Origin of the sequence: Paenibacillus sp. B2(2019) (assembly GCF_008370385.1) — a bacterium.
GTDB lineage: Bacteria > Bacillota > Bacilli > Paenibacillales > Paenibacillaceae > Paenibacillus_AQ.
Window position 1 is genome coordinate 1 of sequence record NZ_VTZR01000025.1, and the last position, 230,686, is coordinate 230,686.

At 42.9% G+C, this 230,686-nt stretch carries 231 protein-coding genes, 4 pseudogenes and 1 other annotated feature; of the genes and pseudogenes, 201 read left to right on the forward strand and 34 right to left on the reverse strand.

Going from position 1 to position 230,686, the window contains the following annotated elements:
- Positions 1-444: 444 nt before the first annotated feature.
- The 3 genes from PAENI_RS32305 to PAENI_RS25065 all read left to right on the forward strand — a co-directional run bounded on the left by PAENI_RS32305 (position 445) and on the right by PAENI_RS25065 (position 2,494).
- A complete protein-coding gene (locus PAENI_RS32305) occupies positions 445-732 on the forward strand; it encodes a hypothetical protein (protein WP_223178997.1) in 288 nt (95 codons plus the stop codon).
- Between the two features lie 98 nt (positions 733-830).
- Entirely contained in the window at positions 831-1,868 is a 1,038-nt protein-coding gene (locus PAENI_RS25060; RefSeq protein WP_262495729.1) for a phosphotransferase enzyme family protein, read from the forward strand.
- A gap of 131 nt (positions 1,869-1,999) precedes the next feature.
- Complete coding sequence (locus PAENI_RS25065; protein WP_149647093.1) at positions 2,000-2,494, forward strand: GNAT family N-acetyltransferase; 495 nt, start codon at positions 2,000-2,002, stop codon at positions 2,492-2,494.
- A gap of 125 nt (positions 2,495-2,619) precedes the next feature.
- Here the strand turns inward: PAENI_RS25065 and PAENI_RS25070 are convergent, their stop codons facing one another.
- Together PAENI_RS25070 and PAENI_RS25075 are read right to left on the reverse strand one after the other, a co-directional pair.
- Complete coding sequence (locus PAENI_RS25070) at positions 2,620-3,021, reverse strand: VOC family protein (RefSeq protein ID WP_149647094.1); 402 nt, start codon at positions 3,019-3,021, stop codon at positions 2,620-2,622.
- Positions 3,022-3,175: 154 nt separating this feature from the next.
- Positions 3,176-4,051 (reverse strand): LysR family transcriptional regulator, encoded by an 876-nt coding sequence (locus tag PAENI_RS25075; protein ID WP_149647095.1) that lies wholly within the window; start codon positions 4,049-4,051, stop codon positions 3,176-3,178.
- A 168-nt stretch (positions 4,052-4,219) separates the two neighbouring features.
- Here PAENI_RS25075 and PAENI_RS25080 point away from each other — a divergent pair, with 168 nt between their 5' ends.
- The 6 genes and pseudogenes from PAENI_RS25080 to fabZ all read left to right on the forward strand — a co-directional run bounded on the left by PAENI_RS25080 (position 4,220) and on the right by fabZ (position 10,083).
- Positions 4,220-5,389, forward strand: a complete 1,170-nt coding sequence (locus tag PAENI_RS25080) for an MFS transporter (RefSeq protein WP_149647096.1) — start codon at positions 4,220-4,222, stop codon at positions 5,387-5,389.
- A gap of 250 nt (positions 5,390-5,639) precedes the next feature.
- Entirely contained in the window at positions 5,640-6,191 is a 552-nt protein-coding gene (locus PAENI_RS25085; protein WP_149647097.1) for a glutathione peroxidase, read from the forward strand.
- Between the two features lie 144 nt (positions 6,192-6,335).
- Positions 6,336-6,929, forward strand: coding sequence for a chloramphenicol phosphotransferase CPT family protein (locus PAENI_RS25090; RefSeq protein WP_149647524.1), 594 nt, complete (start codon positions 6,336-6,338; stop codon positions 6,927-6,929).
- 331 nt (positions 6,930-7,260) lie between these two features.
- Positions 7,261-8,244 (forward strand): phosphotransferase, encoded by a 984-nt coding sequence (locus PAENI_RS25095; RefSeq protein ID WP_149647098.1) that lies wholly within the window; start codon positions 7,261-7,263, stop codon positions 8,242-8,244.
- Positions 8,245-8,435: 191 nt separating this feature from the next.
- Positions 8,436-9,531 (forward strand): annotated as a pseudogene (locus PAENI_RS25100) (DUF3626 domain-containing protein).
- Between the two features lie 123 nt (positions 9,532-9,654).
- Positions 9,655-10,083 carry a 3-hydroxyacyl-ACP dehydratase FabZ gene (fabZ, locus tag PAENI_RS25105; protein WP_149647099.1) on the forward strand — a complete coding sequence of 143 codons (429 nt, stop codon included), beginning with the start codon at positions 9,655-9,657 and terminating at the stop codon, positions 10,081-10,083.
- Between the two features lie 360 nt (positions 10,084-10,443).
- Here the strand turns inward: fabZ and PAENI_RS25110 are convergent, their stop codons facing one another.
- A complete protein-coding gene (locus tag PAENI_RS25110) occupies positions 10,444-11,403 on the reverse strand; it encodes an AraC family transcriptional regulator (RefSeq protein WP_149647100.1) in 960 nt (319 codons plus the stop codon).
- A gap of 173 nt (positions 11,404-11,576) precedes the next feature.
- Here PAENI_RS25110 and PAENI_RS25115 point away from each other — a divergent pair, with 173 nt between their 5' ends.
- The 14 genes from PAENI_RS25115 (at position 11,577) to PAENI_RS25180 (ending at position 27,801) form a co-directional block, all read left to right on the forward strand.
- Complete coding sequence (locus tag PAENI_RS25115) at positions 11,577-13,688, forward strand: glycoside hydrolase family 52 protein (protein WP_149647101.1); 2,112 nt, start codon at positions 11,577-11,579, stop codon at positions 13,686-13,688.
- Positions 13,689-13,850: 162 nt separating this feature from the next.
- Positions 13,851-15,632, forward strand: coding sequence for a methyl-accepting chemotaxis protein (locus tag PAENI_RS25120; RefSeq protein ID WP_076300872.1), 1,782 nt, complete (start codon positions 13,851-13,853; stop codon positions 15,630-15,632).
- A 186-nt stretch (positions 15,633-15,818) separates the two neighbouring features.
- Positions 15,819-16,673, forward strand: coding sequence for an AraC family transcriptional regulator (locus PAENI_RS25125; protein ID WP_188114680.1), 855 nt, complete (start codon positions 15,819-15,821; stop codon positions 16,671-16,673).
- Positions 16,674-16,811: 138 nt separating this feature from the next.
- Positions 16,812-17,702 (forward strand): DUF6923 family protein, encoded by an 891-nt coding sequence (locus tag PAENI_RS25130; RefSeq protein WP_149647103.1) that lies wholly within the window; start codon positions 16,812-16,814, stop codon positions 17,700-17,702.
- A gap of 33 nt (positions 17,703-17,735) precedes the next feature.
- Positions 17,736-19,106 carry an ABC transporter substrate-binding protein gene (locus tag PAENI_RS25135; RefSeq protein ID WP_149647104.1) on the forward strand — a complete coding sequence of 457 codons (1,371 nt, stop codon included), beginning with the start codon at positions 17,736-17,738 and terminating at the stop codon, positions 19,104-19,106.
- A 103-nt stretch (positions 19,107-19,209) separates the two neighbouring features.
- Positions 19,210-20,100, forward strand: coding sequence for a carbohydrate ABC transporter permease (locus tag PAENI_RS25140; RefSeq protein ID WP_042189146.1), 891 nt, complete (start codon positions 19,210-19,212; stop codon positions 20,098-20,100).
- Positions 20,101-20,184: 84 nt separating this feature from the next.
- Complete coding sequence (locus PAENI_RS25145) at positions 20,185-21,021, forward strand: carbohydrate ABC transporter permease (RefSeq protein WP_188114719.1); 837 nt, start codon at positions 20,185-20,187, stop codon at positions 21,019-21,021.
- Positions 21,022-21,033: 12 nt separating this feature from the next.
- Positions 21,034-21,894, forward strand: coding sequence for a metallophosphoesterase family protein (locus tag PAENI_RS25150; protein WP_149647106.1), 861 nt, complete (start codon positions 21,034-21,036; stop codon positions 21,892-21,894).
- Positions 21,891-23,093 (forward strand): Gfo/Idh/MocA family protein, encoded by a 1,203-nt coding sequence (locus tag PAENI_RS25155; RefSeq protein ID WP_076118940.1) that lies wholly within the window; start codon positions 21,891-21,893, stop codon positions 23,091-23,093. The genes PAENI_RS25150 and PAENI_RS25155 overlap by 4 nt, the downstream gene beginning before the upstream one ends.
- A 2-nt stretch (positions 23,094-23,095) precedes the next feature.
- Positions 23,096-23,611, forward strand: a complete 516-nt coding sequence (locus PAENI_RS25160; protein ID WP_262495759.1) for a GNAT family N-acetyltransferase — start codon at positions 23,096-23,098, stop codon at positions 23,609-23,611.
- Positions 23,612-23,773: 162 nt separating this feature from the next.
- Positions 23,774-24,802, forward strand: coding sequence for an ROK family transcriptional regulator (locus tag PAENI_RS25165; RefSeq protein WP_149647108.1), 1,029 nt, complete (start codon positions 23,774-23,776; stop codon positions 24,800-24,802).
- Between the two features lie 19 nt (positions 24,803-24,821).
- A complete protein-coding gene (locus PAENI_RS25170; protein ID WP_149647109.1) occupies positions 24,822-26,024 on the forward strand; it encodes an MFS transporter in 1,203 nt (400 codons plus the stop codon).
- Between the two features lie 65 nt (positions 26,025-26,089).
- Positions 26,090-27,181, forward strand: coding sequence for a glycosyltransferase family 2 protein (locus PAENI_RS25175; RefSeq protein ID WP_149647110.1), 1,092 nt, complete (start codon positions 26,090-26,092; stop codon positions 27,179-27,181).
- The gene (locus tag PAENI_RS25180) at positions 27,181-27,801 is read left to right on the forward strand and encodes a glycerol-3-phosphate acyltransferase (protein ID WP_149647111.1); all 621 of its coding nucleotides are present in this window, start codon (positions 27,181-27,183) and stop codon (positions 27,799-27,801) included. The genes PAENI_RS25175 and PAENI_RS25180 overlap by 1 nt, the downstream gene beginning before the upstream one ends.
- A 95-nt stretch (positions 27,802-27,896) precedes the next feature.
- Here the strand turns inward: PAENI_RS25180 and PAENI_RS25185 are convergent, their stop codons facing one another.
- Positions 27,897-29,405 (reverse strand): MFS transporter, encoded by a 1,509-nt coding sequence (locus tag PAENI_RS25185; RefSeq protein WP_149647112.1) that lies wholly within the window; start codon positions 29,403-29,405, stop codon positions 27,897-27,899.
- A gap of 114 nt (positions 29,406-29,519) precedes the next feature.
- Between PAENI_RS25185 and PAENI_RS25190 the strand changes: the two genes are divergently transcribed.
- The 8 genes from PAENI_RS25190 to PAENI_RS25225 all read left to right on the forward strand — a co-directional run bounded on the left by PAENI_RS25190 (position 29,520) and on the right by PAENI_RS25225 (position 36,070).
- The gene (locus tag PAENI_RS25190) at positions 29,520-30,338 is read left to right on the forward strand and encodes a MerR family transcriptional regulator (RefSeq protein WP_076286719.1); all 819 of its coding nucleotides are present in this window, start codon (positions 29,520-29,522) and stop codon (positions 30,336-30,338) included.
- 282 nt (positions 30,339-30,620) lie between these two features.
- A complete protein-coding gene (locus PAENI_RS25195; protein WP_076286720.1) occupies positions 30,621-31,448 on the forward strand; it encodes an AraC family transcriptional regulator in 828 nt (275 codons plus the stop codon).
- Positions 31,449-31,534: 86 nt separating this feature from the next.
- Complete coding sequence (locus PAENI_RS25200) at positions 31,535-32,518, forward strand: iron-siderophore ABC transporter substrate-binding protein (RefSeq protein ID WP_149647113.1); 984 nt, start codon at positions 31,535-31,537, stop codon at positions 32,516-32,518.
- Positions 32,519-32,547: 29 nt separating this feature from the next.
- Positions 32,548-32,913 carry a cupin domain-containing protein gene (locus PAENI_RS25205; protein ID WP_076286748.1) on the forward strand — a complete coding sequence of 122 codons (366 nt, stop codon included), beginning with the start codon at positions 32,548-32,550 and terminating at the stop codon, positions 32,911-32,913.
- A gap of 118 nt (positions 32,914-33,031) precedes the next feature.
- Complete coding sequence (locus PAENI_RS25210; protein ID WP_042128610.1) at positions 33,032-33,454, forward strand: SRPBCC family protein; 423 nt, start codon at positions 33,032-33,034, stop codon at positions 33,452-33,454.
- 1 nt (position 33,455) lies between these two features.
- Positions 33,456-33,788, forward strand: coding sequence for an ArsR/SmtB family transcription factor (locus tag PAENI_RS25215; RefSeq protein WP_149647114.1), 333 nt, complete (start codon positions 33,456-33,458; stop codon positions 33,786-33,788).
- Positions 33,789-34,217: 429 nt separating this feature from the next.
- On the forward strand, positions 34,218-35,252 hold the full coding sequence (locus PAENI_RS25220; RefSeq protein ID WP_149647115.1) for an ATP-binding cassette domain-containing protein: 1,035 nt from the start codon (positions 34,218-34,220) through the stop codon (positions 35,250-35,252).
- Positions 35,249-36,070: an ABC transporter permease gene (locus tag PAENI_RS25225; protein ID WP_076286724.1), complete on the forward strand. Its 822-nt coding sequence runs from the start codon at positions 35,249-35,251 to the stop codon at positions 36,068-36,070. The genes PAENI_RS25220 and PAENI_RS25225 overlap by 4 nt, the downstream gene beginning before the upstream one ends.
- Before the next feature lie 62 nt (positions 36,071-36,132).
- Here PAENI_RS25225 and PAENI_RS25230 read toward each other — a convergent pair whose 3' ends face one another.
- A complete protein-coding gene (locus PAENI_RS25230) occupies positions 36,133-36,786 on the reverse strand; it encodes a TetR/AcrR family transcriptional regulator (protein ID WP_076286725.1) in 654 nt (217 codons plus the stop codon).
- 196 nt (positions 36,787-36,982) lie between these two features.
- Here PAENI_RS25230 and PAENI_RS25235 point away from each other — a divergent pair, with 196 nt between their 5' ends.
- From PAENI_RS25235 to PAENI_RS25295, 13 genes are all read left to right on the forward strand, one after another.
- Positions 36,983-37,768, forward strand: coding sequence for an SDR family NAD(P)-dependent oxidoreductase (locus tag PAENI_RS25235; protein WP_149647116.1), 786 nt, complete (start codon positions 36,983-36,985; stop codon positions 37,766-37,768).
- A 179-nt stretch (positions 37,769-37,947) separates the two neighbouring features.
- Positions 37,948-38,667 (forward strand): SDR family NAD(P)-dependent oxidoreductase, encoded by a 720-nt coding sequence (locus PAENI_RS25240; RefSeq protein WP_149647117.1) that lies wholly within the window; start codon positions 37,948-37,950, stop codon positions 38,665-38,667.
- Between the two features lie 354 nt (positions 38,668-39,021).
- Positions 39,022-39,780: a YveK family protein gene (locus tag PAENI_RS25245; protein ID WP_149647118.1), complete on the forward strand. Its 759-nt coding sequence runs from the start codon at positions 39,022-39,024 to the stop codon at positions 39,778-39,780.
- Positions 39,728-40,435: a CpsD/CapB family tyrosine-protein kinase gene (locus tag PAENI_RS25250; RefSeq protein ID WP_149647119.1), complete on the forward strand. Its 708-nt coding sequence runs from the start codon at positions 39,728-39,730 to the stop codon at positions 40,433-40,435. Before PAENI_RS25245 ends, PAENI_RS25250 begins: the two co-directional genes overlap by 53 nt.
- Before the next feature lie 6 nt (positions 40,436-40,441).
- Entirely contained in the window at positions 40,442-41,677 is a 1,236-nt protein-coding gene (locus PAENI_RS25255) for an oligosaccharide flippase family protein (RefSeq protein ID WP_149647120.1), read from the forward strand.
- Positions 41,678-41,709: 32 nt separating this feature from the next.
- Complete coding sequence (locus tag PAENI_RS25260; RefSeq protein ID WP_149647121.1) at positions 41,710-42,972, forward strand: O-antigen ligase family protein; 1,263 nt, start codon at positions 41,710-41,712, stop codon at positions 42,970-42,972.
- Positions 42,920-44,218, forward strand: a complete 1,299-nt coding sequence (locus PAENI_RS25265) for a glycosyltransferase family 4 protein (protein ID WP_149647122.1) — start codon at positions 42,920-42,922, stop codon at positions 44,216-44,218. The genes PAENI_RS25260 and PAENI_RS25265 overlap by 53 nt, the downstream gene beginning before the upstream one ends.
- A gap of 62 nt (positions 44,219-44,280) precedes the next feature.
- Positions 44,281-46,191, forward strand: a complete 1,911-nt coding sequence (locus PAENI_RS25270; RefSeq protein ID WP_149647123.1) for a polysaccharide biosynthesis protein — start codon at positions 44,281-44,283, stop codon at positions 46,189-46,191.
- Positions 46,192-46,206: 15 nt separating this feature from the next.
- The gene (locus tag PAENI_RS25275; RefSeq protein ID WP_223178998.1) at positions 46,207-47,313 is read left to right on the forward strand and encodes an LCP family protein; all 1,107 of its coding nucleotides are present in this window, start codon (positions 46,207-46,209) and stop codon (positions 47,311-47,313) included.
- A gap of 24 nt (positions 47,314-47,337) precedes the next feature.
- Complete coding sequence (locus PAENI_RS25280; RefSeq protein WP_143759584.1) at positions 47,338-47,964, forward strand: sugar transferase; 627 nt, start codon at positions 47,338-47,340, stop codon at positions 47,962-47,964.
- Complete coding sequence (locus PAENI_RS25285; protein WP_149647125.1) at positions 47,961-48,770, forward strand: GNAT family N-acetyltransferase; 810 nt, start codon at positions 47,961-47,963, stop codon at positions 48,768-48,770. The genes PAENI_RS25280 and PAENI_RS25285 overlap by 4 nt, the downstream gene beginning before the upstream one ends.
- 78 nt (positions 48,771-48,848) lie before the next feature.
- On the forward strand, positions 48,849-49,958 hold the full coding sequence (locus PAENI_RS25290) for a GNAT family N-acetyltransferase (RefSeq protein ID WP_149647126.1): 1,110 nt from the start codon (positions 48,849-48,851) through the stop codon (positions 49,956-49,958).
- A 59-nt stretch (positions 49,959-50,017) separates the two neighbouring features.
- Positions 50,018-51,184: a DegT/DnrJ/EryC1/StrS family aminotransferase gene (locus PAENI_RS25295; protein WP_149647127.1), complete on the forward strand. Its 1,167-nt coding sequence runs from the start codon at positions 50,018-50,020 to the stop codon at positions 51,182-51,184.
- A 4-nt stretch (positions 51,185-51,188) separates the two neighbouring features.
- Here the strand turns inward: PAENI_RS25295 and PAENI_RS31990 are convergent, their stop codons facing one another.
- Positions 51,189-52,835, reverse strand: coding sequence for a glycosyl hydrolase family 28-related protein (locus PAENI_RS31990; protein WP_188114681.1), 1,647 nt, complete (start codon positions 52,833-52,835; stop codon positions 51,189-51,191).
- 194 nt (positions 52,836-53,029) lie between these two features.
- Between PAENI_RS31990 and PAENI_RS25305 the strand changes: the two genes are divergently transcribed.
- From PAENI_RS25305 to PAENI_RS25405, 21 genes are all read left to right on the forward strand, one after another.
- Positions 53,030-53,974, forward strand: a complete 945-nt coding sequence (locus PAENI_RS25305) for an NAD-dependent epimerase/dehydratase family protein (protein ID WP_149647128.1) — start codon at positions 53,030-53,032, stop codon at positions 53,972-53,974.
- A gap of 27 nt (positions 53,975-54,001) precedes the next feature.
- Positions 54,002-55,120 carry an acyltransferase family protein gene (locus tag PAENI_RS25310; protein WP_149647129.1) on the forward strand — a complete coding sequence of 373 codons (1,119 nt, stop codon included), beginning with the start codon at positions 54,002-54,004 and terminating at the stop codon, positions 55,118-55,120.
- Positions 55,121-55,827: 707 nt separating this feature from the next.
- Positions 55,828-56,883 carry an LLM class flavin-dependent oxidoreductase gene (locus tag PAENI_RS25315; protein WP_149647130.1) on the forward strand — a complete coding sequence of 352 codons (1,056 nt, stop codon included), beginning with the start codon at positions 55,828-55,830 and terminating at the stop codon, positions 56,881-56,883.
- 81 nt (positions 56,884-56,964) lie between these two features.
- Positions 56,965-57,645, forward strand: a complete 681-nt coding sequence (locus tag PAENI_RS25320; protein ID WP_149647131.1) for a Crp/Fnr family transcriptional regulator — start codon at positions 56,965-56,967, stop codon at positions 57,643-57,645.
- Positions 57,646-57,757: 112 nt separating this feature from the next.
- Positions 57,758-58,591 (forward strand): DNA alkylation repair protein, encoded by an 834-nt coding sequence (locus tag PAENI_RS25325; protein WP_149647132.1) that lies wholly within the window; start codon positions 57,758-57,760, stop codon positions 58,589-58,591.
- 101 nt (positions 58,592-58,692) lie between these two features.
- Positions 58,693-58,923: a binding site (T-box leader), on the forward strand.
- 140 nt (positions 58,924-59,063) lie between these two features.
- A complete protein-coding gene (tyrS, locus tag PAENI_RS25330; protein WP_149647133.1) occupies positions 59,064-60,323 on the forward strand; it encodes a tyrosine--tRNA ligase in 1,260 nt (419 codons plus the stop codon).
- Between the two features lie 204 nt (positions 60,324-60,527).
- The gene (locus tag PAENI_RS25335) at positions 60,528-60,815 is read left to right on the forward strand and encodes a hypothetical protein (RefSeq protein ID WP_042189061.1); all 288 of its coding nucleotides are present in this window, start codon (positions 60,528-60,530) and stop codon (positions 60,813-60,815) included.
- A 349-nt stretch (positions 60,816-61,164) separates the two neighbouring features.
- Complete coding sequence (locus PAENI_RS25340) at positions 61,165-62,004, forward strand: amidohydrolase family protein (protein ID WP_188114682.1); 840 nt, start codon at positions 61,165-61,167, stop codon at positions 62,002-62,004.
- Between the two features lie 9 nt (positions 62,005-62,013).
- Positions 62,014-64,308 carry a helix-turn-helix transcriptional regulator gene (locus PAENI_RS25345; RefSeq protein ID WP_149647135.1) on the forward strand — a complete coding sequence of 765 codons (2,295 nt, stop codon included), beginning with the start codon at positions 62,014-62,016 and terminating at the stop codon, positions 64,306-64,308.
- 223 nt (positions 64,309-64,531) lie between these two features.
- The gene (locus PAENI_RS25350) at positions 64,532-65,446 is read left to right on the forward strand and encodes an ABC transporter permease (RefSeq protein ID WP_149647136.1); all 915 of its coding nucleotides are present in this window, start codon (positions 64,532-64,534) and stop codon (positions 65,444-65,446) included.
- A 14-nt stretch (positions 65,447-65,460) separates the two neighbouring features.
- Positions 65,461-66,393: a carbohydrate ABC transporter permease gene (locus PAENI_RS25355; protein WP_149647525.1), complete on the forward strand. Its 933-nt coding sequence runs from the start codon at positions 65,461-65,463 to the stop codon at positions 66,391-66,393.
- Positions 66,394-66,500: 107 nt separating this feature from the next.
- Positions 66,501-68,000, forward strand: a complete 1,500-nt coding sequence (locus PAENI_RS25360; RefSeq protein WP_149647137.1) for an ABC transporter substrate-binding protein — start codon at positions 66,501-66,503, stop codon at positions 67,998-68,000.
- Between the two features lie 124 nt (positions 68,001-68,124).
- Positions 68,125-70,011 carry a heparinase II/III family protein gene (locus PAENI_RS25365; RefSeq protein ID WP_149647138.1) on the forward strand — a complete coding sequence of 629 codons (1,887 nt, stop codon included), beginning with the start codon at positions 68,125-68,127 and terminating at the stop codon, positions 70,009-70,011.
- 15 nt (positions 70,012-70,026) lie between these two features.
- Positions 70,027-70,929 carry an aldo/keto reductase gene (locus PAENI_RS25370; protein WP_149647139.1) on the forward strand — a complete coding sequence of 301 codons (903 nt, stop codon included), beginning with the start codon at positions 70,027-70,029 and terminating at the stop codon, positions 70,927-70,929.
- Between the two features lie 26 nt (positions 70,930-70,955).
- The gene (locus PAENI_RS25375) at positions 70,956-71,729 is read left to right on the forward strand and encodes an SDR family NAD(P)-dependent oxidoreductase (protein WP_149647140.1); all 774 of its coding nucleotides are present in this window, start codon (positions 70,956-70,958) and stop codon (positions 71,727-71,729) included.
- A 24-nt stretch (positions 71,730-71,753) separates the two neighbouring features.
- Complete coding sequence (locus PAENI_RS25380) at positions 71,754-72,659, forward strand: fumarylacetoacetate hydrolase family protein (protein WP_149647141.1); 906 nt, start codon at positions 71,754-71,756, stop codon at positions 72,657-72,659.
- A 41-nt stretch (positions 72,660-72,700) separates the two neighbouring features.
- The gene (locus tag PAENI_RS25385; RefSeq protein ID WP_149647142.1) at positions 72,701-74,632 is read left to right on the forward strand and encodes a DUF8034 domain-containing protein; all 1,932 of its coding nucleotides are present in this window, start codon (positions 72,701-72,703) and stop codon (positions 74,630-74,632) included.
- 24 nt (positions 74,633-74,656) lie between these two features.
- Complete coding sequence (locus PAENI_RS25390) at positions 74,657-76,711, forward strand: hypothetical protein (RefSeq protein WP_149647143.1); 2,055 nt, start codon at positions 74,657-74,659, stop codon at positions 76,709-76,711.
- Positions 76,712-76,738: 27 nt separating this feature from the next.
- Positions 76,739-77,878, forward strand: a complete 1,140-nt coding sequence (locus tag PAENI_RS25395; protein ID WP_149647144.1) for a glycoside hydrolase family 88 protein — start codon at positions 76,739-76,741, stop codon at positions 77,876-77,878.
- Between the two features lie 14 nt (positions 77,879-77,892).
- On the forward strand, positions 77,893-78,573 hold the full coding sequence (locus PAENI_RS25400; protein ID WP_149647145.1) for a hypothetical protein: 681 nt from the start codon (positions 77,893-77,895) through the stop codon (positions 78,571-78,573).
- Between the two features lie 24 nt (positions 78,574-78,597).
- Positions 78,598-81,456, forward strand: a complete 2,859-nt coding sequence (locus PAENI_RS25405) for a right-handed parallel beta-helix repeat-containing protein (RefSeq protein ID WP_149647146.1) — start codon at positions 78,598-78,600, stop codon at positions 81,454-81,456.
- 248 nt (positions 81,457-81,704) lie between these two features.
- On the opposite strand, the gene PAENI_RS25410 is transcribed toward PAENI_RS25405, so the two are convergent.
- Positions 81,705-82,334 carry a YfbR-like 5'-deoxynucleotidase gene (locus PAENI_RS25410; protein WP_149647147.1) on the reverse strand — a complete coding sequence of 210 codons (630 nt, stop codon included), beginning with the start codon at positions 82,332-82,334 and terminating at the stop codon, positions 81,705-81,707.
- Positions 82,335-82,556: 222 nt separating this feature from the next.
- Here PAENI_RS25410 and PAENI_RS25415 point away from each other — a divergent pair, with 222 nt between their 5' ends.
- From PAENI_RS25415 to PAENI_RS32755, 14 genes are all read left to right on the forward strand, one after another.
- The gene (locus tag PAENI_RS25415) at positions 82,557-83,621 is read left to right on the forward strand and encodes a LacI family DNA-binding transcriptional regulator (RefSeq protein WP_149647148.1); all 1,065 of its coding nucleotides are present in this window, start codon (positions 82,557-82,559) and stop codon (positions 83,619-83,621) included.
- A 1,147-nt stretch (positions 83,622-84,768) separates the two neighbouring features.
- Entirely contained in the window at positions 84,769-86,445 is a 1,677-nt protein-coding gene (locus PAENI_RS25420; protein ID WP_149647149.1) for a type 2 periplasmic-binding domain-containing protein, read from the forward strand.
- A 64-nt stretch (positions 86,446-86,509) separates the two neighbouring features.
- On the forward strand, positions 86,510-87,466 hold the full coding sequence (locus tag PAENI_RS25425; RefSeq protein WP_262495730.1) for an ABC transporter permease: 957 nt from the start codon (positions 86,510-86,512) through the stop codon (positions 87,464-87,466).
- A 34-nt stretch (positions 87,467-87,500) separates the two neighbouring features.
- Complete coding sequence (locus tag PAENI_RS25430; RefSeq protein ID WP_149647150.1) at positions 87,501-88,397, forward strand: carbohydrate ABC transporter permease; 897 nt, start codon at positions 87,501-87,503, stop codon at positions 88,395-88,397.
- Between the two features lie 27 nt (positions 88,398-88,424).
- Positions 88,425-90,185 carry a glycoside hydrolase family 36 protein gene (locus PAENI_RS25435; RefSeq protein WP_262495731.1) on the forward strand — a complete coding sequence of 587 codons (1,761 nt, stop codon included), beginning with the start codon at positions 88,425-88,427 and terminating at the stop codon, positions 90,183-90,185.
- Positions 90,186-90,227: 42 nt separating this feature from the next.
- Positions 90,228-91,595 (forward strand): glucosidase family protein, encoded by a 1,368-nt coding sequence (locus PAENI_RS25440; RefSeq protein WP_149647151.1) that lies wholly within the window; start codon positions 90,228-90,230, stop codon positions 91,593-91,595.
- Positions 91,596-91,626: 31 nt separating this feature from the next.
- Positions 91,627-92,925 carry an alpha-glucosidase/alpha-galactosidase gene (gene melA / locus PAENI_RS25445; protein WP_149647152.1) on the forward strand — a complete coding sequence of 433 codons (1,299 nt, stop codon included), beginning with the start codon at positions 91,627-91,629 and terminating at the stop codon, positions 92,923-92,925.
- Positions 92,926-92,954: 29 nt separating this feature from the next.
- Positions 92,955-94,127: an MDR family MFS transporter gene (locus PAENI_RS25450; RefSeq protein ID WP_188114683.1), complete on the forward strand. Its 1,173-nt coding sequence runs from the start codon at positions 92,955-92,957 to the stop codon at positions 94,125-94,127.
- 248 nt (positions 94,128-94,375) lie between these two features.
- A complete protein-coding gene (locus PAENI_RS25455) occupies positions 94,376-95,566 on the forward strand; it encodes a glycine C-acetyltransferase (RefSeq protein WP_149647154.1) in 1,191 nt (396 codons plus the stop codon).
- 22 nt (positions 95,567-95,588) lie between these two features.
- Positions 95,589-96,545: an NAD-dependent epimerase/dehydratase family protein gene (locus PAENI_RS25460; protein WP_188114722.1), complete on the forward strand. Its 957-nt coding sequence runs from the start codon at positions 95,589-95,591 to the stop codon at positions 96,543-96,545.
- 313 nt (positions 96,546-96,858) lie between these two features.
- A complete protein-coding gene (locus tag PAENI_RS32740; protein WP_262495732.1) occupies positions 96,859-97,119 on the forward strand; it encodes a hypothetical protein in 261 nt (86 codons plus the stop codon).
- Entirely contained in the window at positions 97,116-97,613 is a 498-nt protein-coding gene (locus PAENI_RS32745; RefSeq protein WP_262495733.1) for a radical SAM protein, read from the forward strand. Before PAENI_RS32740 ends, PAENI_RS32745 begins: the two co-directional genes overlap by 4 nt.
- A gap of 53 nt (positions 97,614-97,666) precedes the next feature.
- The gene (locus PAENI_RS32750) at positions 97,667-97,891 is read left to right on the forward strand and encodes an SPASM domain-containing protein (protein ID WP_262495734.1); all 225 of its coding nucleotides are present in this window, start codon (positions 97,667-97,669) and stop codon (positions 97,889-97,891) included.
- Positions 97,892-98,000: 109 nt separating this feature from the next.
- Positions 98,001-98,102, forward strand: a complete 102-nt coding sequence (locus PAENI_RS32755) for an SEC-C metal-binding domain-containing protein (protein WP_262495735.1) — start codon at positions 98,001-98,003, stop codon at positions 98,100-98,102.
- A gap of 65 nt (positions 98,103-98,167) precedes the next feature.
- Here PAENI_RS32755 and PAENI_RS25470 read toward each other — a convergent pair whose 3' ends face one another.
- Positions 98,168-99,367, reverse strand: coding sequence for an ROK family protein (locus PAENI_RS25470; protein WP_188114684.1), 1,200 nt, complete (start codon positions 99,365-99,367; stop codon positions 98,168-98,170).
- Positions 99,368-99,553: 186 nt separating this feature from the next.
- On the opposite strand from PAENI_RS25470, the gene PAENI_RS25475 reads away from it, so the two are divergent.
- The 3 genes from PAENI_RS25475 (at position 99,554) to PAENI_RS25485 (ending at position 101,371) form a co-directional block, all read left to right on the forward strand.
- Positions 99,554-100,216, forward strand: coding sequence for a chromate transporter (locus tag PAENI_RS25475; RefSeq protein ID WP_262495736.1), 663 nt, complete (start codon positions 99,554-99,556; stop codon positions 100,214-100,216).
- Between the two features lie 11 nt (positions 100,217-100,227).
- On the forward strand, positions 100,228-100,761 hold the full coding sequence (locus tag PAENI_RS25480; protein ID WP_149647156.1) for a chromate transporter: 534 nt from the start codon (positions 100,228-100,230) through the stop codon (positions 100,759-100,761).
- 220 nt (positions 100,762-100,981) lie between these two features.
- Positions 100,982-101,371, forward strand: a complete 390-nt coding sequence (locus PAENI_RS25485; protein ID WP_149647157.1) for a hypothetical protein — start codon at positions 100,982-100,984, stop codon at positions 101,369-101,371.
- 84 nt (positions 101,372-101,455) lie between these two features.
- Here PAENI_RS25485 and PAENI_RS25490 read toward each other — a convergent pair whose 3' ends face one another.
- The 5 genes from PAENI_RS25490 to PAENI_RS25510 all read right to left on the reverse strand — a co-directional run bounded on the left by PAENI_RS25490 (position 101,456) and on the right by PAENI_RS25510 (position 105,932).
- On the reverse strand, positions 101,456-102,484 hold the full coding sequence (locus PAENI_RS25490) for a serine hydrolase domain-containing protein (protein WP_149647158.1): 1,029 nt from the start codon (positions 102,482-102,484) through the stop codon (positions 101,456-101,458).
- A gap of 45 nt (positions 102,485-102,529) precedes the next feature.
- Positions 102,530-103,357, reverse strand: coding sequence for a MerR family transcriptional regulator (locus PAENI_RS25495; protein ID WP_149647530.1), 828 nt, complete (start codon positions 103,355-103,357; stop codon positions 102,530-102,532).
- A gap of 130 nt (positions 103,358-103,487) precedes the next feature.
- Positions 103,488-104,495, reverse strand: coding sequence for an alpha/beta hydrolase family protein (locus PAENI_RS25500; RefSeq protein WP_149647159.1), 1,008 nt, complete (start codon positions 104,493-104,495; stop codon positions 103,488-103,490).
- A complete protein-coding gene (locus tag PAENI_RS25505) occupies positions 104,479-105,159 on the reverse strand; it encodes a GNAT family N-acetyltransferase (protein WP_149647160.1) in 681 nt (226 codons plus the stop codon). Before PAENI_RS25505 ends, PAENI_RS25500 begins: the two co-directional genes overlap by 17 nt.
- Complete coding sequence (locus tag PAENI_RS25510; RefSeq protein WP_149647161.1) at positions 105,156-105,932, reverse strand: helix-turn-helix domain-containing protein; 777 nt, start codon at positions 105,930-105,932, stop codon at positions 105,156-105,158. The genes PAENI_RS25505 and PAENI_RS25510 overlap by 4 nt, the downstream gene beginning before the upstream one ends.
- A 256-nt stretch (positions 105,933-106,188) precedes the next feature.
- Here PAENI_RS25510 and PAENI_RS25515 point away from each other — a divergent pair, with 256 nt between their 5' ends.
- The 3 genes from PAENI_RS25515 (at position 106,189) to PAENI_RS25525 (ending at position 114,649) form a co-directional block, all read left to right on the forward strand.
- Positions 106,189-109,299, forward strand: a complete 3,111-nt coding sequence (locus PAENI_RS25515; protein ID WP_188114685.1) for a hybrid sensor histidine kinase/response regulator — start codon at positions 106,189-106,191, stop codon at positions 109,297-109,299.
- A 3-nt stretch (positions 109,300-109,302) separates the two neighbouring features.
- A complete protein-coding gene (locus PAENI_RS25520; protein WP_149647163.1) occupies positions 109,303-110,394 on the forward strand; it encodes a response regulator in 1,092 nt (363 codons plus the stop codon).
- Positions 110,395-110,551: 157 nt separating this feature from the next.
- Positions 110,552-114,649 carry an S-layer homology domain-containing protein gene (locus PAENI_RS25525; RefSeq protein ID WP_223178999.1) on the forward strand — a complete coding sequence of 1,366 codons (4,098 nt, stop codon included), beginning with the start codon at positions 110,552-110,554 and terminating at the stop codon, positions 114,647-114,649.
- 112 nt (positions 114,650-114,761) lie between these two features.
- Here the strand turns inward: PAENI_RS25525 and PAENI_RS25530 are convergent, their stop codons facing one another.
- Positions 114,762-115,247, reverse strand: coding sequence for a DUF2975 domain-containing protein (locus PAENI_RS25530; protein ID WP_149647165.1), 486 nt, complete (start codon positions 115,245-115,247; stop codon positions 114,762-114,764).
- A gap of 222 nt (positions 115,248-115,469) precedes the next feature.
- Between PAENI_RS25530 and PAENI_RS25535 the strand changes: the two genes are divergently transcribed.
- From PAENI_RS25535 to PAENI_RS25545, 3 genes are read left to right on the forward strand one after another with little or no spacing between them, the layout of a single operon-like run.
- Positions 115,470-115,988: an ankyrin repeat domain-containing protein gene (locus tag PAENI_RS25535; RefSeq protein WP_149647166.1), complete on the forward strand. Its 519-nt coding sequence runs from the start codon at positions 115,470-115,472 to the stop codon at positions 115,986-115,988.
- A gap of 1 nt (position 115,989) precedes the next feature.
- Positions 115,990-116,352, forward strand: a complete 363-nt coding sequence (locus PAENI_RS25540; protein ID WP_149647167.1) for a DUF4180 domain-containing protein — start codon at positions 115,990-115,992, stop codon at positions 116,350-116,352.
- A gap of 31 nt (positions 116,353-116,383) precedes the next feature.
- Positions 116,384-116,761 (forward strand): iron chaperone, encoded by a 378-nt coding sequence (locus tag PAENI_RS25545; protein ID WP_149647168.1) that lies wholly within the window; start codon positions 116,384-116,386, stop codon positions 116,759-116,761.
- Between the two features lie 85 nt (positions 116,762-116,846).
- Here the strand turns inward: PAENI_RS25545 and PAENI_RS25550 are convergent, their stop codons facing one another.
- Positions 116,847-117,785 (reverse strand): ArsR/SmtB family transcription factor, encoded by a 939-nt coding sequence (locus tag PAENI_RS25550; protein WP_149647169.1) that lies wholly within the window; start codon positions 117,783-117,785, stop codon positions 116,847-116,849.
- A gap of 145 nt (positions 117,786-117,930) precedes the next feature.
- Between PAENI_RS25550 and PAENI_RS25555 the strand changes: the two genes are divergently transcribed.
- A complete protein-coding gene (locus tag PAENI_RS25555; RefSeq protein WP_149647170.1) occupies positions 117,931-120,684 on the forward strand; it encodes a glycoside hydrolase family 2 protein in 2,754 nt (917 codons plus the stop codon).
- A gap of 96 nt (positions 120,685-120,780) precedes the next feature.
- Here the strand turns inward: PAENI_RS25555 and PAENI_RS25560 are convergent, their stop codons facing one another.
- Positions 120,781-122,475: a M3 family oligoendopeptidase gene (locus PAENI_RS25560; RefSeq protein ID WP_149647171.1), complete on the reverse strand. Its 1,695-nt coding sequence runs from the start codon at positions 122,473-122,475 to the stop codon at positions 120,781-120,783.
- Between the two features lie 299 nt (positions 122,476-122,774).
- On the opposite strand from PAENI_RS25560, the pseudogene PAENI_RS25565 reads away from it, so the two are divergent.
- From PAENI_RS25565 to PAENI_RS32000, 8 genes and pseudogenes are all read left to right on the forward strand, one after another.
- Positions 122,775-123,198: pseudogene (locus PAENI_RS25565) on the forward strand (VOC family protein).
- Between the two features lie 226 nt (positions 123,199-123,424).
- Positions 123,425-124,609: a GntR family transcriptional regulator gene (locus PAENI_RS25570; protein ID WP_149647172.1), complete on the forward strand. Its 1,185-nt coding sequence runs from the start codon at positions 123,425-123,427 to the stop codon at positions 124,607-124,609.
- A 234-nt stretch (positions 124,610-124,843) separates the two neighbouring features.
- On the forward strand, positions 124,844-126,109 hold the full coding sequence (locus PAENI_RS25575; protein WP_149647173.1) for a glycoside hydrolase family 125 protein: 1,266 nt from the start codon (positions 124,844-124,846) through the stop codon (positions 126,107-126,109).
- Between the two features lie 42 nt (positions 126,110-126,151).
- Positions 126,152-127,456, forward strand: a complete 1,305-nt coding sequence (locus PAENI_RS25580; protein WP_149647174.1) for an ABC transporter substrate-binding protein — start codon at positions 126,152-126,154, stop codon at positions 127,454-127,456.
- A gap of 65 nt (positions 127,457-127,521) precedes the next feature.
- A complete protein-coding gene (locus PAENI_RS25585; RefSeq protein ID WP_149647175.1) occupies positions 127,522-128,409 on the forward strand; it encodes a carbohydrate ABC transporter permease in 888 nt (295 codons plus the stop codon).
- A 33-nt stretch (positions 128,410-128,442) separates the two neighbouring features.
- Complete coding sequence (locus tag PAENI_RS25590; RefSeq protein ID WP_076118832.1) at positions 128,443-129,330, forward strand: carbohydrate ABC transporter permease; 888 nt, start codon at positions 128,443-128,445, stop codon at positions 129,328-129,330.
- Positions 129,331-129,363: 33 nt separating this feature from the next.
- Positions 129,364-130,419, forward strand: coding sequence for a glycoside hydrolase family 76 protein (locus PAENI_RS31995; protein WP_188114686.1), 1,056 nt, complete (start codon positions 129,364-129,366; stop codon positions 130,417-130,419).
- 12 nt (positions 130,420-130,431) lie between these two features.
- Positions 130,432-131,493 carry a glycoside hydrolase family 76 protein gene (locus PAENI_RS32000; protein WP_188114687.1) on the forward strand — a complete coding sequence of 354 codons (1,062 nt, stop codon included), beginning with the start codon at positions 130,432-130,434 and terminating at the stop codon, positions 131,491-131,493.
- A gap of 102 nt (positions 131,494-131,595) precedes the next feature.
- On the opposite strand, the gene PAENI_RS25600 is transcribed toward PAENI_RS32000, so the two are convergent.
- The 3 genes from PAENI_RS25600 to PAENI_RS25610 form a co-directional block, all read right to left on the reverse strand.
- On the reverse strand, positions 131,596-132,702 hold the full coding sequence (locus PAENI_RS25600) for a glycoside hydrolase family 88 protein (protein WP_149647176.1): 1,107 nt from the start codon (positions 132,700-132,702) through the stop codon (positions 131,596-131,598).
- Positions 132,703-132,837: 135 nt separating this feature from the next.
- Positions 132,838-133,695: an AraC family transcriptional regulator gene (locus tag PAENI_RS25605; protein ID WP_188114688.1), complete on the reverse strand. Its 858-nt coding sequence runs from the start codon at positions 133,693-133,695 to the stop codon at positions 132,838-132,840.
- A gap of 454 nt (positions 133,696-134,149) precedes the next feature.
- Complete coding sequence (locus tag PAENI_RS25610; protein ID WP_262495737.1) at positions 134,150-134,743, reverse strand: endonuclease domain-containing protein; 594 nt, start codon at positions 134,741-134,743, stop codon at positions 134,150-134,152.
- 336 nt (positions 134,744-135,079) lie between these two features.
- Here PAENI_RS25610 and PAENI_RS25615 point away from each other — a divergent pair, with 336 nt between their 5' ends.
- Positions 135,080-135,457, forward strand: a complete 378-nt coding sequence (locus PAENI_RS25615; RefSeq protein ID WP_149647179.1) for a DUF1304 domain-containing protein — start codon at positions 135,080-135,082, stop codon at positions 135,455-135,457.
- A 147-nt stretch (positions 135,458-135,604) separates the two neighbouring features.
- Here the strand turns inward: PAENI_RS25615 and PAENI_RS25620 are convergent, their stop codons facing one another.
- Positions 135,605-136,492 carry a fructose bisphosphate aldolase gene (locus tag PAENI_RS25620; protein WP_149647180.1) on the reverse strand — a complete coding sequence of 296 codons (888 nt, stop codon included), beginning with the start codon at positions 136,490-136,492 and terminating at the stop codon, positions 135,605-135,607.
- Positions 136,493-137,366: 874 nt separating this feature from the next.
- Here PAENI_RS25620 and zwf point away from each other — a divergent pair.
- From zwf to PAENI_RS25635, 3 genes are all read left to right on the forward strand, one after another.
- Positions 137,367-138,902, forward strand: coding sequence for a glucose-6-phosphate dehydrogenase (gene zwf / locus PAENI_RS25625; protein ID WP_149647181.1), 1,536 nt, complete (start codon positions 137,367-137,369; stop codon positions 138,900-138,902).
- A 72-nt stretch (positions 138,903-138,974) separates the two neighbouring features.
- Positions 138,975-139,868 (forward strand): phosphogluconate dehydrogenase (NAD(+)-dependent, decarboxylating), encoded by an 894-nt coding sequence (gene gnd / locus PAENI_RS25630; protein ID WP_042188983.1) that lies wholly within the window; start codon positions 138,975-138,977, stop codon positions 139,866-139,868.
- A gap of 166 nt (positions 139,869-140,034) precedes the next feature.
- Positions 140,035-140,679: a class I SAM-dependent methyltransferase gene (locus PAENI_RS25635; RefSeq protein ID WP_262495738.1), complete on the forward strand. Its 645-nt coding sequence runs from the start codon at positions 140,035-140,037 to the stop codon at positions 140,677-140,679.
- A gap of 86 nt (positions 140,680-140,765) precedes the next feature.
- Here the strand turns inward: PAENI_RS25635 and PAENI_RS25640 are convergent, their stop codons facing one another.
- Complete coding sequence (locus PAENI_RS25640) at positions 140,766-141,521, reverse strand: DeoR/GlpR family DNA-binding transcription regulator (protein WP_076283464.1); 756 nt, start codon at positions 141,519-141,521, stop codon at positions 140,766-140,768.
- A 319-nt stretch (positions 141,522-141,840) separates the two neighbouring features.
- On the opposite strand from PAENI_RS25640, the gene PAENI_RS25645 reads away from it, so the two are divergent.
- The 16 genes from PAENI_RS25645 (at position 141,841) to PAENI_RS25720 (ending at position 162,338) form a co-directional block, all read left to right on the forward strand.
- Positions 141,841-142,992: an iron-containing alcohol dehydrogenase gene (locus PAENI_RS25645; protein ID WP_149647182.1), complete on the forward strand. Its 1,152-nt coding sequence runs from the start codon at positions 141,841-141,843 to the stop codon at positions 142,990-142,992.
- Positions 142,993-143,019: 27 nt separating this feature from the next.
- Entirely contained in the window at positions 143,020-144,486 is a 1,467-nt protein-coding gene (gene rhaB, locus PAENI_RS25650; RefSeq protein ID WP_149647183.1) for a rhamnulokinase, read from the forward strand.
- A 38-nt stretch (positions 144,487-144,524) separates the two neighbouring features.
- A complete protein-coding gene (rhaA, locus tag PAENI_RS25655) occupies positions 144,525-145,781 on the forward strand; it encodes an L-rhamnose isomerase (RefSeq protein WP_149647184.1) in 1,257 nt (418 codons plus the stop codon).
- Between the two features lie 49 nt (positions 145,782-145,830).
- On the forward strand, positions 145,831-146,676 hold the full coding sequence (gene rhaD / locus PAENI_RS25660) for a rhamnulose-1-phosphate aldolase (RefSeq protein WP_042128469.1): 846 nt from the start codon (positions 145,831-145,833) through the stop codon (positions 146,674-146,676).
- 164 nt (positions 146,677-146,840) lie between these two features.
- Complete coding sequence (locus PAENI_RS25665; RefSeq protein ID WP_149647185.1) at positions 146,841-147,935, forward strand: NADH:flavin oxidoreductase; 1,095 nt, start codon at positions 146,841-146,843, stop codon at positions 147,933-147,935.
- A 107-nt stretch (positions 147,936-148,042) separates the two neighbouring features.
- Positions 148,043-149,482, forward strand: a complete 1,440-nt coding sequence (locus PAENI_RS25670) for an SWIM zinc finger family protein (RefSeq protein ID WP_149647186.1) — start codon at positions 148,043-148,045, stop codon at positions 149,480-149,482.
- 48 nt (positions 149,483-149,530) lie between these two features.
- Positions 149,531-151,408 carry a HEAT repeat domain-containing protein gene (locus tag PAENI_RS25675; RefSeq protein ID WP_149647187.1) on the forward strand — a complete coding sequence of 626 codons (1,878 nt, stop codon included), beginning with the start codon at positions 149,531-149,533 and terminating at the stop codon, positions 151,406-151,408.
- A 6-nt stretch (positions 151,409-151,414) separates the two neighbouring features.
- The gene (locus tag PAENI_RS25680; RefSeq protein WP_149647188.1) at positions 151,415-152,509 is read left to right on the forward strand and encodes an ATP-binding protein; all 1,095 of its coding nucleotides are present in this window, start codon (positions 151,415-151,417) and stop codon (positions 152,507-152,509) included.
- Complete coding sequence (locus tag PAENI_RS25685) at positions 152,509-154,848, forward strand: DUF5682 family protein (protein ID WP_149647189.1); 2,340 nt, start codon at positions 152,509-152,511, stop codon at positions 154,846-154,848. Before PAENI_RS25680 ends, PAENI_RS25685 begins: the two co-directional genes overlap by 1 nt.
- A gap of 2 nt (positions 154,849-154,850) precedes the next feature.
- Positions 154,851-156,071: a VWA domain-containing protein gene (locus PAENI_RS25690; RefSeq protein WP_149647190.1), complete on the forward strand. Its 1,221-nt coding sequence runs from the start codon at positions 154,851-154,853 to the stop codon at positions 156,069-156,071.
- Between the two features lie 402 nt (positions 156,072-156,473).
- Positions 156,474-158,060 carry a tRNA (N6-isopentenyl adenosine(37)-C2)-methylthiotransferase MiaB gene (gene miaB, locus PAENI_RS25695; protein WP_042188958.1) on the forward strand — a complete coding sequence of 529 codons (1,587 nt, stop codon included), beginning with the start codon at positions 156,474-156,476 and terminating at the stop codon, positions 158,058-158,060.
- Positions 158,061-158,073: 13 nt separating this feature from the next.
- Entirely contained in the window at positions 158,074-158,538 is a 465-nt protein-coding gene (locus PAENI_RS25700) for a YlbF/YmcA family competence regulator (RefSeq protein ID WP_410477492.1), read from the forward strand.
- Between the two features lie 165 nt (positions 158,539-158,703).
- Entirely contained in the window at positions 158,704-159,474 is a 771-nt protein-coding gene (locus PAENI_RS25705) for an NUDIX domain-containing protein (protein ID WP_042128449.1), read from the forward strand.
- 30 nt (positions 159,475-159,504) lie between these two features.
- On the forward strand, positions 159,505-160,044 hold the full coding sequence (locus PAENI_RS25710; protein ID WP_149647191.1) for a cysteine hydrolase family protein: 540 nt from the start codon (positions 159,505-159,507) through the stop codon (positions 160,042-160,044).
- Between the two features lie 52 nt (positions 160,045-160,096).
- Positions 160,097-161,548, forward strand: coding sequence for a nicotinate phosphoribosyltransferase (locus PAENI_RS25715; protein WP_076283476.1), 1,452 nt, complete (start codon positions 160,097-160,099; stop codon positions 161,546-161,548).
- 100 nt (positions 161,549-161,648) lie between these two features.
- A complete protein-coding gene (locus PAENI_RS25720; RefSeq protein ID WP_149647192.1) occupies positions 161,649-162,338 on the forward strand; it encodes a DUF6273 domain-containing protein in 690 nt (229 codons plus the stop codon).
- A 101-nt stretch (positions 162,339-162,439) separates the two neighbouring features.
- On the opposite strand, the gene PAENI_RS25725 is transcribed toward PAENI_RS25720, so the two are convergent.
- From PAENI_RS25725 to PAENI_RS25735, 3 genes are all read right to left on the reverse strand, one after another.
- The gene (locus tag PAENI_RS25725; RefSeq protein ID WP_188114689.1) at positions 162,440-163,792 is read right to left on the reverse strand and encodes an amino acid permease; all 1,353 of its coding nucleotides are present in this window, start codon (positions 163,790-163,792) and stop codon (positions 162,440-162,442) included.
- 205 nt (positions 163,793-163,997) lie between these two features.
- The gene (locus PAENI_RS25730; protein WP_149647194.1) at positions 163,998-165,200 is read right to left on the reverse strand and encodes a tyrosine-type recombinase/integrase; all 1,203 of its coding nucleotides are present in this window, start codon (positions 165,198-165,200) and stop codon (positions 163,998-164,000) included.
- A gap of 31 nt (positions 165,201-165,231) precedes the next feature.
- The gene (locus PAENI_RS25735) at positions 165,232-165,894 is read right to left on the reverse strand and encodes a LexA family protein (protein ID WP_149647195.1); all 663 of its coding nucleotides are present in this window, start codon (positions 165,892-165,894) and stop codon (positions 165,232-165,234) included.
- Between the two features lie 156 nt (positions 165,895-166,050).
- Between PAENI_RS25735 and PAENI_RS25740 the strand changes: the two genes are divergently transcribed.
- From PAENI_RS25740 to PAENI_RS25815, 19 genes are all read left to right on the forward strand, one after another.
- On the forward strand, positions 166,051-166,323 hold the full coding sequence (locus PAENI_RS25740; RefSeq protein ID WP_149647196.1) for a helix-turn-helix transcriptional regulator: 273 nt from the start codon (positions 166,051-166,053) through the stop codon (positions 166,321-166,323).
- A 2-nt stretch (positions 166,324-166,325) separates the two neighbouring features.
- Positions 166,326-166,529, forward strand: coding sequence for a helix-turn-helix domain-containing protein (locus PAENI_RS25745; RefSeq protein ID WP_223179000.1), 204 nt, complete (start codon positions 166,326-166,328; stop codon positions 166,527-166,529).
- 61 nt (positions 166,530-166,590) lie between these two features.
- On the forward strand, positions 166,591-166,818 hold the full coding sequence (locus tag PAENI_RS25750) for a hypothetical protein (RefSeq protein ID WP_149647197.1): 228 nt from the start codon (positions 166,591-166,593) through the stop codon (positions 166,816-166,818).
- On the forward strand, positions 166,815-167,018 hold the full coding sequence (locus PAENI_RS25755) for a hypothetical protein (RefSeq protein WP_149647198.1): 204 nt from the start codon (positions 166,815-166,817) through the stop codon (positions 167,016-167,018). The genes PAENI_RS25750 and PAENI_RS25755 overlap by 4 nt, the downstream gene beginning before the upstream one ends.
- Positions 167,011-167,706: an ORF6N domain-containing protein gene (locus tag PAENI_RS32310; protein WP_223179001.1), complete on the forward strand. Its 696-nt coding sequence runs from the start codon at positions 167,011-167,013 to the stop codon at positions 167,704-167,706. Before PAENI_RS25755 ends, PAENI_RS32310 begins: the two co-directional genes overlap by 8 nt.
- 10 nt (positions 167,707-167,716) lie before the next feature.
- On the forward strand, positions 167,717-167,992 hold the full coding sequence (locus PAENI_RS25765) for a hypothetical protein (RefSeq protein WP_149647199.1): 276 nt from the start codon (positions 167,717-167,719) through the stop codon (positions 167,990-167,992).
- Between the two features lie 325 nt (positions 167,993-168,317).
- Positions 168,318-168,455: a hypothetical protein gene (locus PAENI_RS32315; RefSeq protein ID WP_223179002.1), complete on the forward strand. Its 138-nt coding sequence runs from the start codon at positions 168,318-168,320 to the stop codon at positions 168,453-168,455.
- A 21-nt stretch (positions 168,456-168,476) separates the two neighbouring features.
- Entirely contained in the window at positions 168,477-168,875 is a 399-nt protein-coding gene (locus PAENI_RS25770; RefSeq protein WP_149647200.1) for a hypothetical protein, read from the forward strand.
- Complete coding sequence (locus tag PAENI_RS25775) at positions 168,875-169,198, forward strand: hypothetical protein (protein WP_149647201.1); 324 nt, start codon at positions 168,875-168,877, stop codon at positions 169,196-169,198. Before PAENI_RS25770 ends, PAENI_RS25775 begins: the two co-directional genes overlap by 1 nt.
- An 18-nt stretch (positions 169,199-169,216) precedes the next feature.
- Entirely contained in the window at positions 169,217-170,203 is a 987-nt protein-coding gene (locus PAENI_RS25780) for a Lin1244/Lin1753 domain-containing protein (RefSeq protein ID WP_149647202.1), read from the forward strand.
- Positions 170,200-170,367 carry a hypothetical protein gene (locus tag PAENI_RS32005; protein ID WP_188114690.1) on the forward strand — a complete coding sequence of 56 codons (168 nt, stop codon included), beginning with the start codon at positions 170,200-170,202 and terminating at the stop codon, positions 170,365-170,367. Before PAENI_RS25780 ends, PAENI_RS32005 begins: the two co-directional genes overlap by 4 nt.
- 2 nt (positions 170,368-170,369) lie before the next feature.
- A complete protein-coding gene (locus tag PAENI_RS25785) occupies positions 170,370-170,630 on the forward strand; it encodes a hypothetical protein (RefSeq protein WP_149647203.1) in 261 nt (86 codons plus the stop codon).
- A complete protein-coding gene (locus PAENI_RS32010) occupies positions 170,627-170,785 on the forward strand; it encodes a hypothetical protein (RefSeq protein WP_188114691.1) in 159 nt (52 codons plus the stop codon). Before PAENI_RS25785 ends, PAENI_RS32010 begins: the two co-directional genes overlap by 4 nt.
- Positions 170,769-171,290, forward strand: coding sequence for a Holliday junction resolvase RecU (locus PAENI_RS25790; RefSeq protein ID WP_149647204.1), 522 nt, complete (start codon positions 170,769-170,771; stop codon positions 171,288-171,290). The genes PAENI_RS32010 and PAENI_RS25790 overlap by 17 nt, the downstream gene beginning before the upstream one ends.
- A 92-nt stretch (positions 171,291-171,382) precedes the next feature.
- Positions 171,383-171,772 carry a hypothetical protein gene (locus PAENI_RS25795; protein ID WP_076144262.1) on the forward strand — a complete coding sequence of 130 codons (390 nt, stop codon included), beginning with the start codon at positions 171,383-171,385 and terminating at the stop codon, positions 171,770-171,772.
- A gap of 2 nt (positions 171,773-171,774) precedes the next feature.
- A complete protein-coding gene (locus tag PAENI_RS25800) occupies positions 171,775-172,482 on the forward strand; it encodes a hypothetical protein (protein WP_149647205.1) in 708 nt (235 codons plus the stop codon).
- Positions 172,483-172,536: 54 nt separating this feature from the next.
- The gene (locus PAENI_RS25805; protein ID WP_149647206.1) at positions 172,537-172,899 is read left to right on the forward strand and encodes a hypothetical protein; all 363 of its coding nucleotides are present in this window, start codon (positions 172,537-172,539) and stop codon (positions 172,897-172,899) included.
- On the forward strand, positions 172,871-173,536 hold the full coding sequence (locus PAENI_RS25810; RefSeq protein ID WP_262495739.1) for an HNH endonuclease: 666 nt from the start codon (positions 172,871-172,873) through the stop codon (positions 173,534-173,536). Before PAENI_RS25805 ends, PAENI_RS25810 begins: the two co-directional genes overlap by 29 nt.
- Positions 173,537-173,570: 34 nt before the next feature.
- A complete protein-coding gene (locus tag PAENI_RS25815) occupies positions 173,571-173,837 on the forward strand; it encodes a hypothetical protein (RefSeq protein WP_149647207.1) in 267 nt (88 codons plus the stop codon).
- Between the two features lie 52 nt (positions 173,838-173,889).
- Here the strand turns inward: PAENI_RS25815 and PAENI_RS32015 are convergent, their stop codons facing one another.
- Positions 173,890-174,054 (reverse strand): glycine zipper domain-containing protein, encoded by a 165-nt coding sequence (locus PAENI_RS32015; protein WP_188114692.1) that lies wholly within the window; start codon positions 174,052-174,054, stop codon positions 173,890-173,892.
- Between the two features lie 53 nt (positions 174,055-174,107).
- On the opposite strand from PAENI_RS32015, the gene PAENI_RS32760 reads away from it, so the two are divergent.
- The 11 genes from PAENI_RS32760 (at position 174,108) to PAENI_RS25865 (ending at position 178,526) form a co-directional block, all read left to right on the forward strand.
- Complete coding sequence (locus PAENI_RS32760) at positions 174,108-174,737, forward strand: hypothetical protein (RefSeq protein ID WP_262495740.1); 630 nt, start codon at positions 174,108-174,110, stop codon at positions 174,735-174,737.
- Entirely contained in the window at positions 174,734-175,267 is a 534-nt protein-coding gene (locus PAENI_RS25825) for a hypothetical protein (protein WP_149647208.1), read from the forward strand. The genes PAENI_RS32760 and PAENI_RS25825 overlap by 4 nt, the downstream gene beginning before the upstream one ends.
- Positions 175,264-175,650, forward strand: a complete 387-nt coding sequence (locus tag PAENI_RS25830; protein WP_149647209.1) for a hypothetical protein — start codon at positions 175,264-175,266, stop codon at positions 175,648-175,650. Before PAENI_RS25825 ends, PAENI_RS25830 begins: the two co-directional genes overlap by 4 nt.
- A 69-nt stretch (positions 175,651-175,719) precedes the next feature.
- A complete protein-coding gene (locus PAENI_RS25835; RefSeq protein ID WP_223179003.1) occupies positions 175,720-175,965 on the forward strand; it encodes a hypothetical protein in 246 nt (81 codons plus the stop codon).
- Positions 175,958-176,101, forward strand: coding sequence for a hypothetical protein (locus PAENI_RS32020; protein ID WP_178944294.1), 144 nt, complete (start codon positions 175,958-175,960; stop codon positions 176,099-176,101). Before PAENI_RS25835 ends, PAENI_RS32020 begins: the two co-directional genes overlap by 8 nt.
- A gap of 291 nt (positions 176,102-176,392) precedes the next feature.
- Complete coding sequence (locus PAENI_RS25840) at positions 176,393-176,803, forward strand: hypothetical protein (protein WP_149647211.1); 411 nt, start codon at positions 176,393-176,395, stop codon at positions 176,801-176,803.
- 14 nt (positions 176,804-176,817) lie between these two features.
- Positions 176,818-176,979, forward strand: coding sequence for a DUF3797 domain-containing protein (locus PAENI_RS25845; protein WP_316502934.1), 162 nt, complete (start codon positions 176,818-176,820; stop codon positions 176,977-176,979).
- On the forward strand, positions 176,976-177,353 hold the full coding sequence (locus PAENI_RS25850) for a BC1872 family protein (protein ID WP_149647213.1): 378 nt from the start codon (positions 176,976-176,978) through the stop codon (positions 177,351-177,353). The genes PAENI_RS25845 and PAENI_RS25850 overlap by 4 nt, the downstream gene beginning before the upstream one ends.
- Positions 177,354-177,438: 85 nt before the next feature.
- Positions 177,439-177,621 (forward strand): hypothetical protein, encoded by a 183-nt coding sequence (locus tag PAENI_RS25855; protein ID WP_076298766.1) that lies wholly within the window; start codon positions 177,439-177,441, stop codon positions 177,619-177,621.
- Positions 177,622-177,669: 48 nt separating this feature from the next.
- Entirely contained in the window at positions 177,670-177,891 is a 222-nt protein-coding gene (locus PAENI_RS25860; RefSeq protein WP_149647214.1) for a hypothetical protein, read from the forward strand.
- 47 nt (positions 177,892-177,938) lie between these two features.
- Complete coding sequence (locus PAENI_RS25865; RefSeq protein ID WP_149647215.1) at positions 177,939-178,526, forward strand: sigma factor-like helix-turn-helix DNA-binding protein; 588 nt, start codon at positions 177,939-177,941, stop codon at positions 178,524-178,526.
- A gap of 64 nt (positions 178,527-178,590) precedes the next feature.
- On the opposite strand, the gene PAENI_RS32320 is transcribed toward PAENI_RS25865, so the two are convergent.
- Positions 178,591-178,779, reverse strand: coding sequence for a hypothetical protein (locus PAENI_RS32320; RefSeq protein WP_149647216.1), 189 nt, complete (start codon positions 178,777-178,779; stop codon positions 178,591-178,593).
- A 701-nt stretch (positions 178,780-179,480) separates the two neighbouring features.
- On the opposite strand from PAENI_RS32320, the gene PAENI_RS25875 reads away from it, so the two are divergent.
- From PAENI_RS25875 to PAENI_RS26055, 38 genes are all read left to right on the forward strand, one after another.
- Entirely contained in the window at positions 179,481-179,891 is a 411-nt protein-coding gene (locus tag PAENI_RS25875) for a hypothetical protein (RefSeq protein ID WP_149647217.1), read from the forward strand.
- Positions 179,892-179,953: 62 nt separating this feature from the next.
- The gene (locus PAENI_RS25880) at positions 179,954-180,859 is read left to right on the forward strand and encodes a terminase small subunit (RefSeq protein WP_149647218.1); all 906 of its coding nucleotides are present in this window, start codon (positions 179,954-179,956) and stop codon (positions 180,857-180,859) included.
- Positions 180,843-182,117 (forward strand): PBSX family phage terminase large subunit, encoded by a 1,275-nt coding sequence (locus PAENI_RS25885; RefSeq protein WP_149647219.1) that lies wholly within the window; start codon positions 180,843-180,845, stop codon positions 182,115-182,117. The genes PAENI_RS25880 and PAENI_RS25885 overlap by 17 nt, the downstream gene beginning before the upstream one ends.
- Before the next feature lie 20 nt (positions 182,118-182,137).
- The gene (locus PAENI_RS25890; RefSeq protein WP_262495741.1) at positions 182,138-183,637 is read left to right on the forward strand and encodes a phage portal protein; all 1,500 of its coding nucleotides are present in this window, start codon (positions 182,138-182,140) and stop codon (positions 183,635-183,637) included.
- A complete protein-coding gene (locus PAENI_RS25895) occupies positions 183,634-185,439 on the forward strand; it encodes a minor capsid protein (protein ID WP_149647220.1) in 1,806 nt (601 codons plus the stop codon). Before PAENI_RS25890 ends, PAENI_RS25895 begins: the two co-directional genes overlap by 4 nt.
- Complete coding sequence (locus tag PAENI_RS32025) at positions 185,396-185,557, forward strand: hypothetical protein (protein WP_188114693.1); 162 nt, start codon at positions 185,396-185,398, stop codon at positions 185,555-185,557. The genes PAENI_RS25895 and PAENI_RS32025 overlap by 44 nt, the downstream gene beginning before the upstream one ends.
- 144 nt (positions 185,558-185,701) lie before the next feature.
- Positions 185,702-186,343, forward strand: a complete 642-nt coding sequence (locus PAENI_RS25900; RefSeq protein ID WP_149647221.1) for a phage scaffolding protein — start codon at positions 185,702-185,704, stop codon at positions 186,341-186,343.
- Between the two features lie 18 nt (positions 186,344-186,361).
- Positions 186,362-186,733, forward strand: coding sequence for a hypothetical protein (locus PAENI_RS25905; protein WP_149647222.1), 372 nt, complete (start codon positions 186,362-186,364; stop codon positions 186,731-186,733).
- A 23-nt stretch (positions 186,734-186,756) separates the two neighbouring features.
- The gene (locus PAENI_RS25910; RefSeq protein WP_149647223.1) at positions 186,757-187,800 is read left to right on the forward strand and encodes a major capsid protein; all 1,044 of its coding nucleotides are present in this window, start codon (positions 186,757-186,759) and stop codon (positions 187,798-187,800) included.
- Positions 187,801-187,836: 36 nt separating this feature from the next.
- A complete protein-coding gene (locus tag PAENI_RS25915; protein ID WP_223179004.1) occupies positions 187,837-188,211 on the forward strand; it encodes a hypothetical protein in 375 nt (124 codons plus the stop codon).
- Positions 188,150-188,521, forward strand: coding sequence for a phage head-tail connector protein (locus PAENI_RS25920; RefSeq protein ID WP_149647225.1), 372 nt, complete (start codon positions 188,150-188,152; stop codon positions 188,519-188,521). Before PAENI_RS25915 ends, PAENI_RS25920 begins: the two co-directional genes overlap by 62 nt.
- 2 nt (positions 188,522-188,523) lie before the next feature.
- A complete protein-coding gene (locus PAENI_RS25925; protein WP_149647226.1) occupies positions 188,524-188,895 on the forward strand; it encodes a hypothetical protein in 372 nt (123 codons plus the stop codon).
- The gene (locus tag PAENI_RS25930) at positions 188,892-189,296 is read left to right on the forward strand and encodes an HK97 gp10 family phage protein (protein WP_223179006.1); all 405 of its coding nucleotides are present in this window, start codon (positions 188,892-188,894) and stop codon (positions 189,294-189,296) included. Before PAENI_RS25925 ends, PAENI_RS25930 begins: the two co-directional genes overlap by 4 nt.
- 2 nt (positions 189,297-189,298) lie before the next feature.
- Positions 189,299-189,721: a phage tail terminator family protein gene (locus tag PAENI_RS25935; protein WP_149647227.1), complete on the forward strand. Its 423-nt coding sequence runs from the start codon at positions 189,299-189,301 to the stop codon at positions 189,719-189,721.
- Entirely contained in the window at positions 189,718-189,912 is a 195-nt protein-coding gene (locus tag PAENI_RS25940; protein WP_149647228.1) for a hypothetical protein, read from the forward strand. Before PAENI_RS25935 ends, PAENI_RS25940 begins: the two co-directional genes overlap by 4 nt.
- 3 nt (positions 189,913-189,915) lie before the next feature.
- Positions 189,916-191,232 (forward strand): phage tail sheath family protein, encoded by a 1,317-nt coding sequence (locus tag PAENI_RS25945; RefSeq protein ID WP_149647229.1) that lies wholly within the window; start codon positions 189,916-189,918, stop codon positions 191,230-191,232.
- Entirely contained in the window at positions 191,233-191,694 is a 462-nt protein-coding gene (locus tag PAENI_RS25950) for a phage tail tube protein (RefSeq protein ID WP_149647230.1), read from the forward strand.
- 35 nt (positions 191,695-191,729) lie between these two features.
- Positions 191,730-192,137 (forward strand): phage tail assembly chaperone, encoded by a 408-nt coding sequence (locus tag PAENI_RS25955; protein ID WP_149647231.1) that lies wholly within the window; start codon positions 191,730-191,732, stop codon positions 192,135-192,137.
- 243 nt (positions 192,138-192,380) lie between these two features.
- Positions 192,381-192,845, forward strand: a complete 465-nt coding sequence (locus PAENI_RS25960) for a hypothetical protein (RefSeq protein WP_149647232.1) — start codon at positions 192,381-192,383, stop codon at positions 192,843-192,845.
- Positions 192,846-192,901: 56 nt separating this feature from the next.
- Positions 192,902-195,328, forward strand: a complete 2,427-nt coding sequence (locus PAENI_RS25965; RefSeq protein ID WP_149647233.1) for a tape measure protein — start codon at positions 192,902-192,904, stop codon at positions 195,326-195,328.
- Positions 195,329-195,341: 13 nt separating this feature from the next.
- Positions 195,342-196,037 carry a LysM peptidoglycan-binding domain-containing protein gene (locus tag PAENI_RS25970; RefSeq protein ID WP_262495742.1) on the forward strand — a complete coding sequence of 232 codons (696 nt, stop codon included), beginning with the start codon at positions 195,342-195,344 and terminating at the stop codon, positions 196,035-196,037.
- 4 nt (positions 196,038-196,041) lie between these two features.
- Complete coding sequence (locus PAENI_RS25975; protein WP_149647235.1) at positions 196,042-197,007, forward strand: XkdQ/YqbQ family protein; 966 nt, start codon at positions 196,042-196,044, stop codon at positions 197,005-197,007.
- A gap of 2 nt (positions 197,008-197,009) precedes the next feature.
- Entirely contained in the window at positions 197,010-197,303 is a 294-nt protein-coding gene (locus tag PAENI_RS25980; RefSeq protein ID WP_149647236.1) for a DUF2577 domain-containing protein, read from the forward strand.
- Positions 197,300-197,713: a DUF2634 domain-containing protein gene (locus PAENI_RS25985; protein ID WP_262495743.1), complete on the forward strand. Its 414-nt coding sequence runs from the start codon at positions 197,300-197,302 to the stop codon at positions 197,711-197,713. Before PAENI_RS25980 ends, PAENI_RS25985 begins: the two co-directional genes overlap by 4 nt.
- On the forward strand, positions 197,700-198,764 hold the full coding sequence (locus tag PAENI_RS25990) for a baseplate J/gp47 family protein (RefSeq protein WP_316502936.1): 1,065 nt from the start codon (positions 197,700-197,702) through the stop codon (positions 198,762-198,764). The genes PAENI_RS25985 and PAENI_RS25990 overlap by 14 nt, the downstream gene beginning before the upstream one ends.
- Position 198,765: 1 nt before the next feature.
- On the forward strand, positions 198,766-199,179 hold the full coding sequence (locus PAENI_RS25995) for a phosphoglucomutase (protein WP_149647238.1): 414 nt from the start codon (positions 198,766-198,768) through the stop codon (positions 199,177-199,179).
- Between the two features lies 1 nt (position 199,180).
- Positions 199,181-200,203: a DUF2793 domain-containing protein gene (locus PAENI_RS26000; RefSeq protein WP_149647239.1), complete on the forward strand. Its 1,023-nt coding sequence runs from the start codon at positions 199,181-199,183 to the stop codon at positions 200,201-200,203.
- 11 nt (positions 200,204-200,214) lie between these two features.
- A complete protein-coding gene (locus tag PAENI_RS26005; RefSeq protein WP_149647240.1) occupies positions 200,215-200,553 on the forward strand; it encodes a hyaluronate lyase N-terminal domain-containing protein in 339 nt (112 codons plus the stop codon).
- Positions 200,554-200,556: 3 nt separating this feature from the next.
- Entirely contained in the window at positions 200,557-201,165 is a 609-nt protein-coding gene (locus PAENI_RS26010) for a putative phage tail protein (protein ID WP_149647241.1), read from the forward strand.
- 11 nt (positions 201,166-201,176) lie between these two features.
- Positions 201,177-202,781, forward strand: coding sequence for a pectinesterase (locus tag PAENI_RS26015; protein WP_149647242.1), 1,605 nt, complete (start codon positions 201,177-201,179; stop codon positions 202,779-202,781).
- A gap of 14 nt (positions 202,782-202,795) precedes the next feature.
- The gene (locus tag PAENI_RS26020; RefSeq protein ID WP_149647243.1) at positions 202,796-203,278 is read left to right on the forward strand and encodes an XkdW family protein; all 483 of its coding nucleotides are present in this window, start codon (positions 202,796-202,798) and stop codon (positions 203,276-203,278) included.
- Positions 203,279-203,410: an XkdX family protein gene (locus PAENI_RS26025; protein WP_149647244.1), complete on the forward strand. Its 132-nt coding sequence runs from the start codon at positions 203,279-203,281 to the stop codon at positions 203,408-203,410. It abuts the gene before it with no gap.
- A 75-nt stretch (positions 203,411-203,485) separates the two neighbouring features.
- A complete protein-coding gene (locus tag PAENI_RS26030; RefSeq protein ID WP_149647245.1) occupies positions 203,486-203,770 on the forward strand; it encodes a hemolysin XhlA family protein in 285 nt (94 codons plus the stop codon).
- The gene (locus PAENI_RS26035) at positions 203,739-204,689 is read left to right on the forward strand and encodes a peptidoglycan recognition protein family protein (RefSeq protein WP_262495744.1); all 951 of its coding nucleotides are present in this window, start codon (positions 203,739-203,741) and stop codon (positions 204,687-204,689) included. The genes PAENI_RS26030 and PAENI_RS26035 overlap by 32 nt, the downstream gene beginning before the upstream one ends.
- Before the next feature lie 11 nt (positions 204,690-204,700).
- Positions 204,701-205,060, forward strand: coding sequence for a phage holin, LLH family (locus tag PAENI_RS26040; RefSeq protein ID WP_149647246.1), 360 nt, complete (start codon positions 204,701-204,703; stop codon positions 205,058-205,060).
- Between the two features lie 170 nt (positions 205,061-205,230).
- Positions 205,231-205,809 carry a hypothetical protein gene (locus tag PAENI_RS26045; RefSeq protein ID WP_149647247.1) on the forward strand — a complete coding sequence of 193 codons (579 nt, stop codon included), beginning with the start codon at positions 205,231-205,233 and terminating at the stop codon, positions 205,807-205,809.
- A complete protein-coding gene (locus tag PAENI_RS26050) occupies positions 205,802-206,413 on the forward strand; it encodes a hypothetical protein (RefSeq protein WP_149647248.1) in 612 nt (203 codons plus the stop codon). Before PAENI_RS26045 ends, PAENI_RS26050 begins: the two co-directional genes overlap by 8 nt.
- 162 nt (positions 206,414-206,575) lie before the next feature.
- A complete protein-coding gene (locus tag PAENI_RS26055) occupies positions 206,576-206,794 on the forward strand; it encodes a hypothetical protein (protein WP_149647249.1) in 219 nt (72 codons plus the stop codon).
- 52 nt (positions 206,795-206,846) lie between these two features.
- Here the strand turns inward: PAENI_RS26055 and PAENI_RS26060 are convergent, their stop codons facing one another.
- Both PAENI_RS26060 and PAENI_RS32030 read right to left on the reverse strand, forming a co-directional pair.
- Positions 206,847-207,710: an ATP-dependent DNA ligase gene (locus PAENI_RS26060; RefSeq protein WP_149647250.1), complete on the reverse strand. Its 864-nt coding sequence runs from the start codon at positions 207,708-207,710 to the stop codon at positions 206,847-206,849.
- A 69-nt stretch (positions 207,711-207,779) separates the two neighbouring features.
- Positions 207,780-208,571: a hypothetical protein gene (locus PAENI_RS32030; RefSeq protein WP_188114694.1), complete on the reverse strand. Its 792-nt coding sequence runs from the start codon at positions 208,569-208,571 to the stop codon at positions 207,780-207,782.
- A gap of 213 nt (positions 208,572-208,784) precedes the next feature.
- Here PAENI_RS32030 and PAENI_RS26065 point away from each other — a divergent pair, with 213 nt between their 5' ends.
- From PAENI_RS26065 to PAENI_RS26080, 4 genes are all read left to right on the forward strand, one after another.
- Positions 208,785-208,976: a hypothetical protein gene (locus tag PAENI_RS26065; RefSeq protein WP_316502937.1), complete on the forward strand. Its 192-nt coding sequence runs from the start codon at positions 208,785-208,787 to the stop codon at positions 208,974-208,976.
- 58 nt (positions 208,977-209,034) lie between these two features.
- Complete coding sequence (locus PAENI_RS26070; RefSeq protein ID WP_149647252.1) at positions 209,035-209,268, forward strand: hypothetical protein; 234 nt, start codon at positions 209,035-209,037, stop codon at positions 209,266-209,268.
- Positions 209,269-209,279: 11 nt separating this feature from the next.
- Positions 209,280-209,753, forward strand: a complete 474-nt coding sequence (locus PAENI_RS26075; protein ID WP_149647253.1) for a YhjD family protein — start codon at positions 209,280-209,282, stop codon at positions 209,751-209,753.
- Between the two features lie 142 nt (positions 209,754-209,895).
- Positions 209,896-210,123 carry a hypothetical protein gene (locus tag PAENI_RS26080; protein WP_149647254.1) on the forward strand — a complete coding sequence of 76 codons (228 nt, stop codon included), beginning with the start codon at positions 209,896-209,898 and terminating at the stop codon, positions 210,121-210,123.
- Positions 210,124-210,157: 34 nt separating this feature from the next.
- Here the strand turns inward: PAENI_RS26080 and PAENI_RS26085 are convergent, their stop codons facing one another.
- Entirely contained in the window at positions 210,158-211,606 is a 1,449-nt protein-coding gene (locus tag PAENI_RS26085) for a hypothetical protein (RefSeq protein ID WP_149647255.1), read from the reverse strand.
- Between the two features lie 152 nt (positions 211,607-211,758).
- Here PAENI_RS26085 and PAENI_RS26090 point away from each other — a divergent pair, with 152 nt between their 5' ends.
- Both PAENI_RS26090 and PAENI_RS26095 read left to right on the forward strand, forming a co-directional pair.
- A complete protein-coding gene (locus PAENI_RS26090) occupies positions 211,759-212,058 on the forward strand; it encodes a hypothetical protein (RefSeq protein ID WP_149647256.1) in 300 nt (99 codons plus the stop codon).
- 96 nt (positions 212,059-212,154) lie between these two features.
- Positions 212,155-212,409, forward strand: a complete 255-nt coding sequence (locus PAENI_RS26095; protein ID WP_149647257.1) for a YolD-like family protein — start codon at positions 212,155-212,157, stop codon at positions 212,407-212,409.
- Positions 212,410-212,444: 35 nt separating this feature from the next.
- Here PAENI_RS26095 and PAENI_RS26100 read toward each other — a convergent pair whose 3' ends face one another.
- Both PAENI_RS26100 and PAENI_RS26105 read right to left on the reverse strand, forming a co-directional pair.
- On the reverse strand, positions 212,445-212,660 hold the full coding sequence (locus PAENI_RS26100) for a DUF3006 domain-containing protein (protein ID WP_149647258.1): 216 nt from the start codon (positions 212,658-212,660) through the stop codon (positions 212,445-212,447).
- The gene (locus PAENI_RS26105; protein ID WP_149647259.1) at positions 212,661-213,713 is read right to left on the reverse strand and encodes an MBL fold metallo-hydrolase; all 1,053 of its coding nucleotides are present in this window, start codon (positions 213,711-213,713) and stop codon (positions 212,661-212,663) included.
- Between the two features lie 782 nt (positions 213,714-214,495).
- Between PAENI_RS26105 and PAENI_RS26110 the strand changes: the two are divergent.
- The 4 genes and pseudogenes from PAENI_RS26110 to PAENI_RS26125 all read left to right on the forward strand — a co-directional run bounded on the left by PAENI_RS26110 (position 214,496) and on the right by PAENI_RS26125 (position 219,816).
- A pseudogene (locus PAENI_RS26110) lies at positions 214,496-214,868 on the forward strand (VOC family protein).
- 993 nt (positions 214,869-215,861) lie between these two features.
- Positions 215,862-216,050 (forward strand): helix-turn-helix domain-containing protein, encoded by a 189-nt coding sequence (locus PAENI_RS26115; protein WP_316502938.1) that lies wholly within the window; start codon positions 215,862-215,864, stop codon positions 216,048-216,050.
- Positions 216,051-216,473: 423 nt separating this feature from the next.
- Positions 216,474-217,484, forward strand: coding sequence for a 2-oxoacid:acceptor oxidoreductase family protein (locus PAENI_RS26120; RefSeq protein ID WP_149647261.1), 1,011 nt, complete (start codon positions 216,474-216,476; stop codon positions 217,482-217,484).
- A gap of 25 nt (positions 217,485-217,509) precedes the next feature.
- Entirely contained in the window at positions 217,510-219,816 is a 2,307-nt protein-coding gene (locus tag PAENI_RS26125; RefSeq protein ID WP_149647262.1) for a thiamine pyrophosphate-dependent enzyme, read from the forward strand.
- 170 nt (positions 219,817-219,986) lie between these two features.
- Here the strand turns inward: PAENI_RS26125 and PAENI_RS32765 are convergent.
- A pseudogene (locus tag PAENI_RS32765) lies at positions 219,987-220,160 on the reverse strand (IS110 family RNA-guided transposase); the annotation flags it as partial.
- 374 nt (positions 220,161-220,534) lie between these two features.
- Here PAENI_RS32765 and PAENI_RS26135 point away from each other — a divergent pair.
- From PAENI_RS26135 to PAENI_RS26160, 6 genes are all read left to right on the forward strand, one after another.
- On the forward strand, positions 220,535-221,275 hold the full coding sequence (locus PAENI_RS26135; protein WP_149647263.1) for a LytR/AlgR family response regulator transcription factor: 741 nt from the start codon (positions 220,535-220,537) through the stop codon (positions 221,273-221,275).
- Position 221,276: 1 nt separating this feature from the next.
- The gene (locus tag PAENI_RS26140) at positions 221,277-222,563 is read left to right on the forward strand and encodes an ATP-binding protein (RefSeq protein ID WP_149647264.1); all 1,287 of its coding nucleotides are present in this window, start codon (positions 221,277-221,279) and stop codon (positions 222,561-222,563) included.
- Positions 222,564-222,684: 121 nt separating this feature from the next.
- Positions 222,685-224,739, forward strand: coding sequence for a serine hydrolase domain-containing protein (locus tag PAENI_RS26145; RefSeq protein ID WP_149647265.1), 2,055 nt, complete (start codon positions 222,685-222,687; stop codon positions 224,737-224,739).
- A gap of 76 nt (positions 224,740-224,815) precedes the next feature.
- Complete coding sequence (locus PAENI_RS26150; RefSeq protein ID WP_149647266.1) at positions 224,816-225,988, forward strand: serine hydrolase domain-containing protein; 1,173 nt, start codon at positions 224,816-224,818, stop codon at positions 225,986-225,988.
- A gap of 127 nt (positions 225,989-226,115) precedes the next feature.
- A complete protein-coding gene (locus PAENI_RS26155; protein ID WP_149647267.1) occupies positions 226,116-226,670 on the forward strand; it encodes a DUF1700 domain-containing protein in 555 nt (184 codons plus the stop codon).
- A gap of 78 nt (positions 226,671-226,748) precedes the next feature.
- Positions 226,749-228,818 (forward strand): serine hydrolase domain-containing protein, encoded by a 2,070-nt coding sequence (locus PAENI_RS26160; protein WP_149647268.1) that lies wholly within the window; start codon positions 226,749-226,751, stop codon positions 228,816-228,818.
- A 983-nt stretch (positions 228,819-229,801) separates the two neighbouring features.
- On the opposite strand, the gene PAENI_RS26165 is transcribed toward PAENI_RS26160, so the two are convergent.
- Together PAENI_RS26165 and PAENI_RS26170 are read right to left on the reverse strand one after the other, a co-directional pair.
- Complete coding sequence (locus PAENI_RS26165; RefSeq protein WP_076283489.1) at positions 229,802-230,014, reverse strand: hypothetical protein; 213 nt, start codon at positions 230,012-230,014, stop codon at positions 229,802-229,804.
- A 99-nt stretch (positions 230,015-230,113) separates the two neighbouring features.
- A complete protein-coding gene (locus PAENI_RS26170; protein ID WP_149647269.1) occupies positions 230,114-230,626 on the reverse strand; it encodes a MogA/MoaB family molybdenum cofactor biosynthesis protein in 513 nt (170 codons plus the stop codon).
- Positions 230,627-230,686 lie beyond the last annotated feature (60 nt).

Consider the following 230,686-nt stretch of genomic DNA (forward strand, 5'->3'; position numbering starts at 1 on the left):
CTTTACGGCCCGACAAAAGAGCAGTGGGCCGAGTACGGAGCGCTACCTCCAGTAATTTAGAGTAAGATTATATCCGCATTTGGCCGTTTGGCTATAGTGGGATTTATAAGTATTTAATCATAGGATTGAAAGTGGTGGCTTGAATCATAGACAAGAGGATACCATCGGACTAAAACTGTTAATTCTATTGAACTAACGGGTAAGTTGAGCCACGTGGATTGAGGTTAAGATTTATTGAACTAACGGGGAACGTTAGTGGAATAGCGGTTGCTTCGGCAGCCGTTTTTTATTTGTTCAACTAACGTGCAGTAGAGCGTGGTGTTGCCTTGTTGAACTATTAGGCAGTTAAATGCGGTATTATAGGGTACGATTATCCATAAGAGATGAGGTGCCTTTATCAAGAAGAAATATGCTTTCCTAATAGTTTCCATATTATTATTTGTGATGGCTTATACAAAACCAAGTAGTCAAGATTATGATAATTACCTCCATAAGGTTCACGGTCTTAAATGTGACAGTTCTGAAAGCTCAAATTGCTTTCATACTATTAATGACTTGAAATCATCAAGTCTCACACATCAGATTATTTTTATGACAGCAGAAACAAAAAATTTTGGAGAGGCAGATAATAAAGTACGAGTAGTAGGTATTTTCAATCATTTTTTTGTAATAGAAAATCGTCTTCATCCTAAATCAGCTAATAACAATAATATCGAAGTTCCGTTAAGCTAACGGGACACGATAGTTGAATAATACATATTGATGAGCAGGTTACCTTAATCAACTAAGTGATGGATAAAATATAAATATAAGTGTTCTCTCTCAAACTATTGGAAAATATTATGGTACATTATCCTTATTCGGTTGTTTCAAGGGGAGGGAAATATACCGTGCTGAATACTCAGGATATTGCTATAGAAGCATTAACTTGTTATCCAATTACTTATCAATCAATAGCTCATATTGGCCAAAATGCAAACACCATCTATAAAGTGACAGATAAGGAAAGTAACTGCTATAGTTTGCGAATACATCTATCAAAAAATGATTCAATGGAAAGTATTTGGTCTGAGGAAAAAGTCATCCTTTCAGAAATGATTTGGCTGGAATCATTAACAAATGATACTAATCTGGTGTTGCCATCACCTATAAAAAATAACATTGGTGAATATGTTACTAAGATAGCTGACATAAACTGTACATTGTTAAAATGGGTAGATGGTGAACAAAAACAATTTGTTCCAACAGTCAATGATGCCGAATGTGTAGGCGAATTGATCGGAAAGCTTCATAAACAATCATCTTTCTGGAAAATTCCGTCATCATTTACTCGACCGTCATTTGATAATTCTAGAATTTCACAATCATTAGAAAAGTTAAAACAGCTTGCTAACGGTGGTGAGCTCGATAAAAATGATGTGGAAATTCTGCAATTGGCCGGAGAGTGTGCAATTTTAATGATGAACGACATAGAAAGAACACCTGGCAATTGGGGGATAATTCACGCAGATTTGATTCCAAGTAATTTTGTGTTTCATGAACAAGAAGCTAGAGCTATTGATTTTGGAGCTTGTGGGTTCGGATATTATTTATTCGATTTAGGTTGGACACTTTCTTATATCCACCCAGCATTCAGAAACCAGTTGCTAGAATCATACGCAAAACAATTCGACCTGCCTCATAACTATGTTCAACGTTTGGAAGGTTTCTTTGTAGCAGCCCAACTCGAAACAATAAATTTTTGGCTTGGGCTGCCTGAATCTAATGAGTGGTTACCCAGTCACATTAGTAAATTAGCAAGTCGGGAATTTAAGCGATATGTAAATAAAGAAGGATTTCTCTTTAGTGGTACTACTTACTGGGAGTAGTTTGTTCAACGAACGGAGAACGTTAGCCCAGATACTTTGGGAGCAGTTTTGCTTCAGAAGAATAGAGATCATGATAAGCTTATTTTCGAAAAGAATCTATAATAACCGCATAAAACAAAAGGAGAGGTACTTTGAAAAAAATTAGGGAAGCAACAAAAGAGGAAATGATCGAAATTTATAAGATGGGCTATGATGTTTGGGGAGATAATCTGCCATATGAAGAATATATAACTATGTGCCAGGCTTCCAAAAAGTATAAAAAGGGAAAGTGGTACGTTCTTGAAGCAACAGATACAAAGCAACTATTAAGCTCCCTCATCGTATATGAACTAAATCTTTCTGATGACCAAATTGTAAAGGGGATTGGTTCAATTGCTACCCCTTTATATTTAAGAAAAAAAGGATATGCTTCTTTATTGGTCAAAGAAACGATAAATAAACTTGAACAGGAAGAAAAGTGTAACAACTTTTTCCTTTATAGTGATATTGGAATAGAATTTTACAAAGAATTAGGTTTTATTGTACTACCTAATGAGTTTCAAAAATATAAAGACAGTGTTTGTATGTATTACTCAAAAGAAAATGATATCGACTCCATAGTACTTGATATCCCCGATTACTTTTAAAGCACATCCTTATTGAAGTAATGGGAAACGATAGGCTAACCCAGGTGATTTGAATTACAGATATGAGATTATAGCGGGTGTGAAAAAACGCCGGTCACCTTAAGCAGGTGACCGGCGTTTTCATATTAGCTTTTAGGCATTTTGCTCTCATCCATGTACAGCAGGTTCCAGCGGTGACCGTCCAGGTCGGCAAATCCTGCGCCGTACATCCAGCCGTCAATTTCACTCGGCTTGCCAAAGATTTTTCCTCCGGCAGACTCTGCTTTTTGAATAAAGGCATCTACTTCTTCTCTGCTTTCAGCGCCAATGGAGAATATTACTTCTGCGCTATGGGAAGTATCTGCGGTTTTAGAACCTGTGAATTTCTCAAACGCCGCATCCGGGAACAACAGAATTGTTGTTTGGCCTATGTCAAGCTTGGCTCTCTCGTTACCAACGCTAACTGCATGGAATCCAATCTCATTGAAAAAGGCAGTTGACCTCTCAACATCTTTGACCGGCAGGTTAATCCAGATTTCCTGTGGCATGGCTATAGCCTCCTGGAATATATTTTTAACAACTCCTACTATACTCTAGTTCTGGCAGCAGAAGCGAATCTTACAAAAGAATCCGTAATGACATTTCTGTCATGCATTATGTGGTTTCCTTAGTAACTTCTCTTCTCTAAATCGCAACTCACTCTTAATTGAAATACTCGATAGTTTTCTCAATAAATGCCTTGGCCGATTTTGTCAGAAAACGGTCGGACCTATGAATGATCTCAAAGTGACGGTATGGCGGATCGTCTGTAATTCGGATGCAGCGTAGTGTTGGTTCATTCATCGCTTGGATCAAACGATAAGGCAGCAATGTTCCTCCAACGTTGGCTTTAACCAAGCTAATAATGGAAGTAGCCGAACTGGTCTCCATGATCGTATTTAAACTGAATCCATATTTACGGCAATAGCTGTCAACCAGTTCTCTGCCTGTAAATCCTTCGGGGAACATCACAGTTTGGATATTTCGCAGTTCCTGGATTCCAATCGTGCTTCGTTCAGCCCAATCATGATTCTCGGAAACGACGAGTACATATTCTTCACTGCACAAAGGAATGCGTACAAGCCGATCATCAGGAGCAGACGTGATCTCGATGCCGATGTCTACTTCATTATCCAGCACTTGATTCAAGACATAGATCGAAGAGATAACCTTCAGTTGTACCTTGGGGAATCGTGCATGAAAATTCACGAGCAATGGGGTGAGCCGATAGTCCAGATCGGAAGGGAGAACACCAATTACCAACCGACCTCGTTGATCATTGCGGAATTCAGCTAACGCATCCTGGGTATTCTGTAAATGCCGAATCATCTGTACACAGTGCTCCAGAAACAGATTTCCTGCCTGGGTCATCACAATCTTTTTGCCGACTCGGTCAAATAAGGGAACACCGAGTTCATCCTCGAGCGCGCGTATTTGTTGACTCAACGTAGGTTGAGATATGCCGAGTTTCTCAGCTGCTCGTGTAAAATGAAGCTCCTCACACACCGCAATGAAGTTTTCCATCTGACGAATCTCCATATGAATCCCCTCTAATCATTGGTTTTAGTAATCATTTTAATAGAAACTATAGTATTGTTCAATCATTCTAATGATTCTATACTTAATCATGCACCACCCAACGATCTGTCGTTAACAAATAGGATGATGGGTGAATGTAACGATACTACTACCATGAGGTGATTCATAATGAAACTTTTTTATATCGTCCTGGCGCTTATCCTGGCTTCACTGAATTTACGACCACCCATTACATCCATTTCACCTCTAATGAGCACCGTACAGAATGATCTGGGTATAAGCGGGATTACCGCCAGTCTGTTAACCACACTTCCGGTATTATGTATGGGCATATTTGCTCCGTTCTCCGTAAGATTAAGCAGAAAGTGGGGAAATGAGGGCGCAATTGTTTTGGCTTTAATCCTCATTGGGTTAGGTACGGGATTACGATGGTTTGTTGGTACAACTCCATTGATGATGTTCACTTCTTTTCTGTCCGGAGTAGGAATAGCATTGGCAGGGCCGCTATTATCCAGCTTCATTAAGCAGTATTTCCCTGACCGAGTGGCAGCTATGGTGGGTATCTACTCTACAGCGATGGTGATGGGGGCCAGCATTAGTGTGGGATTATCGGTTCCGCTTCAGCATACGCTGGGTGGTTCGTGGAGGGGCTCGTTGGCTGTATGGGCATTTCTCGCAGCCATTGCATTGCCGATCTGGTTGAGATTAGCCTGGTCTGCGCGCATAGATCGACAATCCGGTAAAATCTCGAGTGTACTTAATGCACCACTTCCGGTGAACAACAAGCGTGCCTGGATGCTGACATTATTCTTCGGGCTGATGGCAGCGATCTTCTACTCGTTGACCGCTTGGCTTGCGCCAGCAATCCAAAGCCAAGGGTATAGTCAAGAGACAGCCGGCAACATCCAAACCTTATTTACATTGATATCTCTGCCCTCTACGTTGTTCATTCCCATGCTTGTACACCGTTACCAAAGACGTGTATTCTGGCTTGTCGGGTGTGCGTTATTAGAGTTGATGGGTGTCCTGATGCTGAACATATCCGTTAGCCCCTGGCTCGCGGCGATTCCACTCGGTATTGGAGCAGGTGGACTGTTCCCGATTGCACTGATGTTGCCCATTGATGAAACAAGTAATGCTCAGGAAGCCAGTAGCTGGTCCGCAATGACTCAATCAGGTGGCTACATTGTCGGAGCGCTTGGGCCGCTAGCCATTGGCTGGCTCCACGATGCAACGGGCAGCTTCGTCCAAGCATTCTATGGTTTGGCTGTAATCATCGTGCTTCAGATTATCGTTCAATTGGCTATAGGTAATAAAAAAAGTTCTCCAGCAAGTTAGGATAAGCCCCAGAGCTGAGAGGATGTACTATTTTCATGATTAATTTAGAAACGGATTTTGTTGGGGGAAATAAGTAGAGGAGCTTCCTATATGGTAGCTCCTCTTTTCTAGTAAATTAAATGGGCAATATACTAAGGAAATATTGGATTATAGGTTCATTCTATAAAGATTATTTCTTTTATATATTAGACCAATAAAAGCCTGTAGCGATATTATGTTATTTATAATAATAATGCGGAGGAATGGTCTGATGTCTATTTATGATTTTCAAGCGAAGTCAATTAATGGTGAGCCTGTTGAATTGTCAATTTATCGTGGAAAAGTTCTGCTTATTCTGAACACTGCCAGTAGATGCAGCTATTCTCGCCAATTACCTGATCTTCAAAGGCTTTACGAAATTCACCATGAGCAAGGGTTTGAAATACTAGGTTTTCCTTGCAACCAATTCAACGAGAAAGAGCCAGAGAGTAACTCGGAAGTACATGAATATTGTGAGAGCAACTTTGGAGTTAAGTTTCCTTTATTCGAGAAAGTTGAGGTTAGGGGCCCGTCTGCTCATCCGTTATTTCAATATTTAACACAGCAAGCACCATTTCAAGGGTTCGATACTGAGACATCAGGCGGTCAATGGATGCAGGATTTTCTGCTGGAAAAGTATCCGGACATATATGCCGGTGACGGGATCAAGTGGAATTTCTCAAAGTTTTTAATCGATCGAAACGGCCATATATATGGTAGATACGAAACTACGACTGAACCATTTGACATAGAGGTATTTGTTGAATCACTTCTTTTAAAGTAAATGAATCTGATTGGTGATTAAGCTAACGGGCAGGATAGTTCAATCGTTTCTCGAATATTTTATGAGTTGGATAATTTTATGAACTTTGTGATTATAACGTTATCTGAAAAATACGCAAAGGTTTTTTTTGAAGGGATGATTAAATTGAAGCAAGGGATATTAGTTTATCTAAATGGAACTTCAAGTTCTGGAAAGACCTCCATATCGACTGAACTGATAAATCAGAAAGAGATTCCTTTTTATCATTTATCAATTGATGATTTTTTTAATAATTACAATGATTTTATTAATAATAAATTTCCAGATGAACCTCCAAGAGAAATAGATCATCAAGTTGTCTCACAAATACTTGATGATTCCATATTCTCAGTGTACCATTCGACAATTAAATTGTTATCAGAAGTGGGTTTTAATGTAATAGTAGATACCGTAATCGACAATGACAAGAGGTTTAATGAGTTTCTTGATCAATTTTTCGATCAGTCTACGTTATTTATAGGTGTAATATGCTCGAAAGAAGAACTCATAAGAAGAGAGCAAGCAAGAGGAGATAGAAAAATTGGACTGGCAGCTTCACAGTTTAGCAAAGTATATTGCTTTGATGAATATGACCTCGAAGTAAATACTGAAGAGATGAATCCAAATGAATGTGCCGAAAAGATATTAAGTTTTATTAAGTCCAATAAGGAATACTCGGTATTTAAGAAATTAAGTGAAAAAAATGTTAGTGTTTTCTAGATGGCGTATCCATCAGATAACACCATATCAAGCGTTGGGGCTATCGCCACTCGGTTTGCCCGAGGGATTTCGGAATTAAGGTAAAAGGAAACGATAGTTCGATTAGACATAAGGGCAGCCGATCCATGGATCGGCTGCCTTTATTCAACTAACAGGCAGGATAGCGTAGTGATAGCTTTTTTTGGTATCGAAAGCACTTAAACCCCAAATGATTATAATTAATTATTATAGATACAAATAATTAGTAAGATAGTAAAATTTACAATTGATCATTACCTGATTAGGATTATGAACTGATATATGATCAAGAAAAAAATTGAGGAGTAATGCGATGTATACACAACCTACTGTCTTACGTTCAGTCCTAGATCCAAAATACTTGGAATACTGTTTGAGCAAACATTATGATATCGGGCAATGGATTGAATGTTTGTATTGGTTACGAGGATTAAATGATACTTACAGGGTGCGAACTTCTAATGGATTTTACATACTTCGTGTTTACCGCCTTGCAATTAACGAAAATGATGTAGCGTATGAGTTATCCTTATTAACTCAATTGAAAATTGTCCTTAACTCTGTGGACACAAAAGTGTCGGAACCCATAGCAAAAAAAGACAATAGCTTGTATACCGTTCTAAATGCACCAGAAGGGAAGCGAATTGCTGTAATTTTTCGCTATCTCAATGGCACGGAGAACATACTTCATGACGAGGCATCATGCTTTACCTTTGGAAGATCAGCTGCCGAACTGCATACAGCAATGGATCAAGTTATTCTAAACCAACCGCGATACGAGTTGGACACAAATTTTCTCGTCACTCAACCATTGGAACGAATTGTTAACTACATTGGTGAAAAAAATGAGGCAGTACCATTTCTACATGAATTTGCGAATGCATTGAAAGAACAAATCCTTATTGCTTCAAGACAAGGCTTGGATTGGGGGTTATGTCATGGAGATATGCATGGAAATAATAATGCATTCAAAGAAGGAAGCTATTTTACTCACTACGACTTTGAATGGTCTGCTAATGGTTGGCGTGCATATGATTTGGCACAAGTTCGGGCTAGAAAGCGTCAGTTAGAGGATCAAAAAGAACCTTTATGGAATGCGTTAATCTCGGGTTACAGATCTGTCAGAAACTTCTCGGCACAAGATGAAATGGCAATAGAACTATTTGTTATAGCTCGACGCTTTTGGGTGATGAGTCTAGATGTCGCTTTTATCGAAAGTGATTCTGGTGCTTTAGACTATTCAGATGATTGGCTTGAAGGTTTTATTGATGAATTTAGAAACTTTGAAATTGTGTAAATGAAATATTATTATTAATTCTTACTAACGGGACAAGATAGCGCCATGAGAACAGGCTGCCAGCATAATTGGCAGCCTGTTCTGCTCAACGGGCAGGATTGAATGGTAGATAAGTTGAATATTTTGATAAGTTATTGAATATGCGATATTTGATAAGCTTGATGCCAGAGTGTATCAGGAAGGTGATGTAAATGTCAGGTAAGAGAGATTTGTCAATTTCACAACAGTTGGCAATTGAAAATATTACACAGAACGCTAGAACCCGAAAATGCGAAGCTCAAAAGACAATAAAGGAAGTTCTTCAGCTGTCAGATATCCCTTGGAGTACATTTGAGGATACCGTGCTTAAGGTTTTCAAACGCGAGGGTCGCGCTGCATTTTCATCCTGATCGGCCAATTGCGGACATGAAAAGTGTGGCACAGGCATTGCTCGAGCAGGGGATCTATAAGAGTCAGTTTGAAACTCACATTTCCAATGGCAGCGTATCTGCTTATCAAGGCGGATCACGGGATCTTTGGGAGAAAAAGATGTTTGGAGGCGCTTATCAGTTAGATGGCGTGACGAATAGCCAGCGCCCGAAGTACGGGGCGCTAGATTTAATGTTGCACCCGGATGGACCGGCTCCGCGGTTTGGGTCATGTTACTTCCTTCTCTCACCGAAAGTCTCCTATCACTGTACGTACACTTATTTGGATTCACATCAAGATCCCAAGGAAAAAGGCACTTATGCTGAGTTTGATGACATTTTAGCAGCAATTTTTTTAGATACATTTATTCGAAATAATGCCATCGGCGAGAAAAATCTGACACCGCAGAAGTTGATTGAGCATCTGTTGTATAATCTCGAACAACCATTCAAGGATCCTTCAAAACGAAAGTCCAATCGAAACCTAGACCACTATATTGAAGCCCAGATTCACGATGATATCATATTAAATGATGACGTAGAAATGCTTGTTGCCGATCCTTCGTTCAAAGGTACTTACATAGGAGATGTATTAGAACAATTATGCTTAAAGTATTCCATTAAATTATATTGGCATATGGGATTCGCTATGCGTGTAGAAGAAATACCCTCAGATTTCAGAGGATCAACTATGCCTTTAGCTAAGCGGATAGCGCGTAATGATTATATCGACGCTAGTGTGGTCGGAGCAGCTGTCAATGATTTAAAACGTAATCCTGCAGTATGGAGCGATAGAGGAGCCTATGAAGAGGTGCTTCAGGAATTAAAATATATGTGGCATATTTTAGTTAGATTTGGTAACCCGTTTGCGCGTAAATGAAGGACTAATTCGTTGAACTGGCGGAGAAAGATAGTAACAACATGGGATATTACTGATTTATTTTCTGGTCGCTCTAACCAATGGGAGATAAAATGGCAATCAACCGATTAGGGAGGCAAATCCATGTTTGATATCGAAAGAATTAAAGAGATTATTCCTCATCGAAATCCATTTCTCTTGGTTGATAGGATATTGGAAATTAATGAGGGGAAGAGAGCTGTTGGAATTAAAAATGTAACAATTAATGAACCTTATTTTCTAGGTCATTTTCCTGACTATCCTGTTATGCCTGGAGTCTTAATTGTAGAAGCACTGGCACAGGTCGGTGGAATCGCGATGTCCAACGTTGAAAGCAGCCATCATAAAATAGGCTTATTAACGGGTATTGATAATTGTCGTTTCAAACGACAAGTAAAACCAGGAGACCAACTCCTTCTTGAATTTGAGGTAATTCGAATCAAGGGACAAATTGTCAAAGGAAAGGGAGTGGCCACGGTAGATAATGAATTGGTATGTGAATCTGAAATTATGTTTGCATTCAGTTCGATTTAGGTTGTAAGCTAACGGTCTGATTAGCTTCAGAAGCATAACCGGTCAATGGATCGGATTTATCATTAGAAACAATATAACAACGATACAAAAGAAAGTATTAATCAATATGACGAAGTGTCTAAATTGTATTACACAACTCGCTCAAAGAAAAAACAGAATAATCAAAGGGTCTGAGTCAGCAGCAGGAAGTTTGTTCGTCATGCTAGAACCTTTATGAAAGATTTTCCTAACGAAAGGATAGGCTAAACGTTAATGAAATGAATAGAGTGATTAAAACACAATACGTGTTGGATTAACTAACAAAATATAACGAATTCCATAGACGACGATCACCTTTCTGAGCGCTATTGGCGAGAGATCTCACTTAGTGGACAGTGGGATTTTGTTTGTGTTTGTGTTTGATTTTTTAAGCGAATTCGGATTCGCAGTTAAACGACGATACCCCATTGGCGGCAGACCAGTCCAGCGTTTGAATTGCTTGCTGAAATGGGACACATCACGGTACCCCAGTCGCTGAGCAACCGATTCGACAGATAGACTATTATCCATCAGCAGCAGTTTGGCGTGTCGAATGATTAAGCGTGATAAATATTGCCTTGGTGACATCCCATAGATTTGATGAAAAGCACGATTACAGTGAGTAGTGCTATATCCGAGCTTGGCAGCAATGTCCTCAATACCGCCACCTCTTTCGCCTGTGCTGGCAGCGGTGGAGACGGATTCCTGCAATAGTCCTTCAATAGCGTTAGCTAGGGCAACTGTATTTTCTGTAGCTTCTGTATCTGCTGGGAGAGGCATTTCCGAAAGCACCCAACCGCTGAGCGCGGTCAGAAGCTGCAGTGAAGCATGCAGTGTGATCAAGCGATTTCTATGTGTGTCTTTAGACTCTGACAAGATGGAAGAGTTAATGATTACATCTAGCGCGGAACGGATGGCCAGCAGTTCGGGGGTGTTCCCGCTGAGACTAACAGCATCTGCTGTAAGTAAGGCACGCCGCAAAATCAGATCATCGATATCAAAATGCAGGCAGTAATAAGTCATGTCACAGTCAGCATTTGAACCCATACTACTATGTTCAACACCGGGACGAATGAATAAAATATCGCCGCTTTTCTGTATGAAAGACTTATTGCCTACCGTCATTTGTTGCTCACCTTGAAGGACAATATTAATCTCAAACATCGGATGAGTGTGTACAGGATATTGCCAATCCGAATTTACTTTTCTCCAATGTGCGGCGAAGATATGAAAGGCTGCTTGAATATCTGGTGACATCTGACCGTCAATAGAATTATGGAAGGCGGGATCATTCGAGATCATTTTAATCCTCTTTTACAATAAAATTTGGCTTAATTATATCATAGGTTGTTATCGATGTTTGATTTGCCCAAATAATAGAAGGCTTTAGCCCTGTTGCACTTCCAGAAATATCGATAACATGGATATATAGCCCGGAGGTATCCGGGATCATGTTGGAGGGAGTGCATTTATTTATGTTACATAATAAATTTTTTAATGCTCATCATTCACCGATCGGTACATTTGCGAGTTTTACCTTAGGATTTAAAGGAGCTAGTGGTGGTTTCGATTTGGAGATGGCCAAACCTCCTAGACAGAATATATTCATAGGATTAGAACGCACTGATGGGAAAGGGTATGACACACTACCATTTCACGAGATTGGCGGAGATGACGAGAGCAAACGCTATGACATCGAGAATCCAGACCCCAATCCAGACAAGGAGAATATTCTGTTCCCTTTTCAAGATCGTGAGATTTCTAGAGATTTTCAAGTAGCTACAGACTGCTGGAGTGCGGGGGACCTGACCTTCCGGATTCTCTCGCCAGTTCGATCAGTACCAGATCCTGAAACTGCGTCTGTGGAAGAAATGAAGGAAGTGTTGCTGCCAGCAGTACTGGTTGAGCTCGAAGTGGATAACACCTCATCAGCTACCTCACGTCGCGCGTTCTTTGGTTTTCAGGGAACAGATGTGTATAGCGGAATGAGAAGACTGGATGATGTGTCATCTGAAATTACAGGCGTTGGACAAGGAAGATTTATTGCGATTGCTGCCGAGAAAGGCACTACAAAGTCCGCACTTCATTTCACGATGGAGGATATTCTAAGTGAGGAGCTTCAGGAAAATTGGACCTTTGGACTGGGTCGCGTGGGTGCTTTAATCATGGATGTTCCAGCCGGAGTAAAAGAAACGTACCGGTTTGCGATTTGTTTTCACCGTTCGGGTTCTGTTACCTCTGGTATGGATGCTTCCTATTACTATAATCGCTATTTCAACAATGTTGAGGCAGTAGCCGAATATGCATTAGCTAAATTCGATGTTCTTAAACAAGCAGCGGAGAAAGCTAACGAGATGTTTAATCATGCAAACCTATCCGAAGACCAAACCTTTATGCTAGCGCATGCGATTCGTAGTTATTATGGTTCCACACAATTACTGGATAATAAGAATAAGCCATTCTGGATCGTCAACGAAGGCGAATACCGGATGATGAATACCTTTGATCTGACCGTCGATCAGTTATTCTACGAGCTGCGTCTGAATCCTTGGACGGTTCGTAATGAGCTGGATATGTTCGTAGAAAGATTCAGCTATGAAGATACGGTGCGTTTCCCTGGGGATGATACAGAGTATCCAGGTGGGATTAGCTTCACACATGATATGGGTGTAGCCAACGTAGTTTCACGTCCGGGCTATTCCTCCTATGAGTTATATGGCATTGATGGTTGCTTCTCTCATATGACACATGAACAATTGGTAAACTGGGTGCTGAGTGCGGCAACTTATCTTGAGCACACGGGTGATCGGAGCTGGATGGAACGTAATCTGAGTATCTTGGAGAAGTGCTTGGATAGTATGTTAAATCGGGATCATCCAGATCCTGAGCAAAGAACCGGTGTTATGGCGCTAGATAGCTCACGTACGATGGGTGGAGCAGAGATTACTACCTATGACAGTCTGGATGTCTCTTTAGGTCAGGCTCGCAACAATATTTACTTGGCAGGAAAATGCTGGGCGGCTTACTTAGCTATGGAGAAAATATTTGCAGAGTATGAGCGTGTGGAGCTGTCCAAAACAGCAGGGGTTCAAGCAGAGAAATGCGCCGCAACGATGGTGGCAAGCGTTACAGCAGATGGATATATCCCGGCTGTGATTGGAGAAGGTAACGACTCCAAGATCATTCCAGCTATCGAGGGTCTTGTATTCCCATACTATACGGGTTGTAAGGAAGCTCTTGATCGCAATGGACGGTTCGCCGCATATATCGGCGCACTCGACAAACATCTTCATGCGGTGTTGAAGCCGGGCGTTTGCTTATTTGAAGACGGCGGTTGGAAAATCTCATCCACTAGCAATAACAGCTGGCTTAGCAAAATCTATCTCTCGCAGTTCATCGCCCGCAACATTCTGGGACTGGAATGGGATGAACGCGGAGCGGCAGCAGATCGCGCTCACGTGGCATGGCTTACCCATCCAGAATTATCGATCTTCAGCTGGAGTGATCAAATTATTTCCGGGGAGATTACAGGCAGTAAATATTATCCTCGTGGAGTAACAGCGATATTGTGGTTGGATGAGAAGTAGGGATTTGGAGTTTCATTGAATAAATGGCAAACGGACCTCTTATTAGGGGAGCGTTTGCTTTTTTTTGTTAAATTATGAATTTCTTTTTTTGATTTATATTCCCAAAACTAGTACTATAGTATTAATTTGTAATTAATTCTAATAGGATGCGGAGCGGTGTATATGGTAAAAGTTACACGTACAAGGTTGCGACTAACAATTCGGAAAAAACTGCTCATGATGTCACTCACGCTACTAATTCTTCCCATCGGAATATTAGGAGCAGTTATTTATCAGATTTCAGTCAAAGAAACGAATCAGCTCATTGAGAGTAAACTGAGTTCAAGTGTAAACCTGGCTGTCGCCTTAATTGAGAATTTGGAAAATTCCGTTCAATCGGGGCAGTTGACTGAAGTGGAAGCCCAAGAGCAAGTACGGACCTTACTACTTGGAAACAAAAATGAGGATGGTACTCGGCCTATTAATCAATCAATTGATTTGGGTCCAAACGGCTACTTCTTTATATTAGATAACAAAGGGAAACTGCTTGCTCATCCCAAACTAGAGGGAGATAATATTTGGGATAAACAAACCTCAAACGGTACTTTTTACATACAGGATTTGATTAAAGCAGCACAGAACGGTGGTGGAGCTACTTACTATAAATGGCCGCTACCTAAATCGGATGGTACTGGAAACGCTGTAGGAGAAGAAGCACTGAAAATATCTTATGCTAAACTATCGCCCTCTTGGGGCTGGGTCGTAGCAGCAGGCTCTTATATGCAAGACTATAATACCGGACAACAAACCATTCTAAAGGGAATTATCACAACATTGATTGTATGCGTTGTCATCGGAATCGCTGTAATATACATATTTGCACAACATATTTCAAGACCGATTGTACGCATAGCCCGTGAAGCTGAACGGATCGCTCAAGGGGATCTAAGCGGTAAAGCATTAACTGTGCGCAATCGGGATGAGATCGGACAGCTCGGAATCAGCTTTAATCAATTATCGGGTAATATTCGGCAATTGGTTGGGAATTTAACCATAAGCTCGGAGTTATTAGCTTCTTCCTCCAAACAGTTGTCTTCAACATTAGGTGAAACCACAGCGGCACTTGTTCAGACTTCATCCTCAATGACTGAAGTGGCGAACAATAGTGAGAAACAAGCTTCCTCAACGCAGGAGACTTCCCAATCGATGGAGGAGATGGTAAAAGAGATTCAGCGAGTAGCTGAAGCCTCTACACATGCCTATCAGCTGTCCATGCAAACACTGGAAGAGGCTGATAAAGGAAACAGCCTTATCATTAACTCTTCCGAGCAAATGAACGCCGTAAGTAATACTGTTGATGATTTAGGGATCACCGTTACTAGTTTAAATGACCAGTCTCAACAAATAGGCACCATCGTCAGTACTATTAAAGGAATATCTGAGCAAACGAATCTATTAGCGCTTAATGCGGCAATTGAAGCTGCTCGATCAGGAGAACAAGGCAGGGGATTTGCAGTGGTAGCTAGTGAAGTCCGTAAGCTGGCAGGACAAACAAGTGAAGCAGCTGAAAGGGTTTCAGTCATGGTTGAAGAAATTATTACGAGTATAGGTCATGCCCATCATTCGATGAGTAAAGGCCAAAATGAAGTCGCAGCAGGGGTTCAAGCGATTGATGATACGGGTAAAGCATTTGAACGCATTTTGCAGGCCACCCGGACCATCGTAGATCAGGTGGAGCAATCCTCGACCGCTGCACAGCAGATGTACACGGGCTCCGAACAAATATCTGCTGCGGTGATGGAGGTCGAGCAGGTTTCATTGCACTCAGCTTCGGCTGCACAGACAGTATCTGCTGCCACTCTGGAGCAGCTTGCATCTATGGAGGAAATTGCCGCATCTGCTCGCAAGCTCCAAGAGGGTTCAAATGAGATGCGTGCTTTAGTAAATCAGTTTAAATTGGAATAGATGTTCAGACTTAGAGTTACAGAAACAGAATATGTAAAATATTAAAGAGGGGAATTAACCCCTCTTTTTTGCTGTTCTGACGTAAATAACCTTTTGAATACTATGAGGAAATTAATATAGCTTTTACAGCTCATTGACGCGGAGCGTATACTGGCTTGCTATATTGAAGGGAAAAGGGGGATGAATATGAAAGAAATCGAAGAGTCGTCCTTTGCAGCTGCTCAGCCTGTCCTTGCAAGTGATACTTTTGGTTGGGATAAGCTTCAGGTTTCGCAATGGTATAGTCCGCAGCAAGCTTTCACCCCATCCTCGGAGTCTAAATATTTAATAGGAATTCACTGCACAGCCTACTATGAAAATTACTACACCATTCATATTACCCCCTGTAATGAGAGCCTTCTTTGCCCTTGGGGCAGAACCTCGCTCTATTTTTTGAAAATAGAAATTACGCCAGCGGTACTCGAAGAGATTGCTCGTGAATCTGGTTATCTGAAGGAAGGCAATATCCAGTTGGACCGCAAATTTCATGTCAAGGATTCCAAGCTACTGCAATTAGGGCTTTGGATGCTGGAGGAATTACAGAATGGCGGTGCCAAAGGAAAAATATATAGCGACTCTTTATCCAACATGTTAATTATTCACTTGTTACAACACTATTCTTCAGTGATTCCCCAGCATTCAAACAGTAAAACGCCAGCCAATCAAGAAATATTTCAGGTCATTCAATTTATGCGTGAGCGTTTAGAAGATGAGATTCAACTGACTGATCTCGCTGGCATGGCTAATATGAGCCAGTCGCATTTTATTCGGATTTTTAAACAACAGACAGGATATACACCCCATAATTATTTAATTCGCCTGAGAATCGAACGTTCTAAATTTCTTATTCGTTCCGGAAAAATTGGTTTGAAGGAAATTGCATCTCAGGTTGGTTTTGCCGATCAAGGTCATTTTACTAGATTATTCAAACGAGAAACCGGCCTAACCCCAAAGCTGTATGCGAATCAAAGCTCCTCCAAACCTAATCATATGATTTATTGATTTTATTCTTGCAAATGAGAGTTTTGTTCAAGGAAAGAAGTGTTTTGTTCAATTAGAGAGCTGTTGCCAGCTCCTATAATAAGGTTGAAGTAAGGCGCACAAATGCCGAACTACAACCTTATTAGGAGGAGAGAAAACATGAGATTAAAGAGATTATTCAGTCTGATTTGCGCGGGGGTACTTACGACCAGTTCTTTATCTTTAGTAGCATCTGCCACACCTGTCGGACCGGATAACCTAGTAAACACTGAGGTAGAAATCAGTGCAGAGTCAACTTCGACTTCAGCTACAACTGCTGGAACTTGGCATGAAGTATCTAAGCAAACCTTCTGGTTACTTGATGCCCTGGAACGGGGACAAGGGGTGGCTACAGACGGGAATTCATGGATCTTTAATTCCTCGTATGGGCTCTTACGGACTGGACTTGATGGAAAATCCGTAAAAGCACGGAATGAATTGGCTATTCCACTGGAGATTGCCTCCCAAGGTGGAGACCATATCGGTGATATTTCCTACTATAACGGTAAAATATACGCTCCTATTGAAGACGGCAAAAACTATCAGCATCCTTACATCGCCCTCTATGATGTGAACACTTTGAAATATACAGGTACATCCTATGCTTTACCGTTGAATCTGCATGTTGGCGGTGTGCCTTGGGTAGCTGTTGATGCCGCTCGCGGTCAGGTCTACACAGCTCAGTGGAGTAATGCTAGCGTCTTGAATGTACTAAGTCTTGACGATATGCATGTGATCACAACCGTTCCACTTTCCCAAAGTATTGATCGAATTCAAGGTGCCGAAGTGTACAACGGTGTTCTGTATGCTTCTACGGATAACGCAACCCAAACGGTTTATCAGATTGATCCGGAGACTGGAAACGTATCTGTTGCCTTTGATCGCAATCTGCCTAGTGGTACTGAAGCCCAAGGAATTGTTGTATTGCCTACCGCTGATGGTGCACAGCTCCATATTCTTGATGTAGGCTCGAATCGCATTAGTGTGAACTTTCGCCATTATGCATTTTAATTCAAATCCAAGCGAAAAAAGGGGCTAACAGAAATGCTAAAGCAAACCAAAACTATTCTAACACTGCTATCCGTCTCAATGCTGGCAGTAGCGGGCTGCGGACAATCTAATAACAGTACGGCTGAAGCCAAAGAAAATACCGCTCAACCCACAGCAATCGCTGCAACTCCGGAATCCACAGAGACTCCAGCCGCTAAGCCGGTGGAGATTACATTTTATTATCCTGTTAATGTTGGTGGTCCCCTTACAAAAGTAATCGATGGGATGGCTAGTGCATTCATGGAGCAGCACCCGGAAATTAAGGTTAATCCCGTGTACACAGGTAATTACGGTGACAATACCGTGAAAATTCAAGCAGGTGTGCAGGCCAAACAGCCACCGGATGTCGCGGTCATGATGTCAACAGAGCTGTACAGTATGCTCGATATGAATGCAATCATTCCGCTGGATGATTTTATTTCAAAGAACACGGATATACAGATGGCTGATTTTTATCCCGCCTTTGTAGAGGATACACAGTCTGAAGGTAAAACGTACAGCCTGCCTTTTCAGCGGAGCACGATTGTTATGTACTACAACAAAGAAATGTTCAAAGCCGCAGGACTGGATCCAGAGAAACCACCCACTACATGGGATGAGCTTGTAACCTATGCTAAGAAACTGAACAAAGACGGTCACGTGGGGCTGGAAATTCCGGGCAATGATGATTCGTATTGGATGTTTCAAATGCTTGCACGGCAAAATGCTTCCGATCCGAAGCAAAACATAATGTCCTCCGATGGCAAAAAAGCGATGTTCGATACGCCGGAGAATGTGGAGGCATTGCAATTCTGGTTAGATTTGTCCCATAAATATAAGGCGATGCCGGAGGGTGTTATTGATTGGGCAACCGTTCCGACAGATTTCATTCAAGGCAAAACAGCCATGATGATGCATACAAGCGGCAACTTAACCAATGTAAAAAATAACGCGAAGTTCGAATTCGGCGTAGCGTTCCCACCCGCACAAAAGCAATTTGGATCACCTACTGGGGGAGGTAACCTGTATATTTTCAAGGACACATCTCCTGAAAAACAAGCTGCGGCTTGGGAATTTGCCAAATATATGACGGCTTCAGAACAAGCTGCCCTCTTTAGCAGCTCATCCGGTTATGTTGGCGTAAGAAAATCTGCATACGATACAGATGCTATGAAGAAGTATACGGCGGATTTCCCGCAAGCATTGGTAGCGAGAGATCAATTGGAATATGCGTTCCGGGAATTGTCCACTCATAATCATGGTAAAGTATCGACGGCAATTACGAACCAGATTCAAGCGGCATTGGCAGGAGAGATTGATGCAGCAGGTGCACTTAAAAAGGCTCAAGCAGAAGCAGAACAGGTACTTGCTCCCTTCAATAAGTAAGCTTTGAGGTATGGAATACGCCAGGACGGCTCGATAGCTTGTTCTGGCGTCATTACTTTATTCATTAATCGTAGAAACCTTAATCATGGAAGGATTGAATGGTATGAATGCCGGATGGAGTGAGAGGCTTAGACGAAACGGATTCGGCTGGGGACTAGTGTTGCCTTCGCTGCTCTTTCTTTGCTTGTTTACTTATTACCCTATGTTTAAATCGTTCTGGCTTAGCTTTTATGAGAAAAATTTGGCGACTCCTGAGCCTTTGTTCGTCGGTTTTGACAATTACGCTAATCTATTGCACGACAATGTCTTTATGAAGGTGTTTAGTAACAATATATGGTTCGCCATTGGCACAGTACCCACTTCATTAGCTTTGGCTTTCTTGATGGCACTGTTTGCCGACAAGGCGATAAAAGGGCGGGGACTGGCACGTCTTTCATTTTTCTATCCGAATATGATCCCGATGATCGCTGTGGCGAACATCTGGTTGTTTCTGTATACCCCTCATTTTGGGCTCTTTGCCAGACTGGCTTCATGGATCGCGGATCAGCCTGTGAATTTGCTGGGAACACCTGATACGGTGATGGGCGCATTAGTCATTATGATGATTTGGAAAGAAGCCGGATATTTTATGATTTTTTATTTAGCAGGAATGCAGCAGATTCCCAAGGATTTATATGAAGCGGCTGCAGTAAGCGGAGTCGGTACATTCACTTCCATCCGCAGAATCACAATTCCGCTCACGATGCCGACTACGTTGTTTGTGGCTGTTGTGGCGATAACCAATTCTTTTAAGCTGGTAGACCATCTCTGGATTATGACAAAGGGCGGTCCGAATAATGCAAGTAATCTGCTGCTTTATTATATCTACGAGTCCACCTTTAATTTCTACGATCAAGGGATGGCCGCATCGATGACGGTGGTCATGATCGTGCTGCTGCTCCTGATTTCCTCTTTACAGTTTTTTGGCTGGGATCGGAAAATCCATTATGAATAGGAGGTGGAATCCATGGAGGATAATCCACTAAAGCTGCCCTTAGTATTAAGGCAGAATACACGCAAAGCTTTAGAAGAGGAGCGCATGCTGAACTCCGAAAGAACAAAGCGCCGAATCCAGCAGATCCTGTGGCATGCGGTTGGATTTACTTTTGCCGTGGCCTGGATCATTCCCTTCCTATGGGTGGTCAGAACGGCTTTTCTACCCAAAAACGTCGCTATCGATGCGGGATGGTCTTGGGACTTCACGTTTGAGAATTTGATTCATGTCTGGAATGGAGCGCCTTTTGGACGATTTTTAATGAATACATTGCTTGTGTGCGGTGTTGTGCTTGCTGTGCAGCTCGTTACAATGACGATGGCTGCTTATGCGTTCGCACGGGTACGATTCTTCGGAAAAGATCTGCTATTCATGTTATTTTTGGTGCAAATTATGGTGCCGCCGGATGTACTTATCTTTTCCAACTATCAGGTGTTAAACGAAATGGGTCTGCTGGACACCAAGCTGGGGATTATGCTACCTTACTTTGCCTCCTCTTTTGGAGTATTTCTGTTAAGGCAATCCTTCAAGCAATTACCCTTTGAGCTCGATGAAGCTGCCCGGGTGGAGGGCGCCTCACGCCTTCATATTCTTTCTAGAATCTATGTCCCACTGTCACGTCCGATTTATGTGTCCTTTGCGATCGTGTCGGTCAGCTTTCATTGGAATGATTTCTTGTGGCCTCTAATTGTAACCAATTCGGAGGAGAATCGCTTATTAACTGTAGGCTTGGCGATGTTCGCAAAAGCCACGGAATCTGGTGCACAATGGTCCGATGTTTGTGCGGCTACATTGATTGTGTCGGCACCCTTAATGATTGGATTTTTATTGTTCCAGCGGCAAGTGATAGGTAGTTTTATGAGCTCTGGCATTAAAGGTTAGGAGGAGGCATTTATGAGGCTGGCGATTATAGGGGACTTACACTACCCGGACGAATTGTTAAACAACAAGGTTTTGATTAAAGAGGCACGAGATGCTTTTTACGAGCAATTTATGAATCTATTTTTGTCCATCCCAGCCGATTATCATATTTCCGTGGGAGATATGGTGCATGCAGGAGAATTTAGCGAATTTAATTATATCATGGGTAAGATTAAGGACAGCAAGCATTCTAGACGTTTTCTACATGTTCTTGGTAATCATGATACGTACACTTATCCTAAGGAAGAAATCCTTTCCGTCACCCGGCAGCAGCGATACAGTGTTATTGAAGAGACAAATGCAATCATTATTTTGCTGGATACCGCACGGGAAAATCGTGACGATTGGAGCGGAACACTTGATGATGAACAGCTGACTTGGCTCGAAGCACAAATGAAGCGGAAATCGGAAAAGCCTTTATTCGTCTTCGGTCATCATCCCTTGTATAATACGACGGCTAGATCAACTGAGCCAATGATGTCACTGGATCCCAGCTTGGACATTTGGCCGATATTGAAGCAATGGCAAGGTGTGGGTTTCTATTTCAACGGGCATAATCATGTGCATTCTATCGTTAGAAAAGAAAACTGGCATTTCATTCAAACAGCCTCCATCCTGGATATTCCTTCTGCTCGAATCCTTACTGTGCTTGAAGATGAAATCAGGTTAGAGATGGTGAATCTGGCAAGCGAGCAATTGAGTAAATGGTCTTCATTATTTACCTTCAGCATTTTTGATTATGAAAAATATCCGCAGGCTGAAGGGGAGACAAGAGATCAGGAGCTAATCATCAATCGACTTCAAATGGATAGAAAGCAGGTGGACCAGCAATGAATCGTCAGCCAGTAAGATTAGCGATCGTAGGTGGAAATCGCGGAGCCAGTTTTATGAATGCACTGTACTCTCTATCGGATCGGATACATCTGACCGCCACTTGTGACTTGAATGAGTGGGTGCTTAACCAATGGAAAGAGAAATTCCCAGAAATCCGAACGTATCGGGATTATCATGAAATGTTAAAAGATTCGGCGATAGATGCGGTGTTTATCTTAAGCCCCATGCATTTGCATGCCAGACAATCTATTGATGCTTTAAAAGCGGGTAAACATGTCCTAAGCGAAGTGATTTCGATCCAATCTTTAGAGGAAGCTTGGGAGCTTATCGAAACTGTTGAACAAACTGGACTTAAATATATGATGTCTGAAAATTACTGCTTCTCGCGCTCCAATCTTACGATTAAACATATGGCGGATCAAGGCATGTTCGGTGAAATTACTTATCTGGAAGGCGGATATATCCATGATTTACGTCATTTGACTCATCATCCGGATGGTTCTCTGACTTGGCGGGGGCAATTACATCAGCAGTATAACGGGATCAATTATCCGACACATTCTATTGGTCCAGTTGCGCAATGGATTAACCTCAATAAGCCTGAGGGTGATCGATTAAAAAGCGTCTCGTCTTTTGTTTCCAAATCTAGATCCTTACAATATTATTTCGGAGAGCATTATGGAAAAGATCACCCAGCAGCACGGGAGGGATTCTGGCGGCAAGGGGATAGCGCGGTTGCGGTCATTCAAACGGAAAAGGGTGTACTGATTGAACTGCGTGTAGACTGGTCCTCCGTTAGACCGCATAATAAAACTCATTATTTACTGCAAGGAACTGAGGGAGCGTATATTACGGGCCGCCATCAGTACGAAGAGGATTTGATCTGGTTCAAGAATCTCTCGCCCAAAAATATAGCGGATGGAGAGGAAATGTGGGAGCCTTTAAGCAGTTATCAACCACTCTATGATCACCCGACATGGATGAAATGGGGCGAATATGCCGCTGGGACGAAACATGGCGGAGGCGATTTTATGGTGCTTGAAGAATTTATTTCTGCCATTCAGGAGGATCGAACCCCTTCGGTGGACGTATATGATGCCGTTACTTGGAGTTCTGTGTTTACATTGTCTATGGAATCTGTAGAGAATGGTGGAAAAGCAATAGCCTTTCCTGATTTTAGAACGAGAGTGAGGAATTGACGGTGGATCAGGCCCTTTCCAAACTTGTGATGAAAAAAGAAATGCTGTCCGACTTGCCTGTTTTTCACTGTCCTACCGGGTATCTCATTCGTCATTTCGAGCCGGATGATGAACGGAACTGGGAAGAGCTTATACGCCATTCTTTTACAAGGGAAGTTAAATTTGCTCATAAAATCAGTGATCATGTACCCTTGTATTCGGATCGCTTGTTGTTCATTTGCCGCGGGGATCAACCTGTAGCTACTGCTACGGCCTGGGAGTCGGGTAGTGAGGACAATAAGAACTGGTACTTGCATATGGTTGGAGTGCTTCCAGAATATTCTGGTAAAGGTCTCGGCTATGCTGTGAGTCTAGCTGTCTTGCACAAAATAAGAGATTCAGGGGGAATGGCGGCATGTTTAGAAACCGATGATTTCAGACTGCCCGCCATCCGCATTTATTTGAAATTAGGATTTCAGCCTGTGTACTTGGATGAAAGCCATCCTGGAAGATGGGAACGAATCCTGCAAAGGCTTTGAATTTGTTGATAATTAGGGGGCTTCATGCCCCCTTATTCATGTTGGAGCTTCAGAAGGGGCCTCATCCAAAAATTATGTTGTCGTTAGGAAGTATTCCTGCTATAGTCATACTGACTTATTAAATGCATTTAATAAGTCAGTATGACTATAGGTGGGAGAGCCATGTCAAGTGATAAAAGACTTCCTTCACAGCAACTCAAATCTGAAATTATTCGAAATATTCGAACAGCATTATTAGAATTAGGAAGGGCTACGAAGGCGGAGTTAAGTCAAAGATTACAATACAGTTTTCCAACGATCAGTAAATTTCTAATGCAGATGGAAGAGACTGGGGAAGTGACGATCATTGGCCTTGATGAGTCTAGTGGCGGAAGAAGGGCAATAAGATACGCCTATAATCCGAATTACCGATTAGGGATGGCTATTTTTTTGGAAAAAAATGAAACGAACTATACGATCTATAATTGCATTGGCGATGTTGTAAAAGAAGGGAATTTACCTAGTATTCTTGAGGAAGACGTTAGTACACTGGTCTCGCTTATCGAAGGTGAAAAAAAGGCCAATCCCAAGATTCAATCTGTGGCGATTGGTGTTCCAGGCGCGGTGAAACACGGAAAGATTTTTCTGATCCCAGGTTATGCGAAATATCAGAATCTAGATTTGAAAAGATGTATAGAAGATCAGCTCTCTATCCCGACAATCGTGGAAAATGATATGAATGCCGCTGTAATCGGTTATATGGCGCAAAGAAATTTGAAGGAGAATATTTCTTTGATGTATCTGTATTTAGGGAAAAACGGACCGGGAGCTGGGATAGCCGTTAATGGTGAAATTGTTCGGGGAAAGACGTTTTTTTCAGGGGAAGTTCAATATATGCCCCAGTATGACAATAGAAATTTCATAGAAGCATTAACTGGAGATCAGGGTGGATCAAGCATGCAGCCGGATCATAAAGTAGATGCGATTAGTCGGTTAGTGGCTACTATGACCTCTATTTTGAATCCGCATTATATTATTTTTTGTGAGGATGAATTAGCTCCAGCTATGCTTAATCAAATCGCCGATCGAACTGCTACATACGTTCCTAAGGAACATCTTCCGGAATTAGCGTTAAGTGACTTGAAGCGTGATTATCTGAATGGATTACAAAGTCTTGGATTAGGTTTATTAGTTTCACAACAAATAGATTAGAACCATTAAGGAGATATCGATGGCTACTTTTTTTCTTATTATTATTTATTTAGCATTTATTAGTTTAGGACTGCCAGATTCATTGCTTGGATCCGCATGGCCAGTAATGAGAATAGATCTAAATGCCTCATTAGGTACTGCTGGAATCCTTTCGATGGTTATTGCAGTAGGCACAATTGTCTCCAGTTTGATGAGTGGTACAATCCTTAAACGCTTTGGTACAGGGAAAGTGACCCTTGTAAGCTGTATTATGACGGCTGTAGCTTTATTTGGTTTTGCATGGTCACCTTCGTTAGTATGGCTAATTGTTGCTGCGATTCCACTCGGTTTAGGTGCGGGGTCTGTAGATGCCGGATTAAACAGTTATGTTGCTACGCACTATAAAGCCCATCATATGAGCTGGTTACATTGTTTCTGGGGAGTGGGCGCGACGCTGGGTCCGATTATTATGGGTTCTTTTATCTCTGGTGAAGGTCTTTGGCGAGAAGGTTATCTTACGGTTGCTTATATTCAATTGAGCTTAGTTGTAATTCTCTTCGTTACGCTGCCTTTATGGGATAGAGTGGCTGGAAACAATAGCAACCTGAACGATGATAGCGAACATGAGCTCAATCATCCGGAGCTAGAGCAAGCTGCTGAGAACACAAAACCTTGGAAACTAAGAGGGGTTAAGCTTGCGATGTTAACCTTCTTATTTTATTCTGCCATCGAAACGAGTATGGGGTTATGGGGGAGTAGCTTTCTAGTAAATATCAAAGACATCCCTGCATCTACTGCAGCGACATGGGTGTCGGTGTTTTATTTAGGGATAACCTTCGGTAGAATGGTGACGGGTTTCATTACGTTTAGAATGAGTAATAAGCAGCTAATTCGATATGGCCAGCTCATTGCTTTAATCGGTACAGTGCTCTTAGTATTACCGCTTCCAACGATAGTTTCGCTGGTAGGGTTTATGATTATCGGTCTGGGGTTAGCCCCCATTTTTCCATGTATGCTACATGAAACTCCTGTACGTTTCGGGAAGAAGCACGCCCAGTCGATTATGGGCTTTCAGATGGCAACGGCTTATACCGGTACCACGCTGATGCCGCCTTTTATCGGCTTACTTGCATCGAATTTTACGCTGGGTATATTCCCTGCGATGATCGTTTTTTTCGCTATCGTCATGCTCTTATGTACAGAAAAGCTTAATAAATACTCAGCTAAAGTAAATGTAGGTTAAATTTGAATTGAATATATTACGGACTAACCCTTCATATATATAGATGTAGAAGGGGGGGAACCGTAATGTGGTTGTTAATGGTTATAGGCGTTGGATGTCTCTCCGGTTTTATTTTGTTCAGAAAGAATACTTTGACCACTTATCACGAGCCTATTCAAGGACCGGAGAAATTGTCCATCATCATTCCCGCAAGGAATGAAGAATATAATTTGCGTTATCTGCTCGATTCACTTCAGTCTCAGACCATTACACCCTATGAAATTATTGTTGTAGATGACTTCTCGGAGGATAGGACCAAAGAAATTGCTGAGAGCTATGGAGTTAAGGTTATTGCGAACAGCAGTCTCCCTGAGGGGTGGACGGGTAAGAGCTGGGCAGTATGGAATGGATATTTACAGGCCTCGGGCGATATTTTTGCTTTTTTGGATGCGGATATCCGATTAAAGCCTAAAGCCTTGGCTTCATTATTAAAAGCAAGGGAGCTATCGAAAGGCGTCATTTCGGTAGTTCCTTTTCATCATACAGAAAAGCTGTTTGAGAAGCTTGCCCTAATCATGAATATGCTGGGGATCTTCACGTTCACCTCAGTTTTTGAAAGGAATAACGCCAAAAAAGGGCTGTACGGCTCGTGTATTCTAGCATTAAGGCAGGATTATGAAAAAGTTAATGGCCATCAAAGCATTAGATCTGAAGTGCTGGATGATTTGTCTTTAGGAGAAAAATTTATTGCGGCAGGTGTTCCGATCACCAATTATATCGGGTATGGCTTAGTATCGTTTCGCATGTATCCGAAGGGAATCAAAAGTGAAATTGAAGGGTTCAGTAAAGGGGCTGTCTTAAGCACTTCAACGATAAGTCCGCGGACAATTATTCCAATCGCGCTTTGGGTGATCGGACTCATCATCTCAGAAACCGTGTTTATTTTTGCGAATACTTCATGGTTTATGCCTTTATTGATCGGTTATCTCCTTTATATGTTCCAGCTCTTTTATTTTATAAAATATGTAGGTGTATTTGGCATCGTTATTCCTGTATTTCACGTGGTGGCAACTGTTTTCTTTATCTTGATCATGCTGTATTCGATTTATCAGGTTGTTTTTCTGAGGCATGTAAGCTGGAAAGGAAGGCATATCCAGGTGGGAGGCCATAGGGACTAATGATCATATTGTGGGTCGCGGGTTTATTTTTGTCGGGATCTCTTATGTTTTCCTATTGGCTTGGTCTAGCGCGTAAAAAGAACCTGAAAGACATTGGCGACGGTAATCCGGGGGCTTTGAATCTATGGAAGTCGTCAGGCTATAAATTCGGCATTTTGGGGATTATATTGGATTTTTTAAAAGGGTATCTACCACTTCTATGGGTAATGGGAAGTCATTATAGTCAGGGGTATTTCATTATTCCGTTAGCCTTAGCTCCCATTGCGGGTCATGCCTTCTCTCCCTTTCTTAAAGGAAAAGGTGGGAAGGCAATTGCCGTAACCTTTGGGGTATGGAGTGCATTGACAGGATTCAAAGCTTCTTTAGCGCTAGCAGTCATTTTAGCAGTACTGAAAATGCTCAGCAGTTGGTTCAAAAGCAGAGGAAATTCACCTGTATCGGATGGTGTGCAAGTAGTTAGCGGAATGCTGCTTCTCTCCGTTTTTTTGTACATTAGTAATTGGTCTGCTCCTATCTTATGGGTATGGTTTGGAAGTTTTGTGATCCTTGTGTATACGCACAGGTTAGAATTGGCAGTGTGGGTAAGGAAGTATTCATCAAGGAAACGAAAAGGAACATAATATAGGCTTGGTATAAACGAGGGTGTCCCAGCAGCTATCGCATAGCTGTTGAGACACCCTTGTTTAGTGAAGCAGTAGCTTCGTCTTTTCTAATATTAGTGTTCTAGGATTGAGGATTTACGTTTTGACACAGCACGGATAATAAACGCAGAAGCTAAAAGAAGGATTGTGGCAGTGGCAAGGACAACAATAAAAGACTTATCAAAAGCTGATTGTGCGGCTTCAACGAGCGCGGATCCAGCAGCAGTAGGCATATTTTCTGCGGCTAGAAGAGCCTCGTCAAGGCTGTCGCGAACGATCGGCGGGACTGTTAGTTCATCAGGGAGAACTAATGATGCTGTATAGATGAATGACGAAAGACTGCCCAGAAGTGTAATACTTAGGGCGCTGCCGAGTTCGAACGATACTTCCTCTATAGATGCGGCCATGCCAGCTTTTTCGACGGGGACATTTAGCATGATTGAATTTGAGGCGGCAGTCATGGCTCCCCCAAGACCTGCACCTAGAATCATTAAGGCTACGAATTGTAACAATATGTTCCCGTCATGGAAGAGTAGAAGGGTGCCCATTCCTATACCTGACACTAACAGACAGACCCACTGTACTTTTACTTTGTCCACTCGATGCAACACTAGTCCGATGAGTATCCCGGAGATGAAAGACGCTATCGAAGTGAATACAACGTACAAGCCCGCCTCCAACGGCGTATATCCAAGAACAAGCTGGAGCCGTTGAGTCACGATCAATTCCATTCCAATAAGTGCGAAACAAGACAATAGAGCTGTAGCCACTCCTGTAGAAAAGTGGGAGTCTCTAAATAGTGCGAAATCTATTAATGGATTCTGGCTCTTACGTTGATGGCGCATAAATATGACCATAGCTACGACACCAATCACGGCAGATAACACAGCGATGGCAATTGAACCTTCACGTCTGCTGATCTCCTTAACTGCATAAACAAGGGCAACCAGACCAATCATAATTTGAACGGAACCAATGAAATCCCATTTTTTATTCTTATTCCCTTTAAGATTTGGGATTAGTAAGATGGCCAAGATCAGTGCAAGAATAACTATAGGAATATTGATGAGGAACACCGATCCCCACCAGAAATGTTCCAGTAAAAAACCACCAACGAGTGGACCCATTCCTGCTCCCACAGAGGAGACAGATGCCCAAATACCTACGGCTAGTGAACGCTCACGCTCATCCGAAAAGGTAGTTCGAATAATGGAGAGTGTTGCGGGCATCATCATGGCTGCACCAATAGCTAGTAGGGTACGCGCAGCAATAAGCACGAGAGGTGTCGGCGCGTAGGCAGCGATTAATGAAGCCAACCCAAAGATAGTAAGTCCCATAACGAAGAGTTTTTTATGCCCAAGACGATCACCTAGTGTGCCAAGACCGAGTAATAATCCTGCCATTACAAGTGGATAAATATTTACGATCCATAGTTTTTCCGATGCAGAAGCAGCAAGATCATGCGTAAGTCGTGGTAGAACCGAATAAAGTACGGTCATGTCGATGACGATCATAAAGAGTGCGCTGGACACAATCGCCAGCACGATCCAGCGTTGAAATTTAGATAGATTTGATGAAAACATAGGTAATCCTCCTAAGATGATAGTAGCTAATAACGTTACCTTGACAAGGTAATGGTGTTCCGTTATTGTACTTTGAGGTATAGGGTAACCCGATAGTCAAGAGGAGTGATTTGAATGTCTATTGATTATGATCAATACTTTACGACGAGCGAGTTCGCAAAGGTATGTGGGGTAACGAAGCATACGTTATTCCATTATGATGAAATTGGTATATTAAAACCGGAGATCGTGAAGGAAAACGGATATCGTTATTATTCCTATAAGCAGTTTTATACCTTCGATATTATTGCCGTACTAAAAGGGACAGGAACGCCGTTGAATGAGATCAAAGAATATATACAAGATCAAAACACATTGCATTTTTTATCCATGCTTAAGCAAAAACAGCTGCAGTTGGTTGATGAACAAAAAAAGTTAGAGCGCATGCAGAGGCTTTTACAAGGGGCTATAGATAATACGAATCGTGCGCTCCATGTTAATTGTGGAGAACCCTGGGTCGAGGAATGTGATGAAGAGTATTTTATTGCGGTTAGACTCTCGAAGGAGAAGGGTGAGAAGGATCATGTACGAAAAGTATATCGAATCTTCGATTATTGCGATGAACATCATCTTGAATATGACTTTCCGATAGGTTCGATTATTTGTAAAAGCAGTTTGGAAGAAGGCGACTATGACCCGGATTATTATTGTAATAAAATCAATGAAAAGCATAACGGTGAATTACTTTATATCAAGCCAAAGGGTAAATATTTGATCATGAATCACAAGGGATCTTATGAAACCTTACCTGCGTCCTATGAGAAGCTAAAGTCTTATATTGCTGAAAATGATTTACACATAACCGGAAACGCTTATGAGTATGAATTGCTTAGTTATTTAGCTGTAGGGGATCCGGATAAGTATGTTATTCAAATTGCGATCCAAACCTTTTGAGGTTTAGAGCATTGGATTGACTTTAAAATTGGCTTACAAACTGACACGCTTGGGATTCCAAGCGTTTTTTTATGGATACCTGATGGCTTGAGCATTAACCAGTTGCGACATTTTTATTGTCTATATTGATTGACAATGATAATCATTATTATTAATGTGGAAACAGGCGTGAATCCTTATGCTCAACTTACCGACGCCAATGCCTCTGAGCTGGTGCACTATGATTGAGTTTTGTTGGTGCTTATCCATAGAAGAGACTACTATTGAAATGAGGTATGCATTGTGAAGATAGACGTTAATCAGTTAGCAGAGCATTTTGCACACACTCCTTTTCAAGTAGAAGGAGTATATCGATATGCTGAAAATCCAGGTGTGCCTTACGCTGACTATACAGATTCTTTTCCTGGATTTGTGTTTCCACTTACAGGAAAGATTAAATTTAAATTTAATGGCACGCCTTATATCTTTTCGCCTGGAAAAGTTGTGCATGGGGGTGCAAAAATGAAACTAGATCAAAAAATGTTAGGTAGAACCAATTGGGAATATATTCTTGTTCAATATCGGATATGTAACTCAGAACTAAAAGAGTCAAGCTTTTCTCATCAGCATTTTGAATTATTAACAGGTCAATCTCCTCGTCTTATTGAATTAATTATGCGTCTTTGGCATGTGTATAATCAGCGTGGAGGCATTTCGATGTTTCAGACTGAAATGCTGTTTCGCGAAGTGCTGAATGAGGCCTTATTATGTGTTATTAATAGGGAAGATAGCTGTGAATCACATACTTTATTCGAGCGGGTATCTAATTATATTCATCAAAACTATTATCAAAGTCTTACAATAGCTTCGCTTGCAGAACAAAATAACGTTAATCGAAATCGACTTTCTTACGTATTTAGAACACATGCCGGTATGGGACCAGCAGAATATTTATTAAAATATCGTATAAATATAGCGCAAGAAATGCTATTTACAAGTGATGCGCCTGTACAACAAATTGCGCAAACCGTTGGAATGGCTGACCCCTTTTATTTTAGTAGAGTATTCAAAAAACAATGTGGCATTTCACCTACCGAATATCGAGAGAAGTTCATCAATAATCCATGGTAAATTCAACCTGCATCCATTCTTATCTAAAAAGTACTCTACTATAATAATGGTTAAGCAAAGAAACCATTATGTTGGAGGAATTTCGTATGAAAAAGATTAGAGGACTGCTAGTCGCAACACTATTATTAGCAGGTATACTAGCGGGTTGTACTGAAACACCTGCTGAAAATAAAGAATCAACTAAAGAAGGCGTATCTTCAACAGCAGTTAATGTAGATGCAGCTGATTGGCCAAGAACATTTAAGGATGCCTTAGGTAAAGAAATTGTTATCGAGAAAAAACCGGAAAAAATAGCCTCGCTATGGTATTTTTATCCTGAAATATTAGTTGCATTAGGTGAGCCACCTGTTGCATCTACAGAAAAAGATTATCTATCTTCTTTATCTTATTTAAAAGGAAAGCTGGATTCAGCTGAAGAACTAGGAGATAAAGTGTCTCCTAGCATTGAGAAAATTCTATCTATTAATCCTGATTATATTTTAGCAACAGAGCATCATGAAGCAGTGTATGATTCACTAGATAAAATTGCACCAGTCATTACATTAAAATACAAGGACATCTATGAAGATTGGCAATATGGACTCCGTACAGTAGCCATGATTATTGGCAAAGAAGACGAAGCGGAAAAAGTAATTGATAAAATGATGAAAGATATTACAACTGGGCGTGAAACATTAAAGACGATGGAAAGAGAGACAGTATCGCTTATATTGTCTTGGGATGGAAAAACTTTTAATGTTCTAGGTGAAGGGAATCCGGTCTATAAACTTGCTTTTGATAAAAAAAAGGGACTGGGGCTTACACCGGATGATACATATGCAGGTAATAATAATGAATTTACTTCGTTTGAAGGAATATCAACTGTTCAAGCAGACCATATTTTCCTTATAGGTGACATTACAAAAAAGGAGGAATTAATGAATAACTTAAAACAAAGTAATGTGTGGAATGCTATGAATGCCGTAAAGAAAGGCAATGTCTATTTAATGGATAATTCCGCTATTACTGGTGGACCATTAGCTATTGATTACGCTTTACAAAATATATTATCCGCCTTGCTTAAGCTCTAATAAGTTGAGGAAAATAAGGAGTGATTACTATCCATTATCAAGCTATTAATCTGAAAGATAAGTTATCTAAATTTAACGACCTTTGGTCTCCGAAAGTCATTGGTGAAATGAATGACTATCAATTTAAACTTATTAAGATCACTGGGGATTTTGAATGGCATGTTCATCAAGATACCGATAAGGTATTTTTCACGCTCGAAGGGGAGATGATCATTGATTTCCGTGATGGTCAGGTTAAAATCTCCAAGGGTGAGATGTTTATTCTCCCAAAGGGAGTCGAGATGAAGCCTTCTGCCGAAAAGGAATGCCATATCATGTTGGTGGAGCCTAGAAGCGTAGTAAACACTGGCGGTACTGAGTCCGAATTAACCGCAGCCAATGATACTTGGATCTAGTTAAGGCTTTCCTCCACTATTCCCTTAAGGTTTCTGCAAATTGACATAACACCAAATGGTGTTATAATAAAAATGAAACCAGAAGGTGTTACATTAAAATGAATTTTGGAGGAAATTTATGCAAACTCAAGGACCACTACAAGATATTCGTCAAACAATTACACTCAATGCGCCCATTGAAAAAGTATGGAAAGCTGTTTCCACTGCTGAAGGAATAGCTGCCTGGTGGATGCCAAGTACATTCGAGCCAGTGGTAGGTCATGAGTTCATTCTACATGCTGGACAATTCGGGGATTCCCCATGTAAAGTTACCGAGATTGATGAGCCGAACCGTGTTGGTTTTAATTGGGGGAAGGATTGGCATCTTGCCTTTGAATTGAAAGAAATTGATGGGAAGACGGAGTTCACCGTGATTCACTCTGGATGGGACCCTGAAAAGGTAACTGAATTTGGTCAACCGCATCCAATCGTTCGTGGCTTTATGAACGGCGGCTGGGAGAAAATCGTCCAAGAAAAACTTCCTGCTTATATCGAGGCTTAACATGCCTGTCGCTGAATCTGGACATGATGTATTTCAAGCGATAGCAGATCCTACCCGCCGCAGTCTGCTAAAGCTGCTTGCTAATAAGGAAATGTCCATAGCATCCATCTCGGACTGCTACCCGATCAGCCGAACCGCTGTTAATAAGCATTTACAAGTATTGTCCGATGCACAGCTTGTTAGCAGTCAGAAAGTCGGTCGGGAGACTAGGTACAAGCTTCAGCCAGAGCCTTTGCTAGAGCTTCAAGATTGGCTTACCTTTTTTGAACAATACTGGGCTAATAAATTATCTGCGCTTAAAGAATATGTTGAGGCAGATCATAATGATGAGTGAAAAACCGGGAGGCGTGAAATCGCGCTTCTTGGTTTTTTTGATGCATAGTACAAAAATATTTAAATGAAACAGATATAATGGATTCGTATATACATATGAACTGCTATTTGCTCATTTTGAGGCATTTGGGGCGAGTTGCGAACTAGAGAGACGTTAATCATCATTATCAGGGGCAATATTGTGTACTTGCAGTCCGATAAAGCTTCATGGAGTCCGTTAGCATTCCAGATGAACATAAGGACAAGGCAGAAGCATTTTTGAAAGAATAAACGGCGTAGCATTGAGCTACACCGTTATTTCTGCATTTACAGGATAGCTTTCAACGGAAAGCATATCTCATTTATAAACTCAGTTTAAACCTTCGTTTAAATTCAGTTTATAAAAGGGAGTTAGCATCACAATACAAACTAAAACGTTGGAGGAATTGTAATGGTTAATGAACGCAAAAAAATAATTGAGCCCAACCCTGGAGATTGGGCCGTCGAGGCGCGTGGACTGGTCAAAACATTTGGTGACAATCGCGCGGTGGATGGCGTGAATTTGAACGTGAAAGCAGGTACGATCTATGGCGTACTTGGTCCGAATGGGGCAGGAAAGACTACCGTCATTCGGATGCTGGCAACCTTACTTCGTCCCGATGCAGGTACTGGGCGTATCTTCGGGCATGATGTGGTGAAGGAGTCGCAGATTGTTAGGCAATTAATTGGTGTGACAGGACAATATGCCTCAGTCGATGAGTCATTAAGTGCTACAGAGAATCTTATTATCTTCTCTCGGCTATTAGGGCTTGGGCGCGCAGAGTCGCGGAAAAAAGCAACAGAATTACTGGAAGAGTTTGGTCTGACTGAGGCGGCTAAACGGCCTCTTCGAAATTTTTCTGGCGGTATGCGTCGCCGTCTGGATTTGGCAGCTAGCCTTATTGCACAACCACCTTTAATTTTCCTGGATGAACCGACTACAGGGCTTGATCCTCGCACTCGTTCACAGATGTGGGATACCATTCGTCGATTGGTGAATACGGGATCAACAGTTCTTTTAACGACGCAGTACCTTGAAGAAGCAGATCAACTTGCAGACCGGGTGGCAGTTATTGACCGTGGGCAAGTCGTCGCCGAGGGCACTGTGGATGAGCTGAAATCATCCGTGGGTACCACATCTTTACTATTGAAGGTCCGAGAGCTAAAGGATTTTAAACAAGCTCGTCAGCTTGTAGAACATGTTCTGCATGTCCAATCCAATGTGTCTTCGCTGGAGGAAGGGCAGATTTCTGCACCGATGGCGAACGCGGATTTAGTGACTGACCTACTTATAGCTCTTCGCGAAGCAGGCATTCCACTTGCAGAGGTGAGTGTGCAGAAACCAACACTTGATGAAGTATTCTTAACAATCACGGGTCAGGGTGTAACAGATAACGCTTCAAATGCGTCTGGGCAGTCAAACAAGAAGGAGGCAGTAAGAGTATGAGTACAAGAACTTCTGCAATAAACTCAGGAACTACAAGACAATTGAAAAACCATACGAGTCTCAGACAGAGTATACGAAATTCATTCACAATGGCGTATAGAGGTATACTAAAAATACGGCGAACACCTGAGCAATTATTCGATGTTACGCTTCAGCCTATTATTTTTACTCTGATGTTTACCTATATTTTTGGTGGAGCCATCTCTGGTGACATTGCTAGCTATTTGCCTGTTATCATTCCTGGTATTCTCGTTCAGACCGTAATTACTACTTCGATCGTTACTGGAGTTCAATTACGTGAGGATATGGATAAAGGTGTGTTTGACCGATTTAAATCACTGCCAATTGCAAGGATAGCTCCGTTAGCAGGTGCTCTATTAGCAGATACGATTCGGTATACGATAGCGACTGTGCTCACTTTCACCATGGGTTATATTATGGGATTACGGCCCGAGGGAGGGCTGGGGCATGTTGCTATAGCGGCACTTCTTGTTATTGTCTGTGCTTGGTCGATTAGCTGGATCTTTGCTTTCTTTGGTGTCATTGCAAGAACAGCCTCAAGTGTACAAGGGATCTCGATGATTGTGCTGTTCCCGCTTACGTTTCTGTCTAACGCATTCGTACCCGTAGATACAATGCCTAGCTGGCTTCAATGGTTTGTTAAAGTCAATCCGATCTCACATTTGGTGACCGCGGTGCGGGAGCTTACTAACAATGGTACCGTAGGCTGGGATTTCGTAATCTCTCTGATCGGAGCAGCTGTCATCGTTGCAATTTTTGCACCAATTACAGTTCGTGCTTATATGCGCCGGACATAATATGAAATGAAAAAACGGCAGAAATGCCGTTTTTTTGTATTAGCCGCAAAAAAGCTTCTTTTTTAATTATCGCTTCTAAAGAACGTATGAATTAAATTGGATACTGATCTATCATACAATGTTTTAGCAGCTTCCTCATTTTGAATATGTCCCCCCAAATGCAGATGAATGACGCCATGCAACGATGCCCACACCAGATTCACAACAAGGAGGGGATCTTTCTCCTCAATAAACCCTTGTTCGATGGCTTCTGTAATAAGGGCTATTACTTGTTGAAGTGCCGTGAAGATAGCATGTAAACTTTCTTCCTCCGGTTTGAACTCGCTAAAAGCCCCTCCAAACATAACCATATAATAGCTGGTGTGATTACGTGAGAAATCCCAATAAGCTTGTCCAAGATCGCGAAGATATAAATTTAGATTGTCTTGTTTTGGAACCGCTTGAAAGGCAGCGGCCAACAATTTACACCCTTGCAGAAAAAGCTCCTTCGCTAAACCTTCCTTGTTTCCAAACAAGTTATAAATGATTTTTGTGGGACATTCCATTTTTTCAGCAACCTTGCGAATGGTTACACCTTCAGGTCCAGATTCATGCATAATGGCCGCAGCGGCTTCGATAATATTCAGTCTTAATATTTCTGCATGCTGTAGTTTTGCTTTTGGGTAGGTTGTAACGGATTGAGCATCTATAGAAGATATTTTGGACGATTTTTGCATGTAGTTTCACTTCCTTAGAACTTTACTTTAGCTTTTTTAAATAACCATCATTTCTAAACCTTATTTTACTGATGTAGAGGAGAAATAGCCAATATTTAAATGTAGAACTTTATTTGACAACGTAACCTCACTCAGATACAATGATTCATATTGAAACACTGTTTCAAGACGGTCATTAAAGGGAGAGATGATAGCAATGATTACAATTCAAAATAAATGGACATTGATTACAGGGGCTTCTTCGGGGATAGGTGAAGCGTTTGCTCATGATCTTGCAGCTAAAGGAAGTCACTTAATTTTAGTCGCCCGTTCCGAAGATAAATTGATTGCTTTAGCGGAAAAATTACAAAAAAAACATCGTATTCAAGCGGAGGTTCTAGTTGCTGATTTATCTCAAGAAGGTTCCCCTGATAGGCTCTATCAACAATGTGTGGAACGTGGTTTGAACGTTGATATTCTGATTAATAATGCAGGTTTTGCTACGTATGGGCTTTTTGAACAACTGTCTGGTTCGAGACAACATGAAGAGGTGATGCTAAATGTTCTGGCGGTTGTAGATCTGACCCATTTATTTTTGCCAGGTATGTTAAAAAGAAAAAGTGGTGTGATTATAAACGTTGCTTCAACAGCAGCATTTCAACCTCTTCCCAATATGGCTGTATATGGAGCGACAAAAGCTTTTGTATTATCATTTACACAAGCGCTATGGGAGGAAAATAGAAAACGGGGCGTACAATTTCTTGCGTTATGTCCGGGGTCTACGGAAACAGAATTTTTTAATGTTGTGGGAGCTGATGAAGCTTCTGTAGGGAAGCGAGATACTCCAGAAAATGTGGTTCAAGTGGCTCTTCGGTCGCTTCAGGCAAAAAAAATATTTGTTGTCCCAGGATTTTCAAACTATATTTCCGCTCAAATGTCACGTTTTTTCACACGTAAACAAATGCTTTATTTTGTAGGACGTATGCTCCGTACGCGACATTAATAGGTCAACTTTTTGCTTCGATGAAGTAAAATAAAGAGCCGTTATCTATGGATTACTCCATGATAGCGGCTTTTTTCAAAAGTTAAATACCTAACTCCGAATTTTAACCCTACTTCTTCATGTCCTTCGATGGTACTATGATATAAAAATAGAATGATGCATATAGAAAGGACGACAGTATGAGAAACTATCTAATTTTGGGGGCAAGTAAAGGTTTGGGAGATGCATTTGTGAAAGGTTTACCTGAGTATGGTGATCGAGTGTGGATCGTCTCCAGAAGCAGACCGGGCAGTCTGGATCTTAATGATGGCATACAGCGGGTATGGATTGCAGTAGATCTATCGCAGCCAGATGCCGCACAAGTCTTATCAAAGGGAATTCAAACGGAGAAGATTGATGTTCTAGTTTATAACGTAGGTATTTGGGAGAAAGAAGGTTTTGAGGATCACTATACTTTTGACAAGGATGAGACGAGTGACATTGCCAACATTATTAATGTGAATATAACTTCAACAATTACCTGCATACAGGCTGTACTGCCTAATCTTCGCCAATCGGAAGCAGGAAAAATTATTCTAATTGGCTCCACAGCAGGACTGGATCATACCAATAACGCCCAGGTATCATTTGTAGCTTCCAAGTTCGGTCTGCGTGGCATTACGCATGCATTACGTGAGCATGTTCGTAAGGATGGCATTGCAGTAACTTGTGTAAATCCGGGTGAGCTGGCAGCAGAAATTCCTTATGAGGATGGCGCAGAAAAAGCGATTGCAGAATATAGCGGCACAAGAATTCCTGTTCAGGACATTGTCTCCATTGTGAAATGTATCGTTAACCTCTCTAGCGCTTCCTGTGTCAAAGAAATTCATATTCCAGCAATGGCGGATTTGAATACATAATAAATCTCATTTATCCGTTAAGATTTCATTAAGATTCAATACGAAGATAAACCATATAATTGGATTATAGAAAGGTTATCAAAAAAAGTGCTACATAAGCGTGCCAACTAGCACGACGTATTATTAGGTAGTAGTAAAGAAGTGAATATATAAGGCTGTCTACCAGTAGAATCTTACTAGTAAACGGCCTATTTCTGTTGGGATTTAATAGAGAGTCGAGTGGATTTTTTTAAAAGAAGACTTATAAATTCCCAACTTTTTTTGGACATATATTGGGCTAACGAGAATATAACTATACAATAAAACACTTGTTGAAGAAGAGGAAAATACATTAACGGTTAGGAGAAATGAACGATGGAATTCGAACTAGGCAGCATTTTGAAACTAGTGAAACGTAGGCTGCTGTTCATCATTGTATTATGTATTGTTGCGGTCGGAATTGCTAGCTTCGTTAGCTACTATGTCTTGAAACCGAAATACGAGGCGACGGCTTCTATTCTTATTCAAGGGGATAGGCAACAGAAAGCAATCAATGACATTATGGCTGGGCAAAAACTAGTAACCACTTACGGAGAAATTATCCGAAGCAGTAGAATCGCTGAAGAGGTCGTTAGAAGACTGCAATTAAACATGACCCCTGAAAAACTATTAGAAAAAGTGAAGACAAGAACAAGTAGCGAGTCACTCGTGACGACGGTAATTGTATCGGATTCTAATGCTAAGCGGGCAACGAATATCGCGAATGGCTTTGGTGAGGCCTTTAATGAGAACATCCAAGCGATTATGGGGGTAGAGAATGTTGTGCTTCTTGACCGAGCCAAGGTTCCTTTCGAGGCGATCTCACCCAAGCCAGTATTCAATATGGTCGTTGCTTTCGGACTTGCATTGATTGCTGGGATCGCATTTTCCATTCTACGGGAATTGGCGGAGAAACCTGTGAAAAGCGCCAAGAATATTCAGTTGGATTTGCAGCTTCCTCTTCTGGGAACGGTGGGAAAATTGAAGCCGCGGAAACGGCGGGAGAAGACGAAATCCAATTCAGTAGAAGGAGCCAGCAGACATGAAGAAGAAAACTCCAAGATTGTATTGCCTGGAACAACCGAAATCATCTAATGGTGACCAATTCCGAACGATACGATCTAATATTCGTTATACCCGAGTTGGTGGAGAAATTCAATCTTTATTAGTTACAAGCTCACTTCCGAATGAAGGTAAATCAACAGTGGCGATGAACTTGGCCATAGCGATGGCAGAAACGGGAAGAACTGTGCTGCTGATCGATGGGGATTTGCGTACACCAACGGTGCATAAGGCATTCGATCTACCCAATTGGATCGGATTAAGTAGTATCCTAGTGGATCAAACCCGTGTGGATGATTGTATTTTCCCTATTGAGGGATCAGAAGGACTTTCTGTAATGACATCGGGTCCGATCTCCCCAAATCCAGCTGACTTACTAGGATCAACAGGAATGAAAAGGTTATTTGCAGAGCTTAGTGAGAGATTTGATACGATTGTCATCGATTCTTCTTCGGTGTTAATGCCTTTTTCGGATGCCCTTATCTTGGCAAAGATGACCGAAGGGGTACTGTTAGTCGTAAAATCCGGGAAAGTGCTCTTAAAGCATACCAACTCTGCAAAACAGATCCTTGAGCAGCAAGGAGCACATATTTTGGGAGCGGTTTTGAATTATCGAAAAAGTAGCAAACGTTACAAGATTCGCGGTGAAGATTTTGCCGATTGGGCCTCAACTTCAGGGTTGGTCTAACGCATTATGACACTTGCTTCTCTTCGTTATTTATTCGGAAATATCACATACGCTGGCGCTCAATTCGTGATTGTAATTTTGCTTAATAAATTTGGCTCATCCGAAATCGTTGGGCAATATTCGTTAGGGCTTGCGGTGACTGCTCCCATCTTCATGCTGTCGCATCTGCATCTGCGTTCGGTCTTGATCGTTGATACATCTGGAAAATATTTTTTTGGAGATTTTTTTGGCCTTCGTCTCGTGACAACCGCAGTTGCATTCACGGTTACAGCAGGTTGTTGCATCCTTAGTGGTGCTGATTGGAATACAGCTTTAGTCATATTTTTCATAGGATTGTATAGAATTGTTGAGTCGGTCAGCGATATTTTATTGGGTATCGTTCAGAAGCAGGAAAGGCTAGATCAAATCTCTTTCTCGAGAGCTGCTAAAGGATTGTTCTCCATACTTGTCTTCGCCCTCGTATTTATCCCTACTCAGAGTCTCATTCTAGCGTTATTAGTCATGATTATCGGATGGTTAGCAATAACCATTGGATATGATGCTCGCAAAGCGAGAATGCATACGTCGCTCAGGCCACTTTTTAACAAAAGACGATTATGGGGCTTGCTGCTCGTAAGCTCACCCCTTGGCGTGGTGCTGGCGTTGATGTCACTAAATACAAATATCCCACTATACGCGATTTCATATTTTAAAGGAGAACATGACTTAGGCATATACGCTACGCTCTCATACATGATCGTTGCCTGCAATGTTGTTGTGACTGCACTCGGTGAAGCGATAACACCACGTCTTGCCCGTTGGCACGCTAGCGGACGACATAAGGAGTTCATCTCTTTACTCAGTCGAATGATTGCAATGGGTATAGGAATTAGTGCGATCGCTTGTTTGATCGGGTGGATCTTTGGTCATCAGCTACTAACTCTTCTATTCAGTCCAGATGTGGCTGCTGAGATAGGTTTATTTCATTGGTTGCTCGTTTCTACCCTATTGGTATTTGTAACGTCTTACCTGTGGTATGCCATAACGGCTACCGGGAAGTACAAAGCGCAGATTCCCTTGTTTCTGTGTTCTGTGATCACTAATGGGCTTTCTTGTCTAATATTCGTGCCTATTTTCGGGGTGATAGGTGCTGCGGTGGGGGCTAGCTTGGCCTTATTCGTTCAGATGATAGGCAGTGTGATCGTACTTTTCTTGGTAATCCGTCAGGCAAGGAAACAGGTACAACGGGAATTGGCCGCATAGAGGCAATTTCTCATAGGAAAGTAGGGGCTTGTATGACATCTGTACTCGTTGTAGGGAAACCCTACACCATGCGTAATTTATTTCTGTTTGCGGTTATGGGTTACATCATCTGCCTTCCGGCTCAAATTGATTTCGGTGGCGCATTTCGAATCGCACCCTCTGACCTTTTCTTAATGCTTGGTTTGTTTGCAGCAGGTTTACACCTCAAATTGGACCCGAGGCAGTTCAGTTCATGGCATTGGGGGATGTTGTTTATTTTCGTCCTCGCTTCATTTGTATCCATATGGCGCAATGGATTCATTACGCAATACGCTCTATTGCAAAAAGATTTTGGGTTTATACTCCTACTGCTGACTTACATCATGCTTGTTCAGGCTGTAGACAGCTGGGATCGGTTATATAAAATGCTACGAGCTTTTTTGATCAGTGTGCTGATCTTCAATGGCGTCGCTTTGTTCGATTTTTTTAGTGGAGTGAAGGTTCCGTTTATGGTGCAAGACGGTCGCCTCTCCGGGATGCTAATTGATCCGAATGCATACGGCGGATTACTAGTTACGGCTTTTGCCATTCATATCATGACGAGTGGAGACGGGGTGAAGCTGCTTAGGGGATGGGTGAGTACGCTAGCGACGATCACCTTAGCCGGGGGCATAATAATGACTTTTTCGCGTTCGTCATGGATAGGATTGTTCCTTGTCCTGCTTACATTACTGCTGACTAATCCTTCTCGACTTCTCAAGATCGGTATGGGGTTTAGCGTCGCGTTTGGAGCATTGCTGTTGTATAAAGGTACAGCTTATCTGGATGTGCTTGGGAATATGGCCAGCAGACCCTCGCAGATTCAATCGCGGCTTGACATCATTGGGAAGGCTGTGGAGTGGATCGCTCAAAGTCCATTATTAGGGATTGGACTCGGTAGCTATAACTATGAACTGCGGATTATTATCCATAATACTCCGATCTGGTTTATGACAGAATTTGGCTTGTTGGGCTTGATTGTGTATGGCGGATTCATGATCTGGTTCTTCATCGTTGGGATCCGTTCTTATCGCGCGGCAGATAGGGTGAACAGACCGATCATTATGGCATTATTGCTGTCTCACGCAGCGATGATTGGACTTTCGATGGGTATTGAAGCCTTATTCCAGCGGTATTGGTGGTTCATGATGGCTATGAACGCAGCTTGCATCCGATTAACGAATACGGGATGGAAAGGAGTGAAGCGATATCGAACCAAGGGCATTGAAAGGTCAACCGGTCGTAACCTACGACAACAAAAAGAACAAGCGCAATAACAAGAGGTGCGGGAGCATACCTGCTGAAGACTGTGGGCCGGTAAGAGTTGCTTTCGTAGCCTCCATTTTTGGGCATTTTGAGAGTTTCCATCTACCTTACATGGCGTTATTGCAGCAAAAAGGTTGTGAAGTGCATGCTTACGCGCAGCCCGGGGAAGCGAGATTGGGATTAGAAGAGAAGGGGATCGTGTGCCATGATGTGCCCATTCAGCGTAGCCCTTTACAGATGCAGAACTGGGCAGCGCTAGGGATATTAACGGAAAGCTTCAAGGAGGAGGGGTTCCAGTTCATCCATGTACATACGCCAGTCGCTTCGATTCTTGGACGGATTGCGGCCCATAAAGCAGGTGTACCTTGCACATTGTATACAGCGCATGGTTTTCATTTTTTCAAGGGAGCTCCTTTTCTGAACTGGATACTTTATTATCCGCTCGAGAGGTTAATGGCCCGCTGGACAGATGTCTTAATCACCATAAATAGAGAGGATTATGAACGCGCCCAGAAATTTTCTATACGGAAAAAGGTGACTTATGTGAGTGGTGTAGGACTTGATCTCCAGGTTTACGGGAGTGAACAGGATCATCCTGAAACTGCGTCGGAGAAGGCAGATAGGCGACGCCAACTGTTTGATCTGCCGAAGAGTGAGCATGATGAACCTCCCTTCGTCATCCTATGCGTTGCTGAATTAAACGCCAACAAGAACCAGAAGCAGTTGATCGAAGCGCTGGGTCAGTTGGGGTCTCAAGCAGGCAACATCCATCTGGCTTTTGCGGGTACAGGACCGTTCGAGCAGACTCTATTGGAACTTGCTAATCGGCTGGGTGTCAGCGATCGGGTGCATATGCTTGGGTACCGTAGAGATATTCCGGATCTACTCAGAGCATGTGATGTTGCTGCACTTGTGTCTTATCGCGAGGGGCTACCTCGGGCGATTATGGAGGCGATGGCAGTAGGAAAACCCGTTATAGGTACGCATATTCGGGGGATTCATGATTTGATCGAACATGAGTCAACAGGCATGTTGGTTCCTGTTGGTGATATTACCGCTACCGCTAAGGCTTTTACTCAATTACGTGATGATCCAGCATTAACAACGGCAATGGGAGAAGCAAACAAGGAGAGGATCATTCGTTACGGGTTGCCTGCGGTGCTCCGTGAAATGGACTCGATCTATATAGAAGCGCTAAACAAGGAGGAAAGAAAGCGGGTTCCGTCTGAAATGCATGCCAGCCTATCGGGGGATTGAATATTCACTCTCACTTAAAAGGCGAGTAAATGAATTTTTAGTTAATTAGGGAGAAAGAAGTGATGAAAATGCGGATCGTCCGTTTGGTCATGTTGGATGCAGGGATTATTGCGGCTTCAGTGTGGCTTGTGTTTTTACTTCGGTTTGATTTTCAAATCCCTGAGATGTACGTGTGGATGCTTCCGTGGGCAATATTGATTCACATTGCGGTGTATGCGGCCTTCTCATTTGGATTCAAAGTGTATAACAATATCTGGCGATACACCGGAATGAGAGAGTTACTGCAGCTTCTAAAAGTGAGTGTATTAACCCTCGTGGGAGTGATTGCTGTCAACCTATCCACCCATGCAGTAATTCCTTCCTATCGACTTCCGATTTCTATCTATTTTGCAGCGGGTTATGTGTTTCTGGGCATAGTTGGGTTACGAATGGTTAAACGTCTTCTAAATGATGGATTTGAGACAACGGGTGTGAAGGATGCCTTCGAAGGTAATCTTCTAATCGTTGGGGCTGGTAAAGCAGGAATCCTCGTTACGAAAGATATCAAGCATTCAAGGTTCAAATTTATGCATCCGGTCGCTTTCATTGATGATGATGCATCCAAACAAAAGCTGGAAGTAATGGGGTTGCCGATTGTGGGTAACCGAAATTTCATTCCCGAGGCCGTGAAACAGCTGGACATTGCATTCATTATTATTGCCCTCCCGACAGCGCCACATAACGACTTAATGGAGATTATCGAGATCTGCAAATCAACAAAAGCACAGATTAAGCTAATGCCTAGTATGACAGAAATTTTGGACGGGAAAATGGCAGTCAATCGAATCCGTGAAGTGTCCGTAAATGACTTGCTGGGTAGAACTCCTGTTGAGATTAATACTGAAGAGATTCGTGAGAATTTAGGGAGTGAGTGTATTCTCATCACGGGTGCAGGAGGCTCCATTGGCTCAGAACTGTGCCGTCAGCTAGCTGCGTATCGTCCGAAGGAAATGTTGCTGCTTGGTCATGGTGAGAACAGCATTTACCTGATTGAACAAGAGCTACGCCAGTTATATCCCGATCAGAAGATTCAACCTATCATAGCTGATATTCAGGATGTGTCGCGGATCGATAGTGTTTTTCAGAATTTCCGACCTACGATTGTGTATCACGCCGCTGCGCATAAACATGTGCCCCTTATGGAGATGAATCCGGTGGAGGCGGTAAAGAACAACGTGATCGGAACAAGGAATGTAGCGGAAGCGAGTGCCAAATATGGTGCTAAGCGGTTCATTCTGATCTCTTCGGACAAAGCGGTTAATCCAACAAGTGTCATGGGAGCTACAAAGCGAGCGGCAGAAATGATTATTAATGATCAGAATTCATCTAGCAAGACGGTTTTTGCTGCTGTCCGTTTCGGTAATGTTCTCGGTAGTCGGGGAAGTGTTATTCCGTTATTCAAAAGACAGATCGAGAGTGGTGGCCCGGTTACGGTTACCCATATGGATATGGTGCGGTATTTCATGACGATCCCTGAAGCAGTGCAATTGGTTATCCAGGCGAGCGTACTGGCACAAGGTGGCGAGGTGTTCGTGCTTGATATGGGTAAGCCGGTTCGGATATACGATCTAGCAAGAGATTTAATACGTCTGTCGGGCTTAGAACCCGATAAAGATATCCCTATCGTGGTCACGGGCATTCGTCCCGGAGAGAAATTATTTGAGGAACTCCTGACAGAAGAGGAGGGATTGATGGTCACCAATAACTATCGCATCATGATCAGTCGGCCTCAAAGTGTTTCCAGATCCGAATTGAATTTGGTCCTTGGTGTTCTGGAGAATTTGTGCAAACGGTACGAATTTGTGCCAAGCAGTTATCAGATTAAGAAATTATTAAAGCAGCTTATTCCAAGTTATTCGGGCTTTCAGGAAGAACCACAGGTGGCCACTCATGAGCTTGAACGGATCAAATCCGAAGTTCATGCGGGGATCTAAGTGATGAAGTCGTTTATGAGTAGATGGAACAAGAAATTGCGTTTGCGTGACAAGAGTGACAAGGAATTCACAAGAAAGCAAATAGTCATGCGGCGAATTGGAAGATTCGCCCTGATTAGTTTTCTGATTGTGATTGTAATTGGTGGCATTTGGATTAGAGGGGTGTTAAATGCTGAGCAGCGATTTCAAAAGGCTGTCCTTAATCCATTGACGATACCTAACTCTAAAATTTCTGCAGTGCCTGTGGGGAAGACGCAGTCGGATGGGACTACGAAAAGTCCAGCAAATTCGGACGGCGTGGTTTTACCATCGACAGAACCAGCAGCATCGCCAGGTGCAGCCGATAAAAAAACTTCAGCCTTTAATGTTGTATTAATTGGAACAGATACGTGGGGTGGGGAAATCTCACGTGCAGACACGATCATGGTTGTGCATGTAATGCCGGAACAGCGGAAGGTGAACATCGTCTCTGTACCGCGCGATACAAGGGTGTATGTACAAAATGTTGGATACACCAAAATTAATCATGCTCATATTGTTGGTGAGTCCAAAGGTGGGAATGAGCAAGGAACATTGACGCTCATTCAAGCGGTGAGCGACTTTATGAATATTCCCATTCATCATTACATCAAGACGAACTTCTCTGGAGTTCGTGATTTCATCGATTCAATCGGTGGGATCGACATGGTAATCGATCAGGATGTCACAATAACCCCAGAGATTACCATCAAAAAAGGCGAACAGCATTTGGATGGTGTGCATGCTCTCTACCTTGCTAGGGCGCGTTACTCTACTCCGAACGGTGACTTTAGTCGTCAAGAGGAGCAATTCAATATCGTTAGAGCTGTGGCTAATAAGCTGTTGAGCCCTGAGCATCTTCCGGATCTGGCGGGATTATTACTTCATGAAAAGAAAGACATTATCGATACAAGCTTCAGTGACAGTGATTTGCTCAGCTTAGCTTGGTTATTCAAGGGGATTACTTCCGAGGACTTTCAATACGAACAGATTCCAGGTAACAACAGTTTTGGTTCTGATCCGCTAGTCAGAACTAAGGTGTACTACTGGAGTGCTGATTTAAAACAGGTGAACTCACTGAAGGAACGTCTTTTTACGGATTAAGAGAAAGGCGGGAGGAGTACTAACATGTATCGCCATATGAAACGAGGCTTCGATCTTGTGGGAGCGATCGTTATGTTATGTATATTTAGTCCAGTCATGGCTGTGGTGGCGTTGTTGATTCGAATGAAGCTTGGAAGCCCAATCTTGTTCAAGCAGCAACGACCAGGACGGGGAGAGAAACCCTTCTTTATCTACAAATTTCGGACCATGGCTGAACTGTATGACACGCAGGGTCAGCCGTTACCAGATGAGCGACGATATATCAAATTTGGCGGAATCATCCGGAAGCTGAGTCTGGATGAACTACCACAATTGGTGAATGTTGTGAAGGGAGAAATGAGTCTGATTGGTCCAAGACCCTTACTCATGCGTTATAGCCCATATTATTCCGAACAGGAGAGGCTGCGTTTCTCAGTAAGACCAGGAATTACGGGATTAGCACAGGTGTCAGGACGTAATACTTCGTCGTGGAAAGACCGACTTTCGTATGATGTCACCTATGTCGAGAATTTAAGTTTCAGACTTGATGCGCTGATATTATGCAAGACTGTCTTGAAGGTGATTCGCCAAGATGATGTTGTAGCCAATCCAGGTCGGCATAGCCTGCCTCTGGATGAGTATAGGCTGAATAAAAAGGAGGGCCAGGCATGAGTGTGCAGTTTAGACCGCTGCATGAAGACGATATACATCATGCATGCCGGCTCTTGAAGAGCAATTTACCGGAGCATGTGTACAATCAAACGATATTTGCTTGTACGGGTTATCCAGCATATCTACAAGCGGCTTGTAAGTGTGGAGGTCATTCGGCCACATTGTTGATTGGAGCCTATATTGGAGAAGTGCTCATTGGATTCGCGGAATGGCGAAGAATGGAACAAATATTGGTTCTGAATAATTTAAATGTGGATGCGGCGTTTCGCAAGGACGGTATTGGCGGAATGCTCATGGCGTACGGAGAGAAATTAGCCAAGAAGGACGATATTAAGAAGTTGGTACTGGATGTGTTCTCATGGAATGAACAGGCGCATGCTTGGTACCTTCGCCTTGGCTTTGTAGAAGAAGGACGTACTTATTGGTATGTGAGGGATCTGGATCGTTCATTAACGGCTAGCGCAGATGTTATTTCTTCTGGAGCGGATATAGATGATGAAGAAGTGAATTACATTATTGATGATTACCCAATGGCAGAGGCGCATCATCTAAAATACGGATTTTCTTCATTTAGGATTAGAACGAAGCAGAAGACTTCAGTTGTGGGTCGGCTCGGCGAGCAGTATTTTCGCATCCAACTGCAAAGTGATGAGTGGGACGGTGGATATCCACTAACCGATGTGTTACTCGACCTTGACCGGGAGAGAAAGCTGTTATTGCTTTCATCCGATGCATTCTTACGTGAGAGAGACCCAGCGCTAAGCTTAAGCACTGAAAGTATACGTATGATCAAGATATTGGATTAGCAGCGAATGCATCCGAAGTAAGTTTTGTCGAAGTACCTCAAGGAAGCGTACGCTAACATAACTTTTAGGAGGTGACGTATGAGTGATTTCATTGTGCTTAATAGCTCGCATTCTGAAGAATGGGATGCTTATTTGAATCAGATGGATAGTAAGGATATCTATTTTTCTGCAGATTTTTTTCGGCTGTTTGAGGATGATGATCATCAACAGGCAGAGCTGTTTGTTTTTAAGCAGGGTGAGAAGCTCATCATTTATCCTTACTTACTTCGCTCCATTAGCCATCTTCCCGCAGTCATCCAGCTGGGACTTGAAGGAGAATGGTATGACATCAGTACACCTTATGGATACGGGGGGCCAATATCTAATGTGCCTATAGGAGCGGAACGAACGGAATTGTACCGACAATTCAGTGATGCGTTTACAGATTACTGCAGAGAGAAAAAGATCATGACCGAGTTTGTAAGATTCCATCCTTTCATAGGCAATGCCGCTGAATACCAAAAAGGGCTTACTACGGAGCTCAATCGGAATACAGTATACATGGATTTGACAGTTGGCTCAGAGTCAGTGCTAATCCAGAACTATGGCAGCAATCATAAAAGAAATATCCGTAAATTAAAGTCAGCTCCATTCACCATTCGAAAGTCGGATCTTAAGGATCGGATCGAGCCTTTCATCGAGTTATATTACGGGACGTTAAATGATTTACAAGCAGATCCCTTTTATTATTTCCCTCGAAAATTTATAGAAGATACAAGCCTTATGCCAGAAGGACGGGTAGCGCTGTTTGAGGCGATGGATGGGGAGAGGAGTGTAGGGGCAAGTATTGTACTCCTTGATCGACCATGGATGCATTATCATTTATGCGGTTGGGATCGAGCTTATCTGCAGTGGTCACCCACCAAATTTCTCATCCACGCAGCAGCCGTGTGGGGGATGGAGAATGGATACGACAAATTCCATCTCGGTGGGGGATATAAGGGGAATGACGAGTTGTTTCAGTTCAAGCTAAGATTCGCTACTCAACTAGAACCACTAGACTATTACTTAGGTAAGCGAATATTTTTCCCCGAGGTGTATGAACGAATGATTGCACTCTGTGACACTGGGGTTGCGGGAAATTATTTTCCGCTCTACCGGCATCCATCTCTGTTGAATCAAAATATCATGGACCACGCTCTGAAGTAAGACAATAAGATATGTATTCCATTTGGATTAAAGCATCCAAATGGAGAAAGGAGCAAGGCATGAGTATTCGTCAACCACGCATTCTTCCACGAATCTTGTTATCCCCACCGCATGTAAGTGGACGTGAACAGGCTTATTTGGAGGATGCAATTCACTCTGGCTGGATCGCTCCCATCGGACCACAAGTCGATGCTTTCGAGCGGGAGATGGCCGACTATACAGGTTCAAAGGGTGCACTTGCATTAAGCTCTGGAACAGCGGCAATTCATCTCGCACTACGTCTAGCTGGCGTTTCTCAAGGAGATTACGTGATTTGTTCGACGCTCACGTTCGTAGCTAGTGCCAATCCTATTTTATATTTGGGGGCTACACCTGTATTCGTAGACTCAGAACCAGAGACATGGAATATGTGTCCACTAGCCTTTCAGCGGGCCTGCCTGGATTTGAATGATAGAGGGATACTGCCTAAAGCAGCTGTTGTTGTCAATTTGTACGGGCAGAGCGCAGACATGGAACCAATTGTAGAAATCGCGAATCGTTACGGTATTGTTTTAATAGAAGATGCAGCGGAATCCCTCGGTGCCTTTTATCACGGAAAGGCTAGCGGTACTTGGGGCCGCTTCGGAATCTATTCTTTCAACGGGAATAAAATTATTACAACCTCAGGTGGAGGTATGCTTGTATCGGATGATACCGATGCATTAGATCAAGCCCGTTTCTGGTCTACCCAAGCACGTGACACTGCTCCACACTATCAGCATTCCGAAATGGGTTATAACTACCGGCTAAGTAACCTGTTGGCAGCCATAGGACGAGGGCAACTGGAGCTACTTGAGGAAAAGGTCGAACGACGTAGATATATTTCTCAAGTGTACTCAGATCGATTGGGATCCATTCCGGGTCTTCATTTCATGCCGGAAGCGCCAAATTGTCGCAGTACACGCTGGTTAAGTGCGCTAACGATTGATGAAGAAATCGCAGGCTTCTCCGCTAATCAACTCTTAAAGTGCCTGGAATTCAACAATATAGAAGCTAGACCTGTATGGAAACCTCTACATTTGCAACCTCTGTTCGAGAACGCCTTCTATTATCCATACATGGAGGGACATAGTGTATCTGATCAATTGTTCACAAAAGGTGTATGTCTACCTTCCGGTAGCTCTTTATCGGATGATGATCTGGTACGCGTAATGGATGCGATAGAGTCTTGTATTCAGAACCACTGAAAAATTACTTAGCAATCCATCCGTTAGCACCGGTTCCGCTTTCCTTCACATAAAAAGTGGCTTTCGCTACACCATCTGTTCGCATAGCCAGACTGCCAATCGGAGCGGTAATCGTTCCCTCAGGCGATCCTTCCACAATAAATACTGCAGGAAGTAATGTTCCACCAACGAGTCGGACTGCCCGTTTGAAGTTGCCATAGGTAGAGAACCATTCAGTTAAAGCATACGGATTATACAAGGTACCAAGAGAAGTACCCTGCATGGCAACCAAAGTTTCGAATTCTAGAATGCGTTTTACCTTTACAGAACGGGTATCAAACACTGCTACATTGTTCAGGTGCAGGAAGGGCTTAGCTGCACCATAAGATGACGCTAGCACGACTTGATTGGTCCCGCTGTTACGGACAATCATATTGTCGACAGTAACCATCGCGTCAGACTCTGTTGTGAATAATTGTAAGGTACTGCCCGTTAAGTCCTGTGCATCTATCGTCCCCACATAAAGATCTCCTCCGTCGATTCGGACTCCGCTTGCTAAGGTGGAACCCGAGCCGTACATCCCTAACGAGCCGATATGCAATCTTGGTTTTCCTCCAGCAGCATTAAACGCAGCGTAGATCGCAGGGCCGCCGATTCCATCGAACCTTGCGCTTCCGATATCAATAAATTGTGAATAGATCGTTTGTAGACCGTAATTAGCTTTATGATCCGTCGAGCGAATAGACAAATGGCTGATTTTTAGCGTCAATCCATAGGACAGCAATGCTGGACTTACTGATCCACTTACACGCATATCTAGTGAACCGATGTCGAGAGTCCAGAGTCTCGTTATCTCATCTGAAAGTCCAGTTGTCATATCATTGCCGAAACCAGTTGTTGTCAAAGAGTCGAATCGCTGATAAAAGCTACGCGTTCCCTTGAAGATGTCGGGTTCTACATCGAGTGAATTGGCGCCATTAAACCCAGGTGCACCACCTCGACTGTTATTTAATACCGCTCTGTTGACATGAAGCTGGTCTACAAAATGGACTACAAAGTTCTTTCGACCAGCCGTTTCACAGTACGCATATCCGATATGCACATTAACGGATGGGATATCTTCTGTCCCTCCAATGAAAATATTATCACCATAGCAATCATGAGAGTACACCGATTCGATCGTTATATTTTGCGAAGAAGAAATGAACAAGCCATGAAGTTGATCGTTGACGGCTGTTTTAACAGTCGAAGCACTTCCGTCTATTTCGAGGCTGCCGGATATCGTGATGTTTGAGGCATTTAACATAACAAGAACTCGAGTATCCGATGGTGGGTTAGGGGCAAGCACCAATTTTGAGCCGGCATCAAAGCTTAGGTTAGTTCCGGTTGGAATACGAAGACACCACCAATCTAGGACTGAAGGGTTACGCATGTGGCCGGAAGAGACTTTATATACACCAGGCGGAAAAATAACAACCTTGCGTTTGGCATTTCCAGCATTAATTGCATTTTGAATCGCGACGGTGTCATCTTTGGTACCATTCCCTGTAGCTCCATAAGATCGAACATTCACGTAACCGTTAGTTTCAGGATCTAATTTAATAGAAGTGACTGCTCCGTCCGCAATAACGGACGTTGTTACAGAGTTATCTGGAATAGGTGCAGTTGCCATATACTTCACTCCTTTATTTTTTGATTTGAAATATAAGGCTAAGTTTCACGTTATAAATCATCCTTATATTTCTACGAGTAACGGTTGTCGTCCATAAAGGATGACAACATCGTTTCTTCTTAAGTATTTTATGTGAACTTTTCTACAGATGCACGGTACAAAGAGCACTTTACAGGGCGAAAGGAGTTTTTTATTTGAAGGTATTAGTAACTGGGGGGCTTGGTTTTATTGGGTCACATGTTGTTGACCGGCTTATAAGAGAGGGGATCGAAACTGTAATTGTAGATAATTTATCGGGTGCTTCCGGCTCATTCTATAGAAATCCTTCCGCTCTTTTATATCCGTACGACATTCGCGACGAGACACTGGGTGAAGTCTTTATCCGTGAGAAACCGGATGCGGTCATTCATCTGGCTGCACAGATTGACGTAAGAGAATCTCAGCGCAATCCATTGTTTGATGCGAATGTGAATATTGTTGGCACACTTAACGTCCTGCGGATGTGTGAGGCGCATCAGGTTGAAAAGATCGTGTACGCCTCGTCGGCCGCTGTATACGGTAATCCTGAATATTTGAGCATTGACGAGAAACATCCCTTAAATCCTGAATCTTGTTATGGGGTATCAAAAAGTGTTCCTGAGTCTTATATTCGGATGTTTGCCAGCATGCATGGGCTAAAGTACACCATTCTTCGTCTTGCGAATGTATATGGACCTCGACAAAGCTCGCATGGTGAAGCTGGTGTCGTTTCGATTTTTCTGGATCGCATAAAGCAAGGCAAGGAGCTTGTAATTTATGGGGATGGAGAACAGACCAGGGATTTTGTCTATGTTGAGGATGTTGCACAGGCGTTTGTAAATGCGGCTTGTACAGATGAGAATGCGGATAATCAGATCATAAATATTAGCTGCGGGTTGGCGACCTCCATTAATACGATTGTAGAGATGATAGGCGGTATTACAGGTCGGGAATCCCAGACAACCTATGAACAGGCTCGACCGGGAGATATTCTTCACAGCTACTTAAACAATAGTAAAGCAAACGAGTTGATGTCCTGGTCTCCTCACCATGATCTTCACCAGGGACTCAAGAAGACGATTGCAGCCCGATTGACTGTAGGCAGTGCTGTGGACCATTAATCGCAAATATCGAAAGGGGTCATCCCCATGGAACGAAAATTAAATTCGGAAATGTTTGTTCTACGTAGTATAGCCTGCTTAAGTATAGCGCTGTTACATGCTTTATATCGAGTCTATGACGATGGGAACACGCCTTGGGTAGAGTCAGTGGGTCTACTGCTTACATTTGGCACACCGGTATTCGTATTTATCTCGCAATTCGTATTGTCTTTTGCATATCCGGACGGAATTCCCGCGAAATTTTGGGAGAAACGGATCAAGTATATTTTGCTTCCTTACTTTTTTTTCGGAGCTTTGTACGCAGGGTTAAAAGGATTGGATATGGCGGGCAGTGAGGGGATTCCGCTTCTTCAGGCTTTTTGGTACTTTCTCTGGCGTCATTGGTTACTTGGCGATTTTCATGGCTACTTTATCCTAATTATCTTTCAGTTTTATGCCTTGTTCCTCTTATTTCAAAAGCATGCCAAAAAATTCACTCCACGCTCTATACTGATTGCGTCATTCGTTATTAATGTGGCTTACTTAGGTTTTTTCAATTTCACCAAACCCGTAGATACGGTAGCTGCTCAATATATTTGGGATAAATTGTATTGGGTTTTCTCTCCGGGGTGGATTTTCTACTTTACTGTGGCTTATTACTTGGGGCGAAATGAGGCTTGGTTCCGGGAAAAATTAAAACAGTTCCGTTTAGCTGTCTACGTGCTTCCAGTTGTAACAGGCGCGTTTGTGCTATTCGTGAATGGGCAAGGCTGGATTACGGCACATAGTTCCAAGAGAATTGATATGTTACTTTTCGCCATGAGCATGATTCTACTACTCTTCACAGTGGCTTCTTCATTGAAAAAAGTGCCGCGTGTGCTGGAGTGGAGCAGTAGATACTCCTTCGGCATATATTTGCTTCACCCGTTGTTGTTGGCTTTATTCGTCAAACTTCCTTCTTCGTTCGGGTTGCAAAACCTTGGACTATTCAGTGTGCTTCTCCAATTTGTCGGATGTGTGGTAGGATCGGCGATCATCATGAACATAGCGAATCGTATTCCAGGCGGAGCCTTTGTGTTCGGTCGAGTCGGGATTGGAATCAATCAGAGAAAACCCCCGAAACCGCTGGATAAGCCCATAAGCTCGAGTATAGGGAACATGAACTAGCTTATTTTGTAGCTAAGTTATTTTCAATACTGTATATTGCCTGCTCAGCACCATGAAACTTCTGTGTTTATTCCGTCCGTATGGCTATCTAAAGAAACTAATCCAATACAGCTATTAAGGGCTTTCAACCTAACGGTTCAATAATGTGCCCCTTGGTCTGAACGTTGTAATATGTCCAAAAACTTACTATAGGTATGCTCCTCAGGTATTGCTCCACATAAGTATTTTCTTACGTTTTCATTGATATAGATCATCTTTAAATCTTAATAGTCATTATCATTTAACCTAATTAAGCTACATCTTTGGATTTCCAAATCTATTTCCCTCTCAATCTAATTCTATTTATTCATTTCAATATAACATCATGTTCTGATGAGCCACATCCAAAAGATGTGGTTTTTTTGGGGAAATTAGATATGAGGCATATTGCACGCTTCGGACCGTATAGTTCTTATTTCCATAAAAACACACATTTTGGTATTGGTTTTGAGCAAAAAGCAGCATCTGAGTCCAATAATCTCGCAAAATGGACAAAATCATTAAAATAAGGGCTCCTCAGACCGATCAATAATCGAGGGGATCTGAAATAGTTGGAATTATCGGTGAATCCTATTATAATGGGTTTCTTGATTAAATGTAATTATGAATATTCAAACATTTACATCCAGAGAATAATGCATCGTGCAGAACTTTAGGAGGAAACGAAAGTGGAACTTGGAATAAGTACCTTTGTCGAGACAACGCCCGATGTCCAAACGGGTGAGACAATAAGTCATGCAGAACGACTACGTGAAGTAGTAGAGGAAATTGTACTTGCCGAAGAGGTGGGACTAGATGTATACGGAGTGGGCGAGCATCATCGTAATGATTATGCGGCTTCATCACCTGCGGTTGTGTTAGCTGCAGCTGCATCGTTGACTTCGAAAATTCGTTTGACCAGTGCCGTGATGATCCTGTCTTCAGCAGATCCCGTACGTGTATTTCAAGACTTTGCAACGCTTGATGGCATTTCGAATGGACGTGCAGAAATTATGATCGGCCGCGGCTCGTTTACAGAGTCTTTTCCATTATTCGGCTATGATCTGAAAGATTATGAAGAACTCTTTAATGAGAAGCTGGAATTGTTATTAGCCATCCAAAAGTCAGAAAAAGTAACCTGGAGTGGCAAACATCGAGCAGCCATAAACAATCTGGGGATTTACCCGCGTCCGGTTCAAGATCCGTTACCGATTTGGATTGGGAGTGCAGGTAGTCCAGAGTCTGCGATCCGCACTGGAGCATTAGGTTTACCTTTTGTATTAGCTATTATTGGAAATGTTCAGCCGCTTGATTATGCGAAGCATGTGCAGCTCTACAAAAAAGCAGCGGCTGAAGCCGGATATGATCTTTCAAGCCTGCCTATTGCCTCACACTCACACGGGTTTATTGCTGAGACTAATGAGTTAGCACTGGAGAAATTTTTCCCTTCAACGCATGCTCGGACCAATGTGCGGGCGAAGGAAAAAGGGACACCGCCATATCATCGTTCCGATTATGATGCAGCATGCGGCTTTGATGGCGCTCTGTACGTAGGTGATCCAGAAACCGTTGCGAACAAAATCATTCATCTTCGCAAGCATGTGGGAATTACGCGATTCTTTTTACATATGCCCCACGGTACAATGCCTCATGAGGATGTTATGCAGGCGATTAGAATGCTGGGAACGGAAGTAGCTCCTCGTGTTCGTGAAGAAGTAGCGCGCTGGGAAGCAAGTAATCGTTAACGAATAAGCTGCGTCCTTAGGACGTGGTTTTTTTTGTGCGGTATACTAAAATAACGAATAACGTTATATAAGGGAGGGGCAATGGAGACTATTCATTATTTATCTCAATTCAATTTGCTTCAATCGTTAGCGCTGGAAGATCTAATGGAAATGGAAGAATTAACTCGAATAACAGTAGTCCCGAAAAATACATATATCCAGACACCGACAACCTTCTCAAAAGGATTATTTTTTGTGAAAAAAGGAAAGGTGCGTTTATACCGATTGAATGCGGATGGGAAGCAGTTTACTTCGGATATTCTGAGTGAGGGTAATGTTTTTGGTGAAATGAACGTGATTTCGTTTGGAACCAAAGATCATTACATTGAAGCCATGGAAGAGTGTCATATCTGTACAATTGATCCTGTAAGATTTGAAGAATTCGTAGCTACTCGGCCTAGATTTTTGATGTCATTAATGCAAGTATTGAGCGATCGTATAAAAAGTATGAGTCAGTTAACTCAAAACCTAGCCATCGGAAATCTGCATGATAAAATATTGTGCGTTCTTTTAAAGCTATCGGATCAACTAGGCGTTAAAAGTGAGGATAATTATTATAAAATCAATGTTCCACTATCACATCAAGAAATCGCCAATTTGATTGGTGCGAGCAGAGAAGCGGTTACTGTGGCATTGCAAGAATTGGTAAAAGCTGAGGTGCTTCAGACTGGGTTCAGAACTATACGTATCCATCATGATAAGATTTTGGAAAGAAATTTATAAAGATTATGAGTTGTAAATGAGATTACATCTTTATGGTTAGAAATACCCGTATCCTAGATATAAGAAGAAGGTTATCCAAGCCTTTAAAATCATAGGTGAAGGGAAGATTTATATGGAGCATAGGAAGGGAGCTCGAAAAGTTAGCGATATTCCTGCTGATGTTGTTGGACTATTGCATAAAGGACAATTACAGACTGTAAATCTAACGGAATGGCTTGCTGTGGACCATATGGTCTTGATAGAAAATGTACTGGACGAGCTAGGTTTTGGACAGGAATCCGAACCAATTTTACAAAGGCTTCGCGATTCATCGGAAAAGAAAATCATGAAGCTTATACCGGCTATCGCACGGGAGTGGCAACAGGTATTGGAGTGCAAATCAGAGTTGGAACAAGTCCGAGTATTCTCAGCTTTAGCGCAGCATCGTTCCGATAGTGTCCGCTGTTGGGCTGCCTATATGATCGGTCTAAATCAATCTTTAAGTCTATCTCAAAAGCTAATGGATATCCGTCCCTTTGCAGCGGATGATCATTTTGGGGTACGTGAGATTTCATGGATGGCTTTAAGGGAATCGGTCATTGCAGAATTGGATGAATCCATTAAGTTCTTAGAGAGCTGGGTTCATGATCAAGATACGAACATAAGGAGATATGCAATCGAATTGACGCGGCCACATGGGGTATGGGCGAAGCATATTACTGCGCTAAAAGAAAACCCAGCAATAGCACTTCCATTATTAGAACCACTTAAGTCAGATCCGGCAAAATACGTTCAGGATTCTGTAAGTAATTGGTTGAACGATGCGAGTAAAAGCAATCCAGACTGGGTGCAACAGCTTAGTGAGAAGTGGTTAATTTCTTCGGATTCCAAGGAAACGAAACGGATTGTAACACGGGCAACAAGGAGTATTACTGATCTCTACGTTGAAAATGAAGTATCGCTTTAGCCCGTTAGTAGTGCGTCACAGCAGGAGTGTGTCTCAGCATTCTCAGCTTAAGATGTTGACATTGAAGAATTATTTCACTATACTGGCTGTAATCTTATATACGATATACGTTGAAAAAGCCCAGTAGTAGCTTAGTCCCTGTTTCAGAAAGCCGGGGGTTGATGAAACCCGGTACACACTAAGAGTACGAATTACACTTTGGAGTATCTCGGCTAACACCGAGCGGAATGGCGAACGATATCTCGTCACGAGTGGCATCAATGCTGTGTTTTAGCATTAGCGTTTCATTGGTGCAATCTGGGTGGTAACACGGTTATTCAATCGTCCCTATGTCTACAATAGACAAGGGGACGATTTTTTTTGTTTTTAAATATAAGGATTTATAAGTTTCTCTTCATCAACTATCCTTATATTCGCTTGGCGGACTGATGATTCGTTATAGGATATCTACTAATTTAAGGGGTGTTAGGCAATGAATATTATCGATGAACTAGAATGGCGCGATGCCATCAATCAACAAACCGATGCCGAAGGGCTTAGAGAATTGACCAACCAGAAATCCGTTTCGGTGTACTGCGGTGTAGACCCGACGGGTGACAGTATGCATATTGGTCACTTGATTCCGTTCATGGTACTTAAAAGATTCCAGCTTGCAGGACATCGTCCGGTTATGCTAATTGGCGGTGCTACAGGTACGATAGGTGATCCAAGTGGACGACAATCCGAGCGTTCATTGCAGACGCTGGAGCAAATCCAAGCTAACGTAGATGCGCTTACCGCACAAATGAAAAAACTGTTCGTTACTGATGGCGACAATCAAATTCGTATGGTGAATAACTACGATTGGACGCATAAAATCAATGTGATCGAATTTTTGCGTGACTATGGTAAGAACTTCAGCATCAATTCGATGCTTGCCAAAGATGTTGTAGCGAGCAGATTGGACAGCGGAATTTCTTTTACTGAATTCTCCTACCAAATCCTGCAATCCCTAGATTACCTGCATCTGTACCAGCATGAAGATGTGCAGCTCCAAATTGGTGGCTCCGATCAATGGGGCAACATTACAAGCGGTCTGGATCTGATCCGTAGAAAAGAAGGACCTGAAGCAAAAGCATTCGGTCTAACGATCCCGCTTATGTTGAAAGCTGATGGAACAAAATTCGGTAAATCAGCTGGAGGAGCAATCTGGCTCGATCCAAACAAAACGACTGCGTTTGAGTTCTACCAGTTCTGGGCGAACACTGATGACCGTGATGTTGTGAAATACTTGAAGTACTTTACATTCCTATCAAAAGAGCAAATTGATGCACTTGCGGAAAAAGTACAGACTGAACCGCATAAACGCGAAGCACAAAAAACACTTGCTGAAGAAATGACCAGATTCGTGCATGGTGAAGAATTGCTGGATCAGGCTAAACGTATTACTGCTGCTCTGTTCAGTGGAGATATCAAATCCCTAACTGCTGATGAGATCGAGCAAGGCTTTAAGGAAATGCCGACCTACGAAACTACACTGGAATCTAAAAATATCGTAGAGTGGTTGGTTGATCTCGGTATCGAGCCGTCTAAGCGTCAAGCACGTGAGGATATCACCAAAGGAGCAATCTCCATGAATGGTGAGAAAGTTAGCGACGTAGCACTGGAAGTTACAGCTAGCGAAGCTATCGGCGGCCGGTTTATCATTATCCGTAAGGGTAAGAAAAACTACAGCTTGGTGAAATTGTCCTAAAAATAAGAGCCTTCCTTATGAATAAGGGAGGTTTTTTGTTGTATTTTAAGTATAGAGGCGGATCATTTGCATATTAAGTGAAATTTGAAAGGTGAAATAGCGAAAATTATGGTAAGCTTAGGATTCGTGTGATTTATGGATTAACATGATATTCTACAACTATAACAGAAAATTAGGAGTGGTAATTTGAGAAGACAAAAACCAATGACCATGGAAGAATTGATGAATGAGTTACAAGGACAGAAAACGTATCAAGAAGATCCCAATCACATCTCTTTCGAGAAATTGTTTAATGAAGCGTTTATGAGTAAGTATTCCAATTACAAAAGTTTCGATGAGTTTGTAACCAAAGGAAACTTTCAAGTAAAGACAGAAGAAGATGTTGCTGACATACCTGATGAACTTTTTGATCGTCATGTAGTTAGAGAAACTAAATTTGCGGATTGGAAATCAATGTTGGAAACAGCGAATAAGGAATACGTCCGTAATTAAAGAAACAACATGTTTGTGATGCGAAATTATAAGACCTTGCAAGTTTAAAAAAACAGTCGCCGGAAGTTCATCGGCGACTGTTTTTTTAATTTGGCTTGAATCCGAATTAAGTTATAGGAAATGAAATAATTATGAACGATGCTTTCTTAGATTAATGAATTTGAATGTAATCCACATTTTCTCTTTGTGCTCATCCATATGTCGGATACCCTAAGGGTAGCGGTTGGAATATTTTTATTTTGAAATATTATTGTTTTGAAATATTTTTATCTTGAAAAATTGCCCAAGTCGAACTACTGTAATCAATAAAGATGTAAAACTGCTAAAATCAGGAATGGGGTTATATGTCATGATAATAGACTCACATCAGCACTACTGGATACTGGATCGGGGGGATTATGGTTGGTTGACTCCAGCCTCTGATCCCATCCTATTTCAGGACTATATGCCGGACCTGTTAAAAGATGAATTGCACCATAACGGTGTTCAGGGGACGATTGTGGTACAAGCTGCGCCGACGATGGAAGAGACTTCATTTCTCCTTGATTTGTGCGACAAAGAGGAAACCTTGATTGGTGTAGTGGGATGGCTTGATATCAACGCTTCAGATTTTGAAAAGCATTATCTTCGTTTTCGAAGTCATCCGCGTTTCGTGGGGATTCGTCCAAATTTTCCGGATTTAGCAGATGGAGAGTGGAGACATCACAAGCAGCTCATACATAATTTATCAATACTTGCTGAGGATAATTGTGCTGTTGAATTCTTAGTTCGTCCACCTGCCCTGGCAGGAATGGCAAAGCTATTGGAGTATGTGCCTAACCTTGCGGCTGTTGTCGATCATCTGGGCAAGCCGGATTTGTCCGGTAAGAATTATCAATTATGGTCGGACGGAATGCGCTCCATTGCAAAATTTCAACATACCTCTTGCAAAGTGTCCGGAATGATGACGGAGGGGTCATTTAGAGGTAAGAAGCCTGCCCAAGTGATACAGCCTTATATTCAGCATGTTATTACAGAGTTCGGTTCTTCCCGATTGATGTTTGGCAGCGACTGGCCGATTTGTTTACAGGCCGGCAGTTATAAGGAAATGATGTCCATGATCGAGGAGGCGTTGTCCATTTCTTTGTCTGCTGATGAAATCCGTCATATTTTTGGCTATAATGCAGCCAGAATATATGATCTGCAATAGGAGGAAACCATGTATAAGTCAAGAAAGTATCTGTTCCAGCTACTTCTCTCCATTTCTGTCGTTACGGTTATTTTTCTGACGGTCAGTTCTTCGCTTCTGTATTACACTTCTGAGAATAAGATGCTCAAAATGCAGCAGCAAGCAGATTTGAAAGTGCTTTCACAAATTAAATATAATGTCGATAATTTAAATGAGACGGTCAAAAATATTACGGTTTCCACTTATATGGATCCAGATGTGGTTTATTTATTGAATACGTCAGTCATGGATAAAGGAGAGCTCGCACAGAAGCTGAACAGATTAGAAAAAACAGTTTTTGGGTCCATGTTCTTGCAAAATATTACGATTTATAACGCAAATACCAAGTGTTACTACTCGACCAAAAGTAGCATGAATTGCTTGGACGATGGCATGAATGGTTTGATATCCAGCTATATGGAGTCTCAAAAAGAAATACCCAAGCTAGAGTTTATTCCCATATCGGGAAAAAATGTTAAGTCGCCGGTTTTCTCGATGTTTATCTATGACAGCTTAACAGAAAGTAAGCTGATTGTGACCTTAAAGCCATCTTGGCTTTTCGATAATATCAGTAATATGAATCATGTGAACAGTGAACTGCACGGTACTATTTTTATTACGGACAAATCGGGTGCGCAACTTCTGGAGACTAACATGAGTACTCCTATTCCATTGGAGGAGTACCGTGAGGTGATTCGAAATCGAGCTCAGGCCGGGGTTGATCAGGATTATCTCGTCCATGAGAGCGGTAGTAACAAGTTTATACTCAGCTTTATGTCATCGAGTCAGAGTAATTGGATCATTGCGAGCGTACAGCCTTATGATGTTGTCTTCGGGGAACTTCATGAGATGCAAAGGAATTCTTTGATTATTATAAGCGTAATTCTCATTCTATCTATAGTAGTTTCCTTTTTTATAGCCTATCGACTCTATCGACCTATTGAGAATATGCTGCAGCAGATCTTCGGGAAACGATTCAGCGGGACAGAAAAACGTTCGGATCTTGATGAGCTCAAGCTTATTACAAACGAATATCAAGACGCGATGCATAAATTAGTCAAGTTGGAAAAGGAAGAGTATTCACAGAGGGACCAGCTTAAAACCTTTGCACTCCGAAGACTTATCTCAGATACAAGCCTGTTAACACCGCAAGAGATCAAGCAGACTCAGTGGGATATCGATCTTCATCACAAGCTGCGTCTTTGCGTGCTTTTAATTGACGACCTGGAGGAATTTGAAAGACAATCAAGCGATTCTGATAAGCGTCTCTATAAATTTGCTATTGCCAATATTACTAAGGAAATTTTAGCGAGAAATTTGCACTGTGAAGTCGTGCCGATGCAGAACAATCATTTCGTCCTGCTGCTAGGGGAAGACCATGAAGGTTCCAGTATGCATTTGGATGACCTGATAGGAGTCTTACAAGAGCTTCAGCAAACCATCAAAGCCTACTACCGAATTTCTTTCTCCATTTCGATCGGGAATGAGATGAAAGATTACAGCCAGCTTTCACGTCAATATGGACAGGTCCTGGAAAATGCATCCTACCGCATCATTTATGGGCAATCTTGCATTATTACATCCGAGCTTGTTAAACGAAATATGGAGAATAACGGACCCTTTCAATTCCCGGCAGAGGTGGAGAAGAAAATTTCGGAATCCATCAAGTCCGGTCAAAGCAATATATTCCGTGAACAACTCGAAATTTTGTTTCATCAATTGGAAAGCTTGCATTATAACAACATCATGTATTCGATTTTTAATCTGTTCACCATTATTAATCAAGCGGTGGGAGATATCAACAATCGCTCCGTCAGACAAGTGAATTTGGACTTCAAATTTCAATACCAGCAGCTGCTCGAACAGGAATCACTACAGGACATGTTTAATATTTTCTTGAATTTATTTCAAGAAATTCATCATCAACGCTCACAGGACTTCAAAATGCAGTCCAACCGGATTTTGATTGATACGATAAAAGAAATGATTGAGGAGCAATATGTTGATGCCAATCTAAATCTGCAGAGTATAGCGAGCGCCATGAAATTATCATCAGCCCATATCAGCAAGCAATTCAGGCAACAGGAATCGATGTCGATCAGCGAATATATTAATGAGGTCCGCCTGCGTAATGCGCTCACGCTTCTTGAGAACAAAGATTACAGCATTTCACGCATTATGGACATGGTAGGTTACAGTAACGAAAGTTACTTCTTCAAGCTCTTCAAGAAGAAATTTGGCACAACGCCTAAAGAATATCGTTTCAAAAAAGTCATTGAGGACTAGGAAGTTTCTTCGGCTGCCCGTAAGTCGTTTCAGTTTGAAGGTTTCAAGCTGAAGCGATGCTTACTGGGCAGTTTTGTGTTTTTATAGTAAAACTACAGTGTTTTCGCGATTTTGCCTGCAAAAAGTAGAGTGTTTTTTTAAAATTACAGTATTCTTTAACCTTGTTTTCGCTGGATAATAGGGACACAAAAGTCGCATGCGGCAATGAGAAGGAGGAGCGGGAATGTTGAAAAAGGAGTGGCGACACTTCAAGCGTAACCGGGATTTGTTTGTCATGTCATTACCGGCGATCGTGTATAAAATGTTACTTAGTTATCTACCTATGCTTGGATTGGTCATTGCATTTAAGCAATATCGATACGATCTTGGAGTATTCGGAAGCGAGTGGGTGGGTTTAAAAAACTTTGAGTTTTTCTTCCGTTCCGATACAGCGTTCATTGTTACGAGGAACACAATTCTTTACAATCTTTCTTTTATTGTGCTCACAATGGTAATAGCGCTTACATTGGCAATCTTGTTGAATGAAGTCTCAAGAAAGTGGATCAAGTTGCATCAAACGGTATTATTTTTGCCTTACTTCCTATCATGGGTTGTGGTCGGATATGTAGTACTGGCATTCCTAGATCATAAAAGCGGATTTATAAACGTTACGTTAGGAATGTTCGGTGAAGAGGCGGTCAAATGGTATGAACAGGCGAAGTATTGGCCCGTAATCATCGTTATTACTCAACTTTGGAAAGCTGTAGGATTCTCAACACTGATTTACTATGCAGGGCTTCTAGGAATTGACTCCAGTTATTATGAAGCAGCCAAAATTGATGGTGCGAACAAATGGCAGATGATTCGAAAGATTACGATTCCATTACTGACACCATTGATCGTGATTTTGTTCATTGTAGATGTGGGGAAAATATTCCGAGCCGACTTTGGATTATTCTACTTTATTCCGAACGATTCAAGTTTCCTCTACGGCACAACAGATGTGATCGATACATACGTATACCGCTCACTTCGGGTTGTCGGGGATATTGGTATGTCTAGTGCAATAGGATTTTACCAGTCCGTCGTAGGATTTGTTCTGGTCTTATTAGCGAACTGGATTGTTAAAAAAATAAACGAAGATAACGCACTTTGGTAAGGAGGAGATGTATGATGCCGACTACACAAGTCGCAATCAATAAAAAAGCTGAAAATAGTTATTTCGTAAGTAAACAATCTAAATGGAGCTCCCGGATTATTAATCTTTTCTTCTGTTTGCTATCCATCCTGTTCATCATCCCATTGCTTCTGGTTATATCCATTTCATTTACGGATGAAAAGACACTATTGCAAAGCGGTTACCAATTGATTCCGGAAAAGTTCAGTCTTGCCGCGTATTCCTTGATTTTTGATACACCTGGCGTTTTGCTTAATGCTTATGGCATTACGATTCTAGTGACGGTGATCGGAACGGTTATAGGCTTGTTTCTTACAAGTTTGACCGCCTACACGATTTCAAGGAAAGATTATCGGTACCGTAAAATAATGACTTTTTTCGTATTCTTTACAACATTATTTAGCGGCGGACTCGTTCCGTTCTATATTATGGTCACTCAGTACTTGCATCTGAAAGACACAATAGGGGCATTGATTGTTCCTTACCTGCTCAGTCCATTTTACATTCTTGTGATGAAGGGCTTTATGGATAAAATACCCCTGGAGGTCATTGAATCTGCAAAGATGGACGGAGCAAGCGAATGGCGCATTTTCTTTACCATGGTGATTCCGCTTTCCCTGCCTGCTATGGTAACCATCGGACTATTTATTTCCTTTCAGTATTGGAACGACTGGTGGCTGGGATTACTGTTCATCGACAACCAAAATCTGATTCCTCTTCAATTGATGCTGTATCGTGTAATGAGTACCATTGAATATTTATCAAACAACTTATCATCCGTTAACGTAAATATCGACATGTCACAATTCCCGAGCTTGTCAACAAGAATGGCCATGGCGGTGCTTGCAGCGGGACCGATGATGCTTGTTTTCCCATTTTTTCAGAAATTTTTTATTAGCGGCTTAACAGTAGGCTCTGTCAAAGGCTGACATCAAAGGATGTTATCAAACTGTTTTCTGGTGAATGTGCGGATACAAGAATATCTTCACATCATCACGAACATTGATATAAGAATCAAATTAGGGGGAGATATGTAATGAATAAGCAATGGTTCAAAGTAATTGCAGGTGTGCTCAGTCTGGCAATAGTTTTGGTAGCATGCGGCAGTGCCAAGGAAGAGAAAAAGTCAGCTGGGGAAGGACAACAGAAAGAAGAACTTCCGATGGTGGAACTCGTTTGGAATTTTCCGCTGAGTGCCATTCCACAAGATCTAGATTCCGTACAGGAAGCCGTAAACAAAATCACCAAGGAAAAAATCAACGCAACCGTAAAACTGAAAGCGCATACCTTTGCTGACTACAATCAAAAAATGAATACGGTCGTCGCATCTGGTGAGAGTTACGACATTGCATGGACGGCGAATTGGAACTGGGATTATTTGCAAAATCAATCAAAAGGCGCATTCCTTGAACTCGATGATTTGCTGAATAGCTATGCGCCAGATTTATTGAAATCGATGCCTGAATTCGTGTGGGATGCAGCCAAAATTCAAGGTAAAATTTATGGCATTCCTAACTATCAGACGGTAACAAAAAGAGAAGGTTTCATCATTCAAAAGCGTTTCGCGGACAAATATAATCTAGATGTGAACTCTATCAAGAAGTTTGAAGACATCGAACCGTTCTTGAAGCAAATTAAAGAAAGCGAATCAGCGGATATTGTACCATTTCTGAATGACAAGTATGGAAGATTCAATATCATGCCCCAATCTCTCGGCTTGGAAGCGATTACGGCAAATAACATTATCGGCGTAGATCTGAAGAACCCCGAAACTCCGATTAATCTGTATGAGACCGAGCAGTACAAGCATTATTTGGATACGATGAGAGATTGGTATACGAAGGGCTACGTCAATGAAAATGCGGCTACTTTGAAGAACAAAAACGATATTATCCAAACAGGCAATGCTGCAGTACAGTTTCATAACGTTCTTAAACCGGGCGGAGAAATTGAAGCCAAAGCTGCTAATGGTGGAAATGATGTCATCTATGTTCCATTGACGGAGCCTTATGCATCCACAGGCACAGTCATTACTACCATGCAAGCCATCAACAAGAACTCCAAAAACGCTGAGCGTGCGATGATGTTTATTAATCTATTGAACACAGATAAAGAGCTTTATAATACCATCAGCTTTGGCGTGGAAGGAAAACACTACACCAAAGTGTCTGACAACGTGATTCAAGTAAACAAAGATGCGGGTTACGCACCAAATGCAGGATGGGTATTCGGTAATACATTCAACGGCTATTTGGTTGAAGGCATGGATCCTGCTGTCTTAGAGGAGACCAAAAAAGCGAACGAGTCCGCGACGAAGTCTCCATTAATGGGCTTTAAGTTTGACAGCACACCGGTTATGGCTGAAATCGCAAACCTGGCGACAGTAATCGATCAGTATCTACCTGCATTGGAAACCGGTACATGGGATCCAAACGAAAAGTTGAAAGAATTCCAAGATAAACTGAAGCAAGCTGGCACCGATAAGGTTATGGCTGAATTGGCGAAGCAGATTGAAGCGTGGAAGCAAACAAAGTAATCGTAAATTGATTGATATGTATGCGTACAGCGACGATCGTAGCATGAGTCGCTGTACGTATCTGTTCATATGGACAGCCACTTGTTTTTAGTTCATTAGGTCTTCAACAGAAGAGGTGAGAGGATTGATTAATCAATTAACATTAAAGCAGTTAAAGCTGGCCTTGGAAGAGACGTCCCATTCAACACATAAGCTGTATGAGGAAGCGGGCTCTTCTGAACATTGGCAGAGAATTCGCGAAGATCCGAAATATACAGCTTTTTGGGAGCAACTGAAGAAAGGTGGAGAAGAACGGATCAAAGAGCAGCCGCTTCCACCGCAATTCTCAGAGTTTATTTTATTCGGCACCACCGGTGACCGCTCTTTCTATCAGAATAAGCGGGATCATTTAATCGCAGGCATTCATACGTTCAGCTTGCTAGTCATGACAGACAAGCAAAATCCGGAATGGGTCGCGGGACTGGAAAATGCAATTTGGAGCATTTGCAATGAATTTACTTGGGTACTACCTGCGCATGTGGGACTTTACGTTAACCAATATCCGCATCGAATTTGGGACCAGCCGAACATGCCGCGTGAAACGGTGGATTTGGCATCGGCGCATATTGGGTTTACGCTTGCTGAAATCATCCATTTCATGGGGAGCCGATTGCATCCTTGGGTGGTGGAGCGGGTCAAGGCCGAAATCGAACGACGACTATTTCAAGTTTACTTTCATGACCCGGTTCCTCAGAACTGGGAACTTAAAACGAACAATTGGCCTGCCGTTTGCGCCTCTTCCATTGGAGCGGCGGCTATTTATATGGAACAGGACAGTGAAAAGCTAAGCGGCATGCTGTGGAGAGTGATTAATGTTCTACGCGGTTACCTGTCGGGCTTTGATGAACAAGGAGCTACTCCCGAAGGACCGGCGTACTGGCAGTACGGCTTTTCTCATTTTGTCTTTTTTTCGGAATTGTTAAAAGAACGAACCCAAGGACGGATTTCTCTTCTTGCAGATTCTAAAATCGAGCAGATTTCACTTTTTCCGCAATTTTGTATGCTGGGTGACGGCAAAGTGGTCAATTTCTCTGACTCACCTGAACAAGTGAAATGGAATCCGGGATTGATTCACCGATTGCAAAGCTACGCACCATCTCTTCAAATGCCAGAATCTTCGAGCTTGCAGCAGCCGACATCCAACAGCTGGATTGAGACCTCAAGACTTTTGCTGTGGTCGCCTGAAAAGACAGAGCCCCAGGAAGCGGAACGGCACAAATCGGGGTCGATAGAAGAGCAGATTTTCGAAGGAAATCAGTGGGCCATTTCAAAGGTCATCGATACGGAGGGACATTTGGTTGCTTTTGCAGCAAAGGGCGGCTATAACGAAGAACCTCATAATCATAATGATTTAGGACATTTCATCTTGCATGTTGATGGTCAAAGCGTGCTTGCGGATATGGGGCTGGGTATCTATACCAGACAGTATTTTCAGCCAGAATATCGCTACAATCAATTGAACGCCGGCTCGCACGGGCACTCAGTGCCTATTGTGGATGGATGCAGACAGGGCTTCGGAAAACGGTATTTCGCCGAATTGGTCGAACATTATCAGACGGATAAAGAGATGGCGTTTTCCCTTGATTTGACTCAAGCCTATGACTGTCCTTCCTTGCAAAGCCTTACACGACATTTTGTATGGAAACGCGCAGAGAATGAATCGCCTCAACTTCTGATCCGGGATCAGGTTTCATTTTTGGGAAAAACCAATTCCTTCCATGAGGTGTTTATCAGCATCACTGAACCGGTAAAAACCGCTCCAGGTCAAATCATGTTGAATGGCGTGATGTTCTTCTATGAAGAGAACGACTGGGGTGTGGAAATAGAGGGTGTAACGCTAGATTCCGATACGGAAAAGGGAAAGAAATTCTACCGGATGATCCTTCACTGCAATCACCTCGAAAGAATCATGGAGATGACATTTAGATTCGAAATTTACAAAGGGGCTCATCTTGCAGCTAATTTACAATAAAGGAGTCGGAGCAGCGTGGAATATGCCATATTGGGAAAAACAGGTTTTCGAGTATCCAAAATCGGTTTGGGCGGCGCACCGCTTGGCGGCGATTTCGGTGAGACAACGGATGAAACCGTTACTCATGTGATCGATAGTGCTTTGGATTTTGGTATTAACTTTATTGATACTGCCCCCTTGTACGGACGTGGGGAAAGTGAGCGGAGAATCGGGAAAGCCCTGAAAGGTAAACGCGGGGCTGTCATTCTTGCTTCCAAGGCGATCATGCGTGGGGATCCTTATTCGTATGAAAATACAATCAAGTCTGTTGAAGAGAGCTTACGCAGACTACAAACGGATTATATTGATTTAATCCAATTGCATGAATTGGAGCAGACGACTTATGAACAGGCCGTAAACGAAACCCTGCCTGCTTTCCGCAAGCTGAAAGAGCAAGGGAAAGTAAGAGCGATTGGTGTAAATGCAGGAGATATTGAGCTGTTGATGCCATTCCTGCGCGAAGATCTGGTCGATACCATCCAGACGTATGCAAAATATACATTAGTAGACTATACAGCAAAAGACGAGCTATTCCCCCTTGCAAAGGCGAAAAATATCGGCGTCATTCATGGCAGTCCGCTTGCGATGGGGATTTTAGCGGACCGTCCGGCGCCTTTTTTAAGGAATAATAAGGTGATGCTTGAAGAAGCCGAACGAAGAATGGCGCAGTTGGATTTTTTACGCAAAAGTGAACCGAATGGGCTTGTTGAGCCCGCACTTCGATTCAGTCTGACATGCCCGGACATCGCAATTACATTAGTCGGAACGACTTCGGTCCAGTCGCTGGATTTAAACACCGGCTATTGCGATGGAAGAGGATTATCCGATGAAGAGATGAAAAAAGTGATCGGATTATTCCCTGGACAGCGATTGTTTTAGAACAATATTGGATAGGAGGAGTCAGAATGAGACTCGCAGGAAAAATCGCGCTTATTACGGGTTCCGCTTCCGGCATCGGAAAAGGGAGCGCGCTACTTTTTGCTCAAGAAGGAGCCACGGTAATTGTCAATGATCTGGATATGGTGAAAGGTGAAGCGACCGTAAAGGAAATCACTCAAGCCGGGGGTAAAGCCGTCTTTATTCAAGCGGACGTCACCGATCCTGCTTCAGTCCAGGCGATGGTGACAGAGATCATCGAACAGTTCGGCCAGGTTGATGTTTTGTTCAATAATGCCGGAATCAGTGGGGTCGGTGCGTTACATGAGGTTGAGCCTGACGTATGGGACCGTGTGATGAATGTGAATATTCGCGGCGTTTACTTGCCAAGCAAATATGTACTTCCGCACATGATGGAGCGTAAATCAGGCTCGATTATAAATATGTCTTCGTGCGTCGCAGAAATAGGTTTAGCAAAGCGCGCTTCTTATTCGGCAACGAAAGGTGCTGTGCTGGCCTTGACGAAGTCCATGCAGGTGGATTATGCGCCATATCATATACGTGTTAACGCACTGCTACCGGGAACTATTCTGACCCCTTTTGTGGAGAATTACTTGAACAATAGTTACGAAGATCCTGATACCGCGATTGGATCGATTAAAAAACGTCAGCTTAGCGGCGAACTGGGAAGGCCGGAAGATGTGGCGTTTGCAGCGTTGTTCCTTGCTTCGGATGAATCGAAGTTTATGATGGGTTCTCCACTATATATCGACGGCGGCGTCGTATTCGGTAAAGATGCTTAACAATATATATTTGAGGGTGATCACTTGAAGTTATTAACTTTTATTCATAATGATCGATATAGACTTGGAGTGAAGACGGACGAGGGAGTTCTAGATATTCAAAGTGCCCTATCCTTGGTAGGGTCGGAAGAACCGATTCCAACAACGATTCATGAGTTACTTGATGGTGGAGATAAGGCTTTCGCTGCGCTTCGTGATTATATAGTTCAAGTACGGCAATCCGAAACTGCGACCCGATCCTGCATGCTGGAGGAGTCAGCGCTCAGGCTGGGCCCGTGTGTTACGCATCCGAATAAAATTATTTGTGTTGGCTTGAATTACAGAAAGCATGCGGAAGAAACGAATGCACCGATTCCGGAATACCCGATTCTCTTTAACAAATTCAACAATACGTTGGCTGGTGCTGATGAGGTGATTCCGCTCCCGAGAGTTTCAGAGAAAGTAGATTATGAGGCAGAACTGGTGATTGTCATCGGCAAAAAGGCCAAGGATGTTTCCAAGGAAAACGCGCTTTCACATGTGTTCGGGTATTGCAATGTGAACGATTTGTCGGCACGCGATTTGCAGCTTCGCACTCATCAGTGGTTGCTGGGCAAATCCTGCGATAAATTTTCGCCGCTCGGTCCGTATCTGGTCACAGCTGATGAAGTTGGTAACCCAAATGATTTGGAGATTAAGTGTCTTGTTAACGGCGAAGTGCGACAGCATTCCAATACATCCGATATGGTTTTTTACTGCGATGAAATCGTCAGTTATATTTCCCAGCATATGACTCTGGTTCCGGGAGATATCATTTTGACGGGAACCCCGGAAGGCGTTGTGCTTGGATATCCTCCTGAGAAGCAAGTGTACTTGAAAGCCGGCGACCAAGTGACCATTCAGATTGAAAAACTGGGGTCAATCACCAATACGATGGTAGCCGAATCGTAAAAAAATCAGGACAAACGGAAAGAGAAACAGGAGGTTTCACGATGGCCTTTACAGAGAACCCACAATCCATTCCTGTCATTGCCGCAAAGCGGAAAACGATACCGCCACAGTGGGCATTCATGCAACGTCAATTATTTGATCAATTGAACAAGGCGGCTGTGGAGTTTGTTGAACGCTATACGCAACCGGACGGTACGCTCATCTGGAGACAGGATTGGCCGGGTATGGACGGATCGGACGATCCCTATGAAGGATTTATGAATTTGGCTCTGCTATATATGCTTGGCGGTAGTTCTGAACTGCATGAGCTGTCCCGCAAAATTTGGGACGGCATCACATGGCAGTGGACGGAATATGGTCAAATTCATCGCGAATTCGACGCTTATTACGACTGGATGCATCACGGCGAAGGGTATTTGTACATCTATTTTCTGGGACTCGCCGGCCCTCCTACATTGAAGGATCGTCAGCGGGCAGCGCGATTTGCCGCCATGTATATGGGGGAGGACAAAGAAGCGCAAAACTATGATAAAGAACGAAAGCTGATTCGTTCACCCATTACGGGAAGCCGTGGTCCTCGATTTGAACTTACTGGCGAGGATTGGTGCACACACCGCGGTATTCTCGATGATTATTTGGCACCTTATGAGGATATTCCGGGCGTAGACTTTGCTAGCGGAACATGTGAATGGTCGAACGATGAGGTTTATGCCCGCGTTATCGAAATGATGAACGAGCGGATGACTCGCGGTGATGTACCATTGAATTTAAATGCCACGGGGCTTGTAACTCATGCATTCCTTCATTTCGGAGAAGAAAAGTATCGCGAGTGGGTTTTGGAATACCTGGGTGTCTGGGAAGAGCGAACGAAACAAAACGGTGGGATCATACCCGATAATGTAGGGCTGACCGGTAAAATCGGGGAGTACAATGACGGCAAATGGTGGGGCGGATACTATGGATGGCGCTGGCCGCATGGGTTCTTGACGATCATTGAACCGCTAACGAATGCATGTATGAACGCGGTGCTGCTGTCAGGGGATATGAGCAAGATGAACCTGGCCAGGGAGCAATTGGATGCAAACTGGGAGCTTCGTAAAGAACAGGACGGAAAATGGGTTGTACCAAATAAAAAATTTGACTCAGGCTGGTCGGATTTTCGCGGCGCGGATCCCAAATATGCGGTTTACCTATGGACGATGTCCATGGCGGATGAAGATCTGGAGCGCATTGAGCGGATTCCCAAGGATCATGATTGGAATGAGATTATTATTCCGAAATTATCCGGTACCGATAAAAAGACACGCAGAAACACCAAACATTATATCGGCAACACACAGCCGTGGTTTCAATTTATCTCGGGCAAACATCCGGACTATCCAATACAGATTTTAAAAGCCAACTTCGAGCTTGTTGAACAGCAATTGAGTAAACTGCGATCACAGGCCGGAGATCCTTACAACTGGTCCGATCAGTACAGTGAGAATGATTTCTCGAGCATTCATATCTGGCAAGAAATGTGTCCTGTGTATATGGAGAGTCTTGTCCAATTGACATTAGGCGGTCCGATGCATATTTCACACGGCGGGTTGCAGCATGCCCGGGTTCGATATTTCGACGTATGTGCCAAGAGACCCGGATTGCCGGAATCCGTTGCAGCGCTCGTAAAAGAGCTCTCTGTCAACTCCGTGACGGTGGAACTAGTAAATATCAGTTTGTTTGATCATTGCTCTGTTATCATTCAAGCCGGCACTTTTGGGGAGCACGTATTTAGAGAAGCTTCCATTATCAGTGATAAAGATGAGGTGATCGAAACGATTTCGGTCCACCAAAAATGGCTTACCGTAGATTTAGCACCCGGAACCAGTGTAACTCTTCGAATCAGCATGGATCGATACGTGAACTCCCCTTCTTATGATATGCCGTGGTTGGATTCAGAACAAAAAGACTTGCTTAAGGGCAGATCGCTATAGTCTAACAAGGAGTAGATGCACAGGATGAACGCTAATATCTCATATTTAAATAAACTTGGAATGGCTGATCCTATCGCAGGGCTGAAGAATGACTTTATATCTCGTCAGTCGCATGTGTCAGTTCAGACGACCACTATAAAAAAAGAGCATTATTTGGATTTTGCCGAAGGGCGGCTTCGCGCCTTTCTGCCTTATGTTACTGAGGAAGGTGCTGTTCTCGATCCTAAGGACGGAAAGGAACATGAATATGCAACGGCATCCTTTGTCAAGGCCGGTGCTGTACTTCTTCATTCAGGCCGGTGTCCGGAGTTGCAGGACACCATTCTGAAAGCGATGGACTGGGGCAGCTATTGTCTTGGCGAAAACCAGGTTCCAGACGATCATGCGGATTTCACATCCCATATGCTGGTTCTGGCATATGAACTGTTATCTGGCTTCGCAGATTCATCCCGTGTTGAACGTTGGCGATGCAATTTACAGCGGTTCGAGCCAGAGCTTACCTATTCGCAAACCGAGCGGAACTTCCCCGATATCCGGCAAATACGCAATTGGGCAACGTATGCAATGCATGGGGAGATGATGAGGTATCGCACCGGTCTAACCGATACAACCAGCTTTATTGACAAGTACTTACCGTATCAACTGACACGGTTCACGCCAGAGGGCTTATATCGGGATCCGAATCTGCCGGCCGCCTATGATCTGGCAGCCAGAGATCAGTTAAGCGGAGTGCTGGAAGCCGGATACCAAGGGGCATCCGCGGAACTGTTGAAGATTCTTCTACATCGCGGAGCCCAAACCATGCTGTTTACGCAATCCGTTACCGGAGCTACAAGCTGCGGAGGCCGCAGCAATCAGCTGCTCTGGAATGAGCTGTCCTTTACCCATATTTGTGAAAGAGAGGCGGCATATTACTTTCGACATGGAGATTTGTTGTGGGCGAGAACGTTTAAACGCGCCGCTCATCTAGCTTATCAATCGATTCTACGATGGGTAGACGATGCTGAAGAATTTCGCCTTTTTAAAAATCTCTTTCCTGTGGCAGAGCGGGTTGGTTATGAATTTTACGCCTATCATTCCACGTACAGCTTGTATGCCGCTCAGATTGCTGTTTCGTGTTATATGGATGCCGATGACTCTATTGAAGAAGTGGCTGCACCTTGCGATGTCGGAGGCTTTGTGCTGCATTTACCTTCATTCCATCGCATCTATGCAACTACCGGACCGAAGCGAGGGGGCTATCATATTAGCTTGGATACCGCTGCCCAGATGGGCCAGGACGCGACCGGATTTGTCCGTTTACATCGGTCAGGAATTCCAGAAGAGACGGCGCTGTCAACGGGAATAGCCGGCTTGGATGGGGAAATCCCGTGGATTTTTTATCGTCCCAAACAGACGATTCCCGCACCGTTGTTTCCGGCAGCCATTGGCCCTACATGGAGAGATGAGCATGGATCTTGGGATAGACTGGCCAATTACGGCCGCAGACAGCATGAAGTATTCCACGCCTTGGATGTGGAGGGGCAACCTTTAAACGCGGAAAGGCTGCATTGGATAAATGAACTCTCGTTGCCGGAAAGTCAGGAAGAGGATTTAAGCTTTTCTGTCTCATATATCGCAAGCCCGCAGCCAAAGGCCTATCCTTTAGATCCGAACACTCCCGGCGCAAATGTTAATGAAGTATATCAGCGTGCGATCAGTGACGTTCTCCCCAGACCGGGAAATGGCAGTGCGGAATGTATTGAGGAAATTTACCAGATCGGTAAGGAGGGAACAACGGTTACCTGGAAGCTGCATTCAGCTGAAGCGGCTGAGATAACTGCAGTTGGCGTTATCGTTCCGCTGCTGGTGACGAATGGGACGGAACAATCCACCGTCATCTCTGAAGGAAGCAAGGTTACGGTTAACTACGGTCACGCCAAATATACAGTGTGGGCGGATGAATCAGAGAATGGCGTGGAATTGGAACTGCTGCCCGGACGAATGCCGAATCGGAACGGTCATTATCAGCTGGCCCAATGGACGCGAAAAGATAAACAGGAAATCACCCTACACTTTTCACTAAGAATGGAACAATAAGGCCGTCAGGGCCGAAAGGAGATCGAGATGAAGAATATCGAGCCGCATCCTGATTCGGAAAGTCGACTTTGGCTTGAACAGACCTGGGGCAAAATTATTGGAAAAGTCGAGAACATGTGCGAATCGATCGGAGCGGATTTTCCATACGCTTCGTATCATGGCAAATATAATCGCGAACAAGCGGATTGGTGGACCAATGGTTTCTGGCCAGGACTGTTGTGGCTTGTATATCGTGAGACGAAAGATGAACGTTTGAAAGAAGCTGCAGCGCTTACCGAAGCGAGAATGGATTTGGTGCTAAATGATTTTTTTCCGCTTCATCACGATGTAGGCTTTATGTGGAGCTTGTCTTCCGTGGCGCAGTTCAAATTGCTTGGCCATGAAGATTCAAGACGACGGGCCATGACCGCGGCAAGTCATCTGGCGGGACGCTTCAATCCTGCTGGACAATTCATTCGGGCCTGGAATCAGCCGGAACGGGTCGGTTGGGCGATTATCGATTGCATGATGAATTTGCCCTTGCTGTACTGGGCCAGCGAGGAGACCAAGGATCCGCGTTTCCGTCATATCGCGAGGCTGCATGCGGATACCACGCTGCGTGAGTTCCTAAGGCCGGATGGTTCGACTCATCATATCGTCTGCTTTGATCCGGAGACGGGGGAACGTCAGGAAGCGCTTGGCGGACAAGGCTATGACCCGGATTCAGCCTGGTCCCGCGGCACGGCATGGGCGATTTACGGGATGGCTTTAAGCGCTCGATATACCGGTGATCGACGCTATATCGATGCCGCCAAGCGTTCGGCCCATTTTTTTCTCGCAAATCTGCCGGATGACGGTCTTCCGCCATGGGATTTCCGGGCGCCTTGGGAAGAAGGAATGGCCATGGATTCCACGGCATCCGCATGCGCGGCAAGCGGATTACTAGAGCTTAGTTTGCTGGTACCGTCAAGTGAATCCCGTATGTACTTTGATGCAGCTGAGAAGTTGATTCGTAAGCTTGATGAACAATATACAGCCTGGAATGATCCGCACGAAGAAGCGATTTTGCTGTTTGGTACAGCCAATAGTCCGCGAAAGACTCATGTGAATGTACCTATTATATATGGAGATTATTTTTTTGCGGAAGCTATTTGTAAGCTGCGGAGCATCAAAGATACGTTCTGGTAAGGGGAGTTACTTGTATGAAACGATTGCTATATTATTCCCAACTTCGTCGTGACTCGGAAAGCGAGTTCCGCCAAATGGTGAATACAGATATTGAGTCTCTTCGAAGGGATTGGTCAGCTCAGGGACTTTACGATGTTTCCATCTTTGTCTTACAGCAGTTTGTGTTTATTTATGCGGAAGCGGGCTCTTCATCAGAATACGCAGAGTGGCGCTGGCCAAGGTATTATGGCCGGATCTTGGAAACTTGGCCGTTAGTTCCGTTAAGTATGGGGCATCCTTCAGGATCCACGGATAGTCTCGAAGTACCTTTAATCGCTATTTTTCACGATGGGTTGCCGTCAGATCGTTCATCTTGGAGAGATCACCGTCACATTGATGAGCGTATCGGCTCGGTCGCTTGTTTACGTCCAGAGATGGCAGCAAGTTATATCTATTATCATTTTCAAAAACAGGAAGAAGCCGCGTCGAGCTTTAATCAAACCTATATGATCGGAATGTTCGGCACACTGATCTTTTCGTATCATGAGTTGCCCAGCCTGACGAGTGGACATAAACCTCAAGGACTTCTTCATACGCGGCAATCACCGATTCATTGGCATGACGCGATGCTGCCTCACTTTATTCCTTGGAAAGATGAGTCGGGCAATGATATTTTGTGGATGCAGATGGAGAGAATCCAGGGAAGTAGCCTGTAACCAAATTAGCGAGGAGTGAACACAATGATAACCGGAATCCGACAGTGGCTGAAGCCATTTAACAAAGTCTGTTTGAGCGTCGTATTAATTTCTTCGTTGTCTTTTCCTATAATTATGAATCATTCGATTATGATGGCTGCAGGCGCTACATATTATGTAGATACGAATGGAAGTGATACCAACGACGGGATATCTTTAGGTACGCCGTTCCAAACCATTGGACGCGCCGCTCAAGCAGCGACAGCTGGCGATTCGGTGCTCATCCGTGGAGGAACATACAGGGAAACGGTGATCCCGCTACATTCTGGGACGAACGGGAGTGAAATCACTTACCAAAATTATAATGATGAGAAAGTAATAGTCAGTGGCAATGATGTCGTTACCGGATGGACGCAAGACAGTGGAAACATCTATAAAGCTCCGATGACGTGGAGTTTAGAGGCGGGAAATCAAGTGTTCGTCAATGGAGCATTGATGGATGAAGCACGTTGGCCTAACCAGACAGGAACATTACTGAACCCTACAACATCGTCAGCGGGTACATTTACGAATGCGACCAATATTTTCGATACCTCACTTCCGGGTGGCAATAATTTCTGGAAGGGCGCAACGATTTGGACTACAAGCGGAAGTGCGTGGATTGCTCAAACCTCAACCGTGACGGGGTACGATTCCTTTTTAAAGAAGCTGACTATACAGCCTTTAAAGGGTTCAGGAACCTATTATGATCCGAAATCTGGAAATAGGTATTATTTGACCGGTATTAAAGGAGCGTTGGACACCGCAAAAGAATGGTGGTATGATTCCGCGAACGGTCAGCTCTACTTGTGGGCTCCTGGTGGCGGAAATCCGTCTACCCTCATGGTTGAAGCCAAACGGAGAAACAATGCTTTTGATTTATCCGGCAAATCCTACATCAGCGTTAAAGGGATACAAATCACTGCTTCCACGATTGTGACGGATAACTCCACGGATCATGTTACGATACAGGAGATTGCAGCCAAATACGTTTCACACCATAATTTGAACACCAGCGCCGGAGAACAAGCCAATCTCGGGATCATTCTTAACGGCAGTTATAACGAGATACGCGATAGCGAGATCGCTTATAGCTCGGGCAGTCTTGTTACGGTAAAAGGAACCAATAACAATATCATTAATAGTTATATTCATGACGGAGGCTATGTACCGAACTGGGAAGGTCTCGTCAACCTGCAGGGAGCGAACAGCTTGATCAGTCATAATACCGTATCGGACGCCGGACGTGTGACGGTTTATTTCAGCGGCGGAATGACTGCTAATCAAATCCAATTCAACAATATTTATAACGCAGGCTGGCTGACCACGGATTTGGGTATGGTTTACGGGCCGAATACGGACGGTCAAAATACGGAAATCCATCACAACTATATTCACGATAATAAAGCAGCCGCTGCGAATTCAGGAATATATCTGGATAATTATACAAACAATTTTATTTTGCATCATAATGTCGTGTGGAACAACGAAGGCATTCGATTGAATACACCGTCTAATTACAATCTTGTATATAACAATACCGTATGGTCCAATACGTCTCCGGTCGGAGCGTGGGGAGATGTTTTCGCTCAAGATATGTATGGCGACAAAATATACAATAATATCATCAAAGGTGTGGATTCTGTAACCGCAGCCAACGCAGAACATGGGTTTAATTTGAGCAGTTCACCGGGATTTATAGATGAAGCCAACGCAAATTATCGTTTATTGTCTACATCGGCGGCCAAGGATTCAGGCAAGGTGATTCCGGGGATTACCGATGGATACACAGGAAGCGCTCCGGACATCGGAGCTTACGAATATGGAGGTGAGGACTGGACTGCAGGTCACAATTTTGCAAGTCCACCAAGTCCGACATATACAAGACCGGATACACCTCAAATGAATCAGGTGGTCAACGGTGGCTTTGAATGGGGCAATCTGAGTAGTTGGACGACAACGGATGGCGGAAATGCCGTTGTTGCCGACAATCATTGGGGCAAAGCAGCCAATGCGGGGATGTCGAGATCGCAATTCAATGGTGTAAAGCTTAGCGGCAGTGTGGATGGGATCGCGCAAACTATTACAGGGCTTGAGCCTGACACAAATTATATCGCGGGAGCGTGGCTGCGTTCGCCCGCAGGCGAAAACGTGGTTCTCGGCGTGACGGACTTCGGTGATACAGAGGTCAGCGCTTCTTCAAACAGTTCAACTTGGACTTTTGTGAAGGTGAAATTCAAGACCGGTCCATCGCAAACGAGCGCGAAAATCTTTATGAAAAAGACTTCCACAACGGGGGAAGCATACGTGGATGATGTGGGTCTCGTATTGGATCCTTATTATCAATCCATGTATACCTTCGATGGATTCGAAAACGGCCTAGGAAACTGGATCTCTGTCCCAGGCAAAGGTACACCATCCCTCAGCAGTGCAAAAGCACACGCAGGAAGCTACAGCTACCTTGTAAGCGAGGATATGGATGCGATCCAGCAGACGTTCCATTCTTTGCAGAATAAAGTTGTAACGATGTGGTTCTATGATGATGCAGGCGCAACGAACATGCAAGTGGCGGGTTTTGTTGACAACAGTTCGGCAATCCGTGGAATCGCAGTCAATACGCCGACCTCTACCACCAAGTATTCGGTCCGTCTGGACGGAACATATACTGCAACTTCTGTAAGCAGAACGACAGGCTGGCATGAACTGAAGTGGGATTACACTTCGGGGACGAAAGTCGATATGTATATTGACGGAGTACTGGTTGCTTCACCGACGGGTGGAACAAGCTTTAATCGCATTGTTATCGGTGACTCTTGGTCTGGAAATACGACGACCACTTACTTTGATGATATTGCTATTCAATAGATTGCTCAGCAATATGGCATTATTCCAAATAAAGAGCGAGGATTCCCTTCCTATGGAGAGAGATTCTCGCTCGCTTTCTCGTTGTCTAAGTCAAGTCTATAATTTCCATTTGTAGAACCAGTGAGACCGCTTTATAAGGTGGTCTTGTTTTTTTATGATTTTTTTCAAGTGGGGAAAATCAGAAATCGGAGGAAAAGCTAGAATAGCATAAGTGAAATTGTATTTCGTGAGAGTTGTAGAAAAGACACTTAGAAGTCTAATGCTTCTTTTGTAATCTTTTTGATATCAACAGGACAGTTGGAGCTTTCCTCAACAAGATCAGGAAGTATATGCTGCAAGAAATAATCTACACAATGTAGTTTGATGTTCTTGATTTTAATCAATGCCTCGCGGTACATGACAACAAATTCTTTCTCCGTGTTGCCCCTTCTTAGTTCAGTAAAGGCTTCGTATACTTGATCGAGTTTGTCAGCCATTTCAAGTATTAACCCTTCTACAGAATCATCTTTACCTTCACGTAATTGTCTACGGAAGATTGATTTGAGGTCCTCAGGAATATTTTCATCAATGAAATGTGCAATCATTCCCTCTTCTACTTTTTGGAGCATACCACGAAGTTCGAGAGAATAATGCTTCACGGGAGTTTTAATATCTCCAATAAATATTTCACCGTAATCATGGCTGCTTGTAATTTCGTAAAGCTTTTTCCAATTCACAGCTATCCCATTACTTTCCTCGATATCGGCTAATGTTTTTGCATACTGAACAACTTTCCATGAATGAGCAGATACACTATGTTCTTCAAATTTGAATTTACCTGGACAGCGAATAATACGTTCGAGATCGTTGAGCGATTGAAAATAGGTGTGAATCCCCATAAGTGTCGATCCTTCCTGTATATAAAGTGATGGTGTTGTTACCTTATCCTAGTATAGGGGTGATTTGTTATTAGAGAATTAAATCAAAAATTGGGCGTCGATGAATTCGTCACTCAGTCATAAGTCCTATGCTTAGATTTAACAAGTAAATAAATTTAATTGCTATTTACATTTCTTGTTGGTAAAATATTTAGTAAATTAAACCGAGGGTGTGATGGTGAATTGGTCACAATAAAAGATGTTGCGAAAAAAGCGGAAGTTTCTAGTGCTACGGTTTCGCGTGTGTTGAACAAAGACTATACATTACAGGTTTCAGAAGATACAAGACAGAGAATCATTGTGGCGGCTAAAGCATTGGGTTATCGAAAGGGAGGAATGCGTTCGAAAAGACCGATTGATACAGAAACCGTGAAGAAAAACGTAGGGCTGCTTATTACGTGTTCGGAGAAATTGGAGTTTTCTGACCCCTACTTTTTGTCTATTCGACAAGGAATAGAACAAGAATGTGTTAAACAAAACATCAATGTATCCAAGATATTTCGGCTCATGGATGAATCCGAACATGCTATCGATTCGAACGAGTTGGATGGTTTGTTTGTTATCGGAAAAGTACACAACGAGCTTTTGAACCACTTGACACGGATGAAACAAATTATTTCCGTTGACTACATGATCGATGATAGATTCGACTCAGTCATGTTCGATTTGCAGAAGGCGGCTAGACAGGCCATTCATCATCTCATCGCGCTTGGCCATCGAAAAATCGGTTATATTGGCGGAATCAGTTACATTCGAAAGATAAGTGGTAGAAGTTATGCTACGGATGTTCGTCAACTTGAATACGAAGCGATCATGAAAGAAGCAGGATATTATAATCCGAAGCACATCTTTGTGGGGGAATGGCGAACAGAGGAAGGGTATGCCCTCATGAGACAAGCATTGGAACAGGATGATCGACCTACAGCTTTCTTGATTGGGAGCGATCCGATGGCCATTGCGGCGTTGAAGGCCGTGAGCGAGTTCAAGTTAAAAGTCCCTGAAGATATTGCAATCGTGAGCTTTGACGATATTCCGTTCGCTTCTTTCGTCACTCCTCCGTTGACAACCGTAAAAATATTTTCCGAAGAAATGGGGAGGACAGCCGTAAAATTAATGGCCGATCGTTTCAATGGGCGTGAAATTCCTCTGCATGTCACAATACCTACGAATCTTGTCATCAGGAATAGCTGTGGATCGGAAAGCAGAAGTGCTAATATTGATTTGCAAAATAGTGATGCTATGAGCTAAATGCCTAGTGTGGAATTCTTGAGCTCTTGGCATTTGAATAGAGTTTCGATAAAACGGTAGCCAAACGCGGGACAGGATTTATTGGCTATCGTTCGCTCGATCTTGCATGAAGATGTACCCTCTCTTCCCTGATGCGACTAGTTTCTCCCTCCCTCACATGAAAGTAGTGAAGTCGTCCTTTCCCCCTATACAGCTCCTAAATACCTTATTGTTGCAATTCATATTACCCAGAAGATTATCGATGTTCAAGTGACACTTTGTAATATGTAAAATAATTCTTTGGATGTATTGACATTTAACTAAATGTCAGTAAAATAAAGCCATCTTTAATATTTGTTTTACTAAATAAAAATATTGTGCATTGTTATTAAATTCGAAAAAAGGGGAAAGTCAGTGCGTGCAGAAGGAGGAGATTTTTTTTAGATCAGAAATGAAAGCGATGTCATTTTAGGCGTCAACTTTATTTCTAACGAGTGAAGGGAGTTCTGTGGAAAAAATTTAATGAGCGTTGTAGCTTAATCTTAGTCCTGTCCACGCTTGCGTGGTATGCTTGTAAAACAATAACGGTGGCAAAGAGTCGCAAGCGAAACTATCCTCTTCTGAATTCACTTCCACTGATCCGGAGGCCAAATCGAACGTGTTTGGCTGGGAACGAGCGAAGAAAAATGCAAAGCACAATAGTACATCCTCGTAAATTATCATAAAAATCAAAAAAGGTCGTTTACTAGGCTGAACGAGACGAAAGACAAAACATGATGCACTTATCGAATGAATACCCCGAAGCTATTACCGGTATGGACGAAGTAACTGTATCCCAATGGGATGCCTAAAGCAAGGCGATTCGAGCTTCCCCCCCTATCTCCAGCACCTAAAACCCTAATTGTTAAAGTTCATTTCTCCTAGAAGAGTTCAATGTTCAAGTAATACAGCATTTTAGGTAAAATATTTCAGTGATTGTATTGACATTTACTAAAAAATAGGTAAAATTAAGCCATATTTATAGTTAGTTTTACTAAAAATACATTGTTATCAAATCCGAAAAGGGGAAAGTCAGTACGCGCAAAGGAGGAACATTTTTTAAGATTCAGAATGAAAGCGGTGTCATTGTTGGGTGTCAACTATATTTCTAACGAGAGAAGGGATTTCTGTGAAAAAAACCTTAATGGTCGTTCTAGCGTTAATGTTGGTCCTGTCCACGCTTGCGGCATGCTCGAAAAACAATAACAGTGGCAACGAGGCGCAAGCAACTCCATCCGCTACTGAATCCGTATCCACAGATCCGGTGGCCCAATTGAACGAGTTTGGTTGGGAACTCCCGAAGAAAACGATTGAATTTAGCTATTATGCAGGTCAAGCTAATCCGGATAAAGCGGAGAAAAACGCCAAACAATTGCAACAGTACATTCTCGATAAATTTAATGTAAAAATCAACAAGCTCGTTTACGACGTTAAACGCGACGAAAGACAAAACCTGATGCTCGTATCGAATGATTATCCCGAAGTTATCGCAGGTATGGACGAAGCAACTGTATCCAAATGGGTTGCTCAAGGCAAGGCGATCGAGCTTGGCCAATTCATCGACAAGTATGCTCCGCACATCAAAGAGCAGCTTGGCGACCTGTATAAAACGTACTTAACCGACGGAAAGTTGTATGCGCTTCCGAGCTATTGGGGACTATTGCCGATTCCAGACTTCGCCGCACAAATGCGCTATGACTATTTGAATGAGCTGGGCAACCCGACATTCGAGACGCCCGACCAATTTTACGATATTTTGAAGCAAATGCAAGCCAAGCATCCAAAGAACGATAAAGGAGAAAAAACGTACGCGCTTACCGCATACGCTCCGGTTACGACCAATACTGTACCGACGCTTGCGGGTATTTGGGGGCTTAAAGACGGTTATAAAGTCACGCCAGAAGGTGGGATGACGCATTGGGTCAATACACCGGAAGGTCTCGAATTGACGAAATTCATGAATAAAATTTTTCGGGACGGCCTGCTTGATCCCGACTCGTTCATCAATAAATACGAAAATATGAAAGCGAAAATGTCCACTGACCGCGTCATGGGCTATGTCGGCGCTTGGTGGATCGGCTGGAACGCCGGCCACGAATTATGGCAAAAAGCGGATACGAATTGGACGGAGAACAAGCGTTTCATGCAATATTCTCTGAAAGCGCCTAATGCGGAACATTCGTATATGTCCGGTAAAAACGCTAGAAGCGGCAATATGACGATTATTACGGACAAAGCGAAAAACCCTGAAGACATCGTCAAATGGTTGGATTTTACCATGACAGATATAGGAACAAGGTTGATTGGGTGGGGTGTTCCGAATACGGATAAATCCACTTGGACATTCGAGAATGACCAACCAAGCTTCGTCGACGCTGCAAAGCAAGCGATTCTTGATTCGACGTTCGACTATGACGCCGGTGAACTGATCGGTATGGACCAGTTAAATCTGGTTTCGCCCGATGGAACGATGAAGGACGACGGCAAGAGCACCTACTGGTTCGATCAAAATTTCAATCAAGAAGCCAAATGGAAGAAAATGCTGAACGATAACCTGAAGGATACAATCTACGACAATACTTTCGGCAACATTCCGATCCTGGCGAATAATCCATTGGCAGTAACTGATAAACAAATCACCGATTTGCTAGAAACGTTATGGTCGAAAGCGGTCATGAGCAAGACGGAGGAAGAAAGCGTTGCGAATTTCAAAGCGATGCAGGATAAGTTGAATGCCGCAGGTTTGAACAAAATTGAAAAATTCAAATCGGAAGAATACCAAAGAAGATTGAAGGATTGGAAGTAATAACGCCCGGGAGGAAGGGGGTCCCCCCTTCCTCTTGTTAAAAAAAAGATTTGGAGGCGTATGCGTGGACAAATTAAATCAATTACATCCGGCGGCACCATCGCAAATGAAAAATCGGAACGTGATGAGACGTTTGTATCGGGAACGGCAATTATGGCTGATCAGCATTCCCATGATCATTTGGGTTTTAATATTCAGCTATACGCCGATGTATGGTATTTTGATGGCTTTCGTTAATTACATTCCCGGCAATTCGATTATCCAGAGCGATTGGGCAGGGCTTACTCATTTTAAGATGTTCTTTGATTCCCCGGACTTCTCGATCGTCTTGCGAAATACGTTGGCCATTAGCGGACTTAGCATCTTATTCGGATTTCCGGCACCGATCGTGCTGGCCGTCTTGTTGAACGAGCTGAAGAACAAACGATTCAAAAAGACGATTCAGACGATATCTTATTTGCCGCACTTTATTTCATGGGTTGTCGTGGCAAGCATTTTATTCGCCCTCCTAGGCAATGAAGGCATCTTGAACGACTTGTTAATGCGATTTGGCATCATTGATCAACCGATCTCTTATCTGGGCGAAGGAAAATACTTCTGGGGGATCATCACCTCTGCGAATTTGTGGAAGGACGTCGGGTGGTCCACCATTATTTACTTATCTGCGATGGCGGGCGTAGATTCGGAGATGTACGATGCCGGCAAAGTCGACGGGTTAAACCGATTCGGACTGATCTGGCATATTACACTTCCAAGCATTCGGTCGACGATCGTACTGCTCTGGATACTCGGCATCGGAGGCATCTTGAACGCGGGATTCGAACAGCAGTTGTTGATCGGAAACGCGCAAACGAGAGAGTACTACGAGGTTATCGATACGTATGCTTATAAATACGGCATCGAGCTAGGGAACTATTCGTACGGTGCAGCCATCGGGTTATTGAAGGCGATTATCGGGATTACTCTCGTGTTCGGCGCGAACAGGTTCTCGAAAAAAGTGCTGGATACGTCGATCATTTAATACGATACATGTCAATGACAGGAGGCGCGACCCGATGAATTCGTCTTTTGAAAGAAAGTCGCTCGGAAGTAAAATTTTTGATATTGCCAATGTCGGCTTTATGTTGCTTTTTTCAGTACTCATGATATATCCATTTCTGAATTTGCTGGCCCTCTCGTTAAACGACGGCGCGGATGCAGCGAGAGGGGGCATCTATCTTTGGCCGAGAATGTTCTCGACCGATGCATACAGCTTCATGCTGCACGAGAATAAAATGTTTTCGGGGTTCGGCATTTCGATCCTGAGAGTGCTTGTCGGCACGACCACCTGCGTGATGGCAACAGGTTTGCTGGCTTATATAAGCACGGTACGGCATTTTTCAGGCAGAAAATTGATGCGAATATTGTTTTTGATGACGATGTACATTAGCGGTGGATTGATTCCGACGTACTTGCTGATCGTGAAGCTAGGGTTGGTCAATTCATTTCATGTTTATTGGATTCCAAACTTATTAAATGCATACTACATGCTCATTATGGCTTCCTATATGCAAAATTTACCCGAATCGCTATTCGAATCGGCGCGTATCGATGGGGCCAACGAGCTTGGCATATACTTTCGGATTGTCATGCCGATTTCGTTACCGGTATTTGCGTCGATCGCCGTCTTCAGCGCGGTTGGACATTGGAATTCTTGGTTCGACGTCGTCTTGTACAACTCGAATGGGCATTGGGATACACTTCAGGTTTACTTGCGGAAATTGCTGCTTGAAGTGGAGTCGTTCGAAGAGATTAAAAATCAGCAGATCGCGCTTTCAAAATTCAGAACGTTGTCTCCAGTCACCTTGCGGGCTGCGGTTACGATGGTCGTGACGCTACCGATCGTGTTCATCTACCCGTTCCTTCAAAAATATTTTGTCGGGGGAATTACACTGGGCGCGGTAAAAGGTTAATCAGACGAGAAAGAGAGGAGTTATGGTGTGCAAAATATATCTTCAGGCGGTTATACGTTTACCTTGACAGGAGGAGAAGAAGATTTTGACGTTTCGCTCTCCTTGAATCAATCGGCAACTGGCATTCTTCGTTTGAACTTGAAACTTCAATCCGATGAACCTAAAGCTCCCGGCACGATGGAGTTGACTTGGCAATTTCCGGTTATCGACGTGTTCGCCTGCTGGCATCCGGGATTTTATCGGAACAAGCGGCTTCGAGTGGACTGGGAGAGTGGATTCCGTTCGAAGGCGACGTCGTCCGCACCGGTTTGCGTCCTTTACGGTTTCCAAGGAAATAACAAGATGACGTTTGCTTTTTCCGACGCGCTCAATCCGATCGAATTGAAAGCGGGCATTCACGAAGAAACATCAAATTTTCTTTGTTCTGTCAAGCTGTTTCAGGATCAAAGCTCGCCGATCCGGTCTTATGAAGCGACGCTCCATATCGATACGCGTGACATCCCATACGAAGAAAGCATTGCGAATGTGCAACGATGGTGGTCTACGCTGCCGGGATACGAACCGAGTCCAGTTCCGGATACAGCAAAGCTTCCGATGTACGCGACTTGGTACAGCTTTCATCAGCAACTGTCGGCAGAGGCTGTAGAACGACAATGCGAACTGGCCAAAGCCATAGGCTGCGAAGCCGTTATCGTTGACGATGGGTGGCAAACGGCGGACAATGCGCGCGGGTACGCCTATTGCGGAGATTGGGATGTGTTCGAAGGCAAAATTCCCGATATGAGGGCGCATGTCGATCGCGTTCACGAAATCGGAATGAAGTTTCTTCTCTGGTATTCCGTTCCGTTCGTCGGCAAGCACAGCAACGTCTGGCCAATGTTCGAGAATAAGCTGCTTGGAAAAATCGAAGATTTAGGCGCGGGCGTGCTCGATCCACGATTCCCGGACGTTAGGGAATATATTATTGGAACGTACGAGAACGCGCTGCGGGACTGGAATTTGGATGGGTTTAAGCTTGATTTCGTGGACAGCTTTAATCTCACATTCGCCAGTGACATCGAAGGAAGAGACTACGAATCGGTACCGGAAGCGGTCGACCGTCTCTTGAGTGACGTGATGTCCAGGCTAAGGGCGATCAAGCCGGATATCATGATCGAATTCCGCCAATCGTACATCGGACCACTTATGCGCAAATACGGCAATATGTTCCGTGCGATGGACTGTCCGAACGATGCGTTGGAGAATCGTTCACGTACGCTGGACGTTCGTCTGCTCGCGGGAGATACCGCCGTTCATGCCGATCCGCTTATGTGGAATCCGGAAGAGCCGACGGAGAACGCGGCGCTGCAATTGGTGAATACGTTGTTTGCAGTTCCGCAAGTATCGGTTTTGCTAGATCAACTTCCTGAATCCCATCTTCGGATGTTACGGTTCTGGCTGTCATTCTGGCGCGAGAAGAGAGAGGTTCTGCTGGACGGGCGGCTGACCGCGAAGCATCCGGAGCTGGTCTATCCGTTTGTGACTGCCAGTGCCGATGATGAAGCTATTACGGCTGTTTACGCGGATATCGTCGTGAATCTGGGCTCCCGAATACCGAAAACGTGGTTCGTCGTCAACGGCACGCTTAACGATAGAATCGTGATTGAACTCGAGGAAAGCATGGGCGAGCGAAACGTCGTCATAAGGGATTGCCAAGGTCAGGTAACAGCTACGTACAAATCAGTCTTCACGATGGGGCTTCATCCGATCGCGATCCCTCCGGCGGGTATTGCCGTCTTCGAAGCGTAATCTTGACCGCGATCAAAAATTTGTGGAAGGATGAATCCACCAATGACTATTAATGATCCACAACTCGGACAAGTGACGATTGACTCCTCGAGTCCGCAACTTATAGCAGGCTTCGACTGGGCGAAGAGCCAAGCGCTTGCCTATGTCTCGGACGGAACACCGGTCGGCAAATTTTACGAAGCCGCGCTGCCGGGTAGGGACGCCTTCTGCATGCGCGACTTGAGCCATCAGAGTGTCGGGGCTAACGTACTCGGTCTGCAGGACTATACAAAAAACATGCTGTTTAAGTTTGCGGAGGGCATTAACGATTCTCGGGATTGGTGCACGTACTGGGAGATCGACAAATACGATCGGCCAGCTCCGGTCGATTATACGGACGATTCCGACTTCTGGTATAACCTTCCCGCGAACTTCGACATGCTGGATTGCTGCTACAAGCAATACCTGTGGACCGGAGACCACGATTACGTGGATCATCCGGTATTCCGGAATTTCTACGAGCGGACCGTCACCGATTACATCGATCGTTGGGACAAGGACAAGGATGGGTTTCCTGAGCATTATGCTCCTTACGGCCGAAGAGGTATCGCCTCCTACGTGGAAGACGGCTTACATCCGCTTCTTGGTGGCGATGTGCTCGCGGCTCAATACGCGGCGTTTGGCGCCTATTCCCGTTTTCTTGCGATACGTGGACAGGCGGCTCTGGCAGTGCTTTACGAGAATAAGGCGAAAGCCGTCCGGGAGCTGTACAACCGTGAGTGGTGGAACGAAGAGAATGGCAGATTCAACGGCGCACTCATGCAGGATCGCCGGGGTTATCCTGGTTTCTATAACTCGGCTACATACTTGCCGTTCTATTTCGATCTGGTAGAGCCGGGCGACAGAAAAAAACGCGCCTTAAGGGATGTTGTACTTCACGGTGGCTCGAATGTCGAGGAAAAGTCCCACATGGCCGAGATTTTCTACAAACACGGCTTGAATCGGGAGGCCTATTCGGCCTTGCTGGAAATGATAGATCCGCACCTGAAGAGACGGGAATATCCCGAAGTGAGCTATAGCGTCATCGGAGCTATATTCACGGGTGCGTTTGGCTTGTCCACAGACGCTCATCGTCAAAGTTTGGTTACCATGTCCCGCCTGACGGATTCTATTGAATGGATCGAAGCAAAGAATATTCCAGTAATGAGCGGACAAATCGATATCGCTCATACGAACGGTCGTGAATCGACGTTGACGAACGGGACTGGGTGCACGATTCGGTGGGAGGCGCGATTCTCCGGCACTCATAAAAAGTTATACGTGAACGGAACCGACACACCTGCGTCGATCGGAAGTGACGGAAATGGAGAATTCGTGAGTACGGCGGTCGTCGAATTGAACCCGGGCGATCGGGCTACGGTAAATATATAATCTTGCAACATAGAGGAATGAGGGGAATCATATGTCCAAAATTACTTTTCTCGGTGCGGGAAGCACCATTTTCGCCAAAAACGTTTTAGGGGACTGCATGCTGTCGCCAGCGCTTCAGGATTTCGAGCTAGCGTTGTTCGATATTGATGAGGAACGTTTGAAAGATTCGGAGAACATCATTCTGAACTTAAAACAAACGCTCGGCAGCAATTGTTCGGTCAGAGCCTATCGTAACCGTAAAGAAGCGCTTCACGGAGCCAAATATGTCGTTAACGCGATCCAGGTCGGTGGATATGATCCGTGCACGATTACCGACTTTGAAGTTCCGAAGAAATACGGCTTGCGGCAAACGATTGCCGATACCATCGGCATCGGCGGTATCTTCCGCAACCTGCGGACAATTCCGATCATGCTAGATTTCGCCGAAGACATGAAGGAAGTTTGTCCCGATGCGTTGTTCTTGAACTATACGAATCCTATGGCCGTGTTGACGAACGTCATGAATACCTACGGTGGAATTAATACGGTAGGCTTGTGCCATAGCGTTCAAGTGTGCGTTCCGCACATTTTCGACCATCTGGGGATGGATCATGAGGGTGTGCAATGGAAAATCGCGGGCATCAACCATATGGCCTGGTTGCTGGAAGTGACGAAAAACGGAGTCGATTTGTATCCGGAAATCAAACGGCGGGCAGCGGAAAAGCAAAAGGAAAAGCACGACGACATGGTACGGTTCGAGCTGATGCAGAAGTTCGGGTACTATATCACGGAATCGTCAGAGCATAATGCTGAATACCATCCGTATTTCATCAAACGGCAATATCCGGAGCTGATCGAGCGATTTAACATTCCGCTGGATGAATACCCTCGTCGATGCGTTAACCAGATAGAGCGTTGGAAGACGATGCGGAACGAATTGATCGGGAACAAAGACCTGACGCACAAGCGGACGTCCGAGTATGCTTCGTTTATTTTCGAAGCAATGGAGACAAATGTCCCGATCAAAATCGGCGGCAATGTTATGAATACGGGCCTTATCACGAACTTGCCTAAGGAAGCCTGTGTCGAAGTGCCGTGCATAGTCGACTCGAGCGGAGTCACTCCGACATTCGTAGGGGATTTGCCGCCGCAATGCGCCGCGTTGAATCGCACGAATATCAATACGCAATTGCTAACGATCGAAGCGGCGATGACGGGCAAGAAAGAACATATTTATCACGCAGCAATGCTAGACCCGCACACATCCGCGGAATTGTCCATGGACGAGATCGTTTCCTTATGCGACGACCTTATCGAAGCACACGGTAATTGGCTACCTGAATTCAAATGAGAGAAAGGTTCCGCTTAGTAAATATCGACATGTTGTCGCGTCTGTCACTTTGCGTCGTCTTGTTGTCGATCGGGATGACGTTGGTCTGGCCGATCAATGTCGTGTATATGCACGATGCGTTCGGGCGGACAGCTTCCGCGGCGGGCTTGGTGCTTCTCTTCAATAATGGCGCGTCTTTCGTCGGAAATATACTCGGAGGGTTTATCTATGACCGCTGGGGAGGAAAAACGACGGTATACGCGGGAATTGTCGGTTCTGCCAGCGTCGTCACGGCCATGGGGATCGTTCGCGACTTCTATGGTTACGCTGCTTTGCTGACTCTGCTCGGATTTTTCGGCGGTCTCGTCTATCCGGTCATCAATGCTGTTGCGGTTTCCAGTAGCCCGGGAAAGGAACTGAAAGCTGTCAATCGGATATTCGTGTCGCATAATATCGGCATGGCATTGGGTGCGTCATTAGGTGGCTTGATCGCCGATATGTCCATCCGGGCTTTGTTCTTCGGGAATGCATTACTGTACGTATTGTTTCTGGTCATGTTCGCCGCATTTATCCGTGAGCCAATCACGCCGGGGCAAGCCGCGCGTTCGAATCGGAGCGGCGATGGCAGGGAGGTCGCGCACGGTAGCAAGTTTATCGTCATCCTATGCATCGCTTTTGCCATATCGTGGCTTTGCTACAGTCAGTGGGCCGCAATTGTACCGCTGCATTCGCAGGAAAACGGTATTTCCTTTCGTTCGTACAGCATGTTATGGACGATTAACGGCGCGCTAATCATGCTTTCCCACCCGGTGAAAATGAGATTATTAATCCGCTATCCCGTTACCGCAAGGGGGCAGGTTGTTATCGGTTCGATGCTTTTCGGACTGGGCTTGTTGGCTGTCGGATTGTCCATTCATTACAGCCAGTTTGTCGTCGCTATGATCCTCATGACACTCGGGGAAATTCTTGTTTTCCCGTCGGTACCGGCTTGGGCGTTGGAGAAGGTGGGCCCGAAGGCAAGAGGTAGAGTCATGGGCTGGGTAGCGGCTTCTTCTACGGCTGGCAGGATGGCTGGACCGTTTATTGGCGGCATTCTATACGAAAATATTGGCGGCAAAGGCATGTTTGCGATCATGGCGGTTGTCTGCGTCGCGGGGATCGGCTTGTATTTGATCCCCGACAAGCTCTCCGATGCACAAAGGGCGCGAACAGTTTCGGAATAATGCGAATAACTCATGCGGCAAGAGATCCCCGCTCCCTCACGGGAAGGGGATCTTTTTCACACGTTCGAGAGGTGTTTTAAGGGTAATCTGGGAGGATATTGAACGAATCGTACAGTTTGTCCCATTATAGCGTTTTTCCATATTGTCGAAATAGAAGGGTTTGACTCGCATTATTCGGAAGTGATCACAATTTGCCTGAACCCGAGCACAAAGTATATTGATCAAAAAAAGAAGAAGGGGAGATGGGAATGAGTAGTAAAACTCTAATGACGTTTCTTCAGAACGGTCTATCCGAATTGAAGAGCAAAGGTTTATATAACGAAATCGATCCTCTGGAGGGGCCGAACGGTCCTATCATTATGATCCGGGGCGTGAAGCGGATCAACCTATCCTCCAACAATTATCTTGGCCTTGCAACGGATGATAGGCTTATTGCTGCTGCCGTGAAGGCAACTGAGAAGTATGGTGCCGGTTCAGGAGCCGTTCGAACCATCAACGGAACGTTCGACCTGCATGTGCGACTTGAAGAGAAACTCGCCGAATTCAAGCACACGGAGGCTGCAATTGCTTACCAATCCGGTTTCAACTGTAATATGGCTGCCATCTCGGCCGTCATGGACCAACATGATGCGATTTTGTCCGATGAGCTGAATCATGCATCCATCATCGATGGATGTCGTTTGTCCCGAGCGAAAATCATTCGCTATCGCCATTCTGACATGGAAGATTTACGCGCAAAGGCAGAGGAGGCTACCAGATCCGGTGGATACGGCAAGATAATGGTGATCACGGATGGCGTGTTTTCGATGGATGGGGACATTGCGAAGTTGCCTGAGATTCAGGAAATCGCTGAAATATTCGACTTGATTACGTATGTGGACGATGCTCATGGCTCAGGGGTGCTGGGAGACGGAGCTGGGACGGTCAAACATTTCGGGTTGTCCGATCGAATCGATTTTCAAATGGGGACATTGTCCAAGGCAATTGGCGTGGCTGGCGGTTATGTGGCAGGGCGTCGCGATTTGATCGATTGGCTGAAAGTACGAAGCCGTCCATTCCTGTTTTCTACTTCGCTGCCTCCGGCGGCGATAGGAGCTTGCATCGAGGCTATTGGTATTTTGAAGCGGAGTACGGAGTTGCAAGATCGTCTTTGGGCAAACGGAGACTATTTGAAGCAAGGGCTTATTAAGCTCGGTTACAACGTCGGAGCGAGTGAAACGCCAATCACCCCGTGTATCATCGGAGACGAAGTGTTGACCCAAACATTCAGTAAGCGGCTGATGGACGAAGGCGTCTATGCGAAAGCGATCGTGTTTCCAACGGTACCAAAGGGTACGGGACGCATTCGCAATATGCCAACGGCGGCGCATACGACGGATATGCTCAATGAGGCGTTAGCCAAATATGAACGGGTGGGACGCGAGATGAGCTTGATATGACAAGACTATCGGGTAAGGAGAGATATGCAGTATGAAAAAGATCCTAGTAACTGGTGCCCTCGGGCAAGTCGGATCTGAACTGGTGTGCCATTTACGTCGACTTTATGGCGCAGATCAGGTGGTGGCAACAGATATTCGATTAAGCGATAATGCAGCGGCTCATTCGGGACCTTTTGAGCTGTTGGATGTCATGGACGGTGCGACGATGTTGGAAATTGCGAAGGCGCATCAAGTCGATACGATCCTGCATCTGGCTGCCCTACTATCAGCCACTGCCGAAGCCAAACCGCTTCTAGCTTGGAACCTTAACATGGGCGGATTGACCAATGCCCTAGAGGTTTCGCGAGAGTTAGGCTGTTCATTCTTTGCACCGAGCTCGATCGGCGCGTTCGGGCCCGGCACGCCAAAAAAAGGAACGCCTCAAGATACCGTTCAGAGGCCGGTAACGATGTACGGCGTGAGCAAAGTAGCGGGTGAACTGCTCTGCGACTATTATCATCAAAAGTATGGTATTGATACGCGTAGCTTGCGGTTTCCCGGGTTGATATCATACATGGCGCCTCCTGGGGGCGGAACGACGGACTATGTCGTTGATATGTACGTCGAAGCCCTTACAAAGGGACAATATACTTCTTATATAGCAGCGGGGACCTTCCTAGATATGATGTATTTGCCGGACGCATTGGAGGCCATCGTAAAATTGATGGAGGCGGACCCTGCGCGACTTCAGCATCGCAATGCTTTTAACGTAACGGCAATGAGCGTCGATCCGGAGACCGTTGCTACGTCAATTCGGCGTTATATCCCTGGCTTCGTACTTAACTATCATGTGGATCCGGTTCGTCAAGCGATCGCAGAGAGTTGGCCGAATTCGCTCGATTCTACCGCCGCAACGCAGGAGTGGGGGTTTTCTCCAGTATACGATTTAGGGGGCATGACCAAGGACATGCTTGAAAACTTGAGCGATCGTCTGACTTAGTTTTGACCAGGACGGTCCTTGCTTTGGTATTTTAGAAGATTGCGGCAACAGGCTCTTTGCTAGGGTCATCTGAATCATCACGCGGCGGCAAATGGTGGATTGGCTATAACCTATTCTACAATTCATTCCCATAAGAAACTGTACCCCCATTACTTTGTCTCAACAGACAATGGGGGATGCAGTTTTTTTATGTCCAGATATTCGATTAACTATGATGTTTTACTCATCGTTGATGCACATACCTATGATTTAATTGAAGAAATAGGAAATAGGTTTCATAAAGGTTGTATTTATATAGGAGGGGCAGAATCGTATGACAACATGCATACCGACCTCGAGGCCTGAGACTCTTCATGTCATGTGGAAAACCGTCTCGGAGGATTGTAATTTAACCTGTGATTATTGCTATTACAGCACAGCAGGGGGACATCATCATCATCCGATCCGAGTGATGGATACGGATCTTCTGGAGCGGTTTATCGCTCAGTACATGAAAAGATCATCTGGTATAGCGACTTTCTCTTGGCAGGGAGGGGAGCCGCTATTAGCCGGACTTTCATATTTGAACGCGTGATTTCACTCCAAGCTAAGTACGCTCCACCTCATACGATGATCAGTAATGCGCTGCAGACCAACGGAACGCTAATTCATGAGAAATGGGCGAAATTTTTTAAACGGTACAACTTTTTGGTTGGGATTAGTGTGGACGGTCCTGAGCCCATTCATGATGCACATCGTATAACGGGTTCAGGGAAAGGTAGTTATGATCTAGTTATGCGTGGGATTCGCCATCTACAGAATGAGGGTGTAGACTATAGTATTCTGACGGTGATTCATGAAGATAATGTGATGAAACCAGACGAATTGATGACATTCTACCAGGAACAACAATTTCCTTATATTCAGTTTATCCCTTGCATGGATTTTGTTTCACAGAAGAGTGATATGCCTGGCCGCTTTCGAATTACACCTGAACAATACGGAGCGTTTCTATGCCGTACATTTGATCTGTGGTACAACGAGGGGTATCCGGAGATTCCATTCGTATTTTTGAGAATATGCTTCTAGTATTCATGCATCGTGAGGCGGAGTTATGCGTCCACAACTCATGCTGCCCGAAGATGATGGTGCTTGAAACGAACGGGGATGCCTATCCTTGCGATTTCTTTATTGATGAAGAGCACAGGTTAGGAAATATCGGCCATACCGACCTTGAAGCATTGCTTACCAGCCCCATATATGATGACTTTTTGTTAATGAAACCCAATATGAATGGATCATGCTATAAGTGTGAGTATCTTAGCTTTTGGCAATGGGGGGTGCCCGCGCAACCGGAATTGGCTTGATGTTCATGATCGTACTGAGGTTGATTATTTCTGCCGTAGCTATAAAATGTTCTACTCATATGCCTATGAACGGACGATACTGCTAGCAAAATGACTAAAATCGGAGCAGATGCTGGAGTTCAGGAAAAGTGCCAAACCACTTCCAGGTAGAAATGATCCATGTCTCTGCGGAAGCGGGAAAAAATTTAAGAGTTGCTGTCAACCACTATAGCTCAAATTAAAAAAAGGCTGTCCCAACAATCATGCAAATGGCTGTGGGACAACCTTTTTATTATGTTAAAGAACCATTTGATTTCTCACCATAATAGCCGCACCAGTCACCACAGCTTCTTCTTTTAATGTACCTAGGGAGAATTGAGGTTGGTATTCAGGATAACGGTAAGTGTTTCGCTGTGCCACTTCAACCGCCGTTTGGAAAAACAACTCGTGAGAGTGGATGAGCGCACCACCTAGAATGATGGTCCCAGGGTGAAACAGGTTGATAACGTTGGCGAGGCCAATACCGAAGTGAATGGCGGCTTGAGTAAATAATTCACGCGCATGTGGATTACCGTCTCTAAAGGCTTGTACCAATACATCATAAGTTAGTTTCTCAGGCGCCACTTTATATCTTTGGAAGATCAGATCGTTGTCTATTTTCGCCTCTGAGCGCGCACTTTGTTCTAGCGCTTGCACAGATACGAATGCTTCCAGAGCTCCGTAGTTCCCTTCATTATTTAATCGGGGTCCATCTGTCTGGATGATCATTTGACCAATGGCATCTTCCATATCCATCGTGCCATGAACAATACTTCCATGCGACATCATCGCATAGCGGAGTCCTGCTCCAGCATGAACATAGAGCATATGTTGAATGTTAGCGTGACGGATGGACCATCGTTCTCCAAGGAGTGCGGAATTGGCACCGTTGTCGAGTAAAGCTTTGAAGCCCGTTCGTTCCTCCACCAGTTTGCAAATAGGGAGATTGTTCCAGCCAGAAGAAGGGAAGTGTAGGGGGTTTAAGATTAAACCATTTTCCCGGTCAAGCGGTCCCACGGCTCCTATTCCTAACCCAATAATTTGACTGTCCTTCAGCTGATGGTCTCTAAGGAAGGCGCGTATTTGATTACTTATGTGATCCATAAATCTTTCAGGTGTGAATGCCTGATCCATTCGCCAGTGAACAATTGATTTTGGGTTCATTTGCATATCAAATAAACCAAGGGAAGAATACAGCCTGGAAATCTCTAAACCGATGATGTAGCCGTAGGAAGGATTGATCTGGTATAAAATAGGTCTTCTGCCTCCGCTAGATTCCCCGAATCCGCATTCTATCAGCAAGCCTTCTTCCGTCATTTCATCTAATATTCGGGTCATTGTGCTTTTGGTAAGTGAAAATGTTTGTAGAAGATCTAACTTGGAAACTGTGCCTTGTTCGGCGATTCGGTCGTATAGGAGTTTCTTTGGGGATGGAATGTGTGTCGAGCGCTTTTCCACGATAAACCTCCAAGCTATATATAGGATGAACTAGTAAGATCGTTTTTTATAAAGTTTGTATTTATTAACATTAATATAGTATAACGCATAAACCATAGATTGTATTTTACCGTTCAAAAAACTTAATTCCATTTTGGGAAAAAGTGATATAATGAAATTACGACAGAAAATATAAGGGTGGAATCCATGAGAACAACAATGAAAACAAATGCGACGACGAATACAGACCTAAGGATAAGTCTATTGTTCCAGTTGTTTTTGGTATTTGTTCGAATCGGTCCCGTAACTTTCGGGGGAGGTTATGCGATGATCCCTATGATCGAACGGGAAATTTCCACTAAACGGAAATGGTTGGCTGAAGAGGAGATGGATGAAATTCTATCTTTAGCTGGTGCAGCACCAGGTGGGGTAGGTGTAAATGCGGCGGCATTCATTGGTTATCGTCTTGCTGGAGTGAAGGGTGCGATTGCTGCAATCGCTGGGATTACGATTCCAACCTTTATCATTGTTTGTTTGCTTAGCGCCGTTTACTCACAACTGGCCGACCAACCAAAAGTTATTGCCGCCATGAAGGGGATTCATGGTGCTGTTATTGCCTTGATCCTAGTAGCAGCATATCGAATGGCCAAGAACGCTATATTTGACAAGACTACGGCTGTTACGGCGTTGCTTATACCGATTGTTTTATTAGTTTCCGGAATCAATCCCATTTACGTGATCGCAGTTGGATTGATTATCGGTTTTGTATATATGCCAATCAAACAGCTCTTAGGGCTCCAAGTTCGGACAGAGAAGGATTCCTTGAAAGCTTCTGATGAAGAATCGAATTATCCGGAGTATTACATCTAGGGGGAAGCGATGTGATTTGGAATTTATTTTTTATCTTTATAAAAATTGGACTGCTCTCCTTTGGAGGAGGGTACGCCATCATTCCGATGATTCAGCATGAAGCTATGGCTGGTGGTTGGTTATCTGAAAGGGAATTTCAAGAGGTAGTTTCCATCGCAGGGATGTCACCGGGCCCTGTTGCAACTAACAGTGCAACCTTGATTGGATATCGTGTAGCCGGAATAGAAGGAGCGATTGTGTCCACATTAGGCATGGTTCTGCCTTCATTAATCATCATCATTGTTATTTCCATCTTTTTTTATCGGGTGAGGGACAGTCAATGGATTAAAACGTTATTTTATGGGTTGCGACCAGTGATTACAGGTTTGATTGCCTATGCTGCGATTCGGTTTGGTTTAAATAGCGTGGAACACGCCTTCGTTACTTGGCAAACCATTGGCACGTTGATCATTGTATTCACTGCACTTTATGGTTTAATGAAATATAAGCTGCATCCGCTCACCATTATCGTTGCCTCTGGCATTCTTGGTGTAGCCTTTTTTTAGACAGAGCCGGGACGATCCCAGATTGGAGGTAAGTACTTGTCAGAGAATATACGGGCTTGCTGTTCAGCTAGTCGAAATCAAGTCGAGCGGCAAGGGTCCGTCGATAATTTTTAAGGAAACACAACTGTCTAAGCGCTCGAAGGGGATAAAGATTTATCGGATATTTTACTCTACCAGAAGAATGGGCTGAGGCTAGAAGAGCTATATAGGAGGATTGCTAATGAGTTATGATTTGATGGCGTTCGAGACGTCTAAAGCACCGCAAGAGAGAGCAGCGTTTATGAAGTGGTATGAGCAGCAAGTGCAGTGGTCGGAAGACCATACCTATAATGATCCATCAGTTTTATCGGAGGCGCTTCAACGCTTTTATAGTGAGTTGTCCGAGCAATTTCCTAATATGAATGTAGAGGATGAGATTTTTGAGGCGATGGAGGAAGCAGGAACGGATAACCGGTTGACTGACTACTCGCTTGGCTCATCCGTCATCTATGCAGCTTTCGCTTATTCTGTAGCTGAGGAAGCTTATACGGCGATGCGGGAGTTGGCTATAAAACACAAAGTAGGATTTTTTGATGTAAGCAGAAACGAAGGCGATATTATTTTTCCTTGAAGCAAAATGATTTAGATTGTAGACAACTGGTTGCTCTCCTAGTTGTTAATGAAGTAGTGGCAACCAGCATGTTTTCTATCTTCTTTACTCTACTACAGACGGAATAATACAATCCTTAATCAGAGGCCACCGGTCACGAGGCTGAAGTGTGAATTCTGAGGCGATAGCTACGACAAGTTTTTTTTCTGGAATGCAGCAAATGACATTACCACCATCCCCTAACGCTGAGTAAGTGTAAGTCCCATCTTCTTCGCGTAGCCACCACAAATAACCGTAATGATTAGGGTTCATCGCTGTTGATTCTTCAATCCATGTCTCCGAAATAATCTGATTATTCTCCCATTTTCCACGGTTCAAATATAATGAACCAAAACGCGCCATATCACGTGGAGACAACGTAAGTCCCCATCCTCCTGTGGTGATATGATTGGGGTCTTCCACCCATCCCTTCACATTTACCCCAAATAAATCATCAAACCCAAATGATTTCATCTCATAATCCGGGATTTCCGTCATGCCGATAGGTCTGAATAATCGCTCGTTAGCAAACTCACGGGCACTTTTTCCTGTGGAACGAGTGATGACAGCTGACAGTAAGTGCGCCCCTGCGGTGGAATATTTAAAATCACCAACATTCCCTTGGTGGCCAAGGATATCAAGTGTGTATTTGACCCAGTCGGACGATTTACAGAGTTGCTCCAGCGGCTCGTGCCAGTCTTCAAAAGCATAGGGAGCTGTCATGGTGAGTAAATGGCGTATAGTGACTTCTCGTTTTTGTAGATTGGCAGCAACATCGTCGGGAACATAGTCGGGAAAAAAATCCAGCACGTCCTGATCAACATCCTTGATAAATCCGGCATCAATGGCAATACCAATGAGGGCGGATAAGATGCTTTTCGTTACAGAAGCCACATGATGCAGATCATTCGGACCATAGCCATTGAAGTATTGTTCATAGGCAATATATCCATTTCTCACCACTACAATTCCGTTTATATTACTATAGTCGGTTTTAATCTTAGCTTCTAGTTCTGAAAGTTGTTCAGCATCCATTCCTAAGGTAGCCGGATCTGAAGTTTGCCGGTCTTTTATAGGCCAGTAGTTTCTGTGCATATTGATAACTCCTTTAATCAAATTTTGGTGTGAATATAAGTGTGGCTACGATCTTTTCTTAACTGGAAAATACACCTCAGTAACAAGATCCTGAGGATCAGTAGTTTGCGTGGGATCTGTTATATATTTTTCATAGGGTGAGTTCACCATTTCATAACCTTCATTTTCTATCCATTCTGTGAGCTTCGCATAAACCGATGTTAATTCTGAATAAGGGCCCTTATAAACAGACTTCGCACACAGCCCTTCACGTAATTCCCTCGTTCCATTTACGATCTCCTCAATAGGTAGGGCAAACTCTGTATCATTCCCGGCAGGATTATATTCCTCACTGTGATAAATTGTTATTGGCGTGCCCAGCAAGGTCAGCTTTTCAGTGGCAATAGTTTCATACAGTTTGCTAAAATACTTACCATATCCAAGCGCATAATCATCACTGCTCAACATTTGACGCGTGAAAAGAATATGCATTGATTTGGTCTCAACAAGTTGCACTTCTATCTTATTTAGGTAGGACATCATAGATAATCCTTTCTCTAAATTTAGAACATCACTATTAATTTGCTTTAATGTATATTCGTAAGTTCGTAGTTTCTCTTGTAGTTTTCTTTTTTTGAGATTAAGGGCTGTACTAAGCTTCTCTTCAAAATGATCCTGCTCCCATTCCAGAATATCTTTGATTTCTTCAAGTGAGAAATGATAAGATTTCAAACGATTGATAAAGAGCATTTTTGTTAGTTGTTTGATGGAATAATACCTATAACCGTTCTCGGGATTAATCTCATCGGGATGAATTAATCCAATTTCATCATAATACCGCAGCGTTTTAGTGGACACTTCGCATATCTTCGAGAATTCTCCTATGGACAGCAACAATCTCATCTCCATTTCTTCGATATTTAATGATATATAGACTTTGAATTTTCGATGGTTTGTTCAATTCCACTATGCACCTTCCCCTAAGGGTAAAGTCAATAGTCAGATTTCTTATCTGGAAATAGGTTTACGGTTGTGTCTTTACAAATCGGCTTAGATCATCTAAATATTGATCTTCCACCAATTGTCGTGGAAAGAAAACAGCGGTTAAATAAGTTCTTAAGGGGGATGCGGCATTCTTCTTTGACAGCATAGAGTGGTCAGCGTTGGGAAAATAAGAGACGGAGAGCAAGTTGGTAGGTATTTTTTCACGGTAAATACGTTCGGTTTCCTCAATATCTACATTGATATCTTGACCGCCGAGTACTAAATGGACAGGAGCATTGAAGTAACTAAGTTCTTCGGTGGCATCAGACTGATAGTTTTTGGCGATAAATCCCCAGCGTTCCTTAGAAATCAAGTTCTCGGAATGTGCAATACGCAAGTAATCCTCGTAAGATGCTCGTTCGTTAAGTAATTGTAATACTTGAGCATTATAATGTTCTTTCGCTTGGATCTCATTTTCCGAGAAGCCTTCTTGTTTCATTTCTAATCTTGTATTGTATTTACCTTGAGAAATCCAGTTCACCGCAGGCGATACAAGAATACTGAACGCGAGATTAGGAACTTCTTTTACAATCTTGGGAATCACCCAACCGGCCTGACTTGCTCCCCACAAACCAATAGACTTCTTATCAATCATTGGTAAGTTCTTCGCCCAGTTAATCGCAGATATCGTTTCCTGAGCACGATCTTCCATGCTTTGCTCCAACCAGTTACCAGAGGAACCACCAATACCAGGCTTGTTAAGAGACAAAGAAGCATATCCGGCAGATGCGAATTTCTCCCATAAAGGTTTATATCCGTCATCGTATGTGTCATTTATGGGACCATCACCATGAACAAAAACGATTAGCCCTACGTTTCCAGAATAGTGCTGGGGTAGAATTAAAGTTCCTGTTAGTTTACCCTGAGGGGTTTCGATTTCTATCTTTTGCTCATTCATTGCATATGAATGCTGATTTAATACGAATAAGACTGAAGCTGCCATTAAGCCAATGATCAAGCATGCGGTTAATTTAATATTTTTTTTCATTTATTGAGCTCCTAGGATGTAGTGGTAAACGCCTCGTCATGTAATGCCAATTAGCCTCTTTAAAAAGAAGGTGTCTAATCCCGCTATAGTTTGATTGATCGATAGCAAAGTCCATCTGTTGGTACATATGAATAGCTCGTTTATTATTTTTTGCAACATGTAGCGTTAATTTGTCCACTTCGGAGTGACTGTTTACAAAATCTATTGCCCAACTAAGCAACTGCTTACCGATTCCTTTATTACGGTGGCTAGATCGAACGGCCAAATGATCGACATAACATTCTTTTGCGCGAGGCTGATAATTCAAAAAATGTAACCCAACCATTAACTTACATACATTTAGATATCCAAATTTCTTAAATAATTGTGAAAAGGAACTATGGTGAGGTGATATAAATTTACTTCTGTCTGAGGCTCGGCTGTCCTTCCACTTAATGCTGAGCGTACCGACAACCTCTCCATTTTCTTTAGCTACGATTTGTTGTGATGATGCGGACGGTTGATCATGCTCCCAGAGCCTAAAAAGTAGTTCAGCAATATCATCGTCCTCTAGTGAGATGAGGGAGTGGAACTTACCGTGGAACGCATCCACTAAAAGATTGCACACTGCTCTATGATCTTGTTCTTGGTAGTGAGCGATTGTTATCTTGTTCGGACTTATCATGCTACACCGTCAGGGTCATGCTTAATATTAATTTGGATTTCATAATGAAGCTTGTCATTGTTGAATAGGGATAGATATGATTTTTCCAAAAGGATCAATGGTCCCTGAATTGTATAGTGATGTTGTGTTATATAGTGTTCCAGTTGAGCAATCTCAAGTTCAATATCATGATCATCCGTCACGAAAAATGCTTTATATAAGTAGCTGCCTTTTTCTAGGATGATGTCCGTGAAGTGAGTGCTTTCAAAACATAAGGTTACTTGTTCAGTACCGTATAAATAATGCAGATCTGTTTCAAATAAATGAGTTGGTTGCGGCTTTTTTTCATACAGACTTCGAGCGGTGAGTGACTCATCTTGCTCTATTTCCATCCATTTTTTTAAATGACGAGTATCCAATTGTTTAATGTGATATTTGTCTTCTAGAATGTCGGAGTGCTCGTATTCCTTAAGTACCTTTTGTAAAAACTGCTGCAACAACATTAGCTGGTTTATTTCAGAGTTTATTTTACTTAGAGACTGCTCCAAAAGTTGATGGTAGTCATTTTTGGTGAAGTTATTCATGCTTTTGTTAATCGTACTGACAGGCACGTTCAATTTGCGGAGTAATAGGATCTGGGCCAACTGATAAATCTCATTAATTCCGTACATCCGGTATTGATTGCTATCGGTATAGGCTGGAAATAAAATCTCTTTCTCTTCAAAATATCGGATTTGATGAACGGATACATTCATAAGTTTTGAAAGTTCACCAATCGTAATGTAATGATTCAATGGAGGTGCTCCTATCTATATTGGTATTTGTTGATTTAACTATAAACCTTAGGTCTGACCTAAGGTCAAGCGTGGATCTCAGTTTCGTGTAATCGCTAATCACCATTCCATTAATTTGTCGAAACATGAAGGAAAACAGAAAATTTTATAGAATTATCTATCGTTATCTATCGTTATCTATCCTATATAATCCAAGTGTTGCACGATGCCCCAAGCGTTTGCGCAGCTTAACATCACCATAGAAAAGGGGCCTACGATGCTCAAAAGGACGTTACTTATTTATTTAATTGCTTTCATCTCGTTAGCAACAATCCCACTATCCATTTTTATAGATAATGATCAACATGAGAATTATCTGCAAGTTCAGAAGGGGAGCATGGATCTTTCAACTTGGGATTACCAACAACAAAAGATCATCAAGTTAGATGGTGAGTGGGAATTTTATTGGAACCAGCTGCTAATGCCTGAGAATTTTATAGAATCAAGCACAGACAAACCTTCTCCTACAGCATTAATGGAGGTCCCTTCACGATGGAATGGCAAAGTGGTTGATGGACAACCTTTACCTGCATTCGGATCTGCTACTTATCGGATGGTGCTGAAAAACTTACCTGTAAACGGTGTATTCGCATTGAAAAAAACGAATATCCGCTTTTCGAGTGCGATTTATGTGAATGGGCATTTACTCATTAAGGATGGAAACCCCACTATGAGTACTGCCGATTACCAGTCGGGGAATATTCCGCAGATTGGGCTTTTTTCGTCTGAAAAAGGTGATGTAGAGATCATCATTCAAGTTTCTAACTATGAATATGTAAATGCAGGTATTCCGGTATCTCTTACTTTTGGCGAGGAAGCCGCTATGCTAGAGAACCAGCAAAAGAGTACGGCTCGTGAATTTAGTACAGTTGCAATATTGGGAACATTATCACTTATTTTTGTCATCTGCTTTGTGGCGGCTGCTTTATACCGTAAGAAGGATTACTCCTTACTTGTATTTGCTATTATTTGTTTACTGCTTGCGATCTATCATGGCTTGATTGGAGAACGTTCGCTGTTACTGTTTTTCCCAAACCTTTCGTTCATTGTGTTATACAAAGTGAAGGATATTAGCTCCATATCGTGTTTTATTGTTCTGGCTATATTTTTCTACCAAATGCACAAAAGCATAATCTCTTTAAAACTTACGCAAGTCGTAACGATTATACTAGGCAGCTTTATAATATTGGTAGCAATCCTGCCTATTCGTACTTACACGCTTTTCTCTACCTATGTGATCATTGTATATGAATTGATGTTAATTTGGATGTTGTTTAGAGTGGCTATCTTGTATATCAGAAGCCCAGAAGTAAATCGGATCAAATCGTTGCTGCTGTTCTTGGCGATTCTTGCTATCAATCTGTACTCGATAGACATCATTCTGTTTGCTCTTTCGATGAAAGAAAACCTTTGGCTAGGACAGTTTTACATTGTAGCCTTTAATATCATTATGATCGTTCTGATTGTTCTCCGTTTTTTCGAGGCTTATCATACGATAGATGAAATGAAAAACCAGCTGATCGGTCTGGACAAAATTAAGGACGAGTTTCTCTCCAATACCTCTCATGAGCTGAAGACACCACTGAATGCCATAGTCAACATTACTGCTACACTACTTAATGGGGTTGAAGGTCCAGTTACCGAAAGGCAAGCGCAGAATCTAGCGATCGTAATGGGAAGTGGAAGAAGATTAACTTATATGGTAAACGAATTGCTCGATTATTCCAAAATGAAGCATGGAGATATCACCTTATATAAAAGCACCCTAGATCTGAAAGCTGTTGTAGATTCTGTTATCGGTATACATTCGTTTCTGCTCGGAGAAAAGTCGATCTTTCTCGTAAACAATGTTGCTTCAGAGTTTCCACCTGTACATGCAGATGGCAACCGTTTGATTCAGATTTTGCACAATTTGGTAGATAATGCGATTAAATTCACGGAGCAGGGTGAAATAAATATTAGTGCCAGATTTACTCATGAATGGGTTGAGGTTCGTGTGGCAGACTCGGGAATCGGAATTGCACCGGATATGCAGAAACGTATTTTTATGGCCTTTGAGCAAGTGGACGAAGCTGAAATTCACAGTCATGGTGGGACAGGTCTCGGACTAAGCATTACCAAGAAGCTGGTTGAGTTACATGGCGGGAACATTAGAGTGGACTCTGTTGCAGGTAAAGGTTCGGTCTTTATATTTACTATTTCACGATGGGATCGAACATCTAATCAAGTCACGGGTCCAATCGTGGATAAGACTCTTCCTTATAGAGAAGTTTTCTTTCCGCGCCAGGAGTATCCTGTATATATCCAAGGTAAAATCAATGAGCCGATTTTGGTCGTGGACGATGATTTTGCCAACCTGCAATCTATGATCAACTTGTTCAAGCTTGAGGGATATTCCATTGTTGTTGTGAACCGCGGGCAGCTGGCACTTGATGAGTTATCGAAGAATTCAGACTTCTTTCTCGTTGTACTGGACATTACAATGCCGGATATTTCTGGCTATGAGGTTCTGCAAAGGATTAGAGAGAGATTCACACCCTTTGAGCTGCCTGTGTTAATGCTAACGGCGAAGAATAGAGTTAGCGATATGAAAATGTCCATGGATAATGGGGCAAATGATTATGTGGGGAAGCCGTTTGAAGCGGAAGAATTAATGGCACGTGTGAAAAGCCTGACCCGATTGAGAGCTTCTGTGAAGAAAGCTAAAGATGCCGAAATTGCCTTTTTACGTTCTCAGATCAAACCGCATTTCTTGTACAATGCCCTGAATTCAATTGCTGCATTATGTGTGGAAGAACCTGAGCAGGCGGAAGAATTAACGCTGGAGCTGTCACAGTATTTGAGAAGCAGCTTTGACTTCAAACAGTTGGATTCGTTAACTACCTTGGAGGGTGAGCTAGAGCTAGTTAAAGCATATATTAATATTGAAAAAGTGCGCTTTGGTGCTAGATTACAAGTGGAATATGATATAACTGCAAATACGGATAGTCGGATTCCCCCACTTATCCTACAACCATTAGTAGAAAATGCTATAAGACATGGACTGATGTCCAATTTACGGGGAGGAAAGGTAACTATATCTGTGAAAGAGTCGGATCCTTCTGTAGTCAGCTTTGTTGTAGAAGATAATGGACGCGGAATGAGTGAGCACAAGCTGGAGGAAATCATGAAATCAGATGTAGATAAAAGAGGCGTAGGGCTTTGGAATATTAGTCAACGCATCAAACTTCTCTATGGAAAGAACATTCGTATTCAAAGTGTTGAAGGAAAAGGCACACGGGTTTCTTTTGATATCCCCAAACAACACATGAAGCGGATAGGAGGTTGAAGTATGCTGCGGGCCATTATCGTGGATGATGAAGAATTATCAGTAAAGCGCTTAAAAAGGATATTATCTCAGAGTGGAGAGATTGAAGTATACGATACTTTTCTGGATCCGACGGAAGCCTATGAATTTGTGAAGGGGAATTCGATTGATGTAGCTTTTTTGGACATTTCTATGCCTGACACAAATGGAATGAAGCTTTCCACCCTTTTGCATGAACTAGATGAATCGATTAATGTGGTTTTTGTTACAGGGTATGACGAATACGCACTGCAAGCCTTCGAACTGAGTGCTGTGGATTATTTGCTGAAGCCTGTAACTGCACAGCGTTTAACTAAAACTTTGGATAAGATCAAAAAAATGAATAGAGGTGTGACGGTTCAGCCCGTCATAGAAGTTCTCTTATTTAATGGACTAAAGATATACCGCCGTACGCAAGACAGAGAGCCCATCAAGCTAAGGAGCCCAAAAACCGAAGAATTGTTTGCTTTTTTGATTAGTAAAGGGACGGTTAGCCGAGATGAAATTATCGATACCTTATGGAGCGGGCTGGAACCTGATAAAGCGCTGAAGAATCTGAACTCAACCCTGTACTATATTCGAAAAGCAATCGGAACTAGCTTTATTAAAGCCAGCAGAACCGAAATTAGTATAGAGGAACGCAGTATTTATTGTGATTTGTATGAGTTTAAGCGACAGCTGAAGCAAATTAGACAGGTCTCGAAAAAAGATTCTGAATGGTTCAATCAAGTAGAAACATTGTATACGGGGTCCTTTCTCAAAGGTAAAGCATACGATTGGGCTAGTGGGAAGACACGCCGACTTGAACAGGATTTTATTGGACTGCTGGAACTAGCTGCTAGATTTCATATGGAGCAGAACGAGCGTCAACAATCGCTGCACTACTTTGAGAGAATCTTGAAATTGGATCCCTTGAGAGAAGATATCCATCAGGAAATCATTCATTTGTATATTGAACTAGGGCGTATGAATGAAGCTTATCGGCGATATGGGCAATTGGAAGAGACCCTTCAACAGGAGCTTGGAACTTCACCTGATCCTAAGCTCAAAGCTCTGATTAAGAAGATGATGAACTAGTATAAAGAAAAAGAGAACCGACGAATCGATTAGAATTCGAAGGTTCTTTTTTTGTTTATTTTTCGTTTATCATAATTTTGTATAATACTCTCGATTATTGTCGAAATGATGACATGATTTAAGCTAGAGGGGGAAAAAGAGTTTGAAGCCATCATTTATGAAAATAGGCATTAGTATTTCGTTAGCCACTGGAGTTGTGGTGCAAGGTGTGGGGCCGATCCACACTCAAATAGTGAGTGCAAAATCGGACTTTGGTTGGATCGTGAATAGCCCAGCTGTGATACCGTCCATCAATGAAGACGATTCTTCCAACGCAGGCGTTGTTGTGTCTAGTCTTTTGTCGGGTAAGGTAACTGACCCAGCTTCAACAGGAATTGCTGTGGTGTCATTTGATAATACCAATGGGGCCTGGCAATATTACAACACGCAAGCAAATATTTGGTATAATATCGAGCCAGTGTCTGACACTAAAGCTTTTCTGCTGCTGAAATCGGAGAAAATTCGTTTTGTCCCCGCTAAAGACTGGAACGGAACAGCTTCCATTTACTTTAAGCTATGGGACACAACAGCAGTCGGCTATCAAAATTATCAAAAAAATGCGAATACCACTGTTTCTGCAGCATTCAACCCAGATCTAGGCACTGCTACAATTACTGTAAATCCAGTGAACGATGCACCTTATCTGACAGAACTGAATGGTGGGGACTATCTTAGTTTTGACGGCAATGGGGATTATGTGACGTTCCCAGATCAACTGTTATACAAGAATTCTTTTACAATTGAAGGTAATTTAAAAGTCAATGGTTTTAATACCTGGATGAGATTCTTCGAATCTTCAATCGGTGAGGCAAACCACAATATTTTTGTGGGTTTTAACGGAAAAAAAATGAGCTTCATAGCGTATACCAATAAAGGTGAGATTAACGTCACTGAAGATTTCCCGACTTCTAAATGGGTTCATGTCGCAATTGTTTATGATCACAGTCAGAAAAAGGGACGAATTTATTGGGATGGTGTTCTTAAGGCAGAAGGGGCTATGGATTTAAGTACAGTTGGAAATATGGCACGTCCGAACAACTGGCTTGGTAAAAGCACCTGGAGACAGGACGGAGATTACAGCGGTGGGATGAGAGACGTAAGGTTTTGGAGTAAAGCTAAAACCCAGAGCGAAATTGTTCGCGAAATGAACGTCGATTTGAATGGATCAGAGCCTAATCTGGCTTTGAACTATAAATTTTCGAATAGCAATGATGGTATTATCGCTGTCAATACACCGGCTGGTTCAGCTAAGAACGGTTCAATCACTGGTGCTAGCTGGAAGCAGGACACAGGCTTCATGGGAAGTACTACAACGGAAAAAAATAAATCTGTATCACGCTCCTTTAAGGTCATTGATGTGGATGGGGATGACCTAAATGTATCAGCTACATCTTCTAATACTTCCCTAATTCCGAATAATGGACTGAAAGTAAGTGGAAGTGGGGATGTGCGGACGTTAGAAATAACACCAGCGAAGAATGCCTACGGAAACAGTGTGATTACTGTTACTGTAAATGATGGCACTATAAGTAGTTTATACACCTTCAATGTGCAGGTAAACGATGTGGGAGATGTCCTCGTAACTGGAGTGACTTTGAATAAAACATCACTTAGTTTAACAGAGGGAGAAGCAGGAGATACACTAAATGCTGTAATAGAACCTGCTAATGCCACGAACAAAACCGTGATCTGGAGCTCCAGCGATGCAACTGTGGCGACAGTTGTGAATGGAGTAGTCACCCCAGTTGGCGTTGGAACGGCAACGATAACAGCAACAACAACAGACGGAAGTTATACTGCGACATCCACCGTAACTGTGAGTGCTCCGATTGTGAACGTAACCGGAGTGAAGCTTGATCAGGAGACGCTCGACTTAACTGCTGGTGAAGCAGATGCCTTACTAAAGGCGACAATAGAACCTGCAAATGCGACAGATACTGATGTGATCTGGAGCTCCAGCGATGAAACTGTTGCAACAGTCGTGGATGGAGTGGTTACACCAGTTGGTGAGGGTATAGCAATTATTACTGTAACGACTAAGGATAGAAGTTTTAAGGCTTCAACAACTGTGAATGTGGCAGCACCTAAGCCACCAATTGTTATAGTAACCGGAGTAACCTTAGACCAGCCAACACTTGATTTAACAGTTGGAGAAGGTGATAAAACGCTACAAGCGACAGTCGCACCTGCCGATGCAACCAATAAGGGGGTAATCTGGAGCTCCAGTGATGAAACAGTAGCTAAGGTTGTTTACGGAGTAGTAACCCCGGTTGGTGTTGGAACAGCCACCATTACGGTTACGACTAAAGATGGAAGTTTTACTGCTTCAACAACAGTACATGTAAGTAAACCAATTCCACCAGTTGTGAATGTAACTGGGGTGAGGCTAGATCAGGAGACGCTCGATTTAACAGCTGGTGAAACTGTGGGAATACTAAAAGCGACAATAGAGCCTGCAAATGCAACAGATCCAGACCTGATCTGGAGCTCCAGCGATGAGACTGTAGCCAAGGTTGTGAATGGAGAAGTAACTCCAGTTGGTGAGGGAACAGCCATCATTACGGTTACAACGAAAGATGGAAGTTATAAAGCTTCAACAACCGTTACTGTGAAGGCTCCTGCTAAGCCAATTACAGCACCGGGTATTCCAACATCCGTAACTGCAACTGCAGAAAATGGTCAAGCGATCATCACCTTTACACCGCCGGTAAACGATGGTGGAAGTGAAATCACAGGATATATTGTAACGGCTCATCCGGGAGGGCTGACGGTTACGGGTAATGGAAGTCCGCTTACAATCAGTGGTCTGACGAATGGTACAAGCTACACCTTCACGGTACAGGCCATCAATAAGGCTGGCTTTAGCGAATCATCTGCTGAATCCAATACAGTCATCCCGAGCGCTCCATCCAGTGTTGATGTTTCTTCTCAACCAACTCCATCAGCAACGCCGGCACCTGTGGCAAATGATGCTTCCATTTTAATCAATGGTAAAGCGGAAACCGTGGGAACTGCGACGAATGGTAAACGGAATGATCAAACGGTAACCACCATTGCTTTAGACCAGAAGAAGCTGGAAGACAAGCTCGCCGCTGAAGGTATAGGTGCTGTGGTTTCTATCACTGCCACTAGTAAATCTGATGTTATCGTTGGCGAACTAAACGGACAAATGGTTAAAAATATGCAGGGAAATCAAGCAATACTTGAAATCAGAACGGGAAATGCGACATTTACACTGCCTTCTGGGCAGATTGATATTGAGGCCTTATCCGCGCAGATTGGCAAGTCTGTAGCTTTACAAGATATTAAAATACAGATTGAAATCAGCGCACCAACTGCCGATCAAGTTAAGGCATTAGGAGCTGCTGCACAAAACGGATCATTTTCATTAGTCGGCGCACCAGTAAACTTTACGGCTAGAGGCATGTACGGAGATAAGAGTATTGAACTTTCTCAATTCAATACGTATGTGAAACGTACGATTGCTATTCCGGATGGGATGGACCCGAATAAGATTACAACCGGTGTGTATATTGATCCTGATGGCTCAGTGCATCATGTACCTACTAAAGTGATAGTCATTGAAGGCAAATATTTTGCTACAATCAACAGCCTTAGTGGCGGCACTTACTCTGTAATCTGGCATCCGCTTGAATTCAGTGATGTTGCTAATCACTGGGCAAAAGATGCAGTGAATGATATGGGTTCCCGTTTAGTTATCGAAGGGACTGGCAATGGTCAATTTACACCTGATCAAGCGATTACCCGCGCAGAGTTTGCGGCAATTGTCGTTCGCGGTCTCGGACTAGGATTGAGTCAAACAGCAACACCATTTTCGGATGTTAAAACTACGGATTGGTATAACAGTGCGATCAATACTGCATATGCATATCAATTAATCAATGGTTTTGAAGATGGCATGTTCCGCCCTGATGACCAAATTACCCGTGAACAAGCGATGTTGATTATTGCTAAGGCAATGAAAATTACAGCGCTAAAGGCTAAACTTTCTGGTCAATCCATTGACGGATTGTTAACCCCATATAATGATGCTAACGTTGTATCCAACTGGGCGTTAAGCGGAATAATTTACTGCTTGCAGGCAGGGGTTATTATGGGAAGAAGCAGTGATGGTCTTGCTCCAAAGGATGATATGACCAGAGCTGAGGTTGCAGCGATAGTTAAGCGGCTTCTTCAAAAGTCTGATTTAATTTAAAAATTGGCTCATAATATACATTGAAAAGAAAGAGTATTCATTCGATAACCTTCGAATGAATACTCTTTTCTTTTGGCTATATTAAATTCTAATGTTGATATTTGACTGTTAATCATAAATTTTTTGGCTTTATGTTAGGGGCGTTTTTTAATGGCTTTTGAAGTGCGTCCACAATGGCTGCGATGATACTTGTTGCTAAAAGACCCATTAGACATAATGATGTAGGACCCGCTGCATCATCACTAACTGTAACTTTAGCAAGCACCCTTAAGCTTACTATTCCTAACAAAATGAGGAAAATGACTGTAAAAGCACATTTCTTTATGATCTTCAAAGAGTTAAGGGATAATTCAGAGAAAGCATTGTTCTTTTCGATGTTGTTTAATAGTTTATATGCTTGGTACAGCGCAACAGAAAACGCAATACAGAATCCGTAAGCACATACTAAAAAGGGAATCAGGAAGTAAGCCGTATCTGGATGTACTCTTGCATCTCTTACCGCTATCTCAGGTAACCAGATACACAAAGCAAGCACTGCAATTCCAACCAGAAAAATAATTACTTTTAAGAAAATGGTTGAACCTCGTTTAACATTCATTTAAAACACCTCACTTATATAATAACTTCATGATTTTAGCATTTAATTTATTGATTTACAATAAATTTGTATTGTTTTTTGTGTTTGTTATTTTTACGAGAAATGGTTATCGTCTTTAAAAGACGACAACATCGTTTCTTCTTGTTAGCAGGAGAATGGCTTAATTATCCAGAAAAAATAAGTTAAATCATTTTTTCATCAATTGAAAAGAGGCGAAATCTAATGGAACTACGGCAAAGTATTAATGAAGTTTTTCAGTCGGCACAACATGGCGATGCTGCACGGCTAACAGAAATCTTAGAATTCCATCCGGCTCTTGCAAATACGGAAAATAACGAGGGTCTTACACCTTTGGGATATGCAGCACATTTCGGTAAAGAAGCAGCGGTGCAGGTATTGATAGAGCATGGTGCTGAGGTTGATGCAGTATCCCATTCCAAGATTAATTTCATTCCTTCTAATACTGCACTTCATGCTGCAATTGCTGGGGAGCGGAATATGGGTGTTATCCAACTGCTATTGAACAAGGGTGCTCAGACACATATTTTTGATAGCGATGGGCACACTGCCTTGCATTCTGCAGCTTTTCATTCGGATAATGTGGAGCTGATACGCTTGTTAATCGAACACGGAGCTGACATCCATGCTAAAATTGAAGGTGGTGAATCAGTATTAGCTATAGCTATCCAACAAGGAAACCACAACGTAAAAGAATTTCTTATTGAAAAAGGAGCAATTTAGAATGCAAATCACATTAAACCGTAAAGACAATTCAACAGTAGCTTTGATTTCCAGCGAAGGTATTGTAATTAATAATGTAAATGATGCACTCGATCTAATGGCAAACGTGAGATATCAAGAATGCGATAAAATGATTCTAAGTAAAGAGCAAATCACAGATGATTTTTTTGAGTTAAAGACGGGCCTTGCCGGAGAGATTCTTCAAAAGTATACAAACTATCAGATGCGAGTTGCTATTGTGGGAGAATTTACTGGCTATAATAGTAAAAGTCTGAATGATTTTATTTACGAATGTAATCAGGGGAATAAAATATTGTTCAAGAGTACAGAAGACGAGGCATTGGCAGCACTTCATCAAAGTTAAATGTGAACTTGAAACAGAGAGGGGACTTACCATGGACGCTAAAATCACGTATGAATCGATCGATGACTATATTTCCAAGTTTCCATCTGAGATTCAGGAAATCCTTAGTACAATAAGAAAAGTAATAAAAGAAACGGCACCTGATGCGATTGAAAAGATTAGCTATCAGATGCCTACTTTTACACAGCACGGAAATCTGGTGCATTTTGCGGCTTTCAAAAACCATATTGGATTTTATCCAACGCCTAATGGTATTGACGCTTTCAAAGAAGAATTATCAGTCTATAAAGGAGCAAAAGGATCCATTCAATTCCCTCTTAATCAGCCGATGCCCTATGAATTAATTAGTAAGATCGTGAAATTTAGAGTGGCTGAGAATATCAAAAAAGCTGAAGATAAGCGTAAGTAATTGGTGTGTAAAGAAAACATTGTCCACTGGCACATCTGAAGCTTTCGATCTACTCTGGTTTCAGGTGTGCAATTCTTACGTGTTATCATGTACCCGATACTGAACGACGCACAAACGACAGGATAATATCCTGTGAGTAGTCTCCGAAACCACTTCCGAATAGATTAAGTCCTCGTCTATTGAGGGCATCCTCGCGAATCTCAAATCGTACTCGAATGGGCTCATTAAATGCCAGCTTCAGTGAGCTAATTGTAGTAGGGGAAGAAGCAATTCCATTTATTTTGCTACCCTGTTCTGAGATACTCCACTCTGTCAGCATTCCATATTCTGTACCACCCTTCCATCGTTCGGGTGTTAACTTTCCTTTCCGGTTACCGAAATCTGATGGACAAGTCCAAGTACCGACATGTAGGTCGTTTATAGTTAATGTGATGTCACTTGCCCAATCTTCCCGAAATGCAGGTGCTTCAGAACAAACCTCAGCCGAAATCCGAATCTCATCAAGCTCGACACCAGGGGGTAGTGGATTGGCAAAATAGTATTCGACATAGCCAGAGTCAGCGAACCATAAGAGAGATGCATCAACTCGTTCCGGCATGTAGAATACCCGTGGATCATCCTGAGAACCGATGACTCCGCCGTCTTTTCCAGCCATACCACAAGAGGGTTGAATAGAACAGTGGGAGAACATCCCGATGGGCATATGTATTTCTTCCGTTTGATGCAGACCATCGCCTAGCTTCGAAGGAAGATCGAGATGGATGGATCGGCAGGTGATCGCACATATTTTCTCGCGATTTGCACCCTGTGTAGATGAGATTAAGTTAACTTGCTCAAGGGTCTGTACATTGATTGAAATTGTTGGTTGAGCTACGCCAAGTGTCTCGGCCAATTGACTGACACTCATGGGCTTGTCACCAAGGGCTTCAAGAATGCGGACTCTGACATCTCCAGAAAGTGCTTTAGCAACATCTAAGATGCGTGATGCGGGGTACCGTATCGTTTCTTGCGAAATATCATTCATTGGTTGTATTCCTTTTCGTTAGGATAGGTTGAGGATATTGTACACTGAAGATTCTATATTGTAAAATTATAATATACATTGCGTATTTTATATACTGGTGCTAAAATGAGCTCAACTTCTTATTTTGAAAGGCTGTGCTCATATCATGACAACTTCTGTACTGAATGTTGAGAGTCTTCCGATTCCTCGTCCCGAACATCCGCATCCACATTGGCAGCGCAACGAATGGATGAATTTGAATGGGGAATGGTCATTTAGCTTTGATCCGAGCAATGAAGGAATTAGCGAACATTGGTATTCCAATTCCGAAATCGCTTACAGTTCGATGATTACTGTTCCTTTTTCTTGGGTAAGTCCATTATCAGGTATTGGTAGTGATCATAAAGGGATAGGATGGTATCGGCGGACTTTGAAATGGCAGACTACCGACTCACAGACACGACTATTTTTGCGATTCGGGGCAGTAGATTATTCATGTGACGTTTGGATTAACGGAGTGCATGTTGGTTCACACCAAGGTGGATATGGTTCATTTGAGTTCGAAGTTACTCAGTACTGGGTTGAAGATTTAGACAATACAATTGTCGTTAGAGTAGAGGACTTCGATCATGATTACCAAACGCGTGGCAAACAGGGTTATGGAGAAATTCGCGGAATCTGGCAGCCCGTATGGCTAGAATCTCGCCCTCAGACTTATATGAAAGATGCTAAGTTTGTGACCACTATTGATGGGCAAGTGAACGTAACTACAAGAATCATTGCACAAGAAACTGGTTCGGCAGATTTCACGCTGCAGTTCGCAGAGAATTCTATATTGCATACTGAGAAAATAGATCTTATCGCAGGGGAGAATGAATTTAAGCTCTCTTTCCATATAACAGATCCAAAATTGTGGAGTCCAGATACACCGTATTTGTATGAAGGCGAACTACAACTTAGCGGATCTTTTGGCACAGACACAGTCAGCACCTATTTCGGAATTCGAGAAATCCAAACTGTTCGCTTTGATGAGCGTGGTTATCGCTGGATTACTCTTAATGGTAAGCCGATTTATTTAAATGGTACCCTTGACCAGTCTTATCACAAAATGGGCTATTTCACTTATCCGACTGATGATGACATGCGGGATGAAATCTATTTGATGAAACGATTGGGATTGAACTTTGTGCGTATTCATATCAAGCCAGAAGAACCACGCAAACTATATTGGGCGGATAAACTGGGTATTTTGGTGATGGAAGACATGCCTTGCTTTTGGGGAAATCCCGATGAAAAAGCACGTACTGCGTATGATTGTGAAGCACTTGAGATTATTGAACGAGACTATAATCATCCATCGATTTTCTCTTGGGTAATGTTTAACGAGACATGGGGTTTGAAGACGAATGCTCAGGACACTAGTCTGACGAGTGATTTACAGCAGCAGACTAGTTATCTCAAAGAAACACAGGAATGGGTTCGGGAAAAATATCGTTGGGCAAAACGACTAGATCCATCTAGAATCGTTGAAGATAACTCACCTTGTAACTATGATCATGTGGAATCTGATATCAATACTTGGCATTTCTACATTAATGGTTATGATCAGCTTAGAGCTCATTTGAATGAGGTTGTAGACAAAACTTTCCCAGGTTCAGACTTTAACTGTATCGGAGGTAATGTACAATCTGATGCCCCGCTGATGAACAGTGAATGTGGAAACGTATGGGGTATCGAAGGCGGGGCAGGGGATAGTGATTTAGCATGGCATTACCGCTATATGATGAATGAATTCCGGCGGCATGATAAGCTATGTGGTTTCGTATTTACCGAATTTCGCGATGTTACGAACGAGTTCAATGGTTATTATCGGTTAGACGGTAGCGATAAAGATTTTGGTTATGATGCCTTTGTTCCAGGGATGACGATTTCTGATCTGCATTCTCCGGACTTCATCGTGATCGATGCACCGCCATGCCAGACAGTAAACGCAAAGGATGAAGTTAAAGTTCCGCTTCTTCGTTCCAGCTTCTCAGATAAATATCATGGACAGCATTTACAGGTGAAGTGGGAACTTTGGTACGACAATTTGGGAACACGAGTTGTTACACAAAGTGAGCATATGTCAGTGAAGTGGGACGGATATGGAGTAGCAGATTTACCACCACTATTTATCATTATGCCCGATCAGGATGCAGTTGCAGTGCTAGCAGTTTCTTTGATAAATAATAAGGGAGAGGTAATCACTCGCAACTTCATTACGTTTGATGTAAGAAGCGGTAATCAGGGTGTAAGGTTTGAAGGGGATGGAGATTGTATTAGTATCCCTGTTGGTGCGTATAAAGAACACAACTTTGAACAACAATGGGAAGCTATTCAATGCGCAAAAATCAATGGAGCTGGGCAAGGCCGTTATGCATATGATGTAACTCTTCCAGATGGTATGGAGAAAAAGATGATTGGCGAGATCGAAATCATGTTCGAAGCCAGCGCAAAGCGAGTATTGGCTCGAAATGTTGAAGGCGCAAAGCAAAATGAAATGGGACTTGATCTCATGCATGGTGCAGATGCTAGGGTGGAGTATAATCCGAATACGTATTATATGACCGACGAAGAACGTCATCCTTCACGTGTGAATGTTCTGATAGAAGGTCAACGGATTGGCTCCTTCTATTTGCCAGATGATCCGGCCGACAGCCGAGGTGTATTATCTTGGCATTATCAGCCATTAGCGAATAAGTTGGATGAGGCGGGCTCTTACGGCTATCTGTGTAAAGTAAGTGTACCGGGGCAGTTATCAGCTAAACTAGATCGCAATCGTACTTTCCGTTTGGAGCTTCAAGCAGAGGGTGGAGGCTTAGCCTTATATGGTCGCAATGCGGGTCGTTACCCTATAGATTTATTGATTCGTTATCGATAACATACATGGGTGAAGTTGGATCATTCAATTTTAAAAAGCAATCCAAGCCATAAGGCAAGGATTGCTTTTTTTGTGTTGAGCTTACCAGAGAATGGATTAAAGCTCTTTATCATTAATGCTGTTCAGCCAACCTTCAATATCCCCAATAACGGAGCTAATGCAGCCATCTTCAAATGGTGAAGTCAGACCCGCTAGTTCAACCAGTTTAATAAAAGACTTGCTTCCACCAGTTTGGCATAGCTCCAAATAATCGCTCCAAGCAGATTTGAAATCTTCGTTCGAACGTTTCCAGAATTGGAAGGCACATAGCTGTGCTAGTGTGTAGTCAATGTAGTAGAACGGTGATGCAAAGATGTGGCCTTGTTTATGCCAGAAGCCCCCTTGTTCCAGATAAGTGTTACCTTCATAATTACGATGTGGTAAGTATTTCTTCTCGATGTCTCTCCAAGCTTGCTTGCGTTCAGCAGGAGTTGCTTCAGGGTTGCTATAAACAAAATGTTGGAATTCATCGACAGATACCCCGTAAGGAATAAACTGAAGGCTATCAGATAAGTGATTAAAGCGGTATTTATCTGCATCTTCTTCAAAGAACAAGTTCATCCAAGGCCAAGCGAAAAATTCCATACTCATGGAATGTATCTCACATGCTTCATAGGTTGGAAAAGCATATTCTGGCACATTAATATTGCGGCTTTCATAAACCTGGAACGCATGACCCACTTCGTGAGTTAAGACATCAATATCCCCAGAGGTTCCGTTGAAATTCGAGAAAATAAAAGGGGCTTGGTATTGGCTGAAATAGGTGCAATATCCGCCGCCTTGTTTTCCTTTTTTGCTTACTAAATCCACCAGATTATTGTCCAGCATGAAGGTGAAAAATTCATCCGTTTCAGGGGAGAGTTCTTTGTACATCTTCTTACCGTTAGCTACAATCCAGTCTGGATCCCCTTTAGGGGTAGCGTTCCCGGTCTTAAAGCTAAAGTTCTCGTCGTAATATTTCAATTCATCTAGACCCAGTCGTTCAGTCTGACGTTTCTTTAACTGCTGGGAGACAGGTACGATATATTCAAGAACTTGTTTGCGGAAATTAGCAACCATTTCAGCATTATAGTCGGTACGCATCATACGGTCATAACCTAGCTGAACAAAGTTACTGTACCCAAGCTTTTTAGCTATGCGGTCACGGACCTTTACGAGCTCGTCATAAATGCGGTCAAATTCAGTCTCGTGTTCGGACATAAAACCAAAACGAGCTTCAGAAGCACTTTTACGCATATCACGGTCTGTAGACAATTCGAAAGGTGCGAGTTGAGGCAGTGTACGCTCTTCACCTTCGAAAAGAATCTTGGCAGATGCGATAAGCTGGGAGTATTCAGTTGATAGTTTGTTCTCTAATTGTAAATCTTCAATGATTTCCGGACTAAACGTCCGCAGCGATACTTCAGCAAGCTGGAGTAACTGCGCACCCCATTCCTTTTCAAACTCGGCTCTATATTTGGAATGTACGAGTGCTTTGTAGTAGTCAGTTATGTATTCCTGAACGACAGGCCCGATTTCGTCCATGAATTCTTGTTCGGCTTTGTAAAATTCATCTGTCGTGTTGATAGAATGACGAACGCTAACCAATGTCTGCATCGTGTCAAACTCATTGCGAAGCTTGTTAATGGCAGTAACGGAAGCTTTTTGCACCTCTAGTGGTGATGTGTCGTTGAGATCTTTCAGCAGGGTGTTAAAGTCTTGCTTGAATTTCTCTACATCCGGTCGCTCATAGCGGTAATCATCAAATTTCATAAAAAAATCAACTTCCTTTCTATACCAGATAGTCTCTATTATATAATCTGAACAGCCATTTACGATAGACCTGTGTAAGCTTTTTATGGTCGAAAAAAGAACAAATGTACAAAAGTGTAAAAACTTGTTAAGCGGAATGTGGTTTGATATTATCTATGAATATAGTAGATCTTATCAAGAGAAAATGGTCCATCCAGTTATGCGAGAGCAGATGAAGATGCATTGGGAAGAAGTACTGAACACAATTAATGAGCGCACTCGTACAATTTAACGAAGCGAAAATAGGAGGCTCGATATAGATGAAACCCCGAATTACAGTAATAACACTAGGCGTGGATGATTTGGAGAGAGCTTTGGTTTTTTACAGGGATGGATTAGGATTCACGACCGAAGGGATCATTGGCAAAGAATTTGAACATGGAGCGGTTGCCTTTTTTGATTTGCAGGCAGGCTTGAAGCTGGCACTTTGGAATCGGAAAGATATGGCCTATGAGGCAAAGGTTCCATTATCCCCAGCCAGTTCAACAGAAATAACGATTGGCCACAATGTAGGAAGTAAAAAAGGAAGCAGATCAGGTTATGGAGCTAGCTCAAAAGGCTGGTGCGAAGATCGTTGACCCTTTACATGATACCTTTTGGGGAGGGTATTCCGGTCACTTTATGGACCCCGATGGGCATTTGTGGGAAGTCGCATGGAATCCAGACTGGGAGCTCGAGAATTAAAGGAGTCTATTCAGAGCTTTGTTACGTAGCCTCTCTTAAACCGTATTCTTAGAATACGGTTTATCTCTGTTTCTATACGAATCTTAGAATTTTTTCGCTTTACCCTCTGAACCCTTCCTCCCTCTTTTTTCAACTGCTTCAGTACAAATGTCGACAAACTTAATATATCATGATATATTATTATGTATAAAGATGAAAAAATTAGAGTCAGGAGATAACGAAAGTTATGAATGAGACAACGTCATCCAAACCGATGTATGAAAAAATATTTGATGAAGTGAAGCAGCTTATTGTAAATAAATCCTATGGACAAGGGGAGCGAGTTCCTTCAGAAAAAGAACTGGCCGAAACCTATAATGTAAGTCGGATTACGAGTAAAAAAGCTCTGGAAATGCTAGCCGCCGAGCATTTGATTGTGAGAAAACCGGGAAGAGGTTCGTTTGTGGCTGATCCGGCAGTTGACTACATAGATTCAGTTATGTCTCCTGAGACGACCTCTGACGGGACTATTTTTAATGCTTTTAACCATGAGGAAAAGACGATTGGTCTGATTATTACCGACTTTGGCAACAGTTATGGAACAGGCTTGATTTATGGGATGGAACAGGCTTCCCGTGATAATGATTGCTTCCTCGTTCTACGAAGAACATTTGGCGTACCAGAGAACGAAGAACAGTCTATTCAGAAGTTGCTTAGCTTGGGTGTAGATGGTCTGATTGTTTTTCCGGCTCAAGGTGAATTTTTTAATGCTGAGATTCTAAAATTGGTGATCGGGCGTTTCCCATTAGTTCTGGTAGATCGCCATCTGAAAGGAGTAGCGGCTGCTTCGATCGGCACGGATAACATAAAGGCTGCACTTAAAGGGACGGAGTACTTATTTGATCTCGGGCATACTCATATCTCTTTCCTCTCTCCACCTCCAGCGGATACGACCGCTCTTGAGGAGCGGGTGGAGGGGTTTATACAAGCACATGCGGAGCGGGGGATAGCTGTAGATAAGGGGTTGTGGGTTAGTGATTTAACCTCAACATTACCAAATTCCTTTAATGATGAGAATATTGAACACGATATCTCACGGCTAGTTTCTCATTTACAAGAGAATCCAACAATAACGGCGCTTTTTGCCGTGGAATATAATATTGCCCTGCTGGCTAGAACTGCGGTTGAACGACTTGGGCTGCGGATTCCAGAGGATATTTCGATCATTTGCTTTGATAGTCCACCAACTCCACTCGGATCGGGTTATGCGTTCACTCATTTGCGGCAGAATGAAGAAGAAATGGGGCGACTGGCAATTGAGAATGTCCTGCAAATTATGAACGGCCAGACTGTATCGAATAAGATAATGCTGGAAGCTGAGTTGATTTCTGGTGAATCTACGGGTTCTGCTAAACCATCTAATTCTAATTAATTTTATGCGATTATCCATAAATTAGTTGTTATAAAAACCTATCTCTTTGGATGGGTTTTTTTGTTTGTTTTAGATTGATGTTTATCATTATTGAAGTATTGATATATCATTATCAATAAATAAACATATTGACATACTAACCACATGACAATATACTAATTTGTGAAAGCGCTTCAAAGGAAAAAGAAAAAGGGGGTATTATAACTGAAAGCAACCAGAGAAATCCCTGAGTCGATGAAGAAACTGGCATCTAATGTAAAAGCGCAGCTGAGTGATCGTCCAAAATTAGCCGAAATGTTCGAGAAATGTATGGCTAACACCTGGAATACAACCTTAAAAAGAATGGCGAATGGCACCACTTTTGTCATTACCGGAGATATTCCAGCGATGTGGCTGCGGGACTCGGCCGCTCAGGTTAGACCCTTTCTGATCCTTGCCTCCGAGGATGAAGAAATTGCGGACATGATTGAGGGACTTGTACAAAGACAATTCGCCTGCATCCAGCTTGACCCTTATGCGAATGCTTTCAATGAAGAAGTTAATGGAAATGGCCATCAGGAGGATCTTACAGAGATGAGCCCAGGAGTATGGGAAAGAAAATATGAGATTGATTCATTATGCTATCCGATCCAACTGGGTTATCTGCTCTGGAAGAATTCGGGCCGAACTAGTCAGTTTAATGATTTATTTGTTAAGGGTGTAGAAAAAATTATTGCATTATGGACTACTGAACAGAAACATGAGAGCGATTCCAATTATCTTTTTCAAAGGATGAACTGTCCACCTACGGATACATTAGCGCGTGAAGGCAAAGGAACGTTGACAGCATATACAGGAATGACTTGGTCTGGATTTCGTCCTAGCGATGATGCCTGTGACTACGGGTATTTGGTTCCTGCAAATATGTTCGCTGTGGTTGTTTTAGAGTATGTGTGTGAAATTGCCCGAGAGATCCTAAGGGATCAGGAACTGGAATTGAAAGCTAGAAGACTTTCTGAACAGATTAATGAGGGGATACGCCAGTATGGAATCGTAGACCACCCAGAGTTTGGGACAGTCTATGCATATGAAGTAGATGGCCGTGGACAGGTGAATTTGATGGATGATGCAAATGTGCCGAGTCTGCTCTCAATCCCTTATTTGTCTTATGTGAGTGCCGATGATCCTATCTACCAAAATACCCGAAAGCTTATTCTAAGTAGCAATAATCCTTATTTCTTCGCTGGAAAGGAGGCTTCAGGTGTTGGAAGTCCACATACGCCTAGTCGTTATATCTGGCCTATAGCTTTAGCGATCCAGGGAATGACATCTACCAGCAATGAGGAACAGGAATCCTTGCTTAATCTGCTGGAGAAGACGGATGCGGGCACCGGATTTATGCATGAAGGGTTTCATGTGGATAATCCTGACGAATTTACACGTCCATGGTTCTCATGGGCAAATATGATGTTCTGCGAGCTGGTGCTTATGCGCTGCGGGTTACAAGTTAAGCGGGGTTAATGTCTACAAGTTTTTCAATCGACTCTAAAGGGGATAGAGAACATGAAAAAATGGCTGGTTACCACACTTGCTTTGGTTATGACAGCTTCACTTGCTACGGGCTGCGGTGGCAGTAATGGGTCTACCGGTAAAGAGTCCGGAACTGCAAGTAAACCTGGAAGCAGTGATGGGAAAAAGACGGAGCTTACCTTCTGGGGGGATTGGGGCGGTGAGGGGCAGAAGCAATTTGAGACCATGGTTGATGCCTTTAATAAATCGCAGGATAAGATTCATGTAAAGTATGTGCTGCAGCAGGATATGATCACGAAGTTCCTGACTTCCGCAACCAATGGCGGCACTCCTGATGTGCTGTTTTGGGATCGCTGGAGAACTTCATTGTATGCTCCAAAAAACGTCCTGCATCCGGTTGACGAATACTTAACGCGTGACGGTATTTCCAAAGATGACTTCTACAGTGAATCGCTTCGTGAGCTTTCATACGATGACAAATTATATGGGCTGCCGCTTACCGTAGATGCTCGTGCTCTTTTCTATAATAAGAAGCTGCTCGCAGATGCAGGACTTCAGCCTCCAACAACATGGGATGAGCTAGAGGCGGCTGCTACGAAGCTCACCAAATGGAACGGCAATAAATTGGAAATTGCAGGTTTTTCAATGGGGGATTTGGGGCTTTTTAATATGTATCTTCAACAGGCTGGCGGTACCATGCTTACGGAGGATGGAAAGACCAATTTTAATAATGATAAAGGCAAACAGGTGCTAGAGTTCTGGGATCGCCTGATGAACAAAGATAAGGTGTATAAAGTGGGGTTTGAGCTTGGACTTGGGGAAGGGCAAGATGCTTTTGTCACAGGCAAGGTTGCTATGTTGTATTCCGGTCCGTGGATGCTCAGCACTTATAACAAATATGGTAAAGATCTAGATTATGGAATCGTTCCCCCTCCAGCTGGACCAAACGGGGATAAAGGCAGTGTTATGGGCGGATTTGGTCTGGTGATTCCAGAAGGCTCCAAACATAAGGAAGAGGCGTGGGAGTTCATTAAATGGTGGACAGCGAACAAGGATAACGCATTGCTCTGGGCCAAGACCAGTCTGAATCTGCCTGGCTATAAGCCGTCTATGGAAGATCCATTCTTCAAAGATGATCCCAAGTGGCAGCCGTTTCTAGAAACACTGGAGTTCGCTAAGGTTCGTCCAAACCACCCTGGTTATTCCGTGATGGAAACCGACGCGTTGGCACCCAATTTGCAGCTAAACCAGCAGAACAAGCTGAGTATTGACGAAACCTTGAAGAAATCACAAGAAGAAGGCGACAAAATGCTTAAGGATAATGAGGTAGCGAAGTAATAAGTAAGACATTTGAAGTAAGGGGGAGGTCTTGCCTCCCTTTTGCTTAGGAGGGGGTAGCTGAAATGGCTTCCATCAGAAAGCTAGAGAAACATCAGGCGCGGACGGCTTATTTGTTTATTACACCCACGATATTGTTGTTTACAATATTCACGGTCATCCCCGTGGTAATGGCGCTGTATTTAAGCTTTACCAATTACGATGTACTTAGTAGAAATGATTGGATCGGTTTTGATAACTATCGCCGTTTGATAGAAGACAGTTTGTTATGGAAAACATTCCGAAATGTATTTTTTTATTCGATCATTTTCGTTCCGCTAAATATCCTGATTTCGCTGCTCCTCGCGATTCTACTTAGTCGAAGCTGGCGTGGGGTGAAGCTGTTCCGTACTCTGAATTATCTGCCAACTCTTACATCCGCCGTTGCTGCTGCTACCGTTTGGATCTGGCTTTTGCATCCTGAATTTGGTTTGGTTAACGGATTGTTGTCCTATGTTGGGATTACAGGTCCAGCTTGGTTATCCGAGACCCGAACGGCGATGTTGTCCATTATTATGCTTACCCTCTGGCAGTCGGTAGGTTCTAATATGATTATCTACTTGGCAGGTCTGCAAGGTGTGCCTGACTATTTGTATGAATCCGCAAGGCTGGACGGTGCCAATAAACTGGATTGTTTCCGGTATATTACTTGGCCGCAACTACGTCCTACGACCTTTCTAGTCAGCACGATGGCAATCATTGGTGCGTTACAGTTGTTCGACCAAGCTTTTGTGCTGACGCAGGGTGGTCCAGCGAATATGACGAAAACTCCGGTTTATCTGATCTATCAACAGGGCTTTAATCAATTACAAATGGGGTATGCGTCTGCACAAGCTTTTGTGCTTGCTGTGGCGATTCTCATATTCTCACTTATAAACATGCGGATCACAAAGGCGGAGGAGTCCATTGTATAAGTCGGGCTTGTCATGCAGAAAGGGGATAGAGGTATGGATACTAGCGGAAGTTCGTTATTAAAAAGAAGCTTAAGTAAATCTATTTATTATATAGTGTGCATTGTTATTGCAATCGTAATGTTTCTACCTTTCTATTGGAGTGTTCTTACATCTTTGAAGCCTGACGAAGAGATATTCGCCATGCCCATTCGATGGTTTCCTTCACATTTGACCTTAGAGCACTATCGTAAGGCGTTTACAACGGTTCCATTTGCCCTCTTTTTCTGGAATTCACTTGTGCTTGCTGTAGCGGGAGTACTGGCGAATCTGTTTTTTGGTTCGATCAGTGGCTACGCATTCGCAAAGTTGAATTTTAAGCTCAATAAGCCAATATTCCGCGTGTTGCTAGCGGCGATGATGATACCGGGCATTGTGACGATGATCCCTACAGTTTATGTCATGCGTCATATTCCATTTTTCGGAGGTAACGATATTTTTGGCAGTGGGGGGAACGGGTTGATGAACTCCTTCTGGGGAATTATTCTTCCGGGAGCTTCAGGAACTTTTGCTGTGTTCTTTATGCGGCAATTCTTTCTTACCCTACCTAGTGACATGATGGAAATGGCCCGGATCGAAGGTTGTGGAGAGTTTAAGATATTTTGGCGTATTTATTTGCCGCTGACCAAACCAGCGCTGGCGACTTTAAGCATCTTTACTTTTCAAGCGGGCTGGAACAGCTTTCTATGGCCCATGATTGTACTGAATGACCCGGATAAAGCAACGATCCAGATGGGACTTCAAGCCTTCTCCTATAATTTCCAAACGGATTACGGTCCAATGATGGCTGGTGCGCTTGTTGCGATTCTGCCGATATTGGTGCTCTTTCTGGCACTTCAGCGTTATTTTGTGCAGGGGATTGCATTCAGTGGCATAAAAGGTTAATTCTATAAAAATCGAATCAGGGAGAGAGTTTATATGAACCAATTGGAGATCGGGATTTGGGAGGAACGGGCGAATCAAGCACAAGCTGCGCTGGATTCATTATTCTGGAATGACGCGATCAAAATGTACAATATAGAAACACCTTGTCCAAACGGTGAATGTAATACCATTTTTCATTATTGGTGGATGGCTCATGCTGTGGATGTATTGGTAGATGGATTACAGCGAACTAGAGAGGAATGGTATGCCGAACGGCTTTCCGCGCTTCATGAAGGTCTTTTGCGACGAAATGGGGGAGTGTGGCCCAACGAGTTGTATGATGATATGGAATGGATGGCTCTCGCGTGGCTCCGTGCCTATCAAGCAACAGGAGAGGGAGTTTATAAAGATACAGCCCTTCTTTTATGGGAAGACATTCAGACAGGCTGGAACGTGCATATGGGTGGTGGGATCGCTTGGCAGAAGTCACAGTTGGATTATAAAAATACACCTGCCAATGCACCAGCAGCTATACTGGCGGCTCGTTTGTATCAAGCCTTCGGTGAAGCTGAGAATCTAGAATGGGCGCTAAAAATTTATAGATGGCAAAAAGAGCATCTGGTAGACCCGACGACGGGTTTTGTATGGGATGGCATGAATCGCACGGGCAATGGCCAGATCGATAAGGATTGGAGATACTCCTATAACCAAGGCATCTATATTGGCGCAGCTGTAGAACTCTATCGTATCACTAAGGACTCATCCTATTTGGAGGATGCTCGATTAACTTTTTCCGCGGCTGCTCATGAGCTTGCTGAGGCTAAGGGCGGTGTACTTCCAGACGAAGGAAATGGAGATGCTGGATTGTTCAAAGGAATCCTGATTCGGTATACGGCAGAATGGGTCAAAGCTGATGTCGCAGCTGTTGAAGCTGTCGATTTTCTGCGTAGGAATGCTGAATCTCTCTGGGAGCAAGGAAAGTCAGAAGACGAAGCTTTGTTTGGCACAGATTGGACTTTGTCATCTACTGGTGTAATTCAGCTCAGCTCCCAGCTTAGTGCAATGAAGTTATTGGAGAAGATGGCTGAATTAACTAAGGATCAGATTTGAGGTGAACTTTTAATGACACAAGCAAAAGAAGTCCTAAAAGCGCTTAACTGGCAGGAAAGGTCGGAGTGGTTCCAACAATGTCTAGAACGTAATTATTATAATGCGGAGACGGGGATCATGAATCAATGGTATCCCAGAGAGTATAACGTTGCAGGTGAGAATTTTTATTACTGGTGGCAGGCTCATGTCATTGATATTCTAGTGGATGGCTACGAGCGTAGCGGAGATCCTGCATATTCACTGAGAATCAAGGAATTGAGTGAACATCTCCAAGCTTATAACGGTGGGACTTTCAGGCATAATTACTATGATGATATGGAATGGACGGCATTGGCGCTGCTACGAGCTTATCGGGCAACTGGATATGAAGCCTACTTAGACGCTGTGCTAGATCTATGGGAGGATATAAAATCAGCTTGGAATGAACATTTTGGAGGCGGTTTGGCCTGGAAGAAGGATCAGCTCGATTATAAAAACACACCTGCCAATGCACCAGCCGTCATTCTAGCAGCTAGGTTATATGAACTTTTTCAAAAGCAGGAGGATCTGGAGTGGGCACTCCGTATCTATGAATGGAACAAAACATATTTAGTGGATCCTGCGACTGGTTTTGTGTGGGATGGAATGAACAGACTCGGGGATGGCCAGATCGATTTCGATTGGGAATTTACTTATTGTCAGGGAGTGTTTCTAGGTGCGGGCTTAGAGCTGTATAAGAATACGGGGGATGTCCATTACTTAGAAGATGCGAATCGAACTGCTAATACATGTATTGATCGTCTATGCGATCCGATGAATATGATGTTGCCTGATGAAGGCATCGATGATACTGGATTATTCAAAGGGATTCTGATTCGTTATCTGGTTCAACTTTGTGGAGAGGTTCCTGAGGCTAGCAGGATTCGTGAGGTAATCATGGCCAATGCTCAGCAGTTATGGGAAAAAGGTCTGGATAAACAGTTGGGTCTTTGTAGTCCATCGTGGGAATTGAAACCGGAGCTTCCGGTTCAACTGAGCATTCAACTCAGTGGCTTGATGTTGCTGGAAGGGGCCGCCGTACTCATGGAGAAGTAACTTAAAGGCGTATAAAGAAGCTTCTCTTTTTAAATGGTGCATTGTCTTCCATTTAAAAAAGAGAGGCTTCTTTTTTGTTATTTTAAATTAATCGTTTATCTGTTAGAAAATCCGATGTTTCCAACCATTCAATTTAGCGACAGCTTCAATATAATAGTAGTCTCCATAGATCAGCGATACATCGATAAAGGAAGTGCCGCTGCCCGTTCCATGCAATAAAATCGCTTCATGCTCTGGCTGCTCCCATGTCGCGTAATTTTCGGTCAGTGAGCGGAGAATTTGCTCCGCTGCATTAGTGTAGAGGCTTTTTTCGCCTACAGGTACGATCGCTGCAAGCTCTAACAAGCCTGAAGCGGCGATAGATGCCGCAGAGCTATCTTTGAACATCCGTTCGTCATCCGCTAGACGGAAATCCCAATAAGGAACTTGATCCTCAGGTAAAGCCGAGATGAAATAATGGGCAATCCGCTTAGCGGTGTTCAAGAACCGTTCATCTCCACTGTGGCGATAGGTATTGATGAAGCCGTACAGCCCCCAAGCCGTTCCACGGCTCCATGAGGATTCAGCTGAATAACCTTGACCGCCAAAATTCTCAATATATGCCCCGGTCTCCGCATCGAAAGATAGAATATGTTTGGTTGATCCATCCACGCGAATACCATATTGCATCGTCGTCTCTGCATGGCTAATAGCAATATGCTTATACCGTGGATCACCAGTTACTTTGCTGGCCCAGAACAGTAGAGAGATATTCAACATGCAGTCGATAATTACCCAGCCATATTTATCTTCATTCCATGCGCGGATGAATTTGCCTACAGGATTATAGCGGGCAGCGAGAAAATTCGCCGCTTCAATCCCCCTACGCAGGGCATCTTCGTCACTCGTAATCGTATGTTTGATTACAGCCGTCGGAAGGAATTGAAATCCTACATCGTGATGCATCTCAACCGTTGGTTTGATAAACCATTCCTCCAAGGTTCCGTCCCAATGCCAAGCGGCTTCCTTGTATAAGTCTTTTCCGGTCATATCATGCATGATCCAGAGGAGCCCAGGCCAGAAGCCTGTGGTCCACCAGTCTGAACCAATATCATCAAATTTTCCATCTTTCCCTGCAAAATGTGGGCATTTGTCACCAATCTGCTCTACCATCTGTTCTACTTTTGTGTCGAGTCTGCACATAAGCTCTTGCCAATAGGATGATGTCATAATTACTGCCTCCAGTGTGGTGGTTAAGATATTATGAGTATAGCTTTCCTAGCGGCTGAAAAGTTTTGTGTTGATACAATGAAATGTTTGAATATTGTCATGATGTAGGGTTGGAGGATGGTGAAAATGTTGGCGTTAATTATTCTTTCTATATTTTAATGGCGTTGTTCCGAGGACTTTTTTGAACAATTGATTGAAATAGGAGGCGTTCGGGAAACCGACAATGATTCCGATTTGCTCCACAGGCAGGTCTGTCGTTCCTAACAAGCGGCAGGCTTGTTTGATTCTCCGGGCTGTTAAATAATCCACGAGCCGTCCACCGGTCTCTTGATGAAAGATTCTAGAGATATAGGATTTGGACAAATGAATTTCCTCAGCCAGCTGATCCAGATTAACCTCCTCATGATAATGCTCTTCGATAAAGCTCATGATTTTTTCAGAATAGCGCAAGGTCCGCCGTTCTCCTGATTGGAATATCTGCTGATCTCCAGTCTTGATACTGCTCAATAATTGAAGGATTAACATCGAAATGTCTTCGGTATTTTCGCTTGGAATGCTTTTTTTATTGTGATCATATTGCTCCAGAGTCCACTCCACAATCTCAACACGATCTTCAAGATCAATGGCGCAATGTGTAATTTCCCCTCGCCAAAGTGTTGTGAATAAAGCTTTTCTTTTCGAAAAGCCCACTAGCAGGTTCTCCGCAACATGTGGATCAATATAGAAGATGGATCTTTCAAAAGGACAAGCGGGAGAGACCTCAGAATAGATCCGGTGCAGCTGATAGGGCTGGAAAAAGAATAACATCCCCCTGCGGATATCGTACATCTGCTGATTGACAACAACATTTCCCTGACCGCCATGCACGAACATGATTTCACAGCATTGATGCCAGTGATAATAACCTTTGTAATAGTCGTCTGTATATATTTTGTAATCCCAAACTAAGGTCTTATGGTCTTCAAAAACAACGGGTTCGAATAGCTGCTTCATAGGCCCTCCAAGATGACAAAATACAAACATTTTTTTAATTCCATTATAACTTTAAGGGTTATGAAAGCGATACAATAAAATGAATTGAGTAGGAGTCTTATCTAAGTTCAGGATTACTTTAATACCTTATGGCCACGTTAACAGGTCATGCATAAGCTCGAACGGAAACTTGATCCTAGGATTCTATCGGGAGACAGGTCGCCATGTTAGATTACATAAACAGAAGCCCAGAATCCAGAATTCAAAATCTTAAAGCTGAACTCGACTTAAAAACTGCAAAAGTGCAGTTTTTATCAGTTAATTAGGTGTTGGTTAAGGATATTGCTGCAAATATACAGGAATATGACTCTAAATTAACCTTGGTTATCTTAAAATTAGTGAAAAACTGTATTTATGCAGGAAAACTCCTCCGTGGATGAATAAAGGACTTAAAAGATGTAAAATTGCAGGATTTCTACAAGCGGTTCATCGCGTTGGGCTGGAGTTCATACTTTACAACATATTTGCCTTCTGGTCCGGTTACAGGTGAGAGCGCCCCTTTGGTGCAGAGGGAATGCAGCATTCGAACGGCTGATCGATGATTGATATTTAAATGAATCTCTACATCAATTGGGCGTAATGGGCGAGCAAGCGTATAGGCAAGTCGGATGATTTCCCGTTCCGCCACACTCTCCAGACTAACTGGAGAAGATTCTGACTGATATCGGCTAAGCAGCATTCGCAACAGTGTCATGCAAATCTCGGGACGACTAGCGACGTCGTCGTATGCAAATGAAATAACTTGAAATCCCATTGCAGATAAGAAGGTTTCTCTGTTCAATTCATTACAGTATTTATTTCTATCCATATCTCGAACATGTGGACCAAAACCTTTGATTTCGATGACTAGCTTCACATACCGAGTGATGTATGCAAAGTCACAGAAATAGGATTGACCCCGCCAATCGAGCACTTCGAATTCTGGATGTAGATCGTCAAAATTCAATCGAAGAGACCACCAAACGTTGCGGCAAAATAGCTTCTCCGCTTCCCGATGTCCACGTTCCAAGCGACCTTTGCGTTCCCCTGATCTTTTTTGTAAATGGTATTGAATTCATTCCCCCTTAATCAACAAAAGAACGTCCCGATCCATTCAAAAAGGAATGAATCGGGACGTTCTTCGTCTCGTACATTTAATTATAGTTAAGATTCTATTAGTTGACCAGACGAATAGGACTTTAAAAACTTCATAAATCAGTAGCTTGATTTCCGCATTTCCTTTGTTGATTACTAAGAAGGGGATTTGAGTGGCTTTAATATGAAAATGATGATGGAATGTACATCATTTAATTAATATGTGATACAATTAAATTGTGCGCAAATTAAATTAAGAGGAGTTAATCAAATGATCATAACAGGTAAGATCATGGTCGGTCTCGTTGCGTTAATACATATTTATATTGTCTATTTGGAAATGTTCGCTTGGTCAAAGCCCAAAGGGCTTCGAGTTTTTGGAATGACGCAGGAAGTTGCGGATGCTTCTAAAACTCTAGCAGCGAATCAAGGGTTGTATAATGGATTTTTAGCTGCTGGTTTAATTTGGGGACTGGTTCAACCGAATGTGAATTTCGGCCACCAAGTTGTAATCTTTTTCCTCTGCACTGTTATAGTGGCGGCGATTTATGGTGCACTGACGGTGAAAAAATCTATTTTGTTTATGCAAGGCCTTCCAGCTTTCATCGCTTTAATACTAGTAGTTTCGACTTATTTTCCTGTGACTTAAGCAGAAGCGGCAACTAACTGTTTGCGAGCAATACCCTTAAAAAAAAGTTAATCCAAATTAAAAAAAAGGGCTGTTTCCCGGCAGGTAATTACCTGTCAGGGAAACAGCCCTTTTTATGTCTTACGTCTTCAGGAGGGGAAGAGCTACTTATTGAATAGAGGCAGCATAAATCGCTTCGACAGATTTGGAGAGGAGCGCGTTAAACTCTTCGTCTGACTGCCCGGCACTTAGTCCTTGCGATAAAGCACGTGAGAAGCTGGCGATTAATCCTTGATTATGGGCGAGCTTATCGTTGGCCTCAGCTTGAGTGTAACCGCCGGACAAAGCGACAATTCTTAAAACGTGAGGATCGTCCATTAACTCGCGGTAGAAGTTATTCTCCGTGGGTATGGAGAGCTTAAGCATGACCTTTACGTCTTGGCCCAGCTTAGACAATTGAGCTGAAAGTTCTTCTTTTAACAGCTTTTCCGACGCTGTTTTATCAGCAGAATGGATATCAACCTCAGGCTCGATAATCGGAACCAGTCCCGCTTCTAAAATCTGCTTGCCGACTTCAAACTGCTGTTCAACCACTTTTTTGATGCCGGAAGGATTGGCCTCTTTAATTACCGAACGCATTTTTGTCCCGAAAATATTCCGTTCGTTGGCCCGCTGCAGAAGATCACTTAAGCCGGGAATGGGCTTCATGAGCTGTACCCCGTCTTCTGGCTCGGCGAGTCCTTTATCAATTTTCAGGAATGGCACAATGCCTTTTTCCTCCCACAGATAATCAGCAGTATATTTCCCGTCAATGAGACGGTCCATTGTGTTTTCGAATAAGATTGCACCCAGTATATAATTCGAATCAAATGCAGGGCTCTTGATAATACGTGTTCTCATCTCGTGAACCAACTCATACATTTGATCTTCATTGGAATAACTGTCCTCTGTAACGCCATATTGCAGCAGCGCTTTTGGTGTACTTCCACCACTTTGGTCCAAGGCAGCTATAAAACCCTGTCCCGTCCGAATTCGATCCCATTGTTTCATATTCATGAAAAAAACTCCTTCCTTTCGTAAACTGAATGGAAATTCATGCGTCTTTAATTATAACACTTAAAATACCGGCTTTAAACAAGAGGCGATGGGAAGCTAGTGCGGTAACCGTCCGATATGAGCGGGTCACAATCATAGAAAAGGACTGCTGAGTCCGATCCAGCCAAGGAGATCAGCAGGCGTTGACGAAACGGACTGTATTCCAGCTATTTGGTCAATTTGGCGTATTTTTGAGTAAAATCGGACTGTATAGTTCTTATTGCCATGTTTTTGCTCCAAAGTGGAGTAATTTTGAGTAAATAGTTGCACCTGAGTCCGATAGCATGGCTAAATGGCCTAAATGCCATCAAAGTTGTCAGCACTAAACCCTTCGAAGCATTCTCTGATAATCTTCCTCGAAGATGACCTTTTTTATGCTTAAAAATCTAAGTTGAGATTAAAAGCAAGATCGATTTGTAATATTTTATGGACGTAGTCCATTTCAAAATGATCAATTACTTGAAGTTAGTTTGAAGATACGAGCGAGCACGAGTAAAGGTGGCGACTGGAAATTTTATTCTTGTTACAAAGTGGCTGTTGTGATGATTTTCTAATCGGAGGGTGTGGATGGAATTTGGCTAAAGCCGTACTGGGATTGAGATTTTTCTTTAATCAACATGAATATCCGAGTAATTTAATGCGAATGATCCAATACTATTTTCTTTGTGACATTAATCATAATTACCAATTCATAGCTTTGTGAAAATAATAACTTTTCGTAAATGTCGAAATGAGGTTGACGTATGAAAATATCAGTCGTATGATTGATTCTACTGAGTATGTTAGTAATTAAAAGTAAGTATATAAATAATGTATAACAACAGGAGGAATGAAAGTGGAATCATCAACATTTGTGCTATTCGGCGCTACAGGAGATTTGGCAAAACGTAAAATCTATCCTGCACTATATAACCTCTTTTTAGATGGTCAAATTTCAGGTCCTCTTTCTGTGATTGGATTAGGAAGAAGAGAAGTTTCGAACGAAGCCTTCCGTAAGCAAGTACTGCAATCCTTACAGACTTTTTCTAGACAACCAGCCGTTGACTCACCGCAATTGCAGGTGTTCTTGGAGGCTTTTGAATATAGCGTACTAGACGTAGGGAATACCGAAGATTACTCCAAGCTGCTGGAGCATGTTAAACGTCGCGAGCAGTTGTTCAATATTCCGGAGAATCGGATGTTCTATTTGTCTGTGGGTCCTGAGTTCTTCAAGGAAATCGCAGCTAATATTCACTCAAGCGGTCTGGGTTCCACGAAAGGCTGGAAACGTCTGATTATTGAGAAGCCTTTTGGCACAGATTTGAAATCAGCAAGAGAGCTGAATGATAGCTTGAATGCCGTATTTACTGAAGAAGAAATCTTCCGGATTGACCACTTCCTAGGTAAACCGATGGTGCAGAATTTGGAAGTTCTGAAGTATTCTAATCCAGTGCTAAGAGCGCTGTGGAAAAATAGATATATCGCGAATGTTCAAATTACGGCGAGTGAGACTGTCGGCGTTGAAGAGCGGGCAGGCTATTATGATAAAGCTGGCGCACTTCGTGATATGTTCCAGAACCATATGCTGCAGTTGATGATGATGATGGCAATGCAGCTTCCCAAAGGCAGTACACCTGAAGAAATCCGTGGGAAGAAAATATACGTCATGGAGCATCTTATTCCAATTAGCGAAGATGAGGTTAATAAACATGTTGTCCGTGGACAATATACAGAAGGTGAAATCAAAGGGAACCCTGTTGCAGGTTATTTGAATGAGCCAGGCATTAACCAATCCTCGCAAAATGAGACGTTTATCGCAGCGCGTTTATTTATAGATGATCCGCTCTGGAATGATGTACCTTTCTATGTTCGTACAGGTAAGAGAATGAAGGAGAAATCCACACGTATTGTTATTGAGTTTAAAGAACCGTTTAATGATAGTAATAACTTGAACAAAGGAAATGATGTACCGAATTTACTGATTATCGAGATTGGACCGAATGAAGCCATAACGCTACAACTTAACACGAAAGATCAGCTGCAAAAAGGAAAGCTTGAGCCTGTCCGCGCTACTTATGAAGCGGGTACTTCAGATGTTCCGGAAGCCTACGAGAATCTAATCTTCGATGCACTTCGTGGAGATGCTACCTTCTTCGCTCACTGGAGAGAAGTAGAACTGTCTTGGCAGTGGGTTACACCTATTCAGGAAGCGATGGAAGAGGGGCTTATGCCACTTCACACTTATGCTTCAGGTTCATATGGTCCAGATGCGGCTATGGAGCTATTGGGTGAGGATCGCTGGTGGTTCGATGAGGCAGATCAGGAGACAGAAGTTCTCTCTGCTCAGGCAGAAGTTGCAGCAACAGAGGAATCTATACGGCCAGGGGCGTAAGCCCCTGTCTGTTTTTTTTACCAATTTTGGAGAAATTACATCATAAGAATCTATATATCGGAGGGGAATTACATGAAAGTAGGATTAGTTGGATTAGGAAAAATGGGCTTCAATTTGGGCCAGAATTTGCTGGATCATGGACATGAGGTTGTTGCATTTGATTTGAATGCACCTGCTGTAGAGGAAATGAAAGCTAAAGGTGCCAGTGGAGCAGTAACGCTCCCTGAGTTGGTACAACAATTGGAAACGCCTAGAATCATTTGGATTATGGTTCCACATCAGGTTGTGGACTCTGTCATTGCTGAGATCACACCTTTGTTATCAAAAGGAGATATCGTCATTGAAGCGGGGAATTCGCACTATAAGGAATCGATTCGCAGATATGAGCAATTGAAGGAACATGGAATCAGCTTCATGGACGCAGGTACGTCCGGTGGGATGGAAGGAGCGCGTAACGGCGCTTGTTACATGGTTGGTGGAGATCCTGAAGCTTGGGAGGTTGTGGAGCCCATCTTCCGTGATACGGCTGTGGAAAGCGGCTTTTTATATGCCGGCAAAGCTGGTAGTGGCCATTTTCTAAAAATGGTTCATAACGGTATCGAATACGGCATGATGGCTGCCATCGGTGAAGGCTTTGAGGTGCTGGAAAAGAGTGAGTTTGATTATAACTTTGAGGAAGTCGCCCGGGTGTGGAATCATGGTTCTGTCATCCGTTCTTGGCTGATGGAACTGGTTGAACGTGCGTTCTCGAAAGATGCTAAATTGGATGAGATCAAAGGGATTATGCACTCCTCCGGAGAAGGCAGATGGACGCTCGAAACCGCATTTGATCTGCAAGCTGCAACACCAGTGATCGCGATGGCGTTATTAATGCGCTACCGTTCACTTGAGACCGATACCTTCACGGGTAAAGTAGTGGCTGCACTTCGGAATGAATTTGGTGGACATGCCGTTGAAACGAAGTAATTAATGTTAATCATTAGCCCGAATTTCCTCGCAATTCATTCTGCGGTGAGATTTGGGCTTTTGTTTTGCAAAAATTAATAAATGGAGAGAATAGATCGAGTACGACTTTAACCTTTTTAACATATTTTAGAGTTAGATGGGGAAATTACGATAAGGGGGAATTGACATGCGAAGCGGAATTCGAGAAAGACTTCATTTTCTGTATAAATTTCTGCATGCGCCCCGACAATTAGGAAGCGTTACTCCCAGTTCGCGCTGGCTGGCAAAAACGATGGTCGACATCATTCCGTGGCAACAAATGCATAATATAGCTGAGCTGGGTGCTGGTACTGGAGCCATCACAAGATTTATTCCAAGCGGGGAAGAGACCGGGATGAATGTGCTCCTGTTTGAGAAGGATCCTGATTTTCGACATCAACTAAGACTTAAATTCCCTAACCGTATTTTTTTTAACGATTGCCTGCGGCTACGGCTTGCGCTTCATAATAGAAGGTTGGAGAAGTTAGATTGCATTGTGAGCAGTTTGTCTTTTAGGAATTTCTCAGCCTCAGATCGGATGCTTTACATTGAGCAAATCATATCTTCTTTAAAAGAGGGCGGCTGGTTCATCACTTTTGAATATTTTCCTCAAATGAAGAAGGAATTAATGCAGTATTTTGATATTGTGAGTGTTAAATGGGTGCTGTTAAATTTCCCGCCAGCGCTTGTTTATATTTGTAGGAAGAAGGCTTCTACACAAGTAAAGCAATCAGATCATATTCATTCTTCCATAGATGTAATATCAATTTCTCAGGTTTCTACGGAAAGATAAGGATGAAAAATACAACAAATGCCGTCACCCATAGCTTACTGGGCAACGGCATTTTTTAAATTAGGCTCAGTATGTTATTACCTCTGTTAATAGAGAACCTCAATATTGTCCTCGTTCAGACGTTTTAGCCAAGCTTCAGAAGGCTTACGGTCAGTAATCAAGAAATCAATATGGGCAAGCTCAACCAGCTTTGTAAAAGCAGTTTTATCGAATTTGGTATGATCCGCCAGGAGTATGACCTTATTGGCTTGTCGTAGCATGTACTTCTTAAGCTCACACTCCGGTTCGTTGGAATCTGTGATGCCTCGTTCCATATCCATTCCTTTGCAACTGATTACCGCTGTATCCACATTGTATCTTTGAATGGTGTCATGGGCTACCGGTCCAACCAGCGACAACGATCGGTAACGAAGTGAACCGCCAGTAGAGATGATATCCATCCCTGAATTCGAGAACTCATGCAAAATGTTAATAGAATTTGTGATGATGGTTAGATTGTTTTTGTTTCCCAGCAATTTTAGAAACTCAAAGGCTGTAGAGCTTGGATCTACCATTAATGTATCTCCATCATTGATTAAATCGAGCGCCTTCAAGGCGATTCCCCGTTTTATATCTGTATTCAAGGCATTACGTGTAACAAAAGGCAGATCCTCATTCGTATGGCGATTCAGCATAGCACCGCCATAGGTACGACTAAGGATGCCATCCTTCTCTAGCTTCTCCAAATCTCTGCGTATCGTTTCTTCAGTGACCTCAAACATTTTACTTAGATCGGAGACTAGAACGCGTTTATCTTGATGGACGAGATCTATTATTTTTTTGCGTCTTTCGGCTGCAAGCATAGGAATCACCTTTCCAAAGCTATATTTTACAATCATAGCGCTTAATATCTGTGTTTTGCAATAAAAACAACTTAAAAACATCTGTACTTTCCAATAATATTCACAAAACAGATATAAAACAAACAAAAACAACATAATTAATATTTAAAATGTTGACAACAAAGATTTAGGAGCATACGATGAAGAAGGAAATAATTCCCTTAGAGATTAATCGAGTTAGTGTGATGCAAGGCCGGCCCAGCTGCTATTCAGAGGCCAGCCTGAGGCGCAGCAGACGGAATACAACGATTATTGAACTCATTAGGAGGCTGGTCAAGCAATGAGCACGCATGTGTATTATGTTCCATCGATCAATATTATGGGCAAGGGATGCTTACAGGAGATTGGTCCTTACATTCAAGAACTTAATTTGAAGAAGGCACTTGTAGTTACAGACAAATTTCTTATGAAGAGCGGCATTGCCGGTAAATTGCTGGCGGTATTGGACGAAGCGGGGATTGAATATGCCATTTATGATGAAGTGAAGCCCAATCCGACCTGTAAAAATGTCCATGATGGCGTAGATTATCTCAAAGCGCAGAATTGTGATTCTCTGATTTCCATCGGCGGTGGGTCGCCACAGGATACTGCCAAAGCCATTGGTATCCTTGCCACAAATGGCGGTCACATCAAAGAATATGAGGGCGTACACAAGTCGAAACATAAATCGCTGCCGATCGTTGCTGTGAATACCACCGCAGGGACTTCAGCTGAAGTCACTATTAACTATGTAATCACAGACGAAGAACGCAAAGTGAAGATGGTAATGGTGGATAAGAACAGTATTGCTACAATCTCAGTTAACGATCCAGAGCTTATGGTTGATAAACCCGCTGCACTTACGGCAGCAACAGGAATGGACGCTTTGACGCATGCAATTGAGGCACTAGTAACGCCAGGGGCTTATCCGGTAACTGACGCTACGGCACTAGCCGCAGTGGAGATTATTTTCGCTAACTTGGCTCGTACCGTGAAGAATGGCCATGATATTGAGGCTCGTGAGCAAATGGTGTATGCGATTTTTCTAGGCGGACTTGCTTTCAATAATGCAGGGCTTGGTTATGTGCACGCGATGGCACATCAGCTTGGCGGTGTATATGATCTGCCACATGGCGTATGTAACGCAATGCTACTCCCATATGTGGAAGAACAGAATGCCAAATATGTGCCTGAGAAATTCAGGGCTATTGCTAAAGCGATGGGGTTAAACGTTGAGAGTCAAACTGATAAGGAATGCGCGGACTTCGTAATTGAGTCGATCAAGGCGTTGTCTAAAGAAGTAGGCATTCCATCTAAACTATCCGAGCTTGGAGTAGATGAGGTCGATCTTGATCTTTTAGCAGAGAACTCCATGAAGGACGCTTGTGCACCGGGTAACCCTTTTATTCCAACGAAGGAAGAAGTCATTGCACTATTCAAAAAAATACTATAACTCATCCCTTACTTTAGGAGATTCTTTATGAATAATCATATCGCCGTTGATATTGGTGCCTCTAGTGGGCGGTTAGTACGCGGAATACTGCAAGAGGGCGTCCTCACCTTAGAGGAGCTTCATCGGTTTAGCAATCGTTTTATAGAACAAGAGGATTCTTGTTTCTGGGACATAGATTATTTATTCGAGCAGATTATTATAGGGCTTCAGAAAGCCAAGAAGCAAGGCATTACAGCGTGTACGCTGGGTATAGATACATGGGCTGTAGATTATGTTCTTGTGGATGCAGAGGGAACCCGTATTCAAGAGGTTTACGCTTATCGTGATCGTAGAACTGATAAGGCTATGGATGAGGTAGCAAAGCATATTTCTCCTCAAACTATATATGAAAAGACTGGTATTCAACAGTTGTCATTTAATACGTTGTATCAGCTTTATGTTCACAGTGAAGAAGAAATAGCCCAAGCGGATCAAATCTTACTCGTGCCTGATTATCTGTATTACAGATTAACGGGTCGCAAGATCAATGAGGTTACTAACGCATCTTCAACTCAGCTATTGAATCTAGAGAGTCGAGATTTCGACGATGACCTGTTGGATTTTCTGAATATTAAAAGAGATCAATTCGCTACATTGACTGAACCTGGAGTAATTATTGGCCCCCTCGATGAAGCACTAATTCAGGAATATGATCTTCCGGATTGCCAACTGATCTGTGTAGCCACACATGATACAGCTTCTGCAGTGCTTGGTGCTCCTCTTCAAAGAGACTCCGCGTATATCAGCAGTGGAACATGGTCATTGCTCGGTGTTGAACGAACTCAGCCACTCAATTCTATGATGGCCATGAAGGCCAATTACACCAATGAATGGGGCGCATACGGAACCTATAGATTCCTCAAAAATGTTATGGGCCTTTGGCTCATCCAAGAGGTTCGCAGGCTAATGGACGATCGTTATAGCTTTGCGGAACTAGCAGAGCTTGCACATGGAGAAGAAGACTTCCGGAGCCTGATCTCCTGTAATGATCCAAGATTTCTCAATCCTTCAAATATGATAGAAGAGATTCGTAATGCCTGCGCAGAGAGCGGGCAGCCTGTTCCTGAGACGCCAGGTCAGTTGGCTCGCTGTATTTTTGACAGCTTGGCATTATCGTACCGTACTTACTTGGAAGAACTAGAAGAACTAATAGAAAGCCGAATCGAGGTTCTGCAGATTGTGGGTGGAGGTGCTAACAACAGTCTGTTATGCCAACTGACTGCTGATGTTATAGGCAGAGAAGTTAAGGCTGGCCCAACGGAATCCACAGCACTTGGTAATATAGTGGTGCAGATGATTAGCACGGGAAGCATAACTGATATTAATGAAGCAAGAGATATTATCGCTGAATCATTTGAGATAAAGTCGTATACACCGCGCCCGACCGCTCATCTTGAAGACATTCTAAATCGCTGGAAAGAGCTTCAGTTGTCCAAAATACAACATCAAATCTAATTAAACTTATGCTATATGATTTTAGGAGGAACTACAGCATGGATCAGAGTATTATCACTAGCTATAATGAAGCCAAAAAATTATACGCAGCCCATGGGATTGATGTGGAGAAAGTGCTGGAGCGGCTCGCGCAAATTAAGATTTCCATCCATTGCTGGCAGGGCGATGATGTACAAGGGTTTCTTTTTAAAGATAAAGAACTAAGCGGGGGAATAGCAGTAACAGGAAGTTATCCCGGTCGAGCTGGCACGCCAGATCAATTGCGCCAAGATTTAGAAAAGGCATTATCCCTCATTCCAGGCAAGCACAAAGTAAATTTACATGCGATCTATGCAGATACAGATGAAAAAGTTGATTTAGATGAATTGGAGCCACGCCATTTCCAATCTTGGGTAGACTGGGCGAAGGAGCAGGGGCTGGGACTTGATTTTAACCCTACTTGTTTCTCACATCCTAAAGCTGCAGACGGTTTTACGCTAAGTCACTCGGACGATGAGATTCGTAACTTCTGGATTAAGCATTGTAAGGCTTCTCGGACGATTGCCGAGCATTTTGGTAAAGAACTGGGTCAACCTTGCGTGACTAACTTTTGGGTACCAGACGGATATAAAGATACACCAGTCGATCGTTTAGCTCCAAGAGTGCGGTTAAAAGAGTCACTGGATGAGATTTTTAGTGTGGAAATAGATCCTCTCTATAATATTGATGCTGTAGAAAGTAAATTGTTCGGAATCGGTTCTGAGAGTTATGTGGTTGGTTCACATGAGTTCTATATGGGCTATGGTTTAACTCGCGGCAAAGCCATCTGTTTGGATGCCGGACATTTCCATCCTACTGAGATGATCTCAAATAAGCTATCTTCGATTCTTATGTTTAGTGAGCAGCTGCTGCTGCATGTAAGCAGACCCGTCCGTTGGGACAGTGACCACGTTGTAACTATGGACGACGAGCTGCTGGAAATCGCCCGTGAATTGGTACGTGGGGATTTACTCTCCCGAACGAATATCGGACTTGATTTCTTTGATGGCAGTATTAATCATATCGCTGCTTGGGTGATTGGTACACGCAATACCATTAAGGCGTTACTTCGAGCAATGCTCGAACCGGTGGAAGAATTGAAGCAAATCGAGCGGATAGGTGATTACACTTCACGACTAGCGTTGGTGGAAGAATTCAAATCGTATCCGTTTGGAGCCGTGTGGGATTACTATTGTGCATCACAAGATACACCCGTTAGGGAGCAATGGCTGGCTGAAGTAAAGCGTTATGAGCAGGAAGTTCTGTCTGCAAGATAGAGTGTTAGAGTGGATGTGGAGAGCAACATATACAAAGGAGAGATTGACAATGAGTACATCTGTATTAGAATCCAAAGGGTATATTGCCAGTAGTGAGGCTCCATTTATTCAGGAAATGTCAGAGATTACCCGTCATATGTGGGAGCTTGGCTGGGATGAGCTGAATGGAGGTAATGTCAGCTATCTGCTGGATGAGAATGAGGTTGCTAAATATATTAACGTTCTAGAGCCACTACGCACCATTAAACTTACCTTCCCTGTAAAAGAATTAGCCGGCAAATACTTCATCGTGACAGGTTCTGGCAAGTATTTTAGAAATGTGATCAAAGACCCGGAAGCCAATCTCGGTGTGCTTCGTGTTAGTGCCAATGGTGAAAGCGTAGAAGTGTTATGGGGATTACGGAACGGCGCTGTACCTACTAGTGAATTGGCTTCCCATTTCATGAGCCATATTGAGCGACTGAAGGTGGACCCTACGCACCGTATCGTACTGCATACACATGCTACGAATGTTATCGCGATGACCTTCACGCATGATCTGGATGAATTGAAGTTTACGAAGACGCTTTGGGAAATGTGCACAGAGTGCCTTGTTGTTTTCCCAGATGGTGTTAGTGTCATTCCATGGATTGTTCCTGGCAGCAGCGAAATTGGCCGCGAAACCGCGAAGAAAATGAAGGATCACCGCCTAGTGATCTGGCCGCAGCACGGGATATTCGGCACTGGCTCCACTATGGATGCCACCTTTGGTCTAGTAGAGACTGTAGAAAAGGCAGCTACGATCTACAACCTGATTGGTGGAAGAGAAATTAAGCAAAAGATCACAGATCAGCAACTGTGGGATTTAGCTAAGGCGTTCGGAGTAACTCCAAAAGCTGGTATTCTTGAGGTTTAGGAAGTTCGTAATGGGATGAAAACCGGGCGTTCGCAGATTTTGCGGGGTCCGGTTTTTTTATGATTTTTCCTACATAAAGATCTTAAAAATTTGCATTTTCCATCTTCTGGGGAGATAATTAGCCTTACTTAAAGTAATCAAATAATCAATTGGAGGTAATATGTATGAACACTGAGCTATTATTTTCACCTATTCAAGTGGGGAATCTTTCGCTGTCAAACCGAATCGTCATGGCGCCGATGACTCGGGTATACTCACCGGATGGTGTACCAGGAAGTAATGTTGCCGCATATTACCGTAAACGGGCAGAAGGTGGAGTAGGATTGATCGTTACCGAGGGTACAGCTATTAATCATCCTTCGGCAGTCAGCCACGCCAATATTCCCAATATACATGAAGAAGCAGCTTTAGAGGGCTGGAAGCAGGTAGTAGAAGAAGTTCACGCAGCTGGAGGTAAGATCATCCCCCAATTATGGCATGTGGGAATGGCGCGAACTATAGGGGAAGGTCCAAATGTTGAAGCCCTTCCTATTGGCCCTTCTGGTCTGAATTTAGCAGGAGAACCTGTGACAGAGCCACTTACTACAGCTGAAGTTGAAAGCTTAGTCTCAGCATTTGCTCAAGCAGCAGCGAACGCGAAAAAAGTGGGTTTTGATGGTATCGAGATTCATGGTGCACATGGTTATCTGATAGACCAGTTCTTCTGGGAAGGAACGAACAAACGTACCGATCGTTACGGTGGCGATTTGGTTGGTAGAACTACATTTGCAGTAGAGGTTATTGAAGCGTGCCGTAAAGCGGTTGGGCCAGATTTTCCGATCGTGCTACGCTTCTCTCAATGGAAATTGGGTGCCTATGATGAGAAGCTGGCAAAAAATGCAGATGAGCTCGAAAGATTCCTTACTCCACTTAGCGATGCTGGCGTTGATATTTTCCACTGCTCCACTCGTCGCTTCAGCCAACCTGAATTTGAGGGTTCTGAGCTTAATCTCGCAGGGTGGACCAAGAAAATCACGGGGAAACCATCAATTACGGTGGGTTCTATCGGTCTTCACAGTGATTTTTTTGCAGAAGACTCAGCTCAGAAGACAGAAGATAACATTAATGAATTACTAGAAAGAATGGACCGTGAGGAATTTGATTTGGTTGCTGTTGGCAGAGCATTAATAAGCGATCCGGCTTGGCCTGCCAAAGTTCATAGTGGAGCAATAGACGAGATCATTCCATTCACGGCTGAATCGACAAAAACTCTATACTAAAGGGAAAGAACAGCGGGTTATGGACAGCTCTGTTTTTAGAATAATTTTCATTAAGGGCTAATATTATCATAGATATTAAAAAGCGTAATAGGTAAGGAGGATATGGGTTGATAGATATCACAGAAGTCTTCATAGATACTCTAGCACCGAACAGTGCAGCAATTAAGAACGGGCAAGGACTAGTTAAGAAGAGACGATTCGTCCAATTGAATCAGTCGGAAGACGGTGTGGTTCTGTTTGGTGAATGTGGTGGTAGCGGTAGCAGCAACTATTATCCTTCTGCTGATTTTGTTGTTTCTGACAAACCGGTGATGCGTTGTACTTGTCCAAGTAGGCAGATTCCTTGCAAGCATGTCCTCGGATTGCTATATGCCTATGTAGGCAAGGAGATTTTCGTATCTGCAACGATACCTGAAGATCTTGCTGTTAAACGAGAAAAGATGAGTAAGCGTGAAGAACGAAAATCTGAGCTTGCTGCGGAAGGGGCTAATGTTAAGCCCAAGAAAGTGAACAAGTCCGCACTTAAGAAAAAGATTGGAGCTCAACTGGAGGGCTTGGCTGTACTGGAGAAATTGACCCAATCGCTTATACGTGCAGGACTTGGAACAATAGACGCCAAAGGTGTAAAGGATATTCAGGTGCACGTGAAGATGATGGGCAATTATTACTTAACTGGTGCACAAATTGAATTAAGACGATTAGCTTTATTGCTCTCTTCTTCTGACAATCGTGAGAAAACTTATTCATTAGCAATAGAGCAGCTAACCCGAATTCATGCGTTCATTAAGAAAGGGCGCGCTCATCTAACAATTAAGCTGGAAGATCCGGATATGTCTTTGAATCATGAATCTACGATTGAAGAATGGCTTGGTCATGCTTGGCAGCTAACGGAGCTTAAGGAATGCGGTCTGATGAGCTCGGATGTAGAGCTGATCCAGCTTTCATTCCTCAGCTATGATGATGAAGCCAGACAGGAATTTGTAGACCTCGGCTACTGGATAGAAAAATCTACAGGTGATATACATCGTACGCTCCAATATCGTCCTTATAAAGCAGCTAAATATATTCATGAAGAAGATAGCTTCACTGATGTTGCACTTATTCCTTCCTTCTATCGTTATCCTGGTGATCGGAACCGGAGAGTTCGTTTCGAGAATATGTCAACACGGCCTCTGACTAATCAGGATGTAGAGTGGATCGTTTCTAAGGCAGTTCATTCTTATTCCGACAGCTTTAAGCAGATAAAAAATCAGTTGAAGAATCCGCTAGCGGACAAGAATCCTGTGTTGCTGCTGCATGTGAATAAGATTAGCAAATCTCAGCAAGATCAGTTCGTCATTACGGACGAATCGGGCCAGCATTTGGTGTTAGACCAAATAGTAGCACTCGAGCAGGATACACTTGCACTGTTACAATACTTTACACTCGAAGAATTATCGGATACTACGATGCTGCTTATGTTTGAACATCAACTCGATACAGGACGATTGAAAGCACAACCGTTAACCCTTATCAAAGGGATGGAGATGATCCGTCTCTTATATTAAAAAAATTAAGAAAACATAAGATTCACATAAACTTTGGGAGGAATATCCATGAGTACAGCTTTACTACAAGAGCTTCATCAAGAAGTAAACCGGCTGTATATAGCTGGAAGTGAGCTCGCTGCTGAGGATTTCCGCTTAAAGCGGCTATTGCCACAGTTTCAACAGTTAGGTGAACGTGCGCCCATATTCAAAAGGTTAGGAGAGGGAATCGTTGCGGTCATTGAACCAGATCATTCCGAGGGATCTTCCTCTGCTCAGAACCTACAGGAGCTCAGCGTGCTGCTTAGCTCGGTGCTATATACACAGGGGGCGACTTCGCCTGATGGTGAACTGCTTGAGGTGGAAGTCCATCCGGTGAGATTGCCTACTCAGTTCTCATATCGTAAGCTGTCAGCGGTACAGACGGCATTAAAGACTCGTGGGGGAGGACGATATGAGATTATCAAGGAAGCTTTTGAGACAGGATTGTTTAAAGATCTTCGAATGTTTCATCCCGCGTTAGCAGCTCTCCAAGATCCATATGTTGAGATCGCCGAGCTTGTGATGAAGCAGATCCTGCCAGCTTATGGGCCTCAGATTATTCCGATCCTTATCGATCAATTTGATCCTGCTGGAGGAATAGTAGAGACGAGAAAGCTGTACGTGATCGCAGTATTAGGTGGTGATAGCGTTCAGGATCTGATCTATAAAGCTGCAGATTCAGGATCAGAAGATGTTCGGGCCATGGCTATTTCTCTGCTCGCAGGTCAGGGACAATATGAAATTGAATTACTGGCTTGGAGTACAGATAAGAAGAAAAAGATTCGCGAAGCTGCCTATAATGCGCTGGCTAAGAGCGACTCTGCAAATGCGGTGAATCGGCTGCATGAGGCATTTACGGGAAAAGATAGTGAACTTGTAGTTCCTGCATTGAGACAGTGTCAAGCCCAAGAGCTCACAAAACGACTTGTTGTAGAGTTATCAGATATGCTTCAAACCGTCTCAGAGATTATGGGCGATACGAAGAAAAAAGACGGATTATGGAATAAGGTAGTCCAGTATCTTCGGGTTTTATCTTACAAACGCAGTCCTGAACTAGAGAAACTATATTTTAATGTTCTCGAGCAGTATCCATTATATATGAATCAGCTAAAGTGGAATTCATTGATCGAGGAAGCAAACTCCTATTTTAGACAGATAGATTCTATCGAAGCAAGACGTATATTACAGCAAACACTTGAGCGTGATCTTGTCTACTATAGAAACAATAGAAGATATGTGAATGATGTTTTTAAAGATGCGTATCTCTACTTGTCACCAGAGCGTGTGTATGAACAATATGTTGAAGTTCTAAAGCATTATGCGCCATCTTCAACTAGCCATGCTTCTTCAATGGCGCAGCAACTGCTACGCACCATATCTGAAGTTGTAGTTCAAAGATATCATGGAACTTATGATGCAGTTTGGAATTCACCTGTAGACCTGATTCAATATATGTATAAGGTCGAAATGCAGCCGCCCGAGGTACTGGCTGTTCAATGGGATTCACGGTGGCTTGACGCTTTTATAGAGCTGGATCAATACGAACTGGTAAGTGCCTTTGCAAGGCCGGGACATGCCGAAGCAATGCAGTATTTGCTTCGTAAATTGACCGATAATCCTGAATTCCGACATCGGTTTTCCAATATTCTCTTGATGGGCTTAGCACGTACAGGGATAGGTAAACAACGCTTGCAAGAAGCTCTCCTAGTGGCTTTGGAAGATGATAGAAATACAGAATGTCGATTAATTGAACCGTATACGTTTGAACAGCTATGTCAGCTTCCAGCGAGTTTTGCGAGTCGAATAATAACTGTTCTACCTCGATTTAGTGAGGTTGCAGAAGAACAACTTGAGTATGTCATTCGTCTCATGCAAGGACCATCAAACCCAATAGAAGAGGTGTAGCTAACGATGAGTCAAGAACTATTACAAGATATTATGAGGCTTCCAGCAGAAAGATTGTATGAGCATGAGTTGGAAGCGCTTCGTAAAGCGGACACAGGTAAGGTTCCAGCAGGATGGCAGATGTCGCCCCAATCTGTACTGAAGTTTATCGTTGGCGGTAAAGCAGGGAGTACCGAGATTACACCTAAGTACATTGGTAACAAGCGATTAATAGAGATGGCGATAGCCACGCTGGTAACTGATCGTGCGCTGCTGTTAATCGGTGAGCCGGGTACAGCAAAGTCATGGTTATCTGAGAATTTATCAGCTGCTATATATGGACAATCAGGACTTGTCGTACAAGGTACTGCGGGTACGAGTGAAGAGCAGGTGCGCTATTCGTGGAACTACGCAATGCTGCTTGCACAAGGCCCTACGGCGGAAGCGCTAGTGAAGAGCCCCATTATGCGAGCGATGGAGGATGGGGGCATTGCACGTTTTGAGGAGATATCTCGTTGTGCATCTGAGGTACAGGATGCGTTGATATCCATCTTATCGGAGAAGACGATATCCGTTCCTGAGCTAGGTAAGGAGATGAGTGCGCGCAAAGGCTTCTCGATCATTGCAACAGCTAATACGAGAGACCGTGGTGTAAATGACATGTCAACTGCCTTGAAGCGACGGTTTAATATCATCGTCCTTCCAGCCCCTGCGGATTTGTATACTGAAGTTGAGATTGTGAAGAAACGGGTTCGTGAAATTGCCTCTTCCTACGATTTGCAAGCGGCGCTCCCTGCAGATGAAGCTTTACATAAGGTCGTGACCATCTTCCGTGAGTTGCGTAGCGGGATGACATTGGATAAGAAGGAGAAGGTGAAGTCTCCAGCAGGTGTGATTTCCACAGCTGAAGCGATCTCGCTCTTAACGAATAGTATGGCGCTGGCCGCAAGCTTCGGTAATGGAGAACTGACGGACGAAGATCTGGCCGCAGGGCTGCAAGGTGCCATTGTGAAAGATGATGATAAGGATCAACTTGTCTGGAGAGAGTATCTCGACAATATTATGAAGAAACGTGGCGCAGATTGGCGGGGGTTATATACGGCTTGTAAGGAGATGAACTAGTGGAGAGCGAAACTACTGGAGCAGGCGTGCATATTTTTGGGGTGCGGCATTTGTCTCCTGGTGGTGCGCAGCATCTATTGAGCTTCCTTCATGAAATAGAGCCCACAGCTGTGTTAATTGAGGGTCCATCGGATGCCACACCTGAGATTCGCCATGTCATCAACATAACAACCAAACCTCCTATTGCCATTCTAGCTTTTACGGAGGAAGTTCCTGTGCGTACAGCCCTATGGCCGCTTGCGCTATATTCCCCCGAATATCAAGCGATGAGATGGGCGGAGCAGCAAGGGGCTTATACAGCTTTTATAGATTTACCTTCATCAGTGGTCATCGCGTTACAGGATATACGAACCAAAAGTAGAGATTCTGTTGAACAGAGCGATGAATCTGAAGTTAACAATACAGTTGAGAAGGCTCCTGAAGAAGCATCTCTACATGATAGAGTAGCTGAGCTGGCTGGTGAGCTTGATTATGATATGTATTGGGAGCGCAATTTCGAACACAACACTAGCAAGGGTGCATATCAGGAAGCAATTATTTCTTTCTCATCCCAAATGCGTCAGATTTCTGAAGAAAATGAGAGACATAACAACGTAATAGAATATGCACACAATACGATACGTGAAGCTTATATGCGTCGTCAGATTCAGGATACAATCGCTGCTGGCCATCAACCAAATAAGATCGTTGTTGTATGTGGAGCATACCATGCAGCGGCGCTTGCTGATCTGGCATCTGGTATGTCAGATGAGGAGATAGATGCTCTTCCTTCTCTAAATTCGAAGCTAACACTTATGCCCTACACGTACTATAAGTTATCTTCTTTGTCTGGCTATGGAGCAGGTAACCTCGCTCCTCATTATTATCAAATGATGTGGGAACGTATGATGAATGGCTCACTTGAAGACTTGCCGAATCATTATCTGTCTACCGTAGCCAGATACTTGCGCAATACAGGGACACACCGTTCCACAGCGGAAATTATCGAAGCCGTTCGCTTAGCTGAATCATTAGCTGCCCTTCACGGTGGAAGTGCTCCGACGTTAAGAGATCTAAGAGATGCTGCGCTGACTTTACTGGGGCGTGGAGAGCTTAGTGTGATCGCTGAAGCGCTTGCTCGTACAGATATCGGTACTGCTATTGGTGAGCTGGCAGAGGGGATCAGTCAGACGCCGATTCAAGATGATCTGAATCGGCAATTAAAGCGCTTGAAGCTTGAGAAATATAAGACCCCAGTTGCAAATGATCTTGAACTAGATCTCCGAGAGAACCGAAGAGTGTCTTCTGAGGAAGCTGCTTATTTAGACTTAAATCGTTCCTTTCTTTTTCATAGGCTCAGATTACTTGGGATCGATCTAGTGAACATAAGAGCAAGTGGTCAGACTAGCGCAACGTGGGCAGAGCATTGGGTAATGAAGTGGTCTCCTGAAGTTGAGATCCAGGTCGTTGAATCTACGCTACTTGGGGAAACAATTGAGATTGCTTCAGCTTATGTATTGCAACAAAAATTAGATGGCAGCAGTACCATTGCGGAGGCGTCAGCACTTATTCGAACAGCTTATGAGTGTGGAATGATACACCAGATGGAGGCAGGACGGCAGACGCTTCAGCGTCTAGCTGTTGATACTCGAGATGTGGTGCAGATTGCTGCTTCCATTCATGAGTTATCTCTTCTGATTCAATATGGCGATGTTCGACGGATCGATACCAAACCGCTCATTCCGTTGCTTGAACAACTGTTCAGACGAGCCTGTCTGTTCTTGCTGGATGCGAGCCAATGTAACGATGAGGCTTCAGGTGAGATGCTTAAAGCTATGAACATACTGAATCAGGCAGCTATTGCGCATAGTGAGGAATTAGATGAGCTGTTGTGGATACAAGAGCTGAAACACTTGTCAGAGAGGGATGACTGCAATCCGCGTTTATCTGGAGTGGCGTGTTCCATTTTATTGGAGCGTAATGCGATGACTGCACAGCAATGTTCAGAAGAAGTATCGAGGCGCCTGTCGCCAGGTATACCCGCAGAACTTGGAGCAGGCTGGTTCGAAGGGATGTCTATGCGTAATCGATATGTACTGTTGTCTCGATTAAGTCTGTGGGAACAATTGAATGAGTATATTAATTCATTAGATGATGAAGAATTTGTACGTGCATTAGTGTTTTTACGGCGTGCTTTCAGCACCTTTGAACGAAGAGAAAAGACGATGATTGCCGAGCTTCTAGGGGAGTTGTGGGGTGTGAACACCGAGCAGGCTGCTGAGATTCTGACGGGTGAGCTGAAGGAGGCCGAAGCGAAGATGATTGAGGATTTGAATGAATTTGACTTTGGAGATATATGACGATGAGTACATCCGTGGATTTAAGTGTTGTAGCTCGGTGGCGCCTTATTCTTGGTCAGTCTGCAGAAGAGCAATTGACGGTTTCTAGCGGAAACGCAAGTATTCACCTGTCTGAAGATGAACTCATCATGGACCAAGCACTGACTGCTATCTATGATGAGACGAGCGATATCGTAAATAGTGGTGCTGCTAACTCTTCGGCTACGGGACAAAGAGGAGCGGGATCAGGTAAATCTGCACCCCGGTTGGCAAAATGGTTAGGAGATGTTCGCAATTTCTTCCCAGAGGATATCGTATCGGTTATTCAACATGATGCGATGGAGCGGAAGGGCTGGAAGCAATTATTGTTTGAGCCGGAAGTTCTGGCAACAGTGAAGCCTGATATACAGCTAGTAGGTACACTACTTTCGCTAAAAGGGAAAATTCCTGAGAAGACAAAAGATACGGCTCGCCTGTTAGTGAAGGCGGTTGTGGATGATCTTGTAAAGCGTATGGAGGAAGATCTGCGTCGGGCGGTGACGGGTGCACTGAATCGCAGAGAGCATTCTCCATTACCGTCACTTAGTGGTATAGACTGGACACGGACGATAAAACGCAATCTGAAGCATTATGATGCAGAGCGACAACAGATTATCCCTGAGAGATTCTACTTTTATGATCGGGCAAGACGCAGTAAGGAATGGACAGTCATTGTGGATATCGATCAGAGTGGTTCTATGGCAGAATCAATTATTTGGGCTTCAGTAGTTGGTTCTATTTTTGCAAGCATCCCATCGCTTAGTACCCGAGTAGTTGTATTTGATACAGAGGTCGTTGATCTGACAGAGCAATGTGCGAACGATCCTGTTGACATGTTATTCGGGATTCAGTTAGGTGGCGGTACAGATATACAAAAGTCTGTTGCTTATTGCGAACAGTTTATTGATCAACCGAAGAAGACCTTATTTATCGTTATTTCGGATCTTTATGAAGGTGGGAACCAGGCAGGCTTAATCCGTCGTATGCGTCATCTGAAGGAATCTGGAGTTAGAACGATGTGCTTGCTGGCTTTATCTGATGAAGGCAAACCTTTCTATGATGAGCATGTGGCGAGATCTTTGACTCGCGATGGAACGCCCTGTTTTGCGTGTACACCTGCACTGCTGCCACAGTTAGTAGAAGGTGCACTAAAAGGACAGGATCTTACTGAATTAGCAAAGAAACTTGGTACAAAAGGGATTTAACAAGAGTCGTGCTATTACAAGTTTCATTAAAAGCGATATTCAGACAAGAACTGTGATTCATTACAGTTTTTGTGGCGTATATAAATATCATACCCCCCTTTATACAATATAATTTGGCCCTGTCGCTCGTCGGCAGGGTATTTTTTTATGGAAGTCTTTAGAAGAGCTATTATCCTGACCTATTAAAATTTTCTTTTGGAGTATGCTCTGCTCTCACGCTGTGGTAAAATAGACCTGATTTTTCAAAAAAATACGCAAGTTAAGTTTTTGCTTGATAAGCCTAAATCAGTGCATATTGGAATTGACATCTAAGATGGATGTAATGTTATAGAATGTGCTATAATTTTATATTAGGTTAAAACAACAATAAGCTACATTTTAGATAGAGGACGTGAAAACAGCATGACTAAGGGGAACCATAACTCACCGGACTTAAAATCCGGCAAGGGTTCGAAAGATTATTCGAAATATTTTGATTTTAGCGATGCGAAGGTAATTAGTGAAGAAGAAGGTAAGATTACTTATCGGATTAAAGGAAGAAACGTTCAAATTAATAGCCAGCCTGATTATAAAGAAGGAAAACGGCGTGGCAAGGAAGAAATAGAAGTGCATTATGATTTCGAGATTCCTGAAGAGATGCAGAATTTCGGAGTAGACAAATATTATCATATAACGACTTATGGCTGCCAAATGAATGAGCATGACACGGAAACGATGAAGGGCCTGTTGGAACAGATGGGCTACAAAAGCGTCGATGATCGGAATCATGCGGATCTCATTCTGCTCAATACTTGTGCGATTCGCGAGAATGCCGAGGATAAGGTGTTTGGAGAGCTTGGTCACCTTAAAAACTTGAAGATTGAGAAGCCAGGTCTTTTGCTGGGCGTGTGTGGCTGCATGTCGCAGGAGGAAGGCGTAGTTAATCGAATTATGTCTAAGCATGGATTCGTGGATATGATCTTCGGTACGCATAATATTCACCGTCTGCCACACCTCATTAAAGAAGCTGTATTCAGTAAAGAGCTTGTGGTGGAGGTATGGTCTAAAGAGGGCGATATTATTGAGAACTTACCGAAAAAACGTGAAGGCATGCGGGCTTGGGTAAACATTATGTATGGCTGTGATAAGTTCTGTACGTACTGTATCGTACCTTTTACACGAGGGAAAGAACGCAGCCGCCGTCCAGAGGACGTCATTGCTGAAGTAAGAGAGCTCGCGCGTCAAGGATTCAAGGAAGTGACTTTGCTGGGGCAGAACGTAAACGCATACGGTAAGGATTTTACAGACATCGATTACACCTTTGGTGACCTAATGGATGATATGCGTTTAATTGATATCCCGCGCATCCGCTTCATGACATCGCATCCACGTGATTTTGACGATAAATTGATTGAAGTACTCGGCAAAGGCGGCAACCTGGTGGAGCATATCCATCTACCGGTTCAATCGGGAAGTACTGCCGTACTTAAGAAAATGAGTCGCAAATATACTCGTGAAGCTTATCTGGAGTTAGTTCGTAAGATCAAGATAAGTGTGCCTAATGCGGTATTAAGTACCGATATTATCGTTGGTTTCCCTGGTGAGACGGATGAGCAATTCGAAGATACTCTTTCGCTAGTGCGCGAGGTTGGGTATGATATGGCATATACGTTCATTTATTCACCTCGTGAAGGTACCCCTGCAGCTGCTATGGAGGACAATGTACCGATGTCAGTGAAGAGCGAACGTCTGCAAAGACTCAATGATCTCATTAAAGAGAATAGCCGGATCATTAATGACCGTATGTTAGGTGAAGTCGTCGAGGTACTGGTAGAAGGCGAGAGTAAGAATAACTCGGAAGTCCTTTCTGGCCGTTCCCGTGCGAACAAGCTGGTCCATTTTGAAGGTTCGAAGGAGCTTATTGGCACATTTGTAAAAGTGAGAATTACAGATACCAAAACATGGTACATCAAAGGGGATATTGTGGCAGAAGCTGCAGCTGTTCATTAATTATCACATACGAATGGGGAGATGGCTTGTGAGTACAGAGGAACAACGTTTGAATAAATATGGAATGAAGACTTATAATACCCGTGACTTAATTGTACGCGAGGATATTATGGGTAAAGCTAAAGAACTAGCTTCGTTGATCTCGACAAGTGAAGAAGTAAAGCATTTTCAGCAGGCTGAGCAAAAAATCCTGAACCATGAGCGGGTACAAGGCCTGATTGCAACGATTAAGAAAAAGCAGAAGGAAATTGTTGCCTTCGAAAGCTTTAATAATAAAGATATGGTAGCTAAGATCGAGCGTGAAATTGAAGTGTTGCAGGATGAAATTGACGGCATTCCGGTTGTGAACGAATTTCAGCAGAGCCAAAGTGACATCAATTATTTACTCCAGCTTGTCATTTCCGTGATTAGAGATACCGTTTCAGAAAAAATAAATGTGGAAGCCGGCACTGAAGCGCCTCCGACCACATGCGGATAACCCACACTCAGTTTAGGGGGCGGATGCAGATCCGCCCCTTTAAGTTTTACATTATACATAATCCTTATCTTTCTAAGTCCAGTTGTTGATTTTAGAAGTGAAGGTTTGGTACATTTAAAGATACGAATTAGTAAAATTATAGCTTCGGAAAAGGATGGGGCAAATATGAGCGAAAATGGGGAACAAACCTATAACGCCAAAAAATATCGTACACCGGATGGAGTTCCGGCCGACATCGTAATGTTTACACTAACCAAACGCGAACGTAAAACAGTCACGAAGACGCTTCCCTTACGTGAGCTTAAGGTAATGTTAATTAGACGGAAGAAATGGCCATGTGCTGGAATGTGGGCTCTCCCAGGCGGATTCTGTCAGGAGGATGAGTCCATTTATGCTGCCGCTACCCGTGAACTTAAAGAAGAGACTGGTGTAGATGGTGGTCATTTGGAATATCTAGGCGTTTACAGTACACCAGGTCGCGACCCTCGCGGATGGATTATCAGTCATGCTTTTTTTGCCCTTGTAGAAGAATGGATGTTGGAGCAAAGACAAGCTTCGGATGATGCTGGCGAGGTAGGTTTATTTACATTGCAGGAAGCACTTGAAGAGCTGGAGCTCGCTTTTGACCACCATGATATCATCAAGGATGCATATTTGCGTATTCAACAACAAATGCTCCAGACTACGATCGCAAGACAGTTTTTACCTAGACATTTTACCCTTAGTGAGCTCTATCAAGTCATTCAAACGGTAGTGCCGGAATTTAAGGAACCGAATTTTATTCGTAAAATCACTTCAACACGTAGTCGTCAGGGTATATTAAAAGAAGTAAGAGATGAAGAGGGAAATGCGCTTAGTTCAAATCAATACTCCCAGCGTCCCGCTCAGCTCTATATGTTCACAGATCATGAGCCTTTGTTATCCATCTACACGTAGTGGCTTAAATCAGGAGAGGGGATTAATCTCATGAGAGCACTTATAGTGATCGACTTTACGAATGATTTTGTTAACGGAAATCTGCCGGTTGGCCAGCCAGCCGTAGATATCGAGCCTAGAATCAGCCAGCTAACGTCGGAGTTTGTCCAAAGTGGCGATTATGTCGTTATGGCCGTGGATTTACATGAAGAGAATGACTCTTACCACCCGGAGAGCAAACTTTTTCCTCCTCATAATATACGCGGGAGTGAAGGACGTGAGTTGTTCGGAAGTTTGAAATCTGTGTATGAGCACAACCGCGATTCCATCTATTGGATGGACAAAACGCGTTATAGCGCTTTTAGTGGAACTGATCTGGAAATCAAGCTGCGGGAGCGTGGCATTATTGAACTTCATTTAATTGGGGTCTGCACCGATATTTGTGTACTGCACACAGCAGTGGATGCATATAACAAAGGGTTTGCAATTATTGTGCATGAAGATGCAGTTGCCAGCTTTAATCCAAATGGACATACTTGGGCGTTAGAACATTTCCGGGTAAGTTTAGGAGCAGACGTTGTTAAGGTATAATACTAGAACAGAACATACACATATAGCAGCGTAGATATTAGGAGATGAGGACTTGAGAAGAGAACTTGCGCTACATACGGATAAATATCAGATCAATATGATGTACGCTCACTGGGTGAATGGAACTCATAAACGGAAGGCTGTATTTGAGGCTTATTTCCGTAAGCTACCTTTCGGTAACGGCTATGCTGTGTTCGCAGGTTTAGAGCGTATTGTTGGTTATATCGGCGGCTTGCGGTTTACCGAAGATGATATCCGTTATTTGTCTGAGCAAGAAGAGAACTATGCCCCCGCTTTTTTGGAGGAACTGTTGCAGTTTCATTTTCAGGGAACTGTACATTCGATGAAAGAAGGCGCTTTGATTTTTCCAGATGAGCCATTAATCCGTGTGGAAGGGACAATTATGGAGGCTCAGCTGGTGGAGACAGCCATTCTGAACTTCATGAACTACCAGACGTTGATCGCTACTAAGGCTTCACGAATTAAGCAGGTGGCTCCGAATGACATCTTGCTGGAGTTCGGTACCCGGCGTGCGCAAGAAGCCGATGCAGCGGTGTGGGGGGCTAGAGCAGCCTATATTGGCGGCTTTGATGCTACTTCTAACATGCTGGCAGGCAAAATGTTTAGTATTCCGACCAAGGGAACACATGCACATTCCTGGGTTCAGAGCTTTGGCAGCGAGCAGGAGGCTTTTGATGCCTATGCTAAGGTGATGCCGGACGAAGTTACGCTATTGGTAGACACCTTCGATACACTCCGTAGTGGGGTGCCTAACGCAATCAATACAGCCAAGAAGCTTGAGGCACAAGGTAAAAAAATGGTCGGTATCCGTTTGGATAGCGGTGACTTGGCTTATCTATCCCGTCAAGCGCGTAAGATGTTGGATGATGCTGGCCTGGATTATGTGAAGATAGTCGCTTCCAACGATTTGGATGAGAACACGATCATGGATCTGAAGCTGCAAGGCGCAGCAATTGATACTTGGGGTGTGGGTACACAACTAATCACCGCCTCTGACCAGCCCTCTCTGGGTGGCGTCTATAAGCTGGTGGAAATTGAGTCCGCTACTGGAGAGATGATCCCGACGATCAAGATTTCCTCCAATCCTGAGAAAGTATCTACGCCTGGCAAGAAGGACGTATTCCGGATTATCGGTAAAAATGGCAAAGCGCTTGCGGATTATATCTGCTTTCCAGAAGAGGAAGCTCCACGTAACGGTGCGCGGTTGAAGCTGTTTAATCCGCTGCATCCATACATGCATAAGTATGTCGAGCGTTACGAGGCATTGCCTATGCTAGAACCGATATACGTTAACGGATTCCAAGTGTATACTTTGCCGGATTTGAATGAGGTTAGACGTTATCATCGGGAGCAAAAGGATCTATTCTGGCCGGAGTATCAACGTAAGCTGAATCCCGAAGTATATCGGGTGAATTTGAGTGAAAAGGTCTGGACTAGCAAGCAGCAGTTAATCGCTGAGCATATACGACCGGATATTGAATAGATTTTGCAGGATTAATTCTTTCAACAGTGTTAACGCGGGAGAGTGATATACCCGCGTTTTTTTGTTTTTTCAGAGGCTTGTAAATAAGGAGGAGAACTTAATGGAAGAGGGGAAGCTTGCTTTAGCGCCGAACAGGAACGTTAAGCCAGGCGAAATCATTACTTTCGGCACGTATTCACAATCGAAGGATGGTAAAGAGCTGCCGATTGAATGGCGTGTTCTCCATAACTCAGGTGGCGAACTGTTCGTTTTGAGCGAGGACATTTTGGAATGCAAGCGGTATCACGGCAAGAGCGCAGATATTAAATGGCGTGATTGCGTGGATATTACGTGGCACGACTGTGATTTGCGTGAGTGGCTGAACGATGAATTCTATAACAGCGCATTCAATGCTGCCGAGAAGGAATTAATAAAGACGACCCGTTGCTCAGATAACGGAGAGGGTACCCCAGATACAGAGGACAACGTTTTTTTGCTTAGCGTTGATGAGATAAAGGCATTCTCAGAGATACACGGAAAAGAACTACGGCGTGCGGTTGGCACGGAATTTGCTAAAATGAAAAAGCATGATGGATGCAGCCTATACGTTTACGATAAAACGGATAAAGATAACTATATAATTAAAGACGGCGAAGAAGTTGGCTGCTCTTGGTGGTGGCTGCGAACACAGGGAAACAAACCTTCGCGTGCGTTTTTTGTCGGACCGAGTTACAGTATTCGCAGCTATGCGAATGTCAGTGTAGCCCGTGACGGCGTCCGTCCCGCTATGGTAATTAATCTTCCACGATAAAGACAATCGGTTTAGAGTGGCAATAATTAAAAAGAGGCGTGTCCCTCTCTTCGCTAATGTGAAGAACAAGGGATACACCTCTTTTTGATACATCAGCCAAGCTAAATACTACAGTTTTTCTTCTTAAATTTCACGAAGGACCAAATCGTAAGCATCAACAGAACTGCTAGGCATGTTCCTATACTGATACGGTTCTGAACATCGAAGAGAAAAGAAACCGCGATAACAGTTAAACAAACAAGTGTAACAACGGTTATATAAGGGAACCCCCATACTTTAAAGGTTGGTTCTTTTGGATAGGATTTTCTCAGTTTAAGTTGTGACATACAAATACTGATCCATACGAGAATAACCACAAAGCCTGGAACAGCCATTAGCAAACGGAACAATCCATCCTGGGCGAAGTACGCTAACAAGGAACCAATAACAAGAACAACGGCACAGAGCTTCAGACTGTTGATGGGTACACCTTTTGCAGAGGTTTTTGCCAAGCTGCGTGGTGCTTCGCCCTGTGACGCCATAGAGTGCAGCATCCGAGTGGCGCCATAAATACCAGAATTGGCCGCAGAGAGCACCGCTGTAATCAGAATAAAGTTCATGATGTGATCGGCACCCTTAAGTCCTGTTGCGGCTAATACCTGAACAAAAGGGCTTGTATGCTCATTCAGTTGATTCCAGGGTATTAATCCACAGATGATTAGGATCGGCAAGGTATAGAACAGAATAACGCGCAGAATGAAGCTTTTGACAACCTTAGGTAAGACCTTCTCTGCATCCTGTGTCTCCGTCAAGGTTAGCCCAATCAACTCTGACCCACCGTAGGAGAACATGACGACAAGAAGGGCAGAGAAAATGGGGGCCCAGCCTCTCGGGAGAAATCCACCATAGTCTGTAAAGTTGTGTAAGTAAGGCGTAGCCTCAGACATAGGCAACAGTCCAAAAATTAATGAGCTTCCTAAGATAATGAAGATGATGATCATTGCGATTTTGATCCCGGCTAACCAAAACTCCGTTTCTCCATAACCACCTACACTCATCATGTTGATGCCGATAATTAAAGCGCCACTTGCAAGACTGAGCAGCCATAAAGGAACATCCGGTAACCAGTATTGCAAGAAGCTGCCTGCTGCCAGCACTTCAATCACACAAACGGTCAACCACATGAAGCAATATAACCAGCCCACGATAAAGGAGAGTCGTTCTCCAAAAGCCTCACGTATGAAGTCCTTCATATTCCTATTCGGGTACACCGTAGCCATTTCGGCTATTGCCCCCATGACCACTAAGAGTAGCAGGCCTGCTAATACATAAGTAAGAATAACCGCAGGTCCGGCAATGCTTATGGTCTCAGAACTTCCTTTAAAAATCCCCGTACCGATTACTCCGCCCATCGCCATAAAGCTGATATGCCGAGGAAGCAATTTCTTCTGTAATGATGCTTCGTTTGACTTCACAATTAATGCCTCCTAAGCTGTCTTCGAAAAATTACACCAAGCATCAGTTTATCCTGAAACGGACTAGTTGAAAAGTAAAAATAACACACATTTTTATGAAGAGACGCGACTTTTCACTGGAGTGTGATATTTATCATGCAGAATGTGATAAATTTTCCTTATAGAATAAGACAAAATCAATGATTTACCCACATAATCCCCACACCTAAATACCTTTCATGAGCATATCGAACTTTTCTGACGCCTCTTTTTTCCTTTTTTTTGTTACATGTAAGTAAATGCGTCTTGTTACTGCGGCATTGCTGTGGCCTAGTCTTTCTTGGATCGTCTCGATATCTATTCCAATTTCAGCCAATAAAGAGACATGAGTATGACGCAAACTATGAGGCGTTAGGTTCGAAGGCAACTTTGCAAGTTCCAAATACTCTTTAAACCTCCTGTCCAATGAAATGATGTTCAAAGGGTATCCAGGCAAGTTTTTATTATTAACAAAGACAAAGTCATCTTTATCGTAGTATTCGTTTCTCCGAGACATCTTGAATTCATTGCGCCATGCTATTTGATTTTCCAATACCGATAAAACATTCGGTGTTATATCAATTTCTCGACGAGAGGACTTTGTCTTAGGCGTGTTTAAGGAAAATTCAGTAGCTTTGCCCTTCATGTAAATGGTCTTGGTTATAGAAATATAGCCCTCAGTCTTATTAATGTCTTTCGCCTTTAATGCTGCTAATTCACCGATTCGCATACCTGTATATGCCAATAAAAAGAAGAGGTTGTAATCCTGCGTTTCACCTTGGATCTTAATAACGGTCAAAAGCTTAGACAATTCATCGCGCTCTAAATAATGAGGAAGATCAGTTTTGTTTTCCAAATCTTCAACAGTTTCAGTATATGCAGGGAGTTCAGAGCCAATTGTGGGATCGTTTTTAATTACTCCTAGATCAACAGCTTTCTTAAAAAGCATCTTACAAGTTGTGTTTAAGAGGGAGATTGAATTCTTTGCTGCCCCTTTCTTCTTTTGATCATCAAGCATTTTTTGGTAATCTAATTTTGTGATGTCTCCAATTTTTTTAGTTCCAAAATATGGTGAACACTTTTTTAATTCCCATCTCCTAATATCAACAGTAGAATTTTTTACTTTTCCAGGAGCTGCATACATAAGTAACCACTCATCAGCAAAAGCATCAAATAAAATATCCTTTTCTTCGAAGTAAACACCATTGAGCAGCTCTGCCTTAATCCGAATTCCTGCCTCGTATGCTTGTTTGGCTGTAGGAAAACTACTTGTTTCCTTTTGTTTTCTTCTTGATTTACCTGTACTTGGAATACTGTAACGATAAGTGAACCGTCCATCTTTTTCGCGAACCCCTGGGTACTTAACAGGTTCTTTTGTTTTTCTGGCCATTTTAATATTCACCTCTTTCAAGAACGGGAAATTAATATTTAACGTTCGGCGGAGACATATACCACACTAATTTACCCATGATTCTGAGACTGTCCAGTTCTGGGGATGTAAAGTTTTGAGCAACATGATCCGGATTATAGCTATCAGGCTCAAGGACGACAGTGTTATGTAATCTGAAGAAGCGCTTGAGGGTAGCCTCATATCCATTCACTTGCACAGCTACGACATCGCCGTTACCAACGTCCTCACCATTGTATGGACTAATGAGCGCGTAAGCGCCATTAGGAACAACTTTGTTCATACTGTCTCCATTGACTCTAAGTAAGAAAGCTTCTGGATACCAGTTGCCGATATCCTCAGGAATCTCTATGTATTCTTCTATAGGTATAGCTTCGAGAGGTATTCCAGCTGCTATAGAACCGTAGAGGGGGACTTGCACAGATGTGCCTTTTATTGAAATTGCTTCTTTGGGACGTTCCAAATCTTGAATTTCATCACTTATGAATTTGAGTGGACTTACCCCGAAAATATTAGCTATTTCCTTAATTTTAGATAAGGGTGGGGAAATTTCACCGCGTCTCCATCTGCCAATTGTTGACCTATTAACATTTAATCTACGGGATAATTCAGCGTCTGTATAAGATGAATTTTTAACTAGTTTTTCGAAAACCACTTGAAAGTTATCCTTTTCCAATGTTCTTGCCTCCTTATGTTGCTTAATATACAACACAATTGCGTCATAAGCAACAAATTTGTAGTGTTTATTAGTAGAGAAATATTAATAGCATAAATTAGTTGCGTTTAACGCAACAAAGATGTATATTGTTATTGCGAAGGGAGGAACTAATCAATGGGAAAGAAGCAGGAGTTAGTAGCTAATCCAACCCAATATGCCGAATTGGTTTATCTTCGGAAAAATATAAAAAAATTCAACGCTAATGATATGGCGGAGGCTGTTGGGATAAGCACTGAAACCTATCTTCGTTCTGAACGAGGGACGAGGGAGTTTACGCTAGGGGAGGCTGTGAGGATAGCTAATAAATTGAAAATGCCAGTATCTGAGGTATTTCCAAAAATTTTTGATTTAAATGTTGCATTTCTCGCAACAAAAGGTGGTGGGTGATATTGAAAAAGGACGAATTACCTGAAATTTGCAAACCGGAAGAAGTAGCAGAATATCTCGGCGTTACACGTAACACCATTTATCGTTGGTGTAACGAAGGAGATATTCCAAGCATTAAGGTACGTAAGGTACGCCGTATTCAGAAATCCACATTATTAGCATGGATTGAAGAACAAGAGAGGGCGAGCTGTCTATCATCGGAGTAGTAGCCCTCTATCAGCCATCATAACCACATCATAAGGTTTTATACCTGAAGGGAGGAAGTGAATGTTTAGACGACAAGCACTCAAAAAGAAGAAGGCCGCCCAAGTGAAGGCGACCTTGATGGTTTTCATGAAAATCAAAATCAAGACTGAAAAATTAGATATAACAACAAAAAGGGAAATAAACTTGGCGGTTGCCGAAGAGTTACGCCGCAACTTTGAACATATAGTTGATCAATTCAAACTGGTCAATGGACGTTATTATACAAAAACTGAAGGAGCTACACCATGAACAGTAAGAAAAGTAGATATCCTAATTTAGCCGCGTTATTCCAAAATTGTTTAGACCGCGGATGCACACCAGAGCAGCTGCAGGACTTCATTGACCGAGCACGCCGGCAGCATAAGGATAATCCAGAAATGCTCCGAATCATAGATGACTTAGAAGTAAGGTATATAACCTCTTTAGAAGGAGTGATAGAGCATGAATAACACCATTCAGATTCGTGTACAGCAACAAACAAAAGAATTAGAGATTAGAGAGTTTGATGGGCAGCGCGTAGTAACATTCAAAGACATTGACGATTTACATCGGCGTCCAGAAGGAACTGCTAGCCGTAACTTTAGAGAAAATCGAGAGCGTTTCTTATCTGGTACGGACTTTCACGACATCACACCAGAAAAGTTTCAATCCGACGAAATTCGTCGCTTTGGAATATCGAGCCCAAGAGGTGGAACGCTCATAACGGAATCTGGATACCTCATGTTAGTTAAATCCTTTACAGATGAATTAGCTTGGAAGGTGCAGCGACAGCTCGTAAATAGTTACTTTCGTGGACAAGCTTCGCAAAGTAATTCACTCAAATCCTTATTACAAGCGACTCGAAATATACTCGCTGGACAAGAAATAATGTCCGAACGTTTGGAGGATGTAGAGAACAAGCTTGAGTCACAAATTACTTTGGATAGTGGACAACAACGTAGGCTCCAAGGGGCAATTAATAAAAAGGTTTGCGGTTATGAACCGGACAAGCCATCACGTCCTGGATTGTTCCGACAACTTCACAAGGAAATAAAAGATCGTTGGAATGTTCCTAGTTATAAAGATGTACTTAGACATGATCTGCAGGATGTTCTGAATTACGTTGCGGCTTGGGTTCCGATCCATCGAGAAGAATAGGAGGTGCCTTATGAACAAACATATGATAGCTGCTGATCTTCGCGAAGAGATTGTATTTTGGAAGACAGTTGAGGACGATGCGTTATTACGGGGTGGAGAGATTGATTTAAATATCTACCTATTCGCTGCTCGATATCGGCGTGAGTGTCAAGATAGATTATTACAAGTTTGGGATGAAATCGCATTGGATGAGTTCCGGAATAATCGATTAAATGAAAAACAGCCCACCGGGGTAGGAGCCGGAGAGCTGTCGATTACACGACAAAATATATTAACTCTAAATTAACACGATTTGGGGGCGAATGCAATGGCGACTAAAAAATGGATAATACCAACGTGGGACACATGTTATAAACGCCGTGAGCTCTCTATCATTGCTGATAGTCTATTAACAGCCGTTTTATCTGTGCTGCGAAATCATTCATATACTAATCCCGCACTTTATGGGATGGAGTTCACGGATCAAGAACGCGCTGTAATATTACATTCAAAGCGCGTGAAAGACATGCGTGTAGAATCATTGAACCTTTTTACAAAAACGATGAATCACCCAAACTGGGCGAGAACTCCAGAACAAAGAAGAAGAGACTATTTGAAACGACAGATAGCTTATGGGGAGATATCAAAACATTGGTACGATAAGGATTTTAGGTGTGGAGGTTGTGAGACTATTATACCTGCAAAACAGAGTCATCTATGGTCCCTCGGAGGTCATTTCTGTAACTACCATTGCTTCGGTAACAAATTAATAAAAGATCGAGCTGAGTCTAATGGAGATTGATATCAAGCAGTATATCAAGGATATCAGAAAATTGCGTGCTCAGGCTGACGCATACGATGACAATGCTCCTGGAGCAATCATGGAAAAAATACGCCTGCTTACAGCTGCTCATATGCTTATAGGACGAGTATCGGCTCTTAGAGACGGTGAGCATGCTCGTATCTATGCAGCCCGTAAAATCACTTATGCCAAAGCTAGGAAGGAAGCAAAGCGCGGAGAGAAGGAGATAGCTGGCGATCTTGTTATCGAGGAATTACGAATGGTCGAAGCTACAGCCCTTGAAGAAAAGATGATGTGGAAGAATGAGTTCTCTTCTCTCCGTGAATACATCTACGAACTAAGATTAAGGGTGCGGGTTGATATGAACACTTTAGGAGGCGGGGATTGATGAAAGACGAATCTGCCATTAAGACTTTACAAGTTACGGCCATTAGGAGACGTATTAGAGTTCTCAAGGCTGAAATGGATAGAGGAACAAATCTTAACCGGAATCATGTGATTCAAATTGAGGGAAAAATTTCTGAGTTAAGACAGAACTTGAAAGATCTCAATAAAACACACCGCCCTAAACCCAATCGCAAATCTCTCGGGAATTGTATTAACCCCAAGTGCCGTAAAAGAATGCTAGTCGGACAAGCAGTAGTTAAATATGGTCATTTGGGACTTTGCTGCAATTTTAAATGTCTGGTTGGTGCAATGAATGGAAGCTAAGGAAAGGGGTCTGACATCATGGCAAGGCCATTAAAAGAAGGCCTAGACTATTTCCCATTGGATATTGATTTCGATCAGGATGATAAATTGATTGTTCCAATAGCTAAATATGGAATGCAGGGACTCGGAGTTATCCTGAAAATCATGATGAATATTTACCGCAATGGATACTTTTATCCATGGGAGGAGCGTGAGCACTACGCCCTTTCTAGCAAGGTTAATGCTGACATTAACACTGTAAGAGAGATCGTAAATGAGTGCATTAACTGGGGATTCTTCAACGAAAATGTATACAAGAATTACAAAGTGTTGACATCAAGAGGGTTTCAGAAAAGGTATATTGAGGCAGCAAAAAGACGCAAAGAGGTAACTTTATTTGAAGGTCATTTACTCATTGATCCATTAGAAGAAAGTAAGAAGGTATCACATTCAATCGTGATCGTCAGTGCTGAAAGCACGCCAGTTAATGTTTACATTAATCCCGATAAACAAGGGAAAGTGTCAGCAGAAAGTACACAAAGTAAAGTAAAGGAAAGTAAAGGAGAGAAAAGTAAAGAAAATGAAATAAAACCAACAGAGATAGTGGTGCCACTGTCAGTTAATCCGTTCCGGATGTTTGAAGCTGAAGGATTTGGCACGATCAGTTCTGTGATATCTGATCAGCTTAATGATTTTATAAATGACTATGGTGAAAGATGGCTATGCGAGGCTATGCGAACTTCGATAATTGCAGGCAAGCGAAATCTTAGTTATGTTCGTGCCATTCTGAAACGATGGAAATCCGATGGCATAGACGAACCATGGACAAAGGAAAAAGATACACGAAGTAATACTTCTAGTAATGGATATAGGAATGGTCGTGGTGGACAAAGTGGGAAACCACAAATTGAAATTACTAAGAACCCTGTTGCTCCTCCTACTCAAGAGGAAATCGAACTTCATGAGAAGTCAATGGCTGAACTTCTTGAAAAAAGAAAACGAGCTGAGGAGGAAAAAAATCGATGAACTTTCTAAACTGGAAGACTGACACAGAGCTTCAACAGATAATCAACAATGATTCTCTGGACTATGACATACGGATCCACGCTACTAAAGAACTCATAGCTCGAGAAAAAATAAAAAAACTTATAATGCTGCTCGTCGATCGCAAACGTGAAAAGGTGTGGTGACTATGACTCCCGCTGAAAGACGAGAAAAATACTTGCTCAATGAATTTGATAGAATTTTTGAATCCTTGGAATACCGACTGTTTGAACATCTAGCGGCAGCTGATCATATCGTAGCTAAAATTATCTCAGAGGCATCAACTGCAGGTATTGGGTTATCAACTAGTCAAAAAGTTGTACGGGCCAAGATTGAAGACATGATTGACCAAATAGCTGAAAAACGTGAATTAGAAACCCCGAAAAGAGCGAGGAAAGATTCGAAATGACACATTACGAGGTTGGTAAGAAATATAAAAAGATCGTAACAGTTGCAAAAATGCATGAGGATGCCCCAAGCGTACTAATGATTGATGACATGCGTTATGTACTTGATCCACCAACCACTCCAAGAAAGGGTGAAAAAGATGGCTCAAGGAAATAGAGGAGCAGCATTTGAAAACTTAATCAATTACACGAATGAATCTTATGAGAATAGAGAATTGGCCATTATCAATAAGCGTTCAACGCCAGTAAAGGTAACAAGAAGTAAGGGAACAAAGGTACTCGCTGGATTCTTTGAGGCAAAATCAACTGTTGACTATGATGGGATTTATCGTGGACGAGCTGTTTTTTTTGAAGCTAAGTCAATCCAAGAGCTTGATAGATTTGACCTAAAAAAGGTTGAGGATCATCAGTACGAACATTTAGAGAAGTGTCATAAGTTCGGCGCTCTATGCTTCGTACTAGTCGAGTTTAGAAAACAACGTAAAACATACCTTTTACCCTTCACAGCATTACGTGCATACAAGGTTGAGGCTTCCAGGGGCGGACGCAAAAGCATGACGTTGGATAACTTCGAGATTGACGCTTTTGAAGTTAGGACAGGCCGTGTGCCTCTCGATTATCTGGCAGCTGTAGACCGGGTGTGGTTTACAGAAACAGCATAGGTACCCAGTATGACAGGGGATCGGGCACCGCCATAGCTAAAAACAGAACTGGTGTACCCATAAATACAAAAATTAGAAATGGAGTTGAATGCATGAAGACGAATATTGATATCGGAACTTTGGCAAATGGAGCTGTTGGAGAACGAATAAATCTAGAACTTCAAAAAGTTGCCGAAAACGTACAAGACCCGAATACAGATTGGAAGAAAGCTCGAAAGGTGACTATAACAATCACCCTAAAGCCTGATGAAGAACGTGAAATAGCCTTGGTTAGTGCAGATATCAAAACAACCTTGGCTCCTGCTCACGGAATTGCTACAAAACTGATATTTGGAATGGAAAAGGACGGTAATGTAGTTGCTGCTGAGCTTGCTTCGGGAATGAAAAATCAGATGATGATTGACAATGACGGTGATCTAGCAGACGACAAAGGACAAAAAGTATCATATTTGGAACGCAAACAAGCACAAGGGGGCAAATAATTATGATCAAAGAAGCATTGCAATATCTAATCGGACTAGGTAAACAAGAAACAATACGTGAAAATGGGCAAACATTTTCCAATCAACCACTTACTTTACTGAGACAACCAACACCAACAGCTCTTACGGTTCGGAGTCTTTCGGGATTTGTTGATTATCTGAAGTCTGAATACGATCAACCTGGTGCCCTTATGGTGCAAATAGAAAGTCCAACGAAGGTAACGGCGTTCAGTAGTTTTAATAATGATCAGGTCCGGAAGACATATATTGAGGCTGAAGCGCTGTTACCTACTATCCGATTCGGAAATTGGACGGATGTTGAAGAATTCAACATTCAACTGCAATCTTTATTTCATCCAAATGATACCCGCGCTGATCTGTTGAGGGTTGTCGGTAACATCAAAGAAGAGGCTGTACAATCTTTTGGTGATGATGGAGTTTCGCAACAGGTCACCGCTAAGACAGGTGTTGCTACAGTTGCCACGGTTCCCGTTCCTAACCCAGCGACACTCTTGCCTTACCGAACTTTTATCGAAGTGCAGCAACCGGAGTCTTTATTCGTTTTCCGAATGAAGAATGGGCCATATGCTGCATTATTCGAGGCAGACGGTGGTGCTTGGAAGGTCGAGGCAATGGATACGATTAAAGAATATCTGCAGGAGTCATTGAAGGATGAAATAGCATCAGGGAAGATCGTTCTTATCGCTTAAGACACTTATACTGGGGCGGCTTCGGCTGCCCCATCTTATAAGGAGTGATCTTGAATGCCAAACGCTAAGGGATGGCGCACAAGAAACGAAATGATGGATACAGGCGCGGCCTGCTTTATACCAGATGCTCCTGGGGCATTAACAGGTAGATGGCAAGGATCACCGCCAGAAGATGGAATCATGCTCACTCGCGGTCGTTGCGCTGAACTTGGCGCACCAGTGAAAGATAGAGAATATCCGGTTGTCTTCATTTATCGCGTTCAAACTAAGGATGATTATAGGTATGTACCTTTTTACCATAGACAAGCCCATGAGATTGACCGTAAGAAAACTAACTACTTAGAAGAACGAGTGCTTCAACGGAGAGCAAACGAGGAGGTGGATAAACGTGACCCATCAGACATATTGGAAGCCTAAGAAAGAAGAGAAACCTAAGAAGACAAACAGCCTAGGGCAACGCAAGAAGGAGAAGAAAGAAATATCTCCTTTAAAACAAAAGATATTCGCAGATCATAAACCCGGTAAAAGCTCAAAACAGCGTTGTGAGTTTCCAGCTTCAGTAATTAAGGAATTGATTACAGAGGCTGACGGTAAATGTTCACATTGTAAAACTGCCCCAGATACAACAACACATCATGTCATGCCACGAGGACGAAAGGGCAGGGGTGTAAAGACAAATGGGTTACGCCTTTGTGGGATGTGTCACGACATTATCCAAACTGATGAAGAGCTCTTACAATACTGGATTTCAGTATTTTGGAATAAGTACGGTGATTACTTTTGGTTTGATGAACAGGATTGGAACGAACATAATCACAAGTTAAATAAGCAGATGGAACTAGAGAAGGTAAAAGAAGAACGACTGCAGCAGATTGAACCTTTAGCTGATTTAATCATAACGGCTGCTGGCAGGGATCTCCGAGCAAAGGAAATTAGATTTCTGGAATCATTAGAAACAAAGGATCTAAATACCTTCACAGCAATGTTTACTGATGCTCTTAATGGATATGCTGCACAGGGATCTTACCATCCTAATGACCGATTTGAAGATTAGAAAATTCATATAACAACGTGAGGTGATTATTTGCATGACCGAAACAGAACAGCGCAGACACTTCCAGCGAATCAAATCCTTGAGTACCAATAAATTTTGGAAGTACATGAATGTACTTCATACAAGGGCGTATACCAAAGCTGAAAACCATTATCAAGAGGCTATGGATATTGTATTAACACCAAAGCAAAAAGCAGCAGTAGTTGCCAAGGCTAATGAGATTAGAGAGTTATGGGATGGAATGCCACCGATCACGTTGGATGCTACAGAGGATGCAGAAATGCGGGAATTGGGAGTTTAAATCAAATTCGGCATAGCCCATAGGAGAGGCATACACAAAGGGCAAGTAGGAGTTATTCAGAAGGTGGCTTTTTGTTCCCTTTCTGATACATGGAAACGCCAAAAACAATTCCTAAGCCAACACCTATTGCAATGTTGTGGACAAACAATCCAAAGGCAAGACCAAAGCATAAGCAAATAAATAAACTAATCGCCAATGAGGGTTTCTTCTTATTCATTAAATCACCTCAATATAATTTCCTAAATTATACCATAGGGAGGCATAACCAGTATGAGTATAGCCTTGAACGTATATGAGATTACTTACCCGGGCGAAGCCGGCGAATATGAATCGTATTCTGTTATCCGGAGTGGTTTAACAGCCGGGAAAGTGAAATATGCCGAATACGTTGAATATTCAGATCCATGGCCAGATACAACCTATATTGAATTTTTGAAGAAGATTCGCTGCCGGAAGATTGGTCAATCGACCCCGCGGCCCGGCGAGGCATCGTTCCCAGCGCCGGAGCGCATTGAAACGGTAAACAGGCTGATTCGCGAGATCGGCAGCCGTGGACGCAAGTTTTTATATCACGATAAGAAGGATCGATATTCAGAATTTCATTGGGCTGGTGGGAGGCTCTGGTATACAGATCATTATTCCGATATGCCATTGATTCTTGTGCCGGGAGCAGAAGGGAAAACCAATGAGCAGAAGCATCGCTTCAGCGACGGCGGAACAATGTGGGGACTGATCAACGACTTCCGGGATTTTATCTTTGGGGACGATGACGCCAACCACAACAACGGTTACGGCGGCCTATACTGCCCACATTGGGGCTATCCAGAAGAGGATATGAAGGCGATCCGGCAGTTTGCGTTTGAGTTAGGATACCTGAAGGAATCGGAGGTACAGCTATGAGCGAAGGGAAAGTTGCCTTACTTGTTACAATCGCGCGATTGCCAGAAGAAGCAATTATTGAGTTGGACGAACGGATAGGCGAATTGTTGCGTGAAGTGAACATAGATCATGACAATGATGAGCTAATATCAGACGACATGATGTCCACATTTAACCTGCTTACCATCGGATATGATGCTGCATGGACTGAGGTAGAGCGGTTATCGGAGGCTTTAGCAGGGATGCATAAGGAACGTAACAAGGTTCTGGCTGCTCTAGAAGAGTCACAACAACAGGTCAAGACTCTGAAAACGGAAAAGGCGCTGCTCGAAGGGGAGTTAGGTCAAGCGGAGGCATATAAGCACTTTGAAGCAGAACGGACCAAAGAAGCACAGTCCATCAACCGGCAATTAGCAGAGGCACAGCAGACCATATCCCGGCAACGGGAGGCGCTGGAATATTATGCACATGTGTATGTAGCGCACGAACGTCTTGAAGAATGGGACAACGGTAAGCGAGCAAGAGCGGCATTGGAAGGGGCACAGTCATGACACAAGTAAAGGATAAGACAGACCAGCAGCTTAACCGGGCGCTGGCGGAGTTGATGGGGTACAGTGTAACCGCAAAGAAGGGATACTGGCTCAAAAATCCAGACGGGACTATAATCGCCGACCCATTCAGCAGGAGTACAGAAGAAATCGCGTGGACATGGGCACCGGACTATTGCACCGACCCTGCTGCCAGCCTAGAGGTACAGGCAAAGGCGCTTGAATTGAATTACAAGGCGTATATTGACCACTTGGATGAGTTCGTAAACACTGATGAACTCGCGATATGTTCAGAACCAAGCTATAGAGCTATAGCAAGTTTGTTGCTCGCCAGCCCCCGAGAGAGGGCAGAGGCGGCATATGTCACGCTACAGGGGGAGAAATAGCATATGTACTATTTACGTAAGGAGCCGGAGGCGAAGACACTGCCGGAGATACGCAAGACTGACGGAACTGTGATACCAGAGAGATCATATATGAGCGATGACCGCGCGGTCTACAAGCATAGTGATTTTGCACGCTTCTATCGTGGCGGCTTCACCGGGCTGGATGGGCGCTATCAAGGGATGAAGGTGTACACCTGCAAGACGCTTAAGCGCATCCTTGAGTTGAGAGAGTCTACGCTCAGGGCCACCAATGAGCTGTTTGATGTGTACGACGAGACCGGAAAAGTAGATGTGAAGGAGAAAAACAATGAATAAGACTTGTCCTGACTGTAATGGTAGAGGTTATACCGATTATGGAGATTGCGATACTTGTGCTGGAGAAGGCGAGGTATATATTTCAAAAGCGGCACAGTACGAAGAAACAGACGAAGGCCATCGTCCGACAGCATAAACCCAGCAACGCGGGGGCCGTACCAGATTATTAAGGGAGTAGGAGTATCCCTCCTCTACCACAAGGAGGATATAACGTGAAACTTAAATATACATGTCCACACTGCATGATTAAATCTTACTCAAAACTTTGGAATGCCGAGACAATGAAAAAGTACGGAACATACTCAAATGAAATTTTCGAGATTCAACAAAGGGAAAACAATTCATTTCACATTTGCCCTAATCCAGAATGCAGAAAAGAGTCACAAATGTTTGAAGGTGATTTAATCAAGATCGGGGAGGAATACCAATGACACAAAGGGACTGGAAAAAGGATATGGAGATGTGCGAGGCGGCAACACCAGGACCATGGAGTTCGATCCTTGAGGATTTAGAAGAACGAGAATATTACCCAGCAGCATATCTCCCAACAGAGATCAAATCAGTGGAAGAAGTGGTTGTCGATTTTGATGGTATCAATCTTGAGACTAAACATTGTATTCCAAATGCTCAGTTGATGGCAGAATCCCGTACTGCCCTTCCTTACTGGCTACAAGAAGCCAAAGAACGCGGAGAACGGGAACAACGGCTGAAAGAAATGGTGGAAAACGAAATCATGTATTTAGAGACTGCTGGATTAACTCGAGCAAAGTTGTTGAGAAGAAAATTAAATTCCATTTACCCAGATACCCCAGCACCCAAGGAGGAAGATAACCAATGAATCTTAATTTATCAATGATACTAATGAAAAAGTATGTAGCCTGCCTAGAATGTGGTAATGAAAATCTTGGAAACGGTGAAGGTACGCTGCAGATTGAAGGTGACACCTTTCGGCGCACATGTAAATGCGGATGGAAAGTAGAAACGGATGCCACTGAGGCAGAGGTGGACCAATGACACTCACAAGGGAAGAGATACTGGCGATGGAGCCGGGACCGACATTGGATGAAATCACGGCAGAAATTGCATGTGGACGAAAAGTGCGTATGTTGAACGAAGTGACAAACAACTCATTTAAACCGCAATACGATAAAAAGGTAATAGATGAAGGTGCTGGAAGATACAACATTATTCCGCGGTACTCAACGGATATATCCGCAGCATGGGAAGTCGAAGAAAGAATCAAAGAAATGGCGATTGACGCACCACTGTACATCGGATATTACATGACAGAACTGCAATTGATTGTTGGTAATAAAGGATTTGATATGGTACATGCCACTCCAGAACAGCGCTGCAAGGCTGCTTTATTGGCTGTAATGGGATTATAACGGCCGATAGGCCTCCGATTCGACCGCAATACTTAGCGTAGCGGAGGCCGCAGGGCTGGATGAACTTATAAGGGGGCTGAGACACATGGATAAGCATGACATTGTATACGTTTTGATTAACACGCTGCATGGAAAGGTAGAAATGGCAACGCAAAACGATTCTGAGGCATGGGCATTTTATCGGGATATGAAGGGAATTCGAATACAAGTGTTCATGAACATGAATCTGATTGCAAGTATAGAGCCTACAGTATCAGCGCTGGATTAATTTAGGGGGCTGAGACCCCACACATTTAGGTATAAGGGGGAGAAGAGGATGAGATACAAGGACACTCAAAATGCATTGAGAGCCGGCCACAGACAGTTTATCTTTACTGCAAGCCCGGGCTTACCTGTAGATGTACTGGAGTGGGGTCCGAGCTGGGTGAGATTTAAGGATGCTTATAACACATATCCAATCAGCACAAACATGAAGATGTTTTCTATGATGGTGGAAGGTATTTACACAGAAAAAAGCCCTGACGCATCAGGGCAATAGCAGCTTTTATCCTCAAGTCGATTATATCATAAAGGAGTTGAGGGTTAATGATTAATGATCGGGCGTTGCTTGCGAGTTATAAAGACACTAAAGGGAAGTTAAATAAAAAGCTCGCTTCACTAGAAAAAGAACTTGAGCCATTGAAAAAGAAAATAGAATACTCCAAAGATAGGAATGAGCGTGAACTCTTACGTAAGCAGATGGAACCGATTAAATTAGATAAAAATATGATGGCAACTATTATAAGCGATCTGGATTATTCAATTGAGTGGATGGAAACTGGATATCCTCCAGGTTGGCGTAGAACGATTGATAGAAGATCTGGAGCTCAGCGTACAAGTGTATGGGATCCTGCATGGATGGAATATCTGACAGTCTATGAATTAGAATTTGAAGTTGCAGAGGTTGGCAGGCCATTAACCCGGGAAGAGGAATGGATGATCGAGGATGCCTTGGGGAATCTCTCAGAGCGGGAACGACAGTGCTATGTGCTTCATTACGGTTGCGGATTCTCATTAAGGCAAGTCGCAGCAGAACTAAGTTTAAAAAAGAGTGCTGTCCAATCGTACTTACTGAGGGCAAGGTCGAAAGTGGATAAAAACAAAAAAACAAGCCTATTTTTACAAGCATATTGATGGCATAGAAATAAAAAAACGAGAGAAAGCGTCCCTTCTCTCGTTTTTTTGCTGTGTTAATTGGCTACCTATGCTTCTGCATTTGCCAGCACAGTAGTAAACCAATTATCACGGTCATCCCTACTCCGAATGAATTTCCTTTCATTGCGATCATCTGATCGTGAACCCAATTAAAAATAGATGGGCCGAAAATCCCAATAAGGAATAGAGACACCTCCAACAAAAATTTCGCAGATAAATACCGACTTAGCATAATTGCAACCTCCTATTTATAATCCTGGGCTCCACGTCACAGCGTCACCCAGGCTTTAGAAGATTGAACTATATTAAGTTGGGTGGCGAAATTTTGCAGGAAAGCAAAGTTGTGTGAGGGAGGTTTTTTGGAGTTTTAAAAGAATGCTAAGTTGGTGACTTACTCTGCGAAAGTAAATCTTTGAACTCTGATTTGCTCTATTTACTGCTGAAATTAAGTGAATCAAATTTTATTTGGGTTTTTTGGTGTTTTTCTGATTAAATTGCAAATTAAAAACGGCCCGTCGGTTCTTCCCATTGCTCAAGATTCCTCAGTGGCCACAGTCTATTAAACCGCATAATAGTAGCGCGCGAACTGCCCCTAAATTCCAATTCCCTAATGCTATAACTCATCACTGCTCACTCCCTCACGAGAGACATTATATATCATCTTAACTAAATTAATAAATATAAAAAATCATATGATAATAGTTTTTTGCTATACGCTTGCCACCTATAGGTATAAGCTATAATTAAAGGAATATAAATAGGTATATGACGGGTGAGAGTCGCTAAAAAGCAACTCTTTTCTATGTTTGAAATAGACCATAATCTAAACCCCGAAAGCTGCAGAGGTGACGGCGAAGTAAGGTACATGGGTAAATAGTAGCAGGAAAATTATCCCTAAACATCGAAGTATGAGGTAGAAGGGAGGTGTATATAATGGAAATGTTTAAAGAATTTAAAAAAGCGGCGATTGTTCCGGGCTTTACACCGTGGAAATCAGTTTTATTGATCGCTCAAGAATACCTTAGTGATGATAAAGTTAAGGCGTTTTATCCAAAGGGTGATATGGAGTCTGATGACAATGGCCAATTGTATATTTTCACTGAATCAGATCTTTGGATTTTTCAAAAAGAAAACAGTATTGAAAAAATACAAGTGAAAAAAGATATTAAGGTTACCGAAATTACCCGTAGCGCAGTCAATAGTACACGTCCAACTGGATTAAATCTACAAATCCAATTAGAGTCAGGTGAAATTATTGATTTTAATGCAAGTGAGGGTGTAAATGAACAGTGGCTTGAAAATTTTAATAATTATATCGAGTTGGTTTTCACAAAACTTAGATAAAGTGATGGAGCACCTTCGGGTGCTTTTTTTCATGCTTTAAATACGGGGGTGGTGATAATGTAATGCCAAGAGCACGCGATCCAAACCGTGACCGCACACTAGAGATATGGCGTGAACACGGTGGGGAAATAACAAACAGGCAGATAGCGGAGCAACTGGACATTGACGAAAAGAAGGTAGCGGTCTGGAAGCAACGTGACAAATGGAGTGTTGTACAACAATCATCAAATAACGTTGTACAACAGCCAAAAGAAAAGAAAAGTGTTGTACAACAAAAGAAACCGAAGTCCAACAAGCAGAAAAAAGAAGTGGCTCGGGGTGATCCACCTGAAGTAGAAGCTGAGCTAACTGACAAGCAAAGAATGTTTGTACTCGAATATATGCGAGACTTTAACGCGACTCGGGCTGCATTAGCTGCCGGTTATTCAAAGAGAGCAGCTTATTCCATTGGATGGGAAAACCTGAGGAAACCTGAAATTCAGGCAGAAATCACAAGGTTGAAGGATCAGATGGTTGGTGAGCTCGGGTTGAGCGTTCATCGGGTTATCGCCGAGTATCTTAAAATTGCATTTGCTGATACTTCTGATTATGTGGAATTCGGGTCCCAAGAAGAAACAGTTATGAGTGAACACGGTCCAGTGTTAGATAACGAAGGTGATCCAATTACGAGACCAGTAAGCTATATGCGCTTTAAATCCTCAGAAGAGGTAGACGGAACGTTAGTGAGCGAGGTAAAGCAGGGACGTGAAGGTCTTAGTATAAAGTTTTATGACAAGCTCAAGGCACTGGATAAGCTGGAGAAGTATCTAGGCTACATGGACGAAGAAACTAAGCTCCGCGTTCAGAAACTACAGCTTGAAATTAAGGGTATGACTCCTCCAGACGCTAATGATTTGCCAGACGATGGCTTTATTGAGGCTCTCAAGTCTCAAGCGAGGGGAGTGTGGACAGATGAAAGTGAAGCGTAAAGCTGCTATTTTCAAATGGAAACCGTTATCTCGTAAGCAGATCCAGGTTCTTACTTGGTGGATGCAAGGTGAAAGCCCACATGCTGATAAAGATGCTTTGATTTGTGATGGTGCGGTCCGTTCCGGTAAAACATCCTCAATGTCCTTCTCATTTATAGTCTGGGCCACTGAAACATTCAATGGTGAGAACTTAGGGATGGCAGGAAAGACTATAGGTGCTCTTCGACGCAACCTTATAGGCCCGCTGAAGCAAATGCTTTACTCCAGAGGATACACTGTAGTGGATCATAGGGCAGAGAACTATCTAACTATCAGCAGGGGGGCGGTAAGTAACGACTTCTACCTGTTTGGCGGTAAGGATGAGCGAAGCCAGGATTTGATACAAGGGATTACGCTGGCAGGAATGTTCTTTGATGAGGTGGCTTTGATGCCGCGCTCATTTGTAGAACAAGCAACTGCCCGCTGTTCAGTAGATGGAGCAAAGTATTGGTTTAACTGTAACCCGGCTGGTCCTTATCATTGGTTTAAGTTGGAATGGCTGGATCAACTGGTAACGAAGCTTGCGTTACATCTTCACTTTACTATGGATGATAATCTCTCCTTGTCAGAACGTGTTAAGGAGCGCTATCGCCGGATGTACAGCGGGATATTCTATAAGCGCTATATCCTCGGACTCTGGGTGCTGGCAGAAGGCGTTATATATGACATGTTTGACCGGGACAAGCACACTGTTAAGACAGAGGATCGCCGTTACAGTAAATATCATATCTCTTGTGACTACGGCACCCAAAACCCGATGACGTTCGGGCTGTGGGGGCTTTTTTCTGGTGTCTGGTACAAGGTGAAAGAATACCACTATGACGGCCGCCAACACAGCCAACAGAAGACGGATGAAGAGTACTATCATGATTTGGTTGAATTTGTTGGAGATGTATCTCTACAAAGTCTTATCATTGACCCTTCAGCAGCAAGCTTTATAGCTACTGTGAGGAAATACGGCAAGTTCATAGTGAAAAAGGCAAAAAACGATGTGCTAGAAGGCATCCGTAATGTAGCTTCGGCGCTGAATACCGGAAAGATTCTCTACAATGATTGTTGCAAGGAAACTTTTCGAGAGTTTTCGTCCTACATATGGGATGAAAAGGCAGCTGACCGCGGTGAGGAGAAGCCTATCAAGCAAAATGACCACCAAATGGACGGTGACCGATATTTCGTGAACACCATCGTAATGCGTCCGGCTTCATTCTCATTTGATTAATAGGAGAGGAGGAAACCTATTTGAGTACAACGGAGGAAGTTATCCGAATCATCGAAAAAGGTGCAGCGTCAGCTATGACAGACGAGGAGATCATTAAGCAGGAAATCGATGACTGGTTATCTTCTCAGGGACGTAAGGATATGCTTGCTGGCGAACGCTACTATCGGAATAAGGCAGATATCTTAGAACGTAAGCGAATGACCATTGGAGAAGGCGGGGCGCTGGTAGAAGCTACAAACCTCGCTAATAATAAGATCGTTCATGGATTCTTGCGAAAGCTCGTTGATCAAAAAGCTGGTTATTTGCTTAGTAAGGAAATGAGCATCCAGACTGAGAACAAAGTTTATGATGCCTTATTGACAGGGATTTTTGATAAAGGATTTAAACGACTATTAAAAAGCCTGTTGAAGGAGAGCATTAAAAAGGGGCGCGCATGGTTGCATGTTTATTATGACGAAGAGGGTCATTTCCGGTTTAAAAAGCTGCCATCTGAAGAAATCAAACCGCTATGGAAAGACGCCGCTCATACAGAGCTGGATGCTCTTATCCGTGTATATGAGGTTGAAGCTTATGAAGGGAAAAAGAAAAAAACTATCCAGAAGGTTGAATTCTGGCACTCTAAAGGTGTTAACCGTTATGTGATCGGTAAGGGCTCTCTAACTGTGCCTACTACGAGCGGACTCATACCGGATGTGGAGTTAGGTGAGTTCAGTAGTCATTTTAATGTAATTGACTCTGCGAATCAGACACAAGCTCTCAACTGGGAGCGTATACCGTTCATTTGCTTCAAGTATAACGAGGATGAAATGCCGCTGATCTCATTATTAAAATCTCAGATTGACGAGTATGATCAGAAGAAATCAGATAATAGTAATAATCTCGAGGATCTACCAAACAGCATTTATGTAATCAGAGGCTATGAAGGATCTGATCTAGGCGAATTTCGTCGTAACCTCTCAATACTAAAAGCCGTCAAGGTTTCTGCTGACGATAACAGTGGTGTGGATACGTTGAATCTTGAGATCGACACTGAAGCATATAAGAATCACATGGACATGACTAGAAACGATATCTACGAGTTTGGGCGCGGTGTAGATACTCAGTCTGATTCTTTCGCAACGGCTCCAAGTGGTGAAGCCTTGAAATTTCTTTACGCTGATCTGGATATGGACGCTAACGATATCGAAAACGAATTCCAAGCAGCACTTGAGCAACTTTTGTGGTTCGTTGATAAACATATCTTCAATACCACGGAGAAAGACTTCTCAGACGAGACAGTCAATTTCTTATTTAACCGGGATATCGTAATTAATGAATCACAGGTTATCACTGATGCCAAGAACAGCGTAGGGATCGTCTCAGATGAAACCATACTCGCTAACCATCCATGGGTGACAGATACCAGAGAGGAATTGAAGCGCAAGGAAGCCGAGGAAAAGGCTGCTATGGATCGCGCTCAGGAGTATGGAGGTTTGACCGATGATAAGCCCCCTGTAGAGGTTGGAGCTGGTGACCAATGAGGTCAGAGGTATATTGGTCTAAACGTATGGAACAACTGAATGAGTCACTACTAAATAAGGGTGTACCTTTCACAAAGGCAATGAATAAGGAATACCGCAAGGCTCAGATATCCATCCAGACGGACGTTAACAATTTCTATCAGCAGTTCGCAGATAATAACGGGATTGTTAGCTTATCCGCTGCTAAACAAGTTCTCAAAGCAGGCGAGCTCAAAGAATTCAAGTGGACCGTTGAAGATTACATTGCTCGTGGTAAAGAAAACGCCATAGATCAGCGGTGGATGAAGGAACTAGAGAATGCCAGTATAAGAGTGCGTGTGACTCGCTTAGAATCCATTCAGCTACAGATGAAGCAACATGTCGAGGAATTATCCGCTAAGCGTCTGGTAGGGACAACAGAGCTACTAGGCAACGTCTACAAGGACGGTTACTATCGGAGTATTTTTGAACTTGAAAAGGGTATCGGTATAGGAACCTCATTCTCTAAGGTAGATAAGCGGCAATTGGAAGCTATCTTATCCGCACCTTGGGCGCCGGATGGCAGCAGCTTTTCCCAACGTATATGGACTGATCGCGTCAAACTGACTGGAACTCTTCGTAATATCTTTACTCAGGGATTAATTCGTGGTGATACATCTAAGCAAATGGTAGAGCAACTTATGGAGCGCTTTGATGTGTCACGGAAGAATGCAGAGCGGTTAATACTGACGGAATCAGCATACTTCGCAGGGCAGTCTCGTATAGCTGGCTACAAAGAACTTGGGGTAGAGCAATACCGTTACACTGCCACACTAGACAGCCGTACTTCCATTACTTGCCGAGATCTAGACGGTAAGGTATTTGATGTTGAAGATGCTCAGGTTAATGTTAATTATCCACCTATGCATGGTCACTGCCGATCCACGACTATACCGCACTATGATGATAACATCAAAGAGAGGGTAGCTCGTGACGAAGACGGTAAGACTTACGAGGTACCAGAGGACATAACATATCCAGAGTGGGAAAAGAAATATGCTCCTGAAGCCTCTGATGCAGTTACCGTAGAGGTGCCATCCAAGAAGACACCTGAAACTCCATTGCCTACTATCGAGATTCCAGGTGGACCAACAAAGGATATCCCAATACCACAGCAACAATCGATGTCCTTACCTACTATGGATGATTTCGAAGCTGGAGTAGAGGAACCTCGACGGGGTGTGGTAAACCGGAAATATAATCCGCGTGCCAGCTACTTCGCAGACTTGCCGAATTTGTCAGATGATGTCTTGGAAAAGGTAGCAGATGTGAACCGCGAAGTTGCACGAAGTGGATACAAGGAAGCAAAAGAAATTCTTGTGATACTGGATAAAACCACTGGGGAAGAAATCGCTCGCCTTTCTGGTTCCGTCAATAAGATAACATTCAGCAAGGAAGTAGACCGAAAACTCCGAGAAGCTTCACCTAGATCAGTTATATTGACACACAACCATCCACGAGGAACGAGGGTCAATGTTAAAGACTCCATGAATCTGGGTGATTACCTCTCAATTGATACTGTGGTTGCTACAGGGCATAACGGGGGAATAAGCTTTGTAAATGCGGATAAATCAACCGCTGATGGAGTGGCACTTCGTAGTGTACTCCCTAGCATTTTCTTGGAGATCAATGCAGTGTTACAAAAGGATAAGAAGTATGCTACAATGTCAAAAACAGCACAAGATGAGTACTTTGATTACCAGGTGCTGCTAAGGCTAGCAAAAGAAATGGGGTGGGTATATGAGGAAGACTTCACAGCAACAAAAACCGATCCGCGAATATGATGACGTACCTTTAAGTCCGGATTTCAGTAAGACCGGCGATGATTTTGTTGATCATTTGATGCAGCAGCTTCCGCCGTTGCCTGATCACCTGAAGGATAAAACAAAAGATCAATCATAGAAAGCACTCTCCAATATGCGAGGGTGCTTTTTATATTGGGCCACGGTTGAGACTGCCGTGGCCTATTTGCTCATGAACCGGAGCATATCGGTTCACTCCCTAAGCTGGAGAGCAGCTATACAAATCTATGGAGGTAGATGATATATGGATTGGCTGAAAGAGTTGTTGAAGAAGGTGGGCGTTGAAGATTCCAAGATTGACGGGGCTATTGCAGATGCTAGCAAAGAGATTCCGAAGCACTTTGTTCCGAAAAGTCAGTATAACGAAGTTTCTACGGCTAAGCAGCAGGCAGAGAAGGATGTCGCTGATCGGGACAAGCAAATCGAGGATCTGAGTAAAGCTGCCGGACTGTCAGATGACCTAAAGAAGCAGATTGACCAGCTCAAAACTGATAACAAGACAGCAAAGGAAAAATATGACGCCGACCTGCAACAGATTAAGTTGGACAATGCTATTTCTGCTGCACTCACTGGTAAGGTGCATAACGAGAAGCATGTTACTGGACTAATAGACAAGGAAAGGCTGGTCATCGGTGATGACGGTAAATTGGTCGGCTTAGACGAGCAGCTTAAGGCTTTACAAACATCGGATGCCTACTTGTTTAAAACCGAGGATAAAGGCGGTGGTGGAGGGTTCAAGTTTAAAGGAACCTCTCTATTGGACGGCAAGGATCAATCTAAGGGCGAACAAGGCGATGACAAGGTTGGTAGCTTCGGCAAGCAATTGGCTGAATCTACTAAAGGCAATGAAGGGTTGGATACAGCCCGAGAAAGCTACTTTAAATAAGAACGGAGGATAAACAAAATGAGTAAATTTAAAGAAACTACCTATGGGAATAAGAAAGAAATTCTTAAATTCCCAGATCACTATGTAGCAATTGCCGTCACGGTGAGCGATGCAGGTGTTACAGCTAACGCTGATGGTAAAAAGATTGTGCCAGCTGGAACTATTCTAGGTGGCGGTGTGATTGCTGACGATACTAAACTGGCGGTCAAGGCTACAACCACTACTGGAGTATCCAATGCTGAAGGTGTTCTGTTGAATGATACAGATGTAACAAGTGGTCCAGCACCAGGGGCGATGCTCATTCATGCGTTCATTAATAAAAATAAAATCCTGACTGCTCCTACTGCTGAAGAACTGACAGCATTGAAGCAGATCACATTTATCGACTAAGAAAGGAAAGGTGAAAATTAATTATGCCTAACATTCAAGATTTAGTAAGAGCTCCAGAGATCGCGGCTTATATTGCGGCTAACCCATCAAACGCTATTCCATATCTGGGAGCAACGCTGTTTCCATCAGCAAAAAAGCTTGGTTTAGATATTGGTTGGATTAAAGGAGCAGGAGGACTGCCTGTAGCCTTGATGCCATCAGAATTCGATGCTAAAGCAACCCTGAGAGACCGTATTGGTTTCGGCAAGGTAGAAACAGAGATGCCATTTTTCCGCGAGGCTATGCTGTTGAAAGAAAAGGATCGTCAAGAATTGCTGAGACTCCTGGAATCGAACAATGGTGAATATGTAAAGTCTTTGATTACTCAAATTTATGATGATAGAGCCAATTTGGTTAACGGCGCTGAGGTTAACGCCGAGCGTATGCGTATGCAATTACTATCATCGGGTAAAATCCGAATCACTGCCAACCGAATCGACTATGATTATGACTACAAAATGAAGTCTGGACATAAGACTACTCTTACAGGATCAGACAAATGGGACGATCCAACAGCTAATATCGTGGGTGACATCAAAGAATGGCAGGATACGATTGAAGACGAGCAAGGCGTACGTCCAACTAAGGCGATCGTTACTCGTAAAACGTGGAATAACATTCTAGCTAACGAAAAGGTGCGTTTGGACATGAATCCTCTTGGCGGGCTAAACATCATCATGACTGATGCGCTGATGCGTCAATACCTGGAGTCCAAACTGGGATTGACGGTTGCGGTTTACAACAAGAAATATGCTCTACAAGATGGCAGCTCACACCAATTCTATCCAGATGATTATTTCACACTGATTCCAGACGGTGCTTTGGGTAAAACGTGGTATGGTACTACTCCAGAAGAAGCTGATCTTATGAGCGGGGCAACAAGCGCAGAAGTTTCTATCGTGAATACAGGTGTGGCCATCACAACAATTAAGCAGCCACACCCAGTTAGTGTAGAAACTATCGTTTCTGCAATCACACTGCCATCATTTGAAACTATCGACAATATTTTTATTGCGAAAGTGGTTTAAGGAGGGGCTAACGCCTCTCCTATTTATTTTGAAAGGATGATGAGAGTGTCTGAAGAAAAGAGAATCGAGATATCTCTGATAACTGGAGCGAAATACAATCGGAAATTCTATAAGGCGAGTGATAAGATTTTGATCCTCCCTAGTGAAATAGAATCCCTGATTAAAGATGGAGTAATCCGCCGTGAAGATGTACCTGAATTTGATGAAGATGAAGATCAACAGGATGTGCCGCTGGAAGAAATGAAACTGCCAGCACTCAAGAAATATGCTAAGGAACATGGTATTGACTTGGGCGAAGCTTCGAAGATAAAGGAAGTGCTTGCAGTTATCCTGAAAGCAGGTGAAGCAGATGCCGGAGGAGATCCAAAAGTATCTAATTCGACTGAAACAATTACTACTGATACCGTTTGAAGATACCAGTAAGGATAGTAGACTGCTGTTTGTTTTGGAAACTATCGTCCAGGAGATTAAAACTTATTGCAACATACCATCTATTCCAGAAGCCTTGGATAATGTGGTTCTGCATATAGCTGAGGATTACTACCGGACGAAGTACTCGACAGAGTTTGAGCAGACTACACCAGCTGTAACCAGTATCAAGCGCGGGGATGTTACAACAGCGTTCGGATCCGCTAAGGCTACGGTTACGGTCGGATCTGGAGCAGCTTTCGTGCGGAACTATGGGGCTCAGTTGCAAGCGTTTCGCAGATTGAGGTGGTAACTATGCAATTTGGAATGGTAGCTGCGGAACGTGCAGCGCTGGAGAGCACCTATGAAGGCTTATGTACTGTTTCAGAAATGAAGGATGTAAAAGATCCAGTAAGCGGTAAAACACGGCAGCAGCCTGTCGTTGTGTTGGCTGACGAGCCTTGTGGACTCTCTCAATCAACTCTTCCAAGCGCAACACAGACCGTAACGTCAGACAGGGTGGAATACGATGCTAAGCTGTTTATCTCTCCTGATGTAACTATCAAGCCAGGAAGTCGAATCACGGTTCAGCAGAACGGCATGGAGTTCAAAGGAGAGCAGGCGGGTAAGGCATTCAGGTATGCCACTCATCAGGTGATTAAGCTAAAAGAGGTCCTGAACGCATGAGCATGGGTAAATTCGATTTCTCCGATGTTAAAAAGCTTCAGAAGAACCTTCAACGGATGCAAAATGAATTTCCAGCGTTTATGGAGGAGTGTATTCGTGAGCTTGCAGGACGGTTACTGGCGAAGACTATAGCTAGAACTCCGGTTCTAAGCGGAGACTTGAGGCGAGGTTGGCAGATCGGTGAGGTAGTTAGATTACCTGGTGGCGGTATCCACGTAGAGATCACAAATAATGTTGAATATGCGCTCTATGTAGAATTTGGACACGTCACTAGACTACGGACCGGTTGGGTTAACGGTAAATTCATGCTGACCTTATCCGAGCAGGAACTTGAGAGAGAGTTGCCGGGGATCATGGAGAGAAAGCTTAAGAAATACATGGAGAAACACTTGGGACGGTGAGTATGCAGGATATCAAAAACGCACTCATAAAGAAGCTATCGTTATTTACTCCGGAGTATCCGGTTTATGATGAAGCAGTGGAGCAGGGCATGAAGCAGCCGTGCTTTTTTGTGTTGCGCATCGAAGGCGGTCAAAATAGGGAAATTAATCGGCGGTATCGGCGTTTGAATTCTTTCGATGTTCATTACTTTCCACACAAGGATGCCTCGGCACCCCGGGAAGAATGCGAGCTCATGGCTGAGCGACTGTACTCAGAATTAGAGTATGTGACAGGCGCTGAGGGAGGATACCGCGGTATCGGCATGCGTGATGAAATTGTGGATGGAGTGCTGCATTTCTTCATCCAATATAACTACCATGTCGTGAGGACGAAAGCAACGGATGTAAAAATGCAGACTATGAAGCAAGGGGGCGGTATTAAGTGAGTGTGAAAAATGAAAAGGAAGCTATTGAAGCTCCTGAGGCTTCGTATACAAAGGAGCAGTTCTTGAACTCTACCAAATACTCATACCAGGATAAAGATGTCCTGTCGGCGCTGCTGGAGCCGGAAAAGTTGTATACGGCGGCCGAGGCACAGCAGGTCATCGAAGAATTTAAGAATAAGGAGGCTGAATAGTTTATGGCCGGTGGAACATGGACCACTCAAAATAAAGTAAGACCTGGTGTATATATCAACGTGGAAACAAATGGAGGTGCATTGGGTACAGTCGGCAGCAGGGGAATAACCTCTTTAGCGCTAACACTTCCTTGGGGAGCGGCTAAGGTGATCACACCGATTATAGCTGGTGAGGATACATTCAAAACGCTTGGCTATGACATTACAGCCCCGGAACTATTGATGGTGCGTGAGGCACTTAAAAGAGCTCGGACAGTGTTGCTGTACAAACTCAATGACGGAACAAAGTCAACGGTCACAGTTGGGACCTTGGTAGCTACAGCAAGATATGGTGGCATTCGAGGTAATTCACTTAAGGTAGTCGTACAAACCAACATTGATGACGGTAGCAAGTTTGATGTAAAAACGTTGCTGGATAATGCAGTGGTGGACACGCAGGTAGTTGCTAACATAGCTGCACTAGTACCAAATGACTGGATTGTATGGAGTGGGACTGGCACACTGACAGCAAATGCAGGCGCTCCTTTGATTGGTGGAGCAAACGGCACTGTAACTAATGCGGATCATACTGCATATCTAGCTGCACTAGAGCTGTACGATTTCCAGACAGTGGCGCTGACATCCACGGACAATGCACTCAAAGCGGTATATGCTGCCTTTGTACGGCGCTTGAGAGAGTCAGAGGGTAAAAAGGTACAGGCAACACTTGAGAACTACCCTGTAGCTGATTTCGAAGGTGTTATCAGCGTCAAGAATGGAGTGGTTCTTTCAGATGGGACCATACTTACAGCAGCGCAGGCCACTGCTTGGGTAGCTGGTGCTTCGGCAGCGGCTGAGATGAATGAGTCTCTAACTTATTCGGCTTACGATGATGCTGTAGATGTAGCCCCACGCTTCACCAACACACAGATCGAGGCAGCGTTAAAAGCCGGAGAATTTGTCTTTACCCCTTCCGTTAATCGGGCTGTGGTTGAGCAGGATATTAATACTTTCCTCTCTTACACTCCAAAGAAGGGGAAACAACTTCAAAAAAACCGTGTGCTCCGTGTGCTGGATGGTATTGCGAATGATTTGAAGCGTATCTTTGAATCATTTTACATCGGTAAGGTATCAAACAATGTTGATGGACGAGCTCTGTTTCGTAAAGAGGCAGTGATCTACCTGGATAATCTTCAGGGCATTTCTGCCATTCAAAACTTTGATGCCCAGGCGGATATCACGGTACTTCCTGGTGTTGATTCAGATGCCATCTATGTCGAAGCCAATATTCAACCAGTAGATAGTATCGAAAAAGTATATATGAAAGTGCAGGTGAGATAAATGTCGTTCTTAAAAGCAAATGACACGATTAGCGGACAAGAGGGGCGGGCTTACGCCACAATCAATGGTCAGGTAGAGGAAATGTTCTACATCAAGACTCTTGAAGCATCAGTTGAAAAGGAGAAGGCTGAAGTTAAAACATTAGGCCGCCGTGGTACTCAGCATAAAACTACTGGATGGTCGGGTACTGGTAGTATGACAATCTACTATGTAACCAGCAGATTCCGTCAGCTGATGCTAGATTATATTAAAACGGGTAGAGATACTAACTTTGATATTACCGTTACAAACGAAGATCCAGGGTCCACTATCGGCTCACAAACAGTAACGTTACTAGGGGTAAACCTAGATAGTGTGGTGATGGTATCCTTGGATACTGAATCAGATGCATTGGAAGAAGATATTGATTTTACGTTTGAAGATATTGATATGGGTCAATCATTCACCGCGCCAACCAATTAAATTAAAACGGAATTATAATAGGAGGAATTATTAATATGAGTTTACAAGAATTTTTGAACGAAAATCCTGTGGATGGCTTGACTGATGAAGTTGTAGTATCGTCACGTTTTAAGGATAAAGAGGGAAAGGTTCTTTCTTTTAAGATTAAGGCAATGACAGATCAGGAATTCAACGAAACTCGCAAGTCTTGCACGATCCCCAAAAAAGGACGTAAATTTGAATTTGATTCAGGTCGATTTAATCTGCAGACAATAATCCGGAATTGCGTAGAGCCCAATTTTAAAGATGCTACCAGTATTAAAAAATTGGGATGTGCATCCCCTGAAGAGTATGTACAGAAGGTGCTGTTAGCTGGGGAGATTGCAACATTGGCTCAAAAGATCAGTGAGTTGAGTGGTTTTGATGCAGAAATGTCAGACTTGGTTGAAGAAGCAAAAAACTAATACGGGAGGGTGATGCTGATGCGAATTATGCATATTACGCCCTCCATAAGTTCCATAAGTGGCCTCATGAATATATGGCTCTTTCGCGACAAGAAAGGGCCTTTGTCATGGCTGCGGTTAATGAACGTGTTGAGAAAGAAAAGAAAGATGCAGCAAAGGTAAAAGCAAAGAAATAGGAATTTTTACCCTCTCACGTTTTTCACTATGTGGTAGAATATAGGGAAAAAGCAACGGAGGTTGTGCATGGGTATCTTTAAGAAGAAAGAGGTTAACGGTAGTTTTGGCGCTTCACTATTCCATACAGAGGGATTGCCGATTGCTGAAAATACTCATTGTGAACTCAGAATAAACGAGGGGAAGTTAGTAATCACTGGTGGTGGATCCGAATTTATTGTCAATTTGTCGCAGATCCAAGCAGCTGATTTTAAGACTGATGTTGAGATTGCGCATATCGTGAATAGCAGCGCAGCAAAGGGGATTGCCGGTGGGCTTTTATTCGGTCCTATCGGATTAGTTGTTGGTGCAAGAGCAACTAGTAAAAAGGAGCGAACGGTAACCCCATACTTGATTATGAACTACATTAATTCTGCAAATGAACTTGCTGTATTAATGTTCCGGGACAATCCCAAATCATTTGAAGCGGCTAAATTCATTGATAAGATACGACCTATAATATCAAATAATCCAAAGCAAACAATTCAACTATAAATAATTTAGAGGTCGCCTATATGGCGGCTTTTATTTTTTCAGGAGGTGATAATTGAGTGACAACAGTATCCAGTACCCTTAAAATGCTTGACAGTTTTTCAAGCCCTATGCAGCGTGTAGCTAACCAGGTACTAGAAGTTACAGCACGTATGGAGAGGTTGAAGCGAGTTGTAGAATCTCCTATCTCTATAAGGATGGACGCGAGTCAAGCTGTTCAGCAAGCGGAACGCCTTCGACAACCTGTATTAAGGATTACCATTGATCACACAGGACTCCTACAACAAGTAAATACCGCAAGAGCGCTCATCGAATCACGATTGCGAAACATACAAGCAAACATCGATTTGGAGATGCCACCTGCTTTACGTGCTACGTTTACAAGCTTACAGCGCATGGTGTTACGACTAGTTCAATCTATGGATAGACTACGAACGACTACCAGAACCGACTCAAATCAAGCCGCACAGCTAGCCTCAGCTTTGCAACGCATAGCCCGACTTGAACAACAAATTACTGATTTGCAGCGACAAGCCAACGGAGATCTTCGTGACGCGGGGAAGGCGAGTAGTGGATGGTTTAGTAACATGAAGAATATCGCAGCGGCATATTTGAGTATTCAAGGTATTAGATTAGGAACGAAAATAAGTGATGATTACGTTAACACAATTGCTCGCCTAGATTTAATTAATGACAAGATGCAAACCACGGCAGAACTTCAAAATAAAATTTTTGAGTCCGCTGATCGTGCTAAAGGTAGCTACACAGATATGGCAGCGGTTATAAGTAGAATGGGTACTTTGGCAGGCGAAGCATTTAAGTCTAACAACGAATTAGTTGCTTTTACAGAGTTAATGCAAAAGTCATTCCGTATTGGTGGATCCAGCACGATGGAACAACAAGCTGGGATGTATCAATTATCTCAAGCGATGGCCGCAGGAAAACTCCAAGGGGATGAATTTAGGTCTATCATGGAAAATGCTCCAATGTTGGCAGCTGCGATTGCAGATGTTACTGGGAAGACAAAGGGTCAACTCAAAGAAATGAGTGCTGACGGGACTATCACTTCGGATATCATCAAGGCAGCTATGTTCAACGCAGCTGATGATATTAATGTGAAATTCGCTTCTATGCCTCGGACATTTGGCGACGTAATGAATGAATTGAAAAATTCTGCTCTTCAAACATTCGGACCATTAATCCAGCGTATTAACGATATGTTAAATAGCCCGGGAGGAACGGCGTTCATAGAAGACTTTAAATCAGGAATTGCTGGCGCCGCAGACGCGGCAAATAATTTGTTGACTGCATTAATTAATGTATACAACTTCATGTCTAGCTATTGGCCAATACTCGAACCTATTGTTTTAGGGATTGTAACTGCATTAGGTTTATATAAAGGTGCACTTATTGCAATTTCTGTATGGAGCGGTATAACCTCGGCGGTTGAACTTGCGTCTGCCAGCATAAAAGCTGCATTGTCTGGTGCTACACTTTCAGCTACTTCGGCTACAGCTGCTCAAACAGCAGCGCAGTGGGGACTTAATGCTGCGATGCTCGCGAGTCCAATAACATGGATTATCCTCGCGATCATAGCCTTGATTGCTCTGTTCTATCTTGTAATAGCTGCAATCAATAAATTTGCAGGGAAATCAATTTCTGCTACAGGAGTTATTGCTGGTGCCTTTGCTGCGGTGGGGGCCTTTATAGGTAATCTCTTTTTTGGATTATTAGAATTGGTTTTTGGTGTTGTAGAATTTTTCTTCGACATTTGGAATAGCTTCGCCAATTTCTTTGGGAATCTATTTAACGATCCAATTGGGGCTGTTATTAATTTATTTGCCGATTTAGCAGATAGTGTACTAGGGATATTGGAAAAGATCGCAAAAGCAATGGATTTTATATTTGGTAGTAGTATGGCAGATACAGTAGCTGGTTGGCGATCTGGTCTTGGTAGTATGGCAGAAAAGGCCGTAGAAGAATACGGTAATGGTAAATATAAGGACCAAGCAAAAGATCTTGATATAGACAGCATTCTAGAAGAAAAGGGAATTGGTCTTAAGCGTTTTGATTACGGTGATTCGTATAATGCTGGTTACGATAAAGGAGCGAATCTTTTTGGTAGTGGTGACAATAAAGCGGCTGATGAAGCATTAAAAGGAGCTAAAGATTCTTTTACGATATTGCCACCCGGAGCAGCGACTACTGCAGAAATGGCATCCGCTGACGATGACAAGAAGAAGCTCAAAAAAGTCGATAAACTCGGCAAAGTGGAAAAGCCAATTGATATAAGTAAAGAAGACCTAAAGGTTATGCGTGATGTCGCCGAAATGAAGAATATTCAAAACTTTGTGACATTGACACCAACTATTCAGATGAAGACTGGTCCAGTAACCAATCAGGCGAATGTTGATTCGATTGTGTCAAAGATAACGCAGAAGCTTAATGAAGAGATCGCTAGTACCGCGAAGGGTCTCTATAACTAAAGGGGGCGGTTGTGTGGCCGATGGCTACAGCATCGAACTGAGTTTTAACAACCGTGCTATATGGTTTGAGATCCCTGTCCTTCCTGAAGAAATAGAGATAGGTGGGGAAGGCGATGGGGAGACCTACAATATAACGGACCTTGGCGAAATTAACGTAATCAAAGCTGCTAAGCTCAAAGAGATCAGCTTCAGCAGCTTTTTCCCGTCTATCGCTGTAGGTGGTACCGTACCAAGCTATGTATCATCAAAAAACTGGGGGCAACCAGCTGATTACATCCAACTGATTGAAACCTGGATGAACAAGCGGAAGCCGATCCGGTTTATTTTTACGTCAACGGGTCTAAAAATCAACATTGCGGCCAGTATTGAGGAATTTAATTATAAAGAGGTTGCCGGGAGCCCGGGTGACTTTAAATATGACATCAGCTTGAAGGAGTATGTTTTTTACGCTGCTAAAAAAGTGAAGTTGAAGACAACTGAGACAGCAGCCGGTACAACCACTACAACAAAGAAAGAGCCAGCGAAACGTGCAGATGAACGTACTAAGTCGAAAACAGTTACCGTCAAATCCGAGGACACACTGATGAAGATTGCTAAAAGAGAACTCGGTGACGGCAGCCGGTGGAAAGAGATTCAGAAGTTAAACGGCTTAACGGACGCGCAGCTGAAGACGCTCAAGATCGGTTCCGTCCTGAAGCTCCCGGGGTGATTGTATGGAATTGTTGATCGATAATAAAAATGGAGACGTCTGGGATGTATCCAGCATCGTTACGGATATATCCTGGAAGACGGTTCGAATTGGCAAGGCGGCATCCCTAGAATTTACTCTTGTAGACCGTGGACCATGGCAAGATAAAAAATTCCAGTTGAATAATGGTGATGTGGTTCGTTATACGGACGAGGGGCATAAGGTCTTTTACGGATATATTTTCAGTATTGAAACTGGGACGACCGAAGAAATATCCATTCTGGCTTATGATCAGGTCCGGTATTTAATGAATAGCGGAACCTATGTGTTCACGAAACAGACAGCAACTCAGGTAGTTAAAAAGCTTGCTCAAGACATGCAGCTCAAGACCGGATCGCTGGAAGATACAAAATACATTATCCCTTCCCAGATCCGTGACGACAAAACGTTTATCGATATGATCTGCATGGCGTTAGATGAGACGTTGGTTAATTACGGGACCAACTTCGTATTCTTCGACGATTTCGGGAGTTTGACGATACGTAATGTTTCCAATATGCGTTTTCCTTTTGTGGTAGGTGATGATTCACTTATGACAGATTACTCTTACAGTCGCAACATCGACGATGAGACATACAATCAAATAGTTTTATACAGGGACAACAAGGAGACAGGTAAGCGTGAAACTTACGTCACCAAGGACAGCGCCAGCATTGCCAAGTGGGGATTGCTGCAGCTTTACCAGAGTGTGGATGAGAAGCTGAATCAGGCCCAGATAACAGAGCAGTTGGCGCAACAATTGCTAATGAAGAATAGAGAGAAGCGAACGCTTAGCATAGAGGCCCTTGGAGATTATCGGATGAGAGCCGGCTGCTACGTGAATCTATACATTAAGGCGATGAACATTAATAAATTCTTCTTGGTCGATGAGTGCAGCCATTCAAAAGAAGGCGGCATACATACCATGGACCTCGAATTAAGGCTGGTGTAATTATGCTGGAAGCAATTAAGCGGGCTGCTCAGGAAGCGGTTGAAGCTGCGGGTCCGGTTCAGGTGCAACTTGGAGTCGTAACAAATGATAATCCTCTTGAGGTGCTAGTCGATAATCGGCTATCGCTTTCAGAGGATTTTTTAATTGTTCCGGAGACACTTGCAGAATTTAAATTAGCTATAGGGTCAAATGAATACGAGATCAGAAAGCCATTGGCAGCAGGTGACAAGCTCCTGCTTATCAGGATGCAAGGTGGTCAGCGTTACGTAATCATGGATAGGGTGGTGAGTAATTGATACCACAGAGCGATAATGTACTGCTAAATGAGGACATGGAGGATGCGCCACAACCAAGCCTCACCTATAAATTAGACCTTGTAAACGGACGTATAGGATCCGTGGTAGTGGACGGATTGGATGCTGTAAAACAGGCAGCTATTAAAATCCTCTCTACAACCCGGTTTGAAAATCTAATTTACAGCGACAATTACGGTAGTGAGGCGGATGTTGGCTCAGTGCGCGGGAGAGCAGTGTTTGAAACGGAATTGGAACGATGGGCTAGGGAAGCACTTCTGCAAGATGATCGTATCGTTTCCGTGACAAACTTTAGATTTACCTATGATGGTGATGCTGCACTCGTCTTATTTGATGTGGAGAGCGACTACGGAAACTATACAGACCGATTGGAGGTGAGTGGCGGTGTATGAGGGCCAAACGTTTGAAACTATCTTAGAACGGATGCTAGATCGAGTACCCGATGGGATGGATAAGCGAGAAGGCAGTATTATTTATGATGCCATGGCTCCGGCGGCAATGGAGTTGGCTCAGATGTATGTTGAGCTGGACATAAACACGAATCTAATATTTGCCGATACCGCTAGTGGCGATTATCTGGATCGGTCGATTGCTTGGTCCGGTGTGACCCGCAAGAAGGCAACTAAGGCTCAGCTCCGGGGGCTGTTTTATAATGCCGCTAACACCTTAATGGATATTCCAATTGATAGTCGTTTCGCGATTGGTTCAATCAATTATAAGGTGGTTACTCGGCTCTCATTAGGAGAGTATCGACTTGAGGCAGAGGTTGAAGGAATTGCGGGAAATCAGCATTTTGGTACATTAATCCCTATCGATTTTGTTAATAATCTAGCAAGAGCTGAATTGAAAGATTTAATTGTCCCTGGGACTGATAGGGAGACTGACGATGCATTACGACAGCGTTACCTTGATTCTGCCAGACGTCCAGCGACCAGCGGAAACAAATATCATTACATTGAATGGGCTCTTGAAGTTTCCGGAGTGGGTGGAGCTCGCGTATTTCCGTTATGGTCAGGTCCGAAAACTGTAAAGGTTGTTATTGTAAATACTGAGGGTGCTCCGGCGTCAAGCGTGCTTGTAAATCAAGTACAAGATTACATTGATCCAGCTGCAGGGAAAGGCGAAGGGCAAGCGCCTATTGGAGCAGTAGTCACAGTTACTTCAGCCATCGGCAAGGCTATTAATATATCAGCTAAGGTAACCTTAGCATCTGGTTATAGTCTGCAAGGTGTAAAGAATTCCTTTTTGGAGCGACTGGAAGCTTGGCGTAAGTCGGCTTCTTTTATATCAACTTATGTTAGTCAAGCCGTGATTGGATCGATCCTTTTAGGTACTGACGGGGTTATTGATTATGTTGGGTTGCTGCTCAATGGAGCCTCAGGGAACATCGTTCTCGCAGAAGAAGAGGTGCCATTGATCGGTATTGTGGAATTGGGGGTGTAACATGGCATACCCGAATAAAATAGATGTTTTTCAAGAGAAGCTGAACAAAAATCCAACTGGGAACAACTATGTTATTGAAGAACGGATAGCGCTTGTAGCAGGCGTTTATGAGGGTTTATTGAATCACGATAATATCAATAATTCAACTATCCAAGTCTATAGCGGTAGTAAATTAACTGGTGATAAATTAACAAACTGGACTTTAACTATTCCGAGTGATACACCATGGCGCGGGCTAATTAAGATTTTTAGCAGTGTTGCTGAAGTCTATGTAACCTATGAGACACCAGGTGATACCGTGGAAGCGGATGATATTAATGTTCTACAGACAGCAGTAACGGCTACACAAACAGAGATAGAAAGGTATAAAACAAATGGTCTGATAGACGGCGGATCATTTACGAGAGGGGTATAACATGGCACAAACGATACAGATAAAACGTGGTACCAAAGCTCAACTCAGTACTTATGGGGCGTTACTTGCTGGTGAAATGGGTTTTTGTACAGACACGAAGGAAATATATATCGGAGATGGCACAACAAACTCAATGGTTGGGCGAGCTTTATCCGGCGCAGAGGCTTCGCGTCCAGTGGCCTCCTCGGTCGGACGTCTGTTTTATGTAACGAGCGGAGCAAATAACGGATACCTATACTTTGATGATGGCACAGCTTGGCGGCGAGTGAACGCTCAAGCGCTCAGTGATTTAACGGGGTCGCTTGATAATATAGCAGACGGCGCTACTTATGCAAAGATATTAAAGGCTGATGTCAGTGCAGGTCATATCAATAAGGTGTCAGATGGGACGAACACTAAAACGGCTGCTGAGATCAAGACTCACATTGATGATGCTACCAAGCACCGGGTGATTAATGATTCTGGATCTACGATTACAGACTTGTGGTCAGCACAGAAGATTAAGAATGAAATCGAGCTTGCGAAACATAACATTGAACCGCAAGCATCAGTTAAAGATCAGCATTTATTATCTCCGCCTGCAAGTCCGGTTGAAGCCGACCGTTACATCATTCCGGCCTCAGCGACAGGGGTTTGGGCGGGAAAGACAAATCAAATTGCTGAGTTTCAATCTGGGGCATGGGCTTACTATACCCCTGCTATAGGATGGACTGCTTATGTAGACGATGAGCAGAAGATTTATAGCTGGAATGGTACGGCGTGGGTTCGGACAGGCGGAGCTCTTCAGACGATTACAGCGGGTAACGGTCTAACTGGTGGTGGTCAGTCCGATAGTGTTACGTTGACGGTAGGAGCTGGTAACGGGGTTATTGTGGATTCCACTACGGTAGCTGCTAAGGCAGGTAAAGGCATCATTGTTAACGCGACCGGGATCGAGGCTAATATTGATGCTTCTAGCATCGTCTATGATGCGGCCAATGGAAATAAACTTACGGTCGCTACGATTGATGGGGGCACGTTCTAGGAGGCTTTGAGATGGCGAGAAAAGTATTAATCCAGATACGTAGAGGAATAGAAAGCGCAATCGGTACATTGGCAATAGGCGAGCTTGGCTATTGTACTGATACAAGCAAGTTATATATTGGTGCGACTACTGGCAATGTGTTACTGGTGGCTGCTCAAAGCTCAGGAGATATGCTTAAAAGTATTTATGATACGAACAACGATGGCAAAGTTGACTATGCTGCCAACGCTGATGCTGTCCCTTGGTCTGGTGTAGCTGGGAAACCATCAACTTATCCTCCATCATCACATACACACTCCGAATACATGGCTAAGGGTCCATTAACGTGGAACCAATTAAAGGGGGTGTGATGGTTGAGCTATGGAGATTCTTTATACAGCACTCTTCTTTTCTCGGCTGATGAAATAGAAGACAGCGATGAGATAAATAAAGTTGATCTTATGAAATACTTACCACCCTATTACAGGGGTATACAAGAAATAGAAGAACTGCAGGAATCTTTAGGTATTGAGATACATGGCTTAACTACAGGCGTACAGGACTTGCTAGATCAAGCTTATGTTGAAACTGCAACATGGAGTCTTGCACGTTGGGAGGCTGAGCTTGGATTAAGTTCGGATCCATCAAAGTCTTACATCAGTAGAAGAGAAATGATTAAGGCTAAACGGCGGGGAACTGGCACAACAACACCTGAAATGATTCAACGAACAGCATCGGCTTTTGCTGGCGGGGATGTATCCGTAGAAGAAGTTCCTGGAGAATACCGGTTCATCATCAGATTTATTGGGATTCTAGGCATACCTCCGAATATGGCTGGACTAATTCAGATAATCGATGAGATTAAGCCAGCACACTTAGCTTATGAGTTTGCTTATACGTATACCTTCTGGGATTCGCTTAAAGCAATATCATGGAATACTGCTGGTACTGGTACATGGAACGACTTAAGAACTTTTGGATAGGAGAGTGACAAATGAAAACTACAGGGAATTTGGGCTTAAAGAAGCCAGAGGGAACGGATCTCGTTGATATTGCCGATCTGAACGGGAATATGGACATATTGGATAATGCCGTTACTGGTAAGGTCGATAAAGTTACTGGCAAACAACTGTCTACGAACGATTACACAACAGCCGAGAAAACAAAGCTGGCGGGTATTGCTACGGGAGCAACTAACTATACTCACCCGGAAACTCATCCACCATCTATCATCGCGCAAGATGCAAGTAATCGTTTTGTAACTGATACTGAAAAGGCAGCGTGGAATGGAAAAGCACCGAATACTCTTGTTTCAGGAGCACTGCAAAATGACGGGTTGATGCGGGCAACTGATAAACTAAAGCTCGACGGAATCGCCGCAGGAGCGAATAACTATGTTCATCCTGCAACTCATCCAGCAACTATGATTACTGAGGATGCTACTCATAGATTTGCAACCGACACAGAAAAGTCTAATTGGAACGGTAAACCCAATTTAAGCACTACACCACAACAAACAACAGCAGACATTACCTACTATGTCCGTACAGATGGTAGTGATAGTAATAACGGGTTAGCTAATACAGCAGCAGGAGCTTTTAAAACCATTGGTAAAGCTATTAGTATGGTTCCGAGTGTTGTAAACCATGTCGTTACAATCAATGTGGCTGCTGGAGCATATAACGAAAATGTAACCGTTGCGGGTTATAGCGGCAGGGGGTTGCTGACCATTTCAGGTGATACCGTAGCCAGCACAAGCCGCAGCGTTACAACGATCACCGTGTATAGAAATTCAATACAAACTACAGTTAAGGGATTTAACCTCACAACCACCACAGAGACGGCTGTATATGTAGAGGGTTCAGTGAATGTCATTTTTCAGTATTTGAACATAGTAGGTGCAGCTAAGGGTCTTGTGGGGATACAAGTACATTCGTCTAAAGCATATGTTAATTTAAGTGTTATATCTAATAGATTGCTAGCATTTCAAAGCACTATCAATGGGGAAATAGTTGCCGATAACAATGCGGGTACAGGTAACACAAATGCCGGGAATGCTGTGTACGGAGGTAGAGTTTCTTTATATTCCGCGAAACCATCAGGAATTAATGAAGCAGCAGCAGGGGGAATTATATTTGATGGTGGTTCAGTTATTAACCCATGGGGAGATAATACAACGGACCAACGTCCGACAGTATGGGCTTATATGTCTACTGCATTTGTGATTTCGACTACATCGTGGACTTCATTGAAGTATGGCGGAGTAAACTCAAACCATGGTAATGGGTATAACGCGACGACAGGCGAGTTCACTGCCCCACAAACAGGATTCTATAGAGTCAAAATGCAGATATTGATTCCTACAGTTCCGCCAAATCAAAACATTATGATTGGTATATTATTTAACGTTGCTATTAGATATATGCTGGATAGTCGCAGTTCGTCTCCGGCGGGTTCATCAGATTTAATGCTAGGCGGAGACATAACAATGCGCCTCAATGCGGGTGATAAGTTAATCCCTCAAATTCTTGTAGGTTCCTCTTTAACGCCTGCGATTGGTCAAGACACGACTCATTTTGAAGTAATAAGAATATCTTAAAGGAGGAATTGTTTATGAATATAGCGCAAGCAGTGGAGTATATTTATCCTGCTGCTAAACACAACGTTAATTTCGAAGTGTGGGATATGGGGGCAGAACCTGTATTACGCGAGGGCGTAGATGGAAGGTTTCGCTACGATATCAGACCATTGAATGAAGATGAAACCGAAGCAGTGGAGGGTGTTCATTATCAGTATGTAGTGGACTATAACCGACTAGTAGAGGGTTTAGACTACGACATGGTAGAGCGTGGGCAGTTTATCGCGGTGTGGAATCTGGACGTACCACAGCCGACAGAAGAAGAGTTACAGGCCGCATGGGTGGCATATCTGGAAGCTGAGGCTAATAAACCACCAGATCTGACGGAGACCGAGCAACTCCGAGCCGATAACGCTGCTTTATTACTGGAGCTTGTGCAGACTCAGGCAAGGCAAGATCAAGCAGAGCAGGACCAGGCAGCCTTACTTCTAAGTCTCGTGGAAGGAGGTGTACTGTAAATGAACTGGTACGCACTGATTAAGCGATACTTTGACGCAGGGTTGTATACGGGGGAGCAAGTACAGGTTTTTGTTACCGCCAAAAAGATAACGGCTGAACAAGCTAAAGAGATTACAGATAGCGCCATATAGTAGGCGTTTTTATTTTGCCCTCGTAGCTATTACGGGGGCTATTTATATTGGGAGGATTAGAGAGGGGGAGTAGGGATGTCAGGAGGAGGCGGAGTCTTGGGAACAGAGGATAAACTTGTGGAAATCCAGATACAGTTGGCCAGAATCGAAAAGACACTTGAAGCAGTACCTGCCCTAACAACGACTATTGAAGCCACGCGAGATTTAGCGCGTGAAGCTATGCAATCTACTAAATCAGCACATCATAGGTTAGACAGGATTGAGGATGCACAACGCTGGCTTTGGAGGACTGTTGGCGGGGCAATCATTACAGTGATTATAGGGGCTATTGTGGTGGCTATCAGAATGGGAGGAAACTAAGTTGATTAGAGATAAATATACTATCGAACGGCGTTATATCAACAAACGCCAAAATGTACGGCCCGGTACCCGATTAACCTCGGGAACGCCGGGCTTTTTAGTTGCTCATGATACAGGTAATCCGGGAGCAACCGCCGATAACCATTTTACTTATTTTCAAAACCTCAAGGACCGCTCAGCTTCGGCTCAGACGTTTATTGACGATACAAAAATACTAGAGATCATCCCAACAGGTACGGGATTGGATCCAGCAGAAAAGGCTTGGCATGTCCTCTACAGTGTTACAACAGACAATAAGCTTTATGGAGATGATGCTAATGATATCGCATTAGGGGTGGAGCTATGCTATGGCGGTAAGATAAATACCCTCGAGGCGTACAAGCGCTTTGCGTGGTATATGGCCTATTGCTGTGACAAGTGGGGACTTAACCCACTGATACACATCCCAAGTCATAAGCAGTTAGATCCTGCACGTAAAAATGATATTGATCAAGCGTTAGCGACTGTAGGTAAAACACTTAAAGACTTGCTTTATGATGTGGTAGCAGAAATTAAGGAGCAGCCAGTGTCCGTTGTACCGCCGGTCGCTGTGCAGATGCCTGCCAGCGTAGCTCAAAGACTAATTGAAGATTATGTATCCCCAGCATGGTTTGTGGCTCATAGGGAAAAGGATCAGGTGGGCTTAACGCACTTTCATAACCTTGCTGATAACCTTAGAATGGCTTCGGGTATTCCATTACAACCAGGTTCAACAGCGCCATTTAAGCAGCTGCATAAAAGCAATGTACAAGAGTTGATCTTCCGGTGGTTGTCTCCTGGCTGGTTTGCTGCCAAACAAAAACAAGATAAGACGGCCATGGTTTACTACAATAACACGGCAAATCACCTGCGGCGCGCTGCGGGCATGCCAACTGAATAGGAGAGGATAATATGCAAACGTTAATTGATGCTGCACAACCTTATATTTCAGCAATCGTTCTTGCTATTGTAGGTTTATTGGCGGCAGTTATTTTGAGAACGGTGGCTTTGCTACAGGCTAAGGGTGAGGCTTGGTTAGATGGAAAGCTTGGTGTCCAACAGCGAGATCTGCTGCATAAAGTGGCCGGTGAGGCTTATGCCTATGCAGAGACGGTGTACAAGAGTAAAGAAAGCCAGGTAAAACTTGCTCAAGCTTTAGAGTATGCTACGCAGCAGTTAGGACGCAGGGGCATCATGGTTACTCCGGATGAGATCCGGGCGGCAATTGAGGCAGCGTATCTTAAAGCTCAAATTCTAGTTAGAAAAATGTAAAAGATAGAATTGAATTGTATGTCAATCAGGAGATTAAAGGAAATCATTAGGTTTTTTCTAAATAAATATTTCATACACAATAGAAAAATGCCACTTGACTAAAAATTAAGTGGCATTGGTAAAATTTTCTGATATATTGATGGTAAGAGCATAGATTTGGAGGATGAAATATGAGTGATAATTCGGTTAGTAACTTGAGTGATGATATTTCAAGAATAGATGTAATATTGTCTGAAGATCCACTGAATAAAGAATTCATTTTTAAAATAATCGAACAGTTCGTAGATGAACCAAATCAGAAAGTTATTAGCAAAATTGATGGGATTTTTGGTGATAATATTGGTGCCTCATTAATGAGAATAATAATTGAAGACTCTGATGTTATTTTTAAAGATGTTCAAAGCCCGTATAAAACATTTTATATGTCTATTAATGCTCTTTATAAAGAGAGAGCTCTTAAAGGTTTTAGTACTCGAATTATGTCACCTCTAGCCTTGTTCACAATAGATCAAGTTAATCTTGACAGAAATTTATATAGAATTTTTAGAGTAGATAATAGTTACTATGATATAGAATTGGATAGATTTGCAGCATTCCATTTAATGAATGTCAGTATTTCTGTTTTAGTAAATCAATATAACAGTGAAAGTCTAGATGACGATGACAAAGAATACATAAAACTAAAATTAAAGGATTTTTCTGAAATAATAGGTCAAATTCCTTTAGGTATGGGGGATTCAAATGAGTGAAAGTTCTCGTGAACGTTGGAAGCCAGAAGTTCATCCTGGCGGACTTCTGATTACTGAGAAATATATGAGAGATATGGTTAATTCATTAATAAGGGCGAGTCGTAGTGCCACTTCTTCCGTTTTTGATTCTCCGGTAAATGATGGAGAGATGAGAAGAGCTGCACAAGAGTTTTATAGAGGGGCGGCAGAGGTAGCGCCTAAAAGCGATGATTCATTGGAAAGAGGCGGTGATGATATCATGGATGATTCAACAAAGATGATGATTGAAAGAATGGAGCGAGATTCAAGGGAACGAGAGAATCGTTATCATACAGATGCACAAGAACGGGAAAATCGCTACCGCGAAGAAATGAAAGAGCAGGATCGTAGATTACGGGAAGAAGCTAAGGAACGAGAAGAGAGGATTCTCGCGGCTGTTAATGGGAGCTCAAAAAGAATAGAGGATCAATTAAAAGAAGTAAAACAAGAAGTTAATGAAAATGTGAAACATGTCCAAAGTCTTGTTAGACAAAATTTTTGGGGGAATATTTCCACTATCGTAGCTGTAATAGGCATAGCAGCAACCATTTGTTTCACTATATGGGCAGCATTAAAGGGTAGTTAAAATATCTCCGGAATTATTGCAAACCTATTCTTTAAGTACGGCAAAGTAGGTTTTTTAGTGAAAATAGTCACCTGTATAAAATGGATTATAGTAAGACTATGTGGAAAGAACCTTGTCGACCCTGCCATTACTGGTGGGGTATTTTATTACATAGGAGTGATCATGTTGAGTAGTGTATACAAAATCCTCAAGTCAGACTCTGAATTTCTAACTGCTGCTTTGTCACAGTCTCAAGTGGATATACTCGAACGGCGTGGCGATCTGGCTGGCTGTATAATTGATTGTGGACGTCCAGTCCAGAAGTGGAGCCCAGTTAGCGTTAAGGTTGCTGATGCTTATTACATGAGAAGTGAATTTGAATTTAGGATGGTTTTGGCATAAGCGTGTATCAAAAATACCCACTAACCTTTATTGGTCAGCGGGTATTTTACGTTTAAACTATAAACTCTGTAAACACCGGACTTCTCAGCATTCCAGATTTGGTCCAGTTCCTCATACGCACCTTTGCCCGTAATCGTGGCTCGAGATGTACAAACTCCTTATCTTCGCCTTTAATCAGTTGTGGGACCACACCTCTGAATGCCTGCTTATGAATCGGTGATGCTCCGAGTTCAATGATTCCTACTGGACGCAGTTTGCCGGAATTACCGGATGGAACAGCAGCCAGCCAACCAAACTCCTGTTTTCGATACCCTGTAATATATACATCTGCATAGGTCCAATTGATGACTTTTTGCCACGCATGAGAACGGCGTCCGGTCTCGTATAAGCTGTTCTTACGCTTACCTACTACACCCTCCATACCACGTGTTTCGATCTGTTCAAATAATGCCTCTCCAGCACCTTCTACGTGTGGTACTACTCCAAAGCTATTAGACGGTAGAGTTAACCCCGCCAGTATCTCCTTACGGCTCATCAAGGGCAAACCACGTACATCCTGACCTTTGTACATCAAGATGTCAAAGATGGCATAATACACGGGGAGCGTTCTGGTAAGTTGTATGATCTTATCTGCTCGTCTCGCCTGAAATCGACTCATAACAGACTCGAAATCAGACACGCCAGTTTCAGGATCTACACAAGCGACCTCACCATCTAATACAATATCCTCAGCAAACGGAAGGTGTAGCTCAGGGTACTGATGAGTACAATCATTATCGTGTCTGGTATATAACTGGATCTTGCCGGAAATTTGAGAGTAAATAAGACGATGACCATCTATCTTTGGTTCAAATATATAATCGTTGTGACTGAATGGTCCTGCAGCAGTTTGTAATAACATAGGGGATATAAACATAACAAAACCTCCTGTATCCTATTATAGCTGGGGGCTACAAAGGATAGAGGAGGTATGTGATGGGAAAATCTATTTTGTTAAGGTATACTCACTAACTTCAAAGGTAAGTATTTTATCAAATATTACATACTCTTTGCGCTTGTTAAAAGGTCCTTTGTTGTTGGAATGCTTATTAATTCCATATGATCCTGCATCTCTTCCTGCATCACGAGCATCGTACCAATTAAGAAAAGCATTTACTTCAACAATTGGAAGATCATATTCTTTTTCTGTCCCATTAATTAATGTGATTGTAAGAATCGCTCTATCACCGGTAGGTTGTTCTGGTGTTGGTGTTGCAGTTGGTGTTGGTGTTGGTGTTGGTGTTGGTGTTGGTGTTGGTGTTGGTGTAGGTGTTGGGATTGAGCTACCAAAAATATCGAAGTCAGCGATTTGAATGGGGTTGCCGCCAATATTCGAAAGCGTTAAGTATTTTACTGATTTAGCGGAGAGCTTAATTTTATTTCCATTCGTATCTTCAATGATTTTATTAGTCACAATATAATTGCCATTAGGATCATGTAAAGAAAAGGCTAGATTGGTGCCCTTCATAGAAATCTGATAAGAGTCTATATCTACAGGAGTATCAAAAATGTACCATATACTATAGGGATTTTGACCGGAAGAATCGGGTAAATAAAGTACCGTCGAGTTATCTCCATCAGTAGCTACTGTAGTAGTTCCGCCTGTATCTGAGTTAAGTCCTCTCCCCATTGTCATTGTTTTTCCATCTAAAATACCACCTTGATAGGCTAGGGCATTGTTTAGAGGGAGAACAGTAAAGATAAGTAAAAACATCAAAATAAATTTAATCTTTTTCATTGGTTACACTCCTCATTATGTATTATCGTTTACGACTTTACAAAATTAGAAAAGTATTGTCTAAACATTAATGACTATATATGTAATAAGATGTTTAAAAAAATTATTTTTCTTTTTATTCCAATTAGTGATTAAATTCCTTGTTTGTTTTAGAGCATATATTCAGTTACAATACAAACAAACGTTCTTATTTTCGGAGGAGATCACATGAAAATGAGTGTCGACCAAATAGTTGAAATTATATACCAGGACAAGTCGGAGAAGATTACGCAACGCAAGATAGAAATCCTCGGTATCCGTGGCGGACGTATCCGGGCCACATGCTTGACTACCGGCGCTCCACGGATATTCTTGGCTGATAGCATATTATCCTGGAGACCAGTTGCGGAGAAGCGTCATGCTTGATGATACTTCGCGCAAGCTGCTGCGGATTATATCGCAGTTTAGAAATCACTTCAGGCGGATGCCAAACATCAAAGAGTTGGGACGATTGAGCGGACGCCACCCTGCAGAGATAATCAAGGGATTTAAGGTGCTGTCTGCGGAGCATTATATAGATTGGGATGTGTCTACGCCAATCGAGACAACTATTATTATCGAGGGATGGGAACGGAACGTGCCGTACGAAAAAACGCCACAACAAGGCGCAGAGAGCGGCAGTGGTGGTACTAATATTGATTACTGGCTTTATCATTAGGAGGGGTCACTATGACCAAGTTGGACGGTAATGAACGCTGGAAAACGAAAATGATCATGACCGAGCATGTTGAGCAGTACGAGGAACAGCAGCGTGAGAACCCGAATAAAATGATAACTACGGAGGAGCGTACGATGGTTCGAGACCTCATTTTGCTTCCCTACATAGATACAATGGTCGGCAAGAGCCTGAAGGAACTCGAACACTCCAGCAACATTCTGAAACGTACCTTTTTGATGGCTGGTGAAGCCATACAGCGCCGGATCATACAGGATACCTATCGACTGCAGAAAGAGCTGAAGCAGCGGAATATCAAAATGCTGGCGGATGAGCAAGACGAATTTATCACGTATTACAAAATCTTTTGCCGAGGATATCAGGAACGCTTTGGATTAACTCGTGATGTTATGCGGACAGAAATCAGCCTACGGCTAACCAAATACACATCAGAACTTGGAAGCATCTTAAAAGACTACCTGAAATGATTTTAGAGTTCAGGAAGATTTTCCTTACTATTGATTTATAGTTTATATACATAATGTTCCAAATAAATTATATTAGAACTATGCGGAAGAACCGTACCCCGTCTGCAATGGTAGGGTATTTTATTGCATAGGAGTGAAAGAAATGAGCGTTACATATAAGGTATTGATGACTGATTCCGAGTTTTTGACGGCGGCACTGGTTCAATCCAATGTATCTGTGTGGTACCGTGAAGACCCAGACCCACAAGGTCACTTGATGGATTACGGTGGCATCGTGGAGGGTTACACACCGGAGTCAATCAAGATCAATGGAGCCCGTTACATCCGAGAACGATTTGAATTCAGAGCAGAGATAAGAACACCCCGCTAACCTTAATTGGTCGGCGGGGTGGTTCATGTGAGTGCTAAATTACAATAGCATCAACTTCATTGAAAAAGTTGGTTACCCTGTGAGCATTTGCTAAAGGAGCACCTTGCAAATTTGTTCCTTCTGGGTTGTGTATTTTTTTTAGGATCGCTCTCAATTTTATATTTACTGTTTTTTCAGAGAAGGAATTTGCTAAACGGGCATATTCACTTGAACAACTTCTACTCCCTAACCTAGACTGTACGTCATCATCCCACAGCAGAAGAACAAATTGGTTGAAATGAGCGTCGGAGAACTTGCTGATCATTTCATCATAGTATTGTTGGGCATAGCCCGAAACTCCATATGGGTTTCCTATTCTACATATAGTCAACACTTTTATATACTTAGACATCACCGATTCTGGAATTTCACCAGTATCAGGAATATAGCTTGCTAGTAGTCTAGCAGGCGAACCTTCGTGATAAAAGTTGTCCCAGCCATAGTGTGCACTCGATAGTGAATCAAGTGCCTGATCTATATGGGAGGCCCTGATGTCTGATGGCATAAAAGCAAGTCCATCTACTAGGATTAAAAAATCATGTGCAAACTGTTTCCTATCAAGTTCTGCGTTTGCAGAGAAAATTGCATACTTTAAACCAATATCAAATTTAGCTTGCTTGTTACTGCTTTTCCATAATGAAGGGGCAATGAGATTTAAGTTGTTCCTAACTGATGCGCCTAGGTCAACTGTTGTATACATTCCAAAAACTGCTCTAAGAGTTGAATTGATTAAACTTTCTGGTAACTGTTGAATACTCGAAGTAATAGGCAGTACATCACCTTTAGTTAATACTTTACTTCTCAGGTTATGTAGCAGTTGTTTAATTTGTACAACTGGACCCTCAGGTTCTTTAGCGAGTACTTCATTAATACAGGTTTCTAGCCAAGACACCAGTTGTAGTCCCGTTACATCATTATGATTTGGGTGAGCTGCACTCGCATGATTTCTCATATCTCGAATATAATCAAGATGCTTGTACCCTATATCTGATATTATCCCGGTATCTTTACACCCCTTAACTAACTCCCATTCTTCTAATTTATTTAAATCATCCTCATTTTTGAAAAGAGCTCGCCGTCTACTATCTGTGATTACGCTATCTAGAAAATAGTCCATATCAAATCTTTTTACTTTTCCCCTAAGATTTATTACTGTTTCATTCCAGAGCATATTTAATGCGGCATCAAATAATCCAGCGCTACATGCAGCAATAAATTTAGAAATGTACATAGAGTCTCTTCTCAGATTCGGATTTAATTGAAGAACAATATCAGGAAGGTTGTTAATAACTTTAAATCTTTCTAAAGGATTTACCAAAACATTAGCTGAGGGTAATCCGAGGTGGTTTAAATAGAGAGTTAAACCTTGTGAGAAATTATCAACTTCTGAGCGGATGATAGGTACAGGTTTATCTTCTGATATTATAGGAAACTCATCGTTCATTATTGCTCCTCCTAAGTGATATTCTTGTATGATTAACTAAAGTATAGATGATGAGTCTATCTTTTTCTATATTAACAATATTTAACGTTCATTTACTAACGTGTGTTTGGTTATAATGGAAACAAATGTTCTTATTTTTGGAGGCGTTATTTATGTTAAGCGATACACCGCGTAAGCTTTTACTGATCATAACCCATTACTCACGACATTTTGGACGGATGCCGTCATTACCTGAGTTAGAGCGATTGAGCGGACGGATGCCAGTTGATATCCGAAATGGATTGATAGAGTTGACAGAAGAGAACTACATCGAATGGAATCTGCATACGTCGCCAGAGATGGCCTGTATTATCTCATGTTGGGAAAGAGATAACCCATCTCACCGAAATCCAGAAGAGGTTATAAGAGATAAGACTGCGGAGAGCAACACGGATTATTGGTTATATTATTAGGAAAATTATGTATAGCGAGAAAGAAACTCGAAGGTAATGGACTTTGGGAGGGGAGCCGAATGATTATGCCTGAGCACAAGCAGCGTATTCTTTCTGATGCGCAGATTTAAAAAAGTTCGAACCAGATCCGAGCTTGACCTTCAAGCTTTAGATGAGATTCAGCAGGTACTTGTCCAATCGATGGAGGATCACAGCCCGATCACGTTAAATTTGTTTGATCCAATAGATGATAAGGAGATCCGTGGTATTGTAATGCGATTAGATCAACGATCGCGGCAGTTAAAGCTACGCACAAGTGACGATGACTGGGAATGGATTAATATAGAAGATGTTATTCATGTGACTACATAAAAAATGCCCCGGAAGCTTTCGCCGGGGCATAACTATTATTCCTCGAATAACTCATCCATTAAACTATCGATTTCTTCTTTCCGCGAGGCTGTAGCCTCAGTATCAATCATGACCTTGCCTTCTTCGAAAATAAGGGTGTCTCCAGGCTTAACCTCCGCCGGTAGTTCTGATCTAAGGACATCTTTTGTTTTACCATAAAATTCAATAATGGCATACTCACCCTCGAAGCGATCAATGATTCCTTTCTGCATTTACTTGCCCCCCTTAGTCGATGTAAAGGTGATTTTATTTCCATCACTTATTGCAGTAATTGTACCTTTTTGATCAGTTCGTAACACTGAAGTATTCGCATTTTTCAACCTTGTAAGAATCCCCGAATCTGGATGCCCATAGTTGTTTTTACCGACGCTTATAACTGCGTACTGTGGTTTTACGGCGTCGAGGAATGCTTTGCTGGTTGAACTACTGGAGCCGTGATGTCCGACTTTTAATACGTCTGCTTTTAAATTCATGCCATCGGCTAACATATCGTTTTCAGAAGCCTTTTCAGCATCACCGGTAAAGAGGAAGGACTTGTTCTTATAAGTGACCTTTAGGACAGCACTCCAGTCGTTAAGATTATCCCCATACGTTCTAATAGGAGCCAGGAACTTCGCCTCAACGCCAGTCAAAGGAATAGTAACGCCTTTATTAACTGCTTTAATAGTACGCCCTTCATTTTTTACAGCAGTTAAAAAATCTTTGTAAGTTTCAGTGGTGTGTGAAACCTTAGGCGCATACACAGACTTCACATCCAGCGCCTTTAGAACATCATCTAGCCCACCAATGTGATCTGCGTCAGGATGAGTAGCAACAAGGGCATCAAGTGTCTTTACACCAAGAGAGTTCAGATACTTTACTACATTTTTACCCTGATTGTTATTACCTCCGTCAATGAGGACATATTGATTATTCGGAGTCCGAATTAGGGTAGAGTCACCTTGTCCAACATCGAAAAAGTAGACCTGAAGAGTGCCGACGTTCTGTTTCTTTGGTAAAAGCAAAGTTGGAGCTGGTGTAGCAGTAGGCTTTGCTGTTGGTTTCGCGGTAGGTTTAACAGTTGGTTTAGCAGTGGCAGCCGGTTTTGAATTTGAACTTCCGCCATTGTGGTAATGGTATTCTCCGTCTTCGAGTCCCCACTTTGCACAATTTGTGCGGCAATAATGACCGCCATTTGCATCTGTGCGTCCTGGATGTGCCTCAACAAGTACAGGCATCAGCAATAAAACAAGTGACATGAAGATTGGAACAATGATTCTTCTCATAAAAAATAAATACCCCCAATGTATGATTCTGGGAGTAGTCTATCAGAATAAGGTAATATTTTCTACTTCATTTCGTAACTTTTCACTTTCACTTACTACTGGCTATGTTTTCACTTATCCCTAATTAAGCTAACGGGCAGGATAGTTGAATCTTATTAAATTCTCATCATATCGAATTCGAGACAAGGAACAGGAATGTCTCGGAGTATATCAGGAAGCGAAAGTGATTAAAAAGTTTGTTTCATCGAAATATAGAGCGTTATCAATTCATTGGAACCGCCTTACGGACCAAAAGGTATGGTAGTGTTAGAAGAAGGAGGTAATCCCTCCTACGAAGATTTTTTTCGTGTCAGCACATTTAAAAAAAGTAGACTGTATAGTATTCCGACCAGAAATGTGGGGGGGAAGAAGAGACACATTAGTAATTGTCCTTCAGGAGAGGTCAATCTTCCTCCAGTTACTAAAATAGGGAATATGAATCCGACTAAAATAGAACCAAGAATATTCAAAAATATTTTTAAAGTCTTCTGAGTAACTTTCAAGTCTATTACATAACAAATAAGAAATATTAGTGGAACTAATATAAGTAAATATAAGAAAAAAGTCGAAAATACTATACCTTTATACTCATCATTAGAAATAGTTTGGTTGAATATGACTTGGCTACCTTTTTGGTAAAGCCATGCACCGATTGTATATGCCAATAAAACCCCGAGTGTTCCAAGAATATACCTAAAAGGATTTTTCAAAAAATCACCCCATCTGATTATCTTATAATAATTATAACCCAATATACCAAAGAAAGTTACCAAAAACTAGGTTTGACTATTGCATGGAGAGATGATGATTCTGCTTTATTCTGGATTGAAGAAAAGTTGGCTTGGATTGTGGGAAGGTGATGTATACAAAACTCCTTATCATCCATCGCTTAGACATGTAGCATTTCGAGTTGATTATGAATTTTTGAAGCAATCAACTCATTGGCTAAAGGATCGGGGTATTCAACCTGTTCCATTTGGTAACCGAGATAATGTAGTACCTTTTGTTCGCCCGTATTCAGAGAATGCTTCAGTATATTTTGATGACTCAGATGGGAACTCGCTCGAGTTTATGTGTTATGTTGAAGTGCCAGTGGATTTGAAGAATATTACATGAAAATTATCCATAGATGAGTGGGAAGGGCTATTAAAGAATTAGCGTAGCTTGTTCAATGATGGCAATGACTTCTGATAACAGTTATTACGCTAACGGGAAACGATAGCTCAATGAGACACCTAGCTAATACGATTGTGAAAATCGCCTCGTCAGTGATAATGCTGACGAGGCATTATAATTTGATGGGTCATATATCAAATTCAGCCCATCCTGGTGGCAGTGATTCGAAGTTGATTTCATCGAGGGCTTCTGGTTCAATAATTACTAGTAGTGGTTCATGTATGTCAATTAACGCACCTATACGTTCGCTGATTCCAATAAAAGTACCAATCGCTACAACTCTTCCACACCTTCCACCAAATCCGCTATCGTGATTGTCACAGATACGCATGGACTGCCCCGGCTTTATTTCTTCCCATCACATAAAGTAGGGGGTGCTCCTAGATCATTTAAAGTTATCTGGAACATTCCAAAGTAAGCAGCCCGATCATTTGAATAATGGTACTGTCGTTGTATCGTTAGCATCAGTGGTGTCTCCGGGATCTAATCATTGCAATGATGGACAAAACAAGTGATACTCCGATAACAATCCAAGTAATTATATTCAACATTAATATCCCTCCCGCGTAAGCCCGCCGGCTAATTTGTTTTCTGGAGCGAGTGTGTTATGATTGGGTGGAGGAAGGGGCTCAATCCCTTCCTCCGGGAACCTATTTACGTTTGCGTGGTGCGCGGCGTTTGGTTCCTTTTTTCTTTTCCTTTAGCAGTAGATAAGCTGTGTAACATTGTATTGCTGCTGTTAGGAGTTGTACCCAATCCTTCATCCCTTCTCTCCTTTCGGGAAGTATTACTTTCACTTCCTGTATTAAATATATCATATGTTGTATCATTAGTCAAATAAAAAGTTTGACTTCCTGTATTTATTTTATTATTATGAGTACATAAAGAAGTAGGAAGGTGAATATAATGCCGTTTTCATACAAGCCCTTATGGGTGCTATTAGCGAAAAATGAAATGAAGAAGCAGGATTTAAGGGAGGCACTTGGCCTTGGTCCGTCCACGATAGCGAAGATGGGTAAGGGTGAGAATATCTCTTTGGAAGTGCTGGACAAGCTTTGTAGCCATTTTGGAGTACAACCAAACGATATCATTGAGCATGTAGAAGAGTCGTCACAGGGATAACCCGGACGGCTCTTTTGATACTCAGGAAAATTTTCTTTACCACAAACGGGAAGACTCGGGAGAATAATCCCGAGTCTTTTATTTGTGGTTTACCCACAAATTCCCCACAAGGAGCAAAAATGTTATTGATTATTAGGGTTTTTAGACAATGCTATTGATACAAGCAATATGTATCAAATACGCATTAAAAAAGAACTTTAGTTTTTTAAAGATGTTACTGATACAGATAGTTTCAAATGCAGAATGTGATGAATTTAACATCTTAATTTTTAATTTTATTGCTAAATAAAAGTAGCTAAATAAGCTTAGGTAACACATGGAAAATGCAAGATTTGTCACTTCGCGACTTGCAAAATCAAGATACAATCGTTGAAAAAGTCAAAAGGATATTATACTGATGACATTCTGAAAGGGGCTATGTCGGTGGTACAGTTACCAAAAGTGAACGAACTCGGATTTTTTGAGATTCGTCTGGAATCAATTGGAGGGCTAGGCGCGAACTTAGCTGGTAAAATGCTTGCAGAAGCAGGCGTTGTCGGTGCTGGAATGAATGGAGTGAGCTTTTCATCCTATGGTTCTGAGAAAAAGGGATCAGCGGTAAAGGCACATATCCGTTTTTGTGATTTGAACACACATATTCGTGACACTTCACCGGTAGAACGACCTCACGTCGTAGGCATATTCCATGAAGCGTTGGCAAAGACCGTCAACGTGACTAGCGGAATTTATGATCATAGCACGGTGCTAGTGAACTCGGCTAAGTCGCCAGAAGAATTGAAGTCCTCCCTGAACATGATGGCAGGAACTATAGCTGTCGTTGATGCTACATCGATCGCATTAGATGAGAAGAACCGCGTAAACATGGCAATGTTAGGTGCGTTGTTCCGGATGTGTGATTTCTTGGATCCTGAAATTATGAAGGGGGTTATCGAGAAATCACTTGGCAAAAAATATCCGCAGGCTGTTCAATCCGCACTAACTACTTTCGAACGTGGGTTTAATGAAGTAACTTTCATGCATTTCCCTTTGCCTGAAGGTGCGATTATGCCTGAGTTCGTTCGGTCCGATATTTCGGCCTTAGGTTATGAAACTCAGCCTATTGGTGGTACCATTACGAATCCTGGCAGCAGCTTTTTAAAGAATCTTAGCATTTCAAGATCCGGTTTATTGCCTCATTTTAAATTAGAGGATTGTATTCATTGTGCGCAGTGCGATACAGTATGTCCTGATTTATGTTTTGTTTGGGATGAGCAGCCTGATAAAAAGGGACGTCCGCAAATGTTCCTGCAAGGCATTGATTATCAATACTGCAAAGGCTGTTTAAAATGCGTAGAAGCTTGTCCTACAACGGCTTTGTCTGGCGAACGCGAGGAAGAAGGCTACGCTGAGAGCCATACGGTCCGGCATATTTTTGATCTTGTTACTGAGGCTTAATTAACGGAGGAAAGGTGGAACACACGTGGCTATTGATTATGAAAAAGAAGTAAGCTCTACGAAGGTAGAGCAGAAATTCCTATATGAATCCGGCAATGAAATGGCGGCTTATGCTGCCCATCAGATAAATTATCATGTCATGGGTTATTTTCCGATCTCCCCATCGACAGAAGTCGCTCAATTTCTTGATACCATGAAAGCGAACGGTCAGCATGATATTATGCTTATTCCATCAGACGGCGAACACAGTTCTGCAGGAATCTGTTATGGAGCTTCGACGGCTGGTGGACGTGTATTTAATGCTACCAGTGCTCAAGGTTATATGTTCATGCTAGAGCAATTGCCGGTACAAGCTGGTACACGGATGCCTATGGTAATGAATTTGATCTGCCGCTCGATTTCCGGTCCGCTTAATATTCATGGTGACCATTCTGATTTGTATTTTGCGCTAAATACGGGCTGGCCGATTCTGATGTGTCGTGATCCACAATCCGTTTATGATATGAACCTGATGGCACTTAAGCTTGCTGAGCACGCCAAAGTGCGTCTTCCAGTAATGGTAGCATCAGATGGGTATTTTACTTCTCACCAGAAGCGCCGTGTACAGGCATTTACTCACCGTGAGGATGTTCATAAATTCGTTGGGGCACAACCTCCGGCAGGCTTTACGGATACCCTGGATCGTAATAATCCGGTTACCGTAGGTCCTTACATGAATGAACCTGACTATATCAACAACCGCTATCAGCAGTCAGTAGCGATGTATAATGCGGGTGAAGTCTTCGAAGAAATTGCTAATGAATTCGCTGAATTGACTGGACGCCACTATCCAATGATCGAAGAGTATCGGATGGAAGATGCGGAAGTAGCCGTATTCTTGATGAACTCTGCCTCAGAGATTATTAAAGATGTTGTGGATCAGCTTCGTTTGCAAGGGATCAAAGCAGGTGCAATTTCGCCGAATATGATTCGTCCTTTCCCACAGAAGCAAATGGCTGAAGCGCTGAAAAATGTTAAGGCAATCACCGTAGGCGACCGTGCGGATTCGGTTGGTGGTCACGGCGGTAATATGGTAAATGAGATCAAGGCAGCCTTGTTCACCTATGGTAACACTACTACAAAGGTAATTAGCCGTATTTACGGGTTGGGCGGTAAGGACTTCTACGCAGAAGATGGTCATGCATTCTTCCAATTAGCATTGGATGCCGTTGCTGCAGACCGTGTTGAAGTTCCATTTGACTACTATGGTCACAATCCAGGTGCACCGGACAAAGCGCCACAGCGTCTATTGAAGCCGATGGACTTTGATTCGCTGAAGACAGGATTAATTACGGTTAAACAGGATGAAGCAACAGGGAAATTAAGTGTGCGGATACCCCCACTGCGCAGCTTGACGAAGAAACCTAAACGGCTTGCACCAGGTCACGGCGCTTGTCCAGGCTGTGGAATTTTCTCAGGACTGGAGACGTTCTTCAAAGGCATCGAAGGGGATATCGTAGCGCTTTATCACACGGGTTGTGCGATGGTAACAACTACGGGTTATCCATATTCTTCTCATAAATCTACGTTTATTCATAACCTGTTCCAAAATGGTGCAGCTACCTTATCCGGTGTCGTAGAAATGTTCTGGGAACGCAAACGCCGTGGTGAATTGGACGGACTTGGGCTTCAAGACGACTTCACATTTGTAATGGTAACTGGTGATGGCGGTATGGACATCGGAATGGGACCTGCGATTGGGGCTGCACTACGCGGTCACAAAATGATTATCGTAGAGTACGATAACGAAGGTTACATGAACACAGGTGCTCAGCAGTCCTATTCCACACCACTGGGTCACCGTACATCTACATCCAGCATTGGTAAGAATCAGCAAGGTAAAGTTACACAGCATAAGGATACTGCGCAAATCATGGCAGCTACTAACATTCCATATGTCTTCACAGGTTCCGAAGCTTACCCGCAGGATCTTGTGAAGAAAGCGGCAAAAGCACAATGGTACGCTCAGAACGAAGGACTTGTGTACGGTAAAATCCTGATCGCATGCCCACTGAACTGGATGTCTGAGGATAAAGAAGGTACCAACATCGTTTCGCTGGCTGTTGAATCTTGTTTCTTCCCTCTATATGAAGTGGAGCACGGTTCTACGAATATTACGTACAATCCAGAGGATAAGGGCAAACGCGTTGAGCTCTCCGCTTGGTTGAAGACAATGGGCAAAACCCGTCATTTACTGAAGCCAGAGAATGAGCCGGCTTTACGCAGCTTCGAGGCAGAAGTGGAGCGTCGCTGGAATCGTCTGAAAGCGAAACATGAGCATCCTGATTTGTAAAATAAAATGATTCATAACCCGACAGATTCGTCTGTCGGGTGTTTTGCGTGCCAGACCTACTAAAATAGAGCCAGCTTTCTACATAACTTCATGATGGATTTCATTTTTTTAAGCTTTTTAAACTGGACATTATGTTGATGTAGAGCCTTGAATTCTAAGAGTCTCCAATCACCTTTGCAAGTTAAGATTTTAAAGACTTGTCTAAGTTCAGGGAACACAATGTCGACCCAGCGGTGGATTTGATTAACTACGCTTACAAGCCGCTTAACAACGGTCTCTAGATTTGCTATAAGGACTCGCAGCTCTTCGTATCCTGCGGAATGAAAACGGACAGGATCTTCGTACACATAAAGATGCAATCTTTTTTGTTAATTTTTCCTCTCCAGCGCTCAGAACTTCATCTGAGGTAGGGAACGTCAACAATGTTTTCAAATATACAACAGAATGTAAACCCCAAAAATACACCCTTATATTTAGGAAATACCTGATCTAAAACAGATTGGAATTGCAGCTTAACTCCATATGGATGTTATAAAAAAGACATTCACAACACCTCTGAAAATGGGTAAGAAGCAGTCAAGGAAATATTCGTTCATGTGGTGTTGAGGGATTTTAATTTGCATTTCATCCAAAAGCTATCTATACAAAGTCAAAAGGTTGTATCATGTTTATATGGAGTTTTAGAATAAAGGTATAGAAAGTGAGAGGTGTATTATTTTTGTATAGAGTGGCTATTTGCGATGATGAGGAAAAACAAAGAGAGCTTGTCAAAAGTATCCTGATTACTTTGTCGATAAAGACTAATATAGATTTTGAAATTGAATTATTCGGCTCGGGAGAGCAATTGGTATCCCATTATGAGCACTATGAAACTCCATTCCATATTTTAATTTTGGATATTGAAATGGGGGGGATAAACGGGATTCAAACAGCCCGAAAAATAAGAGAGTTAAATAACCTAGATGAACAAATTATTTTTCTGACAAGCTATCCTGAATATATGGTGGAAAGTTTTGATGTCATGACATTTCAGTATTTGATAAAACCAATTGCTCCTTCGATCTTGGAGGAGAAAATGATCAAGATATGCCAATACTTTCAAGCACTTGATAAAAAGTTTATGGTTATCAAGTCAACCTATGAAGAAATCGTTTTAAAATATGATGACCTCATTAGTATTCAAGCTGCCAAAAGCTTAACTATAAAAAGCAAACTACATTTTACGACCACTAATCAAACCTATGAAAGCAAAGGCATCATTTCAGATTATGCTTTGGCCTTAAAAGACTGTAACTTCTTGCAAATCCATCGTTCTATTATTATTAATCTGCTTCATGTGAAGAAATTTTCTAGCGGAGTTGTTCTAATGTCCAATGGGTTGGAATTACCTATAGGTCGTTCTAAAATTAATGAGGTTAAAGATACTTACACCAAATTTATGATTATGAAGGTCGATTGATATGATTCAAAATAATTTTCCTATTGTCTTTAGCATTGTCCTTGTGATGGGTGTTCAAATTAATTTTTTCTTCAACTCGGTGTTTGATAAATCAGCTAAAAAACATAACCGATTCATTTATTTCATTATGTTTGGGTTGCTTGATTACCTGTATCTGGTTATTCCCATCTCTCCTATTTTATCTTTGATTCTACCTTTGCTCATGATATTTAGTTTTGCACAATCTTATCAAGTGAAAATTAAAGAAAAGATCATTTTTTCTATGTTTTACGGTGTTTTAATATCTCTTGTTAATTTTATATCCCTTTATATTTTTTATACCCTATATTCAATTGAGTTTAGTTTTGACCCTGTAAATGAATATGATCAAATAGCCTACACAAAAGCTATTTTACTCAGTTGCATGATCATGTTTGCTATCATTCAGATCATACGCCTACTTGCAAAACGTAGAAGTTACTCTTTGCATTATCGTTACTACATATTTTTTTCGGTTATTCCCATCGTAAGTATAAACCAACTGAATATTCTAACTTATAAGGACGCCTATTCTTTCATATCCGTCATTGTATTACTATTCTTAAACGTTATGATTTTCTATGTTTTTGATAATATCATTGATAAATTTCAATTTATGCATGAGAATGCTCAGCTGCAACAGCAGATGGACCATCAGGATGCGAATTACGAAAAAGTCGTTCACAGCTTTAAATCCATTAAAAGAATCATTCATGATACGAATCAACAGTTTTTGTATATCGAAGAGTGTATTGAGCGAAATGAGCTAGCAGCAGCAAGGGAACATATTAAGACTACATTAAATAAAGTTGAAGGGGCTTATCAACGGGTAAACACAGGGAATCTAGTTATAGATGCCCTTGTCACAAATACACTTAATATTGGACAAGCCAATGGCATAAGAATAGATACAAAGCTTAGCTTATGTTCACAAAAAGTCCATATTGACCGTTATGACTTATGTGTTGTCATTGGAAATATGCTAGATAACGCAATAGAGGCTTCTAAAAAGTTGAAGATCGCAGAAGATAGGTACATTCTTATAAAAATACATTCTACCGAGTCTACCCTTCTCATTCACATCATGAATCATATGGAGAATGAAGTTGCCCACTTAAACAGCCAAAAATCAAACCCGGAATTTCATGGTATTGGATTAACGAACATAGCTAGAATCTGCGACAAGTACGGTGGTCATATGACCATTGAAACGAAACATAAAATTTTTAATAATATGGTACTAATACCATTACATACCAATAATCCTTAGACAACCTGTTGTTTAGGGATTATTTTTTGCGTTTCAGGGCGATTTTCATTCTAACAGCGTTCTTCCTTGTATGATGATTTCAGTAAGTCACATCTAGATGGAATACGAGGAGAGATTAATAATGAAGAAGATGGTTTCCGTAGTAATGACTGCTATCCTTTTTGCAATACCAGTCACCCCTGCATTTGCTCTAACGAATAATGATACTGTAAAAGAAAAGGCACAGAAGCTGGCTTCGAAGATCACGTCCGATTATGGTGCAAGTGGATTGCAGTATGCAATTATGGATCATGGATCCATTGTTTTATCGGATAGCGCTGGTGTCTACGATAAAGCGACCAAGAGTCCGATAACCAAAGAGACGATGTTTGGAATAGGCTCAGTAAGTAAAACGTATGTGTCTGCTGCAACGATGATGTTAGCTGATTCTAATCAAATTGATATTGATCAACCACTAACCACGTACATTAAGGACTTTAAAATGGCAGATGAACGATATAAAGAGATTACGCCACGCATGTTGATGAATCATTCTTCAGGTATTTATGGTAGTCACTATGGGAATAGTTTTTTGTTTGATGATAATGATACGAAAAATCATGATGAATTATTGGTCAAATTACAATCAGATAACTTAAAGTCAAACCCCGGCGAATTTTCGGTATATTGTAATGATGGTTTTCAACTACTTGAAATCTTAGTAGAAAGAGTGAGCGGTTTAAGTTACAGCGAATTTCTTAAAACCCATATTAGCAAGCCTCTTCAATTAACCTCTACCCAAACACCACGTGATTCGTTTGATAGAGACAGACTCACAAAAACTTATTTTCCCGGGATCGATCAAGCTTTACCCACCGAGAATGCCAATCTCATTGGGACAGGAGGCATCTACTCCACGGCCGAAGAAGTAAGTAAGTTTGCTGAAGTATTAATCGGGAATCGAACGGATATTTTATCTGAGAAGTCAGCAATGGCTATGCAAAGTCATGAGTATAGAAAGGGTGTGTGGGTTTCTGAAGAGACAAACACCATTAATTATGGCCTGGGTTGGGATGCCGTCCGTTTAGCACCATTTAGTGATTACGGAATAACCGCATTATTCAAAGGTGGAGATACGTATATGTATCACGCTGCTTTGACTACCCTACCCGAACATGACATTTCTATAGCTGTACTTTCATCGGGAGGTAGTGGTATTTACAATAGTATATTTGCATCTAATATTTTATTAGAATATATAAGCGCCAAAGGTATCATTAAAGAAATCCTACCTGACAAAACATTTGAACCTCCATTGAAAGTGGACATGCCATCCGATTTGCTTGCTTACTCTGGATTATACGGTACTGTAGGTAAAACGGTAAATCTGGAGATAAAGAACGGAGAGATTGATTTACCCGATCTAGGAAATGGATTGCTACCGCCTCAAAAATATGTATATACGGGCAATGGACAATTTAAAAACAACGATGGGAATGCAACCATAAGCTTTGACCACCCGAAGAATGGAACAACCTATTTAAAACTTAACGCTTATACGGATACTCCAGGATTAGGTCAAACAGTTGCGGTAACCTACGAATATCAAAAATTAGATTCCAATCCTCTAAATCAGTCAACTAAAACGATATGGGAACATCGAAATGAAAAAAACTATTACTCTTTGGATGAAAAGATAACTTCAATGTTGTATTTGAGCAAAACGCTTATGGCCAAAAATATATCCGTTGATATCAATCATGGATACGCATCCGGCACTAAAATTGTTGACGAGAATAAAGCAGTAAATGTAATTGAGATTCCTACTTTGAACGGAAGAGATGCTTTCGATTTGAATTTCTATAATGAGAACCATAAAGAGTATTTAAAGATCGACGGACAATCCTATATAAGTGAAGATGCTATTCGACCCATTTATGAAGGGAACGACTCGTTTTGCAGAATACCATCGGGTGGTCAGGCTGTATGGTATCAAATTGATGATCATTCAGCCAATCGTGTCATGAACGTTGAAACTCCAGTAAGTGGAGGATTTGCCGTTTATGACGCAGATGGAATCGTTGTGAACTTTTCAAAGGCAACAAGCACTCATTCTGTAGTTCTACCTGAAGGTGGGATGATCGTTTTTGGTGGTAATGAGGGTGATAAATTTAAAATTAATTTAATGAATAAATAGACGAATCAACTTTGTAAAACAACAATTAGGAAGATGATTACAAACTTACAATATTAATTGAGAAGAGGAATGCCTTATGAAAATACGTAGTCAAATTACATTTGCAAGTCTGGCCCTTTTAATAACTGGAAGTTCCTTGCTATACACATCGCCAAGCTCAATTGTAAAAGCAGAACCCACTCAAAATGTATCTAGCTCGTTACAAACAACAATCACTCAACGAGATCATAATTCCGTCAAGCAAGCAATGCGGGATACTTTGCAACTTGGATTCCCGGGGATACTTGCTAAAACTTCTGAGGGTGGAAAAACGTGGGGTTATGCCGCTGGGGTAGCGAATCTGAGCACCAAGAAACCAATGGAAACAGATTTTCGATTTCGCATTGGCAGCGTGACGAAGACGTTCACCGCAACGGTTGTACTTCAATTAGCTGGAGAGAACCGCTTAAATCTAGATGACTCCATCGAAAAATGGCTACCAGGTGTCATTCAAGGAAACGGATATAATGGTAAACAAATTACCATCCGGCAGATATTGAACCATACAAGTGGTATCGCTGAATACTCAAGATTCAAAGGCGTAGATTTTATGGATACGAAAAAATCGTATGCAGCTGAAGAAATAGTGAAGATGGGGATTTCTCTGCCCCCAGACTTTGTCCCAGGAAAGGGCTGGTCTTATTCAAACACAGGATACGTATTACTGGGTATTCTTATTGAAAAAGTAACCGGAAACAGCTACGCGGAAGAAATTGAGAATCGGATTATTGAACCGCTTGAATTATCGGATACATTCCTACCTGGCAATTCAAGCGTTATTCCAGGCACTAAGCATGCTCGGGGATATTCCCAACCAGACGAAGCAAGTGAGATAAAAGACGTTACTTTTTATAATCCAAGTGCAGGTAGCTCGGCTGGAGATATGATTTCTACTGCTGATAACTTAAATAAATTCTTCTCTTCCTTGCTTGGTGGCAAATTACTCAAGAAACAGCAACTAAAACAAATGCTTACTACAGTTCCTACAGGAAGAGCAGGAATCGATGGATATGGTCTTGGAATCTTTGAAACTAAGCTGCCAAACGGTGTCTCGATATGGGGACATACAGGTGGCATTCTAGGGTTTTCTACGATTGCGGGAGGTACACTTGGAGGCAATCATACGTTGGTCGTCAGTTTGAACAGTTTGGGTAGAGATAACAGTCCTAATCCGTTTAAAAGTATTTTACTTGCTGAATTTAGCAAGTAGGCAAAAATGGAAAATGAAAAATTCGGATAAATCAGGAAATCTGCGCAAATCAAGGGGGTTGGTCCCTTATTTGAAGATTATGATAATTTATTAACAGCTATATCAGTAATCAAAGGAGAGTTAAATTATGGATAAAATTATGAATGATTATCTAATGAAAATTGAAAATCGTTTGAAATCGATGTACGATTCCGAGCGTATTGACATTTTAAAAGAAATCAAAAGTGTAATACTTGAATTGCAAAATAATGGTGTATCTACTGAGCAAATCATCGAACGGTTAGGAAGCCCAAAAGAATTAGCGAAAGTATACTTAGGTAAAGCCATTTCAATGAACAGTAAATTTAGTTGGCGTAAATTTGGTGCAATATTTGCTCTTTGTAACAGTTTTGTAGGTGTCAGTGGTATGTTACTCTTGCCGTTCATCAGTACTCTTTCCATTGCTTTAATGATTGGTGGAGTTATTACGCCGATAGGCGGAATTGCTAAATTTGTCGGACAACATATGGGATTTGATATTGGGGGAATAACAATCGAAATGGGAGCATTTACACCAAGCCCAATATATTCCTTGCCAATTTCTATTGTGATTGGAGTGTTAATGTTTTGGTTTGGGAAAGTCTTATGGAAGCTTACTATTAAATATATTCAGGCAATTAGTCAGAAAAAGAAATTAATATAATGAACGGCGCGACGGTCATTCATAGACCAACCGTACCCCGATTTCTGTATACTAATTTCATTGACGGAGGATTTTCTAATGCGTAAAAAAAGAGTTTCGATAGTGCTCGCTGTAACGCTAAGCACGTCTCTAGCTGTGACTTACTTCATTGCTTTGGTCGGAGGGTATAGTGTCAGTGCGGAACAGCTCCCTCTTAAGGGGCAAATAATCACAGCGATTCAGATTGCAGCTGTTCCTGCTGCTCCAAGCGGTCCGGTTGACCCCAAAGAAGTGGAGGTCTTCGCGGACAATTACTTTGGGAAAAGCCTGAAGAAGTTCAATGTTCCGGGCGCCATGTTCGTCGTCGTTCAGGACGGACAAGTGGTTTTATCCAAAGGATACGGGTATGCAAACAAAGAAAGCAAAACCCCAGTTGATTCCAATACCGTTTTTCGCATTGGCTCCATTTCTAAGACGCTTACAGCTGCGGCGGTGCTGCAGCTTGCAGACCAAGGGAAGATCAAGCTGGATCAGGACATCCAATCATATCTCGGAGGTATCACAATACCAAATTCGACAGGTAAACTGCTAACTTTGGAAAATATGCTGACCCACATGACGGGGTTCGATTTCCCATATGAAAAAGACGATGACGCCTCGCCCGATCTTCTCAATCAAGAGAATTCTCTTCGAGATTTCTTAATGGATCGAATGCCAACCATCGTCCGGACACCGGGGGAAGCCTACCAGTATGACGATTATGCTTTCGCTTTAGCGGGATATGCCGTGGAACAAGTTACCGGGCTCCCTTTTCATGAATACATGGATAAAAACATCTTTCAACCACTCGGCATGAATTCTTCCCATGATCTTGTAACCCCAGAGCTTAAAGCCCGAATGGCTGTAGCTTACGATCCGGAAGGCACGCCATATCCGGAGTATGGCCTTTATCCTACGGATATGCCTCAGGGCGGAATGTTATCCACCGGAAGCGATATGGCTAAATTCATGATCATGCTTCTACAAAAAGGAAAGGCCGGAGATCGGCAAATGTTAAGTGAACAAAGTGTTCAACGAATGAGCAAGTTTTCCGTTTTCGCTCATCCGGCTATACCTATTACAAGCTATGGATTTGAAAGCATTTTCAATGAACTGTCGAATGGTCAGTATGTCGTCAGCAAAGGTGGGAACATCCCCGGACATGCCTCTTTTACATGGCTACTGCCCGAGCGCAAAACAGGGATGTTCGTCATTTATAATAATGATTCCGAATTGCGCTCGGATTTGTATGCTGCTTTTATGGACCATTATTATCCGAAAAGCACTGAGATGCCTGAATCGGTATCACCTCTTACAAAACAGCAAGCCGCGCGTTATGTCGGATTATACAAAGACCTGCATACCCCGTCATTTGTGACTAGAATTACGTACAATAACGGACAACTTGTAGCGGAAGACAGATACAAATTGGGGAATGGCAAGACTACCTTGAAAAAGATAGATTCCTTGTTGTTTATGGATGACCACGGGAAGAAAATAGCATTTCTTGAACAAAAGGATGGCGGTATTGCTTATATGTATAGACCCTCCAAGTCACCGATAGCCTATTCGTCCAAAATACAGGAAAAAGCGTTGTTTTCGGATGTCTCGAAAGAAAGCCCCTACCAACCGTCTATTGAAAAGCTCCATTCGCTTGATATCATTAATGGAAGAGATGGGCGCAGCTTTGACCCCAAGGCGTCCGTGACCCGTGCGGAATTCATCATAATGCTGCTGCATGCTTTCGGCTATCCGCCCTCCAAATCGAAATCCGGTTATACGGATATCGAACACCATTTTGCCTTCAAAGAGATACAGGCAGCGGTCGAGCAGCATTGGTTGGGGGGGGAGACCGGAGGCCGATTTGAACCGGATCGCACGATAACTCGGGAAGAAATGGCCATCATCTTATCGCGCATTCCTCTTCCATGGCCGCTTGGCGATGAGGTCCGATTGGCAGGGAAAACCGATGAATCGGCTATCAAGGCCGTAAGCAAGCTTGTTGCTGCCGGAGTTACGGATCCAGTCACAATAACCAATTCTGATGGTTCAGTCGATTTCCGCTCCAAAGAACCTTTGCTTCGCCAAGAAGCCTCCTATTTCATTGACAAGATTCTATTTGTTCCTTAATCGCTTATCGGCCGTTACAGCCGCATTCGCACCATGACGGAATCTCCAACCATGACTAACTTGTTGTTTCTTTCCAGTTTTATTTTTCCCTAAATATGGGGCAATAGAAGGCGGTTGAAAGAATCTGCCTACGCTATTGCCCCTTTACAATGATTAGGAGATAATTACCTCATTACGAAACACATTCATTTTCTCCACTGTCTTATATTCAGCTGGAGAAGAAGCTGTTATCTTAATTGACAACTTATAGAATATGCCTTGAGGTTAAAAAAGGATGGCCATTTTTTGGGGTTATGCCTTTTTTTCATTTCAAGGCTTTTTTTATGTCCAAAAACATGAAAAGGGGTGGAGAAGAATGAATTTGAATTCTCGGATACTAAAATCAATTATAGACATAAGAAAAATACGAGATGAGTGCGAGATAGGCTCCTTCAATAATGTGTCCAAATGTAAAGGTCCAGGGAGAGGCTCTAAGATTGGCCTTTTGGTTTCTTTTCTCCTTTCATAGATTTCATTGTTCTAGGTATTGTCTTTGGAGAACGAGTAGACTATCAAAGGTTTCTTTACTGACCGAATATAATAAATAGTTTCCATTACGTTCCGACATGACTCTCCTAAAGTGAGGATGTTCTCTTGGAGTGTAAGGGGCATTGTTTCGTTGAGATCTAGCGCCCACTGCAATCGTTTCGGATGGTGCTTCCGGTTGATAGAAGACATGTAGACTACATAATAATTCGTGAAAAGGGCTGACGATCGTTTTGATTTTTCGATTTAATGTTGGGAGTGAGCTCATCTCCTTCCTTTCCGATTAACCGTTTAGTTAATCAAAAACCACTTTCGCGTAAAGTGTTCAAAGTTATAGGTTGAACGGTCGATGTTGTTAAATGTTTTTTCACAGAAAAAAAGCGAGAGAAGACCCGATGCATTTAGCACGAGTCTGTCTCTCATTTATAGGGGACTTTTAATAGTGTTGTGAAGTAGAGTTATCTTCCGCCTCTAGGCATCATGGAGTTATCCACAAATACATCTTTAACAGAATAGGTGTAGCAATGGCGAGGTACGGGTACACAGTGGTGACGTCTTACGATTTCAATTGGATGAATCACATTTACTACTTGTGGGTGGAAGTGATCTTGATAAACCACCTTAGGTGGGTCAGTAACCGTTTGGGCTGGGCATTTTGGACATTCAGACATTTCCTTCAGCTCCTTTTATGTGTGGACTTACCGTATTATACGCACAGAACAAAAGCCTGCTTGGTTGTTTGTCTATTGTATTTAAAAATGGGTATTTGCTTAACGCTTGTAAATTTCACGCATAACATGGCGAAGTTCCGGGATAATTAGCCGTTCCATAGCCAGTTTTACGGCTCCAGTAGAGCCGGGCATAGAAAAGATAGCGGTCTTTCCCATGGTGCCTGCAATGGCTCGACTAAGAATAGCTGCCGAACCGATGTCCTCTGTGAAGCTTAGCATCCGAAAAATCTCACCGAATCCAGGTAATGTTTTATCTAGCAAAGAGGCAACAGCTTCATACGTCGTATCCCGTGGAGAAATCCCTGTTCCACCTGTCAGGAGTACAGCTTCTATTCCGGCGTGGTCAACACACTTATACAATAGCTCACGAATATCCTGATAATTGTCTTTCGTAATGGTGCTGCCTATCACTACATACCCGGCTTCTTCGAGCATAGATTTAATCAAAGCTCCTCCGGTATCTGTTTCAATAGTTCTGGTGTCCGAGACAGTAATGATATAGCAGGAAACGGTTTGAGGCGCTTCTTTCCGATGTTCTTCAACAGATGACAAATGGCTCAACTCCTAGATTAGAGATGTTATCATGATAGGGTATGGCAGAAGTAAAGACAA

Coding starts and splice junctions, on each gene's coding strand:
- PAENI_RS25955 (WP_149647231.1), top strand. CDS start 191,730: ATGAGTTTACAAGAATTTTTGAACGAAAATCCTGTGGATGGCTTGACT.
- PAENI_RS26150 (WP_149647266.1), top strand. CDS start 224,816: ATGAAAATACGTAGTCAAATTACATTTGCAAGTCTGGCCCTTTTAATA.
- PAENI_RS25395 (WP_149647144.1), top strand. CDS start 76,739: ATGAAGAATATCGAGCCGCATCCTGATTCGGAAAGTCGACTTTGGCTT.
- PAENI_RS25275 (WP_223178998.1), top strand. CDS start 46,207: ATGAGTAGATGGAACAAGAAATTGCGTTTGCGTGACAAGAGTGACAAG.
- PAENI_RS26160 (WP_149647268.1), top strand. CDS start 226,749: ATGCGTAAAAAAAGAGTTTCGATAGTGCTCGCTGTAACGCTAAGCACG.
- PAENI_RS26060 (WP_149647250.1), bottom strand. CDS start 207,710: ATGTTTATATCCCCTATGTTATTACAAACTGCTGCAGGACCATTCAGT.
- PAENI_RS25930 (WP_223179006.1), top strand. CDS start 188,892: ATGAGCATGGGTAAATTCGATTTCTCCGATGTTAAAAAGCTTCAGAAG.
- PAENI_RS25875 (WP_149647217.1), top strand. CDS start 179,481: ATGGAAATGTTTAAAGAATTTAAAAAAGCGGCGATTGTTCCGGGCTTT.
- PAENI_RS25795 (WP_076144262.1), top strand. CDS start 171,383: ATGAAGACGAATATTGATATCGGAACTTTGGCAAATGGAGCTGTTGGA.
- gnd (WP_042188983.1), top strand. CDS start 138,975: ATGAAAGTAGGATTAGTTGGATTAGGAAAAATGGGCTTCAATTTGGGC.
- PAENI_RS25490 (WP_149647158.1), bottom strand. CDS start 102,484: ATGCACAGAAACTACTGGCCTATAAAAGACCGGCAAACTTCAGATCCG.
- PAENI_RS32740 (WP_262495732.1), top strand. CDS start 96,859: ATGACAACATGCATACCGACCTCGAGGCCTGAGACTCTTCATGTCATG.
- PAENI_RS25260 (WP_149647121.1), top strand. CDS start 41,710: ATGACATCTGTACTCGTTGTAGGGAAACCCTACACCATGCGTAATTTA.
- PAENI_RS25935 (WP_149647227.1), top strand. CDS start 189,299: ATGCAGGATATCAAAAACGCACTCATAAAGAAGCTATCGTTATTTACT.
- PAENI_RS25800 (WP_149647205.1), top strand. CDS start 171,775: ATGATCAAAGAAGCATTGCAATATCTAATCGGACTAGGTAAACAAGAA.
- PAENI_RS25310 (WP_149647129.1), top strand. CDS start 54,002: ATGGAACGAAAATTAAATTCGGAAATGTTTGTTCTACGTAGTATAGCC.
- PAENI_RS25360 (WP_149647137.1), top strand. CDS start 66,501: ATGAATAAGCAATGGTTCAAAGTAATTGCAGGTGTGCTCAGTCTGGCA.
- PAENI_RS25240 (WP_149647117.1), top strand. CDS start 37,948: ATGAGAAACTATCTAATTTTGGGGGCAAGTAAAGGTTTGGGAGATGCA.
- PAENI_RS25925 (WP_149647226.1), top strand. CDS start 188,524: ATGCAATTTGGAATGGTAGCTGCGGAACGTGCAGCGCTGGAGAGCACC.
- PAENI_RS25855 (WP_076298766.1), top strand. CDS start 177,439: ATGGATAAGCATGACATTGTATACGTTTTGATTAACACGCTGCATGGA.
- PAENI_RS25560 (WP_149647171.1), bottom strand. CDS start 122,475: ATGAAATTTGATGATTACCGCTATGAGCGACCGGATGTAGAGAAATTC.
- PAENI_RS32030 (WP_188114694.1), bottom strand. CDS start 208,571: ATGAAAAAGATTAAATTTATTTTGATGTTTTTACTTATCTTTACTGTT.
- PAENI_RS25530 (WP_149647165.1), bottom strand. CDS start 115,247: ATGAATGTTAAACGAGGTTCAACCATTTTCTTAAAAGTAATTATTTTT.
- PAENI_RS25405 (WP_149647146.1), top strand. CDS start 78,598: ATGATAACCGGAATCCGACAGTGGCTGAAGCCATTTAACAAAGTCTGT.
- PAENI_RS25905 (WP_149647222.1), top strand. CDS start 186,362: ATGAGTAAATTTAAAGAAACTACCTATGGGAATAAGAAAGAAATTCTT.
- PAENI_RS32320 (WP_149647216.1), bottom strand. CDS start 178,779: ATGCTAAGTCGGTATTTATCTGCGAAATTTTTGTTGGAGGTGTCTCTA.
- PAENI_RS26105 (WP_149647259.1), bottom strand. CDS start 213,713: ATGAGAAGAATCATTGTTCCAATCTTCATGTCACTTGTTTTATTGCTG.
- PAENI_RS25520 (WP_149647163.1), top strand. CDS start 109,303: ATGCTGCGGGCCATTATCGTGGATGATGAAGAATTATCAGTAAAGCGC.
- PAENI_RS25115 (WP_149647101.1), top strand. CDS start 11,577: ATGTTACATAATAAATTTTTTAATGCTCATCATTCACCGATCGGTACA.
- PAENI_RS32020 (WP_178944294.1), top strand. CDS start 175,958: ATGAATAAGACTTGTCCTGACTGTAATGGTAGAGGTTATACCGATTAT.
- PAENI_RS25585 (WP_149647175.1), top strand. CDS start 127,522: ATGGCTTCCATCAGAAAGCTAGAGAAACATCAGGCGCGGACGGCTTAT.
- PAENI_RS25450 (WP_188114683.1), top strand. CDS start 92,955: ATGTTGTCGCGTCTGTCACTTTGCGTCGTCTTGTTGTCGATCGGGATG.
- PAENI_RS25440 (WP_149647151.1), top strand. CDS start 90,228: ATGACTATTAATGATCCACAACTCGGACAAGTGACGATTGACTCCTCG.
- PAENI_RS25850 (WP_149647213.1), top strand. CDS start 176,976: ATGACACTCACAAGGGAAGAGATACTGGCGATGGAGCCGGGACCGACA.
- PAENI_RS25135 (WP_149647104.1), top strand. CDS start 17,736: ATGCTAAAGCAAACCAAAACTATTCTAACACTGCTATCCGTCTCAATG.
- fabZ (WP_149647099.1), top strand. CDS start 9,655: ATGTTTGATATCGAAAGAATTAAAGAGATTATTCCTCATCGAAATCCA.
- PAENI_RS25130 (WP_149647103.1), top strand. CDS start 16,812: ATGAGATTAAAGAGATTATTCAGTCTGATTTGCGCGGGGGTACTTACG.
- PAENI_RS25285 (WP_149647125.1), top strand. CDS start 47,961: ATGAGTGTGCAGTTTAGACCGCTGCATGAAGACGATATACATCATGCA.
- PAENI_RS25960 (WP_149647232.1), top strand. CDS start 192,381: ATGGGTATCTTTAAGAAGAAAGAGGTTAACGGTAGTTTTGGCGCTTCA.
- PAENI_RS32025 (WP_188114693.1), top strand. CDS start 185,396: ATGAGGAAGACTTCACAGCAACAAAAACCGATCCGCGAATATGATGAC.
- PAENI_RS26095 (WP_149647257.1), top strand. CDS start 212,155: ATGCGCAGATTTAAAAAAGTTCGAACCAGATCCGAGCTTGACCTTCAA.
- PAENI_RS32760 (WP_262495740.1), top strand. CDS start 174,108: ATGAGTATAGCCTTGAACGTATATGAGATTACTTACCCGGGCGAAGCC.
- PAENI_RS32010 (WP_188114691.1), top strand. CDS start 170,627: ATGACACATTACGAGGTTGGTAAGAAATATAAAAAGATCGTAACAGTT.
- PAENI_RS25175 (WP_149647110.1), top strand. CDS start 26,090: ATGTGGTTGTTAATGGTTATAGGCGTTGGATGTCTCTCCGGTTTTATT.
- PAENI_RS25995 (WP_149647238.1), top strand. CDS start 198,766: ATGGCATACCCGAATAAAATAGATGTTTTTCAAGAGAAGCTGAACAAA.
- PAENI_RS25750 (WP_149647197.1), top strand. CDS start 166,591: ATGTTTAGACGACAAGCACTCAAAAAGAAGAAGGCCGCCCAAGTGAAG.
- PAENI_RS25635 (WP_262495738.1), top strand. CDS start 140,035: ATGCGAAGCGGAATTCGAGAAAGACTTCATTTTCTGTATAAATTTCTG.
- PAENI_RS25770 (WP_149647200.1), top strand. CDS start 168,477: ATGGAGATTGATATCAAGCAGTATATCAAGGATATCAGAAAATTGCGT.
- PAENI_RS25250 (WP_149647119.1), top strand. CDS start 39,728: ATGAAGAAGAAAACTCCAAGATTGTATTGCCTGGAACAACCGAAATCA.
- PAENI_RS25320 (WP_149647131.1), top strand. CDS start 56,965: ATGGAGACTATTCATTATTTATCTCAATTCAATTTGCTTCAATCGTTA.
- PAENI_RS25375 (WP_149647140.1), top strand. CDS start 70,956: ATGAGACTCGCAGGAAAAATCGCGCTTATTACGGGTTCCGCTTCCGGC.
- PAENI_RS25580 (WP_149647174.1), top strand. CDS start 126,152: ATGAAAAAATGGCTGGTTACCACACTTGCTTTGGTTATGACAGCTTCA.
- PAENI_RS25400 (WP_149647145.1), top strand. CDS start 77,893: ATGAAACGATTGCTATATTATTCCCAACTTCGTCGTGACTCGGAAAGC.
- PAENI_RS25555 (WP_149647170.1), top strand. CDS start 117,931: ATGACAACTTCTGTACTGAATGTTGAGAGTCTTCCGATTCCTCGTCCC.
- PAENI_RS25350 (WP_149647136.1), top strand. CDS start 64,532: ATGTTGAAAAAGGAGTGGCGACACTTCAAGCGTAACCGGGATTTGTTT.
- PAENI_RS25335 (WP_042189061.1), top strand. CDS start 60,528: ATGACCATGGAAGAATTGATGAATGAGTTACAAGGACAGAAAACGTAT.
- PAENI_RS25720 (WP_149647192.1), top strand. CDS start 161,649: ATGGAAGAGGGGAAGCTTGCTTTAGCGCCGAACAGGAACGTTAAGCCA.
- PAENI_RS26015 (WP_149647242.1), top strand. CDS start 201,177: ATGAAAACTACAGGGAATTTGGGCTTAAAGAAGCCAGAGGGAACGGAT.
- PAENI_RS26040 (WP_149647246.1), top strand. CDS start 204,701: ATGCAAACGTTAATTGATGCTGCACAACCTTATATTTCAGCAATCGTT.
- PAENI_RS25120 (WP_076300872.1), top strand. CDS start 13,851: ATGGTAAAAGTTACACGTACAAGGTTGCGACTAACAATTCGGAAAAAA.
- PAENI_RS25185 (WP_149647112.1), bottom strand. CDS start 29,405: ATGTTTTCATCAAATCTATCTAAATTTCAACGCTGGATCGTGCTGGCG.
- PAENI_RS25700 (WP_410477492.1), top strand. CDS start 158,074: ATGGGGAGATGGCTTGTGAGTACAGAGGAACAACGTTTGAATAAATAT.
- melA (WP_149647152.1), top strand. CDS start 91,627: ATGTCCAAAATTACTTTTCTCGGTGCGGGAAGCACCATTTTCGCCAAA.
- PAENI_RS25665 (WP_149647185.1), top strand. CDS start 146,841: ATGAACACTGAGCTATTATTTTCACCTATTCAAGTGGGGAATCTTTCG.
- PAENI_RS25765 (WP_149647199.1), top strand. CDS start 167,717: ATGAACAAACATATGATAGCTGCTGATCTTCGCGAAGAGATTGTATTT.
- PAENI_RS25125 (WP_188114680.1), top strand. CDS start 15,819: ATGAAAGAAATCGAAGAGTCGTCCTTTGCAGCTGCTCAGCCTGTCCTT.
- PAENI_RS25645 (WP_149647182.1), top strand. CDS start 141,841: ATGAGCACGCATGTGTATTATGTTCCATCGATCAATATTATGGGCAAG.
- PAENI_RS25885 (WP_149647219.1), top strand. CDS start 180,843: ATGAAAGTGAAGCGTAAAGCTGCTATTTTCAAATGGAAACCGTTATCT.
- PAENI_RS25505 (WP_149647160.1), bottom strand. CDS start 105,159: ATGATAAGTCCGAACAAGATAACAATCGCTCACTACCAAGAACAAGAT.
- PAENI_RS25475 (WP_262495736.1), top strand. CDS start 99,554: ATGAGAACAACAATGAAAACAAATGCGACGACGAATACAGACCTAAGG.
- PAENI_RS25255 (WP_149647120.1), top strand. CDS start 40,442: ATGACACTTGCTTCTCTTCGTTATTTATTCGGAAATATCACATACGCT.
- PAENI_RS25230 (WP_076286725.1), bottom strand. CDS start 36,786: ATGCAAAAATCGTCCAAAATATCTTCTATAGATGCTCAATCCGTTACA.
- PAENI_RS25865 (WP_149647215.1), top strand. CDS start 177,939: ATGATTAATGATCGGGCGTTGCTTGCGAGTTATAAAGACACTAAAGGG.
- PAENI_RS25825 (WP_149647208.1), top strand. CDS start 174,734: ATGAGCGAAGGGAAAGTTGCCTTACTTGTTACAATCGCGCGATTGCCA.
- PAENI_RS25110 (WP_149647100.1), bottom strand. CDS start 11,403: ATGATCTCGAATGATCCCGCCTTCCATAATTCTATTGACGGTCAGATG.
- PAENI_RS26085 (WP_149647255.1), bottom strand. CDS start 211,606: ATGAACGATGAGTTTCCTATAATATCAGAAGATAAACCTGTACCTATC.
- PAENI_RS25775 (WP_149647201.1), top strand. CDS start 168,875: ATGAAAGACGAATCTGCCATTAAGACTTTACAAGTTACGGCCATTAGG.
- PAENI_RS25210 (WP_042128610.1), top strand. CDS start 33,032: ATGCAAACTCAAGGACCACTACAAGATATTCGTCAAACAATTACACTC.
- PAENI_RS25640 (WP_076283464.1), bottom strand. CDS start 141,521: ATGCTTGCAGCCGAAAGACGCAAAAAAATAATAGATCTCGTCCATCAA.
- PAENI_RS26165 (WP_076283489.1), bottom strand. CDS start 230,014: ATGTCTGAATGTCCAAAATGCCCAGCCCAAACGGTTACTGACCCACCT.
- PAENI_RS25915 (WP_223179004.1), top strand. CDS start 187,837: ATGATGAGAGTGTCTGAAGAAAAGAGAATCGAGATATCTCTGATAACT.
- PAENI_RS32000 (WP_188114687.1), top strand. CDS start 130,432: ATGACACAAGCAAAAGAAGTCCTAAAAGCGCTTAACTGGCAGGAAAGG.
- PAENI_RS25500 (WP_149647159.1), bottom strand. CDS start 104,495: ATGAAAAAAAATATTAAATTAACCGCATGCTTGATCATTGGCTTAATG.
- PAENI_RS25140 (WP_042189146.1), top strand. CDS start 19,210: ATGAATGCCGGATGGAGTGAGAGGCTTAGACGAAACGGATTCGGCTGG.
- PAENI_RS26100 (WP_149647258.1), bottom strand. CDS start 212,660: ATGCAGAAAGGAATCATTGATCGCTTCGAGGGTGAGTATGCCATTATT.
- PAENI_RS25095 (WP_149647098.1), top strand. CDS start 7,261: ATGTATACACAACCTACTGTCTTACGTTCAGTCCTAGATCCAAAATAC.
- PAENI_RS25355 (WP_149647525.1), top strand. CDS start 65,461: ATGCCGACTACACAAGTCGCAATCAATAAAAAAGCTGAAAATAGTTAT.
- PAENI_RS25145 (WP_188114719.1), top strand. CDS start 20,185: ATGCTGAACTCCGAAAGAACAAAGCGCCGAATCCAGCAGATCCTGTGG.
- PAENI_RS26000 (WP_149647239.1), top strand. CDS start 199,181: ATGGCACAAACGATACAGATAAAACGTGGTACCAAAGCTCAACTCAGT.
- PAENI_RS25740 (WP_149647196.1), top strand. CDS start 166,051: ATGGGAAAGAAGCAGGAGTTAGTAGCTAATCCAACCCAATATGCCGAA.
- PAENI_RS25245 (WP_149647118.1), top strand. CDS start 39,022: ATGGAATTCGAACTAGGCAGCATTTTGAAACTAGTGAAACGTAGGCTG.
- PAENI_RS25805 (WP_149647206.1), top strand. CDS start 172,537: ATGCCAAACGCTAAGGGATGGCGCACAAGAAACGAAATGATGGATACA.
- PAENI_RS26065 (WP_316502937.1), top strand. CDS start 208,785: ATGAGTGTCGACCAAATAGTTGAAATTATATACCAGGACAAGTCGGAG.
- PAENI_RS25295 (WP_149647127.1), top strand. CDS start 50,018: ATGAGTATTCGTCAACCACGCATTCTTCCACGAATCTTGTTATCCCCA.
- PAENI_RS26005 (WP_149647240.1), top strand. CDS start 200,215: ATGGCGAGAAAAGTATTAATCCAGATACGTAGAGGAATAGAAAGCGCA.
- PAENI_RS25080 (WP_149647096.1), top strand. CDS start 4,220: ATGAAACTTTTTTATATCGTCCTGGCGCTTATCCTGGCTTCACTGAAT.
- PAENI_RS25900 (WP_149647221.1), top strand. CDS start 185,702: ATGGATTGGCTGAAAGAGTTGTTGAAGAAGGTGGGCGTTGAAGATTCC.
- PAENI_RS26140 (WP_149647264.1), top strand. CDS start 221,277: ATGATTCAAAATAATTTTCCTATTGTCTTTAGCATTGTCCTTGTGATG.
- PAENI_RS25830 (WP_149647209.1), top strand. CDS start 175,264: ATGACACAAGTAAAGGATAAGACAGACCAGCAGCTTAACCGGGCGCTG.
- PAENI_RS25150 (WP_149647106.1), top strand. CDS start 21,034: ATGAGGCTGGCGATTATAGGGGACTTACACTACCCGGACGAATTGTTA.
- PAENI_RS25780 (WP_149647202.1), top strand. CDS start 169,217: ATGGCAAGGCCATTAAAAGAAGGCCTAGACTATTTCCCATTGGATATT.
- PAENI_RS25155 (WP_076118940.1), top strand. CDS start 21,891: ATGAATCGTCAGCCAGTAAGATTAGCGATCGTAGGTGGAAATCGCGGA.
- PAENI_RS25545 (WP_149647168.1), top strand. CDS start 116,384: ATGGACGCTAAAATCACGTATGAATCGATCGATGACTATATTTCCAAG.
- PAENI_RS25860 (WP_149647214.1), top strand. CDS start 177,670: ATGAGATACAAGGACACTCAAAATGCATTGAGAGCCGGCCACAGACAG.
- rhaA (WP_149647184.1), top strand. CDS start 144,525: ATGGATCAGAGTATTATCACTAGCTATAATGAAGCCAAAAAATTATAC.
- PAENI_RS25945 (WP_149647229.1), top strand. CDS start 189,916: ATGGCCGGTGGAACATGGACCACTCAAAATAAAGTAAGACCTGGTGTA.
- rhaD (WP_042128469.1), top strand. CDS start 145,831: ATGAGTACATCTGTATTAGAATCCAAAGGGTATATTGCCAGTAGTGAG.
- PAENI_RS32005 (WP_188114690.1), top strand. CDS start 170,200: ATGAACTTTCTAAACTGGAAGACTGACACAGAGCTTCAACAGATAATC.
- PAENI_RS25200 (WP_149647113.1), top strand. CDS start 31,535: ATGAAAAAGATTAGAGGACTGCTAGTCGCAACACTATTATTAGCAGGT.
- PAENI_RS32750 (WP_262495734.1), top strand. CDS start 97,667: ATGATGGTGCTTGAAACGAACGGGGATGCCTATCCTTGCGATTTCTTT.
- PAENI_RS31995 (WP_188114686.1), top strand. CDS start 129,364: ATGAACCAATTGGAGATCGGGATTTGGGAGGAACGGGCGAATCAAGCA.
- PAENI_RS25535 (WP_149647166.1), top strand. CDS start 115,470: ATGGAACTACGGCAAAGTATTAATGAAGTTTTTCAGTCGGCACAACAT.
- tyrS (WP_149647133.1), top strand. CDS start 59,064: ATGAATATTATCGATGAACTAGAATGGCGCGATGCCATCAATCAACAA.
- PAENI_RS25170 (WP_149647109.1), top strand. CDS start 24,822: ATGGCTACTTTTTTTCTTATTATTATTTATTTAGCATTTATTAGTTTA.
- PAENI_RS25675 (WP_149647187.1), top strand. CDS start 149,531: ATGAGTACAGCTTTACTACAAGAGCTTCATCAAGAAGTAAACCGGCTG.
- PAENI_RS25785 (WP_149647203.1), top strand. CDS start 170,370: ATGACTCCCGCTGAAAGACGAGAAAAATACTTGCTCAATGAATTTGAT.
- PAENI_RS25485 (WP_149647157.1), top strand. CDS start 100,982: ATGAGTTATGATTTGATGGCGTTCGAGACGTCTAAAGCACCGCAAGAG.
- miaB (WP_042188958.1), top strand. CDS start 156,474: ATGACTAAGGGGAACCATAACTCACCGGACTTAAAATCCGGCAAGGGT.
- PAENI_RS26080 (WP_149647254.1), top strand. CDS start 209,896: ATGAGCGTTACATATAAGGTATTGATGACTGATTCCGAGTTTTTGACG.
- PAENI_RS25755 (WP_149647198.1), top strand. CDS start 166,815: ATGAACAGTAAGAAAAGTAGATATCCTAATTTAGCCGCGTTATTCCAA.
- PAENI_RS25620 (WP_149647180.1), bottom strand. CDS start 136,492: ATGAATATGAAACAATGGGATCGAATTCGGACGGGACAGGGTTTTATA.
- PAENI_RS25180 (WP_149647111.1), top strand. CDS start 27,181: ATGATCATATTGTGGGTCGCGGGTTTATTTTTGTCGGGATCTCTTATG.
- PAENI_RS25070 (WP_149647094.1), bottom strand. CDS start 3,021: ATGCCACAGGAAATCTGGATTAACCTGCCGGTCAAAGATGTTGAGAGG.
- PAENI_RS25345 (WP_149647135.1), top strand. CDS start 62,014: ATGTATAAGTCAAGAAAGTATCTGTTCCAGCTACTTCTCTCCATTTCT.
- PAENI_RS26025 (WP_149647244.1), top strand. CDS start 203,279: ATGAACTGGTACGCACTGATTAAGCGATACTTTGACGCAGGGTTGTAT.
- PAENI_RS25235 (WP_149647116.1), top strand. CDS start 36,983: ATGATTACAATTCAAAATAAATGGACATTGATTACAGGGGCTTCTTCG.
- PAENI_RS25430 (WP_149647150.1), top strand. CDS start 87,501: ATGAATTCGTCTTTTGAAAGAAAGTCGCTCGGAAGTAAAATTTTTGAT.
- PAENI_RS25705 (WP_042128449.1), top strand. CDS start 158,704: ATGAGCGAAAATGGGGAACAAACCTATAACGCCAAAAAATATCGTACA.
- PAENI_RS25390 (WP_149647143.1), top strand. CDS start 74,657: ATGAACGCTAATATCTCATATTTAAATAAACTTGGAATGGCTGATCCT.
- PAENI_RS26045 (WP_149647247.1), top strand. CDS start 205,231: ATGAGTGATAATTCGGTTAGTAACTTGAGTGATGATATTTCAAGAATA.
- PAENI_RS25325 (WP_149647132.1), top strand. CDS start 57,758: ATGGAGCATAGGAAGGGAGCTCGAAAAGTTAGCGATATTCCTGCTGAT.
- PAENI_RS25845 (WP_316502934.1), top strand. CDS start 176,818: ATGATACTAATGAAAAAGTATGTAGCCTGCCTAGAATGTGGTAATGAA.
- PAENI_RS25730 (WP_149647194.1), bottom strand. CDS start 165,200: ATGGCCAGAAAAACAAAAGAACCTGTTAAGTACCCAGGGGTTCGCGAA.
- PAENI_RS32315 (WP_223179002.1), top strand. CDS start 168,318: ATGGGGAGATATCAAAACATTGGTACGATAAGGATTTTAGGTGTGGAG.
- PAENI_RS25980 (WP_149647236.1), top strand. CDS start 197,010: ATGCTGGAAGCAATTAAGCGGGCTGCTCAGGAAGCGGTTGAAGCTGCG.
- PAENI_RS25455 (WP_149647154.1), top strand. CDS start 94,376: ATGAGTAGTAAAACTCTAATGACGTTTCTTCAGAACGGTCTATCCGAA.
- PAENI_RS32310 (WP_223179001.1), top strand. CDS start 167,011: ATGAATAACACCATTCAGATTCGTGTACAGCAACAAACAAAAGAATTA.
- PAENI_RS25615 (WP_149647179.1), top strand. CDS start 135,080: ATGATCATAACAGGTAAGATCATGGTCGGTCTCGTTGCGTTAATACAT.
- PAENI_RS25220 (WP_149647115.1), top strand. CDS start 34,218: ATGGTTAATGAACGCAAAAAAATAATTGAGCCCAACCCTGGAGATTGG.
- PAENI_RS32755 (WP_262495735.1), top strand. CDS start 98,001: ATGCTGGAGTTCAGGAAAAGTGCCAAACCACTTCCAGGTAGAAATGAT.
- PAENI_RS26145 (WP_149647265.1), top strand. CDS start 222,685: ATGAAGAAGATGGTTTCCGTAGTAATGACTGCTATCCTTTTTGCAATA.
- PAENI_RS25910 (WP_149647223.1), top strand. CDS start 186,757: ATGCCTAACATTCAAGATTTAGTAAGAGCTCCAGAGATCGCGGCTTAT.
- PAENI_RS26155 (WP_149647267.1), top strand. CDS start 226,116: ATGGATAAAATTATGAATGATTATCTAATGAAAATTGAAAATCGTTTG.
- PAENI_RS25410 (WP_149647147.1), bottom strand. CDS start 82,334: ATGGGGATTCACACCTATTTTCAATCGCTCAACGATCTCGAACGTATT.
- PAENI_RS25895 (WP_149647220.1), top strand. CDS start 183,634: ATGAGGTCAGAGGTATATTGGTCTAAACGTATGGAACAACTGAATGAG.
- PAENI_RS25385 (WP_149647142.1), top strand. CDS start 72,701: ATGGCCTTTACAGAGAACCCACAATCCATTCCTGTCATTGCCGCAAAG.
- PAENI_RS25590 (WP_076118832.1), top strand. CDS start 128,443: ATGGATACTAGCGGAAGTTCGTTATTAAAAAGAAGCTTAAGTAAATCT.
- PAENI_RS25075 (WP_149647095.1), bottom strand. CDS start 4,051: ATGGAGATTCGTCAGATGGAAAACTTCATTGCGGTGTGTGAGGAGCTT.
- PAENI_RS25290 (WP_149647126.1), top strand. CDS start 48,849: ATGAGTGATTTCATTGTGCTTAATAGCTCGCATTCTGAAGAATGGGAT.
- PAENI_RS26090 (WP_149647256.1), top strand. CDS start 211,759: ATGTTAAGCGATACACCGCGTAAGCTTTTACTGATCATAACCCATTAC.
- PAENI_RS25815 (WP_149647207.1), top strand. CDS start 173,571: ATGACCGAAACAGAACAGCGCAGACACTTCCAGCGAATCAAATCCTTG.
- PAENI_RS26055 (WP_149647249.1), top strand. CDS start 206,576: ATGTTGAGTAGTGTATACAAAATCCTCAAGTCAGACTCTGAATTTCTA.
- PAENI_RS32015 (WP_188114692.1), bottom strand. CDS start 174,054: ATGAATAAGAAGAAACCCTCATTGGCGATTAGTTTATTTATTTGCTTA.
- PAENI_RS25575 (WP_149647173.1), top strand. CDS start 124,844: ATGAAGAAACTGGCATCTAATGTAAAAGCGCAGCTGAGTGATCGTCCA.
- PAENI_RS26030 (WP_149647245.1), top strand. CDS start 203,486: ATGTCAGGAGGAGGCGGAGTCTTGGGAACAGAGGATAAACTTGTGGAA.
- rhaB (WP_149647183.1), top strand. CDS start 143,020: ATGAATAATCATATCGCCGTTGATATTGGTGCCTCTAGTGGGCGGTTA.
- PAENI_RS25525 (WP_223178999.1), top strand. CDS start 110,552: ATGAAAATAGGCATTAGTATTTCGTTAGCCACTGGAGTTGTGGTGCAA.
- PAENI_RS25570 (WP_149647172.1), top strand. CDS start 123,425: ATGAATGAGACAACGTCATCCAAACCGATGTATGAAAAAATATTTGAT.
- PAENI_RS25550 (WP_149647169.1), bottom strand. CDS start 117,785: ATGAATGATATTTCGCAAGAAACGATACGGTACCCCGCATCACGCATC.
- PAENI_RS25790 (WP_149647204.1), top strand. CDS start 170,769: ATGGCTCAAGGAAATAGAGGAGCAGCATTTGAAAACTTAATCAATTAC.
- PAENI_RS25270 (WP_149647123.1), top strand. CDS start 44,281: ATGAAAATGCGGATCGTCCGTTTGGTCATGTTGGATGCAGGGATTATT.
- PAENI_RS25225 (WP_076286724.1), top strand. CDS start 35,249: ATGAGTACAAGAACTTCTGCAATAAACTCAGGAACTACAAGACAATTG.
- PAENI_RS25950 (WP_149647230.1), top strand. CDS start 191,233: ATGTCGTTCTTAAAAGCAAATGACACGATTAGCGGACAAGAGGGGCGG.
- PAENI_RS25340 (WP_188114682.1), top strand. CDS start 61,165: ATGATAATAGACTCACATCAGCACTACTGGATACTGGATCGGGGGGAT.
- PAENI_RS26020 (WP_149647243.1), top strand. CDS start 202,796: ATGAATATAGCGCAAGCAGTGGAGTATATTTATCCTGCTGCTAAACAC.
- PAENI_RS26050 (WP_149647248.1), top strand. CDS start 205,802: ATGAGTGAAAGTTCTCGTGAACGTTGGAAGCCAGAAGTTCATCCTGGC.
- PAENI_RS25165 (WP_149647108.1), top strand. CDS start 23,774: ATGTCAAGTGATAAAAGACTTCCTTCACAGCAACTCAAATCTGAAATT.
- PAENI_RS25600 (WP_149647176.1), bottom strand. CDS start 132,702: ATGACATCATCCTATTGGCAAGAGCTTATGTGCAGACTCGACACAAAA.
- PAENI_RS32305 (WP_223178997.1), top strand. CDS start 445: ATGGCTTATACAAAACCAAGTAGTCAAGATTATGATAATTACCTCCAT.
- PAENI_RS25215 (WP_149647114.1), top strand. CDS start 33,456: ATGCCTGTCGCTGAATCTGGACATGATGTATTTCAAGCGATAGCAGAT.
- PAENI_RS26070 (WP_149647252.1), top strand. CDS start 209,035: ATGCCAAACATCAAAGAGTTGGGACGATTGAGCGGACGCCACCCTGCA.
- PAENI_RS25690 (WP_149647190.1), top strand. CDS start 154,851: ATGAGTACATCCGTGGATTTAAGTGTTGTAGCTCGGTGGCGCCTTATT.
- PAENI_RS25680 (WP_149647188.1), top strand. CDS start 151,415: ATGAGTCAAGAACTATTACAAGATATTATGAGGCTTCCAGCAGAAAGA.
- PAENI_RS25190 (WP_076286719.1), top strand. CDS start 29,520: ATGTCTATTGATTATGATCAATACTTTACGACGAGCGAGTTCGCAAAG.
- PAENI_RS25515 (WP_188114685.1), top strand. CDS start 106,189: ATGCTCAAAAGGACGTTACTTATTTATTTAATTGCTTTCATCTCGTTA.
- PAENI_RS25975 (WP_149647235.1), top strand. CDS start 196,042: ATGGAATTGTTGATCGATAATAAAAATGGAGACGTCTGGGATGTATCC.
- PAENI_RS25085 (WP_149647097.1), top strand. CDS start 5,640: ATGTCTATTTATGATTTTCAAGCGAAGTCAATTAATGGTGAGCCTGTT.
- PAENI_RS25880 (WP_149647218.1), top strand. CDS start 179,954: ATGCCAAGAGCACGCGATCCAAACCGTGACCGCACACTAGAGATATGG.
- PAENI_RS25540 (WP_149647167.1), top strand. CDS start 115,990: ATGCAAATCACATTAAACCGTAAAGACAATTCAACAGTAGCTTTGATT.
- PAENI_RS25710 (WP_149647191.1), top strand. CDS start 159,505: ATGAGAGCACTTATAGTGATCGACTTTACGAATGATTTTGTTAACGGA.
- PAENI_RS25605 (WP_188114688.1), bottom strand. CDS start 133,695: ATGAAGCAGCTATTCGAACCCGTTGTTTTTGAAGACCATAAGACCTTA.
- PAENI_RS25840 (WP_149647211.1), top strand. CDS start 176,393: ATGACACAAAGGGACTGGAAAAAGGATATGGAGATGTGCGAGGCGGCA.
- PAENI_RS31990 (WP_188114681.1), bottom strand. CDS start 52,835: ATGGCAACTGCACCTATTCCAGATAACTCTGTAACAACGTCCGTTATT.
- PAENI_RS25280 (WP_143759584.1), top strand. CDS start 47,338: ATGTATCGCCATATGAAACGAGGCTTCGATCTTGTGGGAGCGATCGTT.
- PAENI_RS26075 (WP_149647253.1), top strand. CDS start 209,280: ATGACCAAGTTGGACGGTAATGAACGCTGGAAAACGAAAATGATCATG.
- PAENI_RS25920 (WP_149647225.1), top strand. CDS start 188,150: ATGCCGGAGGAGATCCAAAAGTATCTAATTCGACTGAAACAATTACTA.